Below are 225028 nucleotides of genomic sequence, written 5' to 3' on the forward strand. Positions count from 1 at the left end.
GGCGCCGGCCCGACGATGGGCCGAGCGGGCGTATCTCTGCCCGGGATGAACTGCCCCGTGCGTGTCGCGGGGAGATGACTCCCCATGAGCCCCGCCGCCCGCGCCCCGTACGCCTCGTGCGTCGTGCGTCGGGGTGTCTGGCTCCGGGTGCTGGTCCTGTTGCTGGCCCTGTTCCTGCCGGGAACCGCGGCGCACTGCGCTGCGGCCGAGTCGGTCGTCTCTGGTGCCGCGGCCGCCGAGCACGACGTCCTCGACACAGCCCTGCGCCTGCCGGGCCGCTCCGGCCACCGTCCCGTCGTACCCCTGCGGCCCGTGCCCCGGCCGCCGCTGTCCGCGCGGCACCCCGCGACGACGGCGGCTCACCCGCTCCCCGTACAGCCGCCGCGGCCCGAGCCGCGCATCCCTCGCTCGGTGGTCCTGCGCTGCTGACGGGACCGGCCCGCCCGGTCCATCCGTCAGTACGTCCAGTACGTCCAGTACGTCCAGTACGTCCAGTACGCCACACGAAACAGGGAACCCGACATGGCGATCGACCCCTACGCGGTCCTGCGCGCCCTGCTGCGCGCCGAGGCCGCACGCAACGCGTCGAAACCGCAAGTATCCCAGGCAAAGGAAACCGAGCAGCAGCGACCCCCGCAGGAGCCGGGCCGCTGACCGACAGCGGAGGCGGGGCTCCCGGGTGACTGTGGAGCTACCGCCTCCGCCGTGCGTACCGAAGGCGCGTTTGCCGGTGGCAAGCCGATCTCGGGGTCGCCCAAGTCGGGCACCTCTTCCCGTTTGCCCTGCTTTGGCGCATCTTTTCCGGCGCCGCACTCCGTCTCCATGGCTGCGCCCGGAACGTCTGGACCGGTAGGCTTTCCGTGTGATCTTCAAGCGCATCGGAAACGGCCGGCCGTACCCCGACCACGGCCGGGAAAGCACCCGGCAGTGGGCGGACGTCGCGCCACGCCCGGTCCGCCTCGATCAGCTCGTGACGACCAAGGGCCAGCTCGACCTGGAAACCCTGCTCGCCGAGGACTCGACGTTCTACGGCGACCTCTTCGCGCATGTCGTGAAGTGGCAGGGCGACCTGTATCTGGAGGACGGTCTGCACCGCGCTGTCCGGGCGGCCCTCCAGCAACGGCAGGTACTGCACGCCCGCGTCCTCGAGATGGACTGACGGCCGACCTCGCCGTCCCACGACGCTTATTGGCCCTTTCGGGTAGGACTGCGGCCGGGTCAATGATCATTTAGTAGGCATCACCGCCCGGGCGCACTACGCTGCGCCCATGAGCATGCTGACTCCCCCCGGAATGGGCGGCCAGTACCGCATCACGGGGGACAAGTACCCGCGGATGCGCCGACCCCGGGGGCGCCGCAGGTTCGTGCTCGGACTCGTGGCCTCCGTCGCCGCCCTCGGCCTGATCGGCTGGGGCACCCTGCAGCTCATCGACGTCTTCACCGGCGGCGGCAGCAAGGCCACGGCCGCGGGACCCAGGACGGACTGCGCGACCAAGGTGAGCCCCTCGCCCACGGCGACGAAGGCGTCCACAGCGCTGCCCAAGCCGGGCCAGATCACCGTCAACGTCCTGAACGCCACGCCACGCAGCGGCCTCGCAAAGCAGGCCGCCGACGAACTGCGGAAGCGCGGCTTCCGCATCGGTGACGTCGGCAACGCGCCCAAGGACTACGACAAGAAGATCCCCGGAACCGGTGTGGTGCTCGGCGCGAAGTCGGCCACCGAGGCCGCCCTGCCCGTGCTCGGCACTCAGCTCGCCGGCGCCGAGGTGAAGACCGACACGCGCCGCTCGGCCACCGAGGTCGACCTGCTCATCGGCACCACGTACACGGCCCTCACCAACAAGAAGGACGCCGACCAGGCCCTGGCCGCACTGGCCGGTCCCGCGCCGGCGCCCTCCAGCAGCCCGAAGAGCTGCTGAGCCCCGTACTTCGTACTCCCGTACTCCGTACTCCGTAATCCCGTACTCCCGTACACCTGCCCCTGGCTGGGGGCGGGCGTACGGGTGTTACTCGGCCGCGCCGTACAGCCTGTCGCCCGCGTCGCCGAGGCCCGGGACGATGTAGCCGTGCTCGTTCAGGCGCTCGTCGACCGAGGCCGTCACGACCGTCACCGGGGTGCCCGCCAGCTCGCGTTCCATGATCTCGACGCCCTCCGGGGCGGCGAGCAGGACAACGGCCGTCACATCGTCGGCGCCGCGCTTGATCAGCTCCTGGATCGCCGCGACCAGGGTGCCGCCGGTGGCGAGCATCGGGTCGAGGACGTACACCTGGCGCCCGGAGAGGTCCTCCGGCATACGGGTCGCGTACGTCGACGCCTGGAGCGTCTCCTCGTCGCGCACCATGCCCATGAAGCCCACCTCGGCGGTCGGCAGCAGCCGGACCATGCCGTCCAGCATGCCGAGACCGGCCCGCAGGATCGGCACCACCAGCGGACGCGGGTGGGACAGCTTGACGCCCGTGGTCGCGGCGACCGGGGTCGTGATGTCGACCTGTTCGGTACGCACGTCGCGCGTGGCCTCATAGGCGAGCAGGGTGACCAGTTCGTCGGCCAGCCGGCGGAAGGTCGCGGAGTCGGTGCGCTGGTCGCGCAGCGTGGTGAGCTTGTGGGCGACCAGAGGGTGGTCGACGACGTGGAGACGCATGGTCCTAACAGTAGCCGTGGTCCGGTACAGCGGCCCTGCTCCCCCGTACAGCGGCTGCGCTTCCCCGTACAGCGGCTTCGCTCCCACCTCACCCTTCCGGTGGCATCAAACCGCCCGGCGGAGGGAAGGTGGGAGGGACGCACCGACTGGGGGTGTCGCCATGTCCGACCGTGAACGCGCCCGTGAACGCGCCCGTGAAGCCGAGAAAGAACGGAAACGGGACCTGGAGCGGGAACAGGACCAGAGGGCGTCGGAGACCGAGGCCGAGCGGCGTCGGCGCCGGGCCGTCTTCCTGCGCGAGCTGACCGAGGCCCGCGAGTTGCGCGACCGTGTCCAGCCCCGCCGCGCCAAGACCGCCCGGCTCCGCCACGCCATGCGCATGCGTACGTTCCGCTGGTAGTGCGCGCGTTGAGGGGGTGGCCGTGCGAGGGCGGTACGGCGAGCCGGTTACGATCCGCTGGTGGCGGCAACGAGAGCGCTGCTGAAGGGCTCGACGGACAACCGATCAAAAGAGCCGGACACAGGGGGCCGAAGACGTCCCCTGAACGCTCCGTTTCTGCCACGATTCCGAGTGGATGGGGTCGGCGCACAGCATGCCCCGCCCACAACCTCCGCCGGGGGGACCCCCAACCGGCACGCCTAGGACCAGTGGGAGAGTCACGGTGTACTTCGCCGCACTGCTCGCGCGCACCGAAGACGGGTGGGAAGCGAGCGACACAGAGCTCGACGATGTGGAAACCCTGTCGGACCTGGCCGAACTGGCCCGTGAAGCCTCCCCCGAGGACGACACGGTGCTGGTGCTCATCGAACAGGAGGACGCCTGGTTCGGCGTCGTCCGGATCGACGGCGAGGACGACCCCCGGATCTACGTCTCGGACGCCGCCGCCGCTGCCCGTAGTTCGTACGGCGAGATCCTGCTCACGGCCGAGCTGCTCGGCCGCGATCCGGACGCCGACGAGCCAGATCTCGACGCCCTCGACCTCGACGGCACCGAGGACGGTGAGTCGGACTCCGATACGGACGCCGACTCCGACGACGACGAGGAGACCGGCGCCCCCGCCGACGCGGTGCCGCACGGCCCCGTGGGGGACGTGGAGATCCTCGACGACCTCGGCGTCGGCAAGAAGGAACTGAGCGCCCTGGACGCCGACGACGCGCTGGGCGCGATCGCCGAGGCCCTGGGAGCGTCGGAGGTCCTGGAGACGGTGCGCTGAGCCAGGAGGGCCCCGCCGACGAGGGGCTGACCGACAAGGGGCTGACCGACGAGGAGTCGCCCGACCCCGTACGGGATCCGTGGCGGGCCGCGATGCGGCTCGCCCTGGCCGAGGCCGGGCGGGCCCTGCCGGGCGGTGACGTCCCCGTCGGTGCCGTCGTGCTGGCCGCCGACGGTACGACGGTGCTCGCGACCGGGCACAACGAGCGCGAGGCGACGGGCGATCCGACCGCGCACGCGGAGGTCCTCGCGCTCCGGCGCGCGGCCGCTGAGCTCGGCGAGTGGCGGCTGTCCGGCTGCACGCTCGTCGTGACGCTGGAGCCCTGCACGATGTGCGCGGGCGCCCTCGTGCAGTCCCGGGTCGACCGGGTCGTCTACGGCGCCCGCGACGACAAGGCGGGCGCGGCCGGCTCCCTCTGGGACCTCGTACGCGACCGCCGCCTCAACCACCGCCCCGAGGTGATCGGCGGCGTCCTCGCGGACGACTGCGCCGGCCTCCTGACCACCTTCTTCCGCGACGGCCGCTGACGGATACCGACCGGATACCGACCGGATACCGACCGGACACCGACCGGATACCGACCGGACACCGATTCACGAATACTGATTTCGGAGCACGCCACACCTTGCTGTAAGGTCTCCCTCGGTAGCGTGTCCGAGCGGCCGAAGGAGCTCGCCTCGAAAGCGAGTGTGGCGCAAGTCACCGAGGGTTCAAATCCCTCCGCTACCGCTGTAGAAAGGCCTCGCCGGACGGCGGGGCCTTTCGTGCGACATCATGCGACATCAGTGGAGTCCGGTCGGGTCTGGAACGGGTCTGAGGGGGAGGCCGCCGTGGCGGTGAACGCGAAGAAGATAGCCGTCTACGCCCTCGTGGTGTTCGTGCTGTACGTGATCATCACGGACCCGAAGAAGGCCGCCGACTATGTCCAGATCGCGTTCGAAGGAGTCTCGAACGCAGCCAGTGCCATAGGCGACTTCATGACGTGGATCGCCGACGGCGCCAAGTAGCAGCCGCCCAAGCCACAGCCAGGGAGTACGTGTGATCCGCCATCTGGTCCTCTTCAAGCTCAACGAGGGCGTCCAGCGCGACGAACCCCGGGTCGTGGCCGGCGTCGAGGGCTTCCGTGCCCTGCCCGGCCAGATCGACGAACTCCGCTTCTGGGAGTGCGCCTGGAACATCACCGACCGCCCCATCGCCTACGACTTCGCGATCAACTCGGCGGTCGACGACACGGACGCCCTGAAGCGGTACCTGGATCACCCGGCCCACCAGGCCGCCGCCGCACCGTGGCGCGAGTTCGCCACGTGGGTGATCGCCGACTACGAATTCTGAGCCGTACGGCCACGCACGCAGGGTCCCGCACCGACAGGGTGCGGGACCTTTTCGCGTCCCGGACGTCAACTCGCCCTCAACACGGTGTTATGGGGTGCTTGCACACAGTGCACATGTCTTGTGATGCTATGACCGCTTTTGACGGATGAGTTGATCGATGAGTTGACCGATGAAGAGGTGGCGTTGACCGTGTCGGCCAGTACTGCGCCACCCCAGGAAGTCGTCGCCCAGGCCGTCGCCCAGGACCTCACCCAGGACGTCGTCGCCCAGGAAACCGCATCTCAGGAAGCCACTCCTCAGGAGCCCGCTCCACAGCGGAGTCGGGGCGCGGACACCCGGGCGCTCACCCAGGTGCTCTTCGGCCAGCTCAAGGTGCTGGAGCCGGGTACGCCGGAGCACAACCGCGTACGGGGGGCGCTCATCGAAGCGAATCTCCCGCTCGTGCGCTACGCGGCCGCCCGTTTCCGCTCCCGCAACGAGCCGATGGAGGACGTCGTCCAGGTCGGCACCATCGGTCTGATCAACGCCATCGACCGGTTCGACCCCGACCGGGGCGTGCAGTTCCCCACGTTCGCCATGCCGACCGTCATCGGCGAGATCAAGCGGTACTTCCGGGACAACGTCCGCACGGTCCACGTACCGCGCCGGCTGCACGAGTTGTGGGTCCAGGTCAACGGCGCGACGGAGGACCTGACGACGGCGTTCGGGCGTGTTCCGACGACCGCCGAGATCGCCGAGCGACTGCGCATCAGCGAAGAGGACGTGCTGTCCTGCATCGAGGCCGGCCGGTCGTACCACGCGACCTCACTGGAGGCCGCCCAGGAGGGCGACGGGCTTCCCGGCCTGGTGGACCGCCTCGGCTACGAGGACCCGGCGCTGGACGGGGTCGAGCACCGCGACCTGGTCCGGCACCTCTTGGTCCAACTCCCGGAACGCGAACAGCGCATCCTGTTGCTGCGTTACTACAGCAATCTCACCCAGTCGCAGATCAGCGCGGAACTGGGCGTCTCCCAGATGCACGTGTCCCGGCTGCTGGCCCGCAGCTTCGCCCGTCTGCGCTCGGCGAACCGGGTCGAGGCATAGGGCGTAGGGCGCGGCCCGAAGCGCGGCCCGAAGCGCGGCCCGGGGCATCGCGTCGGGCGTATCCGGATACAGGATCGAGTCGTCACCCGTGAGAGCGAATCGCTCACACGCGTACTTCCCTGTATTTCTGGGCTGAAAAACCGTCACACCCCCTTTTTCCAGGGCGGATTCGCGTCCCACATGTCGACATGTCACTACAGCGTGTTGCCGACATGTGACATTCTGCCGGAAGAGCGTTTGCCGTGGCTTCGGCTCCGGTATTCAGGTGAAGGCTGCGTTCCTCGGATCGGGAACGACCGCCGCGACCGTCCGCGACCCAAAGGGGGTGGCATGTCCGCAGACCAGGGCAGCTCGAAGGTGCTCACGCTCACCAAGAGCGAGTCGGCGCCCGCCGAGCTTCACGACGTCCCGGCCCTCGTAGTGGAGGTCGAGGCAGAGGCAGCCCCGGCCGTCCAGGCCCTCCCGGCCGCTCCGCCGGCCACGGGGTCCATCGACACCCGCACCCTGTCTCGTTCCCTGTTCCTGCGGCTCGCCGCCCTCGACGAGAACAGCCCCGAGCGTGCGTACGTCCGGGACACCCTCATCGAGCTGAACCTCCCCCTCGTCCGGTACGCGGCGGCCCGCTTCCGCTCCCGCAACGAGCCGATGGAGGACATCGTCCAGGTCGGCACGATCGGCCTGATCAAGGCGATCGACCGCTTCGACTGCGAACGGGGCGTCGAGTTCCCGACGTTCGCGATGCCGACGGTCGTGGGCGAGATCAAGCGGTTCTTCCGCGACACGTCGTGGTCCGTCCGCGTCCCGCGCCGGCTCCAGGAGCTGCGCCTGGCCCTCACCAAGGCCAGCGACGAACTCGCGCAGAAGCTGGACCGCTCCCCGACGGTCGCCGAACTCGCCGTGGTCCTGGGCGTGTCCGAGGAGGACGTCGTCGACGGCCTCGCGGTCGGCAACGCGTACACGGCCTCGTCCCTGGACTCCCCGGCCCCGGAGGACGACGGCGGCGAGGGCTCCCTGGCGGACCGCCTCGGCTACGAGGACACGGCGCTGGAGGGCGTGGAGTACCGCGAGTCCCTCAAGCCGCTGCTGGCCAAACTCCCGCCGCGCGAGCGCCGGATCATCATGCTGCGCTTCTTCGCCAACATGACCCAGTCACAGATCGGCGAGGAGGTCGGCATCTCCCAGATGCACGTGTCACGTCTCCTGACCCGGACCCTCTCCCAGCTCCGCGAGGGCCTGATCTCCGACTGAGCCAACTGGACTGTGAGGGTTCACTTCTGACGGAGCATCAACGACGATGTCGCGATGCTTCGACAGCTGCGCACGACGCACGCGACGCATGACCGCCGGGGCGCCATCGCCCTCACCACCTCGGCGGCCGTGGTGACCTGCGCCCTGGCAGGGGCACTGGCCGCGTGCGGAGGCGGTGGCCCCGACGAGGGTTACGTCGCGGTCGAGCGACCGGCGACCGGCGGCACGGCGATCGCTCCCACCGGGGAGGTGACGTTCGTACCGCTGGAGGGAATTCCGGCGCCCGAATCGCCTGCCGGGCAGGGGAGTCGGGCGCGCACCTCGCCAACTGAGGTCGAGTCGGCAGTCGTTCCTGGCGCCAGTCTCAACTTGCCGGGCAACGGCGCGCATTCGGCTTCTACGACACCTGCGGGCATGGGGGCCAGCACTGGCACGGGTGCGGGGGTGCCCGCCACGACGCCGGCCCCTTTACCGGTCCCGGTCCCTGTCCCTACCCCCGTACCTGAACCGACTTTGTCCTCGGCACCCGTACCGGCCCCGTCGGGGTCGTCCCCGCCCCCCTCCGGTCCCGCGCGGCTGGTCGTGGGTGTGCCGGTACGCGAGGGCACCGATAAGCGCTGGTGCGAGAAGGTGACGCTCGCCCTGCACAACCCCGGTGCGTCGGCGGTGCGTTCGGGCACGGTGACCTTCGGGACGCATGTCATCGACCTGCTCGGCATCGACTGGGCGACGGTCGAGTCGAGGGTGCCGCTTGCCGCGCCGCTCGAGGCGGGAGCGCGCAGGGAGGACGCCTGGACGGTGTGCGTGGACGCGTGGCGGGTGCCCTGGGGGATGCGGGTGGAGACACGGGTCGTCGACGTGGAGTGGGAAGCCGGCGTCAGAAGCTGATTCCCGCGGCCACCGGCAGATGGTCGCTGCCGGTGGACGGCAGCACCCATGAGCTGTCCGGCTCCACACCGCGCACCAGGATCTGGTCGATCCGCGCCACCGGGAATTTCGCCGGCCAGGTGAAGCCGAAGCCGTCCCCGGCCGTGTCCTGGGCCGAGTGCAGCTTCGAGGTGAGGCCGGCGAGCGCGCGGTCGTCCGTGGTGCCGTTCAGGTCGCCGAGCAGCACGACCCGGTTGTTCCGCTCGGCGGCGAGGGCCCGGCCGAGCGCCTGTGCGTTTCTGTCCCGGGTGCCCGTCCAGAAACCGGATCGGGGGTTCACGCGTACGGATCCCAGGTGAGCCACGTAGACCGCGAGCGGGCCGTGGTCGGTGGCCACCGTGGTGCGCAGGGCCCGGTTGTCGGCCATCCTGACGTCGGTCGGCTTGGTGGCCGCCAGCGGCCCGTAGTCCGTCTCGATCTCGACCGGCCGGCTGTCCGACAGGGGGAGCTTGCTCCACAGGCCCACCGTGCCCTGGACGGTGCGGTACGGGTACGCCTTCGCCAGCTCCTTCTCGTACGTACCCGTGGCCTGGTCGTCCAGTTCCTCCAGTGCCAGCACGTCCGCGCCGGAGGCGGCGAGGTCGCGGGCGGTGCCGACCGGGTCCGGGTTGTCGGCGCTGACGTTGTGGCTGGCCAGGACGAGGTCGCTGCCCGCGTGGGACTTGTCGCCGAGCAGCGCGCCGAAGAGGCTCAGCCACACGATGACCGGCAACAACAGCGCGGCGACCGCGGAGGCGGAGCGGCGCAAGAACGCCCCGGCGAGCAGGAGAGGGATGAACACCCCGAACCACGGCAGGAAGGTCTCCGTGAGACTGCCGAGGTTCCCGACCCGGTTCGGGATGCTCGAGTGCAACATCATGAGCAGGCCCAGCAGTAACGCGGAGGCCACGAGCAACGGCCCACGCTTCCAGGGCTCGCGGCGGAATCCGAGGCGCAGCACCCGCCGGACGCCCACGCGCCAGGGCCCGGCACCGGGGCTGTTCCCGACGGCCGTCCGGGTGCCGGTGCCAGTCCTGGTGCCGGGGGCTGTACCCGTGCCGGGGGCTGTGCATGGGCCTGGGGTCGTACCCAGGCCGGGGGCTGTGCATGGGCCGGGGGCCGTACCCAGGCCGGGGGCTGTGCATGGGCCGGGGGCCGTACCCAGACCGGGGGCCGTACCCAGACCGGGGGCCGTACCCAGGCCGGGGGCCGTACCCAGGCCGCGGGCCGTACCCAGGCCGCGGGCCGTACCCAGGCCGCGGGCCGTACCCGGGCCAGGGGCCGCGCCCGAGGCTGTACCCGTGGCCGGGGCTGTACCCGGGCCAGTACCCATGTCGGTGACCGTGTCGGTAACCGTGCCGGCGCCAGCGCCCGTCTCAATGCCCGAACCGGCGGCCGCGCCCGTGTCATTGCCGGTGCCGTTCCCGGCGCTCGTGCAGGCACCGACGTCCGTCCCGGTGCCCGGGCCGGGGGCCGTGCGCGTGCCATTGCCGGTGCCGGTGGCTGTCCCGACGTCGGTAGCCGCGTTGGTGACTCCGGCGTCGTCCGCGCCCGACCCGGCGCCGGTGGCCGTGCCGATGGCCGTCCCGACGCTGGTGCCGATGGCCGTCCCAACACCGGTGACTGTGTTGGTGACCGTGCCCACCCCGGCGCCCGTGCCCGCGCCCGTGCCATTGCCGGTGCCGGCGCCTGCGCCTGCGCCTGCGCCGGTAGCCGACCCGGCGCCCGTGGCCGGCCGGCCGGGCTCCGCCCCGCCTGGGCCCGTGGTGATCTCTGTTCGAGTCATGTCGTCAGTCAAGGCGGCGCGGTGTTGTCGTCGCGTATGCGGTTTTCGATACACCGGCGATACGCGGCGGCTCGTAGCCTCGGAGTATGCGTGTGCTGATTGTCGAGGACGAACCCTATTTGGCGGAGGCCGTCCGGGACGGCCTCCGCCTCGAAGCGATCGCCGCCGACATCGCGTACGACGGCCGCACCGCTCTGGAGCTGCTGAGTGTCAACGCGTACGACATCGCCGTCCTCGACCGCGACATCCCCGGCCCCTCCGGTGACGAGGTCGCCAGGCGCATCGTCGCCTCCGGCAGCGGGATGCCGATCCTCATGCTCACCGCGGCGGACCGGCTCGACGACAAGGCCTCCGGCTTCGAGCTCGGCGCCGACGACTACCTCACGAAGCCGTTCGAACTCCGGGAACTGGTGCTCAGGCTCAGGGCGCTCGACCGCAGGCGCGCCCACAACAGGCCGCCCGTACGGGAGATCGCCGGGCTGCGGCTGGACCCGTTCCGCCGCGAGGTGTACCGGGACGGCCGCTATGTCGCGCTGACCAGGAAGCAGTTCGCCGTGCTCGAGGTCCTCGTCGCCGCCGAGGGCGGTGTCGTCAGCGCCGAGGAGCTGCTGGAGCGCGCGTGGGACGAGAACGCCGACCCGTTCACCAACGCCGTCCGCATCACCGTCTCCGCCCTGCGCAAACGGCTCGCCGAACCCTGGATCATCGCCACCCTGCCGGGCGTCGGCTACCGCATCGACGCGCAAGCAGAGTCAGGGCCGGGGGGAGTCGGGTGTGGGTAGGAGCCCCGGGATGAGCGTGCGCGTGAAACTCACCCTCACCTACGCCGGGTTCCTCATGCTGGCCGGTGCTCTGCTGCTCGCGGCCGTGTGGGTGTTCCTGCTGCGCTACGTCCCCGACCGAGCGACGCTCATCGTCCCCAACAACCTCTCCCCCGGCGGGGTCTTCCCCGTCCGGTCCAGCCTGCTGCGCCTGTTCGCCCCGCGTGCGGCCGCCGTACTGGCGTTCCTGCTGGTGTTCGGTCTCGTGGGGGGATGGCTCCTCGCCGGGCGGATGCTCGCCCCACTGGCCCGGATCACCGAGGCCACGCGCATGGCGGCGAACGGATCGCTTTCGCACCGCATCCGCCTGCCGGGCAGCAGGGACGAGTTCCGCGAACTCGCCGACGCCTTCGACACGATGCTCGCGCGGCTCGAAGCGCACGTCGGCGAACAGCAGAGGTTCGCGGCCAACGCCTCGCACGAGCTGCGCACCCCGCTGGCGGTCTCCAAGACCCTGCTCGACGTGGCCCGCACCGATCCGGACCATGACCCCGTCCAGGTCATCGACCGCCTCCACGCGGTCAACACCCGCGCGATCAACCTCACCGAGGCACTGCTGCTGCTCAGCCGCGCTCAGCAACGGTCCTTCACCCGAGAAGTCGTCGACCTGTCCCTCCTCGCGGAGGAAGCCACCGAGACGCTCCTGCCCCTCGCCGAGAAGCACGGCATCACCGTCGACACCCGGGGCGACATCGCCACCACGGCCGGCTCGCACGCGCTTCTGCTGCAGCTGACGACGAACCTCGTGCAGAACGCGATCCTCCACAACCTGCACGATTTGCCCGCCGAGGGCATGGTGTGGGTGGAGACCGCCGTACGGCGGGATCGCGTGGTCCTCACCGTCGAGAACACCGGCGAGAGCATCTCCGCGCAGCTCGCCCCGACACTCACCGAGCCGTTCCAGCGCGGCACCGAACGCGTGCGCACCGATCACGCGGGCGTCGGCCTCGGTCTGGCGATCGTCAAGTCCATCGCCCACGCGCACGACGGAACGCTCACCCTCGCACCGCGCGCGGCAGGCGGCCTGCGCGTGACTGTGGAACTGCCGGCGGTGTCCCCGCACACAGGCAGTTGAGGACCAGGGCCCGAGCTTCCACTCAGGGCCCCTCGACCCTCGGTTCCGCTTCGGCCGGTTCCAGCTTCAGCCTGGTTCCAACCTCAGCCGTTTCCAACTTCAGCCGGTTCCAACCTCAGCCGGTCCTACTTCAGCCGGTCCTACTTCAGCGCCAGCCAGGCCACCGCCGCGACGACCAGTACGGCGACGACCACGCCGACGATCAGGCCGATGCGGGGGCCCGCCGGAGCGGGGGCCTGGCGGCCGGTGCCGCCCTGCGGGGTCTCGTCGACGAATGCTCGGAACATCTGGGTGCTGCCCGCGGGGTCGTAGTTGCCCTCGGGGCCCTGGGTGTTGGCCATGGTGCGAGACCCTAGCGAACTCGCCGGGGCCCACCCAAGCTGGGCCCCTTTCCGCCCGCTCCGACCTGTGTGTTTACGTTCGCCAATGCTTGCCTTTGCCAACTTTTTAGCCCACCCCCCACCCGATTCATTTGCCTGTAGCAACCAATCTTTTCTATGGTTGCCCCAAGCAACGAATACGGTGACGCAGGGGCAGGGGGTGTGATGGCCGAGCAGGCGCAGTACGAGGAGCTGGTGCGTCAGTTCAGTGCCTTCGGTGCCGTGAAGCGGGAGATGGGGCGGATCATGCCGCCCGAGTGTCCCGGCGGTTCCGCCGCCGTGCTGCTGCTCCTCCTCCGGCACGGGGACATGCGGATGAGCCGGCTCGCCGAGCTGCTCGCCGTCGACATGTCCGTGACCAGCCGCCATGTCGCCCATGTCGCCGGACGCGGCTGGATCGAACGGCTCCCCGACCCCACCGACAAACGCTCCCGCATTCTGCGGCTGACCCCCGCCGGGCACGCGCAGATCGGCGAGCTGTCGCGGCGCTCCACCGAACTGCTCGCCCACCGGCTCTCCGACTGGAGCGACGAGGACGTCGGGCAACTGGTCCGGCTCATGGGCCGGCTCCGGGACAGCTTCAGCGCACAGCAAGCGCAGTGAAGAAGACGACGTAGACAAGGAAGTTCAATGGCAACGACCACACCGGCCGGTGTGCGAGCGGCTCACGCCAAGCACGGGGGAGGTGCCCACGGCTCGGCCGACGGCGCTCCGATGTCGCACCGGCAGATCATGGAAGCGCTCACCGGGCTGCTGCTCGGTATGTTCGTCGCGATCCTGTCGTCGACGATCGTCTCCAACGCCCTGCCCGACATCATCAAGGACCTGGGCGGCGGCCAGAGCGCCTACACCTGGGTCGTGACCGCGTCGCTGCTCGCGATGACCGCGTCCACCCCGCTGTGGGGCAAGCTCGCCGACCTCTTCTCCAAGAAGCTGCTGATCCAGTTCGCGCTCGTCATCTTCGTGCTGGGCTCGGCCGCCGCCGGCCTCTCGCAGAACGCGGGCATGCTCATCGGCTTCCGTGCCGTGCAGGGCATCGGCATGGGCGGTCTGTCGGCCCTCGCCCAGATCATCCTCGCGGCGATGATCTCCCCGCGTGAGCGCGGACGCTACAACGGCTACCTCGGCGCCACCTTCGCGACCGCGATGGTCGGCGGCCCGCTGATCGGCGGTGTCATCACCGACACCAGCTGGCTGGGCTGGCGCTGGTGCTTCTACGTCGGCGTGCCCTTCGCCGTCGTGGCCCTGATCGTGCTCCAGCGGACCCTGCACCTGCCCGTCGTGAAGCGCCGGGCGAAGGTCGACTGGACCGGCGCCTTCTTCATCACCGCGGCCGTCTGCCTGCTGCTGGTCTGGGTGACCTTCGCGGGCGACAAGTACGACTGGGTGTCCTGGCAGACGTACGCGATGATCGGCGGCACGGTCGCGCTGCTCGGCGTCTTCGTCCTCGTCGAGTCGAAGGCGAGCGAGCCGATCATCCCGCTGCGGCTCTTCCGCAACCGCACGATCACCCTCGCCTCCCTCGCCTCGCTGTTCGTCGGCGTCGCGATGTTCGCGGGCACCATCTTCTTCAGCCAGTACTTCCAGCTGGCCCGCGACAAGTCGCCGACCATGTCCGGCGTCATGACGATCCCGATGATCGGCGGCCTGTTCGTCTCCTCCACGGTCTCCGGCCAGGTCATCACCCGTACGGGACGCTGGAAGGCGTGGCTGCTCGCCGGTGGTGTGCTGGTGACGGCCGGTCTGGGTCTGCTGGGCACCCTGCGCCACGACACCCCCTACTGGCACGTCGCCGTCTTCATGGCGCTGCTGGGCCTCGGCGTCGGCATGATGATGCAGAACCTGGTGCTGTGCACCCAGAACCAGGTCTCCCCCTCCGATCTGGGTGTCGCCAGCTCGGTGGTCACCTTCTTCCGGTCCCTCGGCGGCGCGATCGGCGTCTCCGCGCTGGGCGCGGTCCTCAGTCACCGGATCACCGACCACCTCAAGGACGGCCTGGCCACCATCGACCCGAAGTACGCGTCGGCGCTGTCGGGTTCATCCTCCAACTCCATCCCCGACCTCGACGCGCTGCCCGCGCCGCTGCGCACGGTCATCGAGGGCGCGTACGGCCACGGCATCGGCGACGTCTTCCTCTACGCCGCCCCGGCCGCGCTGCTCGCCCTGATCTTCTCCCTCTTCATCAAGGAGGTCCCGCTGCGGACCAAGGGCGCGCTGGCACAGGCCGCGGAGGAGAAGCAGACCGCTCTCACTCCGGCCTCCCCCGTCACCGGGACCGCCCACGCCGCCGAGGCCGCAGGGACGGAGAAGGCGCCCGCCGCCGTCACCACGGTGAAGGCCGAGTCCGTCGAGGCCGCCGGTCGGCCCGCCGGTGCCGGGATTCCGGTACGCGGTCACGTGCGCGGTGCCGAGAGCGCGCCCGTTCCGCAGGCCGCCGTCACGCTGATCTCCCTCTCCGGACGTCAGCTGGGCCGCGCGGTCGCGCAGGGCGACGGCACCTACGCGCTGGACGCGCCCGGCACGGGCTCGTACGTCCTGATCGCCTCGGCGGACGGGTTCCAGCCGCAGGCCTCGACCGTCGTCGTGAACGGCGAGCCGGTCTCGTACGACATCCTGCTCAGCGGCACGAGCGGGCTCAGCGGGCTGGTACGGGGCTCCGAGACCGGGGTGCCCGTCAGGGACGCGATGGTGATAGTCACCGATGTGCGCGGGGATGTGCTGGCCACCGGGACGACCGGTGAGCAGGGCGAGTTCACGTTCGCCGAGCTGGTGCCGGGTGCCGTGACCGTCGCCGTCAACGCCCTCGGGTACCGGCCTCGGGCGCTGCCCGTCGAGGTCGGCGGCGCGGGAGTCACCCGGGTCGAGGTGGAACTGGCGTCCGGGGCGCAGGTCCAGGGTGTCGTACGGGCGCCGCAGGGGCCGCTCGGGGACGCGCGGGTCACGCTCGTCGACGCGGCGGGCAACGTGGTCGCCTCGGCCACGACCGGTACGGACGGGGCGTACGCCTTCACGGATCTGGACAGCGGCGACTACACCGTCATCGCCACCGGCTACCCGCCGAAGGCCACCGCTCTGACCGTCGCCGGGCGCGGCACCGACGACCACGACATCGAACTCGCCCACCCGGGCGGGGAGTAGCGGACATGACAGGCATGACCGAACAGCTGACAGTACAGACAGGACAGACAGGGCTGACAGGGCAGACGGGGCTTAGCGCGCGGGTTCGTACGCGGGACGGGTGGGCCGTGTCCCACGCGGTCGTCACGGTGACCGACGCGACCGGGCAGCAGGTGCTGCGGGCCGGGGCCGACGCGGACGGGGTCGTGCGTGACGCGACCCCGCTCGCGCCCGGCGCGTACACCGTGATCTTGACGGCCGTCGGGTACGCGCCCACCGCGTCCAGCGCCATTGTCACCGCGAGCCGGGGAACCGACGTCGGGACCGTCACCCTCGCGCGGCTGGGCGGCGGGGCCGAACTGCCGCCGCCGGGGCCGTGGACCGTCGACCCGGCCCACTCGTCCGTCGGGGCCGTCGCCCAGCACCTGGGCATCTCCAGCGTGCGCGGACGGTTCACCGAGTTCACCGCGACGATCGCGATCGCGCCGGACGAGGTCACCAACTCCCGCGTGGACGCGGTGATTTCGGCCGCCTCCATCGACACGGGAAACGCGACGCGGGACGAGCATCTGCGCTCACCCGACTTCCTCGACGTCGAACGATGCCCGGAGATCACGTTCCGCTCGACGGGCCTCACCCCGGCCGCCGGTCCCGACCGCTGGACCGTCCACGGCGAGCTGAGCATGCGCGGTGTCGTACGTCCGGTCGACCTCGACCTCGCCTACCTCGGCACCGGCACGGATCCCTCGGGCGCCGCGCGGGCCGCGTTCCGGGCGACCGCGGAACTGCGGCGCGAGGACTTCGCCATGGACTACAACCAGGTGGTGCGGGCGGGGATCGGGGCGATCGGTACGACGCTCAAGGTGGAGCTGGAGATCCAGGCTGTGCGGGGTGCGGGCCTCTAGGCTGCCCGTATGGCACCGAACATCGCTACGAATACCGCCGTGTCCCTGGCCGAGCTGCTCGACTTCGTACGGCCCCGCCACCGGGCGATCCTCCTCACCCGGCGCGCGGACGGATCCCCCCAGGCCTCGCCGCTGACCTGCGGGGTCGACAACTCGGGCCGGATCGTCGTGTCGACGTACCCCGAGCGCGCCAAGACGCGCAACGCCAAGCGGGACGAGCGGGTCAGCCTGCTCGTCCTGAGCGACGACTGGAACGGGCCCTGGGTCCAGGTCGACGGCACGGCCGAGGTCATCGACTCCCCGGACTCGGTCGAGCCGCTCGTGGAGTACTTCCGGAACATCTCCGGTGAACACCCGGACTGGGACGAGTACCGCGAGGCCATGGTCAAGCAGGGCAAGTCGATCATCCGGGTCACACCGGAGAGGTGGGGGCCGGTGGCGACGGGCGGTTTCCCGGCGCGCCTGGTGAGCGACTGAGCGAGGAGTCGCCCCAAAGGGGCGCGGGGAACTGCGCGACCAGCCACGGACGGCCCGCAGCCGCAGAAAACGGTGGCCCGGAGCGAGATCGCTCGGGGCCACCGCACGAAGAAACCGTCAGCTGCTGCTGCTCGTCGGCTGCGTCAGGTCGTAGAAGGTGGCCGAACCCACCGTCACCTCCTTGAAGTTGCTCTCGATCCACGAGCTGATCTGCGACGACGTACTCGTCGTACCGCTACCGCTACCGCCACCCATGCCACCGCGACCGGATCCGCCGGAGATGAAGTAGTGGATCCTGCCGTCCGCCACGTACTGCTTGAACTCGGCCAACGTCGGTGACGGGTCGGTGCCGTTGAAGCCGCCTATCGCCATCACCGGTTCCCCGGTGGAGAGTTGGTAGCTCGCCGCGTTCTGGGCGCCGACGGCCGCCGCGGCCCACGTGTAGTCACCGGCGTTCTCCTCCAGCAGGGCCTTGGCCTCGCTGCTGACGCTGGCACCGTTGAGCAGACCGCCCATGCCACCGCCGCCGGCGCCCATGCCGCCCGCCTCACCGGTCCGGCCGCCGGGCACGCCCTGCTGGGTGTTCCCGTTGGCGTTCCCGCCGCCGGGGAATCCGCCCGTCGGGGGCTGCCCCATGCCGCCGCCCGGCTGGTTGCCCTGCTGGTTGCCGTTGCCGTTCTGCTGGCCCTGCTGGCCCTGCTGGCCGCCCGTACCGCCACCGAAGCCGCCGCGCATACCGCCGCCGCCCCCGAACCCACCGCCGGGACCACCCCGACCGCCCGCCACGGCCGGACCCGCCGTGACGATCGAACCGGTGTGCCCCTCGTTGAGGGTGGTCAGGGAGTACGCGGCCGGGCCCGCCAACGCCGTGACGAAGCTCAACCCGACCACAGCCAGGGCCAGTTGACGCCCGAGCCGGTTGACGAAGATGAGCCCGAGCGCGGCCGTCAGACCGCCCACCAGCACCAGCCACTTCAGCCAGGGCAGATAGTCGGAGGAGCGGTTGAGCAGGACGTACCCCCAGGCCGCGGTGGCCGTCATGGCACCCGCGAGCGTCAGCGACGCCCACATCCTGTCCCGCTCCTGCCAGAGCAGGGCCGCGCCCATGCCGACCAGCGGCGCGATGTAGGGGGCGAGGGCGACGGTGTAGTAGTCGTGGAAGATGCCCTGCATAAAGCTGAAGATCACCATGGTGATCAGCAGCGAGCCGCCCCAGAGGAGGAACCCGGCGCGGACGTCGTCCGTGCGCCTGGCCTTGCGGCCGGCCCAGATCGCCGCGACGAGCAGGATCAGCGCGGCCGGGATCAGCCAGGAGATCTGGCCGCCACTGCTGGAACTGAACATCCGGTTCCAGCCGGTCTCGCCCCACATTCCGCCGCCGCCACCGCCACCGCCGCCTCCGACGCTGCCTGTCTCCTCGCCGTTGATACGGCCAAGTCCGTTGTAGCCGAAGGTGAGTTCAAGGAAGGAGTTGTTCTGCGAGCCGCCGATGTAGGGGCGCGAGGACGCCGGCCACAGTTCGACGATCGCGACCCACCAGCCGCCCGCGACGACCATCGCGAGCCCGGCGGCCAGCACCTGCCCGATACGTCGGCGGACACTGGTCGGCGCGAAGACGACGTACACCAGCGCCAGCACCGGCAGGATCAGGAAGGCCTGGAGCGTCTTGACCAGGAAGGCGAAACCGATCGCCGTACCCGCCCAGAGCAGCCACTTCGTCTCGGCCTTCTCCATGGCCCGCTGGGTGCAGTAGACCGAGACGGCCATCAGGAGCGCGAGAAGCGCGTCCGGGTTGTTGAAGCGGAACATCAGCGCGGCGACGGGCGTCAGCGCGAAGACCGCCATCGTGAGGAAGCCTGCCGTGGCGCTGAACCGGCGCCGCACGGACGCGTACAGCACACCCGCCGTGGCGACGGCCATCAGCACCTGCGGGAACAGGATCGCGAAGGAGTTGAGTCCGAAGACCCTGACCGACAGCGACATCGGCCAGAGGGAGGCGGGCGGTTTGTCGACGGTGATGGCGTTGGAGGCGTCGAGAGAGCCGAAGAAGAAGGCCTTCCAGGACTTGCTGCCGGCCTGAACGGCCGCCGAGTAGAAGGAGTTGGCGTATCCGGAGGCGGTCAGGTTCCAGGTGTACAGCGCACCGATCACCAGCAGCGCGGCGAGAAAAGCGGGCCGCACCCACCGGTGGTCCTCGGCCCGCCCGCGCCACAGTCTGCGGACGAAGGGCCGGCTGGGCTCACCCGAGGAGGGAGCCGACACGTCCATGACGGGAGGGGTTTGCACCCCCGGGCGGGTCGTCTGATCGAAGTGAGTGGTCATCGCGGGTTCCTGTTGCCGTAGGAGGTGCTGCTGAAGGAGTCGTCGTACGAAATCGATGGGTATGTCGGGTGGTCGGGCGGGGTCGGCTCGTCGCCCTGGTCCGGGAACACCCAGGCCCTGAAGAGCAGGAACCGCAGCACTGTCGCCGCGAGGTTGGCGGTGATGAGCACCGCCAGTTCCGTGGAGTGGCCGGGGTCGCCGGCCGCCGCGTTGAGGGCGGCGAGCGAGCCGCTGGTGAGGGCGAGGCCGATGCCGAAGACGACCAGGCCCTGCGCCTGGTGCCGCACCGCCCCGCCCCGGCCGCGCACCCCGAAGGTCAGACGCCGGTTGGCCGCGGTGTTCGCGACGGCCGAGACGAGCAGCGCGAGCGCGTTGGCGAGCTGCGAGCCTGCGAAACCCCGGAAGGCGCTGTAGAGGAGCAGGTAGAAGAGGGTCGACATCCCGCCGACCACACAGAACCCGACGAGCTGACGGGCCAGCCCCTTCGGTACGTCCTTGATGTCGCGGTCGCGCGGATCGTCGCCGAAGGGCCGGGCGAGCCGGTCCAGCGGCAGCGAACCGGTGGCCAGGGCCCTGCCCACGCGCAGCACGCCCTTCAGGTCCTCGGTCGCCGTCCTGACGATGTGGACGGTCGAGTCCGGGTCGTCGACCCAGTCGACCGGAACCTCGTGGATGCGCAGGCCCGCGCGCTCGGCGAGCACCAGCATCTCGGTGTCGAAGAACCAGCCGGTGTCCTCGATCAGCGGCAGCAGGATCTGGGCGACATCACGCCGGATGGCCTTGAATCCGCACTGCGCGTCCGTGAAGCGGGCCTGGAGCGAGCCGCGCAGGATCAGGTTGTACGTCCGGCTGATGAACTCCCGCTTGGCGCCGCGCACGACGCGTGAGGAGCGGGCGAGCCGGGAGCCGATCGCGAGGTCCGAGTGACCGGAGATCAGCGGTGCCACCAGCGGCAGCAGGGCGTTCAGATCGGTCGACAGATCGACGTCCATGTAGGCGAGGATTGGCGCGTCGGACGCGGACCACACGGTCCGCAGGGCCCGGCCGCGCCCCTTCTGCTCCAGCCGGAAGGACGTGACCTCGGGTATCTCCGCCGCCAGCCGTGCCGCCACCAGGTCGGTGGTGTCCGTCGACGCGTTGTCCGCGACCGTGATGCGGAACGCGTACGGGAACGTGCGCTTGAGGTGCTCGTGCAGTCTGAGCACGCATGGCTGGAGGTCCTTCTCCTCGTTGTAGACGGGGATCACTACGTCCAGGACAGGCGTGCCGGCTGCCGCGGCCGGGAGGTGCTCCCGCGCCGGCAGGGTGCCGGGAGAAGAGTCGGTTCGCATGGGACCGACTTTTGTCAGGCCCCCTGTTGCGCCCATGTGGTGGCACTGTGGTGTGCCTGTGAGTCCGACAGCCCATCTGACTGCATGTCCGACTGCCAGTCCGAACGCCAGTCCGTCTCGGGTGCGGGTTCGAGGCCGAGGGCCGGCAGATGCACCGTGAACACGGTCTGGCCGGGCACGCTGTCGACGGTCACGGCACCGCCGTGCGCGGTCGCGACGGCCTGCACGATGGCGAGCCCGAGACCGGTCGACCCGGTGGACCGGGAGCGCGCGGAGTCGCCGCGCGCGAACCGCTCGAACACATGCGGCAACAGATCGGCCGGGATGCCCTGTCCGTCGTCCTGCACATCCACACACAGCCACGGCCCGCGCCGCTGCACGCGCGCGGTGACGGTCGTCCCGGGCGGGGTGTGCGTACGGGCGTTGGCCAGCAGGTTCACCAGGACCTGCTGCAGCCGGGCCGCGTCCGCCGACACCAGCGCGGGCTCGTCCGGCAGTTCGAGCCGCCAGTTGTGGTCCCGTCCGGCGGCCCGCGCGTCACTGACGGTGTCGACGACGAGGGGTACGAGGTCGGTCTGGTCGAACTGGAGCGGCCGGCCCGCGTCGAGGCGGGCGAGCAGGAGGAGATCCTCGACGAGCAGGGTCATCCGCCCCGCCTCCGACTCGATCCGCCCGAGCGCGTGCCGCGTGTCCGGCCCGGTCTCCTCACGTCCACGCCTGGTCAACTCGGCGTACCCGCGAATCGACGCCAGCGGCGTACGCAGCTCATGACTGGCGTCCGCGACGAACTGACGTACGCGCATCTCGCTCTGCTGGCGTGACTGCAGGGCGCCGTGCACATGGTCGAGCATCCGGTTGAGCGCGGCACCGACCTGGCCGACCTCGGTGTGCGGGTCGGTCTCGGACTCGGCGACCCGCTCGTTGAGGGTCACCTCGCCGGTGTGCAGGGGGAGTTCGGAGACCCGGGTGGCGGTGGAGGCCACCTTGCGGAGGGGGCGCAGCGCCAGTCCGACCAGCACGGAGCCCGCGATACCGGCGGCGACAAGACCGGCGCCGGTGACACTGATCTCCACGAGGATCAGGGTGTTGATGGTCGTGGTGACGGAGTCGGTCGGCAGGGCGACGTAGTAGTTGCCCCGGTCGCCCGTCGTGTACGCCACCCGGTACTCGCCGAGCCCGCTGAGGGTCACGGTGTGCAGCCCGCTGTCGCGGGAGACGGCGGCCAGTTCGGCCATCTGCGTCGCGTTCAGCGGCACGTCCTTCATGTTCGGGACGTCGCTGCTCGTGCCGCTGGCGCTGCTCGTGGCGGTCGACTCCATCTCGGCGATCACCGCCTTGGTGACCCCGCCGTCCGCGTCGACGATCGCGGCGACGGTCTCCGCCTGCGTACCACCCCGGGTGACGAAGTCCCGCAGCCGTTTCTCGGCGGAGGGGGCGACGATCCCGGTGCCGGCAGCCGAGGAGGAGGACGAGGACTGGGACGACGAGGCCGAGGACGGGGCCGTCGAGGGAGACGAGGGCGCCGATCCGTCGGTATTCGAAAACGGTCCGGGATATTTGCCGGCACCGCCGCCCGGGCCCAGCCCACTGCCCTTCGGGGGCCCGCCCGCACGGTCGGCGGCGTCGGTGACCTGCCTGTCCAACTGCTTGTAGAGGTGCTTCTCCAGCGCGATGGTCGTGACCGTGCCGATCACCGCACACACCACGGCGATCAACGTGACCGCCGAGACGACAAGCCGCGTACGCAGGGTCCGCGGCTTCCGCTGCCACGGGGACTTCCGCGACGCCCTGCCCAGCCTCCGCTGCCCGCCCGCTTTCCTCTTACTGCTCACCGTGCTGCCCTCCCACCGGGCTCGACTGCCTCTTCCGGAGCGGCACCACCCATGGCAGGGGTCAGGCGGCGGGCTTGATCAGATAACCGGCGCCGCGCCGGGTGTGGATCATCGGCTCGCGTCCGGCGTCGATCTTCCGCCGCAGGTAGGAGATGTACAGCTCGACCACGTTCGCCTGGCCGCCGAAGTCGTACGACCACACGCGGTCGAGTATCTGCGCCTTGCTGAGCACGCGCCGCGGGTTGCGCATCAGGAAGCGCAGCAGCTCGAACTCGGTGGCGGTGAGGTGGATGCCGTCTCCGGCCCGCGACACCTCGTGGCTGTCCTCGTCGAGGGTGAGGTCACCGACGACCAGCACGGAGTCGGACCGGCGGTCGGCGGCACCGGAGCGCCGGATCAGCCCGCGCAGCCGCGCCACGACCTCCTCGAGGCTGAACGGCTTGGTGACGTAGTCGTCACCACCGGCGGTCAGGCCGGCGATACGGTCCTCGACGGCGTCCTTCGCCGTCAGGAACAGCACGGGCACCTCGGGCAGTTCGCGCCGCAGCCGGCCGAGGACGGTGAGGCCGTCCATGTCGGGCAGCATCATGTCGAGGACGACGGCGTCGGGCCGGAACTCGCGCGCGGTCTGCACCGCACCCGTTCCGTCACCCGCACTGCGTATCTGCCAGCCTTCGTAGCGAAGGGCCATGGAGAGCAGCTCGGTGATCGACATCTCGTCGTCCACCACAAGCACCCGGACGGGGCTCCCGTCCGGCCTCAGCAGTTCGGTGCGCCCCTGGGGCGAGGTCGTGGTCATAGCGGAAACCATGTCGGCGCCCTCTGAGAACAGGCTTTCCGGAACCTGTGATTTTCCTGAGAAATTCACAGGCAGCTCTTAGGAAGCCGCCAGAAACCTACGAGTCCCGCTCTTTCCACCCCCCAGCTCCCCCCGACTCCCCCGGCTCCCCCGGGTCACAGCCCGAACAACCGAGCCCCGTTGTCGTGACACACGGCCCGGAGCCAGTCGTCGCCGAGGTCCAGTCGCTCGAGGGCGTGCAGCTGGTGGACGTACGGATACGGGATGTTCGGGAAGTCCGAGCCGAGCAGAACCCGGTCGCCGAGGTCCGCCAGCCGGGGGAGTGCCGACCGGGGGAACGCCGCCATGCGTTCGGCGAAGTCGGTGAACGCCATCGTCGTGTCCAGCCGCACCTCCTCGTACCGCTCGGCCAGGCCGAGGAACTCCTCGTACTCCGGCAGACCCATATGCGCGACGACCAACCGCAGCCGGGGATGCCGGGCCAGCACGCGCCCGATCGACTCGGGCCCGGTGTGCTTGCCGGGCGCCGGACCGGAGCCGCAGTGGATCACCACGGGTGTCCCGGCCTCGGCGAGCAGCCCCCAGGCCGGATCGAGAAGCTCGTCCGCCGGGTCGTACGCCCCCACCTGCACATGTGCCTTGAAGACCCGCGCCCCCGACTCGACGGCCTTCCGGACGTACTCCTCGACCCCCGGCTCAGGGAACAGGGTGGAGGTGTGCAGACAGTCGGGGGTGCGCCCGGCGAAGTCGGCGGCCCACTGGTTGAGCCAATCGGCCATGCCGGCCTTGTGCGGGTAGAGCATGGCGGTGAAGGCCCGCACCCCGAACTCCCGGATCACCGCGAGCCGTTCGTCCTCCTCCAGCCGGTAGGTGATCGGCCACTCGACCCCCTCGTCCACCGACCCCACGGCGTCGAAGTAGGCCCAGACCTTGCGCAGCACACGCTCGGGCATGAAGTGCGTGTGCACATCGACGAGCCCGGGCAACCCGAGCCGCTCCCAGAACCGCCGAACTTCGGCGACCTCGGTGACATAGGTGGCATGGGCGGCAGGGGCGGCAGGGGCGACTTCTCCGGCGGCGGTGTCGCCGTTTCCGTCGCCCGAGGTCCCCCTCGATCCCTCCACCGTCATGGCCTCCTCCTCCCCCCCCAGCTCCTGCTTCTGGTCGCTCATCTCCCGCTCCCCGCAACCCTTTTCCCTGCCTGCTCTGGCCGCCGCTCGCTGTCTGGATCGGCGCCGGGCTCAGAACAACCCGTCCTGAACCCCAGCCGCTGCCTCCCTCATCGCCCTGAACTCCCGCACGGGGACGGTCAGTCCCCCACTCCCGACAGGCACCAGCTCCCACCCAGTCATCAGCCTGGTGTCCAGCACCACGACCCCCCGCCCATCGTCCGCCCGGCCGTCGTCGATCGCGAGATGCAGATCGGGCCCGGCCGCCGCCACCAGCTCGCCCCCGACGACACCCCCCGCCACCAGCTCACTCACCGCGCCCACAGCCGGTGACGCCAGCCCTGCCGACCCGAACGCCCCGACATGGTCGACGACTTGACAGACCGCCCGCTCCAGGGAGTCGGGCCAGCCACCCAGTGCCACAGCCCGGGCGTGCAGTTCCTCGACCTCGACGGCCCGCTCCGCCGCCGACCCCGGCAGCGCGGCCCGCACCGCCCGCTTGTCGGCGTACGGGATCCGATCCGGAACCCCGAGCGCGGCACGCAGCAGTTCCTCGGTGCGCCGGGCTGCCATCAGCGGGCCGACGCCCAGCCAGCTGAAGACGACGGCACCCTGCTCAAGCAGCCGCGCCGAGCCCCGCTCCACCGCCGTGATGCCGACCTTGGTCATCCCGGGCCCGAACCACGCCAGGTATACGTGGTAGGGCCGTGGATCGTCCGCGATCGTGTCGGCGGCGACCGAGTGCGCCCGGTCCAGCCGCGCACACTCCTCGCACCGCGCCCCCGTACTCCGCCCCGACACCGCCGCCCGTAGCGGACAGGCGTTCCCCCGCGCTCCCACACATGTCCGTACGCCCCCTTCCGTGACCCCGAAGGTCACCCTCTTCCCCCAGGTCAGCGCACTGTCGCGCCCACCGTCCCACCGCAGCACGGGACCGTCCGCCGACCACCGCAGCCCCGAGCATCTCCACGACTGTCCCATCCCTTGCGAGAGTACGGGGTACCACTGACAACGCCCCCCGATCGACAAAGGCGCAGCTCAGAGACCCAGAGCTCGATCAGACCCGTTCCGGGGCGACGCCAACGGCCTCGGCGGCGGCAATGGCCGTACCGCCAACCCCGACCGCCCGCTGCCCGCGCCCCCGCCCCGCCAGCCGGCACCCCACGCACTCCGGATGCCCCGCCCGCGCGGAGCGGTCCCGTACCCCCATCCGCCACTCGCCCACCGGCCGCACACCCGGCGGCTTCCCCCACCCGGCGAGATGAAGAACCCAGGTGACCAGGACGGCGACGACCAGCACCACAGCCCCGCCCGCCACCACGGGAACCGAGGCCGTGCACACCCCCAGCCCGAGCACACAGGACCCGGCGGTAGCGATGGCGGTGCCGGTCCAGCCGGCGACGGTGTGTCCCTCGTCGTAGGTGCTCACGTCGGCGTCTCCCCAGTAGAATCGAGATCTCTCACTCCCTAAGCAGTTTAGCCACAAAACCTCTTACGAGCTAAGGCAATTCCATGAGTCCCCGCCCACCCGCGACCCCCGCCCAACTCCTCACGGCGATGGACCACACCATCGCGACGCACCTGCTCAGCCAGCAGGAGATGGCCCGTCGCCTCAACATGAACGTCACCGACATCACCTGCTTCGGCTACGTCCTGGAGGCCGGCGAGAATCTGCTCACCGCCGGTGACCTGGCCGAACGCGCACACGTCACCACGGGCGCGGTCACCGGAATCCTCAACCGCCTCGAACGCGCGGGCTACATCACCCGCCGCCCCGACCCGAACGACCGCCGCCGCGTCCGCGTGGCCGCCGAACCGGCCGCCGTCGCCAGGGCCCACGCCCTCTACGGCCCCTACTACGCCCGCCTGGCCACCCTCATCGCCGACTACTCTCCCGAGGAACTGGCCGTACTGTCCGACTGGTTCACACGTCAGGGCCAGCTGGCCCGCGAGTACATGGACGAGATCCGCGGGACGGACACCTAGAGCAGACACGTAGAGCAGACACATAGAAGGGGAAAGGAAAAGAAAGATCAGCTCCGGGTCGGCTGCCGCCAGACCAACGTGTACCGCCAGAAGAGCCTCCGCCGCACCCGGCACCCGGGAAGCACCCGCCGCGCCTCCCTCACCACCTCACCGAACCCCATCTCCGCCGCCTGCGTCCGAGCACTCATGGCAACCGGCCGCGCCGCAGGCCGCCCCCGGTTCTTCACCCAGGCCATGACGAGGTTCGCGAAGACGGCGACACCTCCCAGCAGATGATCAACGGGACCCTCGGCCCGGGCCAGCCCCACCACGACCAGCGTCCCGCCGGGCGCCAGCCGCTCCCGGAAGACGGCGAGCGCGTCGGCGTACGGCAGGTGGTGGACGACGGCGACGCAGGTGATGACGTCGTACGAACCCTCCGCCGGGCCGTCGGGAAGGTCGCCGAGGCCGGTCATCGCGTCGGCGACGGTGAACGTCACCGGGAGCGCGGGGGGAGTGATGTCCCGGGCCCGCCGGACGATCACGGGATCGGAGTCGATGCCGACCACCGACGACGAACTCCGCCCGGCCAGCAACCGCACCAGGTCCCCGCTGCCGCACCCCACGTCCAGCGCCCGGCTGTACCGCCTCGGCAACTGCCGCATGATCCACGGGTGGTAGTGGGCGTTGTGGTCCCAGGGGTGGGCGGCATGAAATCGCTCAAGCGCACGCACGACGGATGGCGGCAGGATCGTCATTCCCGAACGCTAGGACGACGGGGTGGGCCGATTGGAACCGGCCCCCACCGATCGGTCAGGCTTTCCGCGCGGGGACGATGACGGTCGGCTTCATGGAGTGGCTGACCAGGGCGTGGACGGTTTCGGCGAGACTGACCCGATGGCGGCTCGCGTAGCCGGTCAGGAGCTGTCCGGCCTCCGGGATGCTCACGTCCGCGTACTCGGCGATCATGCCCTTGGCGATCTCCAGGAGAGCCTTGGCGGAGATGGCGCTCTGGACGCGGGTGATGACGTCGTCGCTCCGGGCCGGTTCGATGGACCAGTGCATCAGGGCGAGCGCGGCGGAGTCCGCCAGCGCCTGCGCGAGGTGCACGTCGTCGTCGGCAAGGGCTCCGACGCGATAGCCCAACAGGGTGAGGCCGCCCAGGGGGCGCTCATGGAGACGGACCGGAACCGTCTGCAGGGACCGGTACCCCGCATCCGTCATGGCGGTGGCCAGTTCCGGCCAGCGTTCGCCCTCGGCGGTGATGTCGGGGACGCTGCGAGGCTCGCCGGTGCGGTAGCACTCCATGCACGGGCCACTGCCGGTCTGGGCCTGCAGCAACTCCACGAAGGCGGCTTCGTCGCTGGTGGCGGCCATCGTCTTCAGACTGCCCCGCGCGTCGGCGACCATCACGGCCGCGGCGTCCACGTCCAGCAGTTCGACGCACGTACGTACAAGGCGGCTGAAAAGGTGCAGTGGATCGAACTCCGACGCATAGGTGTCCGCCAGGTCGACGAACGCCCTCGCCAACTGTCGCTCGCGGTTCATGCTCGCCTCCCTGGCGTTGTCGTCACGCGTGCCACGCGTGTCACGCGTACTGCCGGCTCGTTCATTCACGGCGCATGTCCAGGGTGCGGTCGATGACTGCCCGCGCGATCTCGGTCGAGGTGCGGCCCTGAGCGAAGGCTCGGGCACGCAGACGCAGGACGGCCTCTTCGGCGGTCACTCCGAGTTGCATCATGATCATTCCAGTGGCCTGGTGAATCTCCTCCCGGTCGGACTCGACCCCCTCCAGCCACGTTACGACTCCTTGCGGGTCTGAAGAAGTGTGGCCGAGGGCCGTGACGGCGTGTGTCATGGCATCAGCGACCAGCAACGATGTGCGCACATGATCGCTGCTCAGCGAGCCCGCGGTGTCCTTGTACAGGTCAAGGGTGCCCAGCGGCCGCCCGTTACCGGCCAACGGCAGCGAGAAGACGGCTCGGGCGCCCGCGTTCGCCGCCTGAAAACAGAACAGTGGCCAGCGGCGGTTGTCCGGGGCGCGGGTCAGATCCGCCGCGAACACCGGCGCCCGCAGCCGCACCGCCTCCGTGCAGGGACCTTCGCCGAGCGTGAACTGGATCTCCGCGAGCCGAGCGGCCACGTCGTCACTCGCGCAGAACACGACCCCGGTGTCCGCGCCGTCATCGCCCTGAACGGACACCGACAGTCCCGAGACATCCGGCAGCAGCTTCACACAGGCCCGGCACAGGGCATCGGGCACCTTGGCGGTCGGCAGCCCTCGCACGTTCACGATCAACTCGCGGGCGATCCGGGCCCGCCGGGCAAGTGTCTCCTCCTCAGCGTCCCCACCGACGAGTTCCTCGTCATCGGCCACGGCCCTCACCTCCCTGCGGGCACATCCACCATCGGCTTCATTCGATCTTGCCCTACCGGGGGGTACTTCGTCCGACAGCCCGACACCGATCCGTCCGGCCTTCCCGAGTCCATTCCCTCGATACGACGACCGGGTCCCCGTTCCACCGAGCACAAAAACACCGTATGGATCACCGACGCGCGAACCTCGAACGCCAGCGCTCCGGGCTCCCGCCTGTGCGGAGCCAACTGCTCCTTGCACGCCCGGAGATGGCCCGACACCCGCTGACGCCAAAGGCCCCGCCGGATGAACCGGCGGGGCCTTTGATCGATGTGCACTCGGCAGGATTCGAACCTGCAACCTTCTGATCCGTAGTCAGATGCTCTATCCGTTAAGCTACGAGTGCTTGTGTCTTCTGTTGTGTTTGCTCTTCCCGCCGGGCTTTTCGGCCCGGTTGGCGTTGCGGGAACAACATTACATGACTGGCGGCGTGAGGTGAAATCCTTTGCCCGCACCCTGCCTGACCTGCGAAAACGACCGAAGCCCCGGTCTGTGACGACCAGGGCTTCGGGTGAGGTGCGGAGGCGGAGGGATTTGAACCCTCGATGGGATGTAAGTCCCAAACCGCATTAGCAGTGCGGCGCCATAGACCGGACTAGGCGACGCCTCCAGCACAACCTCCCGCGCGAGCGCGAGTGGTGCGTGCAGATGATGACACAGACGAGCGCGGTGTCACCAATCGCCTCCCACGGTACTAGGCAGGCGGGGCGCAGGGCAAAGCCGTTGTGCCCTGCCGATGAGGCGCGCGGGCCGCCCAGTGGCCCGCCCGGCCCTGCTCGCGCGTACCGCCCCGCTCCGCCCGGCCCGCGCAACGTCCGTCGGCGTCAGGCGTTAGTCAGGTCATGGTCAAGGTCACCCCCAACGCCCTCCCCTCTGCCCCTCCTCCCGGCACCCGTGCCGGCGGCGCCCTCCGTCGGCTCGTGTTCGCCGCCACCGCCGGTGTCTCCCTCGCCGCCGCGTCCTTCTCCGCCGTGCCGACGGCCGCGTACGCCGACGCGGTCCCACAGGCCCGTCCCCTCACGCCTCTCGCGCCTCTCCTCGCTCCCACTTCCCTGGGGCGCGCCTCCGACCACCTCACCGTCACCGTCCGGGGCACCGGCGGGCGTGGGGACGGGCGGTTCGAGTTGGCGTGCCATCCGGAGGGCGGGAGTCATCCGGACGTCGACGGGGCCTGTGGGTCGCTCGACCGGGGGGCTCGGTGGGGGAAGGATCCGTTCGCGCCCGTATCCCCGGACAGTGTCTGCACGATGATGTACGGCGGTCCGGCGACCGCTCATGTGACCGGGACCTGGGCCGGGCGGCCCGTCGATGCCACGTTCGACCGGAGTAACGGGTGCCAGATGGCGCGCTGGGACCGGCTCGTACCGCTGCTTCCCGATCTTCGATAGGGGCTCGGGAGGGTTCCGGTCAAGCTCCGGATCAAGCTCCCGACCAGCGAACCGACGTCCCCGAGGGCCCTCACGCGGCGGTCGCGGGGGGCCCGTAGCGCATGAGTGGTGTGAAAGGGGCCGTCACAGGGTCTGTGTCACTTCGTCGTGCGACCTCCCTCTCATCCGGCGTCGCGAGCGCAACCACTGCCCTTAGACTCCCTCGCGTGACACGTTGCGGGACGGTTGGCAAGATGGCGCCCGCGGTCGGCAAGGTGCGGTAACAGGGAGGAAGCGTCTCGTGAGCAGCAGGCCATCCCGAGGCGCTGCTCGCCTCGCAGCCATACTCGACGCGCTGCCCGATGCGTTGGTGCTGGTCAACGCCAATGGGACCGTCGTCAACGCCAATACGATCGCCCTCGGGGCCTTCGAGACGCCGGGCACCGCCCTCGTCGGGCGCGGGCTGCTCGATCTGCTGCCCCAGTTCGACTCACGGCTGATCCCGGGCACCATGCGGCGCCCCGATTCCATGGACCCGTACGGGCAGACCAAGCCGACCCGGATGATCGCCCGGCGGACGGACGGGAGCGAGTTTCCTGTCGAGGTCACCAGTGCGAATCTGGAGAACGGCCAACAGGCGTACGACAGCTACGGATACACCAATGACGAGCTGCTCATGCTCGTCGTACGCGATCTGTCGGGCACCGTCGACACCGAGGCCGAACTCGCGCGATCGCAACGTCAGACCGAGATGATCCTGCGCGCGGCCGCGGAAGGGGTCGTCGGGACGGACACCGAGGGGCGGGTCGTCCTCGTCAATCCGGCCGCCGCTCAGATACTCGGTTACCGGGCCAGCGATCTCGGCGGGCGTGAGCTCCACACCCTCGTCCTGCACTCGCGCGCCGACGGCGAGCCCTTCCCGTACGGGGAGTCGCCGCTCGCCGACACCCTGCGGTCCGGGCGCAAGCACCGGGTGCGCGGGCAGGTGCTGTGGTCCAAGAGCGGCGACAAGGTGTCCGTCGATCTGACGACCGCGCCCGTCCGGGACGGCGACCAGCTCGTCGGCGCCGTGATGACCTTCACCGACCGGCGTCCGTACGAGTCCCTCGCCGAGGAGAAGGACGCCGCCGACAAGCTGCACGAGGAGGAGCTGGAGCGGGTCGCCGAGGAGCACGCCTCCGAGCTCACCGCCCTGCGCCAGCAGCACGTCACCGAGATCGAGCGGTTGCGCGAGGAGCACGAGGAGGAACTCGCCGCCGGTGAGGACCGGTACGCGGCCCTCGCCGAGCGCGAGAAGGACCGGTACGAGGCCCTGGCCGGCCGGCAGGAGCAACTGCTCGTGCTGCTCGGCCGTTCGCTGCGCGGCCCCCTCGACGAGCTGCGCCGCGAACTGGCCGCTCTCGCCGCCGACGACGCCGGGCAGCTGTGGCCCGAGGCCAACCAGGTGCTGCACCATCTGTCGGCCGGTTACTCGCGCATCACCACATTGGTCGACAACGTCCTCTCCTATCAGCGGCTCGACACGGGCGCCGACTCCGTCACCCGTACGAAGGTGATGCTCGACGCGGTCGTCGCGGCCGGTGTCGATGGAGCCGTCGAGCTGATCGGGCCCGGCCGGGTCCAGTTCGCCGTGCACGCGCCGCCGATCGAGGCCGAGGTCGACCCGCAGCGCCTCGCCACCGCCCTCGCGCATCTCGTCGCGGACGTCGCCGGCGTCGACGCGACCGGCAACTCGCCGGCCTCCGCGGGCGGTTACATGGACAACACGGTGGTCGTGGCCGCCGCGCAGCGCGGTGAGGTCGTACGGATCGAGGTGCGCGGGCCGTATCCCGGGGGAGACCCGGTGCACGAGCCGATCGTGCGCGGGATCGTGCGGGCCCATGGCGGGGTGCTCCAGACGCACGAGGTGCCGGGCATGAGCGGCAGCGCGTACGTCCTCGAGGTGCCCATCGGGGGCGGGGCGGGCGCGGTGGAGGCCGAGGACGCGGAGACGTCCGTGGGCGCCGAGCTCGCCGTGCCCGGACAGGTCGACGACAACAACAGCGACAACGGCAACGGCAACGGTGGAGTCGGCGGGCGGCGGCGGGCCCGGCGGTCCGTGGACGCCTTCCTGGAGGGTGACGGTCCGGAGGGCGCCGCCGAGGCCGATGTCGAGGTCGAGAACGGTGAGCCCGGGAGTGAGGCGGTCGCGCCCACCGGGCGGCGCCGGAGGCGTGCCGCCGAGGAGGCTGCCGCCGCCGCTGGTCACGCACCTCAGTCCTCCGCGCCCTCCGCCGAGGGCGACAGCGGTACCGGGCGTCGGCGTGGCCGTCCCAGCCCCGTCGAAGGGGCCGAGGCGGGCGCGGGCGACGAGGGTGGCGTCTCCGAGGGTGCCGTCGTCATGGCGGGCGAGCACGGTGCGGGCACCGCTGCCGCCGGGACCGGTCTGGGCGGGACCGTGCCGCCCCAGGGCGTGCCCGGCGCTCCGGCACGGCGCGGCGGAGGCGAGCAGCACGCGCTGCCTCCCGCCCTGCCCGCGGCTCCTTCGGGGGCCCCGGCCGTGGAGGGCGCCGCCGACGACAGCGCGGGCGGCCAGCCGACCGGGCGTCGGCGTCGGGCCCTCGCGGCTGCCGCCGAGCGCGGCGCCGCCCAGGAGGCGGGCCCCCGCCCGGTGTTCGCCCTGCCCCCGGCCGAGGCCGACCGTACGGACCAGGCTGTCCCCGAGACACCCGCCGGGCCCGTCGGCGACCCGTACGACGACGCCGGCCGCCACGACGGGCTCATGCACGACCCCGACGAGGACCACACCCCGCCCCAGCCGCATCCGACGTCCGCCCCGACCGGCCGCCGCCGGGCGCGTCAGGCCCCGGACCAGCAGGGGACCGTACCGCCGGGCGGGATTCCCGGACAGGCGGTGCCCGCACCGGCTCCCGTGCAGGCACCGGCCGCCCAGGTCGCCGCCGCCGGTCCGCAGGGCGTCGTCGTACCGGGGCAGGGGCAACAGCCCGTGCCGGCACAGGGCATGCCTGGGCAGACCCCTGGCATGGCTCAGGTTCCGCAGGTCCAGCAGGTCGCGCAGGCCATGCCGGGACAGCCGGTTCCCGGGCAGGCGGTTCCCGCGCAGGGGCTTCCGCCGCAGCCCGTGCCCGGTCAGCCCATGCCCGGCCAGCCCGCAGTCGCCCAGCCCATGGCCGCCCAGCCTGTCCCGGCGCAGGGCGTCCAGGGTCAGCAGGTCCCCCAACAGGCCCTGCAGCAGGCGCCGCAGGCCGTTGCCCAGCAGGTCCCGGCGCAGGGTACGGCGCCCCAGCCCGCCCTCGCCCAGGGCCTCGCCCCCGGCCAGGCGATCCCGGCCCAGACCGCACCCGTCGCCCAGCCGCAGCCCCAGCCCTGGCCCCCGGCCGACGACGAAACCCCGGACGTCGGCACCGCCGTACAGCCGCAGCCGCAGCCGCAGTTGAACCCGAACGCGGCAGCAGCCGCAGCCGCTCCTGCCCCCGTTCCCGTCCCCGCGCCCGCGCCCGCCGCCGCGCCTCAGGCGGTAGCCACCCCGCTGCCCGCTGAGGGTGTCGCGCCGGTCCAGCCCGGGCAGGCGCTGCCCGCCGAAGTCGCCGTCGCGCCGGTCGACCCGAACTCGACGCAGGGGCGGGCGTTCAGCGTGCGGACCCTCGGGCAGGGGGTGCCGTTCAGCCGGCAGGCGGCGCAGGTCCAGACGCCGGGCCAGCCGCAGTCCGCCACGCCCCCGAACGGCACCAACGGGTCGAACGGCTCCGGCCGTCGCCGCAAGCTCGGGACCCGTACCGAACCCGTCGGCGGCCAGCCGGAGACGACGGCACGTCCGCACCCTCAGCCGGGCCAGGCCGCCACCGCCACGCCTCCGGCGGCGCAGGCCGCGCCTCCCGCTCCGGTCCCCGCGCAGCCCTCCCTGGCCGGCCAGGCACCCCTGCCGGGTCAGCCGTCGCTCGCCGGACAAGCGCCGCTCGCCCAGGTGCCGTTGCCCGCGCAGCCCTCGCTGGCCGGGCAGACTCAGCTCGCCCCGGGCGCCGCGCGGCTGCCCGGGTTCACCGAGGGGGCCGGACGCTCGTACGCCATAGGAGCGCCGGACGAGAACGCCGCCGAGGGGCCCGAGCCGCTCGACGGTCCCGGCGGGGCGGTCGAGGTCTCCGACCAGCCGCAGCCGCGGCCGATGGACGACGAGTTGCCGCCGGAGCCGCTGGACAACCCGCGTCGGCTGCTGGTGTGGCCGGCGCCGGACGTCACCACGCAGCAGGCGCTCAGCGACCGTGGCTACCGGCCCGTCATCGTGAACTCGCGCGAGGAGGTCAACGCGCAGATCGCGGCCTTCCCGGCGGCACTGTTCGTCGATCCGCTGACCGGGCCGATCACCCGGACCGCTCTCCAGTCGCTGCGCCAGGCCGCCGTGGCCGCCGAGGTGCCGGTACTGGTGACGGCCGGCCTCGGGCAGGCGACGCGCGAGGCGGCGTACGGCGCCGACCCCGCCGTACTGCTGAAGGCGCTCGCCCCGCGTGACAGTGAGCAGCATCCGCCTCGGGTGCTGCTCATCGAGGAGCACGCGGAGATCGCGCTCGCGCTCACGGCGACGCTGGAGCGGCGCGGGATGCAGGTCGCGCGGGCCGCGAGCGACGCCGACGCGGTCACGCTGGCCTCGCAGTTGCGGCCGAACCTGGTGGTCATGGACCTGCTTCAGGTACGGCGTCGCAGGGCCGGGATCGTGGACTGGCTGCGGGCGAACGGGCAGTTGAACCGCACTCCGCTGGTCGTCTACACGGCCGCCGTCGACCAGGCCGATCTGCCGAGGCTCGCTTCGGGGGAGACGGTGCTGTTCCTCGCCGAGCGATCCACCAGTACCGAGGTGCAGAGCCGGATCGTCGACCTGCTCGCCCGTATCGGTACCAACTGACACATTTCACACCCGAGCCGGGGCAATGTTTCACGTGAAACACTGCCCCGGCTCGTCGTATGTCAGAGCCTGGTGACGTCCAGCTCGCCCTCCGCGTACTGCTTGCGCAGGACCTTCTTGTCGAACTTGCCGACGCTTGTCTTCGGAACCGACTCGATGATCGTCCAGCGCTCCGGGAGCTGCCACTTGGCGATCTTGCCGTCGTCGGCGAGGAAGTCGCGCAGGGACTCGAAGTCGGCGGTGGAACCCTCCGACAGCACGACGGTGGCCAGCGGGCGCTCACCCCACTTCTCGTCGGGGACGGCCACGACGGCCGCCTCCAGGACGTCCGGGTGGGCCATGAGGGCGTTCTCCAGGTCGACGGAGGAGATCCACTCGCCGCCGGACTTGATGACGTCCTTGGCGCGGTCGGTGAGGGTCAGGAAGCCGTCGGGGCTGATGGTGCCCACGTCGCCCGTCTTGAGCCAGCCGTCCTCGCTGAACTTGTCGGCGGGGCGCAGGGGTTCCCCGTCGGCGCCGTTGTAGTAGGAGCCCGCGATCCACGGGCCGCGCACCTCCAGCTCACCGGCGGATTCACCGTCCCAGGGGAGGCGTTCGCCGGCGGGGCCGCTCAGCCGGGCCTCGACGCTCGCCGGGAAACGGCCCTGCGTGAGGCGGTACGCGAACTCCTGCTCCGTACCGATGGCGCTGGCCGGCGGGCGGGCGATCGTGCCGAGCGGGGAGGTCTCCGTCATGCCCCAGGCGTGGCAGACACGCATGCCCAGCTCGTCGAAGGCCGCCATGAGGGCGGGCGGACAGGCGGAGCCGCCGATGGTGACCTGCTGGAGGGACGTGACGTTGCGGGGGCGTGCGGTCAGCTCCCCGAGGAGGCCCTGCCAGATGGTGGGGACCGCGGCGGCGTGCGTCGGCCGGACCTGCTCGATCATCTCGGCGAGCGGGGCGGGCTGCAGGAACCGGTCCGGCATCAGCATGTTGACGCCGGTCATGAAGGTGGCGTGGGGCAGCCCCCAGGCGTTGACATGGAACTGGGGGACCACGAGGAGGGAGGTGTCCTGGTCGGTCAGGCCCATGGACTGGGCCATGTTGACCTGCATGGAGTGCAGGTAGATGGAACGGTGGCTGTAGACCACGCCCTTGGGGTCGCCCGTCGTGCCGGAGGTGTAGCACATGGACGCGGCCGTACGCTCGTCCAGCTCGGGCCAGTCGTAGCCGGTCGGCTTCCCGGCGATGAGGTCCTCGTACTCGTGCACCTGGGCGTGCGACCCGGCGAGGCCGGAACGGTCACCGGGGCCGGCGATCACGACGTGCTCGACCGTCTTGAAGTGCGGGAGCAGCGGGGCGAGCAGCGGCAGCAGCGAGCCGTTCGCGATGATCACCTTGTCAGCGGCGTGGTTGACGATCCAGGCCAGCTGTTCGGGGGGCAGTCGCAGGTTGAGGGTGTGCAGGACCGCGCCCATGGAGGGGATCGCGAAGTAGGCCTCGACGTGCTCGGGGTTGTTCCACATCAAAGTGGCCACACGGTCGTCGCCGGTGACTCCGAGGTCGTCGCGCAGGGCGTGCGCCAGCTGTGCCGACCGGGCCCCGATCTCGGCGAAGGAGCGGCGCCGGGGTTCGGCCTCGCCGGTCCAGGTGATGACCTGCGAGTCGCCGTGGATCGTCGACCCATGGGTCAGGATCCTTGAGATCAGCAGCGGTACGTCCTGCATGGTGCTCAGCACGGCGTCCTCCCGGGGGCTTCATCGCCTACTCGGTGGTAAATGGTGTGCTGATTCTGCTCACATACCGGTTGGTACGTCACTAGGAGAGAGTGATCGATCAGATCACGTCGGGCTGCGGAACTCTGGGACTACCGGGCGAGTACCAGTTCGGGGTCCTCGCGCAGCTTGCCCAGCGCCCGTGAGACGGCCGACTTGACCGTGCCCACCGACACCCCGAGCACCTCGGCCGTCTGGACCTCGCTCAGGTCCTCGTAGTACCGCAGCACCACCATCGCCCGCTGCCGCGCGGGCAGTTTCATGATCGCGCGCCACATCGCGTCGTGCAGCACCTGGTGCTCCGCCGGATCGCCGACCGGGGTCCCCTCGGGCTCCGGCAGCTCGTCGCAGACGAACTCGTCGACCTTGCGCTTGCGCCACTGCGAGGTCCGCGTGTTCAGCAGCGCCCGGCGGACATAGCCGTCGAGCGCGCGGTGGTCCTCGATGCGCTCCCAGGCGACGTACGTCTTGGTGAGCGCGGTCTGCAGCAGGTCCTCGGCGTCGCTCGGGTTCGCGGTGAGCGACCGGGCGGTGCGCAACAGCACCGGGCGGCGGGCCTTCACATACGAGGAGAACGACGGGTACGAGGTGTACGACGCGAACGACAGGGTCTGCGTCGCCGGCGTAGCCGCGTTCGAAGCGCTGGTGCAGACGAGTGTGGTCATGGCTCTACGCTAGGTTCGACCCCTACTCCGGCTCATCGGCCGCAGGTCCCGAAGCCGCGTCCCCCTCAGGTTGTAGGCGGGGGGCCACCTCCACCTCCTGAAGGTGGAGGCACAGTACGGGGCTATGAGGGTTCGCCCCTGAGGGGTGGTACGGGGGTACTACGGAAGCTGCTCCTCCAGTAGTAGCGGCAGCCGGGGGTTCGGTGGTCGCCCGACCAGTCCCGCTCATCCGGCGGCCTCCAGCACCAGCCCCGAGGTCGGCACCCCCGTACCGGCGGTGACCAGCACTCTTTCCGTGCCCGGCACCTGGTTGACGGCGGTTCCGCGGAGCTGGCGCACGGCCTCCGCGATGCCGTTCATGCCGTGCAGGTACGCCTCCCCGAGCTGACCGCCGTGCGTGTTCAGGGGCAGCGCCTCGGCCGCGACGAAATCCGCGGCCTCACCCGGTGCGCAGAAGCCGAACTCCTCGAGCTGCATCAGTACGAACGGGGTGAAGTGGTCGTACAGGATGGCGACGTCGATGTCCGACGGGCCCGCGCCGGCGGTCCGCCACAGTTGACGGGCCACGACACCCATCTCGGGCAGGCCCGTGAGGTCGTCGCGGTAGAAGCTGGTCATCTGTTCCTGAGCGCGGCCCGCGCCCTGGGCCGCCGCCGCGACGACGGCGGGCGGGTGCCGCAGGTCGCGCGCCCGTTCGACGGAGGTGACGACGACCGCCTGGCCGCCGTCCGTCTCCTGGCAGCAGTCCAGCAGCCGCAGCGGCTCGGCGATCCAGCGCGAGGCCGCGTGGTCGGCGAGGGTGATGGGCCGGCCGTGGAACCAGGCAGCCGGATTGGTCGCCGCGTACTTCCGGCCACGGACGGCGACATGCCCGAAGGCGTCCGGCGACAGCCCGTACGTGTACAGGTACCGCTGCGCCGCCATCGCCACCCAGGAGGCGGGCGTGAGCAGCCCGAACGGCAGCGACCAGCCGAGCGCCGCCCCCTCGGCCGACGGTTCGCGCCGCTGCACCCCCGAGCCGAATCGCCGTCCCGACCGCTCGTTGAACGCCCGGTAGCAGACGACGACCTCGGCGACCCCGGCCGCGACGGCGAGCGCGGCCTGCTGCACGGTGGCGCAGGCGGCGCCCCCGCCGTAGTGGACGCGGGAGAAGAAGGACAGCTCCCCGATCCCGGCGGCCTGTGCGACGGTGATCTCCGGGCTCGTGTCCATCGTGAACGTGACCATGCCGTCCACATCGGCGGGCGTCAGCCCGGCGTCGTCGAGCGCGGCCCGCACCGCCTCCACCGCGAGCCGCAGCTCGCTGCGCCCCGAGTCCTTGGAGAACTCGGTGGCGCCGATACCGACGATGGCCGCACGCCCGCCGAGCGCGTCACGCGCGTGCAGGCTCACAGGGTTCCTCCCGGGGCCGAGGAGACGGGCACGGAGGCGGGCACGGATGCGGGCACGGATGCGGGCACGGAGACAGTCGCCGTTCCCGAGACATGCCGTCCGATCCCGTTGGCGCCGAGGACGCGTACGACGGCCGTCTCGCCGTCGACCTCCTCGACGCGGCCGGTCAACACCATGGTGTCGCCGGGGTAGTTGGGGGCGCCGAGGCGGATCGCGAGCCTGCGCAGAACGGCGGTGGGACCGAAGTAGTCGGTGATGTAGCGTCCCACCAGCCCGTTCGTCGTCAGGATGTTCATGAAGATGTCGGGGGAGCCCTTCGCCCGCGCCAGCTCGGCGTCGTGGTGCACGTCCTGGAAGTCGCGGGACGCGATGGCCCCGGAGACGATCAGCGTGCGCGTGATCTCGATCTCCAGCGGCGGCAGTTCGTCCCCGGCCTTCACGCACCCACCTCCGCGGAAGAGCCGCCCCGGAACACCGGAAGGGCCGGCTGCCCCTCCTCGTACCGTACGAATTCCAGCCGCACCGGCATCCCGATCCGCACCTTGTCGTACGGCACGCCCACCACGTTGCTGATGATCCGCACCCCCTCGACGAGCTCGATCAGCCCGACCGCGTAGGGCGGGTCGAAAGCGGGGAAGGGCGGGTGGTGCATGACGACGTACGAGTACACGGTGCCGTCGCCGCACGCCTCGACGGTGTCCCAGTCGCCGCTGCCACAGGCGTTGCACCCCGGCAGCCAGGGGAAACGCAGGGCGCGGCAGCCGAGGCACCGCTGGACGAGCAGCTGGTGACGTTCGACGCCGTCCCAGAATCCGGCGTTGTCGCGGTTGATGACGGGCCGGGGGCGGGTCGAGGCGGGGGTCTCCGCGGTTTTCCGCCCGGCCGACTTCTCAGGGGCGCGGGCGGGGGCGTACTTGAGGATCCGGAACCGGTGCGAGCCGACCGGCTCACCGTCCACCCGTACATCCATTCGGGTTGTGACGAAGTAGCCGGTGCCGAGCTTGGTGGTCTTGGGCCCGGAGACGGACTCCACGACCGAGTCGTACGTGACCCTGTCCCCCGGCCGCAGGGGCCGCAGGTACTCCTGCTCGCAGTCGGTGGCGACGACCGAGGTGCAGCCGGCTTCGTCGAGGAGGGCGAGCAGTTCGTCGTACGCGGCCGAGCGGCCCTGGTTCCCGGAGAGGCCGCCCATGGTCCACACCTGGAGCATGGCGGGCGGCGCGATCGCGTCCGGCCCGGCGTACGCGGCACCGGTGTCGCCCAGCGCCTCGCACCAGTGCCGGATCATCGGCAGGTTGACGGGATCCTTGCCGGCCCCGCCGACGACGGCGGGCCGCCCTTCGAACGCGGCCAGCAGCGGGCCGAGTTGCTCGTCCGACGAGGCGTCGGACGGACGGCCGGGGGGATGGCCGGGTGGGTCGCTGAGTGGGTCGCTGAGTGGGTGGCTCACGGTTTCTGACTGTCCGTCAGATACTGGAGGGTGTCAAGGGTCCGAAAACGCCTGCGCGGCGACACGATGTACCGAAGTACGTGCCGCCGCGCAGACGATTCATCACCCCATGAAGCGCTCCCCACCAGGGAGTTCAGGACCGCCGGGGACCCACACCCCCGCCGGCCCACGGCTCACCAGAGGTTGGTGAAGTTGACGACGGCGTTGGACTGGTCGATGGCCGTGAGCCCGGAGCCGTTGACCTGCGCGGTGTTGTTCTGGTTCGAGGCGCCGGAACCGACCGCCTGCTGCTGCGAGGTGGACGAATTGCCGTTGTTGTTGCCGCCCACTCCGCTGCCGACGATGCCGGCGACGGCCGCGTTCGATCCGTTGTCCGCGAAGGCGCCGTTGTCCGCCGCCGCGACACCACCGAAGAGCGCGGCGGCGAGGGGCAGGGCCGAGACTGCGGCGAGAACGCGGGCGGTACGGATGCTTGCCATGTCTGTTCCTCCAGAAAAGTACGCCCCGGCTCCGTGCTGCCGCCGGACCGTACGAAGTACGTGTGATGCGCGAACTACCTCTGACTCCAAGGCAGTTGGCCACCCGCCCCGGTGTCGCTCCGCCGCTGTGCGCTGCGTCGCAAGATCAGAATTGCCCACCGAATCCCCGGCGAACCAGCCCGGAACCGTTTATTCCCCCTGAAGCGTGATGACAAGTCGATAAACCCTCTTCACATCACTGAAGTCGCAGTTCAGGCTGATAAGGACGATTTCCGCCAAGCCGGCGCACGGTTACCCAAGGGGCGCAAGGGGCGAAGCGTTCCCGCACATTTCGATCCATTCCGCCGAACCGGCCCGACCGACCCGCGCACCCTTCCCTTTCTCGAACACAAGTACGAATATAGAAGTATGGCCACCACAGACCGGCAGGCCACGACGCTGGCCCTCGCCCACGCCCTGTCAGCCGCCGAACGCGGCCTGGCCGTCATCCCCCTGTCCCGGACGAAACTCCCGGCCCTGCGCTCCCCCCACCGCGCCGACCCGCCACCCGTCCTGTGCCGCGGCGAGTGCGGAGGCACGGGCCACGGCGTGTACGACGCCTCGACCGACCCGTCCCGTATCCGCGAACTCTTCGCCGCCGCCCCCTGGGCCACCGGCTACGGCATCGCCTGCGGCCTGCCCCCGCACCACCTCATCGGCATCGACCTGGACACCAAGTCGGGCACCGACTCCTCCGCGGCCCTGCGCGAACTGGCCCTGCGCCACCTCTTCACGATCCCCGAGACGGTCGTCGTCCTGACCCCCTCCGGCGGCCGTCACCTGTGGCTCACCGGCCCTCCGGACGCCGTGGTCCCCAACTCGGCGAGCCGGCTGGCCCCCGGCATCGACATCAGAGGAGCCGGCGGCTACCTCGTCGGCCCCGGCTCCCGCACCGAACACGGCGTCTACGGCACGGCCCCCGGCACCGCCCATCTGACCCCGGCCCCCTGCCCACCGTCCCTCCTGCGCCTCCTCCTCCCGCCGCCCCGCACCCACCGCTCCGCGCCCTCCTCACCGGACGAGCACCACGGCCAGGGCCTGGTCCACTTCGTCCTCGCGGCCCATGAGGGCCAACGCAACACCCGCCTGTTCTGGGCAGCGTGCCGCGCGTACGAGAACGGCCTGGGACCGGCCCTGCTGGCCTCCCTGATCGAAGCTGCGGTTCAAACAGGCCTGACGGAACGGGAGGCCAGGGCGACGGTGGCTTCGGCGGCGCGGATGACGGGGTGGCGGGGGTGAGAGTGGGGGGCGGGAGCCGTTCCCCCATCCCCATTCGTAATTCGTACAAAACAGAGGTGTCACGGGCCGTAGCACTGCGGAACGCCGGGCAGCCAGTTGTCCGGGTGGGAGATGTAGTAACTCGCCATCCACCCGTAGAAGCCCCGGGTCCGGTTGTCCACGAAGACCCAGTTCGGGTTGCCACCGACCGTCTCACCGCGCGTCTGGCACGACACCTCGAGCTGGTCGCCCCGCTGCGCCTTGCCGATCACCTGCGGGCAGTTGCCGGGCGAGGGGAACTCGGGGCAGCGGACACCCGGGGCGGAGTCCCGGCGGACGTTCACATCCGTCGCCCAGGTGGTGAACATCGTGCCCGCCGACGCCTGTTCGACGGTCGCCTGGGCAGGCGCGGCGCCCACCGTCATGGCGAGCGCGCACAGCACCGCAGCGCCGCCGCCCAGCCGGGCGCCGCGCCTCGCTGACTTGTTCCACATGTCGTCCCCTTCGGACCGTTCGGACACGTACCACCGGGGGACGGGCGCGCGCGCCGCGCCGTATGAGGGCGGCGCGAAGAGACATCTGCTGCCGGGCGGGCGTCAACATGGTCCGGGGCGGCCTGTCGCCCTCGCGCAGCTGGGTGGCAGGCGCGAGGGGGTGTGTTCGGCGACATGTCGGGTGCATATTGATCCAATGACTTCTTGGCTGAGCACCCGGAGCACATGGTTGCTCGTACTGCTCTTGTGGGCGATCACACTGACAGGCGCCCTGATTGGACTTGCGTTCGATCGAACCCTTCTCGGACGCCCCCCTCTCAGCCCCTTCGCATCTGCCCTCGCTATGACAGCAGTCGGCAGTTTCTTCGTCGCCATCGCCGGCGTCGTCGGGTTGCGTCGTAGACAACGGAAGCAGGGTGGCCGATGAAGGCGAAGCGGTTGCCGTACAGCGGCGAAGTACAGCAACCCCGCCCCGCCCCCAGTGCACATCGGGCGGCGCCCAGCACAACGGCCCCTGACCAATTTACCTGGTCAGGGGCCGTTCACCTGCGGTGGGTGTGGGATTTGAACCCACGGTGACATCGCTGCCACGACGGTTTTCAAGACCGTTCCCTTAGGCCGCTCGGGCAACCCACCTGGGGCGCGCCGGCGATCAGTTCGGCGCGGGGACCAGAGTAACGGGTCCCCGCGCGCGCGTGTGCGTCAGTTGTCGCCGACGCGGGAGCCCAGGGTCAGTTCGACCGTCTTTGACTTGCCGTCGCGTTCGTAGGTGATCTGGACCTTGTCGCCGGGCTTGTGCGTCCAGATCTCGCCGATCAGGGTCGGGCCGCTGTCGATCACGTGGTCGTCGAGCTTGGTGATGACGTCGCCGGGCTTCAGGCCGGCCGCGGCCGCCGGGCCGCCCGCCTCGACGGGGTCGGAGGCGTCCGCGGACTTCTGGCTGATCTGCGCGCCGCCGGTGCCCTCGGTCAGGGTGACCGAGGCGCCGATCTTCGCGTAGACCGGCTTGCCGGTCTTGATCAGCTGCTGGGCGACGTACTTCGCCTGGTTGATCGGGATGGCGAAGCCCAGGCCGATCGAGCCGGACTGGCCGGTGCCCAGGCCGCCGCTGCTGGAGGACTGGATCGCCGAGTTGATGCCGATGACGTTGCCCGCGGCGTCGAGCAGCGGGCCGCCGGAGTTGCCCGGGTTGATCGACGCGTCGGTCTGCAGGGCGCTCATGTACGACGCCTTGGTGTTGGCGCTGCCGTCGCTGGAGGCCACCGGACGGTTCTTGGCGCTGATGATGCCCGTGGTCACCGTGTTGGAGAGGCCGAAGGGGGCGCCGATCGCGATCGTCGAGTCGCCCACGGCCACCTTGTCGGAGTCGCCGAGGGTGAGCGGCTTGAGGTCCGACGGGGCGTTCTTGAGCTTGATGACCGCCACGTCGTAGCCCTGCGCGTGGCCGACGACCTCCGCGTCGTACTTCCTGCCGTCGGGGAAGGTCGCCGTCAGCTTGCCGCCGTCGACCGCGTCCGCGACGACGTGGTTGTTGGTGACGATGTGGCCCTGGGTGTCGAAGACGAACCCCGTGCCGGTGCCGCCCTCGCCGCTGGAGCTCTCGGCCTCGATGGTGACCGTGCTCGGCAGCGCCGAGGCGGCCACGCCCGCGACCGTGCCCGCGTCGCGCTTGAGGTCGCCGCCGGTCTGCTGCGCGGCGGAGACCGTCGTCGACGTGGAGTCGTCGTTGTCCTTGGCCAGTGTGTAGCCGAGGCCGCCGCCGAGGCCGCCCGCGACCAGCGCGGCCACGAGCACCGCGGCGAACAGCCCGCCGCGCCCGGACTTCGGCTTCGGCTGCTGGTCGTAGGAGGCGCCCCAGGGGGTGTTCGCGTCTCCGCCGCCTCCGCCGTCCATGTACGACGGCGTGGCCGGCGGCTGGGGCGGCGGCCAGGCGGCCGTACCAGATCCGGGAACGGCGTCATGGGCCGAACCGGGCGCTCCTGCCGACGCGTACGCCGGTACCTGGCCCGCGTGCGCCAGCTGCGGCTCCGGTGCGCCCGGGGTGCTCGGCGGCACCGGGGGGAGCGGAGTCGTCGGGGCCTCGTGCGCGGTGGCCTGCGGGGAGGCAGCAGGAGTTTCCACCGGCACGGGAGGTGCGGACGGGGCCGGGGGTACGGCAGTGCCCTCGTTCTCGGTGCTCACAGCTCTTTCTCCTCGATCCACGGCTGTCCTTCTCGGTCGCACTCGGTCGCGCCCGATCACAAGCGTGTACCCGTTTACACGGGTACGCGGTCGGTACGTTTCAGCCTGTGCGTGCCCTTGTTGTATGCCGTCAGCTTTTCCCACGGGCCGTCAGGGCACCATAAGCGGTGCCTGTGGGTCCGGGACCATCCTTTATATCTGACAAATCACACAACCATGAGTATCGGCCACGCGCGCGGGACACCCACGACGTCACAGCCGCCCTCCGACGGTGACACCATGACGCGGTGACCCACGCACGACAGCACCCGATCCAGGTCGTCGCCCACCGCGGAGCCTCCGAAGAGGCGCCCGAGCACACGCTGGCCGCCTACAAGAAGGCGATCGAGGCCGGCGCCGACGCTCTGGAGTGCGATGTACGGCTGACCGCCGACGGCCATCTCGTCTGTGTCCACGACCGTCGCGTCAACCGTACGTCGAACGGGCGCGGCGCGGTCTCGGCCCTGGAGCTCGCCGACCTCGCCGCCCTGGACTTCGGTTCCTGGAAGACCGGCGACGAGGCCCCGGACTGGGAGCACCGCCCGGAGGACCGCGAGGACACGTCCGTACTCACCCTGGAGCGGCTGCTCGAACTCGTGGCCGACGCCGGGCGGCCGGTGGAGCTGGCCATCGAGACCAAGCACCCCACGCGCTGGGCGGGCCAGGTCGAGGAGCGGCTGCTGTTCCTGCTCAAGCGGTTCGGCCTGGACAGCCCCGACTCGCCGGCCGATTCGCGGGTACGGGTCATGAGCTTCTCGGCGCGTTCGCTGCACCGCGTACGGGCGGCCTCGCCGACCCTGCCGACGGTCTATCTCAACCAGTTTCTCTCGCCCCGGCTGCGCGACGGACGGCTGCCCAGGGGCGTCGGGATCGCCGGCCCCTCGATCCGGATCGTGCGCAGTCACCCGGCGTACATCAAGCGGCTGAAACGCGCCGGTCACCAGGTGCACGTCTGGACCGTGAACGAACCCGAGGACGTCAGCCTCTGTGTCGACCTCGGTATCGACGCCATCATCACCAACCGGCCGGGCGCGGTTCTGCGGCAACTGGGCCGCTGACCAGCCGCGCTCTCCGAGCCCCGGCACGCCTTGCCCGCGAGCCTCTCTTACCCGACTCCGACCGCGGTTGTCTCCCGGCCTCTTGACCTGGCGGTCCGGGTGAGGAAACCTCCACTCTCGGCCATACCGTCGAAATCCGGCCACTCGATTACAGGGAGTGCACCGGCGCGTTCGGTCCGTATTCGATCATTGCGAGTGCGTCACCGAAGGCGGAAGGGACGGTTTCCGGTACAGGCCAATGGGGCATTCACACCGTGGCGTGGGGCAGAGGAGGTCTCGGGGGTGGCGTTGGTGGTGGCACAGGAGGTGCCCACGTCGTCGAGCATGGCCGTTCCCCATGGCCCTGCGGGCGTGGGTGAGGCAAGGCACCGGATGCGCGATCAGCTGCGCACGGGCGGTGTCGCGGAATCGGTCATCGACGACGCTGTGTTGATCCTGTCCGAACTCTTGAGCAATGCGTGCAAACACGGTCGGCCCCTGGGTGAGGCCCTGGCCGGTGACGGCGACGTCCGGGCCGCGTGGCGCCTCGACTCCGGCGGCAGACTCGTCGTGGAGGTGACGGACGGCGGCGGCCCGACCCGCCCGGCTCCGTCGACCCCCTCGGTCACGGCGCACGGCGGTCGCGGGCTGAACATCATCACGGCGCTGGCCAACGACTGGGGCGTCAGGGACGACACGCGCGGTGAGGTCACCGTGTGGGCCGTGGTCAACGACAACGGCCGCGACCCGGACGCGAGCCATCGGCGTACGGACTTCGCCACCCGCGTCACGGCCCGCTCGATGTCCGCGATACCCGAGCTGGACTTCGCCGACGCGTTCGACGACATGGACTGATGGACTGACAGAACCGGCAGATCCACTGAGGGAAGTCGACCGAACCCGGCAACTCCGGTGACGGGCGTTGTCCACAGGGTCCCGTCGGCCGTCGTACGAGCGGCTAGGCTCGCGCGGGTACGAGACGAGCCGTAACCGGGAGACACCCACGATGGCCAAGAAGCGACCCCAGACGAAGGCCTCGCGGCCGCAGCTCGCCACGGGAGAGATCCCGGTTGTGGGCGCCCGTGAGCCCTGCCCCTGCAACAGCGGGCGGCGCTACAAGGCGTGTCACGGCCGGGCCGCCGCGCACGCGGTGACCGAACTGGTGCACCGGCCCTTCGAGGGCCTGCCCGGCGAGGGCGACTGGGTGGCCCTGCGCGAGCTGGTCCCCGCCGCCACGGTGGAGCTGACCCTGAAGGACGGCCTCCCCGAGGGGGTTCCCTCCGTCACACTCGCGACGGTTCTGCCGATGGCCTGGCCCGCCCTGCGCCGCGACGACGGCTCGGTCCTGCTCGGCCTGCAGAACGACACCGCGTCCGGAGACATCAGCCGCGACCTCGCCGACACCCTGCAGCGCGCGCTCATCGCCGAGCCCGGCACACCCGTCCAGGGCCGCCGCGCCCCGGCCGAGGGCCCGCGACTGCAGGACCTCCTCGACCCCGAGGGCGCGTTCGAGCCAGTTGTGCACACGGGCTTCGAGTTCTGGGTCCCGGACGCGGAGAACGCCACCGCGGACGTCACCGCCTCCCTGGAGCGGGCGAACGACGCGGCCATCCCGACCGTGAAGCTGACGGGCGTCGACGCCGCGTACTGGTGCGAGACGCCCGACAAGAACCACCTGCGCTGGGTGATGCCGCACGGCGAGGAGCAGCTGCTCGACGCCCTCGCGCGCCTCCACGCGGCGGGCCGGTCCAGCCTGGGCGAGGGCACCCGGCTGGTGGGTTCCTTCCGCGCGCACGGCCTCACCGTCCCGGTCTGGGACCTGCCGACCGGCGTCACCGCGGACGACGTCGAGAAGCCGGCCGCCGAGTTCGCCGAGCGTCTTGCCACCGCCCTGGCCTCGGACGCCCCGCTCACTCCGGAGGAGCGCCGCGCCCGCGGCGGCCTGACCAACCGGCAGGTCACACTCAGCTGACGCACAGGTTCGACGCAAGGACTCCGAGACCCGTGACTCCGGTCACAACTCCCCTTGGGAACAGTGGAATTGGTGTCCGAATAGCCGAGATCGAATTTGCGAACCGCCGATCTCTTGTTAGCGTTGCAGTAGCCCGGTTGCTGGTGCATCCCCCGTCGCCAGCAACCGGGTCTTTCTGTGCCCGGACTTTCCGTACGAACGTGAGCCGCGCTCAACTCCCGTCCGGCGCACCGGAGTTGCTCCCCGACCGCAGCAGCAGCGGTCCCCGCCCGGCCGCTTCGGCGAACTCCGCGACCGCCGTGTACGCCTCCGGCTCGCCCGTCGTGCGTTCCCTGGGCGTCTCACACATCCCCGGCTCGTCCTCGGCGCCCACCGCGCACCGCAGCTGCACGGTGTGGGCCTCGGGCCCCATGAGGCTCAGCACGGCCGAGAGTCCGTGGCCGGTCACATTGCGGTAGTAGGTGCGCGCCCAGGTCTCCTCGCCCTGCGACAGGACACAGGTCTGCGCCTCGATGCCGTCGGGGGAGGTGACTTCGGGACCGCAGCGGGCGGCCGTGGCAAGTCCCAGGCCCAGCAGCGAGGAATCGGTGGGCTCACCGGCATCGGCGGAGGGATCGACGGGTGGATCGGCGGCTTCTCGCGCCTTGGCGTCCCCAGGGCCCTCCCGGGGGTCTTCGTCCGGCGTCAGGGAGAGGAGGGCGTCGCGGTCCGCGTCGCCCACGGGCCCCGCGGACGCCACGGCCAGCGGCAGCGCGACCGTGAGCGCCACGACGCCCGAGAGCGCGAGCAGACGGAGGTTCATGGAGGTGAAGATAACGACAGGGGACGGGCGCCCGGTTGCCCGCGCGCCCGACACCCCTACAACTCGGGCGCGCTCACACCCGTACGAGTGAGAGCTTCGACCACGGCGTCCACCACGGCCTCGACATCGGGTACCCAGGGCGAGGCCGAGCCGGGCAGCGGTGCGCGCTCCCAGCGGATCTGGCCCTGGCCGGTCTCGGACGGGGGCAGCGCGATGTAGCCGCCCTCGCTGTGGAAGCGGAGGGAACCGGGCACGAAGTCCTTCGCGTACAGCAGTTCGCCCAGCTGTTCCATCGTGTACGGCTTCACGAGCAGCGACCAGCGGGTGGGAGCCGCGACGACGGGACCCAGGCGCATGCCCTTGCGGTCCAGGGCGTCGAGCGCGCGGGCCGCGGCCGGGGCCGGCAGGCTGACCGCGCAGGGGGCCGTGCCGCCGGTGGCGAGGATGATGGGGGCCGTCGGCCGGTTGGTCCACCACCAGCGCACCATGCGCTCGTCGGTGGTGGCCGCGAGCAGACCGGGGTCGAACGGGTGAGCGCCGGGAACCGTGCACTCCGGATCGGGGCAGCCGCAGCGGGCGCGCCCCTGTGGATCCGGTGCCACGCCCGGGAGTACGGGCCACTGCCATTCGGTCGCGAACGTCAGAGCCGCGCCGAGCACCTCAGGCCTCCCGCCGTCACGCCGGGACAGGAGCCTGCGTCGCCTTCCGAGCCTTCCGAGGATCTCGCGCATGAGCGCTCGTTCCTTTCCGTTGCACGCCTGGCAACACCGTGGGCCACATCACATCATGTGTAGATCACTTCACTGTGCGTACCTTCTGGCGCTCCCACCCCGTGGGAGGCAAGGGGCAGCCCCCCTGTGCGCCGAGCGCCGAGCATTGGCTGTGTCCGCGTCCATACTGCGTTCATCCAAAGCATGGGCATGGCGCGGGGTGGCGGAGTCTGGCGTTTTGCCGTCCCGCTGTTTCTCTCCGCCTCCACCAAGGGAGGATGGGGCACGGTCGTCGGTGGTTAAGACGCCCGGGTCCGTCGCCAGGTTCCGGGCGGTCGCTCAACCACCCCTGGCCTTCACCGAGTACGTACCCATCAAGACCGCTGTGACGCTCTGTCGAACCAGGCCAGTCGACCTCAATAACCCGCTACCCGAGTCAGTTTTAGGCCAACTTCGGCTTTTCGCAAGGGGACCCCGGGAAACCCACGGACACCAGGAATCCCGGCAGGACAATGCTGGACATCCCCTCACGAGTGCGTGTACATGTGGAGACACTGCTAGCGACGCAGAATCACATGGGGGTTTGCGATGCTATTGAGCAATAAGCGCCGGTCGGAAGGCCGGACGCCATGAACGCCCCTCACCTCCCGAAAGTGGCTGGAATCGATTCAACGGTTCCCTCGCCCGCCCACACTGTCGCGCCTGCGCCCGTTTCCCCGGGTGCACCTGCGGACACAACCGCGCTGACCTGCCCGAACGGCCCCGGCGCTCTCCTCCAGGACCGCCTCGCCGGCTGGGTGTCCGACCTCACAACGCTGCATGAACTCACCGAGCGGCTCGCGCGCACGGCGACACTCGCCGACGCCCTCCAGGAACTGCTGCGCGCCGGAGCCGCCCTCGTGGGCGCCCGGCGCGGCCTCCTCGTCCTGGAGCCGGACGACAGCCTCGGCCCCGACACCACCATTGGCCTGGGACTTGCCCGCGCCGACCTCGGTCACATCGAGACGATCCCGCGCGGCGCGATGCCCTACGGACAGCTCCTCGACACGGCCGCCGGGCTGCCCGGAGGCGAGAGCGAAATCACACACCCGGACCTTCTCGCCGAGGACGCTCTGGACCCCCGTCACCGCGAGGTGGCCGCCCGCCTCGGCTACGCGGCGAGCTACGCGCTCCCCCTGTCCACCGAGTCCGCAGGCCGCCTCGGCGCGGCCGTCTGGCTGTACGACGAGCCCGCGGAGCCGGTCGAGCGGCAGCGCCACCTTGTCGGCCTGTACGCGCGGTACGCGACCGAGCACCTGGCCCGGCTGGTCGAGGTGGAGCGCACGCGCGCGTGCGTGGAGACGATCTCCGCGGAGCTGCTGCCCGCCCGCCTGCCCCGGACGGCAGGTGTCCAGCTCGCCGCCCGGCACCGCACCGGCCCGCGCGGCGGCGGCGACTGGTACGACGCGCTGCCGCTCCCGGACGCCGCCCTCGGCCTGGCCGTGGGCGCGGTGACCGGCTCGGGGCCCAGCGCGATCGCCGCGATGGGCCGGCTGCGGGCCTCCCTGCGCGCGTACGCCGTGATGGAGGGCGAGGACCCGGTGGCGGTCCTGTCCGACCTGGAACTGCTTCTGCGGCTCACCGAGCCCGCGCGCTGCGCCACCGCCCTGTTCGCTTACTGCGAGCCCGCGCTGCGCAAGGTCACGCTGGCCGGCGCCGGGCACTGCCCGCCCCTGGTGATCGGCGAGCGGCGCACGGAGTTCGTGGAGACCACCGTGTCGGCACCGCTCGGGATGCTCGCCTGCTGGGAGGCGCCCAGCGTGGAGTTCCGGACCGAGCCCGGAGAGACGGTTCTGCTCTACACCGACGGGCTGCTGCACCGCACCGGCGACCCCGTGGACCGGGCCTTCTCCCGGCTGCACGCGGCGGCGGCGAGCGTACCCAGGCAGCTGCGGGACGACCCGGGCGCGATCGCCGACCACGTCCTGCGGAACATGCTGCCGGACGAGCTGGACGCGTCGGACGGTCAGGAGGACGTCGTCCTGCTGTCGGCGCGGTTCGAGTGAACGGCCGGTCGTCTCCTCACTCCTCCGGGCCCCGTTCCGTACGACCGTACGATGGACGGGGTCCAGTGCCGTATCTAGGAGGATGACCGTGGCGGACGAGCTCAATCCGGTGACCCCGGAGACTGAGACCGAGCCCGAAGAGCCCATCAAGCAGCGGAAGAACGGCCTGTACCCGGGCGTCTCCGACGAGCTTGCCGAGAGCATGAAGTCCGGCTGGGCCGACACCGAGCTGACGGGCCTCGAGCCCATCGCGCAGGCCGGGCAGACCGCCGCCCGCCGCGCCGCGCTCTCCGCGCGCTTCCCGGGCGAGCGCCTGGTGATCCCCGCGGGCAATCTGAAGACGCGTTCGAACGACACGGAGTACCCGTTCCGGGCCTCGGTCGAGTACGCGTATCTGACCGGCAACCAGACGGAGGACGGCGTCCTCGTCCTGGAGCCGACACCCGAGGGCCACAAGGAGACGATCTATCTCCTTCCTCGCTCCGACCGCGAGAACGGCGAGTTCTGGCTCTCGGGGCAGGGCGAGCTGTGGGTCGGCCGCCGTCACTCACTCGCCGAAGCCGAACAGGTGTACGGCATTCCCGCCTCGGACGTCCGCGAACTGGCCGCCGCACTGACGGAGGCCACCGGACCGGTCCGGGTCGTACGCGGGTTCGACGCCGGTATCGAGGCAGCGCTGACCGACAAGGTCACCGCCGAGCGCGACGAGGAACTGCGCGTGTTCCTCTCCGAGGCGCGGCTGGTCAAGGACGAGTTCGAGATCGGTGAGCTGCAGAAGGCCGTCGACTCGACCGTGCGCGGCTTCGAGGACGTGGTGAAGGTCCTCGACAAGGCCGAGGCGACCAGCGAGCGGTACATCGAGGGGACGTTCTTCCTCCGCGCGCGCGTGGAGGGCAACGACGTCGGCTACGGCTCCATCTGCGCCGCCGGCCCGCACGCCTGCACGCTGCACTGGGTGCGCAACGACGGGGCCGTGCGCTCCGGTGAGCTGCTGCTGCTGGACGCGGGCGTCGAGACGCACACGTACTACACGGCCGACGTCACGCGCACGCTGCCGATCAACGGCACGTACTCCGAGATCCAGAAGAAGATCTACGACGCGGTGTACGACGCCCAGGAGGCGGGCATCGCGGCCGTCGTGCCCGGGGGCAAGTACCGGGACTTCCACGATGCGGCGCAGCGGGTGCTGGCCGAGCGGATCGTGGAGTGGGGGCTTGTCGAGGGGCCCGTGGAGCGGGTGCTGGAGCTGGGCTTGCAGCGGAGGTGGACGCTGCATGGCACCGGGCACATGCTCGGTATGGACGTTCACGACTGTGCGGCGGCGCGGGTTGAGTCGTATGTGGACGGGACGTTGGAGCCGGGGATGGTGCTGACGGTCGAGCCCGGGCTGTACTTCCAGGCCGATGATCTGACTGTGCCTGTGGAGTATCGGGGTATCGGGGTGCGGATCGAGGACGACATTCTCGTGACCGAGGGTGGGAATCGGAATCTGTCGGCTGGGCTTCCTCGTCGCTCGGACGAAGTCGAGGCGTGGATGGCGCGTCTCAAGGGTTGAGTTTCGTCTGCGGGTGAGTCGTGGCTGGTCGCGCCCACGCGGCGGTAGCCGCAGATTCAGACACAGCCCCGCGCCCTAGGGATCGGTGTGGACCTGCATCTCGAGTTCGCCGCTGGTGAAGGGCGCCGTGACGGGCTCGAGCGTGCTCTGAGGGATGCCGTGCGGGACGGGCGGCTGGCGCCCGGGGTTTCGTTGCCCGCCACCCGGCGGCTCGCCGAGGAGTTGGGGGTCTCGCGGGGGACCGTGAAGGCGGCCTATGACCAGTTGGTCGCCGAGGGGTACCTCACGGCTCGGCAAGGGGCCGGTACGCAGGTCGCCGCGCTGCCCTCGGTGGACGCGGAGCCGCCGGGGGCACACGCACGCGCGCGTGTGCCCCGGTTCGATCTGCGGCCCGGCAGTCCGGACGTGGGGACGTTCCCGGCGGACGCCTGGCTGCGGGCGTTGCGCCGGGCCGTCGCGACGGCGCCCTCCGCGGCGTACGACTACGGCGATCCGCGCGGCCGGATCGAGCTGCGGACGGCGCTGTCGGACTATCTGGGACGGGCCCGCGGCGTGCTCGCGCCGCCCGAGCGGATCGTGATCACCTCCGGGTATGTGCAAGCGCTTTCGCTCGTCACGCGCGTGCTGGACGGCGCCTCGATCGCCATGGAGGACCCGGGGCTGCCCTTCCACCGGGAGGTCGTCCGGCGGGCCGGCGGACAGGTGGTGCCGGTGGGGGTCGACGAACGGGGCGCCCGCGTCGAGGAGTTGTCGGACCGCCACGAGGTCTCGGCGGTCGTCGTCACGCCCGCCCATCAGTACCCGATCGGGGTGACCCTGCACCCGGAGAGGCGTAGGGCGCTCACCGACTGGGCACGCGCGCGTGACGGGCTGATCGTCGAGGACGACTACGACGGGGAGTTCCGGTACGACCGACAGCCCGTCGGCGCTCTTCAGGGCATGGCTCCGGGACAGGTCGTCTATGTAGGCACCGCCTCCAAGACGCTCGGGCCCGCCCTGCGCCTCGGCTGGATGGTGCTGCCGCCCCACCTCGTCGACGCGGTCGCCGACGCCAAGCTGCACAGCGACTTCCACACCGAGACCATCGGTCAGCTGGCCCTTGCGGAACTGATCACCAGCCATGCGTACGACCGTCACGTGCGCGCGTGCCGCCTGCGTTACCGGCGCCGCCGGGACCGGCTCGTCGAGCTGCTCGGCGCGCGGCGCACCGTACGCGGGATCGCGGCGGGGCTGCACGCCCTGGTGGAGGTGTCCGACGAGGCGGAGATCCTGGCACGGGCCGGGGAGGCCGGGCTCGCGGTCGGGCATCTCGGGGAGCACTGGCACGAGCCGGGCGTGGCGGCGCCGGCCGGGCGGACGCAGGGGCTGGTCGTGGGGTACGGGACGCCTCGGGAGCCGGTGTTCGAGGAGGCGCTGGCGGTGCTCGGGCGGGTTCTCGAGGGGCGTTGAGGGGTGAGGGCCGCTGAGGGGTGAGGGCCACTGAGGGGTGGGGCCCAGGCGGCGGAATTGGGCCACTGAAAGGCACGACTATTGGGCCTGCCCATCGGTCCACCCGGGTCCTAACGTCGTCTGTATGACCAACAACCTCGTCCCGCCCGCAGGTCCGCAGCGTGTGCTCGCCCTGGCCCAGCTGACCAACTCGGTCGGTGACGGGGCGTACTACGTCACCTCCGCCCTCTACTTCACCCACGTCGTGGGGCTCGCCCCCGCGCGCGTGGGGCTCGGCCTGACGCTCGCCTGGGCGATCGGCTCGCTGGTCGGGGTGCCGCTCGGGCGGCTCGCCGACCGGCGCGGGGCGCGCGGGACCGCCGTACTGCTGGCCCTCGCCACGGGGACCGCGGTGGCGTCCTTCCTCGTCGTGCGGGGGTTCGTGCCGTTCGTCATCGCGGCCTGTGCCTACGCGTCCGCGCAGTCGGGGCTCGCGGCGGCCCGGCAGGCGCTGCTCGCGGGGCTGGTGTCCGCCGGAGACAGGACGCGGCTGCTCGCCCACCTCCAGTCGACGCTGAACGCCGGTCTCGCGGTGGGTGCCGGGCTCGGCGGGCTCGCGCTGAACGCGGGGACGCGGGCGGCGTATCTCGGGGTGTTCGCGCTGGACGCGGTGAGTTTCCTGGTGTGCGCGGGGCTGCTGCTGCGGCTGCCGTCGGTGGCGCCGGTCGCCTCGGCGAAGTCGCACGGGCTCGGCGTCCTGCGCGACCGGCCGTACGTCGTCGTGACGCTGCTGAACACCGTGCTGTTGCTGCGCATGCCGTTGCTGAGCCTCGGCATCCCGCTGTGGATCACCGAGCGGACGGACGCTCCGGCCTGGGTGGTGTCCGCGCTGTTCGTGCTCAACACCGGGGCGGTGATGGTGTTCCAGGTGCGGATGGCACGTGGGGTGAGCGGCATCTCGTCGGCCACGCGCGCGGTACGGCGCTCCGGGTGGGTCATGCTCGCGGCGTGCGCGGTGTTCGCCCTGTCGGCGGGACTGAGCCCCTGGGTCGCCGTCGGTGTCCTGGTGGCCGGAGCGGTGCTTCAGGTCGTCGCCGAGATGGGGCAGTCGGCGGGGTCCTGGCAGCTGTCCTTTGAACTGGCCCCGGCCGACCGGGTCGGCGAGTACCAGGGCTTCTTCGGAACGGGCGTGACCGTGGCCCGTACCGCCGGCCCCCTGGTCCTCACCACGCTGCTGGTGGGCTGGGGAACGCCGGGGTGGCTACTGCTGGGCGGGGCCACACTGATCGCGTCGTACGCGATGGGCCCGGCGACACGGAGGGCTGCCGCCGGCCGGGTGGAGGCGGCTGCGAGGCAGCCGGCGACGGTGGGCTGACCGGCCGGAAGGCCGGAAGGCCGGAAGGCCGGAAGGCCGGAAGGCCGGAAGGCCGGAAGGCCGGAAGGCCGGAAGGCCGGAAGGCCGGAAGGCCGGAAGGACGCCAACGGCGGAAGGCCGGAAGGACGCCAACGGCGGAAGGCCGGAAGGACGCCAACGGCGGAAGGGCGCCAACGGCTGGCGCCGCCGCTCGTAGGTGATGGGGCCGGCCGCACGCCGAGCTGGCGCGCGCCCGCCGCGCGCGGCTGCCAGGCAGCCCCTGTCAGTGAGCTGACCGGCAGGGCAGCCGGGCGGGCAGGAAGCGGGCGCCCCCGAACGGTCGGCACTGCACTCATCCGCGATGCGACCGGCCGCACAACAACCCCCGCCGACCCGGCGGACGCCGCCGCCAGGCAGCCCGTGTCGGTCCTGACCGGCAGGGCATCACCGGCGTCCGGGAAAAGGGCGCCGCGAACGGCCGGCGCCGCCGCTCATACGCGATGGGCCCCCGCACGAAGAGTTCGCCCCCAGCCCAGTGGACGCGGCTGCCAGGCAACCCGTGCCGGTCCGCAGGCCAGCAGGGCATCCGGGAAGCAGGGGCCCCTGAACGGCCGACGCCGGCGCCTACCCGCGATGGGACCCGCCGCAGGGAGAGCCCGGTGACGCCGCTGCCAGGCAGCCGTGCCGGTCTGCTGACCGGCAGGGCGGCCGGACGCACGCACACAGGCGGCGGTGCCGCGCGGGCTCCACGCGCGCGTGTGCGGAGGCTGTCGTCGAGAGGTGCCGGCGCGCCGGCTGGCCGTGGCACCGACGCGACCCGGGTCAGGGTTCCCGGTAGGGCGAGCGGGCACAGGTGTGAGAGGTGTCAGTCGGCTGTCGGGTGCCAGCGGGTCGCGGCTCGGCTTGCCGTCCGGCCGGCCAGGGCGCCGATCAGCGCGGACAGCAGCGCGCAGACGGCCACCGCGGACCAGAACACCGCCCACGAGACGGTTCCGCTCTCCTCCGTGGCGGTGAAGAACAGCGACTGCCAGGCGGTGACGACGGCCGCGACGACGGTGGCGATCAGCAGCGGGACCGTCAGATGCCAGAAGGCGACCGACCGGTGGATCCGGTCGCTGCCGGTCAGGACTGCCAGCGGCGCCAGCGCCGACCGCACCCGGACGAACTCCGCCGCCGCGCCGAGACTGCCCGTCAGCAGCAGGAGGGCGAGGCCCGTGGAGCCGAACAGCAGGACCCAGTTGCCCAGCCGGGCCTTGTCGGCGGCGCCGACGGTCCAGTTCTCCCCCAGGGTCTCCACGGTGATGCCGGGCACGCGCGCGTACGCCGCCTGCTCCACCGCCGCCTGGAGCCCGGGCTCCGGATCCTCGGTGACGACGAGAAGCGTGCCCTGGAAGGCGTCCGGGCCGAGCTTCGCGGGATCGGCGACCTGGGCGTGCGGGTTGCGGCCGAACCAGTTGGCGATCTCCGCGACCCGCGGATCGACGGCGCGTACCGCCTCCGGTGCCGCTGGGCAGGGGAGGGCGAGTGAGCGCAGGGTGGCGCAGGAGCCCTGGATGAGCACCGACTCGGTCCGCTGGTCGGTCTGGAGGGAGACGAGGTGCGAGTTCGCCGGAAGCGCGCGGGCGAGGCCCTCGATCGCGGGGGGCGTGAGATACCGGCTCTGGACACTGAGCACGCCCGCGCCGACACGCGCCTGGGACACCTGCGCCGCCGCGGCCTGGTCACCGAGTCGGCTGTTGCCCGCCTCGAGCTGGCAGACCAGCCCCAGACCGATGATCATGGCCGCCGAGATCCGGACCACGACACCGGGGTGCGCGGCCGTCCAGCGTCCGCCGATCAGCTGTCCGGCGCGGCCCGCGCGAAACCCTCGTACGGCGAACTTCTCGCCCAGGGCGCGGCTCGCCACGGCGGCCACGGAGGGCAGCATGACCCACATCAGGACGGTGCCGACCGTGAAGACGGTGACATCGGCGGGCTCGCCCGCGTACTGACTGAGCGCGATGGCGGCGACGCCCACCCCGCATCCGACGAGCCGCCATCGCGGCACCCGTGACGAGAACGAACGGGGCCGGGTGGCGGTTCCGTCCCGGCCCACCCGGTGCAGCAGGATCACGGCGAGCAGACAGCCGACGAAGGACAGCAGCAGCGCGAGCGCGAACCCGGGCCAGGCCGTGCGCAGGTCGCCGCTGTCGAGGAGGTAGCCGGTCGGGGGCAGTCGTACGTCGGTGAGGAGGGCCGGCAGCAGCACCAGCCCCGCCAGGGCCGTGCCGGCCGCAAGCGGCAGCGCCGCCTCGCCGATGTCGACGAGTGCCCGGTGCCGCCAGGTCCCTCCGAGCGCCTGGAGCAGTCCGGCGCGCCGGTCCCGGGTACGTGAGCCGACCCGCGCGGCGACGACGAGCAGCGCGAGTGCCGGTACGCCGGTCAGCGCGCCCAGGGGGCGCAGTACATCGGCGAGAGTGCGGCCGTTGAGGGTCTCGCCCATCGGGTAGCTCTGCCCGAACCCGCTGACGGGCCACCAGGAGTCGCTTCCCTCACCGGGCTGGTTCTGCCTCACCCCGACGTAGGCCAGCCGCTCCGAGGGGGAGACGAGGCCGGACTTGGCGATCGTGCCCGCGAAGCGGCCGTACCGGGTGCTGATCCCCTCGTCCTGGCCGTCGCGGAGCAGCTCAGGGGAGAGCATCGCCTCGCCGGGGGCCGGCCAGCGGGACAGGCCCGGCGGGGGCGGGGCGTCGGCCTTGAGCCGCTCGACGTAGATCACGCTGTGCTGGACCTCGCCGACGACGTCGAACGCCTCGCGCCACAGCGCCACGGCGTGCTGCCGGTCGGAGAGCAGGGGGCCGCGCGCGGTGTTCCGCGCGTCGCGGCCGTCGTGGGTGGCGACGGCGGCGACGACCGCCAGCGCGACGACGGCGACGGCCAGGGCGGCGGCGCACAGCGACCAGAAGCGCAGCCGGTCACCGGGGGTGCCGCGGCCTGCAGCGAACCCCATCCGGACGAGTTGGAGGGAGAGCCGCCGCCCGCCGGTCCGGCCCGAAGTCGTCACGGGTGTCACGGGTGTCACAGGCGTCACGGGCGTCATGGGGGTCGCGGGTGTCACGGGGGTCCCAGCGCTCGCGGGGCTCGTGCGAGTTGTGCGGGTTGCGGGAGTCGTGGAGGCGGGTTGCGCATGAATATGCGACTGCGACGGGGTTTGCTCCTGCTCAGGGATTTCGGTGATTTCGGTGCCGGGTACGGAGTTCCGCGCGTCCGTGCTCACGCGCCCACCCCGGTTTCCCGCAGTCGGCCGGACTCCAGGCGCAGGGTGCGGTCGGCGCGGGCGGCCACCGAGAGGTCGTGGGTGACGACGAGCAGGGCGCAGCCCCGGTCGCGGGAGACCTCGAACAGCAGGTCGGCCACGGTCTCCCGGGCCTGCGGATCGAGGGCGCCGGTCGGCTCGTCGGCGAGCAGGACGTCCGGGTCCGTGATCAGGGCCCTGGCGACAGCGGCGCGTTGACGTTCGCCGCCGGAGAGCATGCCGGTCGGCGAACCGTCGTGCGCTACGCCGAGTTCGGCCAGGAGTTCGGCGGCGCGCCGGTACGCGGCCCGGTGGTCGCCGCCGTCCAGGAGGACGGGCAGTGCCACGTTCTCCACCGGGGTGAGTTCGGGCAGCAGTTCGCCGAACTGGAAGACGACACCCAGATGTTGCCGTCGCAGCCGCGCCAACTCCCGCGCCGACAGCCCGGTCAGCTTCCGGCCGTTGACGGTCACCGTGCCCTCGTCCGGTGCGATCAGGCCCAGTACGCAGGTCAGCAGCGTGGACTTGCCGGAGCCGCTCGGTCCGGTGATCGCGACCGAGCGGCCGGGGCCGACCTCGAGGTCGACGCCGTCCAGCAGGACGCGGTCCCCGAGCCGGTGGCGCAGGCCCTCCACCCGCAGCCCGGCGCCGGTTCTCGCGGTGTCGCCGGTTCTCGCGGTGTCGCCGGTGCTGGTCGGGGCTCCGGCTGCCACCGTGGATCGCTCGTTCATGCCCATACACCTTCGTTCCCCCGTGCCGATGGTCGGTCGGCTCGGCACTTCGATGCCTCGATGCGCGATGCCTCAATGCGCGGTGCCTCAATGCGCGGTGCGCGAAATCGCGAACCGCCGGGCCGGCCGCGGAACGGCCGGCCCGGCGGGCGGAACCCGGGTCAGTGGTTACGGAGCGACCCAGCCGGAGCAGTCGTCCGAGCTGCCGGAACCGTTCTCGTCGCAGGCCTTGAACTTGATGATGGACGAGCCGTCGCCCGAGACAGCGGTCGTCCGGGGACCGCTGTGGTTCCAGAGGGTGCGCTTGGTGCCCGCGCTGTCGTGGCGGTAGTACTCCGCCTTGCCCGGGTCGCCGTCGTTGCTGCCGTCGTAGACGGAGATCTTGCCGGCGTCGCCGTTGTACGGGGCGGTGGCGGTCACGCCGCCGCCGGTGACACTCCGGGCCACAGCGGTGGTGGTCGGAAGCGCGATGCTGGTGGCGAGGAGTGCCACAGCGACGACCTTCATTCGGTTCATTCTTTTTCCCCCTTGCGTCCGACGGCCGGTCATTGCCGTCAACTGACTTGCTAACCGCCGGAGTTGGGACGCGAAACGGCGCCTGTACCGCGGCCCGACCGGCGGCCCCAACCATCACACAGGCACCACACGGCCCGACAGGTACTTGATTCCGCACGGAACAGAACCGGGCAACCTGTCAAAGGGTTCGTCCGGCGAGTCCGCGCTCGGCATGATCGGGGAGGGCCGGGCAAGAGTCGCAGACAAGCGGAACTCGCGGTCCGCAGGGACGCTCTTGGTGATCACGGTCGCCGCCCGCCCGGCCGATTCGAAACGGAATCGAATGCGCCGCCAGCTCACGATTGCGAACACCCGGAGGGTTCGCGGTCGCGAGCAACGTATGACTACCGGCCGGGAATGACCGAAAACCGTCGGCGCGGTGAACCGCGTCCGGCCGAACGCGACAAGTACTCGCCCACGTCACACCGCCATCAGCGGGGCGCCCTTCTGCCACTTGAGCATCTTGTCGAAACTGACCACCGCACCGCCCCGGCCCGGCTTGTTGCCGATGGTGACGTGATCGGCGAGTTCCTCGATCAGCGACAGACCCCGGCCGCTCTCGGCGTCGTAGGGGACCGCGGCCACCGGCACCGGTCGGCGCGGAGCCTCCGCGACCGCGGACCCGGCCGGACCGGCGGGAAAGCCGGGACCCGAGTCGGTGACCTCGATGCGGCACTTCTCCCCGTCGAGGTACGCGGTGACGCGATAGGCCCCGCAGGAGTCGCCGTGTCCGGTGTCCCCGCCGTGTTCGACAGCGTTCGCACAGGCCTCGCTGAGCGCGACGGAGAGGTCGTAGGAGATGTCGGGGTCGACGCCCGCAGTCTCCATGGTGCCCAGCAACAGGCGTCTGGCGAGCGGGACGCTCGCAGCCTCTCGCCGAAGATGGAGTGACCACCAGATGCTCATGCTCCAGCCTCCAGGCCGCGGCTCGACATACCTGTACGTATTGCCGCGAGTGGCGGTGTGTAAGCACGTAGTTGACGTGATGCCGCCCATAAGGGGGATGCGCCGAGAGCCCCAATCGGTGTATGTAGTGCATCAACTGGCAGAAGCGACCTTCCGGTTTTACATCTTTTTACCCCTTCTTATATGGCGGTACCCGGCCGCACGTCACCTTGTGGACCTGCCGTATGGGTGCGGTGGGGCCAGTGCGATGATGAGCCCGCCATGACTGCCCGCCGCAGGCGCACAGCGCCCCCCGGAAGCGCCATCCGGATGCTGAGGGCCGCGGTGTTCGCCGCGGTCTGTGTCGTGCTGGCCGGAGCAGGTCATACGTTCGCCTCCTGCGCATCCGTTCCGCTGTGGACCCTGGGCGCCGGTTTCCTCGGGGTCCTCGTGTGCGCGGCACCGCTCGCCGGGCGGACCCGCTCGCTGCCGGGCATCGTCGCTCTGCTGGCCGTCGGCCAGACAGTCCTGCACACCCTGTTCGGACTCGGGCAGCACGCCATGTCGTCCACTGGGGCCACCACGGCCGCCACCACGGACACCGCCCTGGTCGCCCGCGCCGCCCGTCTGCTGTGCGGGGTGCCGCTCGCGACGATCAGTCCGGCCCAGGCCCAGCGGATCCTCGCCGACGCGCGGATCGGTGCGGGCGGTACCGGGACGGCCGGTCCGGGGACGGCCGGTTCGGGGACCAGCGCGGGCATGGACATGGCGTCCATGAACCACCCGGCGGACGCCCTCGCCTCCCCCGGATCGTTCACCACCCTGCTGCCGACGCTGCCCATGCTGCTCGGGCACGTCCTCGCGGCCGTCGCCACCGGCTGGCTGCTGCGCCGGGGAGACCTCGCCCTGCTGCGCCTGATGCGGCTGTCCGCACACGGCGTGGCCGAGGGGGCGCTCGTACGGTCCCTGCGCGGGGCGCTCGCGCTGGCGCGCGCACTCCGTACGGGCCTTCCGGGTACGCCCGGCACGGCGCCGCCCGCCCCGCGCGCGTGGACCCTTGTCCCCCTCGGGCCGACCGACACCCAGCTGCAGCACACGGTGATCCGGCGCGGGCCGCCGACCGCCCCGCTCGTACTCGCCGCCTGACACGACGCGACCGCTCGCCGTCGGAGCCCAGGGTCTTCACATCCCGGGGTCCGAGGGTCGGAGAGAGGCCGCCGTCGTGCGGCACGCGCACGCGTGTGCACCGTTTCGCACCCGCGTCCCTCTTCCTTTCCGACCAGTCGCACTCTCCGACCTGCCGCGCTGTCCGAAACGTCGGACTCTTCGGCCCGTCAGACCTCACCCGAAGTGGAGCGCCTTCCGACATGAAGGTTTCCCGTATCGCCGCCACCGCCGCCGTCGCCGGTGCCACCGTCCTCGCCCTGTCCGGCCCCGCCTTCGCGCACGTCACCGTGTCGGCCGAGGGCACCGCCGCCAAGGGCGGCTACGCGACCGTCAACTTCAAGGTGCCGAACGAGCGCGACAACGCCTCGACCACCAAGCTCGAAGTCAGCTTCCCGACCGACCACCCGCTCGCCTCGGTGATGCCGCAGCCCATCGACGGCTGGACCGTCAAGGTCACCAAGTCCAAGCTGGCCAAGCCCCTCGAGCTGCACGGCGAGAAGATCTCCGAGGCCGTCTCCAAGGTCACCTGGACCGCCACCGGCAAGGGCGTCGAGCCCGGCTACTTCCAGAAGTTCCCCCTCTCCATGGGCCAGCTGCCCGAGGACACCGACGAACTCGTCTTCAAGGCGCTGCAGACGTACTCCAACAAGGAGGTCGTCCGCTGGATCGAGGTCGAGAAGGACGGCGCCGAGGAGCCCGACAACCCCGCTCCGGTGCTCGCGCTGTCCGCCGCCACCGGGAGCCACCACGGCGCCTCCTCGACCGCTGAGGAGTCCGCCGCGGCCTCCGCGGCGCCCGCCGAGCAGGCCGCCGCGAAGACCACGACCACCGCCGCCGAGCCCGCAGACAGCAGCGACACCACCGCGCGGGTGCTGGGTGTCGTCGGCATCGTCGTCGGTGTCGCGGGTGTCGCGTTCGGCGTGCTGGCCGGCCGCCGCCGCACCACCGTCTGACCTCCGCTCACCTCCGGTGCGCGCCGGGGGCGTGCGGTTGTGCCGTACGCCCCCGGTTGTCCCGTACACCCCCTCGGGTGTTCGCCGGACCTCCCACGAACCACACCTCCGGGAAACCTCCTTATGCGCAAGAAGCTGTTCGCCGCGTCCGCCCTGCTCGTCGCGGCCACCCTGACCCTCTCCGCCTGCGGCAGCGGCGACGACTCCAAGTCCGTCGCCGATGTGTCCGTCGAGGCCGGCTCGGACAAGGCGGCCACGATCCTCGACCAGCCGTTCGAGAAGCCCGACCTGGTGCTCACCGACACCCACGGCAAGCCGTACGACTTCCGCGCGGAGACCAAGGGCCGGCCCACACTCATTTACTTCGGCTACACCAACTGCCCAGACGTCTGCCCGCTGACGATGAGCAACATCGCCGTCGCCAAGAAGCAGCTCCCCCCGGCCGAGCAGGACAAGCTCCGCATCGTGTTCGTCACCACCGACCCGAAGCGGGACACCCCGGCAGCGCTGGGCAAGTGGCTCAAGGGGATCGACCCCCAGGTGATCGGTCTGACCGGCGACTTCGCCACCATCCAGGCCGGCGCCCGCACCCTGGGCATCTCCATCGAGCCGACGTCGAAGGACAAGAACGGCAAGACGATCTCGATGCACGGCACCCAGGTCATCGCGTTCTCCCCGAAGACCGACGGCGGCTATGTCCTGTACGGCGAGGACGCCACCGTCGACGACTACACCAAGGACCTCCCCAAGATCATCAAGGGGCAGAACCCGTGAGGTCTGTGAGGTCTGTGAAGTCCATGAGGTCCGGCGGGTCCGCGAGGTCCGTGAGGCGTCTCTCCGTCGCGACGGCGGCCGCGCTCGCCGGGGCGCTCGCCCTCTCCGGGTGCGGGAGTTCGGACTCCGGGGACTCCTCGGACACGGCCGGCCTGGCCGTCGGCGCCGCCTACATGCCCCAGCCCGTCTCCGACTCCATGGCGGCCGGATTCCTCGTCATCACCAACAAGGGCGCCGCCGGTGACGTGCTCACCCGCGTCACCAGCGAGGTCGCGGGCGACGTCACCATGCACAAGACCGTCGGGCAGACCATGGAGGAGGCCCAGCGCCTCGACATCCCGGCCCACGGCGAACTCGTCCTCCAGAGCGGCGGAGACCATCTGATGTTCGAGCAGCTCAAGCGCAAGCCGCGCGAGGGCGAGGAGGTCTCCGTGCGGCTGCACTTTGCCAAAACCTCGCCGATCACCATCGAGATGCCGGTGAAGTCGGCGACGTACAACCCGAAGACCGGACACTGAGACCGAGGGAGGGATCACCGTGACACAGACCATCGCACCCCGCGTACGGCCCCTGGTGCTGCTGTTCCTCGCGGTCGCCGCCGCGCTGCTCGCCGGGCTGGCCGGCGCCGCGCCGGTCTCCGCACACGCCGCGCTCACCGGCAGCGCCCCGCAGCAGGGTGTGGTGGTCGACAAGGCCCCGACCCAGGTGACGCTGACCTTCTCCGAGAAGGTCGCGTTCTCCGACGGGGCGTTCCGCGTGCTCGACCCCAAGGGCAAGCGCGTCGACACCGGCAAGGCGACCGAGCTGGGCGGCACGACGTACGGCGTCCCGCTCCACGCCGGGCTGCCCGACGGCACGTACACCGTCGCCTACCAGGTCGTCTCGGCGGACAGCCACCCCGTCGCCGGCGCCTTCACCTTCTCCGTCGGCGCCCCCTCCGTCACCTCCGTCTCGGTCTCCGACCAGACGGCCGGCGGCGGAGTCGTCGGCGCCCTCTACGGCTTCGGCCGGTACGTCTCGTACGCCGGCTTCATCGTCATGGTCGGCGGCGCCGCCTTCGTCCTCGCCTGCTGGCCGCGCGGCTCCGGCGTACGCGCGGTGCAGCGGCTCGTCGTCTCCGGGTGGCTCGCGATGACCGCGGCCACACTCGCGCTGCTGCTGATGCGCGGCTCGTACACCGGCTCCGGCAAAGTCGGCGACATCTTCGACCTGGGGCTCCTCGGGGACGTCCTCCAGACCAAGACGGGCGCCGCCCTCGTCTCCCGGCTGCTGCTCCTCGCGGCCGGCGCGCTGTTCATCGCGGTCCTCTTCGGCGCGTACGCCCGGCCCGTGACGGACGACAGCGAGGACGGGGAGGAGCAGGACGAGAGTTCCGCGCGCCGGGATCTCACCTTCGGGCTCGGCATCGGCGGCGGTGTCGTGGCGATCGGCCTCGCCGCCACCTGGGCGCTGGCCGAACACGCCTCGACCGGCCTCCAGCCCAACATCGCGATGCCCGTCGACGTCCTGCACCTGGTGGCCGTCGCCATCTGGCTCGGCGGCCTCACGGCACTTCTGGTCGCGCTGTTCCGAGCACCCGCGGACACCCCGATCGAGGGTTCGGCCGTACGCCGCTTCTCACGCGTCGCCTTCGGCAGTGTGCTGGCGCTGGTCGCGACCGGCATCTACCAGTCGTGGCGCCAGCTCGGCTCCTGGTCGGCGTTCACCGACACCTGGTACGGACAGCTGCTGCTCATCAAGATCGGTCTGGTCGTCGTCCTCGTCGGCATCGCCTACATCTCGCGCCGCTGGACCTCACAGCTGCCGGAGACCGCCGCGACCGAGGCGGCACAGCCCGCGGAGGACGAGACGGCCGACCCCGAGAAGGAGACGGTCGCCGCAGGGGCAGCGGGCGGCTCGGACGCCAAGCGCGCCGCCCAGCTCGCCCGGCAGCAGGCGGCCGTCGACACCGCTCGGCTCAAGCGGCTGCGCAACGCCGACCCACTGCGTTCGGGGCTGCGCCGCTCGGTGCTCGCCGAGGCGGGCGTCGCCGTCGTCCTGCTCGCCGTGACGACCGTACTGACGTCCACCGAACCGGGCCGGACGGAACAGGAGGCCAAGGCCGCCGCCTCGGCATCCTCCTCGTCGTCGTCCTCTTCTTCCTCCTCGGACACGGACGGGACGGGTGCGCTGACCCTGGACATGCCCTTCGACACCGGCGGCCAGGACGGCAAGGGCCTCGTACGGCTCGACATCAACCCCGCGCGCGTCGGCGGCAACGTCATGCATGTGTATGTGGAGCGGCCCAACGGCAGGGCCTTCGACGTCCCCGAGGTGAAGGTCGCCTTCACCCTCACCGCCAAGAGCATCGGGCCGCTGCCCGTGAACCCGGACCGCATCGCCACCGGCCACTGGACGGCGAACGAGGTCCAGATCCCCATGGCCGGCGACTGGAAGATCGCCGTGACCGTGCGGACCTCCGACATCGACCAAGTGACCGTCGACAAGAACGCGCAGATCGGCTGAACCGCACCATGGCTGACCAGTCCTCCAACCAGTCCACCAGGGAAAGCAGCAAGAAAGGCACTAAGGAAGGCGACGGGGTGAGTGCCGTGGGAACCCTCCTGGAGAACGCCGAAGGAGACGGCGCAGGGCACGGCGAGCAGGGCATCTCGCGGCGGCGGCTGCTCGGTACCGCCGGTGCCACCGGGCTCGTGCTCGGTGCGGCGGGCGGGGCCACCGGCTATGCGGTCGGCTCCGCCGACGCCGACTCCTCCGGCTCCCCCGGCCAGTCCCCGGCGCTCGCTTCGGTGGGCGCGGACATGGCGAAGTTTCACGTGAAACATCAGGTCGGCATCACCGACGCCGTCCAGGCCCGCGGCCACCTCGTCGCCTTCGATCTGGCGGCGGGCGCGGGCCGCAAGGAAGCCGCCGCGCTGCTGCGCCGCTGGTCCGACACTGCCCAGCGGCTCATGGCGGGCGAGGCCGCCGCGCACGACGACACAGATATCGCCCGGGACGCGGGCCCGTCGTCCCTGACGGTCACCTTCGGCTTCGGATACGGCTTCTTCGCCCGCACCGGGCTGGAGAAGCAACGCCCGGTGGCGCTCGACCCGCTCCCCGACTTCTCCTCCGACCACCTCGACAAGGCCCGCAGCAACGGCGATCTGTGGGTCCAGATCGGCGCGAACGACGCCCTGGTGGCCTTCCACGCCTTGCGCGCGATCCAGAAGGACGCGGGCAGCGCGGCCCGCGTCCGCTGGCAGATGAACGGCTTCAACCGGTCGCCGGGCGCCACCGCGCAACCGATGACCGCCCGGAACCTGATGGGCCAGATCGACGGCACCCGCAATCCGAAGCCGTCCGAGCCCGACTTCGACAAGCGCATCTTCGTGCCCGCGTCCGGCGAACCGTCCTGGATGGCCAACGGCTCCTACGCCGTCGTACGCCGGATCCGCATGCTCCTCGACGACTGGGAGAAACTGTCGCTCAAGCAGCAGGAGGACGTCATCGGGCGGCGGAAGGCGAACGGGGCGCCGCTCAGCGGGGGGACAGAGACGACCCCGATGGACCTGGAGAAGGTCGACGCCAACGGCGATCTGGTGGTCCCCATCAACGCCCACGCCCGGATCACCCGCCCCGACGAGAACGGGGGCGCGGCCATCCTGCGGCGCCCCTTCTCCTTCCACGACGGGATCGGGGCGGACGGGGCCCCCGACGCGGGGCTCCTTTTCGTCTGCTGGCAGGCCGACCCACTGCGCGGCTTCGTCCCCGTGCAACGCAAGCTCGACCGGGGGGACGCACTGTCGACGTTCATCAGGCACGAGTCGAGCGGGTTGTTCGCGGTGCCGGGCGGGGCGGCGGAGGGGGAGTACGTGGGGCAGCGGCTGCTGGAGGGGTGAGGTTGGGGGGCGGGCTGGGCCCCCTCCCCGCACCTCGGGGGCAGCGGGCCCGGACCCCGGTCACCCGCCGCGACAGCCGCACGGACCCCGGTCGCCCGTGGGGCAGCGCCTGCTGGAGAGGCGACACCGGGGTGGCCGACTGGGCCCCGGCACCTCCGGGGCAGCGGGGCCGGGCCCCGGTCGCCCGTGGGCAGCGGCTGCTGGAGGGGGCGACACCCGAAGGGGGCGGGCTGGGCCCCTTTCGGCGCCTCCGGGCAGCAGCCCGGACTCCGCTCACCCACCAGGGCAGCGTCTACTGGAAGGGGCGACACCCGGGTGGCCGACTGTGCCCCGTCACCTCCGGAGCCGCAGGCCCGGACCGGTCACCCGCCGGCGCAGCCGCTCTGGCCCCGGGTCGCCGGCGGGCAGCTGCCCCGGACCGGTCACCCGCCGGGGCAGCCGCACGGACCCCCGGTCGGCTGCCGGGCAGCGCGTGCTGGAGAGGGCGACAGCAGGGTGGCCAGCTAGGCCCCGTCACCCCCAGGCAGCAGACCCGGACCCCGGTCACCCACCGGGGCAACGCCTGCAGGAGGTGGCGACACCAGGGTGGCCAGCTAGGCCCCCGGCACCTCTGGGGCAGCGGGCCCGGTGCCGGTCACTCGCCGAGGCAGCGGCGGCTGCTGGAGAGGGGTGACACCGGGGTGGCCGGCTGGGCTCCGGCATCTCCGGGCAGTAGGCCAGGGCCGGTCACCTGCCGGGACAGCCGCACGGACCCCGGGCGCCCGCCGGGCAGCGGCCCGGGGTCGGTCGCCCGCCGCGGCAGCCGCACGGACCCCGGTTGACCGCCGGGCAGCGGCCCGGGGTCGGGCGGCCGTCGGGGCAGCGGCTCGGAGCCCGGCCGGGTGGCAGCCCCTTGGACGCGTGCGTCGGGTTCGGTAAGGGCCATTAGGGTGAGAGCATGCCAGCCAGCTACGCGTATCTCGGCCCCGAGGGCACCTTCACCGAGGTTGCCCTGCGCACGCTTCCGGAGACGGCCACCCGAGAGCTGATCCCGATGGTGTCGGTGCCGGCCACGCTCGACGCGGTCCGCAGCGGGGAGGTCGAGGCCGCGTTCGTGCCGATCGAGAACTCCGTCGAGGGCGGTATCACCACCACGCTCGACGAGCTGGTGGCGGGCTCCCCGCTGATGATCTACCGCGAGGTGCTGCTGTCGATCACCTTCGCGCTGCTGGTCAGACCCGGCACCAAGCTGTCCGAGATCAAGACCGTCACCGCCCACCCCGCCGCGCAGTCGCAGACCCGCAACTGGATGAAGATCAACCTCCCGGACGTGACCTGGGAGTCGTCGGCCTCGAACGCGGACGGGGCCCGGCTGGTGCAGGAGGGCCGCTACGACGCCGCCTTCGCGGGCGAGTTCGCCGCCGCCCGGTACGGATTGGAAGCCCTGGAGACCGGCATCCACGACGCCGAGAACGCGCAGACCCGGTTCGTCCTGGTCGGCAGGCCCGCCCGGCCCGCCGCGCCGACCGGCGCGGACAAGACGTCCGTCGTCATCTGGCAGCGCGACGACCACCCCGGTGGACTGCGTGATCTGCTGGGCGAGTTCGCCGTCCGGGGCGTCAACCTGATGTTGCTCCAGTCCCGGCCGACCGGTCAGGGCATCGGCAACTACTGCTTCGCCATTGACGCCGAGGGCCACATCTCGGACCGGAAGGTCGCCGAGGCGCTGATGGGGCTGAGGCGGATCTGTCTCAAGGTGCGGTACCTGGGTTCGTACCCGCGTGCGGACATCGGCGTGGAGGATGTCCGCGCCCCGCTGCCGGGGACGTCGGACGAGGAGTTCGTGACGGCCGCCGACTGGGTGGCGCGCTGCCAGGACGGCCGCTTCTAGCCGGTCTACGGCCGCCCGAGCCAGTCCTACCAGCCGATTTCCGTTATCCACAGAAGTTATCCACAGGCTGGCTTCTCGACCTGGGGACAAGTCGACAACAGAACACCACTCTGTCGACAAGTCGCCCTACAGGCCGCCACCCCATCCACAGCCCGGCATCCCACCCTTCGTCCACCCGTTTCCCTGGCGTAACTCCCCGGGGTTACGCATTTCCACCCGAAAGTGGGCGTGAGGGTGGTTTGCTTCGGGAATTGGTCATCTCGAGGACATCTTTCGAAACGATCACTTCCGTAATCCACAGATCTTTCGCACAGCCTGTGGATAACTCACCCCGGGTGTGGATTACTGAGGACGGCCCCACCCTCAAGTCCCCTCCGCCACAAGGGATTCGGGTCAACCGGGAACCACCACCCGCCCCCTTTCAGGGAATCCCGGCCCACCCCTTGACGACCCCCGAATAGGTCGACATTTCGGGCAAATGGCAACACGGGGTGCGCGGGGAAATACCGAGTCGTGAGCGCCGACCCCGCACCGGTAGCCTTGGAGGGTGATTGACCTTCGCCTGCTCCGTGAGGACCCCGACCGTGTGCGCGCTTCGCAGCGTGCCCGTGGAGAGGACGTCGCGCTCGTCGACGCTCTCCTGTCCGCCGACGAGCGGCGCAGGGCGTCCGGCGTCCGCTTCGACGAGCTGCGTTCCGAGCAGAAGGCGCTCGGCAAGCTGATCCCCAGGGCCTCGGGCGACGAGAAGGCCGAACTGCTGGCCAAGGCCGGGCAGCTCGCCTCCGACGTCAAGGCGGCCGACGCCGAGCAGCACGAGGCCGACGAGGAGGCCAAGAAGCTCCTCCTCCAGCTGGGCAACCTGGTCCACCCGGACGTCCCGGTCGGCGGCGAGGAGGACTTCGTCGTCCTGGAGACGCACGGCACGATCCGCGACTTCGGCGCCGAGGGCTTCGAACCCAAGGACCACCTGGAGCTGGGCGAGGCACTGGGCGCCATCGACGTCGAGCGGGGCGCCAAGGTGTCCGGCTCGCGCTTCTACTACCTCACCGGCGTCGGCGCGCTCCTCGAACTCGCCCTCGTCAACGCGGCGATCGCGCAGGCCACGGAGGCCGGCTTCACGCCGATGCTGACCCCGGCGCTGGTCCGCCCGCGCGCGATGGAGGGCACCGGCTTCCTCGGCCAGGCCGCGGAGAACGTGTACCACCTGGAGAAGGACGACTACTACCTGGTCGGCACCTCCGAGGTCCCCCTCGCCGCGTACCACATGGACGAGATCCTCGACGCCGACAAGCTTCCGCTGCGGTACGCCGGCTTCTCGCCGTGCTTCCGCCGCGAGGCCGGTACGTACGGCAAGGACACGCGAGGCATCTTCCGCGTGCACCAGTTCGACAAGGTCGAGATGTTCTCGTACGTCGACCCGGCGGACGCGGAGAACGAGCACCAGCGTCTCCTGGACTGGGAGAAGCAGTGGCTGACCGGCCTCGAACTGCCCTTCCAGGTCATCGACGTGGCCTCGGGCGACCTGGGCGCGTCCGCCTCGCGCAAGTTCGACTGCGAGGCGTGGATCCCGACCCAGGGCAAGTACCGCGAGCTGACCTCGGCCTCCAACTGCGACGGTTTCCAGGCCCGGCGCCTGTCCGTGCGGATGCGCGACACCAGCGAAGGCAAGAACAGGGTGCAGCCGCTGGCGACGCTCAACGGCACGCTGTGCGCCGTACCGCGCACGATCGTGGCGATCCTGGAGAACCACCAGCTGGCCGACGGTTCGGTGCGTGTACCCGAGGTGCTGCGCCCGTACCTGGGCGGCAGGGAGCTGCTGGAGCCGGTCTCCAAGTGACCGACGCCGCTGGGCCCTTCCCCTACCGGCTCGTCGCGACCGACCTCGACGGAACGCTTCTGCGCTCCGACGACTCGGTCTCGGCGCGCACCCGTGAGGCACTCGCCGCGGCCACCTCGGCGGGCGCCGCGCACATCGTCGTCACCGGCCGAGGGGTGCGCTGGACCCGGCACATCCTGGACGAACTGGGCTACGAGGGCCTCGCGGTCTGCGGCCAGGGCGCACAGGTGTACGACGCCGGGGCGCATCGGCTGCTGACGTCGATCACCCTGGACCGGCAGCTGGCCTCGCTGGCGCTGGCGAAGATCGAGGCGGAGGTCGGGCCACTGTTCCTGGCGGCGAGCCGGGCGGGCCTCGACGGCGAGGTGGTGGTGGGGCCGGGCTACGCGGGCGTGGGCTCGCTGCCCTTCGTACCGCTGACGGACCCGTCGGACCTCTGGACCGAGCCGCTGGGCAAGATCTACGTCCAGCATCCGACCCTGTCCAGCGACGAGCTCACCGAGGTCGCCGCGCGGACGGCGGGTGGTTTCGTCACGGTCACCATGGCCGGCGAGGGGATAGTGGAACTCCTCCCCCTGGGCCTGTCCAAGGCGAGGGGCCTGTCCCTGGCGGCCCGCCGACTGGGCCTGAAGCCCGCGGACACGATCGCCTTCGGCGACATGCCCAACGACATCCCGATGTTCACCTGGTCGGCACACGGCGTGGCAATGGCCAACGCCCACACCGAACTGCGCGCGATGGCGGACGAGGTGACGTCATCAAACGACGAGGACGGCATCGCGACGGTGCTGGAACGGCTTTTGCCATAGCCCGCCGCCCGCCACGACCGGGCCGCGGAACCGGGGCGGGGCCACGAGCTCCCGGCGAGCGCCGAGTACCGGAGGCGGGGGTGACGGCGGTTGGCAGGGGCCGTAAACCGGGGACCGGAGGCTGAGCGCCGGGCGCTGGGCGCTGGAGGCCGGGGGCCGGCCCCCGGAGGCCTCCGGGGGCCGGGCTGGAGGCCGGGGGCCCGGGCGCTGGAGGCCGTGGCCTGGAGGCCGGAGGCCGAGCGCCAGGGGCCGGGGCCTGGAGGCCGGAGGCCGAGCATCGGAGGCTGAGCACCAGGGGCCGGGGCCTGGAGGCCGGAGGCCGAGCATCGGAGGCTGAGCACCAGGGGCCGGGGACCGAAGGCGGAGCGCCAGAGCCGGGGAGCGCAGGCCGAGCGCCGGGCGCCGGAGTCCGTTGGGCGGTGGCCGAGTACCGAGCGCCCGAGCGCCGAGGACCGGCGGCTGAACGCCAGGGACCGAGGACCGCAGGCCGGAGGCTGAGCACCGGGGCCGGAGGCTGGCGGCCCAGCGCCAGGGGCCCGGGACCGAAGGCCGAGCGCCAGGCGCCGTTGGGCGAGGGCCGAACACCGAGGGGCCGGAGGCTGGCGCCGGGGACCGCCGGCCGAGCACCAGGGGCCCGGGACCGAAGGCCGAGTGCCGGGGGCCGTTGGTCGAGGGCCAGGTGCCGGGGGCCGTCGGTCGAGGGCCAGGGGCCGGGCGCCGGGGACCGGCGGCTGAGCGCCAGGGGTCGGGGACCGAAGGCCGAGCGCCAGAGGTCGGAGCTGAGCACCAGGGGCCGGAGGCTGGCGGCCTAGCACCGGGGCGCCGGAGGCCGTTGGCCGAGGGCCGGAGGCTGGTGCCGGGGGCCGGCGGCCGAGCGCCAGGGACCGGGGACCGAAGGCCGAGCACCGGGGCGCCGGAGGCCGTTGGCCGAGTGCCGAGCGCCGGCGACCGGCGGCTGAGCGCCAGGGACCGGGAACTGCAGGCCGGAGACTGAGCACCGGGGGCCGGGAGCCGTTGGCCGAGGGCTGGCGGGCAAGGCCGGAGGTCGAGCACCGGGGGCCGTTGGCCGTCGCATCGGCGGCGGGACCGGAGCTGGAGGCCTGGGCCGGTGGCTGCGGTCCTGAGCCGGAGGTCGAATCGGGAGTTGGTGGCCGGAAGTCGGACGTGAGTCGGCGGAGAGCGATGGTGTGAGTCGGCGGAGAGAGATGGTGTGAGCCGGTGGGTGGGGGGCCTGGGAGGGCGGCCCGCGCGAAGTGGATCGCGCGCTCGAAGTGGCCGCCCCGGGCAGCTCCCCCTGCTGAGCGGGCCCGCCGGAGGTAGTGACGCTCCGAGCCCGCCGCGGGCTGCCCTGAAGGAAGCCGCGCCGACCGCCGTGCATCGGCGTCGCGCGGCTCCGCTCCCAGAACCCGACCCCAGAACACCGGACAGATCCGGCGTACTGGACACAACTACTGTGCCCGTAGGGCGAGTCGGGCGCCACCGAATAAAACTGGTGACCGACGCTCAAGGTCGGCCAGGGCCTTACTTCCTGCGCCACCAGCGGCGACGCGACTTGCTGAAGAACCAGCCTGCCGGGGGCTCGTCGGACCGCCAGGGCTGCGGCTCCGGCGCCTCCTCGCGCCACCGCGCCGCGAGCATCCGGGCGCGGGCGGACGGTTCGGCGGTTTCGGCGGAACGTATGAAGCCCTCGTCGAGGACCAACTCGTCCCAGGTGTCCCTGTCCCCTGCCATCCCCGTTCCTCCTCGCCCCGCGTCCCCGTGTGTCCAGTCTGCCCGGACGTGCGTGAAGTCCCCGTCAAGAGAGCGTGCCGGGCCCGAGCCCGGCCTACTCCTCACCGGTCGGCGTCAGCGTGCGCAGCTTCTGGCCGGCGTACCAGGTGGCGAGGGCCGTGACCCCGATGAGCAGGACCGTCGCCGTGGTCAGGCCGACGTCCGAGGTGACCAGATCGCCGCCGGTGACCTTGTGACCGACGGCCAGCGCCCACTGCTGGACGCTCAGCGTGCGCGCCCCGGGCACCAGGGAGCCGAACAGGGCCTCCCAGACCAGGGCGTAGACGAGCCCGAAGACCACCGCGTGCCGCGACACCGTGCCGAGCAGCAGGAAGAGCGCGGCGTAGGCGATGGAGGCGACCAGCGCGGCGACCGTGTAGGCGACGGCGACCTGCTGGCCGTTGCCGTTGAGGATCAGCCCGGCGACGAACGTCGGCACCGCCGAGAACGCCATGGTGACGCCGATCGCGACGATCAGCTTGGTGTAGATGATCTTGGGCCGCTTGAGCGGCTTGGAGAGCAGGTACACCACGGAACCGTCGTCGATCTCCGGCCCGATCGCGCCGGTGCCCGCGATGACGCCGATGATCGGCACCATCGTGGCGAGCGCGAGTCCGCCCAGTACGTCCGCCGCCGTCTGGTCGTCGGCGCCGACAAGGGCCCGTACCGCGACGGCGATCACGATGAGCAGCAGGGGCAGCGCGCCGAGGATGAGGGCCCGGCGGCGGCCGAGCAGAGCCCGGTAGGTGAGCCGGGCGACTGTGGGGTCGTACATTTTCGGCCTCCTACGCGGCGACGAGATACGAGAACACGGATTCGAGGGACTCGTCGGACGGCGAGACCGTGAGCAGCCGGATGCCGTGGTCCTTGGCAACGCGGGGCAGCAGCGCGGTGAAGCGGCCGAAGTCGACGGCCTGGATGCGCAGCGCGCCCTCCGCGAGGTCCACCTCGATGCCGGAGGTCGACGGGTCCGCGATCAGCGCGGCGGCGAGTGCTCGGTCGTCGCTGGAGCGTACGAGGTAGCGGTGCGGACGGTCGGTCATCAGACGGCGGATGCGGCGGAAGTCGCCGCTGGCCGCGTGCCGTCCGGCGACGACGACCTCGATATGGGCGGCCAGTTGTTCGACCTCTTCAAGGATGTGCGAGGAGAACAGCACCGTGCGGCCCTCGGCGCCCATCCTGCGCAGCAGGTCCATGAGCTGCATGCGCTGGCGCGGGTCCATGCCGTTGAAGGGTTCGTCGAGCAGGAGGAGCGAAGGGTCGTGCACAAGGGCGCTCGCCATCTTCACGCGCTGGCGCATGCCCTTGGAGTACGTCGAGATCTTGCGGTCCTGCGCGTACTCCATCTCGACCGTGGCGAGCGCCCGCCCGGCCGCCTTGGCGCCCAGTCCGTGCAGCTCGGCGTTGGCGACGACGAACTCACGGCCGGTCAGGAAGTCGTACATCGCCTCGCGCTCGGGGACGATGCCGATGTGCTTGTAGATCTGCTCGTTGCGCCACACGGGCTGTCCGTCGAGGGTGACGGTGCCGGTGGAGGGGGCCAGGAAGCCGCCCATCATGTTGATGAGGGTGGACTTTCCGGCGCCGTTGGGGCCGAGGAGGCCGGTGACGCCGGGGCCGATCGTCATCGTGATGTCGTTGACCGCCACCACGTTGCCGAACCAGCGCGAGACGTGGTCGATGTTGAGCGTGGTCACAGTCCGACCTTTCGGTAGCGGCGCATCAGAAGGCCGTAGCTGCCGGCGATGAGCCCCAGGACGGCGAGGAGGAAGACGACACCTTCGCCGGTGCCGGGGCCCGTCCCGCCGGGGTAGGCGGACGTCGCGCCCAGGAAGGCCGTCTGCACCCCGTCGATGAGCGTGATGGGCGAGAACAGGCCGATCCAGGGGACGGCACTGGTGCTGCCCTGCGCGTCGGCGATGGCCTGGAGCGTGGACACCGCCCCGTAGGAGATGGTCAGTACGGCGATGACGGCCGCGATGCCGAAACCGCGGCGCGGGGTGACCGCCGAGATGACGAGGCCGATACCGGCGAACAGCAGCGAGAGCAGTGCCACGGAGACGAGCCCCTGAAGGAATCCCGCCGTCTGGTCGGCGAAGTCGAGTTTGGCCAGCAGGGCGCCGGCATAGAGCACGACCAGCGGCACCGCAGTGATGAGGAACAGGGCCGAGGCCAGCGCCGCGAACTTCGCCCGTACGTAGTCAGCCGTCTCGATCGGGCGCGAGAAGTACAGCGGTACGGTCTTGAAGCGCAGGTCGCGGGAGACGGCCTGGGGGGCCTGCGAGGCGACGTACAGGCCGATGACCGCCTGCATGATGACCGCGTAGTTCGTGTACTCGACGGGCAGCTTGGTGGCCTTGGTGGCGACCGCGACGGCCACCATGATGGCCGCCGGGGCGCACATCACCGCGAAGAGCACCATCGGCAGCACCTTGGACTTCACCGAGCGGCCGAGACCGTAGGCGCCGCGCAGGGACTGCGAGTAGAGCGAACGGCGGGCGTACGCGCGGCCCAGACGCGGGCCGTCGTACGAGCGGTAGCCGATGTTGTGGATGCGGGACTGGGCGCCCGCCTGTGCCGGGGTCTGCTCAACCGCCATGGCCGACCGCCTCCTTTCCCGCGCTGTCCTGTGCGGTGCTCCGTGGTGTGACGCTCTGCTGTTCGTCGCTGTCGGTGAAGACCTCGGAGATGTGGTGCCTGCGCTGTTCCATGCGCACCAGGCCGAGGCCGAGGTCGGCGACCGTGTCCCGGACGAGGTCGTAGGTGTCCTCGCCCTGGGCGGTGAGCAGGAGGATGTGTCCGGCGCCGGGCAGGCCGCTGCCGTCGTGGGTGGCCACCCCGCGCGCGTGGAGCGCGTCGCGCACCGCGGCGGTGCCGTCCGGATGGTCGTCGGTGTCGGTCACCTCGATGGCGAGGATGGCCGTGGACTGCGTGAAGTCCGTGGTGGAGCTGGACCGCAGCAGCTTGCCGCCGTCGACGACCACCACGTGGTCGCAGGTGCGCTCCAGCTCGCCGAGCAGGTGCGAGGTGACCAGCACCGAGATACCGAAGTCGGTGTGGATACGGCGGATCAGGCCGAGCATCTCGTCGCGGCCGACCGGGTCCAGGCCGTTGGTCGGCTCGTCGAGGAACACCAGCTGCGGGTCGTGGACCAGGGCCTGGGCGAGCTTGACGCGCTGCTTCATGCCGGTCGAGTAGCCGCCGATGGGGCGGTAGCGCTCCTCGTAGAGGCCGACATGGCGCAGGGTGTCCGCGGTGCGCTCGCGGGCGGCGGCCGGCGGGAGCCCGGACATGCGCGCCATGTGCACGACGAACTCGGTGGCCGAGACGTCGGGCGGCAGGCAGTCGTGCTCGGGCATGTAGCCGACGCGCTCGCGGATGGCGCCGCCCTCGGTGGCGACGTCGAGGCCGAGCACGCTGGCGCGGCCCTCCGTGGCGGGAGACAGACCCAGCAGGATCTTGATCAGGGTGGATTTGCCGGCGCCGTTGGCTCCGACGAGTCCGGTCACACCGGGTCCGATGTCCATGGAGAGCCGGTCGAGCGCGGTCACCCGGGGGAACCGCTTGCTCAGGCTTTCGGTCGCGATCACAGTCACGTCCTCGACGTTAGTGGCGCACACCACACCGGTCGTCAACCCGGAGAGCTGTCTCGGCATCCACCTTCAGTCGTACGGGCCCGTAGGGGTCCCCCTCAGGTCGAACAACCGGCGAGGGTTATCCACAGACAGGCGTTCGACTGTTGACGCACGCTCTAACAAGTGCCAGATTCGCGAGATCAAGTTACGGACACGTAGCGCGGTCGATGGGGACGGTGGACGGCGGCAATGGCGAGGGCGGAGGCAGGCGGACCCACCGGCGGGCCGACGGGGGAACGGGTCCGCGGGTCGGCCGGGGAACTGGCCGGGTTCCGGCGGGTGCAACGGCTGGCGTACGAGTGTGCGGAGGCCGTGGCGGCGCGGCTCGAGCCGGGGATCACCGAGCGCGATGCGGCCCGGATGCAGCGGGAGTGGCTGCGCCAGCGGGGTGTGCGCGACTGGTTCCATCTGCCCTTCGCCTGGTTCGGCGACCGTACGGCGTTCGTGAACTTCCGCCTCCCGTTCCAGTTCTTCCCGACCGGCCGCCGGCTGGAGCCCGGGATGCCGTTCATCCTGGACCTGGCCCCGATCCACCGGGGTTTCGCGGCGGACATCGGCTACTCCGGCTCGCTGGGCGCCAACCCGGTGCAGGAGCGGCTGATGGCCGACCTCGAGGCGCACCGCGAGCTGATCCTGCGCGAGGTGCGCGAGCGGCGCCCGCTGCGCGAGATCTACGAGGACGTGGACCGTCTCATGGTCCGCCAGGGCTATGCCAACCGGCATCGCGCGTATCCCTTCGGGGTGATCGCGCACAAGGTCGACCGGGTGCGTGAACGGGTCTGGTCGCCGCGGCTGTTCGGGTTCGGTACGCAGTCCCTGAAGGGTCTGGCGGGCGACGCGCTGCGCGGCCACCGCGAGGGCTGGTCGCCGCTGTGGTCGCCGTACCGCTTCTCCGACCACCCGCCGCAGCCGGGCCTGTGGGCGGTCGAACCGCATCTCGGATTCCGGGGAACGGGGGCGAAGTTCGAGGAGATCCTGGTCGTCACGGACTCCGCGGACCCGTTGGAGAGCGCGTTCTGGCTGGACGACGATCTGCCGCACGTGCGGCGCTGGACGGAGGCGAAGTGACGGTCGACGGTGCGCGTGAGCGCCGGGTACGGACGGGCGGGATCGAGCTGTGCGTCGCCGAGCTGGGGAACCCGGCGGACCCCACGGTGATCCTCGTGCACGGTTATCCGGACAGCATGGAGGTGTGGTCGGAGGTCTCCGCGCGCCTCGCCGACCGCTTCCACGTCGTGCTGTACGACGTGCGCGGCCACGGCCGTTCGACCGCGCCGCGCCCCCTGCGCGGCGGCTTCACCCTGGAGAAGCTGACCGACGACTTCCTGGCGGTCGCCGACGCGGTCAGCCCGGACCGGCCGGTGCATCTGGTCGGGCACGACTGGGGATCGGTGCAGGCCTGGGAGTTCGCAACCGTCGAACGGGCCAAGGGCCGGATCGCGTCGTTCACCTCGATGTCCGGGCCGTCCCTCGACCACATGGGCCACTGGACGAAGGGGCACCTGAAACGGCCCACCCCGCGTGCGGTCGCCCAACTCCTGGGCCAGGGACGCAGGTCGTGGTACGTGTACGCGCTGCACACGCCCATGCTGCCCGAACTCGCCTGGCGCGGCCCGCTGGGCAGACGCTGGCCGAAGATGCTGGCTCGCCTCGAAGAGGTCTCGGGCGAGGGTTATCCGACCGCTTCGCTGTCCTCGGACGCGGCCAACGGCGCCTGGCTGTACCGGGACAACGTCCGCTCCCGGCTGCGCAGACCACGCGCGGACGCCTACGCGCACGCGCCCGTGCAGCTCATCACGCCCCTGGGGGACGTGTTTCTCTCCGAGCGGCTGTACGACGGACTGGAGCGGTGGGCGCCCCGGTTGGTGCGCCGCACGATCGACGCCAAGCACTGGCTGCCGCGCACGCGGCCGGACCAGGTGGCCGCCTGGATCGGGGAGTTCGTGACCGCCAACGAGGCCGGACGGCTCCCGGCGACACCAACGGGCAAGTACGCGGAGCGTTTCGGCGGCCGGCTCGTCCTGGTCACGGGGGCGGGCAGTGGCATCGGACGGGCCACGGCCTTCGCGTTCGCCGAGGCGGGCGCCCGCGTGGTGGCAGTCGACCGGGATGCGGAAAGCGCCGCCCGCACGGCCGAGTTGGCCCGTCTGCTCGGCGCTCCGGAGGTGTGGGCGGAGCAGGTCGACGTCTCGGACGAACAGGCGATGGAGAAGCTCGCCGAGAAGGTCGCCACCGAGTACGGCGTCGTGGACGTGCTGGTGAACAACGCGGGGATCGGGCTCTCCGGGTCCTTCTTCGACACCACTGTTGAGGACTGGAAGAAGGTCCTGGACGTCAACTTGTGGGGTGTGATCCACGGTTGCCGGCTCTTCGGGAAGCAGATGGCCGAGCGCGGACAGGGCGGGCACATCGTGAACATCGCGTCGGCCGCCGCCTATCTGCCGTCCAAGGCGCTGCCCGCGTACAGCACTTCGAAGGCCGCTGTGCTGATGCTCAGCGAGTGCCTGCGTGCCGAGCTCGCGGACCAGGGCATCGGTGTCTCGGCGATCTGCCCGGGGTTCATCAACACGAACATCACAACGACCGCGCGTTTCGCGGGAGTCGACGCGGAGGAGCAGTCCCGTCGGCAGAAGCGGACGGCGCGGCTGTACGGGCTGCGCAACTACCCTCCGGAGAAGGTCGCTTCGGCCATCCTGCGCGCGGTGGTACGCAACGAGGCGGTCACGCCGGTGACGCCGGAGGCAAGGGGCGGGCGTCTCATGTCCCGTTTCACGCCGGGGACGTTGAGGGCGGTCGCCCGCCTGGACCCGCCTCTGTGAACCGGCAGCGCCAAGAAGGGGCAAACAGGCGCAAGTTGATCAAAGGGTGCGAAGCATCGGCCCGTTGTCCACAGTTTCTTCAATTCCCCTGTGGATAACTCGACTTGGCTGTGGATCAAACCTTCCTGACAAAATTCAGGTGCGTGATCGCCGTCTCGCCGCTCACCCTTGCACGATGGACGAAAGACTTACCGTAAAGGTGTCGAAGTACCTGTCGAAGCATCTGCGGCACCAGCCGGAACGGATCGGGCTCACGCTCGACGAGGCCGGCTGGGTCGAGATCGACACACTGATCGCGGCCGCCACGGCGCACAATTTCCGCTTCACCCGGGAGGAACTGGACCACGTGGTCGCCTCCAACGACAAGAAGCGCTTCGCGATCGACAGCAACCGGATCCGCGCCAGCCAGGGCCACAGCGTCGACGTCGACCTCGGGCTGCCTCCGGCGACCCCGCCGGCGTACCTCTACCACGGGACTGTGGACCGCTTCCTGGACGCGATCCGCGCCGAGGGCCTGCGGCCCATGAACCGGCACGCCGTGCACCTCTCGCCCGACCGCGAGACCGCGACCCGGGTCGGCGCCCGTCGAGGCAGGCCGGTCGTGCTCTCGGTGGACGCGGCCGCGATGCACCGCGACCGCCACCTCTTCCACGTCAGCGAGAACGGCGTGTGGCTCACGGAGAGCGTGCCGTCGCGCTATCTGCGGTTCCCCGGGCCGCACTGACGACGCCGGGGTCCATGTTTCACGTGAAACATGGACCGCCCCTAGGCTCTGCAGCATGAGTCTGCACCTGAGCACCGTGATCCTGCCGTACCGCCGCTGGCACGAGGGCGGCCGTTCGACCTGGCAGCGCGCGGAGGAGCTCGGGTTCCACACCGCGTTCACCTACGACCACCTGTCCTGGCGCACCTTCCGGGACGGCCCGTGGTTCGGTGCCGTCCCCACCCTCACGGCCGCCGCCGCTGTCACCGACCGACTGCGTCTGGGCACCCTGGTGACCTCGCCCAACTTCCGGCACCCGGTGACGCTGGCCAAGGAGCTGATCACCCTCGACGACGTGTCGAACGGGCGGATCACCCTGGGCGTCGGCGCGGGCGGCAACGGCTTCGACGCCACCGCGCTGGGCCAGGAACCGTGGACACCCCGGGAGCGCGCCGACCGGTTCGGAGAGTTCGTCACGCTCCTCGACAGGCTGCTGACCGAGGACGGCAAGGACGGCGTCTCCTACCAGGGCGACTTCTACTCTGCGCACGAGGTACGCAACATCCCAGGCTGCGTGCAGCGCCCCCGGCTGCCCTTCGCGGTGGCCGCCACCGGGCCGCGCGGGCTGAAGCTCGCCGCCCGGCACGGGCAGGCGTGGGTGACCACCGGCGACCCGCGGCTGTTCGAGAACGGTACGCCCGAGCAGTCGGTCCAGGCCCTGCGCGGACAGGCCGAGAAGCTGGCCGACGCCTGCGCTGCGATCGGCCGGGACGTCCGGGAGCTCGACCGGATCCTGCTCACCGGGTTCACCCCGGACCGGGGGCGCCCGCTGGAGTCCGTGGACGCGTTCGTCGACTTCGCGGGGCGGCATCAGGAGCTGGGGTTCACCGAGATCGTGATCCACTGGCCCATCCCCGACTCCGACTTCGCGGCCGACGAGCGGGTCTTCGAGCGCATCGCCACGGAGGCGCCGGCGCAGCTGCGCTGACCCGGGACCGGCCAGGGCGGCCACTCACCTGTGCGGGCTCCCGCACGGCCGTGCACGCGCGTACGGGAGAATGGCCGGGTGACCTCAGCGACCCGAGAGCCCGAGACCCCCGCCGCCGCCCTTCCCGTCCGGCTGATCGCCACCGACCTCGACGGCACGCTGCTGCGCGACGACAAGTCGGTGTCCCCGCGCACGGTCGCCGCGCTGGCCGCCGCCGAGGCCGCGGGCGTCGAGGTCTTCTTCGTCACGGGCCGCCCGGCCCGCTGGATGGACGTCGTGAGCGAGCACGTCCACGGTCACGGTCTGGCGATCTGCGGCAACGGCGCCGCCGTGGTCGACCTGCACGGCGGCCCCGGCGCCCACCGCTTCGTGAAGGTGCGGGAGCTGGCCAGGGAGAACGCGCTGGACGCCGTACGGCTACTGCGCGACGCCGCGCCGGGGACCGTGTACGCCGTGGAGCAGACGTACGGCTTCCACCAGGAGCCGGAGTATCCGAAGCTGCACATGGAGGTGCCGGACAACCTTGCGCCCGCCGAGAAGCTGCTGGCCCCGGGCGGGCCGAGCGACGGTGAGCCCGTGCTCAAGATCCTCGCCTACCACCGCACGATCGACCCCGACGCGTTCCTCGCCACCGCCCGGATCGCGATCGGCGACCGCGCCACCGTCACCCGCTCCAGCCCGAGCGCGCTGCTGGAGATCAGCGGCCCCGGTGTCTCCAAGGCGAGCACACTGGCCCTGTCCTGTGCCGAGCGGGGCATCTCCGCCGAGGAGGTCGTCGCCTTCGGGGACATGCCGAACGACATCGAGATGCTCACCTGGGCAGGCCGGTCCTACGCCATGGGCAACGCGCATCCCGCCGTCCTCGCGGCGGCCTCGGGCCGGACGGCGCCCAACAACGAGGACGGCGTGGCCGTGGTGATCGAGCAACTGCTCGCGGAACGGCTCTGAGGACACCGCCGTACGGGGGAACGGCGGGCCGGCTCCTACAACTGCACCCCGCGTGCCGTCAGCCATGCCGCCGGGTCCACTCCCGACCCGAGCTCCGGTGTGACGCGTACCTCGAAGTGCAGATGCGGGCCCGTCGAGTTGCCGGTCGTGCCGGTCTGCCCGATCCACTGCCCCGGGGTCACCCGCTGCCCCTGGTCGACGGTGACGGCGGCGAGGTGCGCGTACTGCGTGTAGTAGCCCCCGGGGTGCTCGATCACGATCTCGATGCCGAAGGCACCCCCGCACGACACCGACACCACGGTGCCGGCGCCGACCGCCCGCACGGGGGTGCCGATCGGCACCGCGAAGTCCTGCCCGGTGTGCCCGTTCGCCCAACGGTCGCCGCCGCTGCCGAAACTCGCGGACAGTTCGTACGTCTCCACGGGAGTGACGTACTCCGGCATGGTCCCCGAGTCCGGCTGGTCGAGCCGGACGGCGCCCCGGCAGGAACCCGCCGCGACCGAGGCTTCGGCCCGGCCCTGGAGCGTCCAGCGGGCCTCTTCGAGCTTGGCCTCGATCGTCCGCTTCAGCTCGGCGATCTCACTGTTGCGCCGCTCCAGCTTCTGCCACTGCGCAGCCGCCTTCGCCTCGTCGGCGGCGAGCCGGGCCTCCGCACGCCGGCTCTTGTCGATCGCGTTGTTGACGGCCAGGTCCGCCTGCCAGACGGCACGCTGACCGCGCATCAGCTCCTCGGGATTGTCCGCGAGCAGCATCTGCGCGGTCAGCGGCAGTCCGCCGCCGCTGCGGTACTGGCCGCGGGCGATCCGGCCCAGATCCTCGTGCAGGACGGCGATGTCCCGCCGTTCGCGGGCGAGGAGCTCTTCGTAGCGCCGGGCCCTGGCGCCCTCCACCTCGGACTCGCGCCGTCCGGCCTCGTACTGCTGCGTCACCACGGCGGCATCGGCGTACAGCCTGGTGACCTCGGCGCTGAGGCCCGAGTCCGTTCCCCTGTCCGGTCCGGGGTCCCCGTCCTCGGCCAGGGCCGCCGTGGGCCGGGCGACCAGCAGCGCGAGCGCGCACAGCAGCGCCGGAACGAGCAGCGGATGACGGCGATGTGAGCCCATGTCAGCGATCGTGTACCGCAAACCGGACCCAGTGCCTGTTCAAGTCGTACGCCTGGGGGACCCGTTGCCACGAACGGCGCAGCAACGGGATGTGCGGCAGGCTCAGTACGGCGCCTGCCACACCACCGTCGTACCGCCGCCGTCGGGCCCGCTGCCGGGTCCGTGCCCGCTGTGGCCGCCCAGCGACTCGGCGCGGCGCTTCAGGTTTCTGAGGCCGCTGCGCCGACCGCCCTCGGGGATGCCCACACCGTCGTCGGCGACGGTCAGCCGTACGCCCGGCCGGCCGTCCGGCAGGGTCGCGTTCGCGTCGACGACGACATCGATCCGGGACGCGCCGGCGTGGCGGAAGGCGTTGGACAGCCCCTCGCGAAGGGCGGCGACGAGATTTTTGCCGGTCGGGTCGCCGACGGCGGTGTCGACCGGGCCGACCACCTGGAGCGTGGGCTCGAATCCGAGCGCCACGGCGGCCATGTGGATCTCCCGCTCCACCCGCGCGGACAGCTCGGACGGGACTTCGCCGGGGTCGTCCTGGAGCGCGAAGATCGCGGTGCGGATCTCCTGGATGGTGATGTCGAGTTCGTCGACGGCCCTGCCGACACCGCTCCGCACCTCGGGGGCCACCGACCCGCGCTGGGCGCTTTCCAGCATCATCCCGGTGGCGAACAGCCGTTGGATGACGAGATCGTGCAGGTCACGGGCGATCCGGTCGCGGTCCTCGTACACGGCGAGCCGTTCCCGGTCGCGCTGTGCCTCGGCCATCATCAGCGCGAGCGCGGCCTGCGCGGCAAACTGGACGGCGAGCGCGCGCTCCGTCTCCGTGAACGCGCGCTCTCCCCGCGCGCGGGGCATGACGAGGCTGCCGACCACGCGGCCGTCGCTCTGGAGGGGGAGCAGCATGGTGGGGCCGTAGTCGCCGGTGAGGCCGGCGTGTGGTGCGATCCGGGGGTCGGTGGCCGCGTCCGCGACGAACACCGGCTCGCCGTCGAGGAGTTCGGCGACCACCTCGCTGTCCGGCGGGACGATCGCGCCGAGCGCGTCGAAGGGTGGTTCCGCGTCCACGGCGACGATCTCCAGGCCTCCCTCGTCGGCGGGCAGCAGCACCATCCCGGCCGCGGCCCCGGCGAGCCGGCGAGCCTGTTCGGCGACGATCCGGAGGGAGTCGCCGATGTCGCCGCCCGAGAGGAGCGCGGTGGTCACGGCCACGGACCCGTCGATCCAGCGCTCGCGCTGCCGGGCGGCCTCGTACAGGCGGGCGTTGCCGATGGCGATGCCCGCCTCGGTGGCCAGCACGCGGATCAGGGTCAGGTCGTGCTCGGTGAACGGACCGCCGCCGTGTCTTTCCCCCAGGTACAGGTTCCCCAGGACCTCCCCGTGCACCCGGATCGGCTCGACCCACCGCACGGTCTCCTCGTCGTCACCGTGGTGCACGAAGTCGGCGAAGCCGGTGCCGTCCTCGGCGAGGACCCCGATGGCCACGCGTCGGGCGTCCACCAGGGCGGTGGCCGTCGCACAGATCCGCTCCAGCGTGGCATGCGGCCCGAGCCCGCTCCCGACGGCCCGCATGGCTTCCAGCAACTGCGGCACGCACGGCTCGGGACGAGACGGTTGGTCGGGCATCCCACGAGCCTAGTTAGTGCTCTTTGTCCCCGAAAGTCGAGTTGGCGGGACCCCTGACGGGGAGCAGATCAATTCACCGACGCCACCGACACCAGCCGCTCGGACTCCGCCTCCCGCTCCGCCATCCTCCGCAGCGGCCCTTCGACGGTGACCAGCTCCGCGTACGTCCCCCGCTGCACGACCCGCCCCCTGTCCAGCACGATCACCTCGTCCACGGCGTCGAGACCGGCCAGCCGGTGGGTGATGAGCAGCGTCGTACGGCCCTCGGTCGCGGCCAGCAGATCCGCGGTGAGGGCGTCGGCGGTCGGCAGGTCGAGGTGTTCGGCGGGTTCGTCGAGCACGAGCACCGGGAAGTCCGCGAGCAGCGCCCGGGCGAGCGCCAGCCGCTGCCGTTGCCCGCCGGACAGCCGAGCCCCGTGCTCGCCGACCAGCGTGTCGAGCCCGTCCGGCAGCGACTCGGCCCAGTCCAGCAGCCGCGCCCGCGCGAGAGCACCTCGCAGGTCGCCCTCGCTCGCGTCCTTCTTAGCCAGCAGCAGGTTCTCGCGCACCGAACTGTCGAAGAGGTGCGCGTCCTGGGCACACAGCCCGACCAGCCGCCGTACGTCGTCGCCGTCCAGCGCGTACGCGTCCACGCCGCCCAGCGTGTAGCGGCCTGCGTCGGCGTCCAGGAACCGCAGGAGCACCTGCGCGAGGGTCGTCTTGCCCGACCCGGACGGACCGACGATCGCGATCCGGCGCCCTTCGCGCAGGGTGAGATCGAGGCCCGACAGCGCGTCCCGGTCCTGCCCTGCGTGGCGGGCGGACAGCCCCCTGACGACGACCGGGAACGGCGACAGCGGCGCGGGGAGCGGAGCTTCGGGTTCACGCACGGGCTCGGGAGCGTCCAGGACCTCGTACACGCGCTCCGCGCTCCTGCGCACCCGCTGCCGGTACCGCACGGCGAGCGGCAGCCCGAGGACGGCCTCGAAGGCGGCCAGGGGAGTGAGGACGACGACGGCCGTCACCACCCCGTCGAGCCGCCCGTCGGCGACGCCCTGGGCACCCACGAGGGCGGCGCCCGCCACGGTCAGTCCGGACAGCAGCGCGGTGAGCGCGTCGCCGAGCGCGGTGGCCGTGGCGCCGCGCGAGGCGATCCGGGTGAGCGCGGAATCGGCCCGGCGCACCTGTTCGGTACGTGCGTTCAGGGCGCCCGCGACCGTCGACTCGGCGGTGCCGGTCAGCAGGTCGGTGACCTGCGTGGCGAGTACCCCTCGGGCCGGGGCGAGCCTGCGTTCCGCGCGCCGTGCCACGGCACTGGTCACGAGGGGGACACCCACGCCGGCCGCGAGCAGTCCGGCGGCCAAGACGGCTCCGGCCTCCGGCAGCAGCCACGCCGTGAACCCGACGGAGGCGGCGGAGACGACAAGGGCGGCCCCGGCGGGCAGCAGCCAGCGCAGCCAGTAGTCCTGGAGCGCGTCCACATCGGCGACGAGCCGCGACAACAGGTCGCCTCGCCGGGTCGTGCGCAGTCCCGCGGGCGCCAGCCGCTCCAGACGCCGGTAGACGGCCACCCGGGTGTCGGCGAGCATCCGCAGCACGGCGTCGTGCGACACCAGCCGCTCGGCGTACCGGAACACGGCCCGCCCGATCCCGAAGGCCCTGGTGGCCGTGACCGCGACCATCAGATACAGCACGGGAGGCTGCTGCGAGGCCCGCGAGATGAGCCACCCCGAGGTGGCCATGAGCCCGACGGCACTGCCGAGCGCGAGACTCCCGAGCAGCAGCGCGAGTCCGAGCCGCCCTCGCCGGGCCCCGGACATGGCACGCACCCGGGCGAGCACCCCGAGTCGCCCTGCGGGAGCGCCGGGTACGAGTTCTTCCTCGTCGAGCACGGGCAGCCGTACACCCTGCGAACCCTCCACAAGGAGCCCGTCGCCGCCGGAGGAACCGTCGGCCCGCGCAGAACCGGAGAGGTGCGCAGGGGGAACAGCCTCCTCCAACCTCACCACCCGGTCCGCCACCGCCAGCAGTGCCGGCCGATGCACGACCAGCAGGACCGTCCGTCCGACGGCCAGCCGCCGTACGGCGGCCACGATCTCGGCCTCGGTCTCCCCGTCCAGCGCGGCCGTCGGCTCGTCGAGCAGCAGCACAGGCCGGTCCGCGAGGAACGCCCGGGCCAGCGCGAGCCGTTGCCGCTGCCCGGCGGACAGGCCGACCCCGTCCTCACCGAGCATCGCGTGGACACCCTCGGGCAGCGCGTCCACGAACTCCAGCGCACCGGCGTCGGCCAGCGCCCCGCGTACGGCGGTGTCGTCGGCGTCGGGCCGGGCCAGCCGTATGTTCTCGGCGATCGACCCGGCGAACAGATGCGGCCGCTGCGGCACCCAGGCCACCCGCGCACGCCACTGCTCCAGGTCGAGGCCGGCGAGGTCGGCGCCCCCGACCGACACCCGCCCCTTTGTCGGCCGCACGAACCCGAGCAGCACGTTCAGCAGCGTCGACTTGCCCGCGCCGCTCGGTCCGACGAGCGCGACCGTCTCGCCGGCCGCAACAGCGAAGGATACGTCCGCCACCGCGTCCACCGACCGCCCGGGATACCGGACCGTCACGCCGTCGAAGACCACCCCGCCCTCCGGGACCACCCCGGTCCCGGACTCGGGGACCGGGGTCTCCAGCACGGCGAAAATCTCCTCGGCCGCGGCCAGCCCTTCGGCCGCCGCGTGGAACTGGGCGCCCACCTGCCGCAGCGGGAGATACGCCTCGGGAGCGAGGATGAGAATGACCAGCCCGATGTACAGGTCCATCTCGCCGTGCACGAGCCGCATACCGATGGTCACCGCGACGAGCGCGACGGACAGCGTCGCCAGCAGTTCCAGCGCGAAGGACGAGATGAAGGCGATCCGCAGGGTCCGCATCGTGGCCTGCCGGTACTCACCGGTGATCCGCCGGATCGACTCGGCCTGCGCCTTGGCCCGGCCGAACACCTTCAGCGTCGGCAGCCCGGCGACGACATCGAGGAAGTGGCCCGACAGCCGGGACAGCAGCCTCCACTGACGGTCCATGTGGGACTGCGTGGCCCAGCCGATCAGCACCATGAAGATTGGGATGAGCGGCAGGGTGCCGACGATGATCGCCGCCGACACCCAGTCCTCGGTGACGATCCGGGCCAGCACGGCCACCGGCACGACGACCGCCAGCCCCAACTGCGGCAGATAGCGCGAGAAGTAGTCGTCGAGCGCGTCGACTCCCCGGGTCGCGAGGGCCACCAGCGACCCGGTCCGCTGCCCGCCGAGCCATTCGGGGCCGAGTGCGACGGACCGCTCCAGCAACCGCCCGCGCAGCTCCGACTTCACCGCCGCACTCGTACGGTGCGCGGCCAGTTCGGTGAGCCAGGAGACCACCGCACGGCCACCGGCGACGGCCACCAGCAGCAAAAGGGGCGTACGGAGTTCGGAGACCGACAGTCCGTGCTGGAAGGCGCCGACCACCACCTCGGCGATGAGCATGGCCTGCGCGACGACCAGCCCCGCGCCGACAGCGCCGAGGCCGACGACCGCCAGCAGGAAACGACGTGTGGCACCGGCGTACCGGAGGAGCCGAGGATCGATTGGTTTCACGTGAAACATGCCCTTCGGTCCAGGGAGTCGGGTTCGCGATGTTTCACGTGAAACATCGCGAACCCGCCTTCCGCAGACAGAGACAACTCAGTGCGCGGCCTCGGCAAGGTGCTGCGTGCCGATCCGCTTGCGGAACACCCAGTACGTCCAGCCCTGGTAGAGCAGGACCATCGGGGTGGCGATCCCGGCACACCACGTCATGATCTTCAGCGTGTACGGGCTCGATGAGGCGTTGGTGACCGTGAGGTTCCAGTCCGCGTTGAGCGACGACGGCATGACGTTCGGGAAGAGCGTCAGGAACAGCATCGCGACGGCGGCCACGATGGTGACCCCGGAGAACGCGAACGCCCAGCCCTCACGCCCCTTCCGGGCCGCCCCCAGGGCGAGGAGAAGGGCCAGCACGGCCACGACCGCCGCGGCCAGGGAGCCGCCGTCACCCTTGTCCGCCTGGGTCCAGCTCAGGAACACGAGCGCGACCACGGCGGCCAGGAGGCCGACGCGGACCGCCAGCTTCCGGGCCCGTTCCCGGATGTCCCCGACGGTCTTGAGACCGACGAACACCGTGCCGTGGAAGGTGAACAGCGACAGGGTGACCAGGCCGCCGAGCAGGGCGTACGGGTTGAGCAGGTCGGCAAGGCTGCCGACGTACTCGAAGTGCTTGTCGATCTTCACCCCGCGCACGATGTTGGCGAAGGCCACGCCCCAGAGGAACGCCGGGAGGAGGGAGGTCCAGAAGATCGCGGTCTCCCAGTTGCGCTGCCAGTTCTCCTCGGGCCGCTTCACGCGGTACTCGAAGGCGACGCCGCGCACGATCAGGCACACCAGGATGAGCAGCAGCGGCAGATAGAAGCCGGAGAAAAGAGTGGCGTACCACTCGGGGAAGGCGGCGAAGGTCGCGCCGCCCGCCGAGAGCAGCCACACCTCGTTGCCGTCCCAGACGGGCCCGATGGTGTTGATGAGGACCCGCTTCTCGGCCCGGTCGCGGGCGAGCAGCTTGGTGAGGACACCGACCCCGAAGTCGAAGCCCTCCAGGAAGAAGTAACCGATCCACAGGACGGCTATGAGGACGAACCAGACGTCGTGAAGTTCCATGGCGATTCCAGCCCCCTGGGCCTAGTAGGAGAAGGCCATCGGCTTGTCGGCGTCCTGCGGGTCGCCGCCGATCTTCTTGGGCGGGTTGAGGTCGGCCTCGGTCAGTTCGGGCGGTCCGGCCTTGACGTACTTGACGAGGAGCTTGACCTCGATGACGGCGAGGATCGCGTAGAGCGAGGTGAAGACGGTCATCGAGGTGAGGATCTCCCACTGCGAGACCCCGGGGGAGACGGCGTCCCGGGTCTGGAAGATGCCGTACACGACCCACGGCTGACGGCCCATCTCGGTGAAGATCCAGCCCCAGGAGCTGGCGATCAGCGGGAAGCCCAGGGTGAGGATCGCGATGCGCCAGTACCACTTGGTGAGCGTCGGGCCGAGTGCCTTCCCGGGCAGCAGCGAGAGGTGCGGCACTTCGTCGTCACCGACCCGCAGCTGCCGCGGCAGCATGAACTTCTTGCGGGTCAGCCAGAGTCCGGCCAGCCCGATCGCGAAGGACGTCATACCGAAGCCGATCATCCAGCGGAAGCCCCAGTAGGCCACCGGGATGTTGGGCCGGTAGTCGCCGGGCCCGAACTTCTCCTGCTCGGCCTTGTTGACGTCGTTGATGCCCGGGACGTACGAGCTGAAGTCGTCGTTGGCCAGGAAGGACAGCAGGCCCGGGATCTCGACGGCGACCTTGTTGTGGCCGGCGTCGACGTCACCGTAGGCGAAGACCGAGAAGGGCGCGGGTGCCTCACCGTCCCAGAGGGCCTCGGCGGCGGCCATCTTCATCGGCTGCTGCTTGAACATGACCTTGCCGAGGAAGTCCCCGCTGACCGCGGTGAGCAGACCGCCGATGACGACGGTGACCAGGCCGAGCCGCAGCGAGGTCTTCATCACCTCGATGTGCTTCTTGCGCGTCAGATGGAAGGCGGCGATGCCGACCATGAAGGCGCCACCCGTGAGGAAGGCCGCGGAGAGGGTGTGGAAGACCTGCGTCAGCGCGGTGTTCTGGGTGAGGACCAGCCAGAAGTCGGTGAGTTCGGCACGGCCCTTCTGCTCGTTGATCCGGTAGCCGACAGGGTGCTGCATCCAGGAGTTGGCCGCGAGGATGAAGTACGCCGACAGGATCGTGCCGATCGAGACCATCCAGATGCAGGCCAGGTGGATCCTCTTCGGCAGCTTGTCCCAGCCGAAGATCCACAGCCCGATGAAGGTGGACTCGAAGAAGAAGGCGATCAGCGCCTCGAAGGCGAGCGGGGCACCGAAGACATCGCCGACGAAGCGCGAGTAGTCGGACCAGTTCATACCGAACTGGAACTCCTGCACGATGCCGGTGACGACACCCATGGCGATGTTGATCAGGAAGAGCTTGCCCCAGAACTTGGTGGCCCTGAGGTACTTCTCCTTCTCCGTGCGCACCCAGGCGGTCTGCAGGCCGGCGGTGAGCGCGGCGAGGGAGATCGTCAGGGGGACGAACAGGAAGTGGTAGACGGTGGTGATGCCGAACTGCCATCGCGCCAGAGTCTCCGGTGCCAGAGCGATCTCCACATCTCCTCCTTACGAGCCGTGATCAGTGCGGCGGTCCGTCCCGGTCGCCGACCCGCACGAGAGGGACAAACGAGACGCGCTTGTGAACGCGTTCACATTCACAAGCAATTATGGCGCATGCCCGTTCGACCCGGGAGACGAGGGGGGCAGAAACAGTCTCCGACCACTCCGGAGTACGGGATTCAGGGCCTCCGGGACAGCAAAACGGCACGTCACCCGTGGTGAGTGACGTGCCGCACATGGCCGCCGAAGCTGCTCCGGGAGGTCTCAGAACTCCTTGCGGAACATCTCCGCGGTCTTCAGGAAGATGTCGTTCGCCTCGGACTCGCCGACCGTCACCCGGACTCCCTCGCCAGGGAACGGCCGGACGACCACACCGGCCCGCTCGCACACCGCCGCGAAGTCCACCGTGCGCTCCCCCAGCCGCAGCCACACGAAGTTCGCCTGGGTGTCGGGCACGGTCCAGCCCTGGCCCCGCAGACCGTCGACCACCCGCGTGCGCTCCACCACCAGCGAACCGACCCGGCCCAGCAACGCGTCCTCGGCCCGCAGCGAGGCCACCGCCGCGTCCTGGGCGATCTGGCTCACGCCGAACGGCACCGCCGTCTTGCGCAGCGCCGCCGCCACCGGCTCGTGCGCGATGGCGAAGCCGACCCTGAGCCCGGCGAGACCGTACGCCTTGGAGAACGTCCGAAGCACACAGACGTTCGGCCGGTCGCGGTAGAGCATGACCCCGTCCGGCACCTCGACGTCGCGCACGAACTCCTTGTACGCCTCGTCCAGCACCACCAGCACATCGCTGGGCACCCGGTCCAGGAACCGCTCCAGCTCGGTCCGACGGACGGCCGTTCCGGTCGGGTTGTTGGGGTTGCAGACGAAGATCAGCCGGGTCCGGTCGGTGATCGCGTCCGCCATCGCGTCGAGGTCGTGCACATCCCCAGGCGTCAACGGGACCTTGACCGACGTGGCACCACTGATCTGAGTGATGATCGGATAGGCCTCGAAGGACCGCCAGGCGTAGATCACCTCGTCACCGGGCCCACTGGTCGACTGGACCAGCTGCTGTGCGACACCGACCGAGCCGGTGCCGGTGGCGACATGGGAGGCGGGCACGGCGAAACGTTCGGCCAGCTCGCTCATGAGCTCCGTACAGGCCATGTCCGGGTAGCGGTTGAAGGCCCCCGCCGCCGCCGTCACGGTCTCCAGCACGCCGGGCAGCGGCGGATACGGGTTCTCGTTCGAGGACAGCTTGTAGGCCACCGGACCGTCGGCCGCGGCCGGCCTGCCCGGCTTGTAGGTGGGGATACCCTCCAGCTCGGCGCGCAGCCTGGGGCTTGTCTCGCTCACCACAGTCCTCCTCGTGACCACCACCGGCTCGACACGGCCACCCGCTGCCGGTTACCGGGTACCAATGCTTCTCACCTTATGAGGATTCGGCGCCGGCGCGTACGGGTCGGTCGTCTCCGGGACGAGCCCGGCGAAGGCGCGTGCCCGCCTCCCCCGTCCCGCCGGTCCCACACGCATCGGGGGTATCACTGTACAAAGTTGTACGAATCAGGGGGCGCATTATGTGTTCCGGCACGCGCCGGTGGCTCACGCCGTGGCGCGCATCCCTCGTAGAGGTGAGTTGAGACCTCTTCGAGACATCGGCCACTTGGCAGGCCTATGCGCGCCGACAAGTCACGTAGGCCAGTAATATCGTTCAACTACCTTTCTTTCTAAGCCAGTTGACGGTAATTGACCTTGCAGAAACGTGCCTGTCAACGGCTGCATATGCGTCCGCACTACCCCACCGCATGAGCCCTACTATCGGCTCGCCATGACAGCAGCAGGGAAGCACCAGGTGAGCCGCGCGGAGACAACCCGACGAGCCAGCCGGCCGGGCCGGGCGGGCATCAGAGACGTGGCCGCCGCCGCCGGCGTCTCGATCACGACCGTCTCCGACGCCCTCAACGGAAAGGGCCGGCTCCCGGACGCCACCCGACGCCATGTCCGCGAGGTCGCCGACCGGCTGGGCTACCGCCCGTCGGCCGCGGCCCGAACCCTCCGTACCGGCAAGTCCGGACTGATCGGTCTGACCGTGACGACATACGGGGATGAACCTTTCACCTTCACCGAGTTCGCGTACTTCGCGGAAATGGCGAGGGCCGCCACCTCCGCCGCGCTCGCCCGGGGCTACGCCCTGGTCATCCTCCCCGCGACCTCCCGCCACGACGTGTGGTCGAACGTCGCACTGGACGGCACCGTCGTCATCGACCCGTCCGACCAGGACCCGGTGGTCAGCGAACTCGTCCGCCAGGGGCTGCCCGTCGTCTCCGACGGCCGCCCGGCCGGCTCGCTCCCGGTGACCGCGTGGGTCGACAACGACCACGAGGCAGCCGTCCTGGGCATCCTCGACCACCTGGCCGCCGCCGGCGCCCGCCGCATCGGCCTCCTCACGGGGACCTCCACCGACACCTACACCCACCTCTCCACCACCGCGTACCTGCGCTGGTGCGAGCGGGTCGGCCAGGACCCCGTGTACGAGTCCTACCCGGCCCACGACCCGTGCGCCGGCGCCGTGGCCGCCGACCGGCTGCTGGCCCGCCCGGACCGCCCGGACGCCGTCTACGGTCTCTTCGACCCGAACGGCACGGACCTGCTCGCCGCGGCCCGCCGCTACGGCCTGCGCGTCCCGGAGGACCTCCTGCTGGTCTGCTGCAGCGAGTCCACGGTGTACGCCAACACGGAGCCGCCGATCACCACTCTCTCCCTGAAGCCGCGCCGTATCGGCACGGCGGTGGTCCAACTCCTGATCGACGCCATCGAGAACGTCGACTCGGACCTCCCCGTCGAGCAGGTGATACCGACCGAACTGATCGTGCGGACGTCCTCGCAGCGCCGTCCGCCGCGCACGACGGTCAGTCCACCGCGGTCGCCCGAGAAAGGGTGATCCTGGGGCGGTGGTGAGGGGCGGGGACCGTGGGCCTGCGCGGGGCCGGCTCCCGAGGAGCGGGGCCGTACGAGGGGTCGGCCCCGTCGGGGAACGGGAGCCCGGCCCCGTGCAGGAACACGGTTCCCGAGGCCGCCACGCCAGACAGGCGCCGGTGTCATGATCGTACGAAGCGTCGATGCCCGAGGCACGAAGCGGGGAAGTTCAGGCCGGGCCCGTACGGGAAAGCCCCTCCGAATCGGGGCGAATGCCGCGGTGAACTGGGCTCCTTCGCCGATTCACCACCCCTGGGTCATCACATGGCGCGATCCGCATTCCTATGATGGGCCCACGACACCGCGGGCCGCTGCGACCAGGCAGTCCGATGCGGTGCAGATGCGGCGCGATGGTGGAGGGGTCGATGACTCAGGGGGCCGGTCAGGGACCCGAGGTGACGCGGACGGCGACGTCACGCGACTTCCGGGTGCCCGCGTACGTCCATGAGACCGGTCCGTACGCCGATGGCACGGCACCCGGCGACATCACCACCGGGGCGGCCGACACCGAGGTCCCGGAGACCCCGGCGAGCCCGCAGACCCCGGCCGACCTGGAGGAATACCCGGACGGGTACACCCCCACCCAGCGCGACCTGCCGATCATCAACCGCGGCGACACACTTCAGGTGACCGTAGACCCCGCGACTTCGGCAGCCGAGGGCGCGGGACCGCTGTTCGTCGTCGGGGACGTCCACGGCTACCTCGACGAACTGGTGAGCGCCCTTCAGGAACAGGGCCTCATCGACAGCGCGGGCAACTGGTCCGCGGGCCCCGCCCGGCTCTGGTTCCTCGGCGACTTCACCGACCGCGGTCCGGACGGCATCGGCGTCATCGACCTCGTCATGCGGCTGTCCGCCGAGGCAGCCGCGGCCGGCGGCTACTGCAAGGCGCTGATGGGCAACCACGAGTTGCTGCTGCTGGGCGCCAAGCGATTCGGTGACCTCCCCGTCAACTCGGGCGCGGGCACGGCCACCTTCCAGGCGGCCTGGCTGCTGAACGGCGGCCAGAAGACCGACATGGACCGGCTTCAGGACCACCACCTCCAGTGGATGGCCCGTCTCGACGCGATCGAGGAGGTCGACGGCCACCTGCTCGTGCACTCGGACACCACCGCCTACCTCGACTACGGCGACTCGATCGAGGCGGTCAACGACACCGTCCGCGAGACGATCACGCGCAACGACGCGGACGAGGTGTGGGATCTGTTCCGCAAGTTCACCAAGCGCTTCTCCTTCCGCGACGAGGGCGGTGCCGAGGCCGTACGCTCCCTCCTCGATACGTACGGCGGCAGCCGCATCGTTCACGGTCACAGCCCCATCCCGTATCTGGTGGGCGATGTCGGCACCGAGGACGACGGTGAGGACAGTTCCGGCCCGAACATCGAACATCCGCACGTCTACGCCGACGGACTCGCCATCGCGATGGACGGCGGCGTGACCATGGCCGGAAAACTGCTGGTCCAGGAGCTTCCGCTCGAACTCTGATGCCTGCCCGGGCGTTCCCTGGGCAGACGTTCTCCGACGGCCTACCGCACCGGACGGGGGACAGTCGGACGGCAATTTCTTCAAATCCACTGTCACCGCGCGCCGTCGCCGCTCTACCATCGGCTTATCCGTAGCAGGCTCCCCTCCGTTTCTGCCCGACGGCTCGTCAGCATGCCGAGCCCCAAGCCCTACGGAGCATCGGGGGATGCACATGAACAGCGTTCCGCAGCACCTGCTGAACGAGGACCGCCAGGAATACGAGCGGATCCTCGATGAGGCGCTGCGCTCCGCCCCACACCGCCCGGAACTGGCCGCCGTCGGTGAGCGGCTGAACCCCGAACAACTGCGCACCATGGCGCTCAACGCCACCGCTCTCATCACGGTCGCGGCGGCGAGCGAATACCAGCACTACGTGAAGGTCCGCGACGAACTGCGCCACCCGGCGCCGTCCACCCCGACGTCCGTCCACGAATCCGGCTCCACCGAGTCGGGCACGGGCACCTTGGGGCTCGCCACCACGCTGGGCGAGGCCGCCGAGACCGCCGGGGCGGGCGCCGTCGCCGTCGTCGCGGTCCTGGCTCCCGTCCTCGCCGGCACGGCGGCGGCGATCTTCCTGCTCGTGGGTTACATCCTCAAGATGCTCAACCCCGAGCCGGCGTTCGCCCAGACCATGCTCACCACCGGATGGGTGTTCGGTGCGGTGACCGCAGTGGCGATACTCGTCGCCGCGGTCGGCCTTCTCCTCACCGCCCTGCGCAACAGCCCGGAGGCCGAGGAGGCCGGAGCCTACGGCGAACTGACCGAGGAGGTGGCGCTGGCCAGGGAAGCCTGGCGCGAGGCCCTGTTGGAGCGCGGCATCCTGCCGTTCCTCCGCGAGGCCCTCGCCGACCCCGGTACGGCGGCGATGAAGCGCAAGCCGGCCCCGCAACCGACCACCGGCCGTATGCCCCACCTCGGCTACAACCGGCCCGGCTTCACCAGCCCCGACGGCGGCCCGACGACGAGCCACCACCGCCCCAGCTTCACGAGCCCGGACTTCACCAGCCCGGACTTCACCAGCCCGGACTTCGGAGGCCCGGACCACCCGCCGGAGTGACCGGCGGGTCCCCGGATACAAGGCACGGAACTCGGGGCTGTGGGTCGGGCCCAGCTCAGCTGGAGAGGGCGGACGCTGACGCCGCCTCACCAGCCGGGCTGCCCGTCGAACCCACGGCCTGCGGACAGGCCGCGGGTTCGACCGAGGGCTGATCCGCTCAGTCCGCCAGCGGCAGGTACACCCGGTTTCCGCTTGCCGCAAACTCCTTCGATTTCTGGAGCATCCCCTCGGCGACCTCCTCGGCCGTCGCTCCCGCAGCCGCCGTACCTCCGAACTGCTCGGTGATGCTCTGGCTGATCTTCATGCTGCAGAACTTCGGTCCGCACATCGAGCAGAAGTGGGCCGTCTTGGCGGGTTCCGCCGGCAGGGTCTCGTCGTGGAACTCGCGTGCCGTGTCCGGGTCGAGCGCCAGGTTGAACTGGTCCTCCCACCGGAACTCGAAGCGGGCGTCGGACAGCGCGTCGTCCCATTCCTGCGCACCTGGGTGCCCCTTGGCGAGGTCGGCTGCGTGGGCGGCGATCTTGTAGGTGATGACGCCGGTCTTGACGTCGTCACGGTTGGGCAGCCCCAAGTGCTCCTTGGGTGTGACGTAGCAGAGCATGGCCGTGCCCCACCAGGCGATCATCGCGGCACCGATACCGGAGGTGATGTGGTCGTACGCCGGCGCGACGTCAGTCGTCAGCGGGCCGAGCGTATAGAACGGTGCTTCATCACAGATCTCCTGCTGGAGGTCGATGTTCTCCTTGATCTTGTGCATCGGGACGTGGCCCGGGCCTTCGATCATTGTCTGTACGTGAAAACGCTTCGCGATCCTGTTGAGTTCCCCGAGCGTCCGCAACTCCGCGAACTGTGCCTGGTCGTTGGCGTCCGCGATCGATCCGGGCCGCAGTCCGTCGCCGAGTGAGTACGTGACGTCGTACGCGGCGAGAATCTCGCACAGTTCTTCGAAATTCTCGTACAGGAACGACTCCTTGTGGTGCGCGAGACACCAGGCCGCCATGATCGAGCCACCGCGCGAGACGATGCCGGTCTTGCGGTTCGCGGTGAGCGGTACGTACGCCAGGCGGACGCCCGCGTGGACGGTCATGTAGTCCACGCCCTGTTCGGCCTGTTCGATGACCGTGTCCTTGTAGATGTCCCAGGTGAGTTCCTCAGCCCGGCCGTCCACCTTCTCCAACGCCTGGTAGAGCGGCACCGTGCCGATGGGAACAGGGGAGTTGCGCAGCACCCATTCACGTGTGGTGTGGATATTGCGCCCGGTCGACAGGTCCATGACCGTGTCGGCGCCCCAGCGGGTCGCCCAGGTCATCTTCTCGACCTCTTCCTCGATGGAGGAGGTGACCGCGGAGTTGCCGATGTTGGCGTTGACCTTCACCAGGAATCGTTTGCCGATGATCATCGGCTCGATCTCCGGATGGTTGACGTTCGCGGGAAGCACGGCACGCCCGGCGGCGATCTCCTCACGGACCACCTCGGGGTCGACGTTCTCCCGGACGGCCACAAACTCCATCTCGGGCGTTGTCTCCCCGCGGCGGGCGTACGCGAGTTGCGTCACCGCCTGACCGCTCCGGCTCCGGCGCGGCTGCCGGGGCCGCCCTGGGAACACCGCGTCGAGGTTCCTGAGCCCTCCGCGCGGCGAGGTGTGTTTGATCCCGTCGTCCTCCGGACGGACGGGACGACCCGCGTACTCCTCGGTGTCGCCCCGGGCGATGATCCAGTTGTCGCGCAGCGGAGCCAGCCCCCGGCGGACGTCGGTGTCGACCAGTGGATCGGTGTACGGACCGGAAGTGTCGTACAGAGTGACCGACTTCCCGTTGGTGAGGTGCACCTGTCGGACCGGCACCCGCAGGTCGGGGCGTGAGCCCTCGACATACCCCTTGTGCCAGCCGATGGACTTCCCGGCCCCCTGGGACTCGTTGCCCGCTACGGGCTGTTCGTCCTGGACGGAGGCAGGCGTGCGTGCGTCCTTGATGGTCATGAGACCTACTCCCTACGCCGGCATTACCCGGTAACAGGTTCAGCGGTCGACGCAGCGGATCCCGTCTGCCGATGTTTCATGTGAAACATCACTCGTTCCACGATGTTCCACGTGAAACATTGCTAAGACGGAGGTCAGCGCCCTCTCAGCCCGGTGCTCCGAGCTCCCGCGTGTGCAAAGGTGCCTCCACGCTAGCGTTAATTTGGGCGAGGTGAACAGAGGGCCCCTGCCGTTCTTGCGATGATCGGGCGGTGACCACGACGCAAGGACCCCCGTACCCGTCCTCCGAGCCGCCGCGCGGAAGCGGTGCCCAGCGCGGCTCCGGACCGGGCAGCGCAGACGGCGGCACCGGCGGAGCGACTGGCTCGAGGGGCGGTCCCGGATACGGTCCCGGCCGGACGTTCGACCGCGGCTACGGGCCAGCAGCGCGCACGGGTCAAGGCGGCCGTAGGAGCCCCGATGGCCGTCAGGGCCCGGATTTCGAGGCCGATGGGCCGGGGACCGGTCAGTTCGGCCCCTTTCCCGTTTCCGACGGCGGTCGAGGTCCTGGCCCGGGAGCAGTCGGTGGACACGATCACGGAACCGGCCGGGGACAAGGCGCCGACCCTGGGCACTATGGGCACCACGGGCACGGCCAGGCGGACGAAGACCGTGGCGGGCCTGGCGGCAGTTTTGCCGACGGGCACGGCCCCGGTCCGGGTGACGGGCACGGGGGAGGAGGGCCCGGGCACGGTGGCGGCCACGGACCCGACGACCATCAGGGCGGTCACTCGCACGGCCACAGTCACAGTCATGGCCCGGCCGCCCCTGTGTCCGTCCACTTGCGGAAGATCATCGGGGCGATTCTGATCCCCTTCGCCGCGGCGGTCGTGATCGGGCTGGCGGTGTTGTGGCCCGGGGGCGCCCCGGCGCACGAGCGCACCGGCGTGGGATTCGACCGGCAGACCCAGGAGGCCACGGTCACCGAGGTCGTCGCCGTCGACTGCAAGTCCGTCAACGCCTCGGGGGACACCCCGACCGGCGGCACGTCCACCGCCGAGGGTTCCTCCGCACAGCAGCAGGCGACCGGCGAGTGCAAGAGGGCGACGATCCGCGTCGACACCGGCAACGACAAGGGCCGCACGTTCACGGAGATCGTCCAGCCGGACCAGTCACGGCAGTTGCACGAGGGCGAGAAGGTCGTGGTGGCCTACGAGCCCTCGGCGCCGAAGGACCTCCAGTACTCGGTGGCCGACGTGAACCGCCGCTTCCCCATGGCCCTGCTGGCCGGGATCTTCGCACTCGCCGTCGTGGTCGTCGGACGCCTGCGCGGTCTGATGGCGCTGGTCGCACTGGCTGTCAGCTTCATGGTGCTGACCTTCTTCATCCTGCCTGCGATTCTGCAGGGCTCGAACCCGCTGATCGTGGCGGTCGTCGGGGCCAGCGCCATCATGCTGATCGCGCTCTACATGTGCCATGGGCTCTCGGCCCGTACGTCGGTGGCAGTGCTCGGGACCCTGATCTCCCTGGTACTGATCGGCATTCTGGGCTCGGTGTTCATCGGCTGGGCCGCGCTGACCGGCAACACGGACGACAACACGGGTCTGATCCATGGCCTGTATCCGTCCATCGACATGAGCGGTCTGCTGCTGGCCGGCGTCATCATCGGTTCGCTCGGCGTCCTGGACGATGTGACGGTCACGCAGACATCGGCGGTCTGGGAGCTTCACGAGGCCAATCCGACGATGGGGTGGCGCGGGCTGTACCGCGCCGGTATCCGCATCGGCCGCGACCACATCGCGTCCGTCGTCAACACCCTCGTCCTCGCCTACGCGGGCGCCGCGTTGCCGCTGCTGCTGCTCTTCTCCATCGCGCAGAGCAGCGTCGGGGCGGTCGCCAACAGTGAACTCGTCGCGGAGGAGATCGTACGGACCCTGGTGGGCTCGATCGGCCTGGTCGCGTCCGTACCGGTGACCACGCTCCTGGCTGCGCTGATGGTCTCGGCCGACCGCCCGGGTACGGAACCGCTCGCCGCCACAGCAGGGGCAGGCGGAACGGGACTCGGAGGAGGACCCGTAGCCGGCGCTGAAGCGGGCGCGGGAGCCGCGGCCCAGTCGGGTCAGGCCCGTGCCGGGAAGGGCCGTCGCCGCAAGCACTGACGGAGCCGTAGGGCACACAGGCCGCGCGCCTGGGCAGAGTACGGCCTCGCGCTTCTCCTGCCTCCGAGGAGAAGCGTTACACCACCGGCGGGAGCTGCCCCGCGACTCGGTTCAGCCCGCGCTCTGCTCCTCCGCCAGAATGCGGTCCAGCGCCTCGTCGAGGTGGGCGTCGAAGTCGGCGAGGGAACGCTCCTGCCCCAGCGGCACAAGCTTGTCCGTCCGGTCGAGGAACGCCACCAGCGGCGCCGCACCGGAGCGGAACAGCGCCTGGTCGCCGCCGACCTGAAGCCGGATCAGCACCTCGCCCAGGACCTCGCTGTCGGCGGGCGAGATCCGCACATCCCCGTCCCCGCACGGTCGCCCCACGCCGTCGATCAGCAGCTCGCGCCCGAAGGCCCAGGTCACAGGAGCGTCGCCGGGCAGATGGAAGGTCAGCCGGACGGCATAGGGATCACAGGTCTCGTAACGCAGCTCCACCGGAATACGGAAGGAGAGCTCCTCCGAGACAAGAAAGCTCATCATGACTTCTGCCTGCACCGACTCGCGCATCGCCTATCCCTGTCACTTGCCGCGGACTGGCCTGGAATCATCGCTCTGATACTGCTCGAATCTTGCTGAAAGTACACGATGAATCACAAGGAGTGAGTTTTCAGATACTGATAGAGATCGCGAGCGATCCGAGCAGTCTTCCGACCTCTGTCTGCAGCTGCTGTGCCGCGACTAGCAGTCGATCGGTCTGCTGTGAAGGAAGAGAAATGGCCAAAGTGGCGGCCGTGTCACCGATAGTGATCGGAATCGCCGCGCAGACCGTCCCCAGCGCGTACTCCTGACGCTCCACGACCAGCTCCATGCGTCGCATCCGGTCGAGGCGGCGCAGCAGTGAGTGGCTGTCCCGGACGGTGTAGGGGGTGACCGCCTGTACGGGGTGCCGGTCGAGATGGTCCCGGCGGTCCTGCTCGTCCAACTGGGAGAGCAGACACTGTCCGACGGCGTGCGCGTGTCCGGTCTCGCGGAAGTCCGCCCATTCCTCGACCGCCGGGTTGCTGGGCGTGTCGGAGACGCACATGACCTCGATCTCGCCGTCGCGGTACACCGCGTAGTACACGGGTACGCCGATCGTGTCCCGCCAGTGGGCGAGCGCGTCCACCACCGTGCTGCGACGTTTCTGCCTCGCACCGCTGCTGCCCAGCCGCTCGGCTGCCTCACCGAGAAAGAACAGCCCTTTCTCGCGCCGGAGATAGCCCTCGAAGACGAGGGTTCGCAGCAGGTGGTACGCGGTCGGCAGCGCGAGGCCGGTCTCCCGGGCCAGCTGCTTGGCGGGGGCTCCGTGCTCGTGTGCGGCAACGGACTCGAGCAGATGCATCGCGCGCTGTACGGAGCCGATGAGAGTCGCCGTGGGGTGCGGCTCGGCGGGCGGTACGAGCACGGGGGCAGGCGGTGGGACCTGTTCGGGTGCGCGGGCCGACACGGGTCTCTCGGCGGGCCGGACGCGCGTCCCCGGTGAAGGCGCGCTCCGCTGCTTCGGCCGGCGCTGTACGGGTGGAGCCTGTGGTTCCGCGGGTGCGGTGTCGACCATGGCGAGGGTCACTCTCGAAGGCGAGGGGGCTGCCCGTGCGGAAGGACACGGGAGGAGGGGGTACGCCGTCCGCGAGGGTCGTCCCCGCGTCGAATTCCGGACTCTAACGGCCTGTCACCGCGCGCAGACCGCCCGAAGGGGAAACTTCCCCCGCCCGAGGGAACCGGTGATTTCTGTTACCGGCGCCCGCGACGCCTCGCCCGGCGACTCCCGTGTCCCCGCCGCCCCACCGCTCTCACCAGTCGCTGCGCGACGACGAACTCGCCGTGAACTTCCGTACGACGTAGATGAGCCCGCCGACCAGGGCGACGAAGACCAGCGCCTTGAAGAGCAGCCCGATGACGAAGCCGACGACGGTCGCTATCAACCCGCCGAACACGACGAGGGCGATGACCGGCACCGCGACCCACTTCACCCACCACGGCATTCCCGCGAAGATCTCTCGCATCGCCCTTTTCCTTACGTCTTTGCCCGTTGCATCCGCACGGGGCCTGTGCCCTTCGCTCGTGCCGGGACATTCGATGTTCCGCCTTCGATGCTAGGGCGACAGGGGGCCCGGTGGGGGCCCCGCATCCCTTGCCCTCCCCTGATCGATCCCCTAGGGAACCCTGAGGCGGGAGGTCAGCTCTCGGGTGGAGAGAAGACCACCATGACCCGCAGATCCTCGCTGATGTGATGGAACTTGTGGGCCACGCCGGCCGGCACGTACACGACGCTGCCGCGCGCCACCTGGGTCGTCTCCATCCCGACGGTGATCGCGGCCCGTCCACTCACCACGAAGTACACCTCGTCCTGCCGATGGGGCTGCTGCGGGTCCTGCTCGCCCGCGTCCAACGCGTACAGGCCGACCGACATGTTCCGTTCGCGCAGGAACTGCAGGTAGGCGCCGTCGTTGGCGGCACGTTCCGCCTCCAGTTCATCCAACCGGAATGCCTTCATCGCCCTCGCCCACACTCGTAACCGATCTCTTCTGCCACGATCAGACACATGAAGAATTTCGTAGTCAAGACGATCGCCAACGCGGGCGCCCTCGGCGTGGCCGTATGGGTATTGGACAAGATCACCCTGACCGGTGACAGCACGGGCAAGAAGGTCGGCACGCTGATCATCGTCGCCCTCCTGTTCGGCCTGGTGAACTTCCTGGTCAAACCGATTGTGAAGGTGCTCACCTTTCCGCTGTTCATCCTCACGCTCGGCCTGATCACCCTGGTGGTCAACGCCCTGATGCTGCTGCTCACCTCGTGGCTGGCCGACAAGTTCGACCTGAGCTTCCACGTCGAGGGCTTCTGGACGGCAGTCCTGGGCGGCCTGATCATCTCGATCGTCTCCTGGGCGCTGCACATCGTCCTGCCCGACGAGGACTGAGGACTCCGATGGCCTACCGTGTCTGTTTTGTATGCACCGGCAACATATGCCGCTCCCCGATGGCGGAGTCCGTCTTCCGCGCGCGCGTGGAGGAGGCCGGGCTGGCCGGCCTCGTCGAGGTCGACAGCGCCGGCACGGGCGGCTGGCACGAAGGTGACGGCGCCGACCCACGCACGGTAACCGTGCTGGAGGCAGCCGGCTACGACAGCGATCACGCGGCCCGCCAGTTCCGGGCCGCGTGGTTCGCCCGCCTCGACCTCGTCATCGCCCTCGACGCAGGCCATCTGACGGCCCTGCGCCGTCTGGCGCCCACTCCGCAGGACGCGGAGAAGGTGCGCCTGTTGCGCTCTTACGACCCCGCCGCGGACGCTGATCTCGACGTCCCGGACCCGTACTACGGAGGTATGGACGGCTTCGAGGAGTGCCTTGCGATGGTGGAGACGACGAGCGCCGGTCTGCTCGCCGCGGTCCGGGCGGAAGTGGAGGGACGGGCGGCATGAACGATCCGGCTGCGAGCGAGAACTCGGGCACACATGCGAACTCGGGTTTGGGTGACAGCACGCGCGCGGTGCGGGCGGGACTGCCCGAGCCCGTCAAGCACGAACCGACCCTCCCCGGTCCGGTGTTCGCGGCCCATTACCACCTGCCGGGCGCCCCCACCGGTCCGTACACCTACGGCCGCGACGAGAATCCGACCTGGACCCTGCTGGAGCGCGCCATCGGCGAGCTGGAGGCACCGGGCGAGGACGGCGTCGAGACGCTCGTCTTCGCCTCCGGCATGGCCGCCGTGTCGTCGGTGCTCTTCTCCCAGCTGCGCACCGGGGACGCGGTCGTCCTGCCGGACGACGGCTACCAGGCGCTGCCCCTGGTGCGGGCGCAGCTCGAGGCGTACGGCATCGAGGTACGTACCGCTCCGACCGGCGGCGACGCTCAGCTCGACGTTCTCGACGGCGCGCGCCTGCTGTGGATCGAGACCCCGTCGAACCCGGGGCTCGACGTGTGCGACGTACGACGGCTCGCCGAGGCGGCCCACACGCATGGCTGTCTCGTCGCCGTCGACAACACCCTGGCCACACCGCTCGGCCAGCGCCCGCTGGAACTCGGCGCCGACTTCTCCGTGGCCAGCGGAACCAAGCAGCTCACCGGGCACGGCGACGTACTGCTCGGTTACGTCGCCGGTGCGGATCCCTCCGCGATGGCCGCCGTACGGCGTTGGCGCAAGATCGCCGGAGCGATTCCCGGGCCCATGGAGGCCTGGCTCGCACACCGGTCGATCGCCACGCTTCCCCTGCGTGTCGACCGGCAGGACGCCACCGCCCTGACCCTTGCCGAAGCTCTGCGCGGGCGGCCCGAGGTGACGGGGTTGCGCTATCCGGGGCTGCCGGACGATCCGTCACACAAGATCGCTGCGCAGCAGATGCGGCGCTACGGGTGTGTCGTTTCCTTCGTCCTGCCCACGCGCGCGCGTGCCGACCGCTTTCTCGGTGCGCTGCGGCTCGTGGACGACGCGACCAGTTTCGGCGGCGTGCGGTCCACTGCCGAACGGCGTGGCAGGTGGGGCGGAGACGCCGTGCCGGAGGGCTTCATTCGTTTCTCGGTCGGCGCAGAGGATCCGGAGGACCTGGTGGCCGATGTGCTGCGCGCACTGGAGACCTCGTCGGACTGACGAGAGCGGTCCGAGCCTCAATGTTTCACGTGAAACACCGCATTTCACTCATGCAGGTCGCGTGCCCTCGCTTCGCGGGAACGCTTCGCAGGGAGTAGGCATGTTTCACGTGGAACCAGCCGGGCCACATTTCTCCCATGACCGTCCGACCCGTGGTCAAGCGCACCGCACGCGCCATCCTGCTCGATGGCGACGACCTGATCCTGATCAAGCGGACCAAGCCGAGCGTCGATCCCTACTGGCTCACCCCGGGCGGCGGTGTCGAACCGGATGATGCGACCGTCGTCGACGCGTTGCACCGCGAAGTGCACGAAGAACTGGGCGCCAAGATCACCGATGTGGTCCCCTGCTTCGTGGACACCGTGGAGCACATCGGTGCGGACGGCGGCGCCACGGGCGTGAAGGTTCAGCACTTCTTCGTCTGCCGTCTGGCGTCCATGGATCCCACGCTGCGACATGGCCCCGAGGTCGACGAGCCCTGCGGCGAGTACGAGATCGTCCGCGTCCCCTTCACTCGGGTCGGCATCGCCTCCGTCCACCTCGTACCGCTGTCTCTGCGCCACTATCTGGACGGAAACATCGAGGGTGTACGGGCCATGCAGGCCCCTGACCTGGGCTGACAAGGGGCGAGCGAGTCAGCCCCCGGGGGCGAGCAGTTCCTCCACCGAGTCATGGCGGATCCGCTCTGCGGGAAAGCCGGCGCTCCGCAACGCCTCCACACCGCTGCGGATCATCCCGGGAGGGCCCGACAGATAGGCGTCGTACTCGTACCAGGGCCCGTACTCCCGTACGGCGTCGGGGAGCTGGAGGTGCGACTGCTCGTCGATGACCGCGCGCACCGTGAGCCAGGGGTGGCTCTGCTGAAGCCGCAGCATGGTGTCGATGTCGTACAGATCGAGATCCGTGCGGGCGCCGTAGAACACCTCGACCCGCCGCCGGTCACCGTGCTCCGCCACGTCCTCGACCAGGGCCTTGATGGGGGCGATGCCGGTGCCGCCCCCCAGACAGAGCAGGCCGCTGCTGGTGGTGTGATCGACGGTCATCGTGCCGGCGGGCGGGCCGAGCCGAACCACGTCTCCGGGCCGCGCGCGGTGCACCAGCGCGTTGGAGACCCAGCCGGCGGGCACCGCCTTCACGTGGAACGAGAGCAGACCGTCGGACCGGGGCGCCGAGGCGAAGGAGTAGTGCCGCCAGATCCGGGGCCACCACGGTGTCTCCAGGCTCGTGTACTGCCCGGCGAGGAACGGGTACGGCTGGTCGGGCCGGACGGTGAGGACGGCGATGTCCGGCGTCCTGAGGTCGTGCGAGACCACCTCCCCGTACCACCAGGCCGGAGCGCGCTGTTCGTCGCCGGACGCCGCGTCGATCATCACCTGCGACATCGTCGTGTACACGCGTACCCAGGCCGCTTCGGTCTCCTGGTCCCATATCGCGGCGGCGTACCGGCTCAGCGCGCCGATGAGGCACTCGCCTACCGCCGGGTAGTGCTCGGGCCGGGTGCCGTACTTGCGGTGGCCGCGGCCCAGGTTCTGCAGGTACGCGACCAGGACCTCGGTGTTGTCGATGTGCTCCGCGGCGGTGAGCAGCGCCTTCAGCAGCCGGTCCCGTTGGGTGTCCATCGCGGCCGGGAAGAGTGAGCGCAGTTCGGGATGACGAACGAAGAGGAGCGCGTAGAAGTACGAGGTCGTCTTGTCGGCGACCGGACCTACCGCGTCCATGGTCCGGCGGATGAGCACTGCGTCCGGGGAGGCTCCCTCAAGCGGCTCGGAGACCGGAGCGGGCCGCTGCCGAGGCATACGCGGGTCGGAGTGCGGCGCGGGGGGAGCGGGCTCGAGTGGGCCGGCCGACTGGGCGGAGGGTGGCGGCGCGGAGGTGTAGGGCTCAGAGGCGAAGGGCGGGCGAGCCGGAGGCTCGTTGGCCGTGGGCGCGGGAGCGAAGGGCGCGGGAAGCGGCGACGCGGGAGCGGGGGGCAGGGGAGGCAGAGGCACGGAAGTCGGAGGGGCCGCCGGGAGTTCAGGGGGCTCCGACGCGCGTATTCGTACCTGATCCGGCGGAGGCTCGGTCACGTCCGGACGGTCACCTGCGTCCGGAGAGGACCCCGTCGCGCCGCCTGTCGTCGGCCTTCCCACAGGACGCAGCGCGGCCAGCCGACTGCCTTCCGTCGCCTCCTGTTCGCCACCCGGGGGCGCTTCCGGCTGCTTGCGCGGCTTGAACCAGCCGCCCCCGCCGCTACCGCCGGAAGTGCCGTTGTCGGCCGACGTTGTGGTCGGAGCGTCCATGGTCTGCCTCGCCTCGAACATCTTTCGGTCGGTGTGCACGTTTCCTCGGTCGGAATGTGCCCCCCGTCCCCCGCTGACGGCTTACTTTTCCCCGTTCGGCCCCCGTCCAATGCGGCCGCATTCACCCCGGATCACCACTCCGCGCGGACAAGTAAGGCCAGAGTGGGACATTGCCCGCGGCGCCCCCACCGCAGCGTCCCACCGTGGACTAACACCTCCACCGTGTAACCGGAAATGCGAGTCTTCGATCTCTCCGTCCCCTTAGGCTGTATTGCCCCGCTCTTGCCCTGTGCGCGGAGATACGCACCCCCGAAGCGGACAAGAACGGAGTCGACCATACCGGCCGTCGCCGAGCGCACAAGTCCGGCCCTTCCTCCCCACGAAAGAGCAAAGGGCGAACCATCGAATCCCTCAATTACCGGGCGCCACACACCAATTCATAGGCATCCCACAAATCCCGCCCGGCATAGGTGTGCGTCGCGAGGCCGGCCAGATGCCCATCGGCATTGACCGCGACAGAGACCGGCACCACCCCGAAGAGTTCAGCGTCGGAGAGCGAGTCGCCGTACGCGACACAGTCGCCCCGGGTCAGCCCGAACTGCGCACAGAGCTGGTCCGCGATCTCCACCTTGGCTGTGGGCGTCAGGATTCCGGTGGGATCCAGCGGCTCCACGAAGGGCACCGCGGGGAAGCGCGAGCCATGCACCGCATGCGCGCCCCAGCCACTCAACCGTTCGACGAAGAACGACGGGGACAGAGAGACGACGGCGCAGTACTCCCCTCGATTCCTGATCTCGGCCCAGGTTTCCCTGATCCGCCGCAGCCAGGGCGCTCCCGCGAAGGCCGCGTCCACATGGGCCACAGTCAGCTCCGCCCAGAGAAGGTGCACCTGCCGGGCATACTCCGCAGGTGAGACACGGCGCGCCACGAAGGCCCTTTCGAGCTCGGCTATTTCGCGGTCGAGCCCCAGCTGCCGCGATATCTCGACGGGGGCAGCCGAGCCATAAAGCAGCGTTCCGTCGAGGTCGAAGAGATGCAGTCGCGTCATGTGTGCCGAGGCTAGCGACTGTCGCCCGATGATCGATGAGCAGCGTTTCACGTGAAACATCTGTCCACGCGCTGTACGGACCGGCTCGACATGGCCAAATGAGCATGCGTTCGAGCGCAAACAGGTGGACGCCGAGGGTGTCGGTCGGACAGCCTGACCTGCGTGCCGACTCCTTCCTCCGCTGAACTGCCCATCCGCCGTCTGACGCATCGCGATCTCACCGCCTGCGCCGACTTGTCCGAGGACCGAGGTTGGCCCCGTGAGGAGCACAAGTGGGGTCTCCTGCTCACGGCCGGGAAGGGCTACGGCATCGATGACCCCGGAGGCGGGCTCGTGGCCGCATGCGTCGTCACGGAGTACGGACTGTACGGACACCCTGAGATGGGAGCCATTGGCATGGTGCTGGTCGCCGAGCGGCATGCCCGTCAGGGCGTCGGACGCCGGCTGATGCAGCACGTCATCACCGCGATGGGCACCACGCCCCTGACACTTCACGCGACTCCGAACGGCCTCCCGCTCTACGAACAACTCGGCTTCAGGGTCACCGGCAGGGCGGAGATGGTGCGCGGACGCTTCACTCCGAACGGGCAGGCGCCCGAGGCCTGCACGCGCGCGGCCACGGCCGAGGATCTTGCCGGGATCATCCGGCTCGACGAAGAGGTCTTCGGCACCGACCGAACGCACATGATCACCCGGCTGCCCGCCTTCGCCGACCTGTTGCGCGTCGCTGAGAAGAACGGCCGGATCATCGGTTACGCGGCCGCATGGCCCAACATGGACACGCATGTCGTGGGTCCACTGATCGCTCGTGACACGGAGACGGCGCAGGCGCTCATCGCCTCACTCGCCGCCCACAGTGACCGTCCGTTGCGTACGGACATCGATGTACGGCACGAGGAACTACTGGCCTGGGTGAAGGAACAGGGGCTGGCTCCGCTGGCCTTCAACGCGGTGATGACGTATGGGATGACCGAACTGCCGGGTGACTGGACACGGCGATTCGCGCCCCTGACGGTTGCCGCGGGCTGAGATGACTGCGCCTTGCACATAGCATCGGCTTCATGGGAGATCTTGAGATACGTCCCGCGTCGACGGAGGACGTTCCCGCGATCGTCGGCATGCTCGCCGACGACCCCCTGGGCGCGCAGCGCGAGTCACCGGACGACTTGAGCCCGTACCTGACCGCGTTGGACCGTCTGACGGCAGATCCGAACCAGCACCTGGTCGTCGCGGTCCGGGAGGGTCGCGTGGTGGGCACGCTCCAGCTCACGATGGTTCCCGGGTTGTCCCGCATGGGGGCGACCCGGTCGATCATCGAAGGCGTGCGGGTCCACGCCACCGAACGCGGCAGCGGCCTGGGCACTCGGCTCATCGAGTGGGCCATCGCCACCTCACGCCGAGAGAACTGCCAGCTGGTCCAGCTGACCTCGGATGCCACCCGTACGGACGCCCACCGTTTCTATGAACGGCTCGGATTCATGCCTTCGCACGTGGGCTTCAAGCTCCCGCTCTGAGCCTTCAGGAAGGGGCATGTTTCACGTGAAACATGCCCCTTCGCCACGGACCGGCAGCTACCTGAGTCCGCGCCACCCCTGTGGATCCACCCCGCCCGGCACAGAAGCCCCCTCCTCGTACGGCTGACGCACGAAGACGAACGATCCCAGGTCCAGGTGCTCCACCGTCCCGTTCGGCCGCCGTACGGCCCGCAGAAGCTCGCCGGCGAAGTAACCGTCCAGGCCCGTCCAGGTGCCGTCACCGTTCGCCCTGAAGCGCGAACGACGGCCGATGCCGGCCAGGGGCCCCAGCGTGACACCCCCATCGTCCGACAGCCGCAGGGCATAGGGGGCGGTCCCCCAGTACCACTGACCCGTCAACTCCAGTACAGACCTGTCGACTTCGGGCAACGGGCGCCACGGCTCGGGAATTCGGGGCTCTGCCTCCGCGACGATCTTCACAAGGTCGGCGGCGACCGCGGACACCAGCGGACCAGAGGTGCAATTGGCCAGGACGACTGCCGCGAGGTCGTCCGCCACGCTGATGGTGAGGCTCGCCAAAAAACCGGGCAACGACCCACCGTGGCCCACGAGCAGACGGCCGTCCCGGTACTGGACCTGCATACCGAGGCCGTACGCCGAGCCCGCAGCCACGTCCTCCGCTTCGGCCGGAGCGGCCGGCGTACGCATCTCCGCCACGGACGCGGAGCTCAGTACCCGGTCGTCCCCGTCGGCAAGAAAGGCGGCGAAGCGCGCCAAATCTCCTGACGTCGACCAGAGTTGACCGGCCGCCGCCATGCGTCCGAGGTCCTCGGTCGGCTCCGGCAGCAGTACGTCGGCCCACGGATGCACCGCCCAGCCGCCCGCGTGCGGTGCCTGCGGCTGTCCGCTCGTCCGTTGCAGCCCGAGGGGCTCCAGTACCTCGCGCCGCAGTACGTCCTCCCACGGAGCACCGCGCAGCTCCTCGACCAGCGCACCGAGGATGCTGTAGCCGGGGTTCGAGTAGTGGTGGCGTCGACCCACGGGGTGCAGCAACGGCCGCTCTCCCAGTACGTCGGACAGCTCGGGCCGCAGTGATCCAGGGGTTCGTTCCCACCACGGCGCGGGCGACTCCGCCGCCAACCCGCCTGTGTGGGCCAGCAGTTCGGCGATGGTGGCATCCCCCACACCCGTACCCGGCAGATGCTTCTCCAGCGGGTCGACCAGCTCGAGAAGCCCCTCGTCCCGCAACCGCATCACGAGTACCGCGGTGAAGGTCTTGGTGATCGACCCGATCCGGTACTGAACGTTCGCGTCGGGTGCGTGCCCGTCCACCGAGCTTCGCACCCCCGTCCACACCGTTTCACCGCCCCGCACCACCGCGGCGACCAATGACGGCGCCCGCCCTTCACGCTGCGCGACAGCGATCCGATGCAGCAACGCCCGCCGCGTACTGGGAAGGAGCTCGTCCTGAGGTGTTGTCATGGGGCAAGTCCATCGGTCGGGCGGCGCTGAGTCGAGCGGGTTTACGCTCCGCCTCGGGCACCGCTCACGTCTGGGCCATGTCCACGAACCGCGAATAGTGACCCTGGAAGGCGACCGTGATTGTCGCCGTCGGGCCGTTTCGGTGCTTGCCGACGATGATGTCCGCCTCGCCCGCGCGCGGTGATTCCTTCTCGTACGCGTCCTCGCGGTGCAGCAGGATCACCATGTCCGCGTCCTGCTCGATCGAGCCGGACTCTCGCAGGTCGGAGACCATGGGCTTCTTGTCCGTACGCTGCTCGGGGCCACGGTTCAGCTGCGACAGCGCGATCACCGGCAGCTCCAGCTCCTTGGCCAGGAGCTTCAGGTTTCGCGACATGTCGGAGACCTCCTGCTGACGGCTCTCGGAACGCTTGCCGCCGGACTGCATCAGCTGGAGGTAGTCGATGACCACGAGCTTCAGGTCCGCGCGCTGCTTGAGGCGACGGCACTTGGCACGGATCTCCATCATCGACAGGTTCGGAGAGTCGTCGATGTACAGCGGGGCCGCCGAGACATCGGGCATCCGGCGGGCGAGCCGCGTCCAGTCCTCGTCGGTCATCGTGCCGGAGCGCATGTGGTGAAGGGCCACGCGTGCCTCCGCGGAGAGCAGGCGCATGGCGATCTCGTTGCGGCCCATTTCGAGGGAGAAGATCACGCTGGGCATGTTGTGCTTGATGGAGCAGGCACGAGCGAAGTCCAGTGCCAGCGTCGACTTACCCATGGCGGGGCGCGCCGCGATGATGATCATCTGACCGGGATGCAGACCGTTGGTGAGCTGGTCGAGGTCGGTGAACCCGGTCGGCACACCGGTCATCTCCCCCGAACGCGACCCGATCGCCTCGATCTCGTCGAGCGCACCCTCCATGATGTCGCCGAGCGGCAGATAGTCCTCCGTGGTGCGCTGCTCGGTGACCGCGTAGATCTCGGCCTGGGCGCTGTTGACGATCTCGTCCACGTCGCCGTCGGCCGCGTATCCCATCTGGGTGATGCGGGTCCCGGCCTCGACCAGGCGCCGCAGGACCGCGCGCTCGTGCACGATCTCCGCGTAGTACTCGGCGTTGGCCGCCGTCGGCACCGTCTGTACCAGCGCGTGCAGATAGGGCGCGCCGCCGACCTTGGTGATCTCGCCCCGTCTGGTGAGCTCGGCCGCGACCGTGATGGGGTCGGCCGGCTCGCCCTTCGCATACAGATCGAGGATCGCCCCGTAGATGATCTCGTGCGCGGGCCGGTAGAAGTCGTGGCCCTTGAGCACCTCGACGACGTCGGCGATGGCGTCCTTGGACAGCAGCATGCCGCCGAGAACGGACTGCTCGGCGTCGAGGTCCTGCGGCGGCACCCGCTCGAAGGACGTGCCCTCGCTGTCCCACTCCCCGTTGTCGCGACCGCGGTCGTGCTGTTCGTCGCGGCCCCGGCCCCCTTCGCGGCGCTGCCGGGAGGGGGGCAGACGATCGCTTGGACCGCTGTCGGCCCATGGATCGTCCAAGGGCTCGGAAATACTCACCGAGCCACCTCCTCCCGTCCGCCGAGCGGACCTCGCCGTGCCCCTCTTTTCTACGGCACGACACTGACAAATAAGAGGCCCAACTCCGGTTCTGGCGCGTCGGTTTTGTGACGTTTCCGAGGCCGCGGAACAGAGTGGGCGTCGGACCACCGTAGGCCTGTCGCCACCGTCAGCCAATCTGGTTATCCACAGGCCATGTGGACGACGGCCCAGATGCTGTGGAGAACTCGGCAAAACCTGTGCACGACCCGGTGGACAGCCCTGTGAACAAGCTTTCGCGAGTTCCGATCATGGGCCGCTGACCAGCACTTATCCCGTCCACCGGCTGTGCAGAAGAAAAACTTTCCCCAACTGGCCAAGATCTCCACGAGCGGCACGTGGAAGCGCGCACCTCACTGCGGATGGTAATGGTCACCTACTCATTGCGTCACTTACCTGTGGAAGATTAGATTGGTGGTCATGACACAGGCTCCCGCTGGACTCAGGACGGCACGACGACGGCATGACCGTGAGATCGTCGCACTGGCCGTTCCTGCCTTCGGTGCGCTCGTCGCCGAGCCCCTTTTCGTGCTCGCCGACAGTGCGATCGTCGGCCACCTGGGCACCGCTCAACTGGCCGGACTCGGCATCGCGTCCGTCCTTCTGACCACAGCCGTCAGTGTCTTCGTCTTCCTCGCGTACGCCACCACGGCCGCCGTCGCCCGGCGCGTCGGTGCAGGCGATCTCCAGGCCGCCATCCGCCAAGGAGTGGACGGCATCTGGCTCGCCCTGCTGCTCGGCGCCGTTGTCATCGCCGCCATCCTGCCCTCGGCATCCGGCCTCGTGGGCCTCCTGGGCGCCTCGGACACCGCGGCCCCGTACGCGACCACCTATCTGCGGATCTCGGCGATCGGCATCCCGGCCATGCTTGTCGTCCTCGCGGCCACCGGTGTACTGCGCGGCCTCCAGGACACCAGGACCCCGCTGTACGTCGCCATCGCGGGCTTCGTCGCCAACGCCGTCCTGAACGTGGGCCTCGTCTACGGCGCGGACCTCGGCATCGCGGGTTCCGCCTGGGGCACCGTCATCGCCCAGTGGGGCATGGCAGCGGCCTATCTCACGGTTGTGGTTCGCGGCGCGCGTCTGCACGGCGCCTCGCTGCACCCCGACATCGCGGGAGTACGGGCCTCAGCGCAGGCAGGCGTGCCACTTCTTGTGCGTACGCTCTCCCTGCGCGCGATCCTGATGATCGCCACGGCCGTCGCCGCGCAGCTCGGGGACGCGGACGTCGCCGCACACCAGATCATCCTGTCCCTGTGGAGTCTGCTCGCCTTCGCCCTCGACGCGATCGCCATCGCCGGCCAGGCCATCATCGGGCGTTACCTCGGCGCGAACGACGTCCGGGGAGCCCGAGAAGCCTGTCGCCGCATGGTCGAGTGGGGCATCGCCACCGGGATGGTGCTCGGCCTGCTGGTGATCGTCAGCCGTCCGTTGTTCCTGCCTCTGTTCACCAGTGACTCCGTGGTCAAGGACACCGCGCTGCCGGCCCTGTTCGTGGTCGCGTTGTCGCAACCGATCTGCGGGATCGTCTTCGTTCTCGACGGCGTACTGATGGGCGCGGGTGACGGCCCCTACCTCGCCTGGGCGATGCTGATCACCCTGGCCACGTTCGCACCGGTGGCCCTACTGGTGCCGGCCTTCGGCGGCGGTCTGACCGCCCTCTGGGGAACCATGGCGCTCATGATGATCGTCCGCATGCTGACTCTGTGGCTGCGGGCCCGATCGGGCCGCTGGCTGGTCACGGGCGCCGTCCGCTGAAGACGCTGCGAACCCGAGGACGCGCTTCACTTCGCTCAGGGTGCCCTTGCCCCTTGTTTCACGTGAAACATCGACCAGATATCCGCCGTTTCACCGGTTTCACGTGAAACATCGCCCTCACGCAGAAGGGCCGCACCCCGAAGGATGCGGCCCTGAGACTGCTTCAGCAATCGCGGCACTCAGGCAGCGACGACCTCGATGTTGACCTTGGCGGCAACCTCGGGGTGCAGACGCACCGACGTCTCGTGGGCGCCGAGCGTCTTGATCGGCGCACCGAGCTCGATGCGGCGCTTGTCGACCTCGGGGCCACCGGAAGCCTTGATCGCCGTGGCGATGTCGGCCGGGGTAACGGAACCGAAGAGACGACCGGCGTCGCCGGAGCGGACGGCCAGACGGACCTTGACGCCTTCGAGGCGGGCCTTGACGTCGTTGGCCTGCTCGATGGTCTGGATCTCGTGGATCTTGCGAGCGCGACGAATCTGCTCGACGTCCTTCTCGCCACCCTTGGTCCAACGGATCGCGAAGTTCCGCGGGATCAGGTAGTTGCGAGCGTAGCCGTCCTTGACGTCGACAACGTCGCCAGCGGCACCGAGGCCGGAGACCTCGTGGGTGAGGATGATCTTCATTGGTCGGTCACCCTTCCCTTATCGCGCGGTGGAGGTGTAGGGCAGCAGCGCCATCTCACGGCTGTTCTTGACAGCCGTGGCGACGTCACGCTGGTGCTGCGTGCAGTTGCCGGTCACGCGGCGGGCACGGATCTTGCCGCGGTCGGAAATGAACTTCCGCAGCATGTTCGTGTCCTTGTAGTCCACGTACGTGACCTTGTCCTTGCAGAATGCGCAGACCTTCTTCTTAGGCTTGCGCACAGGCGGCTTCGCCATGGTGTTTCTCCTGTGTGATCAAGAAGTGTGGGTACGACCCGCCCTCGGCCCGAAGGCCTAGAAGGGGGGCTCGTCCGAGTAGCCGCCGCCTCCGCCGCCGCCGGAGTTTCCACCCCAGCCACCGCCGCCGCCCTGGTTGCCACCGGCGGGAGCGCCGGTCGCCCAGGGGTCGTCGGACGGAGCGCCGCCGCCCTGCGGAGCGCCGCCGGAGTTTCCACCCCAGCCGCCACCCTGCTGGCCGCCACCGCCACCGCCGCCGTAACCGCCCTGGCCACCTCGGCCGGCGGTCTTGGTGACCTTGGCCGTGGCGTTCTTCAAGCTGGCGCCGACTTCTTCGACGTCCAGCTCGTAGACCGTGCGCTTGACGCCCTCACGGTCCTCGTAGGACCGCTGCTTCAGTCGGCCCTGCACGATGACGCGCATGCCTCGCTGGAGCGACTCCGCGACGTTCTCCGCCGCCTGACGCCAGACCGAGCAGGTCAGGAACAGGCTTTCGCCGTCCTTCCACTCGTTCGTCTGCCGGTCGAAGGTGCGGGGGGTGGACGCGACACGGAACTTCGCGACCGCCGCACCGGAGGGGGTGAAGCGCAGCTCGGGGTCGTCGACAAGATTGCCGACGACCGTGATGACGGTCTCGCCTGCCATAGGGGAACCTCTCGGCGGGTTTGCTGCTGGCTGCTTTTGGTGCTGCTACTCGAAATCCCGAGAACGGCTGAGCGGAAAGCTCAGTGGGTCTCGGGGCGGAGGACCTTGGTCCGGAGGACCGACTCGTTCAGGTTCATCTGGCGGTCGAGCTCCTTGACGACCGCAGGCTCGGCCTGCAGGTCGATGACCGAGTAGATGCCCTCGGGCTTCTTCTTGATCTCGTACGAGAGACGACGACGGCCCCAGGTGTCGACCTTCTCCACCTTGCCGTTGCCCTCGCGGACGACGGACAGGAAGTTCTCGATCAGAGGGGCGACAGCGCGCTCCTCCAGCTCGGGGTCGAGGATGACCATCACTTCGTAGTGACGCATGTGGAACCCACCTCCTTTGGACTCAGCGGCCACGGTCGTTCCGTGGCAGGAGGGTTGTTATGCGTACGCAACGGTATCGGCGACCACTGACAATCGGAGGTTCCCCAGGGGACTCCGCGCCATGGCCTGGGCAGACACCGGTGCAGACGGTACAGCCTACCCGCACGGTGCCTTCGGGTTGTAATCAGGCCCCTGTGAGCGTCAATCTGTACACATCGGGTGTGTATGGCGCTACGATGCGCCGCCTTCCGCAGGAGGTGCCACATGGCACAGGCATTGCGACCCAATACCGCCGGTTCTCTCTTCGCCACCGACGGCAAACCCCATCCGCTCCAGGACAGCCTGCTCGCTGTGACGCTGGTGCTCGGAGTGACGGCCTTCGTCACGGCGATGTTCCACAGTCTGCATCTGCTCAGCTCCTGGACCGGCCTGGTGGGGATCCTCACCGGCGCGTACGGCCAGTTCGTCTCGGAGACGACCCGCGAACGCTTCGGACTGATCCTGGGCCTCGGCGCCGCAGCGGTCGGCTTCTTCCTCGGCATGGCACACGGCGGCCTCTTCGGCGGCGTGATCGGCTGAGCGGACCGCCTCCTGGTGCCCCGGCCCGACGCAGGGTCGGGGCACAGGTGCCATACGGCCAGTCGAGGCGCTCGCAGGGCGCAGTAGGCTTCGGCGCGAGAGCCGGAGCCCCTGTACCCATGGGGACACACCAGCCCGAGGAGCCCCCCGAATGAGCCTGACCCTGAGGACGATCAGCCGAGAGCAGCATCTGGCGTACATCCAGAGCCTGCCGTCGGCGAGCCACATGCAGGTTCCGGCCTGGGCAGACGTCAAGGCGGAGTGGCGCTCAGAGAACCTCGGGTGGTTCGACGACCGGACGGGCGAGATGGTCGGCGCGGGTCTCGTGCTGTACCGCCAGCTGCCCAAGATCAAGCGGTATCTCGCGTATCTGCCCGAAGGCCCGGTCATCAACTGGTTCGCGCCGAATCTCGACGACTGGATCCAGCCGATGCTGGCGCACCTCAAGCAGCAGGGCGCCTTCTCCGTGAAGATGGGCCCACCGGTGATCATCCGGCGCTGGGAGGCCACGTCCATCAAGGCGGGCATCCAGAGCCAGGACGTGAAGCGGCTGCGCGACATCGAGGCCGACTTCATCGAACCGCGTGCCTTCGAGGTCGCCGACAAACTGCGCCGTATGGGCTGGCAGCAGGGCGAGGACGGCGGGGCCGGCTTCGGCGACGTGCAGCCGCGCTACGTCTACCAGGTGCCGCTCGCGAACCGCTCGCTGGAAGAGGTCCACAAGAACTTCAACCAGTTGTGGCGCCGCAACATCAAGAAGGCCGAGAAGGCCGGTGTCGAGGTCGTCCAGGGCGGCTACCACGACCTCGAGGAGTGGCAGCGGCTGTACGAGATCACCGCGGTGCGCGACCACTTCCGGCCCCGCCCGCTGTCGTACTTCCAGCGCATGTGGACGGCCCTCAACACCGAGGACCCCAACCGCATGCGGCTCTACTTCGCCCGCCACAACGGAGTGAACCTTTCGGCCGCGACGATGCTGATCGTCGGCGGGCACGTCTGGTACTCCTACGGTGCCTCGGACAACATCGGGCGCGAGGTCCGTCCCTCGAACGCCATGCAGTGGCGGATGCTGCGCGACGCCTATGCGCTGGGCGCCACGGTCTACGACCTGCGCGGTATCTCCGACTCCCTGGACGAGACTGATCACCTCTTCGGTCTGATCCAGTTCAAGGTGGGCACGGGTGGGCAGGCTGCCGAGTACCTCGGCGAGTGGGACTTCCCGCTCAACAAGCTGCTCCACAAGGCGCTCGACATTTACATGTCACGCCGCTGATCCACCTGCGGTTCCGCTCATACCTTCGATGCACCACAGCCACGAGAAAGGTTCCAGGTCCCGGCCATGGCGCTCACGCTCTACGTCGACACCGCGCGCTGGCGTGCGCACCACAAGCACGTGTCCGAGCAGTTTCCGGGGCTCGTCCCGGTCTGCAAGGGCAACGGCTACGGCTTCGGGCACGAGCGGCTGGCGGAGGAGGCCACCCGGCTGGGCTCGGACATCCTGGCCGTCGGCACGACGTACGAGGCCGCACGGACCAAGGACTGGTTCGGCGGTGACCTGCTGGTGCTGACGCCCTTCAGACGGGGCGAGGAGCCCGTGCCGCTGCCCGACCGCGTCATCCGCTCGGTGTCGTCGGTGGACGGGGTGCACGGGCTCGTCGGTGCCCGTGTCGTCATCGAGGTCATGTCCTCCATGAAGCGTCACGGGGTGACCGAGCAGGAATTGCCCCAACTGCACGCCGCGATAGAGGACGTGCGGCTCGAAGGCTTCGCGATCCACCTGCCGCTGGACCGTACCGACGGTTCGGACGCCGTGGAGGAGGTCATCGGCTGGATGGACCGGCTGCGCGCGGCCCGGCTGCCGCTGCACACCATGTTCGTCAGCCATCTCAAGGCCGAGGACCTCGCGCGGCTTCAGCAGCAGTTCCCGCAGACCCGTTTCCGCGCCCGTATCGGCACGCGGCTGTGGCTGGGGGACCACGAGGCCACCGAGTACCGCGGCGCGGTCCTGGACGTCACACACGTGGCCAAGGGCGACCGCTTCGGCTACCGGCAGCAGAAGGCGGCCTCCGACGGCTATCTGGTGGTCGTGGCAGGCGGTACGTCGCACGGGGTGGGCCTGGAGGCCCCCAAGGCCCTCCACGGCGTCATGCCGCGCGCCAAGGGCGTCGCCCGCGCCGGCCTCGCCACGGTCAACCGGAACCTCGCCCCGTTCGTCTGGGGCGGCAAGCAGCGCTGGTTCGCCGAGCCGCCGCACATGCAGGTCTCGATCCTCTTCGTCCCTGCGGACGCCCCGGAGCCGAAGGTCGGTGAGGAGTTGGTGGCCCATCTGCGGCACACCACCACGCAGTTCGACCGGATAGTCGACCGCTGACCCGGTAGCCGACGTTGCGGAAAGGCCGTACACGAACTCCGTGTACGGCCTTTCGCATGCTCTCCCCGCAGCGTTCGCTCAGAGCGAACGCTCCTCGTCCTCCCCCACCCGTCGGCTGCCCCACTCCACCTGTGGCCCGGCGAAGGGACTGGCGTGCAGCGGCGGACGGGCTGCGGAACCGAGTACGAAGACGTCCTGCGCACCGTCGAGCACACCCCCGGACGGGTCGTCGTCGCCAGCCCGGCGCACCACGTCCCGCTCCGGCATGAGGATGTCCCGGACGATCACGGCGCACAGGTACAGCGTGCCCGCCAGGTGGACGGCGATGACGAACTGGTAGCCCTCGGTGGGCAGTCCCTTGTGAGCGTCACCGCTGGTCGTGTACGCGAGGTACATCCAGATCCCCAGGAAGTACGCGACCTCGCACGCCTGCCAGATCAGGAAGTCCCGCCACTTCGGGCGGGCCAGTACGGCGAGGGGGACCAACCACAGGACGTACTGCGGTGAGTAGACCTTGTTGGTGAGGATGAACGCCGCGACGATCAGGAAGGCCAGCTGGGCGAAGCGAGGACGGCGCGGTGCTGTCAGCGTGAGTGCCGCGACACCCACGGCCGAGGCCAGCATCAGCAGCGTCGCGAAGGTGTTGACGGTCTCCGTCGTGAACGGGTAGTTGAAACGCTGGGCGATGATCAGCCAGAAGGAGCCGAAGTCGACGCCCCGTTCCTGGCTGAACGTGTAGAACTTCGACCAGCCGTCGAAGGCGAAGACCATCACCGGCAGGTTCACGGCGACCCAGGCGAGGACGGCACCGCCCAGCGCGTTGCCGAACGGCCGCCACTTGCCCGCGCGCCAGCACAGCACGAACAGCGGGCCCAGCAGCAGGAAGGGATAGAGCTTGGCGGCCGTGGCGAGCCCCAGCAGCACACCGAAAGCGAAGGACCGCCCGCGGGACCACATCAGCATCGCCGCAGCCGTCAGAGCGACCGCCAGAAGGTCCCAGTTGATGGTGGCGGTGAGCGCGAAGGCGGGCGCCAGAGCGACCAGCAGACCGTCCCAGGGGCGCCGCGCCTGGGTGCGTGACACGCATACGACGATGATCGCCGCGCACACCATCAGCATTCCGGCGTTGACGAACCAGTACCACTGCTCCTGGTGCTGGATGGTGCCGCTACCGGGTGTGAGCCAGGCGGCCACCTCCATGAACACGCCGGTCAGCACCGGGTATTCGAGGTACTCCATGTCGCCGGAGATCTTGTCGAAGTACGGCACGAGCCCGTCGGCGAATCCGCGGCCCTGATAGAGGTGCGGAATGTCGGAGTAGCAGGCGTGCGTGTACTGCGTGCCGGCCCCGAAGAACCAGCCGCCGTTGTAGCAGGGCGCCTTCTGGACCAGGCCGAGGGCGAACATGCCGATCGCCACGAGCGCGACCACTCGTACCGGGGTCCACCAGGACGTCCCCAGCAGGGCACGTCGACCGATGGGACCGCCGATCAGCTCACTGCCGGCCACGGCGACCTCGTCGTCCCTGGTCGGCCGTACCGGATCCGGCTCGCGCACGCTCGCTTGCGTCGTCTCTGCACTGGGCATGGGCCACATCCTGCCGTACGTGCCTGGGAATACGCCGAGGGCCGCCGTACCTGGTCGGTACGACGGCCCCATGTTTCACGTGAAACAGCGTGAATCGGGTCGATGTTTCACGTGAAACACACGCGCCGGGTGACGCTCCTGCTGACCTTTCCGTCAGCCGAAGATGCCTCCGTTACCGCCATCACCGCCGTTACCGCCATCACCGCCGTCCACCCCGCCGTTACCGTTCGCGTTGCCACTGTCCTGCCCGTCGGTCGGCGTGGGGGATGGACTGAATGTCACTCCGCCGTTCGTAGTGCCTGTGTCCGCGCCACCCGAGTCGGCACCCCCGGCGCCTTGGCAGTTGACGTTGAACGGGCCGCAGGAATTGGTCGGCGTGGGTGTGGGAGAGGGCACGACCTCGCTCTGGGTGGGCGTCGGGCTCGGCGTGGGCGTCGATTCCTCGCTCTCGGTGACAGAGGGGGTCGGGCTGGGCAGCGGGTCCTCGTCGACGACCTCGCCGTAGGGCTCGGGAGTCGGGAAGTCCTCCACCGGCGCGCCCTGGAGCGCCTGCTCCATGTAGTCGTGCCAGATCTCCGCGGGGAACGAGGCTCCGTGGATCTTCTCCTGGCCACCCGTGCCGTACATCTCCAGGAACTCGCGGTTCTTGTTGGTCTCGTCGTCGTCCATCCGGAACATGCTGATCGCGGTGGACAGCTGCGGGGTGTACCCGACGAACCAGGCCGACTTGTTGCCGTCGGTGGTACCGGTCTTGCCGGCCACCTCCCGACCGCTCAGCTGGGCCGCCGTACCCGTTCCGTCGTCGACCACGGTCTTGAGGACATCGGTGACGTTGTCGGCGACCTGGGCGGTGAACACCTGCTTGGCCTTGGCGATCCTCTGGTGATCGAAGGTCGTGCCGGTCTTGTCGGTGACCTTCTCAACCGAGTACGGAGTGTTCTGCTTGCCGCTGGCCGCAAAGGTCGCATAGGCGCCGGCCATACGGATCGCGCTCGGGCTGGAGGTACCGATCGAGAACGACGGGAAGTCGGCACTCGCCAGGCTGCTGTCGAGGATGCCCGCGTCGGTCGCGGACTCCCTCACCTTGTCCAGACCGACGTCCATGCCGAGCTGGACATAGGCGGAGTTGGAGGAGACCCGCATCGCCTCACGCAGGTCGATCCGGAAGCTGGGCGGGTTGTACGACTCGTCGCCGTCGTTGCGCTGCAGCCACTCCTTGTCGTCCTTGTCCTTCCAGACGGTGTTGTCGTAGTTCTTGATCTTCAGCTTGTTCTTGCCGCTGTAGATGCTTTCCGGGGAGACCTGGGTGCGCTCGTCCTGAGCCTGTTCCACGCCCAGATCCGGATCCCGTACACCCCACTTCATCGCGGCGGCGAGCACGAAGGCCTTGAACGTCGAACCCACCTGGGCGCCCGTCGTGTCGGCGTTGTTCGTGAAGTGCTTGGTCGCGTCCTCACCGCCGTAGATGGCCTTGATCGCGCCCGTCTTCGGGTCTACGGAAGCACCGCCGAACTGGACGAACTTGTCGGTCTCTGGCCGCTTGTCGGGCTTGATGTTCGCCTTCTCGACGGCCTTGACCGACTTTTCCAACGCCGCGACCTTCTTCTTGTCGAAGGTCGTGTAGATCGAGTAGCCGCCCTGCTGCAGTTCCTCGGCGGTGATCCCGGTCTTGTCGGTGTTGTTGATGAGGTAGCCCTTGGCCAGGTCGACGAGGTAACCGATCTGGCCGCTCAGCGCGGTGTTGGAACGCGGATTCTGGATCTTCGGGAAGGTCGTGTACTTGGCACGCTCGGCTGCCGTCATGCGCCCGTCCTTGACCTCCTCGTCAAGGATCCACCGCCACCGCTCCACCGCCCGCTTGGCGTTGAGTTCGGGCTTGGCGTTCACAGGGTCGACGGCCACGTTGCCCGCCGGGTCGTAGTACGTGGCGCCCTTCAGCACCGCGGCCAGGAAGGCGCACTGGCTGGCGTCCAGATCCTTGGCGTCCTGGTTGAAGTACGCACGGGCGGCTGCCTGCATGCCGTAGGAGTCACGACCGAAGTAGGCGGTGTTCAGGTAGCCGGCCATGATCTCCTCTTTCGAGACGTTCGTCCCGACCTTGATGGAGATGAACAGCTCCTTGAACTTCCGCGTGAGCGTCTGCGACTGGTCGTCCAGGCGGGCGTTCTTCACGTACTGCTGGGTGATGGTCGAACCACCCTGCGTCTGACCGCCCTTGGCCATGTTGAACAGGGCCCGGGCGATGCCCATGGGGTCGACACCGCTGTCGGTCTCGAACGTCTTGTTCTCGGCGGACATCACGGCATACCGCATCGACGCGGGGATCTGTTCGTAGCCGATGATCTGGCGGTTCGTCTCACCACCGGTCGCCACCATCTGGCTGCCGTCGGACCAGTAGTAGACGTTGTTCTGGGCATTCGCTGCCTTCGCGACATCCGGCACGCCCACCAGGGCGTAGCCGATGCCGGCCACTGCCACCAGGCTGCCGACGAAGCCGATGAACAGTCCCGTCACCTGCCGCCACGACGGCATCCAGCGCGCCGCTCCGTACTTGCCCGCGCGCGGATAGTCGATGAACCGCTTCTTGGGCGGAGGACCCGCCGCACGCCCTCTGCCCCGTCCGGGCCCGTTCGGGCCAGGACCGCCACGGCGTCCGCCGTCCGCGGCCTCGGGCGCTCTGCGACGCCCGCCAGTGCTTCTCTGGGCGGCTCGCCGGGCATCGGCCCGGCCTCCGGACTGGCGCTCGTCACCTTCTGCTCCGTAGGGACCCAACCCGTAGGAACCCGATCCATAGGAGTCGGAAGGAGACTCGGTGGCGCCTCGCGGTGCCGCGCGGCGGCCGGAGGACGAGCCGGACTGGCCGCGCCGGGTCTCGGCACGTCCGCCTCCCTGCGGCTGCGGCGGTTTGCGACGGTGCTCGCTCATCGAACGACTACTCCTTGGGCAGGCGCACCCGTGCGCGCCTGGAAACGGCGGCTGGTTTCCGGTCCCCCCAAGGTACGGATGCGGCCGTGTTCGCATTCACCCGTACCGCACCAAGCACGACGACGTCCCCAAACGTCACTCGGTTCCCGGTGGACTGCATGGCGCACAGACTACGCACCGTCAAAACCTGTCCAGCCCCGAAGTTCACCCCAAATCAGGCAACTTGCATCCTACGAATCGGTGATGTGATCCCGTTCACGACCTCCCCTCTTGTCCCATCCACAGGGCCGTTCTATCGTCTGGATGTATCGAGTCGATACATCAGCTCGGCATAAACAGTGCCGAAGCCGTCACGGTCGGACCGTGGGAGAGGGGAGGCGACGATGAGCCGGCGTTCCGGGATCCTCGAGTTCGCCGTCCTCGGACTGCTCCGCGAGTCCCCGATGCACGGCTATGAGCTGCGCAAACGACTCAATACGTCACTGGGTGTGTTCCGCGCCTTCAGCTACGGCACGCTGTATCCCTGCCTCAAGACGCTGGTCGCGAGCGGCTGGTTGATCGAGGAGTCCGGGGGTGCGCCCGAGGACGCGCTCGCCGCTCCGCTCACCGGGCGCCGCGCCAAGATCGTCTATCGGTTGACGGCGGAAGGTAAGGAGCACTTCGAGGAGCTGCTCTCGCAGACAGGTCCGGACGCGTACGAGGACGAGCACTTCGCCGCTCGTTTCGCCTTCTTCGGACAGACGTCCCGCGATGTACGCATGCGCGTGCTCGAGGGCCGGCGCGGCCGGCTGGAGGAGCGCCTGGAGAAAATGCGCACCTCTTTGGCGCGTACGCGCGAGCGCCTCGACGACTACACCCTTGAGCTCCAGCGCCACGGAATGGAGTCCGTGGAGCGCGAAGTGCGCTGGCTGAACGAGCTCATCGAGAGCGAGCGGGCCGGGCGGGACCTCAAGGGTGCCGTCTCCGGGGAACCCGACTCGCAGGACACCACATCTGGAGCGCCGGGCGGCCTGCCCCGGTCCCGGGAGGACGACTCCCGGACCGGTCCGTCCGACGACACCGCCACGTGAGGGCCGCTCAGGTCCCCACTCGTACACACAGGGAGCAACCGAATGGGTTCCATTCGCGTAGCCGTCGTCGGCGTGGGCAACTGCGCCGCGTCGCTCGTACAGGGAGTCGAGTACTACAAGGACGCCGATCCGGCGTCCAGGGTCCCGGGTCTCATGCATGTCCAGTTCGGGGACTACCACGTCAAGGACATCGAGTTCGTCGCCGCGTTCGACGTGGACGCCAAGAAGGTCGGCCTTGACCTGGCGGACGCCATCGGCGCCTCCGAGAACAACACCATCAAGATCTGCGACGTGCCGAGCACCGGTGTGAAGGTCCGGCGTGGCCACACCCTCGACGGTCTCGGCAAGTACTACCGCGAGACCATCGAGGAGTCCGAGGCTGAGCCGGTCGACGTCGTCAAGGTCCTCAAGAAGAAGCAGGTCGACGTCCTCGTCTGCTACCTGCCCGTCGGTTCCGAGGCCGCGGCGAAGTTCTACGCCCAGTGCGCCATCGACGCCAAGGTCGCCTTCGTCAACGCCCTCCCGGTCTTCATCGCCGGCACCAAGGAGTGGGCGGACAAGTTCACCGAGGCGGGCGTCCCGATCGTCGGCGACGACATCAAGTCGCAGGTCGGTGCCACGATCACGCACCGCGTGATGGCGAAGCTGTTCGAGGACCGGGGAGTGGTCCTGGACCGCACGATGCAGCTGAACGTCGGCGGCAACATGGACTTCAAGAACATGCTCGAGCGTGACCGCCTGGAGTCCAAGAAGATCTCCAAGACGCAGGCCGTCACCTCCCAGATCCGGGACCGCGAGCTCGGCGCCGACAACGTCCACATCGGTCCGTCGGACTACGTGGCCTGGCTCGACGACCGCAAGTGGGCGTACGTGCGCCTCGAGGGTCGCGCGTTCGGCGATGTCCCGCTGAACCTGGAGTACAAGCTGGAGGTCTGGGACTCCCCGAACTCGGCCGGCGTCATCATCGACGCCGTGCGCGCCGCGAAGATCGCCAAGGACCGCGGCATCGGCGGCCCGATCCTTTCCGCGTCGAGCTACTTCATGAAGTCCCCGCCGGTCCAGTACTTCGACGACGAGGCGCGGGACAACGTCGAGAAGTTCATCAAGGGCGAAGTCGAGCGCTGAGAGGAGTCCAGCGCCGATCAAGCCCCAACAGGCTTGTCGCTCCTGCCCGTCGAGGGTCCCCGGGTCATCCGCCCGGGGACCTTCCTCGTATGTGAGGCTTTGCCCCATGGCTGTCGTGCGTGACCTGCGGGTACTCCTGCGTCTGAGGAACTTCCGACGCCTGCTCGCCGTACGGCTGCTCTCCCAGGGCGCCGACGGCGTCTTTCAGGTCGCGCTCGCCGCGTACGTCGTCTTCTCGCCGGAGAAGCAGACCTCGCCGGCCGCGATCGCCTCCGCGATGGCGGTCCTGCTGCTGCCCTACTCCGTGGTCGGCCCCTTCGCGGGCGTCCTGCTGGACCGCTGGCGGCGCCGCCAGGTCTTCCTCTACGGCAACCTGCTGCGCGCCCTGCTGGCATGCGTGACGGCCGTCCTGATGCTGAGCCATGTCCCCGACTGGCTCTTCTACGTCTCCGCCCTCTGCGTCACCGCCGTCAACCGCTTCGTGCTGTCGGGGCTCTCTGCGTCCTTGCCGCGCGTGGTCGACGACGACCGGCTGGTGATCGCCAACTCGCTCTCCCCGACGGCCGGCACGCTCGCCGCCACGGCGGGCGGCGGACTGGCCTTCGTCGTACGGCTGGTGGCTTCCGACTCGGACGCCGCGGTGGTCCTGCTGGGCGCGGCGCTTTACCTCTGCGCGGCACTCGCCTCCCTCCGTCTCGATCCGGCGCTGCTCGGTCCCGACCCTGAATTGGTGCAGCCCCGGCTGGGGGCAGCGCTCACCGGAACCGCTCGCGGCCTGGCGGCAGGCGTACGGCATCTCACCGAGCCGGAACGCCGGGAGGCCGCCTGGTCGTTGGCGGCGATGACGCTGATGCGGTTCTGCTACGGCGCCCTGACGGTCATGGTGCTGATGCTCTGCCGGTACGCCTGGTCCGACGGCTCGGACGACGGGCTGGCCCTGCTGGGCCTCGCCGTGGGCATCTCCGGGGCGGGCTTCTTCGTCGCTGCCGTGATCACGCCGGCTGCCGCCGGACGACTCGGTCCCGGCGGATGGATCGTGGTCTGCGCCGCGGCGGCGACGGTCCTGGTGCCGGGCCTCGGGCTGGCGTTCGCCGAGGCACCCATGCTGATCGCGGCGTTCGTTCTGGGACTCGTCACCCAGGGCTCGAAGATCGCCACGGACACGATCGTCCAGTCCTCCGTCGACGACGGCTTCCGCGGCCGGATCTTCTCCGTCTACGACGTCCTGTTCAACGTCGCCTTCGTCGGTGCGGCCGGTGTGGCAGCCCTGATGCTCCCCTCCGACGGTCGATCGGTCCCTCTCTTGGTCACAATCGCCGTTATCTACGGGGCAATTGCAGCGGCTATGGCCCGCTTTGAACGTCAGTAAGTGTCACATGAAGGCCACAGAGCCTCTCTGCGGTACAGAGTTGTCAGTGGGTCCCGGTAATTTACGTGCGTCTTACTTCACACCAAGCACGCCCATACCCAGGGGGGACTCCCAAGTGACCACTCCGCCGCAGGACCAGAACCCGAACACTCCTGCTCCCGTCGACCCGACGGCGCCCCAGCAGCCGTACCCGCCGCACCAGGGTGCGCCGTTCCAGGGAGTTCCGGTCCCGCCGCCCGCGCCGGCCAACCGCTTCGGCAAGAAGCTGCTGCGCATAGGCGTGTTCATCGTGGTCGCGATAGCCATCGCCGGCGGCAAGTGGTACTTCAGCCAGAGCGACGCGGAGACGACGTCGGTGGGTGCGTGCATGCACAACGACGGTACGGACAATGACGCCGACCTCAACGAGGTCGACTGCACCTCCAAGGACGCCCAGTTCAAGGTCGTCGAGAAGTTCGACAACACCAGTGACGCCAACAAGTGCGAGGCCGTCAAAGAGGCCACGATCTCCTACTACCAGCAGGGCAGCAACCACGACGTCGTGCTCTGCCTGAAGGAAGTCTGAGCCAGACGCGGGACGCATACGCACGGCGGGCGGTGTTTCACGTGAAACACCGCCCGCCGTGCATTCCGGTGCGATGTTTCACGTGAAACATCGCACCGTTTCACGCCTCAGCCCTGTTCGGCCCACCACTCCTTGAGTGCCGCCACCGCTGCCTCGGGCTCCATCGGCCCGTTCTCCAGCCGCAACTCCAGCAGGAACTTGTACGCCTGCCCGATCGCCGGCCCCGGTCCGACGCCCAGGATCTCCATGATCTGGTTGCCGTCGAGGTCGGGGCGGATCGCGTCCAGTTCCTCCTGCTCCTGGAGCTGGGCGATGCGCTCCTCGAGGCCGTCGTACGCCCGTGAGAGTGCCGTGGCCCTGCGCTTGTTCCGCGTGGTGCAGTCCGAGCGGGTCAGCTTGTGGAGGCGGTCGAGGAGGGGGCCCGCGTCCCGGACGTAGCGGCGGACCGCCGAGTCCGTCCATTCGCCGGTGCCGTAGCCGTGGAAGCGCAGGTGGAGTTCGACCAGCTTCGAGACGTCCTTCACCAGTTCGTTGGAGTACTTGAGCGCCGTCATCCGCTTCTTGGTCATCTTCGCCCCGACGACTTCATGGTGGTGGAACGAGACCCGCCCGTCCTCCTCGAAGCGCCGTGTGCGGGGCTTGCCGATGTCGTGCAGCAGCGCGGCCAGCCGCAGAACGAGGTCGGGGCCGTCCGTCTCCAGCTCGATCGCCTGCTCCAGAACGATCAGCGTGTGCTCGTAGACATCCTTGTGCCGGTGGTGCTCGTCGCGCTCCAGGCGCAGCGCGGGCAGCTCGGGCAGGACATGACCGGCCAGGCCGGTGTCCACGAGCAGTGTCAGGCCCTTGCGCGGGTGCGCGGAAAGGATCAGCTTGTTCAGCTCGTCCCGTACCCGCTCGGCCGAGACGATCTCGATGCGCCCAGCCATGTCCGTCATGGCGGCGACGACCTCGGGCGCCACCTCGAAGTCGAGCTGGGCGGCGAACCGGGCGGCCCGCATCATCCGCAGCGGGTCGTCCGAGAAGGAGTCCTCGGGCGTGCCCGGTGTGCGCAGTACCCGCCTCGCCAGGTCCTCACGTCCGCCGTGCGGATCGATGAACACCTTTTCCGGAAGCGCCACGGCCATCGCGTTCACCGTGAAGTCGCGCCGAACGAGGTCCTCCTCGATGGAGTCGCCGTACGACACCTCGGGCTTGCGCGAGGTCCGGTCGTACGCCTCCGACCGATACGTCGTCACCTCGATCTGGAAGTGTCGATCAGCGTCTCCGACGCGGGCGTCCTTCTGTGCGCCGACCGTGCCGAAGGCGATCCCGACGTCCCACACGGAATCCGCCCAGGGCCGGACGATCTTCAGTACGTCCTCGGGCCGGGCGTCGGTCGTGAAGTCCAGGTCGTTGCCGAGCCGGCCCAGCAGCGCGTCCCGGACGGACCCGCCGACCAGGGCGAGCGAGAACCCGGCCTCCTGGAAACGGCGGGCGAGGTCGTCAGCGACCGGAGCCACCCGCAGCAGCTCACTCACGGCTTGTTGCTGGGCCTGGCTCAGGGCGCTGGCATTGTCTTCGTTGGCGTTCGGCACAACAGAAAAGGGTACGTGGCCCGGGCGACGGCCCGCGCCTCCATAAAACGTCCACGCGCTCCGCCGGGGCTCTTCAGGGGACTCCTCCCTCAATACACGCACATAGGGGACAGTCGACCGGTGTTCCACGATCTTGTGGACCAGTCCGCGGCACTTCCCCTCAGCGCGCATCGTTACCATGCGTGGACGCACATTCCGACGACCACTGACGACTAGGGACGGGCGAACGCGTGGCCGAGGCGGCAGACTTCCCGGGGCTGACTCCCTCTCCCGCGCGCCGGTGGTTCCGGCGAGCCGGGATGCTGCTCGCGGGGGCGCCCCTCCTGGCCGGTCTGCTCCAGCTCCCCGCCGGACAGCCCGCGTATGCCGCCACCTCGGATCCAGTGGTCGTCTCCGTCGATTCGCTCACCCCCAGCGCCCCCACGGACGGGGACACCCTGACCGTGTCCGGCACGGTGCTGAACAAGGGCAAGCGGGCAGTCACGTCCGCGCATGTGGACCTGCGCGTGGGACAGAGGCTGACCACCCGGTCGGCGATCGACGACGTCGCCGCGCGCACCGACTACGTACCCGGCGCGGACGGAACGGAGATCGGCGGCAAGTACGTCGAGAAGTTCCCGACGCTCACCCCGGGCGTCGCCCAGCCGTTCACCCTCTCCGTACCGATCGACAAGCTGGAACTCGGCCAGGACGGCGTCTACCAGATCGGCGTCTCCCTGTCCGGCGAGACCGCCGCGGAACCGTACGAGCACGTGCTCGGGATCCAGCGGACGTTCCTGCCGTGGCAGCCCGACGAGGCGGACACGAGGACGCGGACGACGTATCTGTGGCCGCTGATCTCCACGGTGCACATGACGGCGGAGACCGGACCGGGAGAGCAGCAGACGCCTGTCTTCCTCAACGACGACCTCACCGCGGAGATCTCCCCGGGCGGACGCCTCGAGCAGATGCTCTCCCTGGGCCGGAACCTCGACGTCACCTGGGTGATCGACCCCGACCTGCTGGCCTCCGTCGACGCGATGATCGGCAGCTACGGCATCCAGAACGCGGACGGTACCAACACACCCGGCACGGGGCAGGCGGTCGCCAAACAGTGGCTCGCCGAACTCCAGGACGCGGTCGCGGGCAAGGAGGTCGTCGCCCTTCCCTTCGCCGACCCCGACCTCGCCTCTATCGCGCACAACGGCAAGAACGTCACCGGCACGCTGAACCACCTCAAGAACGCCACGGACGTCGCCGCCACCACCGTCGAGACGATCCTCCACATCACGCCGAGCACCGACTTCGCATGGCCGGCGAGTGGTGCCGTCGACCCGTCGATCGTCAAGATCGCCACCTCGGCGGGTGCCGACAAGGTGATCGTGCGCAGCGACAGCCTGAAGGAGACCGGCGACCTGCCGTACACGCCCTCCGCGGCCCGGCCCATCGGTGGCGGCACCACGGCGGTGGTCGCGGACATGCGACTGTCCACGGCCTTCCAGGGCGACATGACGAACGCCGGCAGTGCCACGCTCTCGGTGCAGAGATTCCTCGCCCAGAGCCTCACGGCCACCCTCCAGTCGAACAAGCAGCGCACCGTCGTCGTGGCTCCGCAGCGCATGCCGTCCGCGAGCCAGGCCCAGACGATGGCGAAGGCGATCAGCGACCTCCAGAACTCGACCTGGTCCCAGCCCCAGGAACTCACCGCGACCGCGGACACCAAGCCGGACCCGGGCGCCAACACCAAAGTGCCTGCCGCGTCCTCCTACCCCGCCGCACTGCGCAGGCAGCAGGTCCCTGAGTCGGCCTTCGCCCGGATCGCGGCCACACAGGGCGAGCTCGACAAATTCAAGATCATCCTCACCGACAAGACCCGTGTGGAGACCCCCTTCGGCCGGGCCATCAACAGTGAGATGGCCACGTCCTGGCGCGGCCGGTCCAGCGAGGCCCACGATTTCCGCGAGAGCGTGAAGTCGTACCTCGACGAGCTCACCGAGCAGGTCAAACTGATCGACAAGTCCGAGACGAAGCTGTCCGGCGGCAGCGCCACCATCCCGGTGACCGTCCAGAACAACCTCGTTCAGCCCGTCGACAACCTCGTGCTGCGGGTCACCTCGACGAACCCGACCCGACTCAAGATCGGCAACGACGACTACCAGGAGCAGTCCGTCGCGGTCTCCGGCGGGCACAGCCAGTCGGTGAAGTTCACCACGACGTCCAACGCCAACGGCCCGATCACGGTGACCGCCCAGCTGTACACGAAGGACGGTCAGAAGTACGGCGCTCCGGTGTCCTTCGAGGTTCGGGTCACCGAGTTCACGGCCATGGCGATGCTGGTGATCGGCGGCGGCTTCCTGCTGCTCGTACTCGCCGGCCTGCGCATGTACACCCAGCGCAAGCGCGCCGCCGCCCGACGCGCCGAGGAGCCCCCGGGCAACGAGGACGAGGCCACGGACGAGAACGCCGGCGACAGCGAAACCCACGACAGCCCCGAGAGCCGTCCGCAGGGGGAATCCGCCCCGGCATCGCGGGCAGAAGCCCCGCAGCAGCCGAGTGACCCGACGCCGGACACCGCTGCGGAAAGCACCGACCCCTCCGGAACGGGTGAGAGAGTGGACCGTTGAGCTATGTCGTGGCCGGTGGGCCCGGTGAACGATGAGGTGGGGTAACCATGAACGCGCCGTACGACGGTGACCGCGGTCAGGGCGCGGGCGACTCGGGCTACCCCGAGGGCCCGCCGCCCGAGCACGGCCAGGTGCCGGCGCAGCCCCCCGCCGACATGTACCTGCAGGACGCCTACACCCAGGACCCGTACCGGGCACAGGACCTCTCCGCCCAGGACCCCGTGGCCGAGGCGCTCTACGACCGTGCCGCGCACCCCCCGCCGCCTCCCGGCTCGTATCAGCCGCAGCCCCCGCTCTACGGACAGCCCGCCCAGTCGCCGTACGCCCCCGACCCGCAGGTGTGGGCCCAGACCCCGGCCCCCGAGCCGGACGGGGCCACGCAGTACCTGCCGTACGGCGACAATCCACGCACCACGCAGTACGTGGGGGTCGACGCCCTGGTCTCCCAGGCCGGTGAACAGCGACACGAGCCCGACGCCTTCGCGCATCTCTTCCGCGACCAACAGCAGGGCGGCGGACAGGATCCCGTGGAGCCCCCGGCGGTGCCCGGCCCGTCCCCCTCGCCCACCCCGGGCCACGGCCCGGTCCCACGGATCCAGCCCCCGGCGTCCGACGCCACGATGCAGCTCACCCCCAAAGCGTCAGCAGCGGCACCACCGGCGGCCGCCAAGAAGGGTGGCCGGGCCGCGGGCCTGCTGAAGTCGAGCGCCGTCATGGCGGCGGGCACGATGGTCTCCCGCCTCACCGGCTTCGTCCGCTCCGCGCTGATCGTGTCCGCCCTCGGCCTGGGCATGCTGGGCGACTCCTTCCAGGTCGCCTACCAACTGCCCACCATGATCTACATCCTCACCGTGGGCGGAGGCCTCAACTCCGTCTTCGTCCCGCAGCTCGTGCGCGCCATGAAGGAGGACGACGACAACGGCGAGGCGTTCGCCAACCGCCTGCTGACCCTCGTCATGCTGGCCCTCGGCGCGCTCACCGCTCTCGCCGTCTTCGCCGCTCCCCTCCTTGTCCGCGCCCTGTCGGTGGAGATCGCCGACGATCCGGCGGCCAATGAGGTCGCCGTCACCTTCACCCGCTACTTCCTGCCCACGATCTTCTTCATGGGCATCCACGTCGTGATGGGGCAGATCCTCAACGCGCGCGGGAAGTTCGGCGCGATGATGTGGACTCCGGTCCTGAACAACATCGTCATCATCGTCACCCTCGGCACGTTCATCTGGGTGTACGGCAGCGCGGCGGACTCCGGTATGGAGGTCACCACCATCCCGCCGGAGGGCCAGCGGCTCCTCGGCATCGGCGTGCTGCTCGGCCTCGTCGTCCAGGCCCTCGCGATGGTTCCGTATCTGCGCGAGACCGGCTTCAGGATGCGGCTGCGCTTCGACTGGAAGGGCCACGGCCTCGGCAAGGCCGCGATGCTCGCCAAGTGGACGGTCCTGTTCGTTCTCGCCAACCAGGCCGGCGCCCTCGTGGTCACCCAGCTGGCCACCGCCGCCACCGGCGAGAACCCGAAGATCAAGGGCACCGGCTTCGCGGCCTACGCCAACGCCCAGCTCGTCTGGGGCCTGCCGCAGGCCATCATCACGGTCTCCCTGATGGCCGCCCTGCTGCCGCGGCTGGCCCGCTCCGCCCACGAGGGCGACAGCGGCGCGGTCCGCGACGACATCTCCCAGGGACTGCGCACCACCGCCGTCGCGATCGTGCCCATCGCCTTCGGCTTCGTGGCGCTCGGCATCCCGATGTGCACCCTGATCTTCGGCTCCTCGGGCACCACCGGCGCCACCAACATGGGCTTCATGCTGATGGCCTTCGCGCTCGGCCTGATCCCCTACTCCGTGCAGTACGTCGTCCTGCGTGCCTTCTACGCCTACGAGGACACCCGCACCCCCTTCTACAACACGGTGATCGTGGCCGCCGTCAACGCGACGGCCTCCGCCCTCTGCTTTTTCGTGCTCCCCTCCCGCTGGGCCGTGGTCGGCATGGCCGCCTCCTACGGACTCGCGTACGCGATCGGCGTGGGCGTCGCCTGGAACCGCCTGCGCAAGCGGCTCGACGGCGACCTCGACGGCACCCGCGTCCTGCGGACCTACGCCCGGCTGGGCATCGCCTCGGTACCGGCGACACTGCTCAGCGGCGCCGCCTGCTACGGCATCGGCCACACTCTCGGCCAGGGCGTCGGCGGCTCGCTCCTCTCTCTGCTCGGCGGCGGCGCCGTCCTGCTGGTCGTCTTCTATGTCGCCGCCCGCCGTATGCGCATTGAAGAACTGAACTCGTTGGTGGGTATGGTGCGCGGGCGACTGGGACGGTGAGTCGAGGGCAAGCGCACAACCATCGTCGGCCACCGCGTGTCGTGCAGAGCGACGGAGTGTGGGCACAATTGGGTTTGGCGTCGGAGAGCTCGCACAGGATGGGGAGGCAGGAGCGACGGTGGCGGATCGGAGCACGGCTGCCGTCGACGTGGCAGCCAACAGCGGCGACGAGCCGCTGACCGCGCAGGCGGACGAGTCCACGGCCGACGGCGCGGCCCAGAACCGGGAGCGGGACACGGAGAACGACGAGGCACAGGGGAGCGGCGGGACCGAGAGTCCCGGAAAGGCCTCACCGCCCGAACTGCACAGCGGCCACAAACTCGCCAGGCGCTACCGCCTGGAGGAGTGCGTCACCCGTCTGGACGGATTCAGCAGCTGGCGCGCGGTCGACGAGAAACTTCGTCGCGCCGTCGGCGTGCACATCCTGCCCGCGGACCACTCACGGGCGCGTTCCGTGCTGGCCGCGGCCCGCTCCTCGGCGCTGCTCGGCGACCCGCGCTTCGTGCAGGTCCTCGACGCCGTCGAGGAGAACGACCTCGTGTACGTGGTCCACGAGTGGCTGCCCGACGCCACGGAGCTGACCTCACTCCTGGCCGCCGGCCCGCTGGAGCCCCACGACGCCTACCAGATGGTCAGTCAGATCGCCTCCGCGATGGCCGCCGCCCACCGTGAGGGTCTCGCACATCTGCGCCTGACCCCGGGCACCATCCTGCGGAGTTCGTCCGGCCAGTGGCGTGTGCGCGGCCTCGCGGTCAACGCGGCGTTGCGCGGCATCACGTCCGACGCCCCGCAACGCACCGACACAGAGGCGATCGGCGCCCTGCTCTACGCCTCCCTCACCCAGCGCTGGCCCTACGAGAACGACGCGTACGGCCTGTCCGGGCTGCCCAAGGGTGTCGGCCTCATCCCGCCGGACCAGGTGCGGGCCGGCGTCCACCGCGGTCTGTCCGAGCTCGCGATGCGCGCGCTCGCCAACGACGGCGCCACCGCCTCACGCCACGAGTCCGCGTGCACCACACCCGAGGAACTGGTCAAGGCGATCGGCGAGATGCCCCGCATCCGCCCGCCCGAGCCGGTGTTCACCGCTCCGCCGGACTACCAGCGCACCACGTACCAGCAGGGCTCGTACGGCCGTCAGGCCCCCCACCCGGGCGTCACGCAGGTGCTGCCCACCCCACCGCCCCCGCTGCAGAGCCGTACCGGCAAGGCCCTGAAGTGGGCTGTGTCGGCGTTGCTGATCGCCGCACTGGGCCTGGGGAGTTGGCAACTGGCGGACGCGCTCATGGAACGCGGCGGCAAATCCGCGGACACCGACCAGACGCAGACGACGGACGGCGGGGACAAGAGCCCGGCGAAGCCTGTCAGCAAGCCCATCGCCATCGCAGGTGCCCACGATTTCGACCCCTTCGGCTCTGACGGCGAGAACCCGGACGAAATAGACAAGATCTACGACACCGCACCACACACGTACTGGGAGACGAACTACTACGCGAGCTCCGACTTCGGAAATCTGAAGCCGGGCGTCGGAGTCATCCTCGATCTCGGCAAGGTCCAGCAGGTCGGAAAGGTGACCGTCACCTTCGTCGGGGACACGTCTGTCGAACTCCGCGCCGCCTCGGGAGACACCGGTGCGGAACCGACGTCCTTCGATGATTACAACAAGGTGGCCGCAGGTTCAGGCGCGAGTGTGACTCTTAAGCCCGGCAAGGCCCTCAAGTCCCGCTATCTTCTGGTCTGGTTGACCGATCTGCCGAAGCAGGTCGACGACGGACAGTTCCGCGGCAGGATCGTGGACGTCAAAGTGAGCAGCTGAGAAGTGAAGGGAAAGGAGGTCCGATGGCAGATGGCAACGCATACGGTGACACAAGCGACCAGGACCTCCTTGCCCGGCATGTAGAAGGCGACCCCGACGCCTTCGGTGAGATCGTGCGTCGGCATCGGGACCGGCTCTGGGCAGTGGCCCTGCGTACGCTGGGGGACCGTGAGGAGGCCGCTGACGCCGTCCAGGACGCCCTTGTCTCCGCCTACCGGGCCGCCCATACCTTCCGGGGCCAGTCGGCCGTCACGACCTGGTTGCACCGCATCACGGTGAACGCCTGCCTGGACCGCGCCCGCAAGGCCGCCTCACGCAAGACCTCCCCGGTCGACGACACCGAACGGCTGGAGCAGTTGCTCGAGCCCCACGAGTCGGCGTCGGCCCCGGCCGAGCGCAACGATCTGCACCGCCAGCTCATCGAAGCCCTCGGCACCCTCCCACCGGACCAGCGCGCCGCCCTCGTCCTGGTGGACATGCAGGGCTACCCGGTCGCGGAGGCCGCCCGTGTCCTTGACGTGCCCACCGGGACGGTGAAGAGCCGCTGCGCCCGGGGCAGAGCCAGACTGCTGCCGCTGCTCACCCATCTCCGGCCGGAGAAATCCGGTGACGGCAAGGAATCGAGCGACGGACGGAACCGGGCGGAGGGGACATCCGTCCCACCCGCAGCGGAACCAACGGATGCAGGGCCAAGCGATTCAGCGGCTGTGAAGGGCGGAGGTGGGCGAACGTGACATCCACGACCGACCCGGCCGGGCACCCGGACGTCACGGAGCTCTCCGATCTCACCGAAGGCCTGCTCACACCATCCCGGACCGCGGACGTACGACGGCATCTGAACGAATGTGTTCTCTGCGCCGACGTGTACGTCTCCCTGGAGGAGATCCGCAGCCTCCTCGGCTCCGTGCCGAGCCCTGTGCACATGCCCGACGACGTCGCCGACCGTATCGGCGCGGCGCTCGCCGCCGAGGCCGCGATGCCGGCCGGGGTCCCAAGCGAGATTGAGCGCGTCGATGTTTCACGTGAAACATCGACGCCCACCGACCGGCACCCGAGCCGCCCCACGGGCCGCGCGCACGCGGCCACTGGGCCGGGGCGCAAGGACCGCGCGCAACGTGGGCGACGCCGGACCGTCGTCCTGGGCACCGTCTTCACCGCCGCCGCCCTGGGCATCGGCTCACTGCTGGTCTCGACGCTGGGAGACGACAGCAAGCAGCCCGAGGCCGCGAGCACGTTCGCCGGGCAGAAGATCGAGAGCCAGGTCGCCGAACTACTCAAGGGCACTGACGTCAAGAAGGGGTCCCGGAGCGGAAAACCGTCGGTGGGCATCGAGTCCCACACCAACGAGCCTGAGACCAATGAACACGAGGGTCTCGTCAAGAACCTTCCGACAGCGGTGCCCGACTGCGTCATGGAAGGCATCGGCCGGACCGGCACCTCGATCATCGGCGTCAAGCAAGGCGCCTACGACGGCACGGACGCCTACCTCGTGGTGCTACCTGCAGCAGGTGACAGCACTCGGGTCACCGCCTATGTCGTCGATTCGGCCTGTACGAATCAGCCGTCGCCCCCTCCGGGCAAGGTTCTGCTGACGCGGTCCTACGCGCGTTCCTGAGCGCCGACCGCTTCGTGCTCCTCCCTCCAGGGCCGCCCGTCCCGAGCGGCGCCCCTGTGTGCCCGGACACAGCGGGAATGCGGGCCCCGTAGGATCCGTTGGGTGGGGTGAGAGTTCTGAGAGAGGCTCCCACCGGTCGACGAAGCCGTCCAGAAACGAGGAAACACGCCGTGAGCGACGTCCGTAACGTGATCATCATCGGCTCCGGGCCCGCCGGCTACACGGCGGCGCTCTACACCGCACGCGCATCTCTGAAGCCGCTGGTTTTCGAGGGCGCCGTGACCGCCGGTGGCGCGCTCATGAACACCACTGACGTGGAGAACTACCCCGGCTTCCAGGACGGCATCATGGGCCCCGAGCTCATGGACAACATGCGCGCCCAGTCCGAGCGCTTTGGTGCCGAGCTCGTGGCGGACGACATCGTCGCCGTCGACCTCACGGGTGACATCAAGACCGTCACGGACACCGCGGGCACCGTGCACAAGGCGAAGGCCGTCATCGTCGCCACCGGATCGCAGCACCGCAAGCTCGGCCTCCCGAACGAGGACGCCCTGTGCGGGCGCGGAGTCTCGTTCTGCGCGACCTGCGACGGCTTCTTCTTCAAGGACCAGGACATCGCCGTGATCGGCGGCGGCGACACCGCGATGGAGGAGGCGACCTTCCTCTCGCGCTTCGCCAAGTCCGTGACCATCGTCCACCGCCGGGACACCCTGCGCGCCTCCAAGACGATGCAGGAGCGCGCGTTCGCCGACCCGAAGATCAAGTTCGTCTGGGACAGCGAGGTCGCCGAGATCCAGGGCGACCCGAAGCTCTCCGGACTGAAACTGCGGAACCTCAAGACCGGCGAACTGTCCGACCTGGCCGTGACGGGCCTGTTCATCGCAGTCGGCCACGACCCGCGTACCGAACTCTTCAAGGGTCAGCTGGACCTCGACGAAGAGGGCTACCTCAAGGTCGACGCGCCCTCGACCCGGACCAACCTGAGCGGCGTCTTCGGCGCCGGCGACGTGGTCGACCACACCTACCGGCAGGCGATCACCGCCTCCGGCACCGGCTGCGCCTCAGCTCTGGACGCCGAGCGCTACCTCGCCGCCCTGGCGGACCACGAGGAGCAGGCCGAGCCCGAGAAGACCTCTGTCTGACCCCCATCCGCCCCACCGCAGCATCGAGTTAAGGAGCCCCTGTGGCCGGCACCCTGAAGAACGTGACCGACGATTCCTTTGACGAGGACGTCCTCAAGAACGACAAGCCCGTCCTGGTGGACTTCTGGGCCGCCTGGTGCGGACCGTGCCGCCAGATCGCCCCGTCGCTCGAGGCCATCGCCGCCGAGTACGGCGACAAGATCGAGGTCGTCAAGCTCAACATCGACGAGAACCCCGGCATCGCCGCCAAGTACGGCGTGATGTCCATCCCGACCCTGAACGTCTACCAGGGTGGCGAGGTCGCCAAGACCATCGTCGGTGCCAAGCCGAAGGCCGCGATCGTGCGTGACCTCGAGGACTTCATCGGCTAGTCCTCGCAGTGGGCGATGTTTCACGTGAAACATCGAGTGGGCCGACCCGAAAGGGCCGGCCCACTTCTGTTTCCGTCCCTGGGCGGCCTCTAGAGCGGCCGAAGGACCGGTTCCTTCTGCACGGCTCCCAGCAGCCGGTCGAGCGCCAACTCCACGTCTTCCTTCCAGGAGAGGGTCGTCCGCAATTCCAACCGCAGCCGGGGATGCACGGGATGGTGCCGCACCGTCTTGAAGCCCACGGCCAGCAGATGGTCGGCCGGCAGGAGGCAAGCCGGCTCCCTCCAGCGAGCGTCCCCGAAGGCCTCGATCGCCTTGAAGCCCCGGCGCAGCAGGTCCTTGGCGACCGTCTGCACCATCACGCGCCCCAGTCCCTGCCCCTGGTAGCCCGGCATGATGAAGCCGGTCATCAGCTGCACCGCGTCCGGCGAGACCGGGCTCGTGGGAAACGCCGTGGAGCGGGGAACGTAGGCCGGAGGGGCGTAGAGCACGAACCCCACCGGGTTGTCGTCGACATAGACGACCCGTCCGCAGGAACCCCAGTCGAGCAGCACGGCCGAGATCCACGCTTCCTTCTCCAGTCCGGGTGTCCCCGCTTTTACCGCGGCTTCCCCGCTGACGGGATCCAGTTCCCAGAAGACACACGCGCGACAGCGCTTGGGAAGGTCCTGAAGGTTGTCCAGCGTGAGCGGTACGAGCCGACGCCCCATGAAGGCTGTTCCTCGCTTCCTTCGCCCGCAGCGTCGCGGGCGGCTGTCAGAGCACTCCGTTCCCTGAGCAGACTGCCGACGAACCCGCCGACTGCGCCCAGTCCCAGACCCGCGCTCACCAGTCCGGTGCGGCTCACCGTTCGCATGGACCCCGCCTCCCCAACTCCGAGGTGATGCCAGGTGGATGCGCCATACCCGACGCATCGTATCCACGAAGCGATGGCATCGACACCGACTGACAGCAAAGAGCGGGCCGTGTTCCGGTGGGTACCGGAACACGGCCCGCTCTGGCAGCCGATCGAGGACTCAGTCCTCCGCGTCCTCGGAGTCGTCGTCCAGAAGACTCTTCTGGAGGACCGGCCCTTCACCGGGGGCGAGGGAGCTGAGGATGCGCTCAAGGTCCTCCATCGAGGCGAACTCGACGGTGATCTTGCCCTTTTTCTGTCCCAGGTCGACCTTCACCCGCGTCTCGAAACGATCCGAGAGACGGCCCGCGAGATCGTTCAGCGCCGGAGACACCAGGGCACCGGCCCGCGGCCCCTTGGCCCTCGTGGCCGCCTTCGGCCGCGAGCCCATCAGGGTCACGATCTCCTCGACGGCCCGCACCGAAAGCCCCTCGGCCACGATCCGGTGAGCCAGCCGGTCCTGCTCCTCCGAGTCGTCCACGGAGAGAAGCGCCCTGGCATGCCCGGCGGAGAGCACGCCCGCCGCGACCCGGCGCTGCACCGCCGGCGAGAGCTTCAGCAGACGCAGGGTGTTGGAGACCTGGGGACGGGAACGGCCGATCCGGTCCGCCAGCTGATCGTGCGTGCAGTGGAAGTCCTTGAGCAGCTGGTCGTAGGCCGCCGCCTCTTCCAGCGGGTTCAGCTGAGCCCTGTGGAGGTTCTCCAGCAGTGCGTCCAGCAGAAGCTTTTCGTCATCCGTGGCCCGCACGATCGCGGGGATCGCCTCCAGGCCCGCTTCACGGCATGCCCGCCAGCGCCGCTCGCCCATGATGAGCTCGTAGCTGCCCGGACCCACCTGACGCACCACGACGGGCTGGAGGAGACCGACCTCCTTGATGGAGGTGACCAGCTCCGCCAGCGCGTCCTCGTCGAACACATCACGCGGCTGTCGCGGGTTCGGCGTGATGGAGTCAAGGGGAAGCTCGGCGAAGTGCGCCCCGATGGGAGGCGCCGGGGCCTCCCCGAACTCGTTCGCGTAGGCATCCTCTGTTTCACGTGAAACAGTCGGCAGCGTGGCCACCTTCGCCGCGGCCACTCCACGCTCGGCCGTGAGTACAGGAACCGCAGCCGGTGAGGTGGAGGCGCTGCCCCCCATCGCCGGTGGCGTCGGCCTGTCTCCGGTCGGTGCCGCTGGGATCAGTGCGCCGAGACCACGGCCCAACCCCCTCCGTCGCTCGCTCACTGGATACCCTCCACGATGCTCTGTTCGCTCTGTGCGCCGATATGGGCGTGCTGCGCGTCATAGCTGACGCCGACACCCTTCAGCGCGATTTCCCGGGCCGCCTCAAGATAGGACAGGGCCCCACTCGATCCTGGATCGTAGGTGAGTACCGTCTGTCCATAGCTCGGCGCCTCCGAGATACGGACCGAGCGCGGAATGCTCGTCCGCAGCACCTCGTCGCCGAAGTGGTTGCGCACCTCGTCCGCGACCTGGGACGCGAGGCGCGTCCGGCCGTCGTACATGGTGAGCAGGATCGTCGTCACCTGCAGGTCCCGGTTGAGGTGTGCCCGCACCAGGTCGACGTTGCGCAGCAGCTGGCCGAGGCCTTCCAGCGCGTAGTACTCGCACTGGATCGGGATCAGCACCTCGGCGCCGGCGACCAGCGCGTTGACCGTCAGCAGACCCAGCGAGGGCGGACAGTCGATGAGGATGTAGTCCAGGGGCTGCTCGTACGCCTGGATCGCGCGCTCGAGCCGGCTCTCGCGGGCCACCAGTGACACCAGCTCGATCTCCGCACCGGCGAGATCGATGGTGGCGGGTGCGCAGAAGAGGCCCTCGACGTCAGGGACCGGCTGAACGACTTCCGAGAGTGGCCTGCTGTCGATCAACACGTCATAGATGGAAGGAACATCGGCGTGATGGTCGATCCCCAGTGCCGTGGAAGCGTTGCCCTGAGGGTCGAGGTCCACGACCAGGACGCGGGCCCCGTGCAGGGCCAGCGAGGCGGCGAGGTTGACGGTTGTCGTCGTCTTTCCCACTCCGCCCTTCTGGTTGGCGACCACCATGACACGGGTCCGCTCCGGCCGTGGCAGGCCTTCGCCGGCCCGCCCCAGAGCCTCCACCGCCAGTTGGGCAGCACGACCAATGGGAGTGTCGTCCATCGGGGGCGGTGTTTCACGTGAAACATCCGCCCCGATCGACTCGGTTCGGGGACCGGGGACCGGATCGGTCATCGGTCCCGCGATGTTGGCGTTGGACCGCAAGGATTCACTCTCCTCGACTTCAGGCTCGCAATGAACAGAGCCTGCCATGTCTTCGGGGTCGTGAACCAGTGAGGCCTGGGGTTCTGTGGAGAAATCCACCTCTGTGGACAACTCCGTTACCTCTGCGGGTGAACCGAGAGGCTTTCGGTCGCGGGGTGCGGCCGCGGCCCGGCCGCGGCTGATAATGCCGTGCAGCAGTGAGCGACGTTTCACGTGAAACAAGATGCCCAGCCGTGCGCTGCCCGGCAGCGCGACACTCCGGGATGCGTAGGTTTGACAGCTTGTGTGGAGTACGGCTCGTCGTCAGGACGGATCAACGAACGGGACGATCAGCGTCGCCGCCGTGCCCGCCCGGTCCGGGCAGCCTTGGCCCGCTTCGCCGCGAACCGCACTCCGCCCGGGCTCTCCCCGACCTCGACCCGCACGACGGTGGACAGCGGGTCCACCACGCCCTCACCGACCTGCAGGATGGACGTCTCGACCGCCCCGAGCTTGCTCAGCGCGGTGGCCGAAGCCTTCAGCTCCTCCTCCGCCGTGTCCCCCTTGAGGGCAAGCATCTCCCCGTACGGACGCAGCAGGGGAATGCCCCAGGTGGCCAGGCGGTCCAGCGGCGCCACGGCACGGGCCGTCACCACATGGACTGGCTGAAGCGACCCCATGACCTCCTCAGCACGGCCACGGACGACCGTCACATGGTCCAGGCCCAGCAGCTCCACGACCTCGCTGAGGAAATTGGTCCGGCGCAGCAGCGGTTCGAGCAGCGTGATCTTCAGGTCCTCCCGGACCAGCGCCAGCGGAATACCGGGCAGACCCGCGCCCGAGCCGACATCGCACACCGTCACGTTCTCCGGCACGACCTCGGAGAGCACCGCACAGTTCAACAGGTGCCGCTCCCACAGGCGGGGCACTTCGCGTGGGCCGATCAGACCGCGCTGCACACCCGCCTCGGCAAGCAGTTCCGCGTATCGGACCGCGTCCGCGAAGCGATCGCCGAACACCTGACGCGCCTGCTCGGGCGCCGGGGGGAGCTCCGCTGCCTCCGTCACGGGGGACCGTCCTTCCGTACCGCATGAGCGCACTGGGCGCTGATCACCAGGACTATCAGGGGACTGGAGCTGTCGAGGACCGCAGGGGGACGAACCGGGGACCAACAGCTGCCGGGAACCACAGGCTGACAAAGTTCGGCCCCGTCTGCGCTACAGACGGGGCCGAGGGACGTACGTACCGATCAGGCGGGAAGGACGACGACGAAGCGCTGGGGCTCCTCGCCCTCGGACTCGCTGCGCAGACCGGCGGCCTTGACCGCGTCGTGCACGACCTTGCGCTCGAACGGCGTCATCGGCTTCATCTTGACGGGCTCGCCGGAACTCTTGACCTCGGCCGCGGCCTTGGCACCCAGTTCCGAGAGCTCCTCGCGCTTCTTGGCGCGGTAGCCGGCGATGTCGAGCATCAGCCGGCTGCGGTCCCCGGTCTCCCGGTTCACGGCAAGGCGCGTGAGCTCCTGGAGGGCCTCCAGCACCTCGCCGTCCCGGCCGACCAGCTTCTGCAGGTCGCGGCTGCCCGCGTCGCTGATGATCGAGACAGCGGCGCGGTCGGCCTCGACATCCATGTCGATGTCACCGTCGAGGTCGGCGATGTCGAGCAGACCCTCGAGGTAGTCCGCCGCGATCTCGCCCTCCTGCTCCAGGCGAGACAGGGTGTCGACACCCTCGGCTGCGGCGGAGGTGGTGGTGCCTTCCGTCACGGGATGGGCTCCTTCTTACTTCTTGGACGGGGACTTGGGACGCTGCGGGCCCTTGCGCTGTCCGGACTGGGCCTTGCTGCGGGTGCCGGAACCGGGCTTGGAGGCGGCCTGCTTGGCGGCCCCTCCGGCCGACTTGGCGTCCTCGGGCTTGTCGGACTTGACCAGCGAGGTCGTGGGAGCGTCCGGCTCGGAACCGCCCGCGGGCTTGGCACCCGACTGACGCTGGGACTTGCTCTGGCGCTTGGGCTGCTGGCGCTTGGCGGTACCGGTGACAGGCGTACCGTCCTCGGTCTCGGTGACCTCCGGGTTCACGCCCGTAGTCACCGTGCCGTCGGCCTGGGCCGCCAGGCCCGCCTTGTTCAGACCGTTGATGAACTTGCGCTCGAACTCGTTGCGGTCGCGGCCCTTGGCGACGATGGCCTTGACGATGGCGCGCTCACCGCGGCTGCGGGTCTTGCCGTGGTGCGTGACGTGCTTGAGCAGGCGCTCCAGGTAGGCGGCCTGCGCCTTGCTGCCCGGCGTCGGGTTGTTGCGGATGACGTACATCTGCTGGCCCATGGTCCACACGTTGGTGGTCAGCCAGTAGACGAGGACACCGACGGGGAAGTTGATACCGAAGACGGCGAACATGATCGGGAAGACGTACATCAGCATCTTCTGCTGCTGCATGAACGGTGTCTTCACCGTGGTGTCGACGTTCTTCGTCATTAGCTGGCGCTGCGTGTAGAACTGCGACGCCGACATCAGGACGATCATGACCGCCGTGACGACGCGGACATCGGTGATGGAGGCACCGAGCGCCTCCACCTTCGACGCGCTCTCGGTGAACTTCGAGGCGAGCGGAGCCCCGAAGATGTGGGCCTTGCGCGCGCTCTCCAGCAGCTCGTCGTTGATGACGCCGATCTTGTCGCCCGACGCGATGCCGTTGAGCACGTGGTACAGGGCGAAGAAGAACGGCGACTGCGCCAGGATGGGAAGGCACGAGGAGAGCGGGTTGGTGCCCGTCTCCTTGTACAGCTTCATCATCTCTTCGGACTGGCGCTGCTTGTCGTTCTTGTAGCGCTCCTGGATCTTCTTCATCTCGGGCTGCAGCGTCTGCATGGCCCGGGTCGCCTTGATCTGCTTCACGAAGAGCGGGATCAGACAGATGCGGATCAGGATCACCAGGGACACGATGGACAAGCCCCAGGCCCAGCCCGTGTCGTCGCCGAAGATCGCGCCGTACACCGTGTGGAACTGGACGATGACCCAGGAAACGGGTGTCGTGATGAAGCTGAAAATGCTGGCAATCGTGTCCACTAATCATGCTCCTTGGACATGGGACGGGGTCTCGGCGGCCGGGCTCGAAGGATTCTGCCCCTCGATGGCCGCGCCGGCGGCGGAGGTCCCGCCCTTGCGTGCACGCCAGGTGTTGCGCAGCATTTCGTGCCACCGCGGACGCTTGCGCGGCGGGACGTGGTCCACCCCGCCCAGCGACCACGGATTGCACCGCAGAATGCGCCAACCGGTGAGTGCCGTTCCCTTGACCGCACCGTGCCGGTCGATGGCCGTATAGCCGTAGTGGGAGCACGACGGGTAGTACTTGCACACGGGCCCGAGCAGCGGACTGATCGTCCACTGGTACAGCTTGATCAGAGCCAGCAGCGGATACTTCATCGCGCGCCCCCTCCCAGCAGCCGCTGCAGAGCGGCGTCCAGGTCTCGGGCCAGCTGTGCATGGTCGGCATCGCCCGCACCGGGCAACGCTCGTACGACTACCAGGCTACCGGGGGGCAGCTCGGCGACTCGGTCCCGCATCAGATGGCGAAGCCTGCGCTTCACCTTCGTACGGACGACCGCACCGCCCACTGCCTTGCTGACGACGAAACCCGCACGCGTCGGGGGAGCGCTCTCCCCAGGCGCGTGCGGGTCCGTGGTTCCGCTACGAAGATGGACGACGAGAAGCGGGCGACCGGCCCGGCGACCCCGTCGTACCGCGGTCGCGAATTCCTCGCGCCGCCTCAGCCGATGCTCGGTAGGCAGCACGACGTCATGACCTGATCAGGATCAGGCGGACAGGCTCGCGCGACCCTTGCCACGGCGGTTCGCGAGAATCGCGCGACCGGCACGGGTACGCATCCGCAGGCGGAAGCCATGGGTCTTCGCGCGGCGACGGTTGTTCGGCTGGAAGGTGCGCTTGCTCACTCGGGGGCTCCAGAAAGAATCGGTAGGTACCGGGGTGCCGTCTTGGCTGTCACCGTGCGCCCACGAGTAGCTCGCTTACGCCCGAGTGCACCGCTACCAATCACTGGAAGGTGCCCTGGTGGGAGCACTGTCGTGATCTATGCCCATCGGAGGCAGGCGGCAGCAGCCATCGACAACTCGACCTGGTCACGGTACGCGGGGCTACGCCATCCGGTCAAACCAGCACCCGGGGCGCGACACTGTCCACAGGCTGGGGACAACAACTTGAACCGCACCCACCGCCCTGACTACCGTGGCCGGACTCCCATCCGCCCGTTCCACCCGAAGTACATCCCGATACGTCCCAGAACCACACGTTCGTGGGACCCCGTGAGAGAGCGTGCCCTGTGGCTGACGTACCTGCCGATCTTGCCGCAGTGTGGCCACGAGTGCTGGAACATCTCCTCGGCGAAGGGCGTGGACAGGGCGTCGAGGTCAAGGACGAGCGCTGGATCAGGCGCTGCCAGCCGCTGGCCCTGGTCGCGGACACCGCACTGCTCGCCGTACCGAACGAATTTGCGAAAGGCGTGCTCGAAGGCCGCCTCGCACCGATCGTCAGCGAAACCCTCAGCCGTGAGTGCGGACGCCCGATCCGCATCGCGATCACCGTGGACGACTCGGTCGGCGAGCCCATGCCGCCCACCCCCTCCGTTCCGCAGCAGTCGCGCTACGAGGAGCCCGAGCTCCCGCCCACCCGCGACCAGTACCAGGGGTACGGCCGCCACCGCGCCGACGACCACCCCCAGCCGCGCGACGGCCAGCAGCCCTCCCACACCGACCAGCTGCCGACCGCCCGCCCCGCCTACCCCTCCGAGTACCAGCGCCCCGAACCGGGCGCCTGGCCCCGGCCGACCCAGGACGACTACGGCTGGCAGCAGCCCCGCCTCGGCTTCCCGGAGCGCGACCCCTACGCGTCCCCCTCCTCGGACTACCGCCCGCAGCCACCGCGCGACCGCTCGCCGTACGAACAACAGCGTCCCGACTACGACCAGCCGCGCTCCGAGTACGAGCCGCAGCGAGGCGACTACGGACAGCAGCGCTCGGAGTACGAGCAGCGCGACGGCCGCCGCGACCTGCCGGAATCCCCGTCGGTCGGCGGCCACGCACACCGCGGCGGGCCCTCGGGCCCCGGCGGCTCCGTACGTCCCGGCGGCGGCGCCCCCGGCTCGCCGGCCTCCCGGCAGACCCCGGCACCCGGGCCAGGTGAACCCACCGCACGCCTGAACCCCAAGTACCTGTTCGACACTTTCGTCATCGGGGCGTCGAACCGTTTCGCCCACGCGGCCGCCGTCGCCGTCGCCGAGGCACCCGCGAAGGCATACAACCCGCTCTTCATCTACGGGGAATCGGGCCTCGGCAAGACCCACCTGCTGCACGCGATCGGACACTACGCGCGCAGCCTCTACCCCGGCACGCGCGTGCGCTACGTGAGCTCGGAGGAGTTCACCAACGAGTTCATCAACTCCATCCGCGACGGCAAGGGCGACAGTTTCCGCAAGCGCTACCGCGAGATGGACATCCTGCTCGTCGACGACATCCAGTTCCTCGCGGACAAGGAGTCGACGCAGGAGGAGTTCTTCCACACCTTCAACACGCTCCACAACGCCAACAAGCAGATCGTGCTGTCCAGCGACCGGCCGCCGAAGCAGCTGGTCACCCTGGAGGACCGGCTGCGGAACCGTTTCGAGTGGGGCCTGATCACCGACGTCCAGCCACCCGAGCTGGAGACCCGCATCGCCATCCTCCGTAAGAAGGCGGTCCAGGAGCAGCTCAACGCCCCGCCGGAGGTCCTCGAGTTCATCGCCTCCCGCATCTCGCGCAACATCCGCGAGCTGGAGGGGGCGCTGATCCGGGTGACGGCGTTCGCGTCACTCAACCGGCAGCCGGTGGATCTCGGCCTGACCGAGATCGTCCTCAAGGACCTGATCCCGGGCGGCGAGGACTCGACCCCCGAGATCACCGCGCCGGCCATCATGGCGGCCACGGCCGACTACTTCGGCCTCACGGTCGAGGACCTGTGCGGCAGCTCACGCGGCCGCCAGCTGGTGACGGCCCGCCAGATCGCCATGTACCTGTGCCGCGAGCTCACGGACCTCTCACTGCCGAAGATCGGGGCGCAGTTCGGTGGCCGCGACCACACGACCGTCATGCACGCCGACCGCAAGATCCGCGCGCTGATGGCCGAGCGCCGCTCCATCTACAACCAGGTCACCGAGCTGACCAACCGCATCAAGAACGGCTGACAGCGGCCGAGTCACGGCCCTGAGGGCGCCCCGGGACGAGTTCCCGAGGGCGCCTTCGCCGTTTCCGGCACCCATCGGCCGTTGCCCGGCCGCAACCCCCTGTTCGAATGCCGTCGGGGTTACGGCCTCCCTCCACAGATTTGCTGACTTTCTCGCGTCCACACCCTGGGGACCGCGAAGTTGTCCAGACTGTGTCCACAGGCCGAGCTGGTGATAGATCATCAGACCAGGTCAACTGGCTGTGGAATGGTGGACAGAAGATCTCCACAGCCTGTGGACAAGAAATTGATCCACAGGCTGTGCACGGAGTTGTCCACCGGCGGCCCACAGGCTGGGCCCCGTTGTCCCCAACGATCACCAGCTTCTCCACAGCTCTGTCCACTGTTCGGCAACCCGCCGCGCCTCCTCACCGAACCGAGTGAAAGCCGTCACACCAAGCTGCCAGGTTGGGCTGTGGGAAAGGTGGGTAAAGCTGGGGACGGCCCTGGGGAGAAGTACCCCTCGTCTGTGCATGGGGTGTGCAGAACTTTCTGTTCTCCACAGAACCGGTGAGTTGTCCACCGCCTCCACCCACAGGCTCTGTGCACAAAATCTCGCGCCTGAGCTGCGCAAACGGGGTTATCCACGGTATCCACAGCCCCTACTACTACTGACAACTAGAGAGAGCTGGATATCCGTTTCGAAGTGGGTCCTGTGCACAACTCGCTCTCGGGAGCCCGACCGCCCCTCGTCACGACTTGACCCCGACAGGCACCTACTGTCAGTGCCGTGCGTCAGACTGTTCCCGGTGTCCTTCCCAGCACGGGGACCGACGACACCGAGACAGACGACGAAGCCAGGCAGGCCGAGAAGCGCCGGCAACAGCAGGAGGCGGCAACAGTGAAGATCCGGGTGGAACGCGACGTACTCGCGGAGGCAGTTGCCTGGGCGGCGCGCAGCCTCCCGGCCCGTCCGCCGGCCCCTGTCCTCGCCGGACTCCTGCTGAAGGCCGAGGACGGCCAGCTGAGCCTGTCGAGCTTCGATTACGAGGTCTCCGCGCGGGTGTCGGTGGAGGCCGAGGTCGAGGAGGTGGGCACGGTCCTGGTGTCCGGCCGGCTCCTCGCCGACATCTGCCGCGCCCTGCCCAACCGCCCGGTGGAGATTTCCACAGACGGTGTACGGGCGACCGTGGTGTGCGGCTCCTCCCGCTTCACCCTGCACACACTGCCTGTGGAGGAGTACCCGGCGCTGCCGCAGATGCCGACCGCGACCGGCACGGTGCCCGGTGAGGTCTTCGCGTCCGCCGCCGCCCAGGTGGCCATCGCGGCCGGCCGTGACGACACGCTGCCCGTCCTCACCGGTGTGCGCATCGAGATCGAGGGCGACACGGTGACGCTGGCGTCCACCGACCGCTACCGCTTCGCGGTCCGCGAGTTCCTGTGGAAGCCGGAGAACCCGGACGCGTCCGCGGTGGCCCTGGTGCCCGCCAAGACGCTCCTGGACACCGCCAAGGCGCTCACGAGCGGCGACAGCGTGATCCTGGCGCTGTCCGGTTCGGGCGCGGGCGAGGGCCTCATCGGTTTCGAGGGCGCCGGCCGTCGTACGACGACGCGTCTGCTGGAGGGCGACCTCCCGAAGTACCGCTCGCTGTTCCCGACGGAGTTCAACTCCATCGCCGTGATCGAGACCGCCCCCTTCGTGGAGGCCGTCAAGCGTGTGGCCCTGGTGGCCGAGCGGAACACCCCGGTGCGGCTCAGCTTCGAGCAGGGTGTGCTGATCCTTGAGGCCGGTTCCAGCGACGACGCACAGGCTGTGGAAAGGGTGGACGCCCAGCTGGAGGGTGACGACGTCTCGATCGCCTTCAACCCGACGTTCCTGCTGGACGGCCTGAGCGCGATCGACTCCCCGGTGGCGCAGCTTTCCTTCACGACGTCCACGAAGCCCGCGCTGCTCAGCGGCAAGCCGGCCGTCGACGCCGAGGCGGACGAGGCATACAAGTACCTGATCATGCCGGTGCGCCTCAGCGGCTGAGTGCCTGAGTGTGCCGAGCCGTTTCGAACGGCTGATCGCCTCCGACGGAAACACCGCAGGTGGGGGCATACGTTTGAGCGCGTATGCCCACAGGTGTGCATGAGCGTCCGGGTTTAGGCTCGGACGTGGGCACGAGCAACAGGAGTGCCCTCATGCCACGTCGCAACCTAAGGAACAACTGATGGAGCTCGGTCTCGTCGGCCTCGGCAAGATGGGCGGCAACATGCGCGAGCGGATCCGCCGCGCAGGTCTCACCGTCATCGGATACGACCGCAACCCGGACGTCGCCGATGTCCACAGCCTCAAGGAGCTTGTGGACGGGCTCAGCGCCCCGCGCGTCGTGTGGGTGATGGTCCCGGCCGGTGCGCCGACCCAGTCCACCGTCGACGAGCTCGCCGAGCTCCTGGAGCCCGGTGACGTCGTCGTGGACGGCGGCAACTCGCGCTGGACGGACGACGAGAAGCACGCCGAGGAGCTCGCGGCCAAGGGCATAGGTTTTGTCGACTGCGGTGTCTCGGGCGGCGTCTGGGGCCTGGAGAACGGCTACGCGCTGATGTACGGCGGCGACGCCGAGCACATCGCGAAGGTGCAGCCGGTCTTCGACGCCCTCAAGCCCAAGGGCGAGTTCGGCGCGGTGCACGCGGGCAAGGTGGGCGCCGGGCACTTCTCGAAGATGGTCCACAACGGCATCGAGTACGCGATGATGCAGGCCTACGCCGAGGGCTGGGAGCTGCTGGAGAAGGTCGACTCCGTCACGGACGTACGGGAGGTCTTCCGGTCCTGGCAGGAGGGCACCGTCATCCGTTCCTGGCTGCTCGACCTGGCGGTGAACGCTCTCGACGAGGACGAGCACCTGGACAGGCTGCGCGGGTTCGCGGCGGATTCCGGGGAGGGCCGCTGGACGGTGGAGGCCGCGATCGACCACTCCGTTCCGCTGCCCGCGATCACCGCGTCGCTGTTCGCGCGGTTCGCGTCCCGGCAGGACGACTCACCGCAGATGAAGATGATCGCGGCGCTGCGCAACCAGTTCGGCGGCCACGCGGTCGAGGCGAAGTAATCCACAGGGCCGCTTGCGCGGTCCACAAGAGCGGGGGAGGTCGGCGGCGACCATGCACGTCACCCATCTGTCGCTGGCCGACTTCCGTTCGTACGCCCGGGTCGAGGTTCCGCTCGAGCCGGGCGTCACCGCGTTCGTGGGGCCCAACGGGCAGGGCAAGACCAACCTGGTCGAGGCGGTCGGCTATCTCGCCACGCTGGGCAGCCACCGGGTCTCCTCGGACGCGCCCCTGGTCCGCATGGGCGCCGACCGGGCGATCATCCGGGCACAGGTCAGGCAGGGCGAGCGGCAGCAGCTGGTCGAGCTGGAGCTGAACCCCGGCCGGGCCAACCGGGCCCGCATCAACAGGTCGTCGCAGGTCAGACCCCGTGACGTACTGGGGATCGTACGGACGGTGCTGTTCGCGCCCGAGGATCTCGCCCTGGTGAAGGGCGATCCGGGTGAGCGGCGGCGGTTCCTCGACGAGTTGATCACGGCGCGTTCGCCGCGGATGGCGGGCGTGCGCTCCGACTACGACCGGGTCCTCAAGCAGCGCAACACGCTTCTGAAGTCGGCGGCGCTGGCCAGGCGGCACGGGGGTCGCACGATGGATCTGTCGACGCTCGACGTGTGGGACCAGCATCTCGCGCGCGTGGGGGCGGAGTTGCTGGCCCAGCGGCTCGACCTGATCGCGGCGATCCAGCCGCTGGCCGACAAGGCGTACGAGCAGCTGGCGCCCGGCGGTGGTCCGCTGGCCCTGGAGTACAAGCCGTCGGCGCCGGGTGAGGCGCACGCGCGCGAGGAGCTGTACGAGCAGCTGATGGGGGCGCTGGCCGAGGTGCGCAAGCAGGAGATCGAGCGGGGGGTGACCCTGGTGGGGCCGCATCGGGACGATCTGCATCTCAAGCTGGGCTCGCTGCCCGCCAAGGGGTACGCGTCGCACGGTGAGTCGTGGTCGTACGCGCTGGCGCTGCGGCTGGCCTCGTACGACCTGTTGAGGGCCGAGGGGAACGAGCCGGTGCTGGTGCTCGACGATGTGTTCGCGGAGCTGGACACCCGGCGCCGGGAGCGGTTGGCGGAGCTGGTGGCGCCGGGCGAGCAGGTGCTGGTGACGGCCGCGGTCGACGACGACGTACCGCATGTCCTGGCGGGGACGCGGTATTCGGTGTCGGACGGGGCGGTGGAGCGCGTATGACGGCCGAGCGGTCCGCGTCCGGGGGGAGCCCGGAGGAGCCCCCGAGGCCGATCCCCGAGCCCTCCGGGGTGGATCTCGCGCGCGTGGCGCTGCGGGCGGCGAAGGACGCGGCACGCGCGCGTGGGGACGGCGCCCAGCAGAAGCGGCAGCCGCGGCGCGGGGGAGGTCTGCGCGCCTCGGGGGGCGACGGGCGTGACCCGATGGCGCTCGGTGCGGCGATCAACCGGTTGGTCACGGAGCGCGGGTGGGAGGCGCCGGCCGCGGTGGGCGGGGTGATGGGCCGGTGGCCGCAGCTCGTCGGGGACGACCTGGCCAAGCACTGTGAGCCGGAGTCGTACGACGAGGACGAGCGGGTGCTGACCGTGCGCTGCGACTCGACGGCGTGGGCGACGAACGTGCGGCTGCTCGCGCCGCAGTTGGTCGCACGGTTGAACGAGGACCTGGGCCAGGGCCGGGTGCGGTTCCTCAAGGTGCTCGGCCCGGGTGGACCGGCCCGGCGGTTCGGCCCGTTGCGGGCGCCCGGGAGCACGGGTCCCGGGGACACCTACGGGTGAGCCGCGGCACTCCTGGCGGGTGAGGTGTGTCACATGGAAAGCGGGCCGGGGGCGGGTCGGCGACGGTGCGCGCGTTCGCGAATCCGTACGTGACTCCCCGGTAGCCAAGGGTTGACACCCGGAAGCGCTGAGTGCCTCTCCAAGCCTCTTGGAGCCCCGCTCCGCATATGGGGACTCGGGAGAGACCGGTTGAGGGCGGCACATGCGGACTCAGGTACCGGCAAACCCCCATCACTGTCGGCGCTACCGGTAGACTGGAAGCTAATCCCGCCCCATTGGAGGGGATCACCGGGAAATGGTGTGCACCGCTGACTAAGGCTTACCAACGCAACATGCCGCAGCCGCTCCGGCCACCGCCGGGAGTTCGGCTTGTGCTGTGCCAGAAAGGGCGCTTCGTGGCCGATTCCGGCAACCCCAACGAGAACATCCCGTCCACCGAGGCCCTGGCCGGTACGGCCGAGGGCTCAGCCACGGCGTACGACGCCAGCGCCATCACCGTCCTCGAGGGTCTGGACGCGGTCCGCAAGCGACCCGGCATGTACATCGGTTCGACCGGTGAGCGTGGTCTGCACCACCTGGTGCAGGAGGTCGTCGACAACTCCGTCGACGAGGCGCTGGCCGGTCACGCGGACACCATCGACGTGACGATCCTCGCCGACGGCGGTGTGCGCGTCGTCGACAACGGCCGAGGCATCCCGGTGGGCATCGTCCCGTCCGAGGGCAAACCGGCCGTCGAGGTCGTGCTGACCGTGCTGCACGCGGGCGGCAAGTTCGGCGGCGGCGGCTACGCGGTCTCCGGCGGTCTGCACGGCGTCGGTGTCTCCGTCGTGAACGCCCTGTCCAGCAGGGTCGCGGTCGAGGTGAGGACCGACGGCCACCGCTGGACGCAGGACTACAAGCTGGGCGTCCCGACGGCTCCGCTGGCCAAGCACGAGGCGACGGCCGAGCACGGGACGTCGGTCACCTTCTGGGCCGACGGCGACATCTTCGAGACCACCGAGTACTCCTTCGAGACGCTCTCGCGGCGCTTCCAGGAGATGGCGTTCCTCAACAAGGGCCTGACGATCAACCTCACCGACGAGCGTGAGGTGGCGAAGGCCACGATCGGCGCCGACGAGGCGGGCGCCGACGAGAAGGACGAGGTCAGGACCGTCTCGTACCACTACGAGGGCGGCATCGTCGACTATGTGACGTACCTCAACTCCCGCAAGGGGGACGTGGTGCACCCGACCGTCATCGACCTGGAGGCGGAGGACAAGGACAAGAGCCTGTCCCTCGAGGTCGCGATGCAGTGGAACAGTGGCTACACGGAGGGTGTGTACTCCTTCGCCAACATCATCCACACGCATGAGGGCGGTACGCACGAGGAGGGCTTCCGGGCGGCGCTGACCTCGCTGATCAACAAGTACGCGCGCGACAAGAAGCTGCTGCGTGAGAAGGACGACAACCTCACGGGCGACGACATCCGCGAGGGTCTGACCGCGATCATCTCGGTCAAGCTCGCCGAGCCGCAGTTCGAGGGCCAGACGAAGACCAAGCTGGGCAACACGGAGGCGAAGACCTTCGTGCAGAAGGCGGTCTACGAGCACCTCAACGACTGGCTCGACCGCAATCCGGTCGAGGCCTCGGACATCATCCGCAAGGGCATCCAGGCGGCCACCGCGCGCGTGGCGGCCCGTAAGGCCCGTGACCTCACGCGCCGCAAGGGTCTGCTGGAGACGGCGTCGCTGCCGGGCAAGCTGTCCGACTGCCAGTCGAACGACCCCACCAAGTGCGAGATCTTCATCGTCGAGGGTGACTCCGCCGGTGGTTCGGCCAAGTCCGGCCGCAACCCGCAGTACCAGGCGATCCTCCCGATCCGCGGCAAGATCCTGAACGTCGAGAAGGCGCGGATCGACAAGATCCTGCAGAACCAGGAGATCCAGGCGCTGATTTCGGCCTTCGGTACCGGGGTCCACGAGGACTTCGACATCGAGAAGCTGCGCTATCACAAGATCATCCTGATGGCGGACGCCGACGTCGACGGCCAGCACATCAACACCCTGCTGCTGACCTTCCTGTTCCGCTTCATGCGCCCGCTGGTCGAGGCCGGACACGTGTTCCTCTCCCGTCCTCCGCTGTACAAGATCAAGTGGGGCCGGGACGACTTCGAGTACGCGTACTCGGACCGGGAGCGCGACGCCCTGATCGAGCTGGGCCGGCAGAACGGCAAGCGGGTCCGCGAGGACTCGATCCAGCGCTTCAAGGGCCTCGGCGAGATGAACGCCGAGGAGCTGCGTGTCACGACGATGGACCAGGAGCACCGGGTCCTCGGCCAGGTCACGCTCGACGACGCCGCCCAGGCCGACGACCTGTTCTCGGTCCTGATGGGCGAGGACGTCGAGGCACGCCGCGCGTTCATCCAGCGCAACGCCAAGGACGTCCGCTTCCTCGACATCTGAGTCGGTCTCAGCTGACCGCACCAGAAAGGATCTTCACCAGCAATGGCCGACGAAACACCTTCCCCCACGGATCCGAGCACCCCTGAAGAGGGCGAGGTCGCCCTGCGCGTCGAGCCCGTCGGGCTCGAGACCGAGATGCAGCGCTCGTACCTCGACTACGCGATGTCCGTCATCGTGTCGCGCGCGCTGCCCGACGTACGGGACGGCCTCAAGCCCGTCCACCGCCGCGTCCTGTACGCGATGTACGACGGCGGTTACCGGCCCGAGAAGGGCTTCTACAAGTGCGCCCGTGTCGTCGGTGACGTCATGGGTACCTACCACCCGCACGGCGACTCCTCGATCTACGACGCGCTGGTCCGTCTCGCGCAGCCGTGGTCGATGCGGATGCCGCTGGTGGACTCCAACGGCAACTTCGGCTCTCCCGGCAACGACCCGGCCGCCGCCATGCGGTACACCGAGTGCAAGCTGAAGCCGCTGTCCATGGAGATGGTCCGTGACATCGACGAGGAGACCGTCGACTTCACGGACAACTACGACGGCCGCAACCAGGAGCCGACGGTTCTGCCGGCCCGCTTCCCGAACCTGCTGATCAACGGCTCGGCGGGCATCGCGGTCGGCATGGCGACCAACATCCCGCCGCACAACCTCCGTGAGGTCGCGGCCGGCGCCCAGTGGTACCTGGAGAACCCCGAGGCCTCCCACGAGGAGCTGCTCGATGCCCTGATCGAGCGCATCAAGGGCCCCGACTTCCCGAGCGGTGCCCTTGTGGTGGGCCGTAAGGGCATCGAGGAGGCGTACCGCACCGGCCGCGGCTCCATCACGATGCGCGCGGTCGTCGACGTCGAGGAGATCCAGAACCGCCAGTGCCTGGTGGTCACCGAGCTCCCCTACCAGGTCAACCCGGACAACCTCGCGCAGAAGATCGCCGACCTGGTGAAGGACGGCAAGATCGGCGGCATCGCGGACGTCCGCGACGAGACGTCGTCCCGTACGGGCCAGCGCCTGGTGATCGTCCTGAAGCGGGACGCGGTCGCCAAGGTCGTGCTGAACAACCTGTACAAGCACACCGACCTGCAGACCAACTTCGGCGCGAACATGCTGGCGCTGGTGGACGGCGTACCGCGGACCCTGTCCCTGGACGCGTTCATCCGGCACTGGGTGACGCACCAGATCGAGGTCATCGTCCGGCGTACGCGCTTCAGGCTGCGCAAGGCCGAGGAGCGGGCGCACATCCTGCGCGGCCTGCTGAAGGCCCTGGACGCCATCGACGAGGTCATCGCGCTGATCCGGCGCAGTGACACGGTCGAGATCGCGCGCGAGGGCCTGATGGGCCTTCTGGAGATCGACGACATCCAGGCCAACGCCATCCTCGAGATGCAGCTGCGCCGGCTGGCGGCTCTGGAGCGCCAGAAGATCGTCGCCGAGCACGACGAACTGCAGGCGAAGATCCGTGAGTACAACGAGATCCTCGCCTCGCCGGTGCGTCAGCGGGGCATCATCAGCGAGGAACTCGCCGCGATCGTCGAGAAGTTCGGCGACGACCGCCGTTCCAAGCTGGTCCCGTTCGACGGTGACATGTCCATCGAGGACCTGATCGCCGAAGAGGACATCGTCGTCACCATCTCGCGCGGCGGCTACGTCAAGCGCACCAAGACGGAGGACTACCGCTCGCAGAAGCGCGGCGGCAAGGGCGTACGCGGTACGAAGCTCAAGGAAGACGACATCGTCGACCACTTCTTCGTGTCGACCACGCACCACTGGCTGCTGTTCTTCACCAACAAGGGCCGGGTCTACCGCGCGAAGGCGTACGAGCTGCCCGACGCCGGGCGTGACGCGCGTGGACAGCACGTCGCCAACCTGCTGGCCTTCCAGCCGGACGAGGCGATCGCGGAGATCCTCGCGATCCGCGACTACGAGGCGGCGCCCTACCTGGTGCTGGCCACCAAGGGCGGTCTTGTGAAGAAGACGCCTCTGAAGGATTACGATTCCCCGCGTTCGGGCGGTGTCATCGCGATCAACCTCCGTGAGACGGAGGACGGTTCCGACGACGAACTGATCGGAGCCGAACTCGTCTCGGCCGAGGACGATCTCCTGCTGATCAGCAGGAAGGCACAGTCGATCAGGTTCACGGCGACGGACGACGCACTGCGTCCGATGGGCCGTGCCACCTCGGGTGTCAAGGGCATGAGCTTCCGTGAGGGAGACCAGCTGCTCTCGATGAATGTTGTTCGACCCGGTACGTTCGTGTTCACTGCTACCGACGGCGGATACGCGAAGCGGACCGCGGTCGACGAGTACCGCGTCCAGGGGCGCGGCGGCCTCGGTATCAAGGCCGCCAAGATCGTCGAGGACCGTGGTTCTCTCGTCGGCGCGCTGGTGGTCGAGGAGACCGACGAGATCCTCGCCATCACGCTCTCCGGCGGCGTGATCCGGACACGGGTCAATGAGGTCAGGGAGACGGGCCGTGACACCATGGGCGTCCAACTGATCAACCTGGGCAAGCGCGATGCCGTCGTCGGCATCGCACGAAACGCCGAGGCGGGACGTGAGGCCGAGGAGGTCGACGGCGAGGAAGCCGTCGACGAGTCGGCCGAGGGTGCCGTGACCATCGGCACGGACGAGGGCGATCAGTCCTCGTCGGAGTAGCGCGAGGAGTGAGTCATCGTGAGCGGAGCCACGGGCGCCGGTTCTTCTGGCAGTTCGTCCGGTCCCTCGACCGGTACGGGCAATGAGGGCGGCGGTCGTGGCTCCGCCGCGCGGGCGACCGATGGGCAGGGTGCGAGGGACGCGCAGAGCGCGACAGATCCGCACACGACCAACCTGCAGGCCATCAAGCCGCGTACGACCGGCAAGCGCTCGCCCGACACACATGGATCGCAGGGATCCCAGGGGGGAACCGTGACGGACGCCAGAGGTCCGCAGACCCAGCAGTACGGGGCCGGCGCGGGCCCGGCCGCGCAGCGCGCCGCCGCGCCGCCGCAGGGATCGCCGTTGCCCGGCGAACGGCAGCCCCAGCAGCACGCGGGGCCCTACCACCCGCCGCAGGCCTATCCGGCGGCTCCTGCCGGGGGTCCCGCGGCCCCGGTGCAGGCGCAGGCGGGCAGTCCGGCGGGGGGCGCCGTACGGCGGCCGCGCACGGGGGCGAGCACGCTGCCCCGTACGCGCAAGGCCCGTCTGCGCGTGTCCAAGGCCGACCCCTGGTCGGTGATGAAGGTCAGCTTCCTGCTGTCGATCGCGCTGGGCATCTGCACGATCGTGGCGGCGGTGGTGCTGTGGATGGTCATGGACGCGATGGGTGTCTTCTCGACGGTCGGCGGCACGATCTCGGAGGCCACCGGTTCGAACGAGTCGAACGGCTTCGACCTCCAGTCGTTCCTGTCGCTCCCCCACGTCCTGATCTTCACGTCGGTCATCGCGGTCATCGACGTCGTCCTCGCGACGGCTCTGGCGACCCTCGGCGCGTTCATCTACAACCTCTCCGCGGGCTTCGTCGGCGGCGTCGAGCTGACGCTCGCCGAGGACGAGTGAGCGGTCCGACTATCGATTTTGGGACTGGCCGCGTCGTGCGCTAATCTTCAGAGGTCAGCGCGCGGGACATACACCGCAGAGCGCGGCGGGGCTATAGCTCAGTTGGTTAGAGCGCATCCCTGATAAGGATGAGGCCACAGGTTCAAATCCTGTTAGCCCCACAGCGGCTTAGCGCCAGGTCAGATGGCCGGTAGATCACCTCGATCTACCGGCCATCTACATTTGATGATCTTGCTACCCCGCTACTACCCCGTAACTTGGCATCTTGGGGGTCCGCTGCCAGTCCGGGCAGGGGAAACGGGGTGTGTGGTCTGTTGCGACAGCCCATCTGGCGCGATCTGGACCGTCGTATATCCGTACGAACAGGCCTCAAGTACCCTCTACCGCTCGGGAATTACCTTCAGTAACAGCGTCTACCGTCTGTAGATCGGCCGTCTGAATGGGTAATGTGCGTAGCGGGGAGGCGGACGTGACCATTCCATTCGCCTGACACACAACCCCAAGACAGGCCCGGCCGGGATGCTCGGGAGGCTACACGGCCGGCAAGGGCGCCCCCTGTCGCATCACGCGCGACAGGGGGCGTCTGGGCACAGTAAACCGCCCCGCCCTCCATACGGAGAACGGGGCGGCAGCGCTCAGCCTCTCGGGCGAGCGCCTAGCGGGGGCAGAGGACACACATCACACTGCCCCCGCGGCTCTTGGCGGGCTCCTCTTAAGGGCGGGTCGAGGTCATACCCACGCGCTCCAAGATCACACAAATTAGGGTTGGCCCTAATCCTTTTTGATCATGCAGTCGAGACCGTGGACCTGTGCCACGTCTCTCCGCGACTGACGACCGGGTCCTCGCCCGTCGCCGCCAGGTCGGCGAGCAGATCCGCCGCGTACGCGAGCAACTGAACCTGAGCCAACCGGACGTCTGCGGCAGATCCGGGATCGACATCGCCACGTACAGCCGCATCGAACAGGGACACTCCAGCCCACTCCTCGACACCTTGATCCGGATCGCCGACGCGATGGACGTCTCACTCACCGAGCTGGTGGCTGATGGGAGACCGCCCCAACGGGGGGCGTAGGGCGGCCTCCCCCTTCTCGCGGCCGGCCACGGGGCCGACGGCGAGAGATTTAGAGGCGGGTGCCCACAGCGAGGGTGTCGATCCCCGACAGGCTGATCACGGCGCGCAGGATGATTGCGAGGCGTCGCTCATCGAGGTCCATGACCCGCGTGAGGCTCGTCTGATGCGGTGACGCGATGGACAGGACGAGGTCGACGAACCCGCGCTCGGCGTCGTCCAATCCGAGGCCGTACAGGTAGCAGGCGAGGTTCTGCCACGAGAACTCGATGCTCTCGTCGGTATCCCAGACGAGAGCCCTGCGGAAGGCGGGGCGGGCGAGGATCTGCTCCTCGTCCACCAACGCTCGTACGGCGGCCTTCTCGCGGGGCGTGACGGCCGCCTTCAGGAGCAGCTCCTCGAACGGCGGCGGAGCGTCGATGTCCTCTTGATCGAGGAACGGTTCTGTCGTTGTCGCGGTCATCTGGATACCTCCGTGGGAGAAGGAGCGTGGCCCGCGCCGAACGCGTCGGCGAGGGCGGCAGGGTCGGTGAGGAGGTCCGAGCCGTCAGGGCGCTCGATCCACCAGCGGCCGGCCACTGAGTGACGAACTGGCGGGCATTCCAGGGCCCAGCCCGCCGGGCGGACGGTGAGTTCGCGTACGCCGTCCAGCTCTCCTGCGAGGGCGGGCGGGACCAGCCACCACGCGACCCTGCGGTGAATGTCTCCGAGAATCGGGCCGATCCGGTCCCCACCGATCCTCGCGATGGCCTCCACCGAGCGCAGGAGCGGCGCCTCGACGACGAGCCACCTGCTCCCGCTGGCTACCGGGGCGAGCCCTTGCCCCGCCCAAGTCTTGTGTACGGGGTCCGGGCGCGCGGAGCCGTCGGCGAGCCACACGTCCCCAGTCTCATACCGCTGAACAGTTCCGGTCGTCTGTCTCACCCGAAGAACCGTAGGTAGGAACCACCGAGCCACCCGAGCCCACAGCTCGGGTGGCCCACAGGCTCGCCGACTAGACCAGACCGATGCGCACCGCGAGTTGTTCGGCCTGCCGGGCGTGCATCGCGCGAGCTCGGCGGATCACGGTGAGGACCATCTGCCGTGCGAGCGGAGTCCGCGCCAGGTCCTCGGGGGCGATCGCCTCCAGGCCGAGGAGGGCGAGTAGTACGGCGGCGTCGTCCCGGCGCTGACTGTGGCAGGCCGCCACCTCCAGTCCGAACGTGAACTCCCTCTCCAGCGACGGAAGTCCACTCGTGTCGATGGCGTCCGCAGTGTGCAACGCCTCGCCGGTCTCGCCCGCTTCCATCTCGATACTCAGGACGTGCAGCGCGATGTTCGTCGGCCCGAAAACCGTCCAACTGATGTTGCTCGCGTCGGGCACCATACGGGCCGCAGGTGCCGCATGCTGCGTCAGCCGCTCCCTGGCCTCCCACCACCGGCGCCGGCGCGCGGAGCCCACCACAGCAACCAGTTGCAGGGCGCCCTCCATCGCGGCCCGCTCGATTTCCGGCATTCGCGCGGTTGCCACCCGCTCGGCCGCCCGCAGCGCGAGTTCCTCCGCCTCAGCAGGCTGGCCAGCGGCGAGGAGCACGTGCCCCAGATTCCACTGAGCCGCCGCGATGCGGAGCGGGTCGTCGGCGTCTTCGGCGGCGCGCATCGCCCGGTCGGCGGCGAGGGTGGCGAGGTCGACGCGGCCGGTTCGACGCAGGTATGACCGGAGCAGGCAGTACAGGTCCGCCGCGGCCCGCAGTACGGAGCGGCGCTCTGCCAGGTCGGTTCCGGCCCGGGCGGCGCGCACCGCATGCTCGACGTCGGCGACCAGATCGGGCAGCGTCTCGGCCGCCTTGCTAAAGCGGTCGCCGGCCGTCTGCCAACTTTTCCAGGCGGCTTCCACCCGATCCCTCAGTTCGGACGCGGGGGCCGGCGCGGTGCTGCGCGCGGGTCCGTAGCCGAGTAGGGCGCGGCCCACCGCAGTCTCGGCGGTGTCGGTCAGCTCGGCCTCGGCGGGTGGTTGTTCGGAGAGCAGCGCGGCGGTCGGCACGCCCAACTCCTGGGCCAGCGCGTAGAGAATGGGCAGCGAGGGCACTTTCAGCCCGCGTTCGATCTGTGACAGGTAGTCGGGTGAGATACCGGCCAGGCCAGCGACAGCGTCCTGTCGGCGCCCGCCGCGGTAGTGCCTGATCCTGTCTCCGATGGGAAGGTCTGCTGCAACCATGCGCCTGCTCCTTGTTCCGTTCTCTGAGCGTAGGGTGCCCGGTGCATGGGGACCCTGCTGTTCTGGAGAGAGGAGGCGCCGGTGCCGGACTTGGTGCTGTGGGACGTCGACCACACGCTGATGGCGACGCGCGGACTCGGCGGTGAGCTGTGGGCCAGAGCGTTCGAGCATGTGACGGGTGTGGTCTTGCGGGAACAGGCATCTGTCACAGGGTCGACAGAGCGGGTCATTCTGCGCGAGACCGCGCGGCTGCACGACACCCCTTATAGCGACGACCTGTTCGTACGGTTCGCTGACGAGCTCGGGACACTGCACGTCCGTCGCGCGGCAGAGCTGCGCGAGCGTGGCCACGCGCTCCCCGGTGCCGCCCTACTTCTCGCGGCCCTCGAGGAACGAGGCGTGCGGCAGTCCGTTGTTACCGGCAACGTGCGCCAGGCGGCAGAGACGAAACTCGCTGCGTTCGGCCTGGACAACTACATGCGGCTGGACGTAGGCGCGTTTGCCGAGGATGGCGAAGGCCGCCCGGAGCTGCTGCGGGCCGCTCTCAAGCGGGCCGCAGTGGGTCCGCAAAGTGCGGTGTTCCTGGGAGACACCCCTGCCGACGTCGCCGGAGGCCTTGAGGTCGGCGTCCGAGTTGTAGCCGTTGCCACAGGCCGCACCCCAGCTAGCGACCTGCGCGCCGCTGGCGCCCATCTCGTCCTGGATGACCTATCGGACACAGACCGAGCGCTCGCTGCGATCGGAGCATGACGAAAGGCCCCCTCCCGCCCGTAGGCGAGAGGGGACAGACCGTCTCAGCGGGTGAGGAGTGAGACCACGCCGGTCGCGGCGCCAGCAATGCCTGTAAGCGCGCCAACGGCCGCCAGTGGCCATCGATTCCGCTTCAGTGCTTCGACGTCCGTACGTAGGGCGTCGATGTCCTTCTCGGTGGCCTCACGAAGTTGCGTCAGGTCCTGCTCGTGCCGGGCCGAGCGCTCGACCAGTACCGCCAGCGAGCCCTTGACCTCGGCGAACCCCGTTGCAACCGTGCCCCGAAGACGCTCCAACTCGACGGCGACATCCGCAGCAGGAACCGTCACTCCCGAACCTCCGAGTCCGTACGCAGCCAACCGGGAAGCAGGGCCTGGACGCTGGACAGCGCCATGACCCGGGCAACGCCGCCAGCCACCGCGAGCCCGCCAGCCACCCACGGCAGCGACTCCGGCACCCCGGAGGCGTCCACGATGGCCGGCAACGCGACCGCGAAGCCGAGCCCCGTCTGAAGCACCGTCCGCACGGCGCGCCTCGAGCTGTCCTTCATGGTGGTGCCGTCCTTTCAGGAGAGGAGGAGCCGCCAGGTGAGCGGCCCCGGGTAGCCGTCCGCGTCGTCCGCGAGTGCGGGCACGGAGCGCTGGAAGTCCCGCACGTTGAGGCGGGTGTTCTCGCTGAACAGCGGGCCCGGCAGGTACTTCGCGCCCGCGTGGTGGCGAGTGAAGCCGCGCCGGACCAGCCCGCTGTCCAGGACCGTCACCGACGGGTTGGTCTTGCCGAGGATGAAGGCAGAGCGGCCGGGGAACGGCGGGGCGCTGGTCGTTGTCGCCTTGCCGGGCAGCGTCCCGAGCAGCTGCTGAAGGCTCACCGGCCCGGGCACGCCGTCCGCGTCCTCGTGCGGCGCCGTCCCCTTGTAGCCGAGAGACAGTTGGTAGGCCTGGAACGCGCGGGTATCGGCGTCCGTCCAGTCGGGCCCGGGGCCGACCACGTAGAAGCGGCCGAAGCCCTTCCTCGCCAGAGCCTTGCCGACAGTCGTGACGTGCGAGCCGGATGCTCCGAAGCCGTACGCCAGACCGTTGATCGTGACCCGGTAGCGGGCGAGGGGGCCTCCGTCGGGAACCTCGCCGGACGTACCGCCCTGCGGCACCTCGCCGCCCGGACGGAGCGCGCCAGCCTGCACCCAGGCATAGAGCGGGTCCCCCGGGCAGGCGGTCGCGTAGCCGTCACGGTGTCCGAGGACCTCGTCCCCGGCAGCGCCACCGTTGCGGAGCCACTGGATCGCGTCGACCAGGCCGTCGAGCATGGCGTCCGGCGGCTGTACCAGGCCGGAGTTCCCGAGCATTGCGCACACCGCGTAGTCCTTGGTGTTAAGCGCGCTCGTGCCGTTGGCGCCGGTCCGTCGGTGCAGCCCGCGGCCCTCGTACACGCCGCCGTGAGGGCAGACGACCGCGTTGTACGCGACGTCGGAGTAGTCCTCCTTCGCGTTGGCGAGGTGCGAGGCCTGGATGTCCCGCATCCGCCCAGCGCAGGTGCTGTGCGCGTCCGTAGCCGCGAGCGACTTCGGGACGTAGGTGCCCTCGTAGTGGACCTTCACGCCCTGCGTGGACGCGATGTACGCGAGGTCGTACTTCGACGGTTTCGCGTCCCACTGGGCACGCGTGATCAGCCTCATCAGGCCCCCTTCCTGGTCCACTGGCCCGGGTCTGCGCCTTCGGCCCGTGATGTTGCCCACCAGGTGTCGCTGCCGTCGAGAAGGACCCGCAAGTTGCAGGTAACGGTGGCCTCGTCGTGAATCCGGACCACGACTGCGGGCAGCACGTCGCCCTCCTGGACGTGATTGCCGAGGTGTCCGATGAAGCCGAGCCGTGACTCCGCGGAGCCGCTGCGGTGAAAGTCGGCACGCCACGGATTGATGTGCGCGACGTCGCCGCGAGTCAGCCGGTAGAGCACCACGTCGCCGACGGCGGGCGCGGGCCGAGTTCCCTCGAGGGAGCTGTTGCTCGCGGCGACGACTGCCCAGTTCTTCGCCGCCCACAGCTCGTCGAGCGCCTTCGTCACCTCGGGCTCAGTCAGGGTCTCCGCGAGCTGGTGCGCCAGATCATGGAAGGGCCGACTGACTGCCTGGAGATGAGCGGGCAGGTGGTCGTACCGAAAGTTCTCGAGCATCCGAGCGGTGGCGGGATGGATCTCTACAGCCATTCGTGCCTCCAGGGCATGAAGAAGCCCCGCGCCAAGCGACGCGGGGCGAGAGGGGCCGGGGGTGGATCAGGCGGGGCGGGCGAACTCGATCTCGATGGTCGGCCGGCTGCCGCCGGTCGCCGTATCGAGAGCGGACCCGGTGCTGTGGCCGGGCGCGATCTGTACGTAGTCCCCGACGGCGAGGAGCGCGGTCACGAAGCCGTCCTCTGTGTGGACCGAGTTGGTCGCGGCGAGCGCGGTCCGGAAGTGTCCGCCGCTGAACTGGGTGCCGTTGCCGAAGATGCCCATCGCCCGCGCTGTGCCGGGGGTGGCCGTGGCGTTGAAACTGACCTTTGAGCGGATCTTGTAGTAGCCCGCGAGCTGGATGGTGTACCGCGTGGCGGCTCCGGAGCTCCACCCCCCGAGGTCATCGATCGGCACGGACTCCCAGGCCAGCGCGTTCGCCACGTCTGGGTTGCCACTGCCCGTGCTCGAAATGGACTGGTTGGTGTCCCGGGTCGCCCTGAAGATCGTCCGCCCGACCAGGGCGGCACTGTTGGCACGCTCCTCGGTCACGATCATGCCCGGCTGCCACCCGGGGAACTCGATGAAGGTCACAGCAGTCTCCTTCTACAGGGCGACGACGGCGGGCCGCGTCACGCGGACCTCCGTACCGGCTAGTTGGGGCTTGGACACGCCGTTGACGGCCCGGGCCACCGTCCAGGCCTGCGGAGTCGGCACCACGAACTCGTCGAAGAGCAGCGAGGGAGACACATTCGTGTTGCCGGTGAACGCGCTCGCCGAGAGCCCCACCAGACCTGAGGAGATCGGCGACGACACCACCGTCTGCTCCGTATGCCACACCGCCGGCTCTGGCGACCCCACCGGCCACACCCGGATCTGCACCAGATGCCCAGTCAGCCGGACGCGCACCTCGTACTCGGAAGCCGCGATGTACGTGTACGGCAGCAGTACCTCCGTGCCGATCTGCGTCGTGTCCCTGCTCACCGACACGTACATCGCGCCGGATAGCCCGAAATGGACCCGCGCTCGGTAGTAGTTTGACGCGTCCACATACCGCAGCAGCACCGCCGCCAGCAGCGGATTGCCCGTCGCGACCGCCGACGCCGACATACGGCACCGGACCTCGCAGTCCCCGACCACACCGGGCAGAGTCTGGAAGCGCACGGTCGACACCGCAGCCGCCAGAGTCACGACGCCTCTCGAGCCGTTCACCGATCGGTCCGAGTTCGAGCCGCCCGTGAGGGTCCAGGTCTGCCCGTCCGTCGCCGTTCCCCAAGCGCCGGCCGCTACCGATCGGCCGAACGTGTCGTAGCCCCACGGGCGGATCGCGGTTGCCGACAGCTCCTCACCCGCGACGACCACGGGGATCGGGAAGTCGCTGGAGTAGTTCGGTGCGGGCCCGGACGACGTGATCCACGGCGTCGGCGCCATCGGCCTCGTCGCCCGAGTATGCACGGCCAGTGTCGTGTCGGTGGCACCCACCGCCGTTGCGACCAGCGATCCGCCGGAGTTCGCGTCGATCCGGCTGTCCGTACTCCCGACCACTCCCACCCGGTACGGGCCCGCAGGCACACACACCAGCTCGATCTCCCAGGTATGCGTCCCCAGCCGCTCCTGGTAGCCCAGTACGAGCAGATCCACCGGCCCGGGCGGAAGGAAGTCGGGCAAGTCGGTGATGCGGATCATGTCGCCCTCAGCGAGGGCGAGGATCGTACTGATGAGCTGTGTGGCCCTGTGAAGCTTGATCGTGATGGTCGGGTAGCGGGCCTCGTCCCACGTACGCAGAGCCATCCGCCAGTACGCGTGAGGATCCGCCATGTCGTCCGTGCGGAGGTTCAGGTCGTACGTCTCCTCGTACAGACCGACCCCCGCCGGAGGGTCCTGCACCGACAGGCGGCCCGACTCCAGCACGGCACGGCCAAAGCCCCCGGTGGGCAGTTGGACCGTGACGTCGTTGCGGACCGTGCTTGAGTCGGGCTCTACGGGGCGGCCCAGCGTCACACCCTTGCTCCCGTACGGCAAGGTGACCACCGGAGACTGGTTGTAGAGGGTGAGGCGGGGCCGGTATCGCAGCCCGAGCCGTTCGCGGTCCTCGCCGAAAATCCCTCCGTCGGTGTCCGCACACTCCTGGAGCAGGCCCAGCAGAGTGCCAGGCCTCTGGGGTCCGAGCCGGACGGTGCCGGAGGGCGCCCCGGCCAGACGGAACGGCACACCCTCTTCTTGGCACAGGCGCACCATTCGGTCGCCTGCGGTCTCCCCGGCGAAAGCCTGGTCCGCGCTGTTGAACGGGATGTCGGTCGGCGTGCTGAAGACAGCGAGATGCCCGAAGGCCATCCCGTCCAGCCCGGTACCGAAGCTGGAACGGACATCAACCACTCGGCCAGGGACAGCCGCGATCGTTCCGCTGGTGGTCCAGCCGGCGCCACCGATGATGAGCCAGCGAACCGAGTATGTGACATTCCCGCCCGACTGCACCGCCCGGATCTGCAGCCGAGCCCACGGGCCCGTGAACTCGGTCGGCGTCACCGACTGGGTGAACAGACTGCTGTCGTCAGCATCCAGCCCGTCGATCGTCACGGCGCTGGCGGAGACCCGCACACGAACCCGGCGAGCGGTTCCCGTGGTCCGCACCTCGAAGAGCGTCGTGGTGGCAACCGGTAGGGCACTCAGCCGGTACACCAGCTCCACCTGCCATGTGCCCGCAGGCGCGGAAGCAGGGACGGGCGCTACGAAGCTGGCGCCCACCTGCACCATCGGTAGTGGAGACGAGCCTGCCAGCGTGTCGTCCGCGCCCATGTCGAGTGCGACCGGCTTGAAGGATCGAACTCCGGCCACCGGACTTGAGATAGTGGTTGCCTCATCGCCCTCCTCCATGGGCCAGTACGCAACCGGCGCGTAGGCGGGGATACGGCGCCGCAGCGTTGACGCCAGCTGCTTGCGGCCCTGGGACATCCGCTCAAGGATGCCGACGCCCTCACCCTCCACAGTGATCAGCTCGGCCCGCCCGGACCAATCGGCCGGCCAGTCGGAGAACTCACCCACGAACCGCGTCTGCCGGTTGGTGATCTCGGCCCCGTTGGCGAGGGTCCAGGTGAGGCCGACTGCGTCCACGAAGCTGGAGGCGCCGATCGCCGGGACGGTGAAGTCGACGTCGGCAACCAGAGTGCCGCCGATCCCGTTGCGGAGCTGTGCCGCGTGCACGCTGCCGTAGGGCGCGGCGAAGGCGAGGGTGTCGATGTCGCCGATGGTGAGCGGCGCCGTTGAAGCGTAGATCGCGCCGGTTGGCATCGTGACGGTACTGCCGAGCTGCGTCCAGGTCCCGCTGATCGATGGTGCGGTGTAGAAGGTGGCGATGCCGGTTGCGTTGTCGCGGGTGACGCGCAGAGCGAGCCGTCCCGACGAGGGCACCGGCACGGCGACCGTCGACACGTAGGAGGCGACCGCGTTCCCGTCCGTGGACGCCCGCAGGCTGAGCCCGCCTGCAACGCCAAGAGAGAGCTGCCACGAGCGCTGGTTGCCGGTCGTCAGGTACTTGCCGAATAGCTCGATTTCGCTGCCCAGCCACCAGTGGAGCAGCGTCACCTCGATCCGGGCATCCAGGTTTCCAGCGATGTTGAGCGCTGTGGCACTCGGGGTGGTAACGCGGGCCGTCGGCGCCGTCTCGGGGATGAGGAGGCGCTGCTGCCCCGCGATGACACTGACTCTCATCGGCGTGTTCAGGCCGATTTTCTCGAAGTACTCGCTGCGCGGGTTGCGAGGCGAGTAAAGCCCGTTCGGGGACTTGAGAGTGAGGGAGCACGAGGCTGGGTTTGCCGAGTCCCTCTCACTCCCCTGTCCCCGGGTATGGGTGACGATGTCCCGCGTGAGCGTGTGCGGTTTGACGCTGGTGAACACCCCGTCGATACCGAGCTCGGGCGTCACGCCCAGCGCGTCTTCAGGAAACGCCATCAGCCGCTCCTCTTGCCGGTGAACGCGTACTGGATGTCCGGGCCGGCCGTCTTGCGGATGCCGCGCTGAATCTGACCCATCAGGTACCGGCCTTCCGAGTCTCGGTCGGTCCGGATCTCGATCACCGTCTTGTTCGCGGCAGCCCTACGTGCACCTGCGGATGCCATGTCCCACGAGCCCGGCGCCGGTGTCTCGACGAGGCTGGCCATCGACCGATTGACTGCGGACCGCTGCCCGTCCACGCCCTTGATCAAGCCCTGCGCTGTGTACATACCGACCAGTGCCATCACCCGAGATGGTGACTTGATCCCGAGGGCCGCACGGATGGACTTCGACATGCCTCGCGCGATCGTCAGCATCTGCCGCTCGATGGCCTTCTGCTGCGACTGGAGGCCGCTCACGAGGCCCTGTGCGGCGCGGATACCCGCTCCGTACATCGCGTCGCCAGCAGTCGCGCCAGCCGCTGCTGCCGCCTTCACCAGCGCGGCCTGCTGTGAGTTGATCTGCTTCACCTGCGAGCTGTTCGCGTTGGCCAGAGCAGCAGCCGCAGAGGACCCTCCCTCGACCCCTGCCCGAGCGATCTGAGAAATCAGATCCGACCTCACGCCCTTCTTGCGGAGGGCCGCCAGGTTCTTTGCGAAGGCCTGCGCGGCCAACGTGTCCGCGCGCAGGCCGGCGAGAATCGACTCCGCGGTCTGCGGCCAGCCGCCGGTCTCCTGCGACGTGATGTTCGCGGAGTCCAGCACGCCCTTCGCGACGTCCGCCGCCAGGGTCGCCCGGGCCTTCCGCAGGTCGTCCAGACGCTTCGTGGACGTCTTCAGCCTGGCCGCGAGAGTCTCCTCGCGTTTCGCCAGGGCGAGGAGTTGCTTCGTTCCCTTCCCCAGCGTGGAGAGGGCCTTGGAGCGCTTCTTCCCAGGCTTGAGGCTGTCGGCGATGATGTCCGCGAGTTTTCCGGACGCCGCCTTGATCTGCTTCGTCGATCCGGTCAGCCCGTCGATCAAACCGCGGGCGATCCACCGGCCCTGTGCCTTCGTGACCTTGGACGGGGAGTTGATTCCGAGGGCCTTCGCGATCGGGCCAGGGATCACCGATTTCGCCCAGCTGATCAGTTGGGACTTGATCCAGCCGCCCATGCCCTGGATGCCGGCCCACAGACCGCGAACAACGTCTGCCCCCTTGGAGACCAGCAGATTGTTCAAGGAACCGAGCGCACTGGAGATCCGCCCCGGGATGCCCCGGGCCCAGGAGAGGAAGCTCAGTACCTTCTTGGCGGCGCCGTCCCGCATCGACGTGAACGCCTTCACCGTCACGCCCCACAGAACTGTCGGCAGCGCAGAGATCGCCGATCCCATGCGCCCGGGCAGCCCCACCATCCAAGCCACCAGTGTGAGGAGCTTCTTGACCGCCCAGTCCTTCGCCTGCCCGAACCAGGCGGACACCCAACCCGGAATCTGACTGAGCCACGAGACTGCCGCGAGGATCCCGTCTTTGGCCTGGGTGACCTTCTTGACCACCCACCCCCAGGCCGTGGACGTGGCGGCCACAATCTCGTCCCAGTAGGTCACGATCAGAATGACCAGCCCGGCGACCACCGCCGCGATTCCCGCGATGATCCAGAACATCGGGTTCGCAAGCATTGCCGAGTTCATCGCCCACACACCGATCGCGGCGAGAGAGAAAGCGACGCCCAGCGCGGTCACGGCAGCAGCAATCCCGTAGACCACAGGCTTGTTGTCCGACAAGAAGTCGAAGAACCCCTGCAGACGTGGGAGCACCTCGCCGCCCAAGACCCCGACGAGGTTCTGCTGCATGCCCCGTTTGAAGGCCTCCAGGCGCGCGCCCGAGTTGTCGCGCAGGCTGTCGCCCATCTTGTCCGCCGAGCCGCCCACCTCACCCAGCGCAGCTACTGCCTTCGACGGGTCGAGAGCGAAGAGCGCCTTCTGCGTGTCCTCCGCCTTTGTGCCGAATAGGGAGACCGCCAACTGCGCCCTGTCCGCAGGATCCTTGACCTTGCGGAGCCGGTCGAAGATCTCGTCGAGAGCCTTCCGAGCCTCAGGGCCGCCCTGAGAAAACGCTTTAGTCATCTCCTTGCCGGAAAGACCGATCTTCCCGAAGGCCTCGTCGACCTTCTTGCCGCCGCCCTGAACGATCAGGGTCAGCTCCTTGAGCGCGTCGGCCACAACGTCGGTGTCGCGTGCGCCGGCCGCCATGCCCTGGCTCAGCAGGCCCGTCGCCGTGGTCGCGTCGAGACCAATGTTGCGGAAGATCGTCGAGTACTCGTTGAAGGTATCGGCCAGGTCATCAGCCCTGGGGCCCATCACCTGGAGGCCTCGCGTCATGACGTCGAGGGCCTCGGTGCCGTCCTTGACCAGCCCTGTCTTGATCATCTGTCCGGCCGCGTTCGCTGCCTGCCCGATGTCCAGCTCGAAGGAGCCGGCGAGGTCGCTGACCTTCGTGGACAGGCTCTCGATCTGTGCCTCGGTTGCCCCCGTCGGGAGCAGCCCCGAGCGCATCGTCACCGAGATCGCATCGGCGGCGCCCTGGAAATCCTCCGTCACCGCGTCGGCGTACATGGACCCGGCGATGTGACCGTATTTTTGCGCTTCTGCCCCGGTGGCCCCGAGCTGAGCCGCGAGTCGGCCGCTGATCTTCCCCTGCTCCATGGCCTGCCCGAGGGCATCCATCAGGATCGCGCCGACCGCGACACCCGCCGCGGCCCCTGCCAACTTCATGCGGTCACGGAGCCGGTCACCGATGCTCTGCGCCGCCTCGTCAGCGCCCTGGGTGCCTTCGTCGGTGAGGCCGTCTCCGAGCGCGTCACCTGCCTGCTGACCGGCGCGGGCCGCATCACTACGCACTCCACGGAGGCCGGCCGTGACGCCTTCGCCGATGTCCCGCCCCGCTCGGTGCGCCTCGGCCTCGGCCTCGGCAGCAGCAGCCGTTACCGCGTCGACCAGCTCTCCACGCATGTTGCGCCACTGGCCGTCCGCGCCACGGACCAGGCCCTGACCGAGCTGTGTCCCGGCCCGCTGTCCCGCCTGCTGCCCGGCCGCGCTCAGATCGGTGCCAATGCGTTGCCCCGAGGCGCGCATGGCCTGCTCCACGCGACGCAGGGCAGGGTCCACTGTCCGGTCGTCGACGGACATGATCGCGTTGAGCTCGCCGACGGTCAGCGACACGGCCAGTCACCTCCTGGGGGTGCGGCGGGTGTTCTCGGGAGGTGGGGTGAAGTGCCTGTGCAGGCGAGACTCGGTGGAGAGGAGACCGAAGACTCGAGCGCGGAACCATCTCCAGCTGCGGCGCTCGAGGATGCCGTCGCCCACGTCGATCCCGTAGGTCTGGTGGAGGTCGGCCTCGATGAGCGGCCACTGGCCGAGCAGCCGCTCCCACGTCAGGTTCTTGAACCCTTTCGACGACGACGTGATCCCGCCCTCGTACCACTCGTAGAGGCCTGTGACCGGGTCAAGTTCGCCGCAGCCGACTCCGAGGTACCGGGCTTCGCCTGCGCTCTCCGGGCCGCCCGGTTCGCCGCTTTTCCCGACTGCTGACCCGTCCGCCAGAACTCGCGGGCGGTCTCCTTGTCGGAAACGACCCAGAACATCGCGGTCAACGCGACGTGCTTGAAGGCGGCCCACTTCACGCCGTCCGCGAGCAGTTGGTCGTACGCGGCGCCGAGGCACATGCGGAAGAGGTCGCGCTCCTCCTGGTCGTCCAGGACCGGTGTGTCCGGGGCCTTCCCGCCAGCCTTAAGTCGGGCAGCGAGTGCGGTCACCCTCTCGATGCGGATGCCGTCCTCAGCAGACGGGTCTTCGATCCGGTAGACGCGGACCTCTCCGTCAGCGCCTTTGACGGGGAGGTCCAGGTAGTCCTCGAGGAAGGCATCGAGTGCCTCGAACGTCTCGCCGCCCGCCATCACGGCGCCAGCGGGTTCGTGATCGGCGTGAGCGGGCCGTCGCCGGTGAATTCGATGTCCGTCTCGCCGAGCGCCGTGTACTCGCCCCCGCTGGGCTTCCAGTTGGGGATCGCCTTGCCCTGGTATGCCTCGGGCAGGCCGTTGCGGTTCATGTAGCGGAGGCGGATCTTGTTCGCGTCGCCGTACGCGTAGTGCGCGAGCCGAATCGCCTCGTGCACAGGGTTGTAGACCTTGACGTCCTTGTTCGCCTTGCGGCGGATCTTGATGGTGACCTTCCAGGACTGGGCCGTCTTCTCGTTGCCGGCCCAGCCGTCCGAGTCGTAGTCGGAAGCGTCTTCGATGTTGGGCTCGGACTCCGGCTGGAACTCGCGGATGCCCGGGCAGAGCTGCCAGTCGGGCACGTCGTCGGTGCCCATGTTGATCTCCAGCCGCCACTCGCGTGCGAGCTCGGTCTCCTCCGTGGGGGTCGACACAGGGGCCTCCTCAGTCGTTCAGGTGAGATCCGAACCGCACGGTCCGGAAGTAGTAGTTGCCGGTCAGCTCCATGCGGCCGCGGCTGTCCTGGCCGATCCACGCCTGGCTGGCGCGCCAGGAGATCTCCACGCGCACGCTGCGCGCATCCCAGCTCAGGCGGTTGTGCAGGACGGTGAAAACGCTGTTGGCCAGCTGGACCAGGTCCAGGGGGTCCGTGCCCGCGCGCATGCGCACCTGGATGCCGGTCACAGAGTCCGTGGAGTCGTCGTCTGCGACCGGGTACGGGGTAAGGCCCAGCACGCGGTCCGGCCCGTCCGGGACGCGGCCGAGGACGATGCCCGTCCCGTCCGCCGGCAGAGCGCCCGATGGCGAGTAGACGCCGACGTCCTCGGCCGCGAGCAGCTCGGCCACGCCCACCAGGAGGTCGACGTCGTGGGTTTCCCCGCTCACCGCAGCGCCCGCCTGACCTGGGCCGCGATCAGTGCCTGGGCGGTGTCCCGCTCCGCATTGAACGGGGTCTCCAGGTACTTCGCGGTCCTGCCCGGCGCGTGCCGGTAGTCCATCTCCTCGTGTTGCCGGACTGCGTAAGGCGTGTCGTAACTGACCATCGCGGTTAGCGATCCCGGGTCCACGCTCGCAGTGCCGGACCGCTGAAGCGGGGACTCGTCCAGCGGGACCACATTGGTGCTCTCCCCAAGAACGTGCTCAGCGGCGAGGAGTAGGCCCCGCGCAGCTCCCTCCCGCATCGCTCGTGTGGCCAGGTCCGCGTTGAAGCGCAGCCGGTAGCTGGGCACACAGATCACCTCATTCGAGCTGAATTTCCAGGTGGTTGGGGGTGCCGAGTCGCTTGCCGTCACGCCGCTTGGCCTGGATCACGGTGGTCGTCCGGCCGTCCGGGAGGGTCACCCGCGACAGCGGCGGGGCCACCGTGGCGAGGCTGGCGTAGGCCGTCGACGTGGACGTGACTTGCTCACCCCCGGGCGTACGGACAGCGCGCGTTTGCTCGTCGAGCAGGCACGGGACCGCAGTCGACGCCCCGTAGAGGGACCCGGTGCTGGACTCGCCCACGTACGGCTCCACGGTGATCTCGTGGATCAGGTACCGGGGAGGGATGCGGCCCATCAGCAGCCGCCCGTGAAGACGATCCACCGCAGCTTGTCGCTCGGGATGTTCGCCAGCGCGCGGCTCAGGCCGGGCGCGTAGTAGTCCGGGCCGGACCGGTTCGCCCCGGCTCCGTACTGGAGCTGCACCGAGCCGATGACGACACCCTGGAGCGGTCCGGACACGTCCGTCTCGACGCCGACCTCGCCCCAGAACTCAACCTGTGCGCAGACTGCCTCAGCGAAGGCGGCCTGGACGACCGGGTCGGTCGGCATGCCGTCGTCGTCCATGTCGTACACCGCGGGCTGCAGGAAGTCCGAGTCGAGGAGCCGCGTTGCGCGCTCCAACAGCTCCACCGCGTCCAACGGCGGGGCCGCGTGCAGGAAGTTCGCGAGCTGGGTGGTCGTCGCGTACGAGCGAACGTCCGCCATGACCGCAGGTGCCGGCGCGACGGACACCACCTCGTGCTGTACGGAGGCACCGGTCCCAGTGACGGTCCACGACAGCCGCCAGATGCCGGCCAGTGTGTAACTGACGGGAGCTGTCCAGGTCGCCCCGCCGTCGGACCCCGTCACGACGGGCGTCACGACCGACCCGTCAGGACGCGTCACGACAAGGCTGGCGCCCGTCGTGACGCCCGCCGGATCCACAGTCAGACTCGCCGTGACGAGGTCTCCCACATCGGGCATCGTCAGCCTCCGCTCGTAGTGGTGGCCGCCAGACGCGGGCCGCTGCTGGACGTCGACAGCCCCGGACCGGACGTGCTCGGGGTGAGCACCGGACCAGACGTGCCGGGGTGCAGGTGGTCGGCCGGCTGCTGGCGTCGACCGACGAGAGCGAGCGCCTGGCCGTGCTCAATCGCCTGCGTGAGCCGCACCCTCGGGCCGATCAGAGCCTGGGATACCTCAGCCGCCTTACCGAGCGCGCAGGTCTTCGTCCCCAGCAGGGACTGCGCCGCATCGAGGCTGGCCCCCGTCGGTAGGCTTCGGGCCTTCCGGCGCCCGACGGGCAACGTGCCAGCCAGCTCGAGGGCACGCCCGAGAGCGAGCAGGGACTGCATGCCCAGCTGCTGCGCCTCCGTGACCTCCGCAACCGGAGTGAGGCCAAGCCGCTTCCCGCCGACGAGCGGTCGGGCCGTGCTGGTCTCTTCCGCAGGAGCGATGGCCCCGGGCACGAGCAGCCGCTGCGCCTCGGCGACCTCGACCGCGGCGACCAAGGGCGCGCGCTTGCCAGCGGCGAGGAGTTGGACCTCGCTCATCTCGCCTGCTGCGGCCAGTGCTTGTGTCTTGCGGCCCGTGACCGGCTGCGCGGCCTCAACCGTCAAGGCGGTGGTCGAGGCCTGCGTCTTGCGACCGATGACGGGCCGAGCCTCGTCCGTCTCCGAGGCCCGGCCGAGGACGGCTACGGAGCCGCCGACCAAGCCGAGCGCCTCGCATCCCTCAACAGCCGGCGGGAGTTGCCGGACCCTCGACTGGACGAGGGGGCGCGCTGTCCACGTCTCCTCAGCCGGTGTGAGGGCCCGGCTCCTACCGCCCGGGAGCGGCCGTGCGGTCGCGGTCTCGGCCACCACGGTGAGGCCGGCAACCTTTGCCCGGCCCAGAGGGCGAACTGCCCCGACCTCACCAGCCACGCCGAGAGTGGTGGCCTTCAACCGACCCAAAGGGCGAGCCGTGCTGCTCTCTTCGGCCTGCTGGAGGCCAGCCGCTCCGCCGATCGGCTGCGCCGCATTGGTCTCCACGGCCACACCCAGGGCTTGCCGCTTCGAGCGACTGACCGCGACAGCCGTGTCGGTCTCAACCGCCGACGCGAGCGCCCGGGCCTTCCGGCGGATCAGGCCCTGCCCAGCGTCGCCCTCACCGGATGCGTCAGCCGTACGCCGCTTCGACCGAGAGAGCGCCTGCCCGATGCTGGTCTCCACTGCCTGTGCGAGCGCGCGCGCCCTCGTACGGCCGGGAATCTGAGCGGTGGTCGTATCGCCGGCAGGGCCAAGGGCCAGCGCCTTGCGGCCGACGATGGCCTGCGCAGTGTCGGTCTCCGCCGCGACGCTGAGCGCCGCCGACTGCCCGGGCGCCGAGTTGAAGGAGTCGAACTCGGCGAAATCGTCGGTGCCGCCGTCGCGGTGCGAGATGAGCTGTACCTGGAGCGTCGTGTCCCCAACCCACCCCGGAGACGTGGCCGCGCGCCGATTGGTCCAACTCGCCCCGTCCGGCGACGTATCCCAGTAGAGCTGACCGCCGGTTTCCCTGATCCGCAGCCACGCGTGCGCGGTCGCGTCGTAGGTGATCGCGACCTGGCCCGGGTCGAAGTACCCGGTACGCACCGCCATGATGAGGTTGCCCGTGATCGCGGACACCTCGAAGATCGCGTCCGTGCCCAGAGTGATCGTCTGGACCAGAAGCTGTGCCCACGCCTCCGCAGTCGCGCCTCCGGCCGCAGGTGGCCACATGCGGACGTGGACCGACGACTCGCGCAGCCTGTACGCCTCAGCCGACGCGTAGGCGTTGTAGGCGGTGGTGCAGGCGACGCGGGCCCGGCCGCCGACCTCGCTGTACCCGCCCAGGTCGTAGCTGTCGGGCCACTTCGCCGGGTCGACGACGCCATCGTTGAAGTCGTCGGTGAGTGATCCGAACGGCACCCCGGCCAGGGCCGCGAGCGGGCGCGCGGCGTCCGTCTCCGAAGCAGTGCCGAGGGCCAGCGTCTTGCGGCGAGCCAGCGGCTGCGCGGCGTCCGTCTCGGATGCCAGCGCCTGAGTGCGGGACTTGCTCCTGGCGAGGGACTGCCCGCTGCCCGCCTCCGAGGCGGTGCCGAGCGCGGCGGTCGTGACGGGGATGGTCTCGACGAGCGCCCAGAGAGAGCTCACGCGCCGCGTCGTCGCCTGGCTGACGTTGGTGCGGTAGCCGATCTGCGCAGTGTCAAGAAGCGCCTGCGTCCACGCACCCCCAGCCTGCGGATCCGTGTAGCTGGTCAGCTGGTAGACGTACGGAGCCGCCGCCTTCTGGCTGGCCCACCCGTTCAGCGCGACACTGACCGATGCGGACTCCAGCACGGTGCCCGCAGCCTGGCTCTTGATCCGGTAAACGAGGGAGGCGGCCGTCGCCGCGTTCGATCCGATCCGGGCACCGACCTGGACCAGCGCGACGCGCTCCCCAGCGCCGATTCCCGAAGACGCTGACGAGTCCAGGTTGACGTCGTCGATCGTTGTCGTGCCCGTCGCCGCAGTCTCGTTGTAGCTGGTCGCGTCGTCGGGGGTGGTCTCGTTGAGGCGCGTGTAGTTGTTGCCCGCGCCAGCAGTCCCGCCCACTGCCGTGCCGAAGAGGTTGTTGTCGCCGGCCGCGTTGGGCTTCAGGTGGACGACGTTGCCCGGGCCCGGGAGCCCCGTCTGCGCGCTGCCGGTGGTGTCGTTGACGGCCACGTCGTCGATGTGGAAGTCGCCGGACACCGCAGTCTGCGCGCCGACCCTGACCCGGCTCCAGCCGTTAATGTTGGAGCACACCGTGCTGGAGAACTCGACGCCGTTCACGTAGCCCTTGAAGGCCCCGGTGACGGAGCCGGCCGTGCCTGCGGTGTCGGTGTAGTCCAGCTCGATGCAGTACCAGACACCGGTGGTCAAGGCTGCGGAAGCGGTGCCGATGTCGGCTGCGGTGAAGCCGTCCCGCAGGGTCAGCACGCCGGTCGTCTTGAGCCGGAGCAGCCCGGGAAAATAGCCGGACTGGCCGATGCCGTAGATGTTGCAGTCGGCGGACGGCAGTGTGGTGATCCGCAGGTAGAACCGGTGCAGGGTCCGCTTCACCGTGCCGCTGTCGATCTGCTGCTCGACATACTGCGTGGCCGCGCTGGGGTTGATCCGTAGGGAAGCAGCGCCGGCACGGTGGACGGTGGTCGAGATCGTCGGTGTCCCGGTGACCGAGAGGACCTCGACCCCGGCGGTGACCGACTGGAGCTCGAAGCCGCACGTCCACAGTCGTGCCATAGTCGGCCTCCCCGGGGATCAGGCTGCTGAGCTGGCCCGTGCGAAGTCCGTGATGGTCAGCGTGAAGTCGCTGCCATCCGGCGTCATGGTGACGTCGTGCTTCGTCAGCGGGATCAGGTCCGCATCTGTTCCGCCTGTGGTGTCCGGGTCATAGCAGATGACCACTGCGGAGATCGCGTTGCCGGTGGCTGCGGTCCAGGTGACGTCTGCGCAGTCGATGTTCACGCGGTCGTTGGTGTCGTCGACCGTCGCTGTGACCGAGGCCAGCGTCTTTCTGCCCATGGTGGTCTGCTCGTTGGACGCGCCTCCGAGGAGTGCGCCCAGGTCGTCGTAGTCACGCATCGTCGAGTCGCCGACGATGCCGCTCGTCTCGATCGGCACCATGATCAAGGCGTCGTTGGTGGCGGGCAGCCCAGCCAGGTAGGCCAGCCGCCCAAGGGCGATGTTGAAGACGATGTTCGCCATCGCGTCTCCCTTCAGGAACGCGAAAGGGAGGCCCGAAGGCCTCCCGTATCGCTGGACTGGTCGGCTATACGGACGCGCCGATGATGTGGATGTCGTAGGTCACCGGGGTTCCAGCGGCCGAGTTGGCGACCTTCAGCAGGTCCGCCGTGGTGGCCGTGACCGCGTACCCGATCGCGTCGGCCGCCCCCGTCCCGACCGCCACGAAGGCTCCCGGCCGCAGGGTCAGCGTGTGCGTCGCCCCGAGCAGCGTGATCCAGGGCGCCGAAGCTGCCGCGCCCACGACCACGTTGTTGGTGTTCCCCGCAGCCGCCGCGATGATCAGGCCCTTGATGCGGGCGAAGGTGACCGCCGCGCCGAACGCATCGAGGAGCACACCGGCCAGGTCGAGGTCCTCGGTAGCAGAGGCGGCGAGCGTGCGCCGGTCGGACCAGATACGGTCCGCCTTGCCCGCCCCCGTACCGCTGCCGAGGGTCATCCTGCGGGCCAGGATCTGTGATGCCCGCCCCGTACCGAGGTCGAGTGCTGATGTCAGCTCGCCGGAAGCCGAGACGGCTACGGTCGCACCTGATGTGAGAGGCATGTCCGATCCTCCTGATCAGGTCGCGATGACGAGCGGCACGGCCCGCTTGAAGGCGGGCGTGGCGATCGTCGCCGGGGCTGTGGCCGTGAGGCCGGATCCGGACGTCTGGGAGAGGTTGCCCTCGCCGGTCAGGAACGGCTTCGCGCCGACCGAGCCGACCAGCGTCGGCACCGTGGACGCGGCGATGGCGAGCGCCGCGTAGTAGATGCCCGACTTGGTGATCCGCTGCGCCGTCGCCAGCGCGAACGTCTTCGCCGTGTCGGCCGCCCAGGCCTCATTCGTCTTGTCCGCGGACTGCGCGAGCAGCGCGCCCGCCCCGTTGTACAGCGCGGCGATCTGGTTGGTGAGCGTGCCGCCCGCCGTACCCGCACTGATGAACGTGAGGTTGGTGATGAGGTCGCCGTCCTGGAGATACAGGGCGACGGAGCACATCACGCCGGTGGCGGCGGCCGGGATGTCGTCCAGGCCGACGCGCGGGAGGTTCGTCCGGTGGAAGACGGCCTCCGGGTCCGGGCGGCCAGCGGAGTTGAGCCAGCCGAACTCGTTGCGGGGGTTCCCCTTGAATGCGCCGAGGAGCGTCACTGCCCGGCTCCCTTCTGGTCATCCCCGGCCGGAGCCGCAGGCGCCTTCGCGGCGAGGATTTCCTCGCGCTTGCTGGTGATGCCGACTCGCGGCGTCTTCGCGGCGGCCTCCGCGTCCAGGACGCGGGTCGCCTCGTCGAGGTCGGCCTTGTCCAGGTAGGCCAGGACGTCCCCAGCCTTCTGCTTGGCTGGGTCGAACGTCTCGTCGTCGACCAGCGGCTGGCGCTGCGCCGAGGTGCCGGTGACCAGCTCCTGGACACGCTCCTCCTCGGTCTTCTCGTCGGCCGGGGCGACGCCGTAGCCGTGGCGCCGGAAGTACTCCAGCGCCGCACGCCCAGCCTTGTCGCCGTCGGTGACGTAGCCGGTGCCCTTCTGGAAGTACACGCCCACCGACTCGCCGGTGAAGGACCGTACGGGGGCCTCGATCTTGTACTTGGTCGTCACATTGCTCACCTGACCTTGACGTTGCGGATCACGCCGCACGCCTTCGTGTTGCGGAGGACTGCGGCGACAGGGCCCATTTCGACCTCGCCCGACTTGACCGCACCGGGCTGGGTGAAGTCGGGCAGGAAGGTCTCAACGAGTGGGGTGCCGGCCATCGCGGCGCCGTGGAAAGCGTCCAGGCCGAGGCTCACGGCGTAGATGTCGGTGAGGCCGGTGATGACGCCGCCCGCGCCTCCGCCATCGACGTCGGCAGACCGGATCGGGATGATCGGGCCGGAGTCGTCGGCGCGGTCACCGAGGTCGACCAGGACCCAGTTGCCGTACCGCTCGATCAGCTGGCCGAGGGCATTCTTCTCCTCGGTGAACTGGCTCGCGCGGCGGGCGAGGGACTTGATCCGGGCGATCGACTTCGTGTTGCCGAGGATCGCCTTTACGCCAGCCGGGATGGAGCCGTCGGCGTTGGTGTCGCCGGACCCGGTCTGCGAGCCCATGATCCTCGACAGGAAGTCGTCGAAGGCGTCGAAGGCCGACATGGCCAGGTCCTCGGTGACGATGGTCTGAGGAGACCAGTCGAGGTAGCCGGTGGTCACGCCCTCCGAGAGGGGGACGTACTCCGTGCTCTGGCCGACCAGAGCCTTGTCCAGGCCGTCGAAACCCGCGTCGTCGACCGCGGTGTCCCCGTTGATCAGTTCCTGCTGGAAGCGCGTCCGAACGGACGTGAGCTTCTGCGCCATCTGGAACATGATCTCGTTGGTCGCGGCGGAACCGAGCCGCGCGAGCTTGCGGTCCACGCTGAAGCTGCCGCCCAGCGGGTGAAGCTCCACGGTCTTCCGCTCGCGGGTCGCCTGGCTCGGGACGTACTCCTCGTTGAAACGGCGGAACGCGGCCTTCGACGGGGCCAGGAGCCTGGTGTAGCCGTAGGTGAGAGAGCCGCCGCCCGTGCCCGGGGTGACGGTGTCGTCCCAGACGAAGTTGTTCAGCAGCCACGAGTTGCGGCGGAGGTTGTCGATGACGGCGTAGTCGATGTCCGCCGCCGTGTTGAGCTGCGCCTGAGCGAGCGTCACGGGCATGGGTTACTCCCTGATGATCAGGTCTGGTAGTGGTTCGAGATCGCCCCGGAGAGCGATCCGGAGCGCTTCGCACCGCGCTCCCCGGTGCCTGCCGAGAAGTCGCCGCCGGACTGGCCGGCTCTTTGCACGGCGTACTCGGGGTGCGCCTCCAGCTCGGCCTTGATGGCCTCGTCGAGGTTCGCGCCGAACGTCTTGTCGCTGGGGTCAAGGGCCTTGATCCGAGCGCGGAAGGTGAGGCTGTTGAGGAGGGCCGCTGGCTTGGCGCCCTGGGTGCTGGCCCGGTCACGGACCGCGCCCTCCACCTTCAGCTCGCGCAGCTCGGCGTCCCGCTTGTCGATCTCGGCCTGGGCCTCGGAGGCTGCGGCCGTGCGGCCAGCCTTCTCCGCCGCCGCGACGGCCTTTTCCTGCTCGGACAGCTGGGCAGCCTTGAGCTTTTCCAGCTCCTCAGTGGCCGTGCTGTTGTCCTTGGCGCGCTTCTCCCACTTGCGGGCCTCGGCCTTCCAGTCGGGCTCGCTGCCCGCCCCGGAACCGGCCTGGCCTTCTGCTCCGCTCTGCTGACTGGAGCCCTGGCCTTGGGTGCCGCCAGCCGCGCCGCCGTCACCGGTGCCGCCCTGGCCGCCTTCACCACCCTCGTTACCGGCGCCGGACTGCCCGCTGGATCCGGATCCGCCGCCGTCCCCTGCGCCGCCATCCGCGTAGAGGACCGGCGAGAAAGGGGCGTGACCGTACGGGTGGATCCAACCGGCCCCAGAGAGGCCTGTGGTGAGGTGCGGAAGCGTCTTCTTGGACATGCGTGTTCTCCCGTTTCGGGTTTCCCGGGCGCCGTGCGGCGGCCGGAAGTCTGTGTCAGCGGACCGCAGTGCGAGCTGGGGTGGCGGGCCGGTCGACGGTGGCCAGCTGCGCAGGCCTGTCGATCTGCTCGCGGTGGCTCTTGCGGGGCAGTCCGGTCTCGGCAACCAGCTCGCGGATCCGCTTCTGGTACTCGCGGACGCCAGCGTTCGCTCGTGCGCGCGCTTTGTCGTCGATCGCAGCCGCAGCCTTGCGCTTCCAGGTTCGGACCTGTCGCTCGTAGTACCGCTGGCGCTGCGTCTGCTCGTACGTCGCCCTGCTCGGCGGCTTAGGCCGCGGTCGGGTCACGCCAGGCAGGTAGATCGACACGTTGTGCCGGCAGTTCGGATGGAGGAGGCCCTGCGCCCGGGCCTCCTCGAGGGAGCCCGCCACCCGGACGGTGACCATCTGGTTGTCCTCGGTGGCGTGCTCCATCTCCACCTCGTCCGCGCCGCTCGTGCCCTCGCGCCGCAGCACCTTCCCCTCCCAGGGGCGGCAGCGCTCGCACTCCTCCGGCGAGTCCGAGATGATGACCAACTCGACCCCGGCGGCACCCAGACGGTCGGTGTGAGCCTCCACAGCCGCGCGTCCCACCGCGCTGCGGGTGGCCATCTCGACGTACGAGGTCAGGTTCCAGGCCCGGCCGGACCGGTCGACGAAGCCCGTCACGCCTCGCTGTGCGAACTCCTGGAGAGCACGGCCAGCGGCCTCACGGCGGGTCGTGGCCCCAAGGAGCGGAGCCGAGGACGCCTCCGCGACGACTTGCCGGTAGACGTCCAGTCCCGTCCGCAGGATCCGCAGGTGCGTTGCTTCTGTCTCCTGCGCCAGAGCCGCCGCGAGCCGGTCGACGGCTGGCGCGGAGGGCAGAGCCCGGGCAGCGGCCAGAGCGGGCCCAGTGGCGACCGCGCCCAGCTCGACGACCGCCGCCTGCTGTCCCCGGTCATACGCCTCTGCGACGGCCTGGTGGATCGCGCCGCTGGCATCAGCCTGGAGAGCCGCAATGATCTCGTTGATCGCCGACTGAAGGTTGCCGAGCGCTGCCAGCTTCAACTGCACCCACAACGGGCTGTCGATGCCCTCCGCCAGCGCCGTGGTGACCTTCTCAACGAGCGCGAGTTCGGCCTGCTCGTACAGTGTCGAGACTGCGGCGGCGAGATCCTCAGCCATATCGGGGCTGACCGGCATCGGGCACCCCCTGGACTACGCCTCGATGTCCGCCGCAGCCTCGCCGTCGCCGGTCTCGTCACCGAAGACGGGGCGGTCCGCGCCCAGGGCCACGGGGTCTTCGACCAGGCGCCCGCTCTCCTTGAGGATGCGGGTGACCTCGGCCTTCTGATCCCGTGCATCCCAGTCCGGGTGCAGCAGCGCGACCATGGTCTGCACGGACGCCGCCTCGGCCTGCTTCATCAAGGCCGCGGTCTCAGCGAGGGTCTTGATGTCCTCCTGGATCGAGTCCTGGAAGACGACCTCCGGCCTCTCGACCTCGACGCCCTTGACCCCCGGGAACATCCCGGACGCCTCCAGCATGAGGATCGTCTCGGCGCTCCCGGCGATCCCGACGGCGGAGGCTTCAGATTTCCGACCACGGGTCGACATCGAACGGGCAGTGCGCGCCTTGATCTCGGTAGCGGTGACGGCCGAGCCAGACGAGTCGTCACCGAAGGTGTTCCCCGAGTAGCCGGCGTTGCGGATGACCCTCTGCATCAGGTCCCCGGCGGATGACAGATGCTCCTGATAGCGAATCACGAACTGATTCAGCGTGATCTGCTGGTCTGCGGTCGGCGGGACGTTCATCTGGGCGTAGACCTCGCGGTCCTCCCACGTCGCGCCGCTCCCAGGCCCGTTGTTGAGGAGGTACCCCTGAGGAACGATGATTCGCGAGCGAGCGAGGCGGATGTCCCGCATCAGGCTCGTGTAGATCTCGTCGATCGAGCCGAGCATCCCCTCAGCGCCCTGGTAGTCCGAGGCGCCGAGGCCGGCCGCGCCGGGGAGGTCCCGCCAGTCGGCCGCCACCATGCTGTTCGGGATGTACTCGGCCGCGAGCTTCTTCCCGATCGGCAGCGCGCGGAAGGGCTGGAGCCGCTCGGTCTGTGGGAACGCCTTGAGGTCGATCTTCTTTCCGAGGACCCGGTCGGTGCCCTCGTAGACGCCGTGGAAGACGACTCCGGGCTCGTGCCGCTCGAGGTGGCGGACAACCTTCTGCCCGTCGACCGCAAGGACCGTCCAGAACGTGACTGCCATGAGCTTGTCGCCGTAAGCGAACTCCGGTGCGGCGCCATCTGCATCCACCCGGGAGACCCACGGACGGTCGCTGATCCGGTCGTCCCAAACGACTCGCAGGTACGCCCCACCAAGAGCCGCAGCGGTCTCGCCAGCACCGATCAGCGTGCGCTTCATCCCGGCGTCCATCAGCGCTTCCAGGCGCTTCTGTGTCTCCTTGTTGGACGCTTTAAGGACCGGCGGCTCCGAGTAGAGCAGGTCAGCGCTTGTGCGGGCGATGTCCTTCGCAAGCGGCATATGGAGGTGCGAGCGCTTCTCCCCAAGAGGAGTGGGCTCGCCCCAGAAGAACCGGGACACCTTGCCGACTAGACCGCCCCGGTACTGCGATGGCCGGTTGGCTGGCGGGCCGTACCGGGCGTTGTCGCGGTGCCGGTTGAGGTACCGGTACGACAGGCGCTCCGGGGACGCGGAGAACCAAGCGGACCAGTCCTCCATGTCGCTCATGACCGCAGGGTCGATCGGCGGCCACGGGATGGACTTCTCAGGGAGCGGCACCGGGGACTCCCTTCCTGCACGCGCGCCACCGGGCCCATACTCGGGCGCGCTTGGTCACTCTCACCTTGACGTTCATCACGATTGCCCCGTCACAGATGCCTGTCGGGCCCGTCATGACGGCCTTGACGCCCGTCCAGCGGGGGAAGCCCGGGACCGGGCCGAGGCGGACCGTCACGCTGCTACCTCCAGGTTTGCTCGGACGAGGTGGCGCCACTCGTGCGCGGTGGAGTGCAGGCCGTACCTCAGGGCGTCCACCGAGTGGTCGTCGACCTTCATGGGGGCGTCCTCGCCGGCCTTCGCGGCCTTCTCGTCCCAGGCGTACGACGGCAGCTCGGCGAGCAGGCCAGCACAGGATCGGTGGACGTACAGCAGGTCGGAGCCGAGCGCCACGCTTACGCTGCGGATGCCGTCCTTGACCTCGTTGTTGGCCCTCGCCACGCCCTGCACGCCGTCTGACCAGAGCTGCGTCATGAAGCTCGCGGCGCTCGGGTCAACGAAGATCCACTGTGGCTGTACGCCTTGCTGCCCCCGGTGCCGGAACTCGGCCAGCCACTTCCGTACGGCCACGCTGTACTGGGCGTCCGTCAGTTGGCGGCGCTCGACGCGGGAGTCGTGCCGGTACTCGGAGGCGACGTACAACCGGTCGTCCGTCCCCACGCCCAGGAGGACCGCGGAGAAGGGGTTGATCGTGCCGTAGTCCAGCCCCACGCACATCCAGTGCCGGATGTCCGGGATCATGTCGACGACGTGCTTGGCCTCGTCGAACATGTCGTAGACGACGCCCTCGGCCAGGCACCATTCGCCGAGGACGAACCGCCGGTAGAAGAGTCCCTGGTATTCGATCTTGAGGTTGGCGACGTAGGCCGGCGGCAGGTACGGGTTGTCGTGGAGGCTGAAGGAGAACCGGTGGAGGTCGAGAGCCTTCGAGTCCTCCGACACCACCTCGGAACCGTCGCGCTGGATGTGCAGGCGCGCGCGGTCGAGGAACTTCTTCTTCAACCAGTGGTTCGGGCCCTCGGGGTTCGTGGTCCCGAACCACTGCGCGCCCTCGACGCTGAGGCGGGTGCCGAGCATCGAGAAGAAGGACTCGGGGAAGGTCGTGACCTCGTCCATGTAGGCGCCCGCGAGCGTGAGGCCCTTGATCTTGTCGGCGGCCCGTTCGTCGTTCGCGCCGGCCACGTAGATGGTGCGGCCGAAGATGACGACCTCACCGACACCGGCCTTGTACTTGCAGCGCTTTCCACCGACCATCTGCACGATGACGTCGATGATGTTGCGCTTCAGGGTGCGCTCGGTCTTGCCGACCATGAGGAGCGCGCCCGGGGGGCCGGTACGGATGTAGCGCAGCCACACCATGATCGAGCTGATCGTCTTCGAGGAGCGGACGGCGCCTTCCCACAGATTTCCGCGGGCGGTGGCGAGCTGGGTGGAGCGGAGCTGCTTGCCCACGAGGGCGTCGTACATGCTCGCCCCCTCAGGTGCCGCCCATCATCCCCTTCAGCCAGGCGTCGACGGCGGCCAGGCCCTCGGTGTCCTGCTCCGGCGGTGCGAGCTTCAGCGACCGGTCCACGGCGGTGGCCACGACGCCGAGGAGCGCCCGCTTGTCGGATGGAGTCGGCTCGGGAGCGTCGTACGTGTCGAAGTCGTGGTCCTTGCCGCCCCAGTCGAAGTAGGTGTGTGGGGCGTTGACCTTCTCCAGCTCGCGTTCGGCGACGTCCTGGAGGCGTTGGGCGAGGGCTGCGCGGCGGTCGGCGAGGTCGGCTTTCCGGATCTCGGTGGCTTGCTGGACTTCGGCGGCCCGGGAGAAGGAGAGGCCGAGGCTCTTGGCGATGGTGCTGATGGTGCGGCCGCCGCGTCCGAGGATTTCGGCGATCTCGTTGCGGCCCTTGCCCTCGGCGTGGAGTTGGCGGACGCGTTCGCGTTCTTCGTCGGTGACCGGCTTGGCGGTGCCCATGGGCGGTCACCCCCTGGACATGGCGGAGGCCCGCGCGGTGGCGGGCCTCCTGGTGCGCTCGAGGGCGCTGGTGATTTTTTAGGAGTATGTGTGTCCGGGCACGCCGGACTTGCGCCCAGGATGGATCACGGTGTCCCGGAATGCAACTACGTCACGCGCGGTCAGACCTTGCAGAAGCCGGACTTTTTCAGCGCCGCGTTGAGCTTCGCGCCCTGCGCCTCGGTCGTGGTCACGTCCTTGTACGTGAAGCGCTGCGACGCCAGCCAGTCCAGCTTGCCCGCCCCGCCGGTGAGCGCGGAGCACTGGTTGCGCGCGGCGTCGACCGCCTTGTCCTCGTACTTCACGACGTTTGGCGCGACGGCGGCGAGGGTGTCGAGGAGGGCCTGGCGGTCGGCGCCGGTCGGCTCCTTCGGGATGCCGGCCGCAGCGAGGGCCTCGTCCTTCTGCTCCTGGGTGATCGCCTTCTTGGTCGCCGTCGTGGCGGGCTTCGAGTCCGTCTTGTCGCTGCTCGTGGTGCTGGAACACGCAGTGAGCGCGCACGCGAGCGCGGCGATGGTGACGGCGGTGGTGCGGATACGCATGGTTCCCCCTGGACACGGTTGCTGAGGGGGCATCATCGCGGCCACTGCGGGGCTGCTGTGTGGTTGTGTCCGTTCTGTGACGCTGCGTTCGCCCGTGACGGCCGTCAGAGCCGTCATGACGGATCGGGGAATCACCCGAAATTGGGCCCCCGATTGTGGACCTCTTCGCTGGACGTGGCGGTTTGACGATCAGCCATACTCCTCTGACCTGCGGTGACTTGACATTTGGTCTTGGGTGTCAGCGGTACCGGTATGCTTTAAGGCGGACCGAGCTACTCCTCGTATTTAAGTCTGAGGGGGACTCCTGTGCCCGGCTCGCAACTGGCGGGTCGGCGAGGAGGAGGGAGGTCAGCGACGATGTGTACCGAGCCCGAAAAGAGCCGTCGGTGGACAGATCATCAGAGATGGTCGTTCGCCGTCGCCGCGATCGGACTGTTCGTGAGCGTCATCGCCTGCGGGGCGCAGTTCTACCTGGCCAGGTGAGGCTGGGAGGGGTCACGGTCGGGATCGGCACGCTGGACACACAGCGAGCCCGGTCTCTAGAAAAGCGACCGGGCTCCTGAACTGCGTAGGAGGGCCTGGCTCTGGCGGCAACCAGGGCCGGTCCTCCGCCCGCGCGGTTAACTTGACCGCGTCGGTTAAATCAAATGATAGCTCTACTCCTCGTAAGTTCTCGACTCATGATTTGAGAACTTGATCGCGGGCATGGTCGAACGAACTTTGCTCAGCCCTGTTGAAGTTGGGCGACTCGTACTTCAAACGTCTTGGTCACGGACGACTGCTAGCCGTTTGACGTCAGTCACCATCGTCGCTGATCGCGGCCTCGACCATCTTGATCTTTCCGCTGGTCGACAGGTCTGCGCGGATGTTCCGGTCGCCGGGGACGCCGGCCTTTCGCGCGTCCTCGACGAAGGCCGCGAGCTCGTCCAGCGTCATGTTCTTGTCTTCCCCGGAGGCCCGGATGCAGGTCGGCATAGCCCATGGTGACGCACGGGGCCCCGTCTCGGGAGGGAATCTCCGCGACGGGGCCCAGGGTGGAGAGGGTCAGTGGCCGCAGTCCTTGGTCCACCAGCCACAGGTGGCGCAGTAGTCGTAGGCGGCGGCGAGGAAGCGGCAGATCATCGGCCACTCACCTGCCCGTTGCCGGAGTGGCCGAAGGGCCGCCTCTTGATCTTGTGGATCGTCAAGCCGGTGTCCGTGCGATCTACACGCAACCCCTCTTCCGACCCCTCCCCGGCGCCGCTGTTGCCGTTGCTGTTGCCGCTTGACCTGCAACAACAACCGCCCCCATGAGGGTCCGCGACGGGGGAGGGCACGGGCGGGATGGACTCAGCACGTACAGCCGGCCCATTCCCCTCCCGCGTACGGCTGGCCTTCCAAGGGATGCCCTCGGCCTCCAGGAGAGCCTTGACAGCCTTCGTGTCGGGGAGTCCCAAGTCGTCGCGTAGAACGGTGAGGAGGACACCTTTGTCGTCCCTGACGAGACGCCGCAGCGCCTCCAGGACGTCCGGCTGCTCAGCCTCTCCGTCGCCTCCGGCGGCCTCGCTGCGCCCCTCGCGCCAGGCCTGGACCTTATGCCAGCCCAGTGTGCCGAGGATCCCGACGACGACGTACGCGATCCAAGGGAAGACGACGACCACACGCCATGCGATCAGCATGCCGACCACGATCAGGGCCACGAGGGGGCCGCGACCGATCGGCTCATCGCGCTCCCCCTCCTCCGCCTCGGTCTGCTCCTCGAGGAGCTCGTCATCCTCCGGGCGGCGCTTCACAGGATCCCTGCCACGTAGTCGCCGACCCACGACACCGTCGGCGCGACGATGAAACCCACGATCCCGGCGACGTTCGACGCCAGACCCAGGCTGATCCCAGCGAAGATCTGCCGGACGTAGTCCCAGCGGAAGCCGCGCCTGGTGCAGACCGCGATGGTGACGACGGTGATGATGATGACCGCGGCGTGTCCGCCGGGGGTGAGTGCGAGCTGACTGGACCTCGTCACGTTCGGAGTCGATGCGCCGAGGCCGTAGATGAGGACGACGCGGCCGACCTGGTTCGTGCCCCACAGGGACCAGTCGGCGATGGCACCGATGATCCCGCCGACGGACAGGACCAGGAGCGCTCCGTACGCCAGGCACAGGATCTGGGGGAGCAGGGCCTGGAGGGCTTTCAGGGTGAGCCGCTTTTTGTGGCTCGTCCACCAGCGGGTGAAGTCCCAGGCGAATAGGGAGAGTCCGGTGGTGACGCCGCCGAGGGAGACGAGTCCGTAGGTGGCGATGTCGAGTGGGGGCATCGGGATGTCGTACGGCATGGGTCCTCAGTGGAGGATGGCGACGGCGAGCGCCGCGATGGTGAGGATGAGCGCGACGGTCCCGGAGATCTTGGGGACGTCGGGGAGGGCCAGGAGGGCCAGACCGGCGAGCGCGAGGAGCGCGCACGCAGCACAGAGCACGCCGAATACGACGGCCATGGCAAGTAGCGGCTACGCGCCGATGGCTACGGGCGCGGGCGGGAGCTGGGCGAGGTGTGGCTCGCGCGATTCCACCTCGGCTCGGAGCTGGCCCCGGATGGATCCGTCGGACGGGGCCTCGAACCCTGCGGAAACGAGGGCGAGCCTGATCGTCTTGGTGCCTGGGCGGGTTGGCGGCACGGTGTCGTACAGCGAACGGATCACGGCGCAGCGCGGGTCGTTGTATGCGATCGGTGCGGGTGCCTGCAGCGCGGGTGTGGGGGCCGGGCGGGGCACGATCGGCAGCGGGCGCACGTCGACGGGGATAGCCGGCGGGTGCGGTACGGCCGAGGGCGAGGGTGCCTCGGTGGGCGCGGGAGGGATGACGGGGGCCGTCACGGGCTGCTGCTCCGGCTCCTGGTCGTCGGTGACGGGCGTCATCTCAGCGTCGTCGACCGTGACGAGGAGTCGGTAGAGCTGGTTCATGAGGGCGCCGAACGCCAAGAGTGAGGCGACGGGCGGGACGGCCGCGACCACGTAGTCCAGCGCCTGGGCTCCTTCGCCGACGCCCGCGATGTTCAGGGCGATTGATCCGCCGGCGCCGAAGACGACTAGGCAGATTGCCCACCAGTCGAGGCGGCGGGCGAGGGCGGCGCGGAGGATGAGGACTTCGCCGGCGGCGTAGAAGAGATCGAGGGTGGCGGGCCAGGCCCAGGCGCGGATGGGGTCGCTGGCGAATCCGTGGCGGGCGCCGACGTCGTGGAGGTGCTCGTAGGAGAGCCAGAGGGAGACGCCGGTGAGGAGGAAGATCAGGATTGCTGCGGTGACCGCGAGGGCCGTGACAGCGCGTGGGTGGATGGTGCTGGGGCGGGTGCGCGCACTAGGGTGCAGCTCAGCCATAGGAGGTCACTCTCCGTTGGTCAGAGCCCCGGCGGGAGAGTTCGAGTCTCCGTGCTGGGGCTCGCTTCGTTGGAGGTGACGCCCTACGGGGGGCATCTGCCAGGTATGAAGATAGCGCGGTCTGTGATGTTACGCCACAGCCCTCTCGGTGATTTTGGCAAGCTCATCGGCGGCGATGGTCTCGAATTTGTACGCAGCTTCGATGGCCGCGAGACGATTCTTCAAAGCCGCAGCAACTGCGCCCTCAAAAGGTTCACTCTTCTGGAGAGCCGTCTGGAGCTTCGTAATTGAAAGCCGGTACTGCGCTGTTGAGTTCGTGGCATTCGAAGCAGCAAGTCTGATCGGTGGCGGGCCTTCGACACTGACCAGCGCTTGGTGTGCCGACAACGCTCCGTAGGGGGTATCCGCTTCGAGAAGCTTCTCCATTGAGCTCTCGATCAGCTCTCGTCGGTGGGCCTGGTCTATTTGTCTGCAGGCGCGAGCTGTGTATTCGGATTCTTGTAGCGCATCATTCGCCTTAGAAAGTGCTTCCGCTAGATTTGCGTAGGCACCTCTTCGCGTTTCGCGGACGATTCTTTCGTGCTCGGCCCGTACTTCAAGGCGAGCCTGTGCGAGACCGTAGAAGCCAGCAATGGCAGCGGTCGCCGTTGCCCCTGCTGCCCCGGCAATAGCGCCAAGGATGCCTGCGATTCCTGCGTCCATGATTACGAGTGTTACTGCCTTCCTCCCTCTCCGCCAGTCAGCGCATTTGGATGCCTGACCTGCGAAAGTCCCTATCGTGCGGCCATTGTCGAATGACCGGTCAGGGTGCGGGTGCGTACTGCCCGGATGATCCTGAGGGCATGGCCGGAACGATTCGTGTGGTCGTGCATCCGCCGTCGCTGACGGGCGGTCGGCGAGTGCGTGTGGATGGCGAGATTCTGGGCCTGGCTTACGGTCTGGTCGACGTCGCCGAGTTCCTTAGGCGGGCTGGCCTGGAGATCGACCCGGCCGATGTGCCGGAGGTGCCGTGGATCGAGTGGCGTGGTGGTGGCCCGGATCAGTGGGCCCCGTAGTCGAACGGCTGATCTATCCACAAGGGCTCACATGCCGTCTGAACTGGCCTTACGGGACCATCCCTGTGGATCACAAAGGACGTTATCCACAGGCTCGCACGCGGATCGCGTGACCGTCGTACGGTGCTGCCTCCGTTGATCACGAGCACGGGGGTGCGCGGTGTCGTACAGGGTGGAGCTGTGGCTCCGGGTCGAGGAGACGTTGGCTGGTCTCCCGGAGGAGGGCTGCCGCGAGGTGATGGAGCTGATCGCGGCGGCCCTGGTCGCGCGGGAAGCGTGGCCGGCGCCCGGCGGGTGGGAGATCGCCGAGCGTTTCGGGCCCCGGTCGTGGATCGCGTTCAGCGCGGCCTTGGACGGGATCGACATCGTGGGTGTCGGCTGGGTGGGATGACGCCCGTCACGCTCCGTCAGGCCGCAGAAGTGCCGGTCCATGTCCGGCCGCAGCCGCGGCATCGTACGGCGGGGTCCTGGCCGTCGCCGCCTTCGATGCGCAGGACTCCTCGGCAGTGCGGGCACGGCCGCTCGAGGACTTGAGTACGGCGGGTCATCTCCAGGGCCTGATCGATCTGGGCGGCGGCCCATCGGGCGGCCGTGGCGATGGCGTCCAGGTGGAGCGGGGTGAGCTTGGTGAAGGGCCCGGGCGCCCCGTCATGACGGGCAAGTAGCCATGCTGCGGCGAAGGGCGCTGTCCTCCGCCGGGGGTCGGTGAAGGACCAGCGGCGGGCGTCGACCTCGTCCTTGAGGACCAGGGTGCGCAGGGCGAGGGCGATGTCGTCTCCGGGACCGGCGCACCGCGGCTTACTGGACGCGGCCGGTCGTTGGACGTGGTCGGCGATGACGTCGGCGCCGTCGACCAGGCGGCGATCGATGGCGGTCATGGTGTCGAGGATGGCGATGCGGAGGGGTGCGGCGGTGGCGCCGATCTGGTCGGGGGAGCGCTCGAGGGCGCGGAGTTCGCGGGCGTCGTCGTCGGCGCGGAGGTGCTCGTGGAGGCGGGCGATGCCCATGACGGGGGGCCAGGTGTCGGCCCGGTTGGTCCCGAGGGCTTGCTGGAGGTCGGTCCAGTGGTTGATGACGTGGTGGAGGTGGTTGGCGGTGGTCATCGTGACTCCTGGGGTTCTCGGGTTACGGTGATCACTGCCGGGGGCGCGCTGGTCTGGCGAGACGTGAAGCGCGCCCCTTCCGCATGCTCAGCGGGCGAGGTCGGTGAGGGCCTGGTCCCAGTCGGTGAAGCGAACGGCCCGGTCGTCGAGGTACGCGGTGGCGGGCAGCTTCCGGTTGGTGACGAGGATGCGGCTCCGGTCGTTCCAGAACTCGCAGACGACCTCGCCGGGCGGCTCCCACGTGACGCTGAACTCGCCGCGCTCAAAGAGCCAGTCGGCGACCTGCTCGGTGTTGCGGCTGGTGAAGATGAATACGGCGTCCTGGGCCATGAGTTGGCGCAGGCCGTCGAGGGCGCCGGGCATGGGCGGGTCGTAGATCGTACCGTCCGTCCACCCGCGGCTGTACTGATGGATCACGCCGTCGAAGTCCACAGCGATCGTCATGATCGGCGTCCTTTCGCGATCTCGCAGCGTCCGGTCTCGGTGTGCATCTCCGAGCACTCCGGCCCGCACGTCTGCTGCTCGGCATCGTCTCCAAGGACGGCCGTACGGAGTTCGACGAGGCGCCTGTCCCACCAGCGAGAGACCGAGACGCCGAGGGGTGGCGGCCCGGCTTTCACCCACTGCTCGTACAGGGCGGTCACGCGTTGCACGTCCGCCCCGCCACTACGAGCAAGTCCGGCGGTGACGCCCGTCATGACGGGGGTACCGGCAGCCTGCATCGCGTCGGCCGGGCTGGACACGCCGTCGAGGGCCTGGAGGGTATCGAGGGCCTGGTGCCGCGCGTCGACCCGCACGGAGTGCTCGATGGTCATCTCGCTGAGGCGGCGCACGCGGGCGATGGCGGCCTGGGCCTGCTCCAGCTCGGGCACGAGCGTCTTGACGTGCCGAAGGTTCCCGGCCGCGACGGCGCGAGCGGTGTCGCCCTCGCGCATCTCGGCCTCGACCTGGTTCCGGAGCAGCTCGGCCGCGCTCGCGCCGATGATGCCGCGACGGCCGATGCGGTCCAGCTGCTTGTGGATGTTGGCACGGGCCGCAGTACGACGTTCTGCAGCCGGCCCTTCCTCGCCGATGGTCCGGTCAGTGCGCTCATCGCGGAGCCGATCCGTACGTGTGAGGATCCGGACTTCGGCGAGCAGCTCGGCCCACCAGTCCGACCACGACTTCCGGCCCTGGTGCTCGACGCCGTTGAGGGACCAGCCGAGGGCCTGGTGGAGGTCCAGCGCCATCCAGCCCTGCACGCCCCAGCTCTCCTCCTCGGGGGAGAGCTGGTGGTCGGTGTCGGCCGCTGGCTGCTGGGGCGGGAGTTGGCCGTCGAGGTACGCCTGCCCAATCGTGGCCGACAGGCGCTGCACCATCGCCTCCATGGAGCCCTCGGCCGTACCGCCGTCGATAACCTCCACGGCGGCGGCGAGGCCGGAGAGCATGCCGGAGAAGAACATCTGGGCGGGCATGGGCGAGTTCCCGGTCTGGTGCTTGGCCTCGTCGATGAGGGCCTTGATGTGGACGCGGGCTCGGTCGGCCGTGGTCCGGGCGGGCGGGATTCGGCTCACGTGCTGCTCCAGGGCTCGGTGGCGAGGTCGGCGGTGAGGCGGTGGAATTCGTCCGTACACCGCCGGTCGTGTGCCGCGCCCCCGCTGTGATGAGCGAGCGCGCAGCACGGATTCAACGGAGCAGGCTGCTCCCCGAGTACGTACGCCTCCTCCCACGCCTCCTCGGCGAGCGTCCGGTGGTGCGCGCGGTAGTAGGAGCGGGCGAACCAGGCGAGCACGGCAGTGACGTACAAGGTGGCGAGGGCGGCGTACGGGAGGGTGAGGGCGAGGTAGGCGGTGGTGGCCGCCGTACCGCTCGCGCCCAAGCTGAGGGCGCGGGCTGTACGGCGGTGGGCGCTCATCGGCGAACTCCACGGAGGGCACGCGCGAGCATGCGGGCGCCGGGCGGGGGGCCTTGGTCGTGGTGGGCGCAGAGGAGTGCGGCGACCACGATGACGCAGGCCAGGTAGGCGATGACGCCCGTCATGACGGGGTGCCCGGGTCGTGCTGGCGGGCCTCGGCCGCGAGCCATTCCGGCCAGCCTGCGGGGTCGCCGGTGAAGTGCCGGCCCACGGCTTCCGCGTGGACGCGGGCCCCTTCGTGCATCCACCACCCCTTGACGTAGGCGTGGATGCGGCCGAGCTGGCTCTCTGCCGTGGACTGGTAGGTGAGTGTGATCTCGGTGGGGGCGATGGTGCGGGTCTCGTTGTACTCGTCCGGCACCTCCGGGGTGCCCCTCACGATGTAGCGGATGGAGCGGGAGATCGGGACGCGGTCGATGCTGTCGGCGGGAGCCTCGGGCTTGGTCAGCCGCTCGTCGAAGTCGTTGGGCCGGGCCAGGCGGCGCAGGACGTTGGATGCGTCGATGGTCCCAAGGTCCCAGGCGTGTTCGAAGCTGACGAAGTCCGTTTCGCCACGGCGGAGTTGGGTGAAGTCGAGTGTGAGCGCGGCGTCGGCTCCTTCGAGGAGTGCGTCGCTGCGGATCTTGGCGCGCTTCTGGGCCTCGAGCTCGCGGACCTTCTGCTCGAGTGGTGCGAGGGCGGCGCGGGCCTGGGCGGTCGAGGCCTCCTCGTCGGGGAGGTTGTCAGCCACGTGGGCGAGCAGGGCGTCGAGTGCCTTGGGCCGGTCGTCCATGGACATGTGTTTCTCCTGTGCTCGGGTGGCGAGGTATGCGCGGAACTCGTCGACGGCCTCGCGGTCGCCGGGGCTCATCTGGAAGTGCGGGTTGTTGCCGCAGGGTGGGCCGGACATGGTGCTCCTGGGTGGTGGGATGGGAGGGTGCCGGCCGCCCGCACTGCTCGCGGGCGGCCGGGCAGGGTCAGGTGGGCTGGCAGGCGGGGCAGAGGTCGACCACGCGCCTCGCACGACGGCGGCGGGTCCACCCGAGGGCGCGTCCGTCGGCGCGAACCTCCGAAGCGGTCAGAGAGAAGACCTTTTGGGGAATCGCGGCGCTGGCCGGGCAGTCCGTCTGCTCGTCTGGGCCGTCGCAGGCCACCTCGACACCGAGCGGGTGGGCGGTCATCAGATGTGCCGGAAGGTGATCTCGGCCAGCTCGGTGCGCGCGTCGGCGACCGTCGTACGGCCGTTGGCGAGGTCGGCGATGAGGCCGACGGCGTGGTACTCGCCCTCGTTAGTGGCGTCCGTGAGGCGTCCGGCGATCTCGGAGATCAGCTCGAAGACGTCGCCGTCGGAGTCGCTGTCCTCCTCGTCGTCCTCGTCCAGGTCGACGTCCCCCTCGTCCTCGTATCCGGCGATCGTCCAGCGCTCGGTGGCCGGGTCCCAGACGACGGACCAGGCGTTGAGGTCGGTGAGGGTGCCGTCCAGGTCGATGGAGACGGGCATGCCTGCGTCGTGGGCGGCGTTGAGCGCGGCGGCGATGTCGCCCCAGTGGGAGCGCTCGGTGCGCGATACGGCGACGGTCTTCTCGTCGGCCTCGCGGCTGTCGAGACATCCGCAGGCGTTGCAGAAGCCTGTGTGGCCAGTACACCCGCACCCGGGACAGGACTGGGTCTGGCCCGTCATGACGGGCTGCGACGAGCCTGCAAGAGCGCGGATCGTCTCGCACGGCCAGGTGTTGTCGTACGCAAGGCCGAAGGCGGTGCAATGTACGCAGTTATCGCCATGGGTGGCCTTCCTGTGCAGGGCACAAACGCGCTGTACGGCGGCCTCGTTCACGCCAAGGTTGTGGCGGACGTCCTCCAGCTCGACGGCGGTCTTGGTGTACAGGCCCATGGCGTGTTGTGCGCGTCCCTCCACGGTCACCTCGTACGGCTGTCGGCGGGTCGCTGCGTCGTGGACGTCGCGGGCCCATCGGGCGTCGCCGAGCGCGGTGTGCGCGGCCTCGGCCGTGGGTGGCTCGATGCCGACCGCGCGGGAGAGCGCGTACGACGACCAGGGGAGCGGGCCGGCCTGCTGTGCTCCGATCTTGGCGGCGGCGAGCTGGACGATGTCGTACGGCCGGTAGTGCCACTGGGCGTTGCCGGGGCCGACGAGCTTGCGCAGGAAGCGGTCGTCGAAGGCGGGGTTGCTGCCGACGAGAACGACGCCGCGCAGCACGTCCACGATGGCCTTGACCGCGTCGGCCCTGGTCATGGGGACGGCCGGGACGGAACCCGTGAACGCAGCCTGGTCAGTTCGCGCCGGTAGCTGGTGACGGTCGTGCCAACGGCCGATGCGCAGGGCCTCGGTGTCGACCGTCTCCGGGTCGATGGAGAACTCCCACAGGTACTCGGTGTCGGTGCTGGGGTCGTTGTCCTCGCGGAGGATGACGGCGACTTCCCAGGCCTCGCCGATGTCGGCGGACAGGTGGGTGGTCTCGCAGTCCACGAAGGCGATGGACAGGGTCATGCTGCTCCTGGTGGTGCGGTGGGATGGTGGCCAGGGCCGCCCCCGAGTCCGACGGGGGCGGCCGATCTCGTGGTCACGCGCAGATGACGCAGCGGTGGTCGGCGATCTCGGTGTCGGCGCAGAAGTCGACGCAGGCACGGCAGTACGCCGTCTCCGGCTGGTCGCCGCGGCGCACGCGGCGGTCGTCCGGGCCGAACGGCTTCTTGCACTTCCCGCACGTCTCGTCGGTCGGCTGCTCCGCGGCGGGCGGGGCGATCCCGGCCTCGACAGCAGCGCGCAGCCAGGTGGCGGCCTCCTCGATGAGCAGATGCTGCTCGTCGGGGCGCAGGCGGCCGAAGGACGCTGTGGTGCCGTAGGGCTCGTGAGCAATCCGGAGGCGGGTCTCGGCGAGCTTGCGGGCGCGGGGGTCGGCGGTGGGCTCAGGCACTGCGCACCTCGCCCGTGACGCCCGTCAGCGACCCGTCAGCGACGGCGTCGAGCACCAGGAGCCGGACGTGATTTCGGATCCGCTCGTCCCGCTGCACCGGACCATGCCCGTCCCACTGAGCGCGTGGGTCCGTCACATCCACCACAGCCACGTGCCGGAACAGGTCAGCGTCCTGAGCGGGGATCGGCCAGGACAGCTGCCAGCCGCCGGCCACGATGTACAAGTCCTGCGAGCCCTCGGAGTCGTGTGCCGGGGCGATCACGGCGTTGGCGGGGTGGAGGGCGGTGATCCAGGCGAGGAGTTGCGCGCACTCGCGGTAGGAGTCGTCCCGCTCGCGGGTCCGGTCAGCGAGCGTGTCGACGGCGGCCCGGAGATCCTTGGCGAAGGAGTCGGCGTGGCCTTTCCAGCGCTCAGCATTGCTCTTCGCGGTGCGGAGCGCCTCGGCCTGCCGGAGGATGGCGGCGAGGGCTTCACCATTGCGGAGCGGCTGTAGCCGGGCCTCGGGCGCCGGGCGGCGGAACAGGCGCGCGACCCAGGGGCGAACCGGTTCCGGTTCCTGGTTCCTGCGGTTCTTGATCATGGACATGGTTTCTCCGGTGTGTTGGCCGGAGGTGGGTCCCTGCGTGGGGCCCCTGTCCTCTGTGGGCGTGGGTCAGCGGTTGGTGATGCTGTCGATGTGCTGGGCCACGACGCGGTTGTGGCGGGCGTCGGCGAGGGCGTTGTGGTGGCCGTCGGTCTGCTTGGGGAGGTCCTTGGGGGTGAGTCCGGCGAGCTTGGCGAGGGTGACCAGGTCATCGGTTTGCATGGGGATGCCGCGCGGCAGGTTGATCATGGGGCCGAAGAGCTGTGCGAGGGCGACGTGGTCGTACGCGGAGTAGTAGGCCCAGAGCTGGGGGTCGGGGGTGGTGAGGATGAAGTCCTCGACGAGGTTGGCGATCTGCGCGCGGGGCCGGACAGTAGGGCTGTTGAGGTCGAGGTGGCCCGGGCCGCAGTGGCAGCGCAGGGTACCGGGGTGTTTGAAGGTGGGGAGGGAGGACCAGACGTTCTCGACGAGCCAGGGGTTGGCCTGGAGCTTGAGGACGTCGAACTCGCTGCTGACGGCGTACAACTCGGCTCCGTCTTCGCGGACCATGCCGATGCTGACGAGGTCGATGGTGTGGCCGTCGTCGATGAATTCGGTGTCGTAGAAGATCTTCACAGGTCGTGCTCCTGTCGTGGTGGTGGGAGGGCGTCGAGTCCGTCGCCGATGTCGTGGGCGAGGTGTCGCCAGCGTGCGGCGAGTTCGGGTGCGGTGTCCTCGCGGGCCTGGGCGGCTACGAGGAGGGCTTCGACGAGTTCGGTGGCGTCTCGAGTGCCTCCGGGAAGGCGGAGGAGTGCGGCCATCAGTCGTCGTCGCAGGTGTCGAGGTCGAAGTCGTGGTGTCTGAGCTTCGGCTTCGGGGTGACCGTGGTCTTGGGCTTGATGGTCTTCGGCTTGGACGTCTTGGGGCGGGGTCTGGGCTTGTCGGGTGCGACCGGGGCTGCTTGGGCGACGGGCGAGGGGTGGAGTGCCGCGCTCTCGCAGTCGGTGTCCGTGCTGCGGTCGCAGCTGGTGAGCAGGGCGGTGGCGAGGACGCCTGCGATGAGGAGGGTGCCGGGTCTCATGTGGGCTTCCTAGAAAGGGGGTTCGTCGCTGTAGCCCTTGGCTGCGTCGACAGCCCAGGGGTCGTCGGCGGGCGGGGGGCCCTGGCGGCGCTGCTGCTGTCCCTGGGGCCGTTGCTGGGTCGCCTGCTGCTGTCCGCCTTGGCTGTTCTGCTGGCTCGCGGCGTCCTTGGAGACGGTGGCCACGGAGAACGCGAGGTTCGGGGCGATGCTCCGGATGAGGAGCGCCGGCCGTTCGTGCTTCTGGCCGTCCTTCTCCCATTTCTCCGTGCGGAGGTCGCCGGTGACGAGGACTTCCATGCCCTTGGAGAGGGTCTCGGTGGCGTTTTCGGCGAGGCGTTCCCAGACGGTGCCGCGGATGTAGAAGACGTCGCCGTCTTCCCACTGTTGGGTCTGCTGGTTGAGGCGGCGGGAGTTGAAGGCGAGGGGGATGCTGGCGACGGCTTTACCGGCCTGGGTGAAGCGGAGTTCGGGGTCGCCGGTGAGTCGGCCGACTCCGGTGAGGGTGGGAAGCAAGGTCAGTTCTCCTTTGTGATGGTGGGCTTGACTCCGGCGGCCTGGTGCCAGGCCTGGAACTCGGGGCTGCTCATGCCGGGCTCGCACCCGTCGACCCCGGCCTGCATGGCGGTCGCGGCGGCGAGGGCGAGGGTGGCGTGCGCCTGGGCCATGGCGATGTGGTGCGCTGCGCTGCGGCTTCCGGGTGGACCGGGGCGCCGCCCGGGCCATGGGTGAAGGAGGCAGCGCAGAGGTAGTTCTCGGCCTGGCGGAAGTGCTCGGGTCCGGTCAAGGGGTGGACTCCTTCGGGGTTTGGGTCTCCGCGATCTCGCGGAGGCGGTTGATGAGGTTGGGGATCTCGGCGAGCGGGACGCTGGAGCCGTTGGGATCGGTCCTGAACATCACGCCGGGACCGACGTTGGGGATGTCGGCGGTGGTGATGAGGAGCCGGTCTCCGTCGACGTCGGTGTGGTGGTACCGGGGCGGTCGGGGGTTGTGGATGACGACGATCTCCGTGACGACGGGGTCGGTCACTCGGTCTCCGTGGGGAGTTGGGGCTGGATGGGGATGGCGGTCTGGTCGCGGTGGACGCTGGGCGTCGTGACGGGCTTGACGGGTGTCGTCACGGGGGCCTGACGGGGCGTCGGCTTCGGGATGAGGCCAAGGTTGCGGCCGCAGACCAGGCCGTAGCCGCGGGCCCGGGACTCCGGCGTACGGAGTTGGCGGGGGCAGTAGGCGCACTTCATGGGCGCTTCTTTCGGCGGTGGGCGTCGAGGCTCACGACTCCGATGGGGAGGGCGAGCTGCTCGGCGTGGGCGGGGCAGAGGGTTCCGACGTGGGGCATGTGGAGCCGTTCCCAGCCGGTGAGGGGGAGGTCCTCGCTGGGGCGGCGAGAGCGCCAGGCGCCGGTGCCGTCGCGCCAGATGGCGGTGTTGCCGGCGGGGTCCGGGTCGGGGTCGACGGCGAGTTTCTTCCCGGCCTCGGTGATGGTCCAGAGGATGGGGCGTTGGCAGTCTCTGCACGGGAGGGTTCGTTTCATGGCGCGGTCAGGGGTGGGGTGTTGGCCGCGAGGATGCGGGCCTGGTGGGCGTCGGGGGTGATGGTGCAGGTCTGGTTGGCGGGTGCTTGGCAGATCCGTTCCGGGCACCCGGTTGACATGACCCTGATCCAGGCGATTTGCCGGACGGCGTGCACGTCCTGGCGCCGGTCCTGGGTGCCGCGCTGGTTCGTGCACAAGGCACCAGCGCGTGCGTGGCACCAGGTGCACGGGATGGCCATCGGCGCGAACCGGTACGGCATGCGGCGGCGAGTCGGGGTCGTCATGACGCCTCGGCCTCCTGCTTCTGGTTGTCGCGGGCGAGGGCGGCAGCGGAGGCGGCCTTGATCCGGGCCTGCTCCTGGTCGTGGTCGAGCAGCGGGAGACCTGCGGCTGTGCGCTTCATGTCCTCCCGGCGGACGTTGTGGACGTCGCGGAGTCGTCGGCCGCTGCTGGTGGTGCAGCTGGTGCCGGGGGCCGCAGCGCAGTGCCGGCATGTGCGGCTACGGGGGTCCGTGGTGGTGTCGCGTCCAGCGGGCATCTTGCCGATGGCGGCCCGGGCTGCGGCTGCACGGCCCTCGTACGGGCCATGATCGGCACCAGGAGGCAGTGCAAGGCGCTCAGCGGTCCCGAGGGCCCTGCCGATGCTGGTGGGGCCTGTGAGGCCGTCTCCAGCGGCTCGGATGATCTCCCGGAGGGTGGCGGCAGACTCCGCACCAGTCTGGGTCGGGTCACCGTCGACCACGATGTTGGCCAGTTCGATGCGCTCGGCTCGACGGGCTTTGACCTCTGTGATGATGTCGGCCGGGGCGATGAAGCGCTCGCGGCCGGCGATGACGAGGACGGCGGCGCGGGCCTCGTCCAGGTTGTACGGGGCGAGGATCTCGCCCCAGACGTCGGGGGTGAACTCCCCGACGCGCTGTGCGGGGCAGGCCGCTGCGACGTACTCGAGCAACAGGATTGCTTCGTCCTGGGTCACGGGGCTTGTCCTTCCTGGGCGGCGGTACGGGCGGCGATGCGGGCACGGGCGCGGTCGAAGACGGTCGTGCCGGTCGCCTGGTCGTACAGGGAGTTGGCGGGCTGCTGGCGTGCCGATGAGGCGCTGGCGGGCCCAGTGGTGTTCATGGCCTCGTTCACGACGCTGGCGAGCGTCGATGGGTGGAGTCCCTTGGTCATCCAGGTGGCGATTCCGCGGCGGATCCAGTCGGGGTGGATGCGGTCCTCCTCGAGGAGGATCCGGATCTCCTTGGAGAGCTGGCCGATGACGCGAGATGGCGGGCGCACGGTGCACCGCTCCAGCCATTCGCCGACGATCGTCTGAGCGGTGACCGGGGTGTCGGAGTCGACGGCCTCGGCGTCGTCGACGGGCTCTCCCTCGAGGACCTCGTCTGATGCGCTGTCGTGACCTTCGGTCGACGACGGAGGCTCGCCAGAAGAGAGAGGTCCTGTAGAGAGAGGAGAGTGAGTAGGTGTCCGGGATTCCCGGACACTGACGTCCGGTGTTTCCGGACACTGAGAGTCGTCAGTGTCCGGGTTTTCCGGACACTGGGTTTCAGCGTCAGTGTCCGGAAAACCCGGACCCTGAGCCGCTTCAGTGTCCGGGAATCCCTGACCCTCAAGTTCGGGTCCAGTGTCCGGAGTTTCCGGACCCTGAGCCGCTTCAGTGTCCGGGGAATCCGGACCCTGGTGGTCGTCGTCAGCGTCCGGGATTTGCGGACTCTGAAGGGGGAGGATCCGGTACTTGGCCGTCCCGTTCTTCTGGCCGGCCGCGACCTTCTCCAAGACGCCCTTCTTCACGAGCGCCTTGATCACTTCGTAGATCTGAGGGCGTGACACCTGCGCACGGCGGAGGATCTTCTCGGACTCCACGGAGGACCAGGTGACCCGTGTCGAGTCGCGGGCGTCGTCCGCCAGCACCGAGAGCGCGAGCTTCTCGCGGTGCGTCAGCGTCGTCGGTGCGTAGTCGAGCACCTCGACGTACAGGCGGCTGCCCACGTGCATGTCTCCTAGGGGGTGGTGTGGCCGGTGGCCCCGGCGGCCGGTCGCATCCGCCGGGGCCACCGGGGCTCAGAGGACGCTGAAAACCTTTGTCGACCCGGTGGCCCGGTAGGCGACCGCGCTCCGGCTGTTCGCGTCCCGGCACGCCTGGTCGATCGGCTCTCGCTTGCGCCGGTGCCGCTCGTACGCGGACTTCGTGCCGCAGGGCGCGAGCTGGCGCCCGACCTTGGGCTTCTCCGGCTCCGGCCTCTTCACGGCAGGCCCACGGCGCGACTTCGCGAGCTTGGCCCGCTGGGCGCCCGTGAGGCCTGCCATGATTCCGGCGCGCATGGTGGCCGCCGTCTGCGACTCCCGAGCGAGGGTCGCCTCCAGGCACTCCTCGCGGACCATGCACTCGTCCAGACAGAGCTTCTTGGCACGGGGCCAGGTCTTCTTCGAGAACCAGATCTCGGGGTCCTCGGTGCGACAGAGGGCTTTCAGCTCCCAGTCTCGATCCATGACGGGTCCTCCGTACGGTCGGTCAAGATCAAACGAAATACGGCTGGTGGCGGGTACGTGACGGGCGTCGCTGACGGCCGTCACAAGGCCACAAAGGCGGGCGGGGATGTCGTCGGCTTGCGAGTGCCGCTGCGAGCCAGCCCGGGCGCGGGCACGGCCTGCTCGGGGAACCAGCGCTGCATCGTCGCCCCAGATACGCCGATGCGCTTGGCGATCAGCGAGTACGGGATGCCTCGGGCGAACAGCAGACTGGCCGTGTACTGGGCCTCGTCGGTGGTGAGCCTCCGGCCTTTGCGGAGGCCGTTGGCCGCCAGCTCCACGGCCACGAGGTCGATGAGGACCAGGCCGTCAGCGGTGGCCATCCACACCGTGGGCACGGCGAAGGTGGTGACCGGGATCCAGTCCCGCCGACGGCCGACAGGGACGCCCTTAACGGGGCGGTGAGGAATCACGCGCTCACCGTCCCGAACAGGCTGAGCTGCTCATCAGCGCGGCGCCTGGCGGAACACACGATCTGGTCGGCGAGCCAGTGGGCCACCAGGAGGGAGCGGACCAGTTCCTTCTGCTTCTCGCCCAGCCAGAACCGGTGCTCCAGGCCCCAACCGTGGCTGCTCTTACCGCAGTTGCAGCACAACCGCTCCGTACCGCTGGTGTTGGCCTCGGTGTCGCGGATCTCGTAGAGGACGTGCTCAGCACGTTGTCCACAGCGCCAGCAGCGCATCGTCCTGGCTCGCGCGCGCCCAGTCCACTCCACGACGCTCATTCGCTCACCGCCGTGACGGTGCGGACCCAGTCGAGGGCGGTGTCGTCGAGTTGCTCGCGCGCCCGGGTCACCGCGACGTACGCCAGGCGGGCTTCCTCGCGAGGCAGGATGACGAGGCCGGTGCCCTGGTCGGGCTTCGGCGCCCGGAAGTCTGCGTGGATGCGGACGGCCGGCCACTCGCGGCCCTTGGACCTGTGCGCGGTCGACACGACCAGCTCGGCCTGCTGCTCCGAGATCAGTCCGTCCGCCGCGGCGGTGATTCGGCCGGGCCCGTGCTCATCGATGAGCTTCACCAGGACCTCGAGGGAGCCGTCTTCCTCGGCGGCGTACTGGCGGACGTCGTCCCAGGACGCGAAGCCGCACAACTCCGGGTGGTCGGTGGGCTGTCCGCTCTGGAGGGCTTCGGCGGCCCAGGCGAGGCGCTTGATGTCGCCGCCTCCGCCGACGAGCGCGACCTTCCGGCCGGCGGCGAGGCCCTCCATGACGATGCCCATAGCGCCCGCGTTCGTACGACAGAGGATCGCGTCCGGGGCTTCGAGCTGGCCGATGGTCGACTCGGCGGCTTCCCAGCCGGTGAGCCGAAGGGGGGCGTCGATCAGCCTCAGCCAGATGTTGGCGCGGGCGGCGATGGCCGGGCCGAACCGGAATGACTGGCTCAACGTCAGCTCGGGGCAGTGGAGTTCACGGACGAACGTCCGCAAGGCGTCGTTGGCGCCGCGCCAGCTGTAAATCTGCTGCGCGGAGTCGCCGACCGCGATGCGCTGTGCGTGCTCCTGGTCGAGCAGGACCCGCGAGAGGACGTCGTTGGTGTCCTGCGCCTCGTCGAGGAGGACCACGTCCGTCGGGATGGTCGGCCGGGAGAGGGCCCACATCTTCAGGTAGTGGTCGTGGCTCAGGTTGAGGACGCTGTCGTCCTTCTTCAGGTCCTCCCAGGCCGCGCGGGCGACCGGGAGGACCAGCTTCTCCAGCTCCCCGCGGGCGTTCTTCTTCGTGAGGCCGTCGTAGCGCTGGATGTGCTTGGCCGTGATCTCGTCGTCGGCGCCGTGGCAGTACCGCTCGACCGTGTCCAGCGCCATCCGCATGATGATCTTGGACGTCATGGCCTTCGGGTGCCCGAGGTCCGTAGGGATCGTCGGGGTCGCGCCGATGATGCCGAGGATGGAGCGGACGTCGAGGGCCTGCGCCGCCTGGTGCGCGGTCTGGCGCGGGCGCTGGAGACGCTCGCCGTACCGCTGGTCGAAGGCGAGTCCGTGGCCGGTCTTGGCCATGACGTTGGAGGGGAAGCTGCGGCGGGCGTCGGCTGCGATGCTGGAGTTGTAGGCGACGTATGTCATCCGGCGCCGCCGGTCGGACCGGGCGATCATCTTCAGCGTTGACGACTTGCCGCATCCGGCGCCGGCCTGGAGGACGAGGTCGAGTCCGTCGCCGTACGCGTCGATCGCTTCGGCTTGTTCGATGGTGGGGTTCACCACTGTGGTGCACCTCCTTTCTGGGGGTGCGGGGCCGCCCCGCATGGGGTCGGGGCGGGCCCGCAGTCAGTGGTGAATCAGGCGGACTGAGGGGCGAGCTGGTCCCGTCCGGACAGGTCTCCTGCGACAGCGGCCTCTAGGCCCTGGACCATGTCGGCGAAGTCGGCCGGACCGTTCTCGCGCTCGCCGTAGTTGGTGAGTGTGTCGAGGAGCGTTTGCGCCTCGTCCTTCGTCAGCTCGTTCGCGGAGCCGGTCTCGCGGCCGATGATCAGCGCGGTCGCGTGGAGCCGCTGCTCGCGGGAGTCCTTGGCGCCGAGGCCGACCTTGGTGAAGCAGGCGTGCATCATCCGCATCTGCGGGGCCGTGACGGGCGTCGGGGCCTGCTCCTGCCCGGTGTTGGGCGGGGTGCTCTGCGGGGTGCCCTGGTTCTGCCCGGCGGCCGGAGGCGACGGCGTCGACGGGGTGTCCGTGACGGGCTTGACGGCCTTCCCATACTCGGTGATGACGTCTCCGAGCTTCGCGGGCTCGCCGGTCTTCGGGTGCAGCAGGTCGGCTCCAAGGAGACGACGGCCGTGCGCCTGGCGGTGGAGTTCCACCGCCCTGTCGTACGTCAGGCCTTTGCGGACCAGTTCGTCCACGATGACCTGGACGGGGTCGACGCCCTGGCCAAGCTGCTCCAGGATCACCTCGGCGAAGGCCTCGCCGGGGTGATGCACACTGACGTTGTAGAGCGGCTCGTACCGGGTCTTGGTGACCGTTCCGGTGCCCTCGATCATGTCGATCACGACGTCGAACTCGTACTCAGACCCCTCACGCTGCACGGTCTTGACGCCGACCTTCGTGACCTTCTTCCCCTCCATCTCGTAGTCGTTCTTCGTTCGCATGGTGACGATGACGTGGCCGGGAAAGTTGAGGAGCGCGTCGAGCATGTCCTGTTCGAGGTCGTTGACCGGCGCCCACGCGGTGTACGAACCGCCGTGGTGGCCGGGCTTCTTGGACTCCTGGTCGACGCGGGAGAGGAGACCACCCTTGCCCGCCCAGAAGTGGCTCCAGGAGTCGAGGACGAGGACCGCGATGCGGGCCTCCTCAGCGGCGCGGACGGCCGCGATGAGGTTCTCGGGCGAGCAGAACGCCATCGGCATGTGACCGAACTCGTGCCCACCGAGGTCCGGCCGGCCGGGGACGATGGCGTACTTCTTGGCGGATCCGCGCTCGGTGTCGACGACGCCGATCGGCCCGCCGTCCGCGAGACGCTCGGCCATGCGGAGGGCGGTCTTGGTCTTGCCGGAGCCGCCGGGGCCCTGGAGGGCGATGCGGGCCTTGGCGGTCTCGCGGGTCGCCGGGGCGAAGGTGAAGGTGCTCATGAAGTGCTCCGGTTGTCGCGCTGGTGCGGGAGGTTGGGCTGGGAAGTCCGGGCGAGGGCACGGAAGGCCGTGATGACACTCATGGCGGCGGCGTACTTGCGGCGCTTAAGCCGGAACTGGCCATCGGTGTCCGTTGCGGCGCGGGTGTACTTGCCGGAGACCTGCTCCTCGACAGAGTCCGCCAGCTCTTTGCAGGTCTCCTGACGGAGAGCTGAAAGGACTTGCGTGGCCTCGCCGGGTGTCAGGGGCCGGGCGCCGGTGAGGGCCTTGTAGACGTTGCTGTACGCGCTCACTCGTCACCGTCCGGGTCGTACGTGGAGGCGATCTCCAGGGCGGTCACGGTGTAGCCGGTCGGGTTCTCCTCGCCGTCGACCGTGGCGACGAGCTCGGCGACGCCGTCCTCCTCGCCGACGATCCAGTCGAAGGCGGCGTTGCTCAGGTCGCGACGGGCGTGGTCCTCAGCGTGCCTTCGGGCCTCGGTCTCCGTCGTGTACTGGTCGAGGGTCATTGAGTCCCACGACGCCCTGTAGACGGTGAGCGCGGGGGTCTCGTCCCGGCCCTCCTCGATGAGGACCCGGGCGGGAGCCGCGGTCTGCATCAGCCGGTCCGAGCGGATCGGACCAAGATCGATCCAGCCCTCGCCCCACTCCTCCATACGCTGACTAGCGGACACCCACGGACGACCAGCCCCGGGCTGCTCGAACCCGAAGGCCCTCACGACGGCCTTCGTCGGGTGCGTCCCGACGCCGAGGCAGTCGAAGTTGGGCCGGTCCTCCGGCGCTCGGAACGGGAGGTCCCTGGTGTAAGCCCGACCCGGGCGGAAGAAGCTGGGTGTGGGCTCCGGCTCGGTGTCCGTCACGGCCGAGCGGAAACCGCCGATCAGTTCGTGGATCAGAGGGAGCGCTTCGTGCATCGGCTTGTGCTCTGTGGCCGTACCGAGCGCGATCAGGAAGTTGTCGAGCGACTTCGCGTCGAGCCGCTCGGCCCACGCTAGCGGGGTCGTTTCCAACACGGCGGCCCGCGCTCGCAGCTGCTCGCGGTCAGCGTGCGTGTCGGCCAGGTCCTGCGTCCGCTGGGCCAACTCGACCCGCAGTCGCCCCAGTTCAGCAGCCGTCTCAGGCGACTGGAGCAGCTGCGCTGACTCCAGGGTCTCGGCGGCCTGCGTCGCCAGGTCGTACGAAGGCCCGTTCAGCCACGCGGCCTCGATCGTCTTCTTCGCCAGCATGGCGAGCTTGGAGATCACTGGGCGCCGTCCTCTCCGGTGGCCGCCGTGAGCTGGTAGATCCGGCCCTGGCTGGCGTCGTCAGCGCTGAGGTGGCCGTGCATGGCCAAACCGCGCAGGTCCTTGCGGATGGTGTTGCGGCCGGCTGTCGGCCAGGGCGAGCCCTTCATCAGCCGCTCAGCCAGCTGAGTGGTGACCGGGCGGCCGTACTGAGTCACGGCGGCAAGGAGGTACTCGCGGCGAGTGATCAACTTGCTCACGCGACCTCACCGTCCTCGTGGAAATCCGGGAGGCCAGCGGTGTCCAGGCCCATGGGCGAGGTCGCCGCGTGCATGCGGTCGATGGCCGATGCGAGCTCCCCGGCGTGGGCGAGGGCGGAGTTGAGGGCCTGAACCAAGTCCCGTACGGCCTGGTCGGCGTCGCCGCCGCTGTCGATCAGGACCCGGCCGTGCTCGTAGGTGTGCATCACGGGCCGGATCGACTGCTCGATCGCCTGCGGGAGCATCCTCGTCAGCTGGGCCAGGTTCCCAAGCGCGTAGTAGGAGTGGCTGGGGAACTCCCAGTTCTCCGTCGCTGCGCGGGAGGTGTGGTTGAACTGGCGGACCTGCTCGGCCGCGGTGGACAGGAAGAGGGACCGCTTGCCCATCAGACTTCACCGCCCTGGGTGCCCGTCGTGACGGGCGTGACCTGCGGTGACGGGGTGCCCGTGACGGGCGTCAGAGGGCCCGCCAGACGGACGATGTTCCCGAGCGTGCACCGTTCCGGCCGGCCGTCGATCGACAGCAGCGGCATCCCGTCCGCCGTCCGTACACCCTGGTAGAACCAGACGTCGCCCTGCCCGTCCCGCTGCGGAAGCGCGAGATCGTAGACGATGCCCTCGAACTCGAACGGCGCCTTGGCGATTGCCTTCGCGTGCGCCTGAGCCTGCGACAGGTCGTACGCCACGACCGAGATGCGGACCCCGTCGCGGACCCCGTCACCGGCCACCATGTACGGCAGCGAGGTCTCCCGGTCATGCCGGATCCCGAAGTGCCGACGCCACGCGGCCCATTCAGCCTGCTGGACGATGTGGAGCGCGACCTGGATCCGATCGCCGTCCACCTGGACGCTCTGGAACGCCGGGTGCTCGATCAACTGCCGCTCGATGCCAGCTGCGATCAGCTGGGCCCGCGCACAGGACTCGTCCCAGACGAGAGCCTGCTCCTCCAGTTCCGTCCGTTTCACGGGCGACTGAGGCTGCTGAGCTCGAGCGGGAGAGACGGACTGCTCTTGGTGCCCGCGAGCGGCGTCGGCAGCGATCCTGCGCTGCAGCACAGCGCCGAAGGTGCGCTCTGGGTTGGTGAGAAGGCCGGCCATGTCGAGGGCGTGGGCGATGGCGGCCGACGGGTCGGTGCCGCTGGACGTCATCGCCGTACGGATGACCTGGACCGCGTGGGGAAGGTTCTTGTTCACGCCGCGACCCCCTCGGCAGCGCGGGCACGGCGCAGGCTGGCGCGCAGTCCGGTCTTGGCACGGTCGGTGAGCGTCTTCACCGCACCGGTCCCCCGACCGAGCTGAGTTGCCGTCTCCGTGAGCGACAACTCCTCAAGGAAGCGAAGCCGGAGACATTCCTGCTGCGAGGGGATGAGCGAGCCCATAGCAGCCCGCACGGTCGAGGCCGCGTCGGCGGCTTCCAGCCGACGCAAGACGCTCGACTCCGCGCTGACGCACTGCTCGTTGCTCTCGAAGATCTCCGCGACTGGCACTTCGTGGCGGGTGCGGCCCGCCCGGGTGTGATCCACGTGGAGGTTTCGGGCGATTGTGTACAGCCAGCCACCGATGCCGCCGCTGGCCGGCCGCTCGGCAAAGGTGCCAATGCGGCCGAGCGCGCGGACGAAGGTGTCCTGGGTGAGGTCTTCGGCCAACTGCTCGCTGCAACCGCGGGTCCGCAGAAAGCGGTACACCGGGGTTCGGTGTTCGTTGTAGAGGGTGGCGAAGGCGTCGCGGTCACCCGCGGCGGCCTGGGCCACCAGGGCGGCCGTCGCATGGCCTCCCGTGGCGCTGATCTTGGCGTTAGCCTGTGTAGACACAGCCAGATCTCCTTTGACGTAGGGGTTTTCGGGTGTGCTGGGGTCGTTCCGGGTCGCGTCCGGGGCGGCCCCACTGGGTTTCAGCCGACGGGCTGTCGCTGCATGCCGGCCAGAACCGCGTGCGGGTCGAACCGCCGCGACCGGCCGACGTAGAAGAGCCCCGGCCAGATCTCGCCGCGCTCCGTCGCCTCCTGGATCTGCCTGTCGATCCAGCTCATGGACTTCCGCAGAAAGCCGGACAGCTCCTGCTGGTCCATCAGCCGCTCCGGCAGAGGACGCTGTGATGGAATCTTCGATCTACGCGTAGATGTAGATTCTGTGGTCAAAAAAACGGGCTCGTCCGCGAAGAAGTCGTGGACCTCTTTGTCGAGGGCGGCGGCGACGAGGCCGGCAGCGTGGTCGCTGCACTCCTCGCGGGCCGATTTCCCTCGGCCGACGATGAAGCCGATCATCGATCGGGAGAGCCCCTGACCTGCGGGGTCAACTTCTTTCGTGCGGGCGGCGAGGCGCGGGATGTCCAGCTCGGCCGCCGTCATGGCGGCCCGCAGTGGGGCACCCTTTTCCAGTCGTCGCATGGTGAACCTCCGGCACTGTGGCCGAATTGATGGGTCCGCAGGTCCTTGCGACCTGCGATATCTACAATCTACGTGTGTATGCGTATCGAGTCAAGGGGGGTCTGTAGGGGTGCTACTCCGGCGCACAGGGGCGCATAGGGGTCATGTAGATGCCCCCATGGGGCGTCAAATACAGGTCATCGATCTCCGATCTACTTGCGGATGTAGACGGCGATACCCGATCCTTCTCGTGTGACCAGCCACCAGCACGGCCCCGGCGAGCAAGGCCCCGCCGAGGATCCCGCCCATGAGGGCGAGGATCTGGCGGCACTACTCCAGCGCCTCGTCGAGGAGAAGCCAGACAAGACGCCGAAAGATCTGGCCGTCGAGTCCGGTGTCCCCTATGCGACCCTCAACGCCTGGATGAGACGTACGCGAGGCACGTCCAAGATCAAGTCGGAGACGCTCCGCGATCTCGTCCGAGTCCTCCGCGACGCCTGGGGCCTCTCGGTGACGCCGGCGGAGGTGTTCGCTTCCGTCGGGCGTGCCGTGCCCGGCGGGTCCGACAAGGCGCGGGAGTCTCGACTGCTCCGCGTCTACCGTGAGTTGCCCGTGGATAAGCAGCGTGACGTCCTGCGGTACGCCGATGCGCTACTCACGGTCAGTCGCGCGTCGTAGCGATTAGTAAGGGTTGCCTAAACGGGAGCGTCCTGTTTTGGCTCCCCAATTCACTAGGCGATGGGAGGTTTTGTCCGGATTGATTTGGCCGAAAACAAACCAATCCCGAATATGACAAGCGATCTCCTCAAAGCGCACACATGTGGGTAGCATCGGTCACCCGCTGTCCTCCCGTAGCGGCACTCTGCAACGTCGTTCGCCTGGGGGACACCTGTGTGCATCCGCATCTCCGTGGTCGAAAATCTCCCGACGATCGCCATTTGGGACCCAGACGAGGTAGAAATCCTCGTATCCAGGGGCACCCACCCCCACGACCTGATCAGAGAACTGCACGCGATCCTCACGGTCGACCTCGGCGCACCCGACCTCCCCGGCGCCGGCTTGCACTGCTTCTGCGGCGAGCCCATCGAGCTGCCTGTCGCGCTCACCCCGGTCACCGCCGGCGCACCCACACTCTGATCAGGAGTACGCACCATGGTGCGCAAGAAGACGGCCTCCACACGGGCCGCCAGCAACAACCCGAGGCCTAACCCCTCCATGCGCTGCGGCTGCCCACCGTGCCTGAAGAAGTACCCAGGCAAGAACCGCAAGCCGACGACCGAGCACACCGGATCATGGGAAGCCCGCTACACCGACCCGTCTGGGCGCGACCGCAGCAAGACCAAGGACACCTTCGACGAGGCGGTCGAGTTCCTGGAACAGACCCGTACGGAGATGCGGCAGCGTCGGTGGATCGACCCGGCGCGCGGCGAGATCACCCTGTGCGCCTGGCACAAGATGTGGTGGCCCAGTCAGACGCCGCGGCTGGAGGAGAACTCGGAGGACCGAGACCTGCGCTCCTGGCGGAACCACGTGGAGCCCGCCTTCGGTGCGTGGGTGCTGCTCGACCTCACCTGGCTCGACATCCAGAACTGGGTCAACAGCATCTGGGACGGCAACGGTGGCACGCTCGCCGCCAGCTCGGTCGCCAAAGCCTTCCAGATTCTCGACAAACTCCTCCAGGCCGCGAAGCTCGACCGGCGCATTGCCTTCAACCCGGCTGATGGGGTGAAGCTCCCGACGATCAAGAAGCAGCATCCGGACGACCGGCGCGGACCGTCGTACAAGCAGCTCCAGCTCGTCCGTCGGCACCTGCCCAGGCACATGCGCGCGGTCCAGATCCTCGCCCAGGAGACAGGGCTGCGCTGGGGAGAGATCGCCGGTCTCCGAGCCTGCAACGTCGACTTGGTCGGTCGGCGCATTCACGTACGGGAAGTCCTCGTCGAGCGGAACGGCAAGATCAAGCGCAAGCCATACCCCAAGTCCGACGCAGGCCTGCGCACCGTGCCGCTTACTCGCCTGGCCTGGCGAGTGCTCTCCTTCCATATGGCCCAAGACCCATCGGTCGCAACCCGGTCCGACCCGGAGGCGGACGGGCTCTGCGAGGAGGAGCTGGTGTTCCGGGGCCGGAACACGGTGTCGCGGGTGACGCACGAGCCTTACCGGGCTCCGCTCCGCAGGACCACCTACTACCGGCAGTGGATCAACGCCATCGAGAAGGCCGGCGTCGCGCGCGTCCGTACGAAGAAGATCAAGGTGGGAGAGGTCGATCCGGAGACAGGGCGGAAGCAGACGAAGGAGAAGGTCAAGAAGCAGTGGTGGCCCGAGTTCCATGACCAGCGGCATACGTACGCGTCCCGGCTCCACGAGCGCGGTGTACCGGAAGCGGTCACCCAGGAGATCCTTGGCCATGAGCGCGCGGGCGAGGTGACGTGGCTGTACACACACGCGGCGGCGGACTACGCCGGCCAGGTGCTGGTCGCGCTGGAGGACCGGGAGCCGGAGCGGCGGCTGCGATTGGTGGCGTGACCTGGCGCGACGGATACCCCGGATTACCCCGGGACTACCCCGGAAAGGCCGTACGTCAGGCAGGGGTCCTAGGGTGCTGGACGGTGTAGACCGATGTAGATAGCCCACTGGCCTGCATCTCGACTGACCTGCGAAGATCCACTATTTAGAGTCGGGTCCTGATAAGGATGAGGCCACAGGTTCAAATCCTGTTAGCCCCACCAGCACAAAGACCCCCAGGCGATCACGCTTGGGGGTCTTTGACATCCACGGCTGACATCAACCGATGATTTGATCTTCCAGCAGCTCGGCGAGCATCTCGGTTGCTTCCCGTTGGTCGGAGCCGACCACGTGTGTGTAGACGTCCATGGTCATGCTGATCTGACTGTGCCGGAGGATCGTCTGAGCCACCTTGGGGTGCACCTTGAGGAAGGCGAGCAGGGTCCCGCAGGTGTGCCGGGCGAGCCGAACTGTGATCCGACGCACGCCGGCCCGCTTCACGAGGGCATTGAAGGCTCGGGAGAAGCCCACCGGGTCCGTCAGCCCGCCGCGCTCGGACGAGAAGATCACGTCATGATCCGGCGCCTGCTCCCACGAGTCACCGACGATCTGCCGCTCCAGATCTTGCAATTCCCGGCGCTCTTCCAGGGCACGAGCGCAGAACTCAGGCAGCGGCAGCACGGCCGTCGAGGACTCCGTTTTGAGGTCCTTGAGGATCAGGCCCACGCCCTTTTCCCGCTGCACCTGCTTGACCGGTGTGAACTGCCGATTCTCAAAGTCGATGTCTTGCCAGCGCAGGCCCAGTACCTCGCTGCGGCGGAGCCCGAGAACGAGCACCAGGACGCAGGCCGCGTAGAAGCGATGAGCGCGGGCAGTCCGCAGGAAGCTGATCGCCTCACGCGCGCTCCAGGCCCTTCCCTTGTCCTTGCTGACCTTGGGCATGTCGACCAGGAGCGCGACGTTGCGCGTGAGCAGCTCCTCGCGCATGGCGCGGTTGAGGGCGTTTCGTAGCGTGCGCAGCACCTCGAACCGGGTAGCCGCGGGAACCTTCTCCCGCGTTAACGCGGCCATGCACGTACGGATTTGGGCCGGCGAGAGCTTGACCATGGGTTTCTTGCCGAGGTGAGGAACGAGGTAGAGCCGCACCTTGGACTCGTACTTGACGTACGTGTTGTGCTCGCGATCCGGCTTCACGATGTGCTCAAGCCAGTAGGCCAGCCACTCCCCGAGACTCCAGGACCGGGACGGCACTGGGATGCCGTTGCGCTCCTGCTCTTGGAGCTTGCCGAGCTTCTCAGCGGCTTCGTCCCAGGTCGCGCCGTAGATGTACTTCCGGACGCGGTTGCCCTCGGTGTCGGTGACGTACGCGGCTCCCTGGTAGCGGCCATCGGAGCGCTTGGTGATCGTGCCGCCGCCGTTGGGTCGACGCTTGGCCATCAGGCAGCCCTCTCGATCTGCCCTCGGATGAACTCCGAGACCGAGTCAGCGGGGATACGACGGCACCCATCAACCTTGATCGAGACCAGGCGGTGTGTACGGATCAGGTCGTACACCTTGGTCCGGCCGACCTTGAGGCACACCTTGACCTCATCCACGGTCAGCAGCACGGGAGCGATGGTGGTCATGCGGCGACTCCTTCCAGGTCGTGCAGATCGGCGAGGGCTTCGCGGGCGGTTTCGCGGTTGAGTTGGATGTCTCGGTGGATGTTGGCGGCGAGCCAGGATTCGCCGGGGGTGTAGCCGTGGCCGGCGTAGGTCCAGTGGGCGAGGGTGAGCGTGGTTGTCTCCGGGTGGTCGTCGGGGTCGGGTAGGCCGAGGGCTTCGCGTTGTTGGGCTGCGCGGTAGTCGGCTCGGGTCTGTCGGAGGGCGCCGAGGGTGGTGGAGTAGCGGCGGGACTTGGTGGAGAAGTGGCCGCGGAAGCCGAGCATGTGGGCCCAGTCGCGGAGCTTGCGTTCGGGGTAGAGCGCGTGGAGGTCGAGGCAGGCTTCGATGAGCCGGCGGGGGTGGTCGGGCACGCCGAGGAGGACGAGGGCTTCCTTGTTGCCGACGCGACGGTCGACGGTGCCGGTGGTCTCGGCCGCTTTGGTGGCGTACTTGGCGACGTAGGAGGCAACGGCCTGTTCGGTGATGTCTTCGCCGTGGCCGAAGGCGCCGATCGGCTGAACATCGAGTTGGGTGCCCCAGCGCAGGGTGCGGGCCGGCTCGGTGCGGGCGGGTTGGTCGGGGTCCGGCTGGTGGCGGGCCGGGGGTACGTCGACCTGGACGCGGGCCGCAGCGGCATGAATGGCGTCGGTCAGCAGGTCGAGGGTTGCCCAGGGCGGGGGCGGGGAGTCGGGCCCTTCCGGGCCGTCGAAGCGGATCACGGCGTGGAAGTGGACGGCACCGCGCTTCTGGTATTCGGCGACCTTCCCGAAGGCGAGGCGGGACTGTTCGTGAGCCGTCTTCTGGGTGAGGCCGGCGCGGCGTGCGATCTCGCGGCGGAGGTAGATCGTGAAGTAGCGCCACAGGTCGGATGCGTGGTTGTTCCACAGCACCGCGCCCGGATAGTCGTACGTGGCGGTATCGAGCGGGGTGCCGAGTTCGGGCGCCTCGTCGGAGTGCCGTACGCCGCAGCGGCAGGGCCGGTTCGCGGGGCGGTTGTGGACGGCACCGAAGGACGGGGCGGTGAGGGTGGCGAAGACGCGGGGGTGTTCGCGCACGGTGTGCGGAGTGCCTTTGACGGGGTCTCCGACGAGGCCGGCCCGAATCAGGTGGTAGGTGTCGCCGGCGTAGGTCCAGGCGCAGGCGGGGCAGCGCGAGGCACGGCGGTTGCCGCACGCGATACGGAGCATGCCGCCCGGCTCGGTGTCGGTGCTGTAGGCGTGCAGCACGGTCCGGGTGGAGGGGTCGATGGTCTTGGTCGCGCCAGTCAGGCGGATGGGGTCGGAGCAGCCGCCGGTGCGGCGGATCTGTTCGTTCCAGCGGTCGTAGTCAGCCGAACCGGCCACCCTCAGCACATCGGCGAGGGTGGCCGGGTCGAGACCCGCCGCAGTGGCGGTGTCGGTCACGCCAACACCTCCGGCATGTCGGTGGTCATGGCGTCCAGGGCCCCGGCGGCTTCGAGTGCTGCGGCAGCCAGGCCGCGCAAGGACTCGGAGGTGCCGAGGGAGGCGATCAGGGCGATATCGATGAAGTCGCCCTGAATGCGGAGGCTGACGAAGGAGTCGGTGGGGCCCGCGAAGGGCGTGACGCGGAAGCGGGTGTCCGTCTCGATGTGGGCGGAGATGCCGAGGCTCTTCACGCGGTCACCGCCCGGCGCGGACGAGGGCGGACGCGGGGACGAGGTGACCGGTGCCGCGGCAAGCCGGGCAGGCGACCGGAACGGTCACGCGGGAGCCGCCGCGGTGACGGGTACCGGTGGTGATGGCGACCGTGGCGAAGCCGTCGCAGTCGCGGCAGACGGGCAGGTTCGAGGAGCGCTGGGGCATGATGGGGCTTCCCTTTCGGGTCCGTTGGATCAGGAGGGTGAGGCCGTCCGGGGCGGCGGATACTTGGCCGTAGAGGCCGTCCCGGACGGGCGTTACTTGCGGAGCGCTTTCTTGTGCTTGGGCTTGCGGGTGATCGTGTAGCCGATGCCGCAGCTCGCCGACAGGACCGCGACGACGGACGCGGCGATGATCTGGACGACGAACGCGATCACGAGCAGGACGACGACGGAGCCGACCGTGATCGCGAGCGTGAGCAGGATCGGGCCCTTGTACGAGCGCGGGGCTTCCTGGACGATCACGACCTGGCGGACGTCGCTGCCCGGCGGGATCTGCCGGTACAGGTCGGCGGGGATGTGGCCGGCGCGGAGCTGTTCGTCGGGCAGTCGCATGACTGTTTCTCCTTCCGGGGTCAGGGCGTGCAGCGGTGGGTGCGGGCGGCGAGTTCGGCAGCCGAGCGGTCGTTGTGCTCGGTGGAGAAACCGCAGGAGGGCGAGGTGCAGGCGGCGGTGTGCTTGGTCTGGCCGCGTCCGTTGTTGAACGTGCCGACCCGGACGGGGCCGATACGGATCACGTCGTAGAAGCGGTTCGGTCGCGCCATGGTGTGGATCTCCTTGTCTGTCAGGTGAGTTGGGCGGCGATCGCGTCCGCCATGAGGGCGGGGACGCCGAGGCGGGCGCGCAGGGTGTCGGGGTCGATGTCGGCACCGGTGCGGGTGCGGTGGTCGGCGGCGACCTTCCGTGCGTGGTCGACCAGCGCCGGAGGCACCGCAACCGGGGCGGGCAAGGCCGGGGCGGGCACCGGTTCGGCGATCGCCGGTGCCGTCTCGGGTGCCGAGGGGCGGTCGACCACGGGCACGGCCACGGGTGCGGGCAGCGGCTCGGGGTCAGGTGGGGGTGTGTGGTCGGTGGTCGGTGAGTGGGCGAGGAGGGTTCCGCCGAGGAAGGCGAGTGCGGGCCATCCGGCGATGCCGAAGCGGAGCCAGGCCGGGGGGTGTTGGAGGTCGAGAAAGCCGGCGGTGGCGACGTTGGCGCCGAGCGAGGCGACCAGGGCGATCAGGAACCAGCACCAGGCCAGCCGGGACGGACCGTCCGAGCGCAGCCGGCGCCATGCCGCCACGAGCAGCAGATCGACGCTGATCGGGTAGGCCCAGGCCTTCCAACCGGATTGCCCGGCAGCGGCGGCGAGGTCGTGCAGGTGGGCGAAGGACAGCGCACCGGCGATCACGGCCTGTACAAGTACGGCGTCCGGGCGGATCGATCGGGTCACGAGTCTTCACCTCCTTTGCGGGATGTGGGCCGGGGCGGGGCGGGGAACGAGGTCCGGCCGCCCGGCCCGGCGGGGGTTCAGTCGGTGGCTTCGCCGGTGCCGAAGCAGGCAAGGCAGATACCGGCCTGTTGGCCGACGTTGCGCTGTTTGCGGCCGACGCGGACCGTGCGGGAGACCTCTCCGGTGCCCTTGCACGGCGCGCACTCCTTCGGCGGAGGCTTCGGGGCGGTGGTCTTGCGTGCGGCCACGGTGGTGCTCCTTCCGGGTTTTCGGCATGGCGGGGGTAGGGAGCTGGCGCGACGCGGTCACGCCAACCGGGGTGGAGCCAGGGGGTGTTAGTCGGTGACCGGGCGCGGCACGATCAGCGGCGGGACGTCGGCCGGCATCGGCACGGGGCGCACGGTCGGTCGGAACGGGGCCAGGAACGGGAGATCCGGGGTGAGGTGGGCGAACTCCCGGCATACGGCGGTTGCTTCGTCGGGGGTGGTCTGCGGGGTGCGGATGCGGGACCAGCCGCCGGAGGTGTCGCCGGCCACGGCCACGCCGGGACGATCCGGAGCGATCGCGGTCACGGCAACCACGGCGTCCGGGGCGATGTCGCCCAAGCCCATCTCTGCCGTCTGCTTGTCGTTGACGCGGTGGACCACGCGGCCGGTGAGCTGAGCACGCAGGGCAGTGGCGCCCTTGCCGAGGTCGGAGCCGAAGCGCTGCCCGCAGATCTCCAGGTAGATGCCGACCGCACGGGCCATCTGACCGACTCGGATCAGTTGCATGACCGTGTGGTCACGGGCCTGCTCTTCCTTCTTGGAGGCCACGAGGAACAGTTCTGCGATCTCGTCGACGAGGACGACCAGCGGCACCGGCCGTACCTTGTCGGGCAGGCCCCACAGGTCGGTGACACCGTGATCGGCGAGCAGGTCAAAGCGCTGTTCCATCTCATTGACGAGGGCATCGATCAGGTGGCCGGCCGTTTCGGTGGTGGTGACCAGGGCCGACAGACGGGGCGCGTAAGCGCCCTGTTCGACCCCGCGCTTGCAGTCGATCCCGATCAGGCCCACCGGCAGCATGGCCAGCCCCTTGATCAGGTTGCGCTGATACATGGACTTGCCCGACAGCGTCGCGCCCAGGGTCAAGGCGTGCGGGACCTTGCGGTAGTCCCGAACGAAGACTGTGCCGTCCTCCCGCAGCGCGACCGGAACGACCATGTCCTTCGGTTGCGCCTTGCGCGGCAGCTTGACCCGCTTGAGGACGTCCCACCCGGTCATCCGCAGTTCGACATAGCCCGGCTTGGTCTCCAGCACGGTCATCGAGCGACCGCCCCACGCGTGCCGCAACCGCTCCGAGGACGCCGTGACGTCGGCAGGCTCCAGGCCGGCGGGGAGACGGAGGGTGATCCGCAGCCCGGTCGACGTCGGAAAGACCCGGCGAACCTTCGGCGGAACCGGACGCACCTCGCGACGAGCGACGTTGCGCGTCACGAACGCCCGCATCCGCGACGGTTGCACGGTCAGACCGCACACATCCATCGTGGACCGGTAGGTCCAGGTGAACCGGGACCAGGTGGCCGGCAGGCCGACCAGCGACCAGTACACGCGAGGAGCGCGGACCTTCGCGTAGCCGAGCCCACCCGCACCAGCGGCGGCACTCCCGACCTCCAGCCAGGTCACCAGATCCGTCATGGTCAGGCCACCGCCGTGATCGCGATGGCGCGGAACGAGATCCCGTGACGCTTCTGGCCGTTGAACTCGTTCTCCCAGTCACGGGCCTTGAGCCCGGTCACCCGCACGATCGTGCCCGGCTGGAGACCCTCGGGGTAACCGGTCTCCGGGACGGTGACCTTGTAGAGGTTGCCCTCACCCTCGTCGGAGATGACCAGGCCCACCGTGGACAGGCCCGCACCGGAATCCCGGTCCACGGCCCGCTCACCCGTGCGCTTGTCGACGATCTTCGCCTCAGGGGCGGTCGCCACGATCACGATGGCGGTCGAAAGGTCGATCTTGAAGGACGGCATGAACGCGTCTCCTATGTATGGCAGTTGAGCCACCCAAACACTCCGGGTAGCAGCTTCACTACGACCATACCCACAGAGAAACTGCGAGTAAACAGAAAAACTGCGACTAGTAGCAGAACTCTGGGTCTGCGAGACTGGACGCGATGAGAAGGAGGATGAAATGGCCAACTATGGGCTTTTTGTTCGCTTCACTCTGCGGGATGGCGCAGGCGAAGCGTTCGACACACTGATGCAAGAGACGACTGCAGGAATCCGGGCGCATGAGCCGGGAACACTCATCTACGCGTGCCACGAGGTCGAAGGCGCCCCCAACGAGCGGATCTTCTTCGAGCTGTACGCCGATCGAGACGCGTTCGAGGAGCACGAGCGCCAGCCGCACACACGCCACTTCCTGACCGAACGGGCCAAGTACGTCGAGAGGACCGAGGTCGATCGCCTCCAGCCGTACGCCGGCAAGTACCCAACCGGAGTCGAGAAGTGACAGCTTCCGACTCCAAGGCCATGGGTCGAAGGGTCAAGGAGCTGCGACGCGCTGCCGGCATGGCGCAGAGCGATCTCGCCACGGCTATGCGACGCTCCGAAAGCTGGGTATCGCAGGTGGAAAGAGGCGTGCAGCCCGTCGAGCGACTGTCGGTCCTTCAAGCTCTTGCCGACGCTCTCAATGTGTCCGTACAGGAACTACGGCCCGATGCTGCTGTCCCAGCGGAGGAAGCCGAACCGCCGGATCTGCCACCGAGCAATGACCTTGACGGTCTTCGCGTAGCCCTCACCGGTCACCCAGCACTGGGCAGCCTCTTCGACCAGCCACCAGCCGAGCCGACTCCATCGCTTTCCGATTTCCGGCGGGACGTTGACGAGGCATGGGCGCTTGCACACGCATCGCGGTACGCAGCGATGAGCGATCATCTCGCGAAGCTACTCCCGCGCATCGAAGCCGCAGTACGCCATGCACCGGCCGGCGAGCGGGCAGAACTTCACTCGCTGCTAGCCAAGGCGTATCAGGTGGCCGCAGCGAGCTTCACTCGGCAGGACCAGGCGGATGCGGCATGGATCGCGGCTGACCGAGCCCTACAGGCGGCCGAACTTGCAGGTCAACCACTGGAAGTTGTCGCAAGTTTGTTTCGCATGGCACACGCCTTCATGCGACAGCAACACATGGAGCAGGCCGAGCAGGCAGCGAAATCCGCTGTAGCCGTCATGGAGCCGAGAGCAGCAGCACCCGCATGCCCACCGGAAGAACTGTCCCTCCTGGGTGCCATGAACCTGGTTCTTTCAGTGATCAACGCGAGGGAAGGCAATCGCGGGCAGACCCATGCGCACATTGACCGGGCGCGAGAGATCGCGGCACGGTTGGGCGAGGACCGGAACGACTTCGATACGGAGTTCGGGCCGACGAACGTCGAGATCCACGCTGTGAGTACGGCAGTGGAGTTGGGAGACGCCGGCCTTGCCCTGGAAGTGGCCCAGCAGGTTGTCCCATCAGGCCTATCCCCTGAGCGGCAGGCGCGTTTCCTGCTTGACGTGGCGCGAGCACACGCGCAGCGGCGACACGTCGGTGAGGCCACAGCCGCACTCTTGGCAGCCGAGGCTCTGACGCCCGAACAGATCCACGATCACCATCTGGCTCGCGAGGTCATCCGTGACCTGATCCAACTGTCCGAACCTCGCGTCCCGGATTCGCTGCGCGATCTGGCCGAGCGAAGCGCCGCAGCCTAGGAGACCTGTTACAGGTTTCTCTACCTCATCAAGCCCTCCGCCCATGCGGGCGGAGGGAGGCCGTGAGGGACAGCTCAGCCTGTGGGGTCCGGCCGGCCTCAGCCGTGGCGCACTTGGGATGGAACAGAACACACCAACACGCCACCACGGGGAAGCTCGGCTCTCTCTCGCTTCACCAGCCTCAGGGGTTACCGCCTTAGCCCCGGCTTTCGGCCCACGGTTCGACGGGACTCGAAGGGGTTCGGGTGCCCTCGGCTTTCGGCCTCCCGGTCGCGTTGGCCCACCGGCTTTCCGGTCGTCGCCGCCACGAGGACGCACACCCCACCGGCCCGCACTGCGGGCCAGCGCGGGGACTCGTGGCTCGGGGCTCCGCTCCTGCCTTCGGCCCGCGCCGCCCCGGCCACGGCCCCGCGCCACCATCGTTGCCCCAGGGTGCTCCCCGTTTCACACACCGACCCCGCCATAGGCCGATGCACCGGGACCGAGCCTGACACCCACCCCACCACGACCCGGCAGCACCAGGCCCCAGACCAGGCACAGCATGACCCCGCAACAGGTACGCATGATCCGCCATGTACCCGGCAAGACGTTTT

223 protein-coding genes, 5 tRNA genes, 1 pseudogene and 1 riboswitch are annotated in these 225028 nt (G+C 69.4%); of the genes and pseudogenes, 87 read left to right on the top strand and 142 right to left on the bottom strand.

All coding sequences use genetic code 11. The annotated features are described in order from the left end of the window. The first annotated feature begins 84 nt into the window (after nucleotides 1-84). The 4 genes from ABZ855_RS00005 to ABZ855_RS00020 all read left to right on the top strand — a co-directional run bounded on the left by ABZ855_RS00005 (nucleotide 85) and on the right by ABZ855_RS00020 (nucleotide 1919). On the top strand, nucleotides 85-429 hold the full coding sequence (locus tag ABZ855_RS00005) for a hypothetical protein (protein ID WP_360798328.1): 345 nt from the start codon (nucleotides 85-87) through the stop codon (nucleotides 427-429). Between the two features lie 93 nt (nucleotides 430-522). Further along, complete coding sequence (locus ABZ855_RS00010) at nucleotides 523-654, top strand: hypothetical protein (protein WP_360798331.1); 132 nt, start codon at nucleotides 523-525, stop codon at nucleotides 652-654. A gap of 208 nt (nucleotides 655-862) precedes the next feature. Further along, nucleotides 863-1159, top strand: coding sequence for a type II toxin-antitoxin system VapB family antitoxin (locus ABZ855_RS00015; RefSeq protein ID WP_006377352.1), 297 nt, complete (start codon nucleotides 863-865; stop codon nucleotides 1157-1159). Nucleotides 1160-1268: 109 nt separating this feature from the next. Beyond that, nucleotides 1269-1919, top strand: coding sequence for a LytR C-terminal domain-containing protein (locus ABZ855_RS00020; RefSeq protein WP_360798335.1), 651 nt, complete (start codon nucleotides 1269-1271; stop codon nucleotides 1917-1919). 87 nt (nucleotides 1920-2006) lie between these two features. Here ABZ855_RS00020 and upp read toward each other — a convergent pair whose 3' ends face one another. After that, on the bottom strand, nucleotides 2007-2642 hold the full coding sequence (gene upp, locus ABZ855_RS00025; protein ID WP_319213283.1) for a uracil phosphoribosyltransferase: 636 nt from the start codon (nucleotides 2640-2642) through the stop codon (nucleotides 2007-2009). 160 nt (nucleotides 2643-2802) lie between these two features. Here upp and ABZ855_RS00030 point away from each other — a divergent pair, with 160 nt between their 5' ends. The 9 genes from ABZ855_RS00030 (at nucleotide 2803) to ABZ855_RS00070 (ending at nucleotide 8407) form a co-directional block, all read left to right on the top strand. Further along, entirely contained in the window at nucleotides 2803-3042 is a 240-nt protein-coding gene (locus tag ABZ855_RS00030) for a hypothetical protein (protein ID WP_360798339.1), read from the top strand. A gap of 262 nt (nucleotides 3043-3304) precedes the next feature. Further along, nucleotides 3305-3856 (top strand): hypothetical protein, encoded by a 552-nt coding sequence (locus tag ABZ855_RS00035; protein ID WP_360798342.1) that lies wholly within the window; start codon nucleotides 3305-3307, stop codon nucleotides 3854-3856. 92 nt (nucleotides 3857-3948) lie between these two features. Then, a complete protein-coding gene (gene tadA, locus ABZ855_RS00040; protein WP_360798345.1) occupies nucleotides 3949-4383 on the top strand; it encodes a tRNA adenosine(34) deaminase TadA in 435 nt (144 codons plus the stop codon). A gap of 117 nt (nucleotides 4384-4500) precedes the next feature. Continuing rightward, a tRNA-Ser gene (locus tag ABZ855_RS00045) sits at nucleotides 4501-4585 on the top strand. 101 nt (nucleotides 4586-4686) lie between these two features. Continuing rightward, on the top strand, nucleotides 4687-4863 hold the full coding sequence (locus ABZ855_RS00050; RefSeq protein ID WP_360798348.1) for a hypothetical protein: 177 nt from the start codon (nucleotides 4687-4689) through the stop codon (nucleotides 4861-4863). 31 nt (nucleotides 4864-4894) lie between these two features. After that, nucleotides 4895-5188 (top strand): Dabb family protein, encoded by a 294-nt coding sequence (locus ABZ855_RS00055; protein ID WP_360798351.1) that lies wholly within the window; start codon nucleotides 4895-4897, stop codon nucleotides 5186-5188. Nucleotides 5189-5338: 150 nt separating this feature from the next. Further along, nucleotides 5339-6271 carry an RNA polymerase sigma factor SigF gene (locus tag ABZ855_RS00060; protein WP_360799236.1) on the top strand — a complete coding sequence of 311 codons (933 nt, stop codon included), beginning with the start codon at nucleotides 5339-5341 and terminating at the stop codon, nucleotides 6269-6271. A 330-nt stretch (nucleotides 6272-6601) separates the two neighbouring features. Beyond that, entirely contained in the window at nucleotides 6602-7519 is a 918-nt protein-coding gene (locus tag ABZ855_RS00065) for an RNA polymerase sigma factor SigF (protein ID WP_319213278.1), read from the top strand. A gap of 588 nt (nucleotides 7520-8107) precedes the next feature. Beyond that, entirely contained in the window at nucleotides 8108-8407 is a 300-nt protein-coding gene (locus tag ABZ855_RS00070; RefSeq protein ID WP_360798355.1) for a hypothetical protein, read from the top strand. Here the strand turns inward: ABZ855_RS00070 and ABZ855_RS00075 are convergent. Beyond that, nucleotides 8397-9305 (bottom strand): endonuclease/exonuclease/phosphatase family protein, encoded by a 909-nt coding sequence (locus ABZ855_RS00075; protein WP_360799239.1) that lies wholly within the window; start codon nucleotides 9303-9305, stop codon nucleotides 8397-8399. The two genes, ABZ855_RS00070 and ABZ855_RS00075, sit on opposite strands and share 11 nt — an antisense overlap. A gap of 992 nt (nucleotides 9306-10297) precedes the next feature. Between ABZ855_RS00075 and ABZ855_RS00080 the strand changes: the two genes are divergently transcribed. Both ABZ855_RS00080 and ABZ855_RS00085 read left to right on the top strand, forming a co-directional pair. Next, complete coding sequence (locus tag ABZ855_RS00080) at nucleotides 10298-10993, top strand: response regulator transcription factor (protein ID WP_360798358.1); 696 nt, start codon at nucleotides 10298-10300, stop codon at nucleotides 10991-10993. A 10-nt stretch (nucleotides 10994-11003) separates the two neighbouring features. Then, nucleotides 11004-12107, top strand: a complete 1104-nt coding sequence (locus tag ABZ855_RS00085) for a HAMP domain-containing sensor histidine kinase (RefSeq protein ID WP_360798361.1) — start codon at nucleotides 11004-11006, stop codon at nucleotides 12105-12107. 140 nt (nucleotides 12108-12247) lie between these two features. On the opposite strand, the gene ABZ855_RS00090 is transcribed toward ABZ855_RS00085, so the two are convergent. Then, nucleotides 12248-12448, bottom strand: a complete 201-nt coding sequence (locus tag ABZ855_RS00090; protein ID WP_319213274.1) for a hypothetical protein — start codon at nucleotides 12446-12448, stop codon at nucleotides 12248-12250. A 204-nt stretch (nucleotides 12449-12652) separates the two neighbouring features. Between ABZ855_RS00090 and ABZ855_RS00095 the strand changes: the two genes are divergently transcribed. The 4 genes from ABZ855_RS00095 to ABZ855_RS00110 are packed head-to-tail and all read left to right on the top strand — an operon-like array spanning nucleotide 12653 to nucleotide 16986. Further along, the gene (locus ABZ855_RS00095) at nucleotides 12653-13090 is read left to right on the top strand and encodes a MarR family transcriptional regulator (protein ID WP_360798366.1); all 438 of its coding nucleotides are present in this window, start codon (nucleotides 12653-12655) and stop codon (nucleotides 13088-13090) included. A 27-nt stretch (nucleotides 13091-13117) separates the two neighbouring features. Next, nucleotides 13118-15625, top strand: a complete 2508-nt coding sequence (locus tag ABZ855_RS00100) for an MFS transporter (RefSeq protein ID WP_360798369.1) — start codon at nucleotides 13118-13120, stop codon at nucleotides 15623-15625. Nucleotides 15626-15639: 14 nt separating this feature from the next. Beyond that, the gene (locus tag ABZ855_RS00105; protein WP_360799242.1) at nucleotides 15640-16509 is read left to right on the top strand and encodes a YceI family protein; all 870 of its coding nucleotides are present in this window, start codon (nucleotides 15640-15642) and stop codon (nucleotides 16507-16509) included. A gap of 9 nt (nucleotides 16510-16518) precedes the next feature. Then, the gene (locus tag ABZ855_RS00110) at nucleotides 16519-16986 is read left to right on the top strand and encodes a PPOX class F420-dependent oxidoreductase (RefSeq protein WP_360798372.1); all 468 of its coding nucleotides are present in this window, start codon (nucleotides 16519-16521) and stop codon (nucleotides 16984-16986) included. Between the two features lie 117 nt (nucleotides 16987-17103). Here the strand turns inward: ABZ855_RS00110 and ABZ855_RS00115 are convergent, their stop codons facing one another. The 7 genes from ABZ855_RS00115 to ABZ855_RS00145 form a co-directional block, all read right to left on the bottom strand. Further along, nucleotides 17104-19308, bottom strand: coding sequence for a glycosyltransferase family 39 protein (locus tag ABZ855_RS00115; RefSeq protein WP_360798375.1), 2205 nt, complete (start codon nucleotides 19306-19308; stop codon nucleotides 17104-17106). After that, nucleotides 19305-20639 (bottom strand): bifunctional glycosyltransferase family 2/GtrA family protein, encoded by a 1335-nt coding sequence (locus ABZ855_RS00120; protein ID WP_360798378.1) that lies wholly within the window; start codon nucleotides 20637-20639, stop codon nucleotides 19305-19307. The genes ABZ855_RS00115 and ABZ855_RS00120 overlap by 4 nt, the downstream gene beginning before the upstream one ends. 14 nt (nucleotides 20640-20653) lie before the next feature. Then, nucleotides 20654-22471 carry a HAMP domain-containing sensor histidine kinase gene (locus ABZ855_RS00125; protein ID WP_360798381.1) on the bottom strand — a complete coding sequence of 606 codons (1818 nt, stop codon included), beginning with the start codon at nucleotides 22469-22471 and terminating at the stop codon, nucleotides 20654-20656. 61 nt (nucleotides 22472-22532) lie between these two features. Further along, the gene (locus ABZ855_RS00130) at nucleotides 22533-23270 is read right to left on the bottom strand and encodes a response regulator transcription factor (RefSeq protein WP_319213267.1); all 738 of its coding nucleotides are present in this window, start codon (nucleotides 23268-23270) and stop codon (nucleotides 22533-22535) included. A gap of 155 nt (nucleotides 23271-23425) precedes the next feature. Then, complete coding sequence (locus ABZ855_RS00135; RefSeq protein ID WP_360798385.1) at nucleotides 23426-24442, bottom strand: amidohydrolase family protein; 1017 nt, start codon at nucleotides 24440-24442, stop codon at nucleotides 23426-23428. A gap of 69 nt (nucleotides 24443-24511) precedes the next feature. Beyond that, nucleotides 24512-25420 carry a DUF2797 domain-containing protein gene (locus tag ABZ855_RS00140; protein WP_360798388.1) on the bottom strand — a complete coding sequence of 303 codons (909 nt, stop codon included), beginning with the start codon at nucleotides 25418-25420 and terminating at the stop codon, nucleotides 24512-24514. A 76-nt stretch (nucleotides 25421-25496) separates the two neighbouring features. Beyond that, on the bottom strand, nucleotides 25497-25868 hold the full coding sequence (locus ABZ855_RS00145; RefSeq protein WP_360798390.1) for an HGxxPAAW family protein: 372 nt from the start codon (nucleotides 25866-25868) through the stop codon (nucleotides 25497-25499). Between the two features lie 83 nt (nucleotides 25869-25951). On the opposite strand from ABZ855_RS00145, the gene ABZ855_RS00150 reads away from it, so the two are divergent. Continuing rightward, nucleotides 25952-26425, top strand: coding sequence for a helix-turn-helix domain-containing protein (locus ABZ855_RS00150; RefSeq protein WP_360798393.1), 474 nt, complete (start codon nucleotides 25952-25954; stop codon nucleotides 26423-26425). Between the two features lie 47 nt (nucleotides 26426-26472). Here the strand turns inward: ABZ855_RS00150 and ABZ855_RS00155 are convergent, their stop codons facing one another. The 5 genes from ABZ855_RS00155 to ABZ855_RS00175 form a co-directional block, all read right to left on the bottom strand. After that, nucleotides 26473-27162 carry a class I SAM-dependent methyltransferase gene (locus ABZ855_RS00155; protein WP_360798396.1) on the bottom strand — a complete coding sequence of 230 codons (690 nt, stop codon included), beginning with the start codon at nucleotides 27160-27162 and terminating at the stop codon, nucleotides 26473-26475. Between the two features lie 55 nt (nucleotides 27163-27217). Further along, nucleotides 27218-27952, bottom strand: coding sequence for a GAF and ANTAR domain-containing protein (locus ABZ855_RS00160; protein ID WP_360798398.1), 735 nt, complete (start codon nucleotides 27950-27952; stop codon nucleotides 27218-27220). A 61-nt stretch (nucleotides 27953-28013) separates the two neighbouring features. Beyond that, the gene (locus tag ABZ855_RS00165; protein ID WP_360798401.1) at nucleotides 28014-28781 is read right to left on the bottom strand and encodes a GAF and ANTAR domain-containing protein; all 768 of its coding nucleotides are present in this window, start codon (nucleotides 28779-28781) and stop codon (nucleotides 28014-28016) included. A 312-nt stretch (nucleotides 28782-29093) separates the two neighbouring features. After that, a tRNA-Arg gene (locus ABZ855_RS00170) sits at nucleotides 29094-29166 on the bottom strand. Nucleotides 29167-29339: 173 nt separating this feature from the next. Then, nucleotides 29340-29430 (bottom strand) — tRNA-Ser (locus ABZ855_RS00175). Nucleotides 29431-29662: 232 nt separating this feature from the next. Here ABZ855_RS00175 and ABZ855_RS00180 point away from each other — a divergent pair. Further along, nucleotides 29663-30208: an SSI family serine proteinase inhibitor gene (locus ABZ855_RS00180; protein WP_360798404.1), complete on the top strand. Its 546-nt coding sequence runs from the start codon at nucleotides 29663-29665 to the stop codon at nucleotides 30206-30208. 280 nt (nucleotides 30209-30488) lie between these two features. Beyond that, nucleotides 30489-35084, top strand: a complete 4596-nt coding sequence (locus ABZ855_RS00185) for a PAS domain-containing protein (protein ID WP_360798408.1) — start codon at nucleotides 30489-30491, stop codon at nucleotides 35082-35084. Between the two features lie 62 nt (nucleotides 35085-35146). Here the strand turns inward: ABZ855_RS00185 and ABZ855_RS00190 are convergent, their stop codons facing one another. From ABZ855_RS00190 to ABZ855_RS00215, 6 genes are all read right to left on the bottom strand, one after another. Next, nucleotides 35147-36790: a long-chain fatty acid--CoA ligase gene (locus ABZ855_RS00190; protein WP_360799245.1), complete on the bottom strand. Its 1644-nt coding sequence runs from the start codon at nucleotides 36788-36790 to the stop codon at nucleotides 35147-35149. Nucleotides 36791-36930: 140 nt separating this feature from the next. Further along, nucleotides 36931-37503 (bottom strand): SigE family RNA polymerase sigma factor, encoded by a 573-nt coding sequence (locus tag ABZ855_RS00195; protein WP_319213259.1) that lies wholly within the window; start codon nucleotides 37501-37503, stop codon nucleotides 36931-36933. A 225-nt stretch (nucleotides 37504-37728) separates the two neighbouring features. Beyond that, a complete protein-coding gene (locus ABZ855_RS00200) occupies nucleotides 37729-38895 on the bottom strand; it encodes a lipid-transfer protein (protein WP_360798411.1) in 1167 nt (388 codons plus the stop codon). After that, the gene (locus ABZ855_RS00205) at nucleotides 38892-39335 is read right to left on the bottom strand and encodes a MaoC family dehydratase (RefSeq protein WP_360798414.1); all 444 of its coding nucleotides are present in this window, start codon (nucleotides 39333-39335) and stop codon (nucleotides 38892-38894) included. Before ABZ855_RS00205 ends, ABZ855_RS00200 begins: the two co-directional genes overlap by 4 nt. Next, nucleotides 39332-40252, bottom strand: a complete 921-nt coding sequence (locus tag ABZ855_RS00210; protein ID WP_360799248.1) for an OB-fold domain-containing protein — start codon at nucleotides 40250-40252, stop codon at nucleotides 39332-39334. Before ABZ855_RS00210 ends, ABZ855_RS00205 begins: the two co-directional genes overlap by 4 nt. 266 nt (nucleotides 40253-40518) lie before the next feature. Then, the gene (locus ABZ855_RS00215) at nucleotides 40519-40824 is read right to left on the bottom strand and encodes a hypothetical protein (protein WP_360798417.1); all 306 of its coding nucleotides are present in this window, start codon (nucleotides 40822-40824) and stop codon (nucleotides 40519-40521) included. Nucleotides 40825-41232: 408 nt separating this feature from the next. On the opposite strand from ABZ855_RS00215, the gene ABZ855_RS00220 reads away from it, so the two are divergent. Further along, on the top strand, nucleotides 41233-42102 hold the full coding sequence (locus tag ABZ855_RS00220) for a bifunctional DNA primase/polymerase (RefSeq protein ID WP_360798420.1): 870 nt from the start codon (nucleotides 41233-41235) through the stop codon (nucleotides 42100-42102). Between the two features lie 59 nt (nucleotides 42103-42161). Here the strand turns inward: ABZ855_RS00220 and ABZ855_RS00225 are convergent, their stop codons facing one another. The 3 genes from ABZ855_RS00225 to ABZ855_RS00235 all read right to left on the bottom strand — a co-directional run bounded on the left by ABZ855_RS00225 (nucleotide 42162) and on the right by ABZ855_RS00235 (nucleotide 44756). Next, nucleotides 42162-42575, bottom strand: coding sequence for a hypothetical protein (locus ABZ855_RS00225; protein WP_360798423.1), 414 nt, complete (start codon nucleotides 42573-42575; stop codon nucleotides 42162-42164). A 549-nt stretch (nucleotides 42576-43124) separates the two neighbouring features. Then, nucleotides 43125-43211, bottom strand: a tRNA-Ser gene (locus ABZ855_RS00230). Between the two features lie 66 nt (nucleotides 43212-43277). Beyond that, a complete protein-coding gene (locus tag ABZ855_RS00235; RefSeq protein ID WP_360798426.1) occupies nucleotides 43278-44756 on the bottom strand; it encodes a trypsin-like peptidase domain-containing protein in 1479 nt (492 codons plus the stop codon). Nucleotides 44757-45043: 287 nt separating this feature from the next. Between ABZ855_RS00235 and ABZ855_RS00240 the strand changes: the two genes are divergently transcribed. From ABZ855_RS00240 to ABZ855_RS00250, 3 genes are all read left to right on the top strand, one after another. Then, nucleotides 45044-45853 carry a glycerophosphodiester phosphodiesterase gene (locus ABZ855_RS00240; RefSeq protein WP_360798429.1) on the top strand — a complete coding sequence of 270 codons (810 nt, stop codon included), beginning with the start codon at nucleotides 45044-45046 and terminating at the stop codon, nucleotides 45851-45853. Between the two features lie 195 nt (nucleotides 45854-46048). Then, nucleotides 46049-46687 carry an ATP-binding protein gene (locus ABZ855_RS00245; RefSeq protein WP_360798432.1) on the top strand — a complete coding sequence of 213 codons (639 nt, stop codon included), beginning with the start codon at nucleotides 46049-46051 and terminating at the stop codon, nucleotides 46685-46687. Between the two features lie 151 nt (nucleotides 46688-46838). Further along, nucleotides 46839-47804, top strand: coding sequence for a DUF5926 family protein (locus ABZ855_RS00250; RefSeq protein WP_360798435.1), 966 nt, complete (start codon nucleotides 46839-46841; stop codon nucleotides 47802-47804). Nucleotides 47805-48015: 211 nt separating this feature from the next. Here ABZ855_RS00250 and ABZ855_RS00255 read toward each other — a convergent pair whose 3' ends face one another. Next, entirely contained in the window at nucleotides 48016-48606 is a 591-nt protein-coding gene (locus tag ABZ855_RS00255; protein WP_360798438.1) for a hypothetical protein, read from the bottom strand. A gap of 56 nt (nucleotides 48607-48662) precedes the next feature. Then, nucleotides 48663-49337, bottom strand: coding sequence for a bifunctional DNA primase/polymerase (locus ABZ855_RS00260; protein WP_360798441.1), 675 nt, complete (start codon nucleotides 49335-49337; stop codon nucleotides 48663-48665). A 608-nt stretch (nucleotides 49338-49945) separates the two neighbouring features. Here ABZ855_RS00260 and ABZ855_RS00265 point away from each other — a divergent pair. The 4 genes from ABZ855_RS00265 to ABZ855_RS00280 all read left to right on the top strand — a co-directional run bounded on the left by ABZ855_RS00265 (nucleotide 49946) and on the right by ABZ855_RS00280 (nucleotide 55719). Further along, on the top strand, nucleotides 49946-51361 hold the full coding sequence (locus ABZ855_RS00265; RefSeq protein WP_360798444.1) for a PP2C family protein-serine/threonine phosphatase: 1416 nt from the start codon (nucleotides 49946-49948) through the stop codon (nucleotides 51359-51361). 88 nt (nucleotides 51362-51449) lie between these two features. Further along, a complete protein-coding gene (locus ABZ855_RS00270) occupies nucleotides 51450-52916 on the top strand; it encodes an aminopeptidase P family protein (protein WP_360798447.1) in 1467 nt (488 codons plus the stop codon). Nucleotides 52917-53003: 87 nt separating this feature from the next. After that, nucleotides 53004-54365 (top strand): PLP-dependent aminotransferase family protein, encoded by a 1362-nt coding sequence (locus ABZ855_RS00275; RefSeq protein ID WP_360798450.1) that lies wholly within the window; start codon nucleotides 53004-53006, stop codon nucleotides 54363-54365. 124 nt (nucleotides 54366-54489) lie between these two features. Then, nucleotides 54490-55719 carry an MFS transporter gene (locus tag ABZ855_RS00280; RefSeq protein WP_360798453.1) on the top strand — a complete coding sequence of 410 codons (1230 nt, stop codon included), beginning with the start codon at nucleotides 54490-54492 and terminating at the stop codon, nucleotides 55717-55719. 844 nt (nucleotides 55720-56563) lie between these two features. Here the strand turns inward: ABZ855_RS00280 and ABZ855_RS00285 are convergent. From ABZ855_RS00285 to ABZ855_RS00300, 4 genes are all read right to left on the bottom strand, one after another. After that, the gene (locus tag ABZ855_RS00285; RefSeq protein ID WP_360798456.1) at nucleotides 56564-58741 is read right to left on the bottom strand and encodes a permease; all 2178 of its coding nucleotides are present in this window, start codon (nucleotides 58739-58741) and stop codon (nucleotides 56564-56566) included. A gap of 209 nt (nucleotides 58742-58950) precedes the next feature. Beyond that, the gene (locus tag ABZ855_RS00290) at nucleotides 58951-59703 is read right to left on the bottom strand and encodes an ABC transporter ATP-binding protein (RefSeq protein ID WP_360798459.1); all 753 of its coding nucleotides are present in this window, start codon (nucleotides 59701-59703) and stop codon (nucleotides 58951-58953) included. Between the two features lie 168 nt (nucleotides 59704-59871). After that, entirely contained in the window at nucleotides 59872-60219 is a 348-nt protein-coding gene (locus ABZ855_RS00295; RefSeq protein ID WP_319206298.1) for a hypothetical protein, read from the bottom strand. 459 nt (nucleotides 60220-60678) lie between these two features. Continuing rightward, the gene (locus ABZ855_RS00300) at nucleotides 60679-61164 is read right to left on the bottom strand and encodes an ATP-binding protein (protein WP_360798463.1); all 486 of its coding nucleotides are present in this window, start codon (nucleotides 61162-61164) and stop codon (nucleotides 60679-60681) included. 261 nt (nucleotides 61165-61425) lie between these two features. On the opposite strand from ABZ855_RS00300, the gene ABZ855_RS00305 reads away from it, so the two are divergent. The 9 genes from ABZ855_RS00305 (at nucleotide 61426) to ABZ855_RS00345 (ending at nucleotide 72434) form a co-directional block, all read left to right on the top strand. After that, nucleotides 61426-62289, top strand: a complete 864-nt coding sequence (locus ABZ855_RS00305) for a hypothetical protein (protein ID WP_360798466.1) — start codon at nucleotides 61426-61428, stop codon at nucleotides 62287-62289. A 221-nt stretch (nucleotides 62290-62510) separates the two neighbouring features. Beyond that, nucleotides 62511-63263: a YcnI family protein gene (locus ABZ855_RS00310; RefSeq protein ID WP_360798469.1), complete on the top strand. Its 753-nt coding sequence runs from the start codon at nucleotides 62511-62513 to the stop codon at nucleotides 63261-63263. 123 nt (nucleotides 63264-63386) lie between these two features. Continuing rightward, complete coding sequence (locus ABZ855_RS00315) at nucleotides 63387-64037, top strand: SCO family protein (protein WP_360798472.1); 651 nt, start codon at nucleotides 63387-63389, stop codon at nucleotides 64035-64037. Between the two features lie 23 nt (nucleotides 64038-64060). Continuing rightward, the gene (locus ABZ855_RS00320; RefSeq protein ID WP_360799251.1) at nucleotides 64061-64555 is read left to right on the top strand and encodes a copper chaperone PCu(A)C; all 495 of its coding nucleotides are present in this window, start codon (nucleotides 64061-64063) and stop codon (nucleotides 64553-64555) included. 19 nt (nucleotides 64556-64574) lie between these two features. Beyond that, a complete protein-coding gene (locus ABZ855_RS00325; protein WP_360798475.1) occupies nucleotides 64575-66542 on the top strand; it encodes a copper resistance protein CopC in 1968 nt (655 codons plus the stop codon). Nucleotides 66543-66550: 8 nt separating this feature from the next. After that, a complete protein-coding gene (gene efeB, locus ABZ855_RS00330; protein ID WP_360798478.1) occupies nucleotides 66551-67918 on the top strand; it encodes an iron uptake transporter deferrochelatase/peroxidase subunit in 1368 nt (455 codons plus the stop codon). Nucleotides 67919-68855: 937 nt separating this feature from the next. Beyond that, entirely contained in the window at nucleotides 68856-69788 is a 933-nt protein-coding gene (gene pheA, locus ABZ855_RS00335; protein ID WP_360798481.1) for a prephenate dehydratase, read from the top strand. A gap of 547 nt (nucleotides 69789-70335) precedes the next feature. Next, a complete protein-coding gene (gene serS, locus ABZ855_RS00340; protein WP_360798484.1) occupies nucleotides 70336-71625 on the top strand; it encodes a serine--tRNA ligase in 1290 nt (429 codons plus the stop codon). Then, nucleotides 71622-72434 (top strand): HAD family hydrolase, encoded by an 813-nt coding sequence (locus ABZ855_RS00345; RefSeq protein ID WP_360798487.1) that lies wholly within the window; start codon nucleotides 71622-71624, stop codon nucleotides 72432-72434. The genes serS and ABZ855_RS00345 overlap by 4 nt, the downstream gene beginning before the upstream one ends. Before the next feature lie 1521 nt (nucleotides 72435-73955). Here the strand turns inward: ABZ855_RS00345 and ABZ855_RS00350 are convergent. From ABZ855_RS00350 to ABZ855_RS00370, 5 genes are all read right to left on the bottom strand, one after another. Further along, complete coding sequence (locus ABZ855_RS00350) at nucleotides 73956-74165, bottom strand: hypothetical protein (protein WP_360798490.1); 210 nt, start codon at nucleotides 74163-74165, stop codon at nucleotides 73956-73958. 94 nt (nucleotides 74166-74259) lie between these two features. Then, on the bottom strand, nucleotides 74260-74979 hold the full coding sequence (locus ABZ855_RS00355) for an ABC transporter permease (protein WP_360798493.1): 720 nt from the start codon (nucleotides 74977-74979) through the stop codon (nucleotides 74260-74262). A 10-nt stretch (nucleotides 74980-74989) separates the two neighbouring features. Beyond that, nucleotides 74990-75901 carry an ABC transporter ATP-binding protein gene (locus ABZ855_RS00360; RefSeq protein WP_319206274.1) on the bottom strand — a complete coding sequence of 304 codons (912 nt, stop codon included), beginning with the start codon at nucleotides 75899-75901 and terminating at the stop codon, nucleotides 74990-74992. Beyond that, a complete protein-coding gene (locus ABZ855_RS00365) occupies nucleotides 75898-76803 on the bottom strand; it encodes an ABC transporter permease (RefSeq protein WP_360798498.1) in 906 nt (301 codons plus the stop codon). The genes ABZ855_RS00360 and ABZ855_RS00365 overlap by 4 nt, the downstream gene beginning before the upstream one ends. Next, nucleotides 76793-77794, bottom strand: a complete 1002-nt coding sequence (locus tag ABZ855_RS00370) for an ABC transporter ATP-binding protein (protein ID WP_360799254.1) — start codon at nucleotides 77792-77794, stop codon at nucleotides 76793-76795. Before ABZ855_RS00370 ends, ABZ855_RS00365 begins: the two co-directional genes overlap by 11 nt. Before the next feature lie 234 nt (nucleotides 77795-78028). Here ABZ855_RS00370 and ABZ855_RS00375 point away from each other — a divergent pair, with 234 nt between their 5' ends. The 5 genes from ABZ855_RS00375 to ABZ855_RS00395 all read left to right on the top strand — a co-directional run bounded on the left by ABZ855_RS00375 (nucleotide 78029) and on the right by ABZ855_RS00395 (nucleotide 83297). Beyond that, nucleotides 78029-78907, top strand: a complete 879-nt coding sequence (locus ABZ855_RS00375; protein WP_360798501.1) for a M24 family metallopeptidase — start codon at nucleotides 78029-78031, stop codon at nucleotides 78905-78907. Then, the gene (locus ABZ855_RS00380; RefSeq protein WP_360798504.1) at nucleotides 78904-80658 is read left to right on the top strand and encodes an SDR family oxidoreductase; all 1755 of its coding nucleotides are present in this window, start codon (nucleotides 78904-78906) and stop codon (nucleotides 80656-80658) included. Before ABZ855_RS00375 ends, ABZ855_RS00380 begins: the two co-directional genes overlap by 4 nt. Nucleotides 80659-80833: 175 nt before the next feature. Further along, on the top strand, nucleotides 80834-81382 hold the full coding sequence (locus ABZ855_RS00385; protein ID WP_360798506.1) for an RNA 2'-phosphotransferase: 549 nt from the start codon (nucleotides 80834-80836) through the stop codon (nucleotides 81380-81382). A 55-nt stretch (nucleotides 81383-81437) separates the two neighbouring features. Beyond that, nucleotides 81438-82349, top strand: coding sequence for an LLM class flavin-dependent oxidoreductase (locus tag ABZ855_RS00390; RefSeq protein WP_360798509.1), 912 nt, complete (start codon nucleotides 81438-81440; stop codon nucleotides 82347-82349). Between the two features lie 78 nt (nucleotides 82350-82427). Beyond that, a complete protein-coding gene (locus ABZ855_RS00395) occupies nucleotides 82428-83297 on the top strand; it encodes a Cof-type HAD-IIB family hydrolase (protein WP_360798512.1) in 870 nt (289 codons plus the stop codon). Nucleotides 83298-83332: 35 nt separating this feature from the next. Here ABZ855_RS00395 and ABZ855_RS00400 read toward each other — a convergent pair whose 3' ends face one another. The 6 genes from ABZ855_RS00400 to hisC form a co-directional block, all read right to left on the bottom strand. After that, nucleotides 83333-84400: a M23 family metallopeptidase gene (locus ABZ855_RS00400; RefSeq protein ID WP_360798515.1), complete on the bottom strand. Its 1068-nt coding sequence runs from the start codon at nucleotides 84398-84400 to the stop codon at nucleotides 83333-83335. 102 nt (nucleotides 84401-84502) lie between these two features. After that, nucleotides 84503-86017, bottom strand: a complete 1515-nt coding sequence (locus ABZ855_RS00405) for a GAF domain-containing protein (RefSeq protein WP_360798519.1) — start codon at nucleotides 86015-86017, stop codon at nucleotides 84503-84505. Nucleotides 86018-86085: 68 nt separating this feature from the next. Further along, nucleotides 86086-89622, bottom strand: a complete 3537-nt coding sequence (gene cydD, locus ABZ855_RS00410) for a thiol reductant ABC exporter subunit CydD (protein ID WP_360798523.1) — start codon at nucleotides 89620-89622, stop codon at nucleotides 86086-86088. A gap of 78 nt (nucleotides 89623-89700) precedes the next feature. Further along, nucleotides 89701-90705, bottom strand: a complete 1005-nt coding sequence (gene cydB, locus ABZ855_RS00415; RefSeq protein WP_360798526.1) for a cytochrome d ubiquinol oxidase subunit II — start codon at nucleotides 90703-90705, stop codon at nucleotides 89701-89703. 21 nt (nucleotides 90706-90726) lie between these two features. Further along, nucleotides 90727-92235 carry a cytochrome ubiquinol oxidase subunit I gene (locus tag ABZ855_RS00420; RefSeq protein WP_360798529.1) on the bottom strand — a complete coding sequence of 503 codons (1509 nt, stop codon included), beginning with the start codon at nucleotides 92233-92235 and terminating at the stop codon, nucleotides 90727-90729. A gap of 267 nt (nucleotides 92236-92502) precedes the next feature. Then, a complete protein-coding gene (hisC, locus tag ABZ855_RS00425; protein ID WP_360798532.1) occupies nucleotides 92503-93582 on the bottom strand; it encodes a histidinol-phosphate transaminase in 1080 nt (359 codons plus the stop codon). A gap of 472 nt (nucleotides 93583-94054) precedes the next feature. Between hisC and ABZ855_RS00430 the strand changes: the two genes are divergently transcribed. The 3 genes from ABZ855_RS00430 to ABZ855_RS00440 all read left to right on the top strand — a co-directional run bounded on the left by ABZ855_RS00430 (nucleotide 94055) and on the right by ABZ855_RS00440 (nucleotide 97782). Next, nucleotides 94055-95167: a LacI family DNA-binding transcriptional regulator gene (locus ABZ855_RS00430; RefSeq protein ID WP_360798535.1), complete on the top strand. Its 1113-nt coding sequence runs from the start codon at nucleotides 94055-94057 to the stop codon at nucleotides 95165-95167. A gap of 400 nt (nucleotides 95168-95567) precedes the next feature. Further along, entirely contained in the window at nucleotides 95568-96686 is a 1119-nt protein-coding gene (locus ABZ855_RS00435; protein WP_360798538.1) for a metallophosphoesterase, read from the top strand. A 205-nt stretch (nucleotides 96687-96891) separates the two neighbouring features. Next, nucleotides 96892-97782 carry a hypothetical protein gene (locus tag ABZ855_RS00440; protein WP_360798541.1) on the top strand — a complete coding sequence of 297 codons (891 nt, stop codon included), beginning with the start codon at nucleotides 96892-96894 and terminating at the stop codon, nucleotides 97780-97782. Between the two features lie 157 nt (nucleotides 97783-97939). Here the strand turns inward: ABZ855_RS00440 and thiC are convergent, their stop codons facing one another. Next, nucleotides 97940-99760, bottom strand: a complete 1821-nt coding sequence (thiC, locus tag ABZ855_RS00445) for a phosphomethylpyrimidine synthase ThiC (protein WP_360798544.1) — start codon at nucleotides 99758-99760, stop codon at nucleotides 97940-97942. Beyond that, a riboswitch (TPP riboswitch) is annotated at nucleotides 99753-99940 on the bottom strand. (Overlaps the previous gene by 8 nt.) A 593-nt stretch (nucleotides 99941-100533) precedes the next feature. Between thiC and ABZ855_RS00450 the strand changes: the two are divergent. After that, nucleotides 100534-101898: pseudogene (locus ABZ855_RS00450) on the top strand (YibE/F family protein); the annotation flags it as partial. Between the two features lie 111 nt (nucleotides 101899-102009). Here the strand turns inward: ABZ855_RS00450 and ABZ855_RS00455 are convergent. From ABZ855_RS00455 to ABZ855_RS00470, 4 genes are all read right to left on the bottom strand, one after another. Further along, entirely contained in the window at nucleotides 102010-102447 is a 438-nt protein-coding gene (locus ABZ855_RS00455) for an SsgA family sporulation/cell division regulator (protein WP_319206237.1), read from the bottom strand. Between the two features lie 100 nt (nucleotides 102448-102547). Continuing rightward, a complete protein-coding gene (locus ABZ855_RS00460; protein ID WP_360798547.1) occupies nucleotides 102548-103486 on the bottom strand; it encodes an IclR family transcriptional regulator C-terminal domain-containing protein in 939 nt (312 codons plus the stop codon). 223 nt (nucleotides 103487-103709) lie between these two features. Next, nucleotides 103710-103922 (bottom strand): DUF5326 family protein, encoded by a 213-nt coding sequence (locus ABZ855_RS00465; protein WP_319206233.1) that lies wholly within the window; start codon nucleotides 103920-103922, stop codon nucleotides 103710-103712. A 173-nt stretch (nucleotides 103923-104095) separates the two neighbouring features. Next, nucleotides 104096-104413, bottom strand: a complete 318-nt coding sequence (locus ABZ855_RS00470; RefSeq protein WP_164408297.1) for a cupin domain-containing protein — start codon at nucleotides 104411-104413, stop codon at nucleotides 104096-104098. A gap of 48 nt (nucleotides 104414-104461) precedes the next feature. Between ABZ855_RS00470 and ABZ855_RS00475 the strand changes: the two genes are divergently transcribed. The 4 genes from ABZ855_RS00475 to ABZ855_RS00490 all read left to right on the top strand — a co-directional run bounded on the left by ABZ855_RS00475 (nucleotide 104462) and on the right by ABZ855_RS00490 (nucleotide 107125). Next, a complete protein-coding gene (locus tag ABZ855_RS00475; protein WP_360798551.1) occupies nucleotides 104462-104839 on the top strand; it encodes a phage holin family protein in 378 nt (125 codons plus the stop codon). 8 nt (nucleotides 104840-104847) lie between these two features. Continuing rightward, nucleotides 104848-105339: a low molecular weight protein-tyrosine-phosphatase gene (locus tag ABZ855_RS00480; RefSeq protein ID WP_360798554.1), complete on the top strand. Its 492-nt coding sequence runs from the start codon at nucleotides 104848-104850 to the stop codon at nucleotides 105337-105339. Then, nucleotides 105336-106505 carry a cystathionine gamma-lyase gene (locus tag ABZ855_RS00485; protein ID WP_360798557.1) on the top strand — a complete coding sequence of 390 codons (1170 nt, stop codon included), beginning with the start codon at nucleotides 105336-105338 and terminating at the stop codon, nucleotides 106503-106505. The genes ABZ855_RS00480 and ABZ855_RS00485 overlap by 4 nt, the downstream gene beginning before the upstream one ends. A 137-nt stretch (nucleotides 106506-106642) precedes the next feature. Then, nucleotides 106643-107125: an NUDIX hydrolase gene (locus ABZ855_RS00490; RefSeq protein ID WP_360798560.1), complete on the top strand. Its 483-nt coding sequence runs from the start codon at nucleotides 106643-106645 to the stop codon at nucleotides 107123-107125. A gap of 15 nt (nucleotides 107126-107140) precedes the next feature. On the opposite strand, the gene ABZ855_RS00495 is transcribed toward ABZ855_RS00490, so the two are convergent. Continuing rightward, entirely contained in the window at nucleotides 107141-108784 is a 1644-nt protein-coding gene (locus ABZ855_RS00495) for a globin domain-containing protein (protein ID WP_360799257.1), read from the bottom strand. 415 nt (nucleotides 108785-109199) lie between these two features. Further along, nucleotides 109200-109832, bottom strand: a complete 633-nt coding sequence (locus tag ABZ855_RS00500; protein ID WP_360798563.1) for an HAD-IB family phosphatase — start codon at nucleotides 109830-109832, stop codon at nucleotides 109200-109202. Between the two features lie 162 nt (nucleotides 109833-109994). Between ABZ855_RS00500 and ABZ855_RS00505 the strand changes: the two genes are divergently transcribed. After that, entirely contained in the window at nucleotides 109995-110861 is an 867-nt protein-coding gene (locus ABZ855_RS00505; RefSeq protein ID WP_360798566.1) for a GNAT family N-acetyltransferase, read from the top strand. 32 nt (nucleotides 110862-110893) lie between these two features. After that, entirely contained in the window at nucleotides 110894-111346 is a 453-nt protein-coding gene (locus ABZ855_RS00510; RefSeq protein ID WP_360798569.1) for a GNAT family N-acetyltransferase, read from the top strand. Between the two features lie 57 nt (nucleotides 111347-111403). On the opposite strand, the gene ABZ855_RS00515 is transcribed toward ABZ855_RS00510, so the two are convergent. Together ABZ855_RS00515 and dnaB are read right to left on the bottom strand one after the other, a co-directional pair. Further along, complete coding sequence (locus ABZ855_RS00515) at nucleotides 111404-112789, bottom strand: serine hydrolase domain-containing protein (protein WP_360798572.1); 1386 nt, start codon at nucleotides 112787-112789, stop codon at nucleotides 111404-111406. A gap of 64 nt (nucleotides 112790-112853) precedes the next feature. Continuing rightward, nucleotides 112854-114329 (bottom strand): replicative DNA helicase, encoded by a 1476-nt coding sequence (dnaB, locus tag ABZ855_RS00520; protein ID WP_319206213.1) that lies wholly within the window; start codon nucleotides 114327-114329, stop codon nucleotides 112854-112856. Between the two features lie 459 nt (nucleotides 114330-114788). Between dnaB and ABZ855_RS00525 the strand changes: the two genes are divergently transcribed. Then, nucleotides 114789-116126: an MATE family efflux transporter gene (locus ABZ855_RS00525; RefSeq protein WP_360798575.1), complete on the top strand. Its 1338-nt coding sequence runs from the start codon at nucleotides 114789-114791 to the stop codon at nucleotides 116124-116126. Nucleotides 116127-116305: 179 nt separating this feature from the next. On the opposite strand, the gene rplI is transcribed toward ABZ855_RS00525, so the two are convergent. The 4 genes from rplI to rpsF form a co-directional block, all read right to left on the bottom strand. Then, nucleotides 116306-116752 (bottom strand): 50S ribosomal protein L9, encoded by a 447-nt coding sequence (gene rplI / locus ABZ855_RS00530; protein WP_360798578.1) that lies wholly within the window; start codon nucleotides 116750-116752, stop codon nucleotides 116306-116308. 18 nt (nucleotides 116753-116770) lie between these two features. Continuing rightward, complete coding sequence (gene rpsR, locus ABZ855_RS00535; RefSeq protein WP_003949403.1) at nucleotides 116771-117007, bottom strand: 30S ribosomal protein S18; 237 nt, start codon at nucleotides 117005-117007, stop codon at nucleotides 116771-116773. A gap of 57 nt (nucleotides 117008-117064) precedes the next feature. After that, nucleotides 117065-117652 carry a single-stranded DNA-binding protein gene (locus ABZ855_RS00540; RefSeq protein WP_360798582.1) on the bottom strand — a complete coding sequence of 196 codons (588 nt, stop codon included), beginning with the start codon at nucleotides 117650-117652 and terminating at the stop codon, nucleotides 117065-117067. Between the two features lie 80 nt (nucleotides 117653-117732). Continuing rightward, nucleotides 117733-118023 carry a 30S ribosomal protein S6 gene (gene rpsF, locus ABZ855_RS00545; RefSeq protein ID WP_146481131.1) on the bottom strand — a complete coding sequence of 97 codons (291 nt, stop codon included), beginning with the start codon at nucleotides 118021-118023 and terminating at the stop codon, nucleotides 117733-117735. Between the two features lie 264 nt (nucleotides 118024-118287). Between rpsF and ABZ855_RS00550 the strand changes: the two genes are divergently transcribed. The 3 genes from ABZ855_RS00550 to ABZ855_RS00560 all read left to right on the top strand — a co-directional run bounded on the left by ABZ855_RS00550 (nucleotide 118288) and on the right by ABZ855_RS00560 (nucleotide 120973). Continuing rightward, nucleotides 118288-118602, top strand: coding sequence for a hypothetical protein (locus tag ABZ855_RS00550; protein ID WP_105970260.1), 315 nt, complete (start codon nucleotides 118288-118290; stop codon nucleotides 118600-118602). Between the two features lie 151 nt (nucleotides 118603-118753). After that, complete coding sequence (gene femX, locus ABZ855_RS00555; protein WP_319206204.1) at nucleotides 118754-119875, top strand: peptidoglycan bridge formation glycyltransferase FemX; 1122 nt, start codon at nucleotides 118754-118756, stop codon at nucleotides 119873-119875. 66 nt (nucleotides 119876-119941) lie between these two features. Further along, nucleotides 119942-120973, top strand: a complete 1032-nt coding sequence (locus ABZ855_RS00560; protein WP_360798587.1) for an alanine racemase — start codon at nucleotides 119942-119944, stop codon at nucleotides 120971-120973. A 78-nt stretch (nucleotides 120974-121051) separates the two neighbouring features. On the opposite strand, the gene ABZ855_RS00565 is transcribed toward ABZ855_RS00560, so the two are convergent. Next, complete coding sequence (locus ABZ855_RS00565) at nucleotides 121052-122560, bottom strand: glycosyltransferase 87 family protein (protein ID WP_360798590.1); 1509 nt, start codon at nucleotides 122558-122560, stop codon at nucleotides 121052-121054. A 153-nt stretch (nucleotides 122561-122713) separates the two neighbouring features. Then, the gene (locus ABZ855_RS00570) at nucleotides 122714-125485 is read right to left on the bottom strand and encodes a transglycosylase domain-containing protein (protein ID WP_360798593.1); all 2772 of its coding nucleotides are present in this window, start codon (nucleotides 125483-125485) and stop codon (nucleotides 122714-122716) included. Nucleotides 125486-125868: 383 nt separating this feature from the next. On the opposite strand from ABZ855_RS00570, the gene ABZ855_RS00575 reads away from it, so the two are divergent. The 4 genes from ABZ855_RS00575 to ABZ855_RS00590 all read left to right on the top strand — a co-directional run bounded on the left by ABZ855_RS00575 (nucleotide 125869) and on the right by ABZ855_RS00590 (nucleotide 129614). Further along, the gene (locus ABZ855_RS00575; RefSeq protein WP_360798596.1) at nucleotides 125869-126555 is read left to right on the top strand and encodes a PadR family transcriptional regulator; all 687 of its coding nucleotides are present in this window, start codon (nucleotides 125869-125871) and stop codon (nucleotides 126553-126555) included. Between the two features lie 42 nt (nucleotides 126556-126597). Beyond that, the gene (locus ABZ855_RS00580; protein WP_360798599.1) at nucleotides 126598-127680 is read left to right on the top strand and encodes an inositol-3-phosphate synthase; all 1083 of its coding nucleotides are present in this window, start codon (nucleotides 126598-126600) and stop codon (nucleotides 127678-127680) included. Nucleotides 127681-127786: 106 nt separating this feature from the next. Further along, nucleotides 127787-129049 (top strand): MFS transporter, encoded by a 1263-nt coding sequence (locus tag ABZ855_RS00585; protein WP_360798602.1) that lies wholly within the window; start codon nucleotides 127787-127789, stop codon nucleotides 129047-129049. Nucleotides 129050-129164: 115 nt separating this feature from the next. Next, entirely contained in the window at nucleotides 129165-129614 is a 450-nt protein-coding gene (locus tag ABZ855_RS00590) for a hypothetical protein (RefSeq protein WP_360798605.1), read from the top strand. 107 nt (nucleotides 129615-129721) lie between these two features. Here ABZ855_RS00590 and ABZ855_RS00595 read toward each other — a convergent pair whose 3' ends face one another. Beyond that, on the bottom strand, nucleotides 129722-131188 hold the full coding sequence (locus tag ABZ855_RS00595; RefSeq protein WP_360798608.1) for a CCA tRNA nucleotidyltransferase: 1467 nt from the start codon (nucleotides 131186-131188) through the stop codon (nucleotides 129722-129724). Between the two features lie 230 nt (nucleotides 131189-131418). Between ABZ855_RS00595 and ABZ855_RS00600 the strand changes: the two genes are divergently transcribed. From ABZ855_RS00600 to trxA, 7 genes are all read left to right on the top strand, one after another. Then, nucleotides 131419-133791 carry a DUF6049 family protein gene (locus ABZ855_RS00600; RefSeq protein ID WP_360798611.1) on the top strand — a complete coding sequence of 791 codons (2373 nt, stop codon included), beginning with the start codon at nucleotides 131419-131421 and terminating at the stop codon, nucleotides 133789-133791. A 47-nt stretch (nucleotides 133792-133838) separates the two neighbouring features. Next, nucleotides 133839-136100: a murein biosynthesis integral membrane protein MurJ gene (gene murJ, locus ABZ855_RS00605; RefSeq protein ID WP_360798614.1), complete on the top strand. Its 2262-nt coding sequence runs from the start codon at nucleotides 133839-133841 to the stop codon at nucleotides 136098-136100. A gap of 118 nt (nucleotides 136101-136218) precedes the next feature. Further along, nucleotides 136219-137913: a protein kinase family protein gene (locus tag ABZ855_RS00610; protein WP_360798617.1), complete on the top strand. Its 1695-nt coding sequence runs from the start codon at nucleotides 136219-136221 to the stop codon at nucleotides 137911-137913. 23 nt (nucleotides 137914-137936) lie between these two features. Next, nucleotides 137937-138647 (top strand): RNA polymerase sigma factor SigM, encoded by a 711-nt coding sequence (sigM, locus tag ABZ855_RS00615; RefSeq protein ID WP_360798620.1) that lies wholly within the window; start codon nucleotides 137937-137939, stop codon nucleotides 138645-138647. Beyond that, nucleotides 138644-139528 (top strand): hypothetical protein, encoded by an 885-nt coding sequence (locus ABZ855_RS00620; protein ID WP_360798623.1) that lies wholly within the window; start codon nucleotides 138644-138646, stop codon nucleotides 139526-139528. The genes sigM and ABZ855_RS00620 overlap by 4 nt, the downstream gene beginning before the upstream one ends. Nucleotides 139529-139698: 170 nt before the next feature. Beyond that, the gene (gene trxB, locus ABZ855_RS00625; protein ID WP_360798626.1) at nucleotides 139699-140670 is read left to right on the top strand and encodes a thioredoxin-disulfide reductase; all 972 of its coding nucleotides are present in this window, start codon (nucleotides 139699-139701) and stop codon (nucleotides 140668-140670) included. Nucleotides 140671-140711: 41 nt separating this feature from the next. Then, nucleotides 140712-141041, top strand: coding sequence for a thioredoxin (gene trxA, locus ABZ855_RS00630; protein ID WP_006374396.1), 330 nt, complete (start codon nucleotides 140712-140714; stop codon nucleotides 141039-141041). An 89-nt stretch (nucleotides 141042-141130) separates the two neighbouring features. Here trxA and ABZ855_RS00635 read toward each other — a convergent pair whose 3' ends face one another. The 9 genes from ABZ855_RS00635 to rpmH all read right to left on the bottom strand — a co-directional run bounded on the left by ABZ855_RS00635 (nucleotide 141131) and on the right by rpmH (nucleotide 148104). Continuing rightward, a complete protein-coding gene (locus ABZ855_RS00635; protein ID WP_360798630.1) occupies nucleotides 141131-141748 on the bottom strand; it encodes a GNAT family N-acetyltransferase in 618 nt (205 codons plus the stop codon). Nucleotides 141749-142054: 306 nt separating this feature from the next. Then, nucleotides 142055-143155: a ParB/RepB/Spo0J family partition protein gene (locus ABZ855_RS00640; protein ID WP_360798634.1), complete on the bottom strand. Its 1101-nt coding sequence runs from the start codon at nucleotides 143153-143155 to the stop codon at nucleotides 142055-142057. Further along, nucleotides 143152-144225, bottom strand: a complete 1074-nt coding sequence (locus ABZ855_RS00645; protein ID WP_330293759.1) for a ParA family protein — start codon at nucleotides 144223-144225, stop codon at nucleotides 143152-143154. Before ABZ855_RS00645 ends, ABZ855_RS00640 begins: the two co-directional genes overlap by 4 nt. 281 nt (nucleotides 144226-144506) lie before the next feature. Next, a complete protein-coding gene (rsmG, locus tag ABZ855_RS00650; RefSeq protein ID WP_360798637.1) occupies nucleotides 144507-145223 on the bottom strand; it encodes a 16S rRNA (guanine(527)-N(7))-methyltransferase RsmG in 717 nt (238 codons plus the stop codon). A gap of 182 nt (nucleotides 145224-145405) precedes the next feature. Then, a complete protein-coding gene (locus ABZ855_RS00655) occupies nucleotides 145406-145921 on the bottom strand; it encodes a R3H domain-containing nucleic acid-binding protein (protein ID WP_053745998.1) in 516 nt (171 codons plus the stop codon). A 15-nt stretch (nucleotides 145922-145936) separates the two neighbouring features. Beyond that, nucleotides 145937-147220, bottom strand: coding sequence for a membrane protein insertase YidC (gene yidC, locus ABZ855_RS00660; protein ID WP_360798642.1), 1284 nt, complete (start codon nucleotides 147218-147220; stop codon nucleotides 145937-145939). Nucleotides 147221-147223: 3 nt separating this feature from the next. Then, nucleotides 147224-147577, bottom strand: coding sequence for a membrane protein insertion efficiency factor YidD (gene yidD, locus ABZ855_RS00665; protein ID WP_307627715.1), 354 nt, complete (start codon nucleotides 147575-147577; stop codon nucleotides 147224-147226). Next, a complete protein-coding gene (rnpA, locus tag ABZ855_RS00670; RefSeq protein WP_319206161.1) occupies nucleotides 147574-147945 on the bottom strand; it encodes a ribonuclease P protein component in 372 nt (123 codons plus the stop codon). Before rnpA ends, yidD begins: the two co-directional genes overlap by 4 nt. Before the next feature lie 21 nt (nucleotides 147946-147966). Then, the gene (rpmH, locus tag ABZ855_RS00675; RefSeq protein WP_006381191.1) at nucleotides 147967-148104 is read right to left on the bottom strand and encodes a 50S ribosomal protein L34; all 138 of its coding nucleotides are present in this window, start codon (nucleotides 148102-148104) and stop codon (nucleotides 147967-147969) included. Nucleotides 148105-148490: 386 nt separating this feature from the next. Between rpmH and dnaA the strand changes: the two genes are divergently transcribed. The 10 genes from dnaA (at nucleotide 148491) to ABZ855_RS00725 (ending at nucleotide 162223) form a co-directional block, all read left to right on the top strand. Continuing rightward, entirely contained in the window at nucleotides 148491-150386 is a 1896-nt protein-coding gene (gene dnaA / locus ABZ855_RS00680; RefSeq protein WP_360798647.1) for a chromosomal replication initiator protein DnaA, read from the top strand. 879 nt (nucleotides 150387-151265) lie between these two features. Next, nucleotides 151266-152396, top strand: a complete 1131-nt coding sequence (dnaN, locus tag ABZ855_RS00685) for a DNA polymerase III subunit beta (protein WP_319206383.1) — start codon at nucleotides 151266-151268, stop codon at nucleotides 152394-152396. Nucleotides 152397-152577: 181 nt separating this feature from the next. Further along, complete coding sequence (gene gnd / locus ABZ855_RS00690; protein WP_360798650.1) at nucleotides 152578-153453, top strand: phosphogluconate dehydrogenase (NAD(+)-dependent, decarboxylating); 876 nt, start codon at nucleotides 152578-152580, stop codon at nucleotides 153451-153453. 52 nt (nucleotides 153454-153505) lie between these two features. Next, nucleotides 153506-154627 carry a DNA replication/repair protein RecF gene (gene recF / locus ABZ855_RS00695; RefSeq protein ID WP_360798653.1) on the top strand — a complete coding sequence of 374 codons (1122 nt, stop codon included), beginning with the start codon at nucleotides 153506-153508 and terminating at the stop codon, nucleotides 154625-154627. Beyond that, a complete protein-coding gene (locus ABZ855_RS00700; protein ID WP_360798656.1) occupies nucleotides 154624-155181 on the top strand; it encodes a DciA family protein in 558 nt (185 codons plus the stop codon). The genes recF and ABZ855_RS00700 overlap by 4 nt, the downstream gene beginning before the upstream one ends. A gap of 371 nt (nucleotides 155182-155552) precedes the next feature. Then, on the top strand, nucleotides 155553-157622 hold the full coding sequence (gene gyrB, locus ABZ855_RS00705) for a DNA topoisomerase (ATP-hydrolyzing) subunit B (RefSeq protein ID WP_360799260.1): 2070 nt from the start codon (nucleotides 155553-155555) through the stop codon (nucleotides 157620-157622). A gap of 42 nt (nucleotides 157623-157664) precedes the next feature. Next, nucleotides 157665-160268 (top strand): DNA gyrase subunit A, encoded by a 2604-nt coding sequence (gene gyrA, locus ABZ855_RS00710; RefSeq protein ID WP_360798659.1) that lies wholly within the window; start codon nucleotides 157665-157667, stop codon nucleotides 160266-160268. Between the two features lie 18 nt (nucleotides 160269-160286). After that, on the top strand, nucleotides 160287-161150 hold the full coding sequence (locus ABZ855_RS00715; protein WP_360798661.1) for a DUF3566 domain-containing protein: 864 nt from the start codon (nucleotides 160287-160289) through the stop codon (nucleotides 161148-161150). A gap of 87 nt (nucleotides 161151-161237) precedes the next feature. Further along, nucleotides 161238-161311: transfer RNA gene (locus ABZ855_RS00720), tRNA-Ile, on the top strand. Between the two features lie 648 nt (nucleotides 161312-161959). Further along, complete coding sequence (locus ABZ855_RS00725) at nucleotides 161960-162223, top strand: helix-turn-helix transcriptional regulator (RefSeq protein ID WP_360798664.1); 264 nt, start codon at nucleotides 161960-161962, stop codon at nucleotides 162221-162223. A gap of 49 nt (nucleotides 162224-162272) precedes the next feature. Here the strand turns inward: ABZ855_RS00725 and ABZ855_RS00730 are convergent, their stop codons facing one another. The 3 genes from ABZ855_RS00730 to ABZ855_RS00740 form a co-directional block, all read right to left on the bottom strand. Further along, the gene (locus ABZ855_RS00730) at nucleotides 162273-162683 is read right to left on the bottom strand and encodes a hypothetical protein (RefSeq protein ID WP_360798667.1); all 411 of its coding nucleotides are present in this window, start codon (nucleotides 162681-162683) and stop codon (nucleotides 162273-162275) included. After that, a complete protein-coding gene (locus tag ABZ855_RS00735; protein WP_360798670.1) occupies nucleotides 162680-163144 on the bottom strand; it encodes a hypothetical protein in 465 nt (154 codons plus the stop codon). The genes ABZ855_RS00730 and ABZ855_RS00735 overlap by 4 nt, the downstream gene beginning before the upstream one ends. A gap of 70 nt (nucleotides 163145-163214) precedes the next feature. Continuing rightward, nucleotides 163215-164417 (bottom strand): helix-turn-helix transcriptional regulator, encoded by a 1203-nt coding sequence (locus ABZ855_RS00740; protein ID WP_360798673.1) that lies wholly within the window; start codon nucleotides 164415-164417, stop codon nucleotides 163215-163217. A gap of 45 nt (nucleotides 164418-164462) precedes the next feature. Here ABZ855_RS00740 and ABZ855_RS00745 point away from each other — a divergent pair, with 45 nt between their 5' ends. After that, nucleotides 164463-165167, top strand: coding sequence for an HAD hydrolase-like protein (locus ABZ855_RS00745; RefSeq protein WP_360798676.1), 705 nt, complete (start codon nucleotides 164463-164465; stop codon nucleotides 165165-165167). Between the two features lie 44 nt (nucleotides 165168-165211). On the opposite strand, the gene ABZ855_RS00750 is transcribed toward ABZ855_RS00745, so the two are convergent. From ABZ855_RS00750 to ABZ855_RS00900, 31 genes are all read right to left on the bottom strand, one after another. Then, the gene (locus ABZ855_RS00750; RefSeq protein ID WP_360798679.1) at nucleotides 165212-165496 is read right to left on the bottom strand and encodes a hypothetical protein; all 285 of its coding nucleotides are present in this window, start codon (nucleotides 165494-165496) and stop codon (nucleotides 165212-165214) included. Then, nucleotides 165493-165717, bottom strand: coding sequence for a hypothetical protein (locus tag ABZ855_RS00755; RefSeq protein ID WP_360798682.1), 225 nt, complete (start codon nucleotides 165715-165717; stop codon nucleotides 165493-165495). Before ABZ855_RS00755 ends, ABZ855_RS00750 begins: the two co-directional genes overlap by 4 nt. Before the next feature lie 15 nt (nucleotides 165718-165732). Next, complete coding sequence (locus ABZ855_RS00760) at nucleotides 165733-166839, bottom strand: peptidoglycan-binding protein (protein ID WP_360798685.1); 1107 nt, start codon at nucleotides 166837-166839, stop codon at nucleotides 165733-165735. Further along, nucleotides 166839-167366 carry a hypothetical protein gene (locus ABZ855_RS00765; RefSeq protein ID WP_360798688.1) on the bottom strand — a complete coding sequence of 176 codons (528 nt, stop codon included), beginning with the start codon at nucleotides 167364-167366 and terminating at the stop codon, nucleotides 166839-166841. The genes ABZ855_RS00760 and ABZ855_RS00765 overlap by 1 nt, the downstream gene beginning before the upstream one ends. A 66-nt stretch (nucleotides 167367-167432) precedes the next feature. After that, on the bottom strand, nucleotides 167433-167963 hold the full coding sequence (locus ABZ855_RS00770; RefSeq protein ID WP_360798690.1) for a hypothetical protein: 531 nt from the start codon (nucleotides 167961-167963) through the stop codon (nucleotides 167433-167435). 12 nt (nucleotides 167964-167975) lie between these two features. After that, the gene (locus ABZ855_RS00775; RefSeq protein WP_360798693.1) at nucleotides 167976-171317 is read right to left on the bottom strand and encodes a hypothetical protein; all 3342 of its coding nucleotides are present in this window, start codon (nucleotides 171315-171317) and stop codon (nucleotides 167976-167978) included. Continuing rightward, nucleotides 171317-174496, bottom strand: a complete 3180-nt coding sequence (locus ABZ855_RS00780) for a phage tail tape measure protein (protein ID WP_360798696.1) — start codon at nucleotides 174494-174496, stop codon at nucleotides 171317-171319. The genes ABZ855_RS00775 and ABZ855_RS00780 overlap by 1 nt, the downstream gene beginning before the upstream one ends. Nucleotides 174497-174708: 212 nt before the next feature. Continuing rightward, the gene (locus ABZ855_RS00785; protein ID WP_360798699.1) at nucleotides 174709-175230 is read right to left on the bottom strand and encodes a hypothetical protein; all 522 of its coding nucleotides are present in this window, start codon (nucleotides 175228-175230) and stop codon (nucleotides 174709-174711) included. Beyond that, entirely contained in the window at nucleotides 175230-175703 is a 474-nt protein-coding gene (locus ABZ855_RS00790) for a hypothetical protein (RefSeq protein ID WP_360798702.1), read from the bottom strand. The genes ABZ855_RS00785 and ABZ855_RS00790 overlap by 1 nt, the downstream gene beginning before the upstream one ends. 10 nt (nucleotides 175704-175713) lie before the next feature. Then, nucleotides 175714-176154 (bottom strand): minor capsid protein, encoded by a 441-nt coding sequence (locus ABZ855_RS00795; RefSeq protein ID WP_360798705.1) that lies wholly within the window; start codon nucleotides 176152-176154, stop codon nucleotides 175714-175716. Then, nucleotides 176151-176498, bottom strand: a complete 348-nt coding sequence (locus tag ABZ855_RS00800; RefSeq protein ID WP_360798708.1) for a hypothetical protein — start codon at nucleotides 176496-176498, stop codon at nucleotides 176151-176153. The genes ABZ855_RS00795 and ABZ855_RS00800 overlap by 4 nt, the downstream gene beginning before the upstream one ends. Nucleotides 176499-176508: 10 nt before the next feature. Beyond that, entirely contained in the window at nucleotides 176509-176853 is a 345-nt protein-coding gene (locus ABZ855_RS00805) for a hypothetical protein (protein ID WP_360798711.1), read from the bottom strand. Then, nucleotides 176826-177494: a hypothetical protein gene (locus ABZ855_RS00810; protein WP_360798714.1), complete on the bottom strand. Its 669-nt coding sequence runs from the start codon at nucleotides 177492-177494 to the stop codon at nucleotides 176826-176828. Before ABZ855_RS00810 ends, ABZ855_RS00805 begins: the two co-directional genes overlap by 28 nt. Before the next feature lie 2 nt (nucleotides 177495-177496). After that, a complete protein-coding gene (locus ABZ855_RS00815; protein WP_360798717.1) occupies nucleotides 177497-180775 on the bottom strand; it encodes a hypothetical protein in 3279 nt (1092 codons plus the stop codon). Between the two features lie 18 nt (nucleotides 180776-180793). Continuing rightward, nucleotides 180794-181240: a hypothetical protein gene (locus ABZ855_RS00820; RefSeq protein WP_360798720.1), complete on the bottom strand. Its 447-nt coding sequence runs from the start codon at nucleotides 181238-181240 to the stop codon at nucleotides 180794-180796. Between the two features lie 64 nt (nucleotides 181241-181304). After that, on the bottom strand, nucleotides 181305-181820 hold the full coding sequence (locus ABZ855_RS00825) for a hypothetical protein (RefSeq protein WP_360798723.1): 516 nt from the start codon (nucleotides 181818-181820) through the stop codon (nucleotides 181305-181307). 15 nt (nucleotides 181821-181835) lie between these two features. Continuing rightward, nucleotides 181836-182402 carry a hypothetical protein gene (locus ABZ855_RS00830; RefSeq protein WP_360798726.1) on the bottom strand — a complete coding sequence of 189 codons (567 nt, stop codon included), beginning with the start codon at nucleotides 182400-182402 and terminating at the stop codon, nucleotides 181836-181838. Beyond that, on the bottom strand, nucleotides 182399-182845 hold the full coding sequence (locus ABZ855_RS00835) for a hypothetical protein (protein WP_360798729.1): 447 nt from the start codon (nucleotides 182843-182845) through the stop codon (nucleotides 182399-182401). Before ABZ855_RS00835 ends, ABZ855_RS00830 begins: the two co-directional genes overlap by 4 nt. 5 nt (nucleotides 182846-182850) lie before the next feature. Then, complete coding sequence (locus ABZ855_RS00840) at nucleotides 182851-183915, bottom strand: major capsid protein (protein WP_360798732.1); 1065 nt, start codon at nucleotides 183913-183915, stop codon at nucleotides 182851-182853. Nucleotides 183916-183932: 17 nt separating this feature from the next. Then, nucleotides 183933-184706: a hypothetical protein gene (locus tag ABZ855_RS00845; protein ID WP_360798735.1), complete on the bottom strand. Its 774-nt coding sequence runs from the start codon at nucleotides 184704-184706 to the stop codon at nucleotides 183933-183935. 55 nt (nucleotides 184707-184761) lie between these two features. After that, entirely contained in the window at nucleotides 184762-185910 is a 1149-nt protein-coding gene (locus ABZ855_RS00850) for a phage minor capsid protein (protein ID WP_360798738.1), read from the bottom strand. Nucleotides 185911-185943: 33 nt separating this feature from the next. Continuing rightward, nucleotides 185944-187320 carry a capsid protein gene (locus ABZ855_RS00855; RefSeq protein WP_360798741.1) on the bottom strand — a complete coding sequence of 459 codons (1377 nt, stop codon included), beginning with the start codon at nucleotides 187318-187320 and terminating at the stop codon, nucleotides 185944-185946. A gap of 369 nt (nucleotides 187321-187689) precedes the next feature. Continuing rightward, complete coding sequence (locus ABZ855_RS00860; RefSeq protein WP_360798744.1) at nucleotides 187690-188982, bottom strand: PBSX family phage terminase large subunit; 1293 nt, start codon at nucleotides 188980-188982, stop codon at nucleotides 187690-187692. Between the two features lie 10 nt (nucleotides 188983-188992). After that, entirely contained in the window at nucleotides 188993-189472 is a 480-nt protein-coding gene (locus tag ABZ855_RS00865; RefSeq protein WP_360798747.1) for a helix-turn-helix domain-containing protein, read from the bottom strand. 161 nt (nucleotides 189473-189633) lie between these two features. Next, a complete protein-coding gene (locus ABZ855_RS00870) occupies nucleotides 189634-190053 on the bottom strand; it encodes a hypothetical protein (protein WP_360798750.1) in 420 nt (139 codons plus the stop codon). Between the two features lie 795 nt (nucleotides 190054-190848). After that, a complete protein-coding gene (locus ABZ855_RS00875) occupies nucleotides 190849-190989 on the bottom strand; it encodes a hypothetical protein (protein WP_360798753.1) in 141 nt (46 codons plus the stop codon). A gap of 182 nt (nucleotides 190990-191171) precedes the next feature. Next, nucleotides 191172-191825 carry a hypothetical protein gene (locus ABZ855_RS00880; protein ID WP_360798756.1) on the bottom strand — a complete coding sequence of 218 codons (654 nt, stop codon included), beginning with the start codon at nucleotides 191823-191825 and terminating at the stop codon, nucleotides 191172-191174. After that, on the bottom strand, nucleotides 191822-192361 hold the full coding sequence (locus ABZ855_RS00885; protein ID WP_360798759.1) for a hypothetical protein: 540 nt from the start codon (nucleotides 192359-192361) through the stop codon (nucleotides 191822-191824). The genes ABZ855_RS00880 and ABZ855_RS00885 overlap by 4 nt, the downstream gene beginning before the upstream one ends. A 6-nt stretch (nucleotides 192362-192367) precedes the next feature. Next, the gene (locus tag ABZ855_RS00890; RefSeq protein WP_360798762.1) at nucleotides 192368-192520 is read right to left on the bottom strand and encodes a hypothetical protein; all 153 of its coding nucleotides are present in this window, start codon (nucleotides 192518-192520) and stop codon (nucleotides 192368-192370) included. Nucleotides 192521-192532: 12 nt separating this feature from the next. Beyond that, entirely contained in the window at nucleotides 192533-193399 is an 867-nt protein-coding gene (locus ABZ855_RS00895; RefSeq protein ID WP_360798765.1) for a DUF2637 domain-containing protein, read from the bottom strand. Nucleotides 193400-193528: 129 nt separating this feature from the next. Beyond that, the gene (locus tag ABZ855_RS00900; protein ID WP_360798768.1) at nucleotides 193529-194101 is read right to left on the bottom strand and encodes a hypothetical protein; all 573 of its coding nucleotides are present in this window, start codon (nucleotides 194099-194101) and stop codon (nucleotides 193529-193531) included. Between the two features lie 140 nt (nucleotides 194102-194241). On the opposite strand from ABZ855_RS00900, the gene ABZ855_RS00905 reads away from it, so the two are divergent. Beyond that, a complete protein-coding gene (locus ABZ855_RS00905; protein WP_360798771.1) occupies nucleotides 194242-194454 on the top strand; it encodes a hypothetical protein in 213 nt (70 codons plus the stop codon). 160 nt (nucleotides 194455-194614) lie between these two features. After that, the gene (locus ABZ855_RS00910) at nucleotides 194615-194845 is read left to right on the top strand and encodes a hypothetical protein (protein WP_360798774.1); all 231 of its coding nucleotides are present in this window, start codon (nucleotides 194615-194617) and stop codon (nucleotides 194843-194845) included. Nucleotides 194846-194861: 16 nt separating this feature from the next. On the opposite strand, the gene ABZ855_RS00915 is transcribed toward ABZ855_RS00910, so the two are convergent. The 31 genes from ABZ855_RS00915 to ABZ855_RS01065 form a co-directional block, all read right to left on the bottom strand. Continuing rightward, nucleotides 194862-195557: a hypothetical protein gene (locus tag ABZ855_RS00915; protein ID WP_360798777.1), complete on the bottom strand. Its 696-nt coding sequence runs from the start codon at nucleotides 195555-195557 to the stop codon at nucleotides 194862-194864. A gap of 87 nt (nucleotides 195558-195644) precedes the next feature. Beyond that, nucleotides 195645-196001, bottom strand: coding sequence for a hypothetical protein (locus tag ABZ855_RS00920; RefSeq protein ID WP_360798780.1), 357 nt, complete (start codon nucleotides 195999-196001; stop codon nucleotides 195645-195647). Then, the gene (locus tag ABZ855_RS00925) at nucleotides 195998-197110 is read right to left on the bottom strand and encodes a hypothetical protein (protein ID WP_360798783.1); all 1113 of its coding nucleotides are present in this window, start codon (nucleotides 197108-197110) and stop codon (nucleotides 195998-196000) included. The genes ABZ855_RS00920 and ABZ855_RS00925 overlap by 4 nt, the downstream gene beginning before the upstream one ends. Continuing rightward, a complete protein-coding gene (locus tag ABZ855_RS00930; RefSeq protein WP_360798786.1) occupies nucleotides 197107-197451 on the bottom strand; it encodes a hypothetical protein in 345 nt (114 codons plus the stop codon). Before ABZ855_RS00930 ends, ABZ855_RS00925 begins: the two co-directional genes overlap by 4 nt. A 121-nt stretch (nucleotides 197452-197572) precedes the next feature. Next, nucleotides 197573-198340, bottom strand: coding sequence for a hypothetical protein (locus ABZ855_RS00935; protein WP_360798789.1), 768 nt, complete (start codon nucleotides 198338-198340; stop codon nucleotides 197573-197575). A 270-nt stretch (nucleotides 198341-198610) separates the two neighbouring features. Next, nucleotides 198611-199936, bottom strand: coding sequence for a hypothetical protein (locus tag ABZ855_RS00940; RefSeq protein WP_360798792.1), 1326 nt, complete (start codon nucleotides 199934-199936; stop codon nucleotides 198611-198613). Nucleotides 199937-200009: 73 nt separating this feature from the next. Beyond that, nucleotides 200010-200363, bottom strand: a complete 354-nt coding sequence (locus ABZ855_RS00945; protein ID WP_360798795.1) for a hypothetical protein — start codon at nucleotides 200361-200363, stop codon at nucleotides 200010-200012. Continuing rightward, nucleotides 200356-200949, bottom strand: coding sequence for a hypothetical protein (locus ABZ855_RS00950; RefSeq protein WP_360798798.1), 594 nt, complete (start codon nucleotides 200947-200949; stop codon nucleotides 200356-200358). Before ABZ855_RS00950 ends, ABZ855_RS00945 begins: the two co-directional genes overlap by 8 nt. A gap of 66 nt (nucleotides 200950-201015) precedes the next feature. After that, entirely contained in the window at nucleotides 201016-201561 is a 546-nt protein-coding gene (locus tag ABZ855_RS00955) for a 3'-5' exoribonuclease (protein ID WP_360798801.1), read from the bottom strand. Further along, nucleotides 201558-201746 (bottom strand): hypothetical protein, encoded by a 189-nt coding sequence (locus ABZ855_RS00960; protein WP_360798804.1) that lies wholly within the window; start codon nucleotides 201744-201746, stop codon nucleotides 201558-201560. Before ABZ855_RS00960 ends, ABZ855_RS00955 begins: the two co-directional genes overlap by 4 nt. Then, nucleotides 201746-202006 (bottom strand): hypothetical protein, encoded by a 261-nt coding sequence (locus ABZ855_RS00965; protein ID WP_360798807.1) that lies wholly within the window; start codon nucleotides 202004-202006, stop codon nucleotides 201746-201748. The genes ABZ855_RS00960 and ABZ855_RS00965 overlap by 1 nt, the downstream gene beginning before the upstream one ends. Nucleotides 202007-202015: 9 nt before the next feature. Then, on the bottom strand, nucleotides 202016-202519 hold the full coding sequence (ssb, locus tag ABZ855_RS00970; RefSeq protein WP_360798810.1) for a single-stranded DNA-binding protein: 504 nt from the start codon (nucleotides 202517-202519) through the stop codon (nucleotides 202016-202018). Between the two features lie 2 nt (nucleotides 202520-202521). Continuing rightward, nucleotides 202522-202671, bottom strand: coding sequence for a hypothetical protein (locus ABZ855_RS00975; RefSeq protein ID WP_360798813.1), 150 nt, complete (start codon nucleotides 202669-202671; stop codon nucleotides 202522-202524). Between the two features lie 115 nt (nucleotides 202672-202786). Then, nucleotides 202787-203032 carry a hypothetical protein gene (locus ABZ855_RS00980; protein ID WP_360798816.1) on the bottom strand — a complete coding sequence of 82 codons (246 nt, stop codon included), beginning with the start codon at nucleotides 203030-203032 and terminating at the stop codon, nucleotides 202787-202789. Continuing rightward, nucleotides 203029-203244 (bottom strand): DUF6011 domain-containing protein, encoded by a 216-nt coding sequence (locus tag ABZ855_RS00985; RefSeq protein WP_360798819.1) that lies wholly within the window; start codon nucleotides 203242-203244, stop codon nucleotides 203029-203031. Before ABZ855_RS00985 ends, ABZ855_RS00980 begins: the two co-directional genes overlap by 4 nt. Next, entirely contained in the window at nucleotides 203241-203537 is a 297-nt protein-coding gene (locus tag ABZ855_RS00990) for a hypothetical protein (RefSeq protein ID WP_360798823.1), read from the bottom strand. Before ABZ855_RS00990 ends, ABZ855_RS00985 begins: the two co-directional genes overlap by 4 nt. Next, the gene (locus ABZ855_RS00995) at nucleotides 203534-203821 is read right to left on the bottom strand and encodes a hypothetical protein (RefSeq protein WP_360798826.1); all 288 of its coding nucleotides are present in this window, start codon (nucleotides 203819-203821) and stop codon (nucleotides 203534-203536) included. Before ABZ855_RS00995 ends, ABZ855_RS00990 begins: the two co-directional genes overlap by 4 nt. After that, entirely contained in the window at nucleotides 203818-204513 is a 696-nt protein-coding gene (locus tag ABZ855_RS01000) for a hypothetical protein (protein ID WP_360798829.1), read from the bottom strand. The genes ABZ855_RS00995 and ABZ855_RS01000 overlap by 4 nt, the downstream gene beginning before the upstream one ends. Continuing rightward, nucleotides 204510-205595 carry a hypothetical protein gene (locus ABZ855_RS01005; protein WP_360798832.1) on the bottom strand — a complete coding sequence of 362 codons (1086 nt, stop codon included), beginning with the start codon at nucleotides 205593-205595 and terminating at the stop codon, nucleotides 204510-204512. The genes ABZ855_RS01000 and ABZ855_RS01005 overlap by 4 nt, the downstream gene beginning before the upstream one ends. Nucleotides 205596-205601: 6 nt before the next feature. Further along, a complete protein-coding gene (locus tag ABZ855_RS01010) occupies nucleotides 205602-206030 on the bottom strand; it encodes a WhiB family transcriptional regulator (protein ID WP_360798835.1) in 429 nt (142 codons plus the stop codon). Between the two features lie 80 nt (nucleotides 206031-206110). After that, nucleotides 206111-206482 (bottom strand): hypothetical protein, encoded by a 372-nt coding sequence (locus tag ABZ855_RS01015; RefSeq protein ID WP_360798838.1) that lies wholly within the window; start codon nucleotides 206480-206482, stop codon nucleotides 206111-206113. After that, the gene (locus ABZ855_RS01020) at nucleotides 206479-206793 is read right to left on the bottom strand and encodes a hypothetical protein (RefSeq protein ID WP_360798841.1); all 315 of its coding nucleotides are present in this window, start codon (nucleotides 206791-206793) and stop codon (nucleotides 206479-206481) included. Before ABZ855_RS01020 ends, ABZ855_RS01015 begins: the two co-directional genes overlap by 4 nt. After that, on the bottom strand, nucleotides 206790-208265 hold the full coding sequence (locus tag ABZ855_RS01025; RefSeq protein ID WP_360798844.1) for a UvrD-helicase domain-containing protein: 1476 nt from the start codon (nucleotides 208263-208265) through the stop codon (nucleotides 206790-206792). Before ABZ855_RS01025 ends, ABZ855_RS01020 begins: the two co-directional genes overlap by 4 nt. 74 nt (nucleotides 208266-208339) lie before the next feature. Beyond that, nucleotides 208340-209626, bottom strand: a complete 1287-nt coding sequence (locus ABZ855_RS01030) for an AAA family ATPase (protein WP_360798847.1) — start codon at nucleotides 209624-209626, stop codon at nucleotides 208340-208342. Further along, entirely contained in the window at nucleotides 209623-209919 is a 297-nt protein-coding gene (locus ABZ855_RS01035; protein WP_360798850.1) for a hypothetical protein, read from the bottom strand. The genes ABZ855_RS01030 and ABZ855_RS01035 overlap by 4 nt, the downstream gene beginning before the upstream one ends. Then, nucleotides 209916-210869 carry a hypothetical protein gene (locus ABZ855_RS01040; RefSeq protein ID WP_360798853.1) on the bottom strand — a complete coding sequence of 318 codons (954 nt, stop codon included), beginning with the start codon at nucleotides 210867-210869 and terminating at the stop codon, nucleotides 209916-209918. Before ABZ855_RS01040 ends, ABZ855_RS01035 begins: the two co-directional genes overlap by 4 nt. Continuing rightward, the gene (locus tag ABZ855_RS01045) at nucleotides 210866-211108 is read right to left on the bottom strand and encodes a hypothetical protein (RefSeq protein WP_360798856.1); all 243 of its coding nucleotides are present in this window, start codon (nucleotides 211106-211108) and stop codon (nucleotides 210866-210868) included. Before ABZ855_RS01045 ends, ABZ855_RS01040 begins: the two co-directional genes overlap by 4 nt. Continuing rightward, on the bottom strand, nucleotides 211105-211494 hold the full coding sequence (locus tag ABZ855_RS01050) for a hypothetical protein (RefSeq protein ID WP_360798859.1): 390 nt from the start codon (nucleotides 211492-211494) through the stop codon (nucleotides 211105-211107). The genes ABZ855_RS01045 and ABZ855_RS01050 overlap by 4 nt, the downstream gene beginning before the upstream one ends. Beyond that, nucleotides 211494-212300, bottom strand: coding sequence for a BN159_2729 family protein (locus ABZ855_RS01055; RefSeq protein WP_360798862.1), 807 nt, complete (start codon nucleotides 212298-212300; stop codon nucleotides 211494-211496). Before ABZ855_RS01055 ends, ABZ855_RS01050 begins: the two co-directional genes overlap by 1 nt. After that, nucleotides 212297-212917 carry a sigma-70 family RNA polymerase sigma factor gene (locus ABZ855_RS01060; RefSeq protein WP_360798865.1) on the bottom strand — a complete coding sequence of 207 codons (621 nt, stop codon included), beginning with the start codon at nucleotides 212915-212917 and terminating at the stop codon, nucleotides 212297-212299. The genes ABZ855_RS01055 and ABZ855_RS01060 overlap by 4 nt, the downstream gene beginning before the upstream one ends. An 80-nt stretch (nucleotides 212918-212997) precedes the next feature. Next, nucleotides 212998-213492 carry a hypothetical protein gene (locus ABZ855_RS01065; protein WP_360798868.1) on the bottom strand — a complete coding sequence of 165 codons (495 nt, stop codon included), beginning with the start codon at nucleotides 213490-213492 and terminating at the stop codon, nucleotides 212998-213000. A 231-nt stretch (nucleotides 213493-213723) separates the two neighbouring features. Between ABZ855_RS01065 and ABZ855_RS01070 the strand changes: the two genes are divergently transcribed. From ABZ855_RS01070 to ABZ855_RS01080, 3 genes are all read left to right on the top strand, one after another. Beyond that, on the top strand, nucleotides 213724-214149 hold the full coding sequence (locus tag ABZ855_RS01070; protein ID WP_360798871.1) for a transcriptional regulator: 426 nt from the start codon (nucleotides 213724-213726) through the stop codon (nucleotides 214147-214149). Nucleotides 214150-214380: 231 nt separating this feature from the next. After that, complete coding sequence (locus ABZ855_RS01075; protein ID WP_360798874.1) at nucleotides 214381-214608, top strand: hypothetical protein; 228 nt, start codon at nucleotides 214381-214383, stop codon at nucleotides 214606-214608. A gap of 15 nt (nucleotides 214609-214623) precedes the next feature. After that, entirely contained in the window at nucleotides 214624-215997 is a 1374-nt protein-coding gene (locus ABZ855_RS01080) for a tyrosine-type recombinase/integrase (RefSeq protein ID WP_360798877.1), read from the top strand. A gap of 258 nt (nucleotides 215998-216255) precedes the next feature. Here ABZ855_RS01080 and ABZ855_RS01085 read toward each other — a convergent pair whose 3' ends face one another. The 11 genes from ABZ855_RS01085 to ABZ855_RS01135 all read right to left on the bottom strand — a co-directional run bounded on the left by ABZ855_RS01085 (nucleotide 216256) and on the right by ABZ855_RS01135 (nucleotide 222719). Continuing rightward, complete coding sequence (locus ABZ855_RS01085; RefSeq protein ID WP_360798880.1) at nucleotides 216256-217413, bottom strand: site-specific integrase; 1158 nt, start codon at nucleotides 217411-217413, stop codon at nucleotides 216256-216258. Next, nucleotides 217413-217601 carry a helix-turn-helix domain-containing protein gene (locus tag ABZ855_RS01090; protein WP_360798883.1) on the bottom strand — a complete coding sequence of 63 codons (189 nt, stop codon included), beginning with the start codon at nucleotides 217599-217601 and terminating at the stop codon, nucleotides 217413-217415. The genes ABZ855_RS01085 and ABZ855_RS01090 overlap by 1 nt, the downstream gene beginning before the upstream one ends. After that, complete coding sequence (gene repSA / locus ABZ855_RS01095) at nucleotides 217598-219022, bottom strand: replication initiator protein RepSA (RefSeq protein ID WP_360798886.1); 1425 nt, start codon at nucleotides 219020-219022, stop codon at nucleotides 217598-217600. Before repSA ends, ABZ855_RS01090 begins: the two co-directional genes overlap by 4 nt. Further along, entirely contained in the window at nucleotides 219019-219255 is a 237-nt protein-coding gene (locus ABZ855_RS01100; protein WP_360798889.1) for a hypothetical protein, read from the bottom strand. The genes repSA and ABZ855_RS01100 overlap by 4 nt, the downstream gene beginning before the upstream one ends. Before the next feature lie 4 nt (nucleotides 219256-219259). Further along, a complete protein-coding gene (locus ABZ855_RS01105) occupies nucleotides 219260-219442 on the bottom strand; it encodes a hypothetical protein (RefSeq protein ID WP_360798892.1) in 183 nt (60 codons plus the stop codon). 92 nt (nucleotides 219443-219534) lie between these two features. Further along, nucleotides 219535-219831: a hypothetical protein gene (locus ABZ855_RS01110; RefSeq protein ID WP_360798895.1), complete on the bottom strand. Its 297-nt coding sequence runs from the start codon at nucleotides 219829-219831 to the stop codon at nucleotides 219535-219537. 20 nt (nucleotides 219832-219851) lie between these two features. Further along, on the bottom strand, nucleotides 219852-220040 hold the full coding sequence (locus ABZ855_RS01115) for a mobile element transfer protein (protein ID WP_360798898.1): 189 nt from the start codon (nucleotides 220038-220040) through the stop codon (nucleotides 219852-219854). Between the two features lie 20 nt (nucleotides 220041-220060). Beyond that, nucleotides 220061-220708, bottom strand: a complete 648-nt coding sequence (locus tag ABZ855_RS01120; RefSeq protein WP_360798901.1) for a DUF2637 domain-containing protein — start codon at nucleotides 220706-220708, stop codon at nucleotides 220061-220063. Between the two features lie 77 nt (nucleotides 220709-220785). Further along, nucleotides 220786-220956 carry a hypothetical protein gene (locus ABZ855_RS01125; protein ID WP_360798904.1) on the bottom strand — a complete coding sequence of 57 codons (171 nt, stop codon included), beginning with the start codon at nucleotides 220954-220956 and terminating at the stop codon, nucleotides 220786-220788. 87 nt (nucleotides 220957-221043) lie between these two features. Further along, a complete protein-coding gene (locus tag ABZ855_RS01130; RefSeq protein ID WP_360798907.1) occupies nucleotides 221044-222387 on the bottom strand; it encodes an FtsK/SpoIIIE domain-containing protein in 1344 nt (447 codons plus the stop codon). 2 nt (nucleotides 222388-222389) lie between these two features. Then, nucleotides 222390-222719: a hypothetical protein gene (locus ABZ855_RS01135; protein ID WP_360798910.1), complete on the bottom strand. Its 330-nt coding sequence runs from the start codon at nucleotides 222717-222719 to the stop codon at nucleotides 222390-222392. A gap of 160 nt (nucleotides 222720-222879) precedes the next feature. On the opposite strand from ABZ855_RS01135, the gene ABZ855_RS01140 reads away from it, so the two are divergent. After that, the gene (locus ABZ855_RS01140) at nucleotides 222880-223200 is read left to right on the top strand and encodes an antibiotic biosynthesis monooxygenase (RefSeq protein ID WP_360798913.1); all 321 of its coding nucleotides are present in this window, start codon (nucleotides 222880-222882) and stop codon (nucleotides 223198-223200) included. Then, complete coding sequence (locus tag ABZ855_RS01145; RefSeq protein ID WP_360798916.1) at nucleotides 223197-224435, top strand: helix-turn-helix domain-containing protein; 1239 nt, start codon at nucleotides 223197-223199, stop codon at nucleotides 224433-224435. Before ABZ855_RS01140 ends, ABZ855_RS01145 begins: the two co-directional genes overlap by 4 nt. Nucleotides 224436-225028 lie beyond the last annotated feature (593 nt).

The sequence above is a fragment of the Streptomyces sp. NPDC047042 genome, assembly GCF_040644035.1.
Classification (GTDB): Bacteria; Actinomycetota; Actinomycetes; order Streptomycetales; family Streptomycetaceae; genus Streptomyces.

What these genes read in the sequence shown, in the direction of transcription:
- ABZ855_RS00190 (WP_360799245.1), bottom strand. Translation starts at nt 36,790, where the DNA reads ATGCAGGACGTACCGCTGCTGATCTCAAGGATCCTGACCCATGGGTCG.
- ABZ855_RS00110 (WP_360798372.1), top strand. Translation starts at nt 16,519, where the DNA reads ATGGCACCGAACATCGCTACGAATACCGCCGTGTCCCTGGCCGAGCTG.
- ABZ855_RS00010 (WP_360798331.1), top strand. Translation starts at nt 523, where the DNA reads ATGGCGATCGACCCCTACGCGGTCCTGCGCGCCCTGCTGCGCGCCGAG.
- upp (WP_319213283.1), bottom strand. Translation starts at nt 2,642, where the DNA reads ATGCGTCTCCACGTCGTCGACCACCCTCTGGTCGCCCACAAGCTCACC.
- ABZ855_RS00995 (WP_360798826.1), bottom strand. Translation starts at nt 203,821, where the DNA reads ATGACGACCCCGACTCGCCGCCGCATGCCGTACCGGTTCGCGCCGATG.
- ABZ855_RS00140 (WP_360798388.1), bottom strand. Translation starts at nt 25,420, where the DNA reads ATGGGACAGTCGTGGAGATGCTCGGGGCTGCGGTGGTCGGCGGACGGT.
- ABZ855_RS00090 (WP_319213274.1), bottom strand. Translation starts at nt 12,448, where the DNA reads ATGGCCAACACCCAGGGCCCCGAGGGCAACTACGACCCCGCGGGCAGC.
- ABZ855_RS00105 (WP_360799242.1), top strand. Translation starts at nt 15,640, where the DNA reads ATGACCGAACAGCTGACAGTACAGACAGGACAGACAGGGCTGACAGGG.
- ABZ855_RS01110 (WP_360798895.1), bottom strand. Translation starts at nt 219,831, where the DNA reads ATGCGACTGCCCGACGAACAGCTCCGCGCCGGCCACATCCCCGCCGAC.
- ABZ855_RS00485 (WP_360798557.1), top strand. Translation starts at nt 105,336, where the DNA reads ATGAACGATCCGGCTGCGAGCGAGAACTCGGGCACACATGCGAACTCG.
- ABZ855_RS00075 (WP_360799239.1), bottom strand. Translation starts at nt 9,305, where the DNA reads ATGATGTTGCACTCGAGCATCCCGAACCGGGTCGGGAACCTCGGCAGT.
- ABZ855_RS00540 (WP_360798582.1), bottom strand. Translation starts at nt 117,652, where the DNA reads ATGGCAGGCGAGACCGTCATCACGGTCGTCGGCAATCTTGTCGACGAC.
- ABZ855_RS00500 (WP_360798563.1), bottom strand. Translation starts at nt 109,832, where the DNA reads ATGACGCGACTGCATCTCTTCGACCTCGACGGAACGCTGCTTTATGGC.
- ABZ855_RS01065 (WP_360798868.1), bottom strand. Translation starts at nt 213,492, where the DNA reads ATGCGACGACTGGAAAAGGGTGCCCCACTGCGGGCCGCCATGACGGCG.
- ABZ855_RS00225 (WP_360798423.1), bottom strand. Translation starts at nt 42,575, where the DNA reads ATGTGGAACAAGTCAGCGAGGCGCGGCGCCCGGCTGGGCGGCGGCGCT.
- ABZ855_RS00130 (WP_319213267.1), bottom strand. Translation starts at nt 23,270, where the DNA reads ATGACCACGACCTCGCCCCAGGGGCGCACCGAACTGCTGAGGCCGGAC.
- efeB (WP_360798478.1), top strand. Translation starts at nt 66,551, where the DNA reads ATGGCTGACCAGTCCTCCAACCAGTCCACCAGGGAAAGCAGCAAGAAA.
- gyrA (WP_360798659.1), top strand. Translation starts at nt 157,665, where the DNA reads ATGGCCGACGAAACACCTTCCCCCACGGATCCGAGCACCCCTGAAGAG.
- ABZ855_RS00160 (WP_360798398.1), bottom strand. Translation starts at nt 27,952, where the DNA reads ATGAACCGCGAGCGACAGTTGGCGAGGGCGTTCGTCGACCTGGCGGAC.
- ABZ855_RS00940 (WP_360798792.1), bottom strand. Translation starts at nt 199,936, where the DNA reads ATGACCCTGTCCATCGCCTTCGTGGACTGCGAGACCACCCACCTGTCC.
- ABZ855_RS00840 (WP_360798732.1), bottom strand. Translation starts at nt 183,915, where the DNA reads ATGCCCGTGACGCTCGCTCAGGCGCAGCTCAACACGGCGGCGGACATC.
- thiC (WP_360798544.1), bottom strand. Translation starts at nt 99,760, where the DNA reads ATGACCATCAAGGACGCACGCACGCCTGCCTCCGTCCAGGACGAACAG.
- rpsR (WP_003949403.1), bottom strand. Translation starts at nt 117,007, where the DNA reads ATGGCGAAGCCGCCTGTGCGCAAGCCTAAGAAGAAGGTCTGCGCATTC.
- ABZ855_RS00290 (WP_360798459.1), bottom strand. Translation starts at nt 59,703, where the DNA reads ATGAACGAGCGATCCACGGTGGCAGCCGGAGCCCCGACCAGCACCGGC.
- cydD (WP_360798523.1), bottom strand. Translation starts at nt 89,622, where the DNA reads ATGTTTCACGTGAAACCAATCGATCCTCGGCTCCTCCGGTACGCCGGT.
- ABZ855_RS00760 (WP_360798685.1), bottom strand. Translation starts at nt 166,839, where the DNA reads ATGAGGCTGATCACGCGTGCCCAGTGGGACGCGAAACCGTCGAAGTAC.
- ABZ855_RS00775 (WP_360798693.1), bottom strand. Translation starts at nt 171,317, where the DNA reads ATGGCGTTTCCTGAAGACGCGCTGGGCGTGACGCCCGAGCTCGGTATC.
- tadA (WP_360798345.1), top strand. Translation starts at nt 3,949, where the DNA reads ATGCGGCTCGCCCTGGCCGAGGCCGGGCGGGCCCTGCCGGGCGGTGAC.
- ABZ855_RS00850 (WP_360798738.1), bottom strand. Translation starts at nt 185,910, where the DNA reads ATGGCTGAGGATCTCGCCGCCGCAGTCTCGACACTGTACGAGCAGGCC.
- ABZ855_RS00435 (WP_360798538.1), top strand. Translation starts at nt 95,568, where the DNA reads ATGACTCAGGGGGCCGGTCAGGGACCCGAGGTGACGCGGACGGCGACG.
- ABZ855_RS00865 (WP_360798747.1), bottom strand. Translation starts at nt 189,472, where the DNA reads ATGGGCACCGCCAAGCCGGTCACCGACGAAGAACGCGAACGCGTCCGC.
- ABZ855_RS01135 (WP_360798910.1), bottom strand. Translation starts at nt 222,719, where the DNA reads ATGCCGTCCTTCAAGATCGACCTTTCGACCGCCATCGTGATCGTGGCG.
- ABZ855_RS00155 (WP_360798396.1), bottom strand. Translation starts at nt 27,162, where the DNA reads ATGACGATCCTGCCGCCATCCGTCGTGCGTGCGCTTGAGCGATTTCAT.
- ABZ855_RS00115 (WP_360798375.1), bottom strand. Translation starts at nt 19,308, where the DNA reads ATGACCACTCACTTCGATCAGACGACCCGCCCGGGGGTGCAAACCCCT.
- ABZ855_RS00280 (WP_360798453.1), top strand. Translation starts at nt 54,490, where the DNA reads ATGACCAACAACCTCGTCCCGCCCGCAGGTCCGCAGCGTGTGCTCGCC.
- ABZ855_RS01115 (WP_360798898.1), bottom strand. Translation starts at nt 220,040, where the DNA reads ATGGCGCGACCGAACCGCTTCTACGACGTGATCCGTATCGGCCCCGTC.
- ABZ855_RS00560 (WP_360798587.1), top strand. Translation starts at nt 119,942, where the DNA reads ATGGCGCTCACGCTCTACGTCGACACCGCGCGCTGGCGTGCGCACCAC.
- ABZ855_RS00975 (WP_360798813.1), bottom strand. Translation starts at nt 202,671, where the DNA reads ATGGCCCAGGCGCACGCCACCCTCGCCCTCGCCGCCGCGACCGCCATG.
- ABZ855_RS00385 (WP_360798506.1), top strand. Translation starts at nt 80,834, where the DNA reads ATGGACGAAAGACTTACCGTAAAGGTGTCGAAGTACCTGTCGAAGCAT.
- ABZ855_RS00950 (WP_360798798.1), bottom strand. Translation starts at nt 200,949, where the DNA reads ATGTCCATGATCAAGAACCGCAGGAACCAGGAACCGGAACCGGTTCGC.
- ABZ855_RS00030 (WP_360798339.1), top strand. Translation starts at nt 2,803, where the DNA reads ATGTCCGACCGTGAACGCGCCCGTGAACGCGCCCGTGAAGCCGAGAAA.
- ABZ855_RS00740 (WP_360798673.1), bottom strand. Translation starts at nt 164,417, where the DNA reads ATGGTTGCAGCAGACCTTCCCATCGGAGACAGGATCAGGCACTACCGC.
- ABZ855_RS00065 (WP_319213278.1), top strand. Translation starts at nt 6,602, where the DNA reads ATGTCCGCAGACCAGGGCAGCTCGAAGGTGCTCACGCTCACCAAGAGC.
- ABZ855_RS00915 (WP_360798777.1), bottom strand. Translation starts at nt 195,557, where the DNA reads ATGACCACCGCCAACCACCTCCACCACGTCATCAACCACTGGACCGAC.
- ABZ855_RS00510 (WP_360798569.1), top strand. Translation starts at nt 110,894, where the DNA reads ATGGGAGATCTTGAGATACGTCCCGCGTCGACGGAGGACGTTCCCGCG.
- ABZ855_RS01080 (WP_360798877.1), top strand. Translation starts at nt 214,624, where the DNA reads ATGGTGCGCAAGAAGACGGCCTCCACACGGGCCGCCAGCAACAACCCG.
- ABZ855_RS00645 (WP_330293759.1), bottom strand. Translation starts at nt 144,225, where the DNA reads ATGGCAGGCTCTGTTCATTGCGAGCCTGAAGTCGAGGAGAGTGAATCC.
- ABZ855_RS01140 (WP_360798913.1), top strand. Translation starts at nt 222,880, where the DNA reads ATGGCCAACTATGGGCTTTTTGTTCGCTTCACTCTGCGGGATGGCGCA.
- ABZ855_RS00810 (WP_360798714.1), bottom strand. Translation starts at nt 177,494, where the DNA reads ATGCCCGATGTGGGAGACCTCGTCACGGCGAGTCTGACTGTGGATCCG.
- ABZ855_RS00310 (WP_360798469.1), top strand. Translation starts at nt 62,511, where the DNA reads ATGAAGGTTTCCCGTATCGCCGCCACCGCCGCCGTCGCCGGTGCCACC.
- ABZ855_RS00900 (WP_360798768.1), bottom strand. Translation starts at nt 194,101, where the DNA reads ATGGACGCAGGAATCGCAGGCATCCTTGGCGCTATTGCCGGGGCAGCA.
- ABZ855_RS00885 (WP_360798759.1), bottom strand. Translation starts at nt 192,361, where the DNA reads ATGCCGTACGACATCCCGATGCCCCCACTCGACATCGCCACCTACGGA.
- femX (WP_319206204.1), top strand. Translation starts at nt 118,754, where the DNA reads ATGAGCCTGACCCTGAGGACGATCAGCCGAGAGCAGCATCTGGCGTAC.
- ABZ855_RS00475 (WP_360798551.1), top strand. Translation starts at nt 104,462, where the DNA reads ATGAAGAATTTCGTAGTCAAGACGATCGCCAACGCGGGCGCCCTCGGC.
- yidD (WP_307627715.1), bottom strand. Translation starts at nt 147,577, where the DNA reads ATGAAGTATCCGCTGCTGGCTCTGATCAAGCTGTACCAGTGGACGATC.
- ABZ855_RS01030 (WP_360798847.1), bottom strand. Translation starts at nt 209,626, where the DNA reads ATGAGCACCTTCACCTTCGCCCCGGCGACCCGCGAGACCGCCAAGGCC.
- ABZ855_RS00295 (WP_319206298.1), bottom strand. Translation starts at nt 60,219, where the DNA reads ATGAACCGAATGAAGGTCGTCGCTGTGGCACTCCTCGCCACCAGCATC.
- ABZ855_RS00825 (WP_360798723.1), bottom strand. Translation starts at nt 181,820, where the DNA reads ATGCCTCTCACATCAGGTGCGACCGTAGCCGTCTCGGCTTCCGGCGAG.
- ABZ855_RS00985 (WP_360798819.1), bottom strand. Translation starts at nt 203,244, where the DNA reads ATGAAGTGCGCCTACTGCCCCCGCCAACTCCGTACGCCGGAGTCCCGG.
- ABZ855_RS00495 (WP_360799257.1), bottom strand. Translation starts at nt 108,784, where the DNA reads ATGGACGCTCCGACCACAACGTCGGCCGACAACGGCACTTCCGGCGGT.
- ABZ855_RS00860 (WP_360798744.1), bottom strand. Translation starts at nt 188,982, where the DNA reads ATGTACGACGCCCTCGTGGGCAAGCAGCTCCGCTCCACCCAGCTCGCC.
- ABZ855_RS00100 (WP_360798369.1), top strand. Translation starts at nt 13,118, where the DNA reads ATGGCAACGACCACACCGGCCGGTGTGCGAGCGGCTCACGCCAAGCAC.
- ABZ855_RS01085 (WP_360798880.1), bottom strand. Translation starts at nt 217,413, where the DNA reads ATGGCCAAGCGTCGACCCAACGGCGGCGGCACGATCACCAAGCGCTCC.
- ABZ855_RS00920 (WP_360798780.1), bottom strand. Translation starts at nt 196,001, where the DNA reads ATGACGATCGCTGTGGACTTCGACGGCGTGATCCATCAGTACAGCCGC.
- ABZ855_RS00815 (WP_360798717.1), bottom strand. Translation starts at nt 180,775, where the DNA reads ATGGCACGACTGTGGACGTGCGGCTTCGAGCTCCAGTCGGTCACCGCC.
- ABZ855_RS00700 (WP_360798656.1), top strand. Translation starts at nt 154,624, where the DNA reads ATGACGGCCGAGCGGTCCGCGTCCGGGGGGAGCCCGGAGGAGCCCCCG.
- sigM (WP_360798620.1), top strand. Translation starts at nt 137,937, where the DNA reads ATGGCAGATGGCAACGCATACGGTGACACAAGCGACCAGGACCTCCTT.
- ABZ855_RS00890 (WP_360798762.1), bottom strand. Translation starts at nt 192,520, where the DNA reads ATGGCCGTCGTATTCGGCGTGCTCTGTGCTGCGTGCGCGCTCCTCGCG.
- ABZ855_RS00005 (WP_360798328.1), top strand. Translation starts at nt 85, where the DNA reads ATGAGCCCCGCCGCCCGCGCCCCGTACGCCTCGTGCGTCGTGCGTCGG.
- ABZ855_RS00575 (WP_360798596.1), top strand. Translation starts at nt 125,869, where the DNA reads ATGAGCCGGCGTTCCGGGATCCTCGAGTTCGCCGTCCTCGGACTGCTC.
- ABZ855_RS01130 (WP_360798907.1), bottom strand. Translation starts at nt 222,387, where the DNA reads ATGACGGATCTGGTGACCTGGCTGGAGGTCGGGAGTGCCGCCGCTGGT.
- gnd (WP_360798650.1), top strand. Translation starts at nt 152,578, where the DNA reads ATGGAGCTCGGTCTCGTCGGCCTCGGCAAGATGGGCGGCAACATGCGC.
- ABZ855_RS00250 (WP_360798435.1), top strand. Translation starts at nt 46,839, where the DNA reads ATGGCCAAGAAGCGACCCCAGACGAAGGCCTCGCGGCCGCAGCTCGCC.
- ABZ855_RS01105 (WP_360798892.1), bottom strand. Translation starts at nt 219,442, where the DNA reads ATGCCCCAGCGCTCCTCGAACCTGCCCGTCTGCCGCGACTGCGACGGC.
- ABZ855_RS00765 (WP_360798688.1), bottom strand. Translation starts at nt 167,366, where the DNA reads ATGGCTGTAGAGATCCATCCCGCCACCGCTCGGATGCTCGAGAACTTT.
- ABZ855_RS00845 (WP_360798735.1), bottom strand. Translation starts at nt 184,706, where the DNA reads ATGTCCAAGAAGACGCTTCCGCACCTCACCACAGGCCTCTCTGGGGCC.
- recF (WP_360798653.1), top strand. Translation starts at nt 153,506, where the DNA reads ATGCACGTCACCCATCTGTCGCTGGCCGACTTCCGTTCGTACGCCCGG.
- ABZ855_RS00585 (WP_360798602.1), top strand. Translation starts at nt 127,787, where the DNA reads ATGGCTGTCGTGCGTGACCTGCGGGTACTCCTGCGTCTGAGGAACTTC.
- ABZ855_RS00355 (WP_360798493.1), bottom strand. Translation starts at nt 74,979, where the DNA reads ATGTACGACCCCACAGTCGCCCGGCTCACCTACCGGGCTCTGCTCGGC.
- ABZ855_RS00745 (WP_360798676.1), top strand. Translation starts at nt 164,463, where the DNA reads ATGGGGACCCTGCTGTTCTGGAGAGAGGAGGCGCCGGTGCCGGACTTG.
- ABZ855_RS00480 (WP_360798554.1), top strand. Translation starts at nt 104,848, where the DNA reads ATGGCCTACCGTGTCTGTTTTGTATGCACCGGCAACATATGCCGCTCC.
- ABZ855_RS00320 (WP_360799251.1), top strand. Translation starts at nt 64,061, where the DNA reads ATGAGGTCCGGCGGGTCCGCGAGGTCCGTGAGGCGTCTCTCCGTCGCG.
- ABZ855_RS00085 (WP_360798361.1), top strand. Translation starts at nt 11,004, where the DNA reads ATGAGCGTGCGCGTGAAACTCACCCTCACCTACGCCGGGTTCCTCATG.
- cydB (WP_360798526.1), bottom strand. Translation starts at nt 90,705, where the DNA reads ATGGAACTTCACGACGTCTGGTTCGTCCTCATAGCCGTCCTGTGGATC.
- ABZ855_RS00120 (WP_360798378.1), bottom strand. Translation starts at nt 20,639, where the DNA reads ATGCGAACCGACTCTTCTCCCGGCACCCTGCCGGCGCGGGAGCACCTC.
- ABZ855_RS00960 (WP_360798804.1), bottom strand. Translation starts at nt 201,746, where the DNA reads ATGGCCGCACTCCTCCGCCTTCCCGGAGGCACTCGAGACGCCACCGAA.
- ABZ855_RS00755 (WP_360798682.1), bottom strand. Translation starts at nt 165,717, where the DNA reads ATGAAGGACAGCTCGAGGCGCGCCGTGCGGACGGTGCTTCAGACGGGG.
- ABZ855_RS00080 (WP_360798358.1), top strand. Translation starts at nt 10,298, where the DNA reads ATGCGTGTGCTGATTGTCGAGGACGAACCCTATTTGGCGGAGGCCGTC.
- ABZ855_RS00465 (WP_319206233.1), bottom strand. Translation starts at nt 103,922, where the DNA reads ATGCGAGAGATCTTCGCGGGAATGCCGTGGTGGGTGAAGTGGGTCGCG.
- ABZ855_RS00930 (WP_360798786.1), bottom strand. Translation starts at nt 197,451, where the DNA reads ATGAGCGCCCACCGCCGTACAGCCCGCGCCCTCAGCTTGGGCGCGAGC.
- ABZ855_RS00150 (WP_360798393.1), top strand. Translation starts at nt 25,952, where the DNA reads ATGAGTCCCCGCCCACCCGCGACCCCCGCCCAACTCCTCACGGCGATG.
- ABZ855_RS00020 (WP_360798335.1), top strand. Translation starts at nt 1,269, where the DNA reads ATGAGCATGCTGACTCCCCCCGGAATGGGCGGCCAGTACCGCATCACG.
- pheA (WP_360798481.1), top strand. Translation starts at nt 68,856, where the DNA reads ATGCCAGCCAGCTACGCGTATCTCGGCCCCGAGGGCACCTTCACCGAG.
- ABZ855_RS01050 (WP_360798859.1), bottom strand. Translation starts at nt 211,494, where the DNA reads ATGGGCAAGCGGTCCCTCTTCCTGTCCACCGCGGCCGAGCAGGTCCGC.
- ABZ855_RS00875 (WP_360798753.1), bottom strand. Translation starts at nt 190,989, where the DNA reads ATGACGCTGGACGAGCTCGCGGCCTTCGTCGAGGACGCGCGAAAGGCC.
- ABZ855_RS00315 (WP_360798472.1), top strand. Translation starts at nt 63,387, where the DNA reads ATGCGCAAGAAGCTGTTCGCCGCGTCCGCCCTGCTCGTCGCGGCCACC.
- rpsF (WP_146481131.1), bottom strand. Translation starts at nt 118,023, where the DNA reads ATGCGTCACTACGAAGTGATGGTCATCCTCGACCCCGAGCTGGAGGAG.
- ABZ855_RS00390 (WP_360798509.1), top strand. Translation starts at nt 81,438, where the DNA reads ATGAGTCTGCACCTGAGCACCGTGATCCTGCCGTACCGCCGCTGGCAC.
- ABZ855_RS00580 (WP_360798599.1), top strand. Translation starts at nt 126,598, where the DNA reads ATGGGTTCCATTCGCGTAGCCGTCGTCGGCGTGGGCAACTGCGCCGCG.
- ABZ855_RS00400 (WP_360798515.1), bottom strand. Translation starts at nt 84,400, where the DNA reads ATGGGCTCACATCGCCGTCATCCGCTGCTCGTTCCGGCGCTGCTGTGC.
- rplI (WP_360798578.1), bottom strand. Translation starts at nt 116,752, where the DNA reads ATGAAGATCATCCTCACCCACGAGGTCTCCGGCCTCGGTGCCGCTGGC.
- ABZ855_RS00570 (WP_360798593.1), bottom strand. Translation starts at nt 125,485, where the DNA reads ATGAGCGAGCACCGTCGCAAACCGCCGCAGCCGCAGGGAGGCGGACGT.
- ABZ855_RS00820 (WP_360798720.1), bottom strand. Translation starts at nt 181,240, where the DNA reads ATGGCGAACATCGTCTTCAACATCGCCCTTGGGCGGCTGGCCTACCTG.
- ABZ855_RS00375 (WP_360798501.1), top strand. Translation starts at nt 78,029, where the DNA reads ATGGCGAGGGCGGAGGCAGGCGGACCCACCGGCGGGCCGACGGGGGAA.
- ABZ855_RS00180 (WP_360798404.1), top strand. Translation starts at nt 29,663, where the DNA reads ATGGTCAAGGTCACCCCCAACGCCCTCCCCTCTGCCCCTCCTCCCGGC.
- ABZ855_RS00635 (WP_360798630.1), bottom strand. Translation starts at nt 141,748, where the DNA reads ATGGGGCGTCGGCTCGTACCGCTCACGCTGGACAACCTTCAGGACCTT.
- murJ (WP_360798614.1), top strand. Translation starts at nt 133,839, where the DNA reads ATGAACGCGCCGTACGACGGTGACCGCGGTCAGGGCGCGGGCGACTCG.
- ABZ855_RS00440 (WP_360798541.1), top strand. Translation starts at nt 96,892, where the DNA reads ATGCACATGAACAGCGTTCCGCAGCACCTGCTGAACGAGGACCGCCAG.
- ABZ855_RS00515 (WP_360798572.1), bottom strand. Translation starts at nt 112,789, where the DNA reads ATGACAACACCTCAGGACGAGCTCCTTCCCAGTACGCGGCGGGCGTTG.
- ABZ855_RS00470 (WP_164408297.1), bottom strand. Translation starts at nt 104,413, where the DNA reads ATGAAGGCATTCCGGTTGGATGAACTGGAGGCGGAACGTGCCGCCAAC.
- ABZ855_RS00260 (WP_360798441.1), bottom strand. Translation starts at nt 49,337, where the DNA reads ATGCGCGAGATCCTCGGAAGGCTCGGAAGGCGACGCAGGCTCCTGTCC.
- ABZ855_RS00095 (WP_360798366.1), top strand. Translation starts at nt 12,653, where the DNA reads ATGGCCGAGCAGGCGCAGTACGAGGAGCTGGTGCGTCAGTTCAGTGCC.
- ABZ855_RS00455 (WP_319206237.1), bottom strand. Translation starts at nt 102,447, where the DNA reads ATGCGCGAGTCGGTGCAGGCAGAAGTCATGATGAGCTTTCTTGTCTCG.
- ABZ855_RS00135 (WP_360798385.1), bottom strand. Translation starts at nt 24,442, where the DNA reads ATGAGCGACCAGAAGCAGGAGCTGGGGGGGGAGGAGGAGGCCATGACG.
- ABZ855_RS00990 (WP_360798823.1), bottom strand. Translation starts at nt 203,537, where the DNA reads ATGAAACGAACCCTCCCGTGCAGAGACTGCCAACGCCCCATCCTCTGG.
- ABZ855_RS00525 (WP_360798575.1), top strand. Translation starts at nt 114,789, where the DNA reads ATGACACAGGCTCCCGCTGGACTCAGGACGGCACGACGACGGCATGAC.
- ABZ855_RS00350 (WP_360798490.1), bottom strand. Translation starts at nt 74,165, where the DNA reads ATGGCAGGGGACAGGGACACCTGGGACGAGTTGGTCCTCGACGAGGGC.
- ABZ855_RS00265 (WP_360798444.1), top strand. Translation starts at nt 49,946, where the DNA reads ATGAACGCCCCTCACCTCCCGAAAGTGGCTGGAATCGATTCAACGGTT.
- ABZ855_RS01090 (WP_360798883.1), bottom strand. Translation starts at nt 217,601, where the DNA reads ATGACCACCATCGCTCCCGTGCTGCTGACCGTGGATGAGGTCAAGGTG.
- ABZ855_RS00430 (WP_360798535.1), top strand. Translation starts at nt 94,055, where the DNA reads ATGACAGCAGCAGGGAAGCACCAGGTGAGCCGCGCGGAGACAACCCGA.
- ABZ855_RS00965 (WP_360798807.1), bottom strand. Translation starts at nt 202,006, where the DNA reads ATGAGACCCGGCACCCTCCTCATCGCAGGCGTCCTCGCCACCGCCCTG.
- ABZ855_RS00905 (WP_360798771.1), top strand. Translation starts at nt 194,242, where the DNA reads ATGGCCGGAACGATTCGTGTGGTCGTGCATCCGCCGTCGCTGACGGGC.
- ABZ855_RS00895 (WP_360798765.1), bottom strand. Translation starts at nt 193,399, where the DNA reads ATGGCTGAGCTGCACCCTAGTGCGCGCACCCGCCCCAGCACCATCCAC.
- ABZ855_RS00220 (WP_360798420.1), top strand. Translation starts at nt 41,233, where the DNA reads ATGGCCACCACAGACCGGCAGGCCACGACGCTGGCCCTCGCCCACGCC.
- ABZ855_RS00365 (WP_360798498.1), bottom strand. Translation starts at nt 76,803, where the DNA reads ATGGCGGTTGAGCAGACCCCGGCACAGGCGGGCGCCCAGTCCCGCATC.
- ABZ855_RS00490 (WP_360798560.1), top strand. Translation starts at nt 106,643, where the DNA reads ATGACCGTCCGACCCGTGGTCAAGCGCACCGCACGCGCCATCCTGCTC.
- ABZ855_RS00870 (WP_360798750.1), bottom strand. Translation starts at nt 190,053, where the DNA reads ATGCGTATCCGCACCACCGCCGTCACCATCGCCGCGCTCGCGTGCGCG.
- ABZ855_RS00785 (WP_360798699.1), bottom strand. Translation starts at nt 175,230, where the DNA reads ATGGCGGGCGGCGAGACGTTCGAGGCACTCGATGCCTTCCTCGAGGAC.
- ABZ855_RS00300 (WP_360798463.1), bottom strand. Translation starts at nt 61,164, where the DNA reads ATGAGCATCTGGTGGTCACTCCATCTTCGGCGAGAGGCTGCGAGCGTC.
- ABZ855_RS00405 (WP_360798519.1), bottom strand. Translation starts at nt 86,017, where the DNA reads ATGCCCGACCAACCGTCTCGTCCCGAGCCGTGCGTGCCGCAGTTGCTG.
- ABZ855_RS00550 (WP_105970260.1), top strand. Translation starts at nt 118,288, where the DNA reads ATGGCACAGGCATTGCGACCCAATACCGCCGGTTCTCTCTTCGCCACC.
- ABZ855_RS00565 (WP_360798590.1), bottom strand. Translation starts at nt 122,560, where the DNA reads ATGCCCAGTGCAGAGACGACGCAAGCGAGCGTGCGCGAGCCGGATCCG.
- ABZ855_RS00730 (WP_360798667.1), bottom strand. Translation starts at nt 162,683, where the DNA reads ATGACCGCGACAACGACAGAACCGTTCCTCGATCAAGAGGACATCGAC.
- ABZ855_RS01020 (WP_360798841.1), bottom strand. Translation starts at nt 206,793, where the DNA reads ATGAGCGTCGTGGAGTGGACTGGGCGCGCGCGAGCCAGGACGATGCGC.
- ABZ855_RS00255 (WP_360798438.1), bottom strand. Translation starts at nt 48,606, where the DNA reads ATGAACCTCCGTCTGCTCGCGCTCTCGGGCGTCGTGGCGCTCACGGTC.
- ABZ855_RS00305 (WP_360798466.1), top strand. Translation starts at nt 61,426, where the DNA reads ATGACTGCCCGCCGCAGGCGCACAGCGCCCCCCGGAAGCGCCATCCGG.
- ABZ855_RS00935 (WP_360798789.1), bottom strand. Translation starts at nt 198,340, where the DNA reads ATGTCCGGCCCACCCTGCGGCAACAACCCGCACTTCCAGATGAGCCCC.
- ABZ855_RS00195 (WP_319213259.1), bottom strand. Translation starts at nt 37,503, where the DNA reads ATGACCACACTCGTCTGCACCAGCGCTTCGAACGCGGCTACGCCGGCG.
- ABZ855_RS01010 (WP_360798835.1), bottom strand. Translation starts at nt 206,030, where the DNA reads ATGGATCGAGACTGGGAGCTGAAAGCCCTCTGTCGCACCGAGGACCCC.
- ABZ855_RS00215 (WP_360798417.1), bottom strand. Translation starts at nt 40,824, where the DNA reads ATGGCAAGCATCCGTACCGCCCGCGTTCTCGCCGCAGTCTCGGCCCTG.